Origin of the sequence: Thermophilibacter immobilis, assembly GCF_015277515.1 — a bacterium.
In the GTDB taxonomy this organism is placed as follows: Bacteria; Actinomycetota; Coriobacteriia; order Coriobacteriales; family Atopobiaceae; genus Thermophilibacter; species Thermophilibacter immobilis.
The window spans coordinates 461372-690896 of the sequence record NZ_CP063767.1 but is presented as its reverse complement, the minus strand read 5'-3'; the positions used below and the strand labels follow the sequence as shown (position 1 = coordinate 690896).

General features: G+C 66.1%; 205 protein-coding genes and 2 tRNA genes (2 of these 207 cut by a window edge). 54 read left to right on the top strand and 153 right to left on the bottom strand.

Going from position 1 to position 229525, the window contains the following annotated elements; translation table 11 throughout:
* Both INP52_RS03065 and INP52_RS03060 read left to right on the top strand, forming a co-directional pair.
* Positions 1-1458 carry the 3' portion of an ABC transporter ATP-binding protein gene (locus INP52_RS03065; protein ID WP_194372305.1) on the top strand. Its footprint begins 390 nt before the window's first position, so only the last 1458 of its 1848 coding nucleotides appear in the window; the start codon falls outside the window, past its left edge; it ends in the stop codon at positions 1456-1458.
* A complete protein-coding gene (locus tag INP52_RS03060; RefSeq protein WP_194372303.1) occupies positions 1458-3194 on the top strand; it encodes an ABC transporter ATP-binding protein in 1737 nt (578 codons plus the stop codon). Before INP52_RS03065 ends, INP52_RS03060 begins: the two co-directional genes overlap by 1 nt.
* Before the next feature lie 163 nt (positions 3195-3357).
* Here the strand turns inward: INP52_RS03060 and INP52_RS03055 are convergent, their stop codons facing one another.
* Positions 3358-3894 (bottom strand): TetR/AcrR family transcriptional regulator, encoded by a 537-nt coding sequence (locus tag INP52_RS03055; RefSeq protein ID WP_194372301.1) that lies wholly within the window; start codon positions 3892-3894, stop codon positions 3358-3360.
* 140 nt (positions 3895-4034) lie between these two features.
* Here INP52_RS03055 and INP52_RS03050 point away from each other — a divergent pair, with 140 nt between their 5' ends.
* Entirely contained in the window at positions 4035-5957 is a 1923-nt protein-coding gene (locus INP52_RS03050; RefSeq protein WP_194372299.1) for a heavy metal translocating P-type ATPase, read from the top strand.
* Between the two features lie 347 nt (positions 5958-6304).
* Here the strand turns inward: INP52_RS03050 and INP52_RS03045 are convergent, their stop codons facing one another.
* The 4 genes from INP52_RS03045 to INP52_RS03030 all read right to left on the bottom strand — a co-directional run bounded on the left by INP52_RS03045 (position 6305) and on the right by INP52_RS03030 (position 11115).
* A complete protein-coding gene (locus INP52_RS03045; protein ID WP_194372297.1) occupies positions 6305-8980 on the bottom strand; it encodes a ferrous iron transporter B in 2676 nt (891 codons plus the stop codon).
* 116 nt (positions 8981-9096) lie between these two features.
* Positions 9097-9345, bottom strand: a complete 249-nt coding sequence (locus INP52_RS03040) for a FeoA family protein (RefSeq protein WP_194372295.1) — start codon at positions 9343-9345, stop codon at positions 9097-9099.
* A 75-nt stretch (positions 9346-9420) separates the two neighbouring features.
* Positions 9421-9660 carry a FeoA family protein gene (locus INP52_RS03035; protein WP_194372293.1) on the bottom strand — a complete coding sequence of 80 codons (240 nt, stop codon included), beginning with the start codon at positions 9658-9660 and terminating at the stop codon, positions 9421-9423.
* A gap of 135 nt (positions 9661-9795) precedes the next feature.
* Positions 9796-11115 (bottom strand): M18 family aminopeptidase, encoded by a 1320-nt coding sequence (locus INP52_RS03030; protein ID WP_194372291.1) that lies wholly within the window; start codon positions 11113-11115, stop codon positions 9796-9798.
* A 188-nt stretch (positions 11116-11303) separates the two neighbouring features.
* Here INP52_RS03030 and INP52_RS03025 point away from each other — a divergent pair, with 188 nt between their 5' ends.
* Positions 11304-12404 carry a hypothetical protein gene (locus INP52_RS03025; RefSeq protein WP_194372289.1) on the top strand — a complete coding sequence of 367 codons (1101 nt, stop codon included), beginning with the start codon at positions 11304-11306 and terminating at the stop codon, positions 12402-12404.
* Positions 12405-12458: 54 nt separating this feature from the next.
* Here the strand turns inward: INP52_RS03025 and INP52_RS03020 are convergent, their stop codons facing one another.
* The 3 genes from INP52_RS03020 to INP52_RS03010 all read right to left on the bottom strand — a co-directional run bounded on the left by INP52_RS03020 (position 12459) and on the right by INP52_RS03010 (position 14288).
* A complete protein-coding gene (locus INP52_RS03020) occupies positions 12459-13421 on the bottom strand; it encodes a 3'-5' exonuclease (RefSeq protein WP_194372287.1) in 963 nt (320 codons plus the stop codon).
* A 90-nt stretch (positions 13422-13511) separates the two neighbouring features.
* On the bottom strand, positions 13512-14036 hold the full coding sequence (locus INP52_RS03015; protein ID WP_194372285.1) for a nitroreductase family protein: 525 nt from the start codon (positions 14034-14036) through the stop codon (positions 13512-13514).
* Between the two features lie 42 nt (positions 14037-14078).
* Entirely contained in the window at positions 14079-14288 is a 210-nt protein-coding gene (locus INP52_RS03010; protein ID WP_194372283.1) for a helix-turn-helix transcriptional regulator, read from the bottom strand.
* A 361-nt stretch (positions 14289-14649) separates the two neighbouring features.
* On the opposite strand from INP52_RS03010, the gene INP52_RS03005 reads away from it, so the two are divergent.
* Genes INP52_RS03005 through INP52_RS02995 form a run of 3 tightly spaced genes read left to right on the top strand, consistent with a single transcriptional unit; the run spans position 14650 to position 16646 of the window.
* Entirely contained in the window at positions 14650-15030 is a 381-nt protein-coding gene (locus INP52_RS03005; protein ID WP_194372281.1) for a GntR family transcriptional regulator, read from the top strand.
* The gene (locus INP52_RS03000) at positions 15027-15941 is read left to right on the top strand and encodes an ABC transporter ATP-binding protein (RefSeq protein WP_194372280.1); all 915 of its coding nucleotides are present in this window, start codon (positions 15027-15029) and stop codon (positions 15939-15941) included. The genes INP52_RS03005 and INP52_RS03000 overlap by 4 nt, the downstream gene beginning before the upstream one ends.
* Positions 15942-16646: an ABC-2 transporter permease gene (locus tag INP52_RS02995; protein ID WP_194372279.1), complete on the top strand. Its 705-nt coding sequence runs from the start codon at positions 15942-15944 to the stop codon at positions 16644-16646.
* A gap of 18 nt (positions 16647-16664) precedes the next feature.
* On the opposite strand, the gene INP52_RS02990 is transcribed toward INP52_RS02995, so the two are convergent.
* The 4 genes from INP52_RS02990 to INP52_RS02975 form a co-directional block, all read right to left on the bottom strand.
* Complete coding sequence (locus INP52_RS02990) at positions 16665-17216, bottom strand: LysR substrate-binding domain-containing protein (protein ID WP_232364363.1); 552 nt, start codon at positions 17214-17216, stop codon at positions 16665-16667.
* Positions 17216-17554: a helix-turn-helix domain-containing protein gene (locus tag INP52_RS02985; protein WP_194372278.1), complete on the bottom strand. Its 339-nt coding sequence runs from the start codon at positions 17552-17554 to the stop codon at positions 17216-17218. Before INP52_RS02985 ends, INP52_RS02990 begins: the two co-directional genes overlap by 1 nt.
* Before the next feature lie 611 nt (positions 17555-18165).
* Positions 18166-21627 (bottom strand): FtsX-like permease family protein, encoded by a 3462-nt coding sequence (locus tag INP52_RS02980; protein WP_228478397.1) that lies wholly within the window; start codon positions 21625-21627, stop codon positions 18166-18168.
* Positions 21628-21638: 11 nt separating this feature from the next.
* Positions 21639-22340, bottom strand: a complete 702-nt coding sequence (locus INP52_RS02975; RefSeq protein ID WP_194372277.1) for an ABC transporter ATP-binding protein — start codon at positions 22338-22340, stop codon at positions 21639-21641.
* Positions 22341-22467: 127 nt separating this feature from the next.
* Between INP52_RS02975 and INP52_RS02970 the strand changes: the two genes are divergently transcribed.
* Complete coding sequence (locus tag INP52_RS02970; RefSeq protein WP_194372276.1) at positions 22468-23064, top strand: TetR/AcrR family transcriptional regulator; 597 nt, start codon at positions 22468-22470, stop codon at positions 23062-23064.
* A 112-nt stretch (positions 23065-23176) separates the two neighbouring features.
* Positions 23177-23431, top strand: a complete 255-nt coding sequence (locus INP52_RS02965) for an HPr family phosphocarrier protein (protein ID WP_194372275.1) — start codon at positions 23177-23179, stop codon at positions 23429-23431.
* Positions 23432-23496: 65 nt separating this feature from the next.
* On the opposite strand, the gene INP52_RS02960 is transcribed toward INP52_RS02965, so the two are convergent.
* Positions 23497-24027 carry a DNA-deoxyinosine glycosylase gene (locus tag INP52_RS02960; RefSeq protein ID WP_194372274.1) on the bottom strand — a complete coding sequence of 177 codons (531 nt, stop codon included), beginning with the start codon at positions 24025-24027 and terminating at the stop codon, positions 23497-23499.
* A 117-nt stretch (positions 24028-24144) separates the two neighbouring features.
* On the opposite strand from INP52_RS02960, the gene INP52_RS02955 reads away from it, so the two are divergent.
* Complete coding sequence (locus tag INP52_RS02955) at positions 24145-24696, top strand: glutathione peroxidase (RefSeq protein WP_194372272.1); 552 nt, start codon at positions 24145-24147, stop codon at positions 24694-24696.
* A 239-nt stretch (positions 24697-24935) separates the two neighbouring features.
* Here INP52_RS02955 and INP52_RS02950 read toward each other — a convergent pair whose 3' ends face one another.
* The 9 genes from INP52_RS02950 to feoB form a co-directional block, all read right to left on the bottom strand.
* Positions 24936-26336, bottom strand: coding sequence for a sensor histidine kinase (locus tag INP52_RS02950; protein ID WP_228478396.1), 1401 nt, complete (start codon positions 26334-26336; stop codon positions 24936-24938).
* Positions 26337-26365: 29 nt separating this feature from the next.
* Positions 26366-27028, bottom strand: coding sequence for a response regulator transcription factor (locus INP52_RS02945; RefSeq protein WP_194372268.1), 663 nt, complete (start codon positions 27026-27028; stop codon positions 26366-26368).
* 40 nt (positions 27029-27068) lie between these two features.
* Positions 27069-27494, bottom strand: a complete 426-nt coding sequence (locus INP52_RS02940; RefSeq protein ID WP_194372265.1) for a hypothetical protein — start codon at positions 27492-27494, stop codon at positions 27069-27071.
* Positions 27487-28311 (bottom strand): ABC-2 family transporter permease, encoded by an 825-nt coding sequence (locus INP52_RS02935; RefSeq protein ID WP_194372263.1) that lies wholly within the window; start codon positions 28309-28311, stop codon positions 27487-27489. Before INP52_RS02935 ends, INP52_RS02940 begins: the two co-directional genes overlap by 8 nt.
* The gene (locus INP52_RS02930; protein ID WP_228478395.1) at positions 28308-29123 is read right to left on the bottom strand and encodes an ABC-2 family transporter permease; all 816 of its coding nucleotides are present in this window, start codon (positions 29121-29123) and stop codon (positions 28308-28310) included. Before INP52_RS02930 ends, INP52_RS02935 begins: the two co-directional genes overlap by 4 nt.
* Positions 29120-29839: a lantibiotic protection ABC transporter ATP-binding protein gene (locus tag INP52_RS02925; protein WP_194372261.1), complete on the bottom strand. Its 720-nt coding sequence runs from the start codon at positions 29837-29839 to the stop codon at positions 29120-29122. The genes INP52_RS02930 and INP52_RS02925 overlap by 4 nt, the downstream gene beginning before the upstream one ends.
* A 695-nt stretch (positions 29840-30534) precedes the next feature.
* Positions 30535-31326, bottom strand: a complete 792-nt coding sequence (locus INP52_RS02920) for an LOG family protein (RefSeq protein WP_194372259.1) — start codon at positions 31324-31326, stop codon at positions 30535-30537.
* 348 nt (positions 31327-31674) lie between these two features.
* Entirely contained in the window at positions 31675-32325 is a 651-nt protein-coding gene (gene deoC / locus INP52_RS02915) for a deoxyribose-phosphate aldolase (protein WP_194372257.1), read from the bottom strand.
* A gap of 69 nt (positions 32326-32394) precedes the next feature.
* Positions 32395-34755 (bottom strand): ferrous iron transport protein B, encoded by a 2361-nt coding sequence (gene feoB / locus INP52_RS02910; protein WP_194372256.1) that lies wholly within the window; start codon positions 34753-34755, stop codon positions 32395-32397.
* Positions 34756-34868: 113 nt separating this feature from the next.
* On the opposite strand from feoB, the gene INP52_RS02905 reads away from it, so the two are divergent.
* Positions 34869-35834, top strand: a complete 966-nt coding sequence (locus tag INP52_RS02905; protein ID WP_228478394.1) for a D-2-hydroxyacid dehydrogenase — start codon at positions 34869-34871, stop codon at positions 35832-35834.
* A gap of 145 nt (positions 35835-35979) precedes the next feature.
* On the opposite strand, the gene INP52_RS02900 is transcribed toward INP52_RS02905, so the two are convergent.
* Positions 35980-36678: a DNA alkylation repair protein gene (locus INP52_RS02900; protein WP_194372255.1), complete on the bottom strand. Its 699-nt coding sequence runs from the start codon at positions 36676-36678 to the stop codon at positions 35980-35982.
* Between the two features lie 107 nt (positions 36679-36785).
* Here INP52_RS02900 and INP52_RS02895 point away from each other — a divergent pair, with 107 nt between their 5' ends.
* Positions 36786-37271, top strand: a complete 486-nt coding sequence (locus INP52_RS02895) for a YaiI/YqxD family protein (RefSeq protein ID WP_194372254.1) — start codon at positions 36786-36788, stop codon at positions 37269-37271.
* A 38-nt stretch (positions 37272-37309) separates the two neighbouring features.
* Here the strand turns inward: INP52_RS02895 and INP52_RS02890 are convergent, their stop codons facing one another.
* Positions 37310-38164, bottom strand: a complete 855-nt coding sequence (locus INP52_RS02890; protein WP_194372253.1) for a DegV family protein — start codon at positions 38162-38164, stop codon at positions 37310-37312.
* A 299-nt stretch (positions 38165-38463) separates the two neighbouring features.
* Between INP52_RS02890 and INP52_RS02885 the strand changes: the two genes are divergently transcribed.
* Positions 38464-40224, top strand: coding sequence for a 1-deoxy-D-xylulose-5-phosphate synthase (locus INP52_RS02885; RefSeq protein WP_194372252.1), 1761 nt, complete (start codon positions 38464-38466; stop codon positions 40222-40224).
* A gap of 45 nt (positions 40225-40269) precedes the next feature.
* Here the strand turns inward: INP52_RS02885 and INP52_RS02880 are convergent, their stop codons facing one another.
* The gene (locus INP52_RS02880; protein ID WP_194372250.1) at positions 40270-40629 is read right to left on the bottom strand and encodes a YccF domain-containing protein; all 360 of its coding nucleotides are present in this window, start codon (positions 40627-40629) and stop codon (positions 40270-40272) included.
* 81 nt (positions 40630-40710) lie between these two features.
* Between INP52_RS02880 and INP52_RS02875 the strand changes: the two genes are divergently transcribed.
* Complete coding sequence (locus INP52_RS02875; protein ID WP_194372248.1) at positions 40711-41943, top strand: iron-containing alcohol dehydrogenase; 1233 nt, start codon at positions 40711-40713, stop codon at positions 41941-41943.
* A gap of 95 nt (positions 41944-42038) precedes the next feature.
* Here the strand turns inward: INP52_RS02875 and INP52_RS02870 are convergent, their stop codons facing one another.
* The gene (locus INP52_RS02870) at positions 42039-42596 is read right to left on the bottom strand and encodes an NADPH-dependent FMN reductase (protein WP_194372246.1); all 558 of its coding nucleotides are present in this window, start codon (positions 42594-42596) and stop codon (positions 42039-42041) included.
* Between the two features lie 520 nt (positions 42597-43116).
* On the opposite strand from INP52_RS02870, the gene INP52_RS02865 reads away from it, so the two are divergent.
* Together INP52_RS02865 and INP52_RS02860 are read left to right on the top strand one after the other, a co-directional pair.
* A complete protein-coding gene (locus tag INP52_RS02865; RefSeq protein ID WP_194372245.1) occupies positions 43117-46887 on the top strand; it encodes a SpaA isopeptide-forming pilin-related protein in 3771 nt (1256 codons plus the stop codon).
* A 118-nt stretch (positions 46888-47005) separates the two neighbouring features.
* Entirely contained in the window at positions 47006-47680 is a 675-nt protein-coding gene (locus INP52_RS02860) for a DedA family protein (RefSeq protein WP_194372244.1), read from the top strand.
* A 278-nt stretch (positions 47681-47958) separates the two neighbouring features.
* Here the strand turns inward: INP52_RS02860 and INP52_RS02855 are convergent, their stop codons facing one another.
* A complete protein-coding gene (locus INP52_RS02855; RefSeq protein ID WP_194372243.1) occupies positions 47959-49404 on the bottom strand; it encodes a radical SAM protein in 1446 nt (481 codons plus the stop codon).
* A gap of 457 nt (positions 49405-49861) precedes the next feature.
* Between INP52_RS02855 and INP52_RS02850 the strand changes: the two genes are divergently transcribed.
* The 5 genes from INP52_RS02850 (at position 49862) to pflA (ending at position 56323) form a co-directional block, all read left to right on the top strand.
* Positions 49862-52297, top strand: a complete 2436-nt coding sequence (locus tag INP52_RS02850) for a glycoside hydrolase family 3 C-terminal domain-containing protein (protein WP_194372242.1) — start codon at positions 49862-49864, stop codon at positions 52295-52297.
* A gap of 26 nt (positions 52298-52323) precedes the next feature.
* Positions 52324-52833, top strand: a complete 510-nt coding sequence (locus INP52_RS02845; protein ID WP_194372241.1) for a GtrA family protein — start codon at positions 52324-52326, stop codon at positions 52831-52833.
* 263 nt (positions 52834-53096) lie between these two features.
* Positions 53097-55193: a formate C-acetyltransferase gene (gene pflB, locus INP52_RS02840; protein WP_194372240.1), complete on the top strand. Its 2097-nt coding sequence runs from the start codon at positions 53097-53099 to the stop codon at positions 55191-55193.
* Between the two features lie 57 nt (positions 55194-55250).
* On the top strand, positions 55251-55502 hold the full coding sequence (gene grcA3, locus INP52_RS02835; protein ID WP_194372239.1) for an autonomous glycyl radical cofactor GrcA3: 252 nt from the start codon (positions 55251-55253) through the stop codon (positions 55500-55502).
* A gap of 2 nt (positions 55503-55504) precedes the next feature.
* Positions 55505-56323, top strand: coding sequence for a pyruvate formate-lyase-activating protein (pflA, locus tag INP52_RS02830; protein ID WP_194372237.1), 819 nt, complete (start codon positions 55505-55507; stop codon positions 56321-56323).
* Positions 56324-56560: 237 nt separating this feature from the next.
* Here pflA and INP52_RS02825 read toward each other — a convergent pair whose 3' ends face one another.
* Both INP52_RS02825 and INP52_RS02820 read right to left on the bottom strand, forming a co-directional pair.
* Positions 56561-57649 (bottom strand): 2,3-butanediol dehydrogenase, encoded by a 1089-nt coding sequence (locus tag INP52_RS02825; RefSeq protein WP_194372235.1) that lies wholly within the window; start codon positions 57647-57649, stop codon positions 56561-56563.
* 130 nt (positions 57650-57779) lie between these two features.
* The gene (locus INP52_RS02820; protein ID WP_194372233.1) at positions 57780-58808 is read right to left on the bottom strand and encodes a 3-deoxy-7-phosphoheptulonate synthase; all 1029 of its coding nucleotides are present in this window, start codon (positions 58806-58808) and stop codon (positions 57780-57782) included.
* A gap of 310 nt (positions 58809-59118) precedes the next feature.
* Here INP52_RS02820 and INP52_RS02815 point away from each other — a divergent pair, with 310 nt between their 5' ends.
* A complete protein-coding gene (locus tag INP52_RS02815) occupies positions 59119-60603 on the top strand; it encodes a C69 family dipeptidase (RefSeq protein WP_194372231.1) in 1485 nt (494 codons plus the stop codon).
* A 28-nt stretch (positions 60604-60631) separates the two neighbouring features.
* Here INP52_RS02815 and INP52_RS02810 read toward each other — a convergent pair whose 3' ends face one another.
* From INP52_RS02810 to INP52_RS02775, 8 genes are all read right to left on the bottom strand, one after another.
* Positions 60632-61246, bottom strand: coding sequence for a DUF5028 domain-containing protein (locus tag INP52_RS02810; RefSeq protein ID WP_194372229.1), 615 nt, complete (start codon positions 61244-61246; stop codon positions 60632-60634).
* A complete protein-coding gene (locus tag INP52_RS02805; protein ID WP_232364358.1) occupies positions 61243-61755 on the bottom strand; it encodes an ATP-binding cassette domain-containing protein in 513 nt (170 codons plus the stop codon). The genes INP52_RS02810 and INP52_RS02805 overlap by 4 nt, the downstream gene beginning before the upstream one ends.
* A 912-nt stretch (positions 61756-62667) precedes the next feature.
* Entirely contained in the window at positions 62668-63513 is an 846-nt protein-coding gene (locus INP52_RS02800) for a hypothetical protein (protein WP_194372227.1), read from the bottom strand.
* On the bottom strand, positions 63510-64079 hold the full coding sequence (locus INP52_RS02795) for a hypothetical protein (protein ID WP_194372225.1): 570 nt from the start codon (positions 64077-64079) through the stop codon (positions 63510-63512). The genes INP52_RS02800 and INP52_RS02795 overlap by 4 nt, the downstream gene beginning before the upstream one ends.
* Positions 64052-64399 carry a hypothetical protein gene (locus INP52_RS02790; protein WP_194372223.1) on the bottom strand — a complete coding sequence of 116 codons (348 nt, stop codon included), beginning with the start codon at positions 64397-64399 and terminating at the stop codon, positions 64052-64054. Before INP52_RS02790 ends, INP52_RS02795 begins: the two co-directional genes overlap by 28 nt.
* Entirely contained in the window at positions 64396-65244 is an 849-nt protein-coding gene (locus tag INP52_RS02785) for a hypothetical protein (RefSeq protein ID WP_194372221.1), read from the bottom strand. The genes INP52_RS02790 and INP52_RS02785 overlap by 4 nt, the downstream gene beginning before the upstream one ends.
* Positions 65245-66224: 980 nt before the next feature.
* Positions 66225-67118, bottom strand: a complete 894-nt coding sequence (nudC, locus tag INP52_RS02780) for an NAD(+) diphosphatase (protein ID WP_194372219.1) — start codon at positions 67116-67118, stop codon at positions 66225-66227.
* A complete protein-coding gene (locus tag INP52_RS02775) occupies positions 67115-68059 on the bottom strand; it encodes a DMT family transporter (protein ID WP_194372217.1) in 945 nt (314 codons plus the stop codon). Before INP52_RS02775 ends, nudC begins: the two co-directional genes overlap by 4 nt.
* 201 nt (positions 68060-68260) lie before the next feature.
* On the opposite strand from INP52_RS02775, the gene INP52_RS02770 reads away from it, so the two are divergent.
* The 4 genes from INP52_RS02770 to INP52_RS02755 all read left to right on the top strand — a co-directional run bounded on the left by INP52_RS02770 (position 68261) and on the right by INP52_RS02755 (position 72463).
* Positions 68261-69520, top strand: coding sequence for an MFS transporter (locus tag INP52_RS02770; RefSeq protein WP_194372215.1), 1260 nt, complete (start codon positions 68261-68263; stop codon positions 69518-69520).
* Positions 69521-69623: 103 nt separating this feature from the next.
* The gene (locus INP52_RS02765; protein ID WP_194372213.1) at positions 69624-70793 is read left to right on the top strand and encodes a hypothetical protein; all 1170 of its coding nucleotides are present in this window, start codon (positions 69624-69626) and stop codon (positions 70791-70793) included.
* Positions 70794-70819: 26 nt separating this feature from the next.
* Complete coding sequence (locus INP52_RS02760; RefSeq protein WP_194372211.1) at positions 70820-71500, top strand: PspA/IM30 family protein; 681 nt, start codon at positions 70820-70822, stop codon at positions 71498-71500.
* Positions 71501-71572: 72 nt separating this feature from the next.
* Complete coding sequence (locus INP52_RS02755) at positions 71573-72463, top strand: DegV family protein (protein WP_194372209.1); 891 nt, start codon at positions 71573-71575, stop codon at positions 72461-72463.
* A 36-nt stretch (positions 72464-72499) separates the two neighbouring features.
* Here the strand turns inward: INP52_RS02755 and murI are convergent, their stop codons facing one another.
* The gene (gene murI / locus INP52_RS02750; protein WP_194372207.1) at positions 72500-73282 is read right to left on the bottom strand and encodes a glutamate racemase; all 783 of its coding nucleotides are present in this window, start codon (positions 73280-73282) and stop codon (positions 72500-72502) included.
* 118 nt (positions 73283-73400) lie between these two features.
* Here murI and INP52_RS02745 point away from each other — a divergent pair, with 118 nt between their 5' ends.
* Positions 73401-73748: a beta C-S lyase family protein gene (locus INP52_RS02745; RefSeq protein ID WP_228478392.1), complete on the top strand. Its 348-nt coding sequence runs from the start codon at positions 73401-73403 to the stop codon at positions 73746-73748.
* A 72-nt stretch (positions 73749-73820) separates the two neighbouring features.
* Here INP52_RS02745 and INP52_RS02740 read toward each other — a convergent pair whose 3' ends face one another.
* From INP52_RS02740 to INP52_RS02715, 6 genes are all read right to left on the bottom strand, one after another.
* A complete protein-coding gene (locus INP52_RS02740) occupies positions 73821-74624 on the bottom strand; it encodes a GntR family transcriptional regulator (RefSeq protein WP_194372205.1) in 804 nt (267 codons plus the stop codon).
* Between the two features lie 73 nt (positions 74625-74697).
* Complete coding sequence (locus tag INP52_RS02735) at positions 74698-75051, bottom strand: PTS sugar transporter subunit IIA (RefSeq protein ID WP_232364357.1); 354 nt, start codon at positions 75049-75051, stop codon at positions 74698-74700.
* A 73-nt stretch (positions 75052-75124) separates the two neighbouring features.
* A complete protein-coding gene (locus tag INP52_RS02730; protein ID WP_194372201.1) occupies positions 75125-76219 on the bottom strand; it encodes an SIS domain-containing protein in 1095 nt (364 codons plus the stop codon).
* Positions 76220-76224: 5 nt separating this feature from the next.
* Positions 76225-76713 (bottom strand): PTS system mannose/fructose/N-acetylgalactosamine-transporter subunit IIB, encoded by a 489-nt coding sequence (locus INP52_RS02725; RefSeq protein ID WP_194372199.1) that lies wholly within the window; start codon positions 76711-76713, stop codon positions 76225-76227.
* 9 nt (positions 76714-76722) lie between these two features.
* Entirely contained in the window at positions 76723-77661 is a 939-nt protein-coding gene (locus tag INP52_RS02720; protein ID WP_194372197.1) for a PTS system mannose/fructose/sorbose family transporter subunit IID, read from the bottom strand.
* Positions 77662-77665: 4 nt separating this feature from the next.
* Positions 77666-78457: a PTS mannose/fructose/sorbose/N-acetylgalactosamine transporter subunit IIC gene (locus INP52_RS02715; RefSeq protein WP_194372195.1), complete on the bottom strand. Its 792-nt coding sequence runs from the start codon at positions 78455-78457 to the stop codon at positions 77666-77668.
* 486 nt (positions 78458-78943) lie between these two features.
* Between INP52_RS02715 and INP52_RS02710 the strand changes: the two genes are divergently transcribed.
* Positions 78944-80233 carry an IS256 family transposase gene (locus INP52_RS02710; RefSeq protein WP_228478260.1) on the top strand — a complete coding sequence of 430 codons (1290 nt, stop codon included), beginning with the start codon at positions 78944-78946 and terminating at the stop codon, positions 80231-80233.
* Between the two features lie 206 nt (positions 80234-80439).
* Here INP52_RS02710 and INP52_RS02705 read toward each other — a convergent pair whose 3' ends face one another.
* Both INP52_RS02705 and INP52_RS02700 read right to left on the bottom strand, forming a co-directional pair.
* Positions 80440-81849 (bottom strand): PTS transporter subunit EIIC, encoded by a 1410-nt coding sequence (locus INP52_RS02705; RefSeq protein WP_194372193.1) that lies wholly within the window; start codon positions 81847-81849, stop codon positions 80440-80442.
* Between the two features lie 46 nt (positions 81850-81895).
* Complete coding sequence (locus INP52_RS02700; protein ID WP_194372191.1) at positions 81896-83368, bottom strand: glycoside hydrolase family 1 protein; 1473 nt, start codon at positions 83366-83368, stop codon at positions 81896-81898.
* A gap of 148 nt (positions 83369-83516) precedes the next feature.
* Here INP52_RS02700 and INP52_RS02695 point away from each other — a divergent pair, with 148 nt between their 5' ends.
* The 3 genes from INP52_RS02695 to INP52_RS02685 all read left to right on the top strand — a co-directional run bounded on the left by INP52_RS02695 (position 83517) and on the right by INP52_RS02685 (position 86508).
* Positions 83517-84512 carry an AraC family transcriptional regulator gene (locus INP52_RS02695; RefSeq protein WP_194372189.1) on the top strand — a complete coding sequence of 332 codons (996 nt, stop codon included), beginning with the start codon at positions 83517-83519 and terminating at the stop codon, positions 84510-84512.
* 236 nt (positions 84513-84748) lie between these two features.
* Positions 84749-85918, top strand: coding sequence for an IS256 family transposase (locus INP52_RS02690; RefSeq protein WP_194372841.1), 1170 nt, complete (start codon positions 84749-84751; stop codon positions 85916-85918).
* A 164-nt stretch (positions 85919-86082) separates the two neighbouring features.
* Positions 86083-86508 carry an FKBP-type peptidyl-prolyl cis-trans isomerase gene (locus INP52_RS02685; protein ID WP_194372187.1) on the top strand — a complete coding sequence of 142 codons (426 nt, stop codon included), beginning with the start codon at positions 86083-86085 and terminating at the stop codon, positions 86506-86508.
* 331 nt (positions 86509-86839) lie between these two features.
* On the opposite strand, the gene INP52_RS02680 is transcribed toward INP52_RS02685, so the two are convergent.
* From INP52_RS02680 to INP52_RS02660, 5 genes are all read right to left on the bottom strand, one after another.
* Positions 86840-88180, bottom strand: coding sequence for an O-acetylhomoserine aminocarboxypropyltransferase/cysteine synthase family protein (locus INP52_RS02680; RefSeq protein WP_194372185.1), 1341 nt, complete (start codon positions 88178-88180; stop codon positions 86840-86842).
* On the bottom strand, positions 88181-89593 hold the full coding sequence (fumC, locus tag INP52_RS02675) for a class II fumarate hydratase (protein WP_228478391.1): 1413 nt from the start codon (positions 89591-89593) through the stop codon (positions 88181-88183).
* A 1-nt stretch (position 89594) separates the two neighbouring features.
* Complete coding sequence (locus INP52_RS02670; RefSeq protein ID WP_194372184.1) at positions 89595-90917, bottom strand: CHAD domain-containing protein; 1323 nt, start codon at positions 90915-90917, stop codon at positions 89595-89597.
* A 181-nt stretch (positions 90918-91098) separates the two neighbouring features.
* Positions 91099-93123, bottom strand: coding sequence for a molecular chaperone HtpG (htpG, locus tag INP52_RS02665; protein ID WP_194372183.1), 2025 nt, complete (start codon positions 93121-93123; stop codon positions 91099-91101).
* Between the two features lie 144 nt (positions 93124-93267).
* Positions 93268-94125, bottom strand: a complete 858-nt coding sequence (locus INP52_RS02660) for a spermidine synthase (RefSeq protein WP_194372182.1) — start codon at positions 94123-94125, stop codon at positions 93268-93270.
* 70 nt (positions 94126-94195) lie between these two features.
* On the opposite strand from INP52_RS02660, the gene INP52_RS02655 reads away from it, so the two are divergent.
* From INP52_RS02655 to INP52_RS02640, 4 genes are all read left to right on the top strand, one after another.
* Positions 94196-94492, top strand: a complete 297-nt coding sequence (locus tag INP52_RS02655; RefSeq protein ID WP_194372181.1) for a DUF554 family protein — start codon at positions 94196-94198, stop codon at positions 94490-94492.
* A 9-nt stretch (positions 94493-94501) separates the two neighbouring features.
* Positions 94502-95272 (top strand): peroxide stress protein YaaA, encoded by a 771-nt coding sequence (gene yaaA / locus INP52_RS02650; RefSeq protein ID WP_228478390.1) that lies wholly within the window; start codon positions 94502-94504, stop codon positions 95270-95272.
* 129 nt (positions 95273-95401) lie between these two features.
* Positions 95402-96982 carry a TerB N-terminal domain-containing protein gene (locus INP52_RS02645; RefSeq protein ID WP_228478389.1) on the top strand — a complete coding sequence of 527 codons (1581 nt, stop codon included), beginning with the start codon at positions 95402-95404 and terminating at the stop codon, positions 96980-96982.
* A gap of 100 nt (positions 96983-97082) precedes the next feature.
* Positions 97083-98300 (top strand): M20 family metallopeptidase, encoded by a 1218-nt coding sequence (locus INP52_RS02640; RefSeq protein ID WP_194372180.1) that lies wholly within the window; start codon positions 97083-97085, stop codon positions 98298-98300.
* A 493-nt stretch (positions 98301-98793) separates the two neighbouring features.
* Here the strand turns inward: INP52_RS02640 and INP52_RS02635 are convergent, their stop codons facing one another.
* The 3 genes from INP52_RS02635 to INP52_RS02625 form a co-directional block, all read right to left on the bottom strand.
* Positions 98794-101109 carry an ABC transporter permease gene (locus tag INP52_RS02635; RefSeq protein ID WP_194372179.1) on the bottom strand — a complete coding sequence of 772 codons (2316 nt, stop codon included), beginning with the start codon at positions 101107-101109 and terminating at the stop codon, positions 98794-98796.
* Positions 101110-101118: 9 nt separating this feature from the next.
* The gene (locus INP52_RS02630; RefSeq protein ID WP_194372177.1) at positions 101119-101787 is read right to left on the bottom strand and encodes an ABC transporter ATP-binding protein; all 669 of its coding nucleotides are present in this window, start codon (positions 101785-101787) and stop codon (positions 101119-101121) included.
* Positions 101788-101864: 77 nt separating this feature from the next.
* On the bottom strand, positions 101865-102647 hold the full coding sequence (locus INP52_RS02625; protein WP_194372175.1) for a TetR family transcriptional regulator: 783 nt from the start codon (positions 102645-102647) through the stop codon (positions 101865-101867).
* Positions 102648-102868: 221 nt separating this feature from the next.
* Here INP52_RS02625 and INP52_RS02620 point away from each other — a divergent pair, with 221 nt between their 5' ends.
* From INP52_RS02620 to INP52_RS02610, 3 genes are read left to right on the top strand one after another with little or no spacing between them, the layout of a single operon-like run.
* Entirely contained in the window at positions 102869-103324 is a 456-nt protein-coding gene (locus tag INP52_RS02620; protein WP_194372173.1) for a MarR family winged helix-turn-helix transcriptional regulator, read from the top strand.
* Complete coding sequence (locus tag INP52_RS02615; protein ID WP_194372171.1) at positions 103321-105543, top strand: ABC transporter ATP-binding protein; 2223 nt, start codon at positions 103321-103323, stop codon at positions 105541-105543. The genes INP52_RS02620 and INP52_RS02615 overlap by 4 nt, the downstream gene beginning before the upstream one ends.
* A complete protein-coding gene (locus tag INP52_RS02610; RefSeq protein WP_194372169.1) occupies positions 105543-107351 on the top strand; it encodes an ABC transporter ATP-binding protein in 1809 nt (602 codons plus the stop codon). The genes INP52_RS02615 and INP52_RS02610 overlap by 1 nt, the downstream gene beginning before the upstream one ends.
* Positions 107352-107672: 321 nt before the next feature.
* On the opposite strand, the gene INP52_RS02605 is transcribed toward INP52_RS02610, so the two are convergent.
* From INP52_RS02605 to INP52_RS02595, 3 genes are all read right to left on the bottom strand, one after another.
* The gene (locus INP52_RS02605; RefSeq protein WP_194372168.1) at positions 107673-108593 is read right to left on the bottom strand and encodes a polysaccharide deacetylase family protein; all 921 of its coding nucleotides are present in this window, start codon (positions 108591-108593) and stop codon (positions 107673-107675) included.
* 180 nt (positions 108594-108773) lie between these two features.
* Entirely contained in the window at positions 108774-110000 is a 1227-nt protein-coding gene (locus INP52_RS02600; RefSeq protein ID WP_228478388.1) for a coiled-coil domain-containing protein, read from the bottom strand.
* Between the two features lie 267 nt (positions 110001-110267).
* Positions 110268-111326 (bottom strand): nucleoid-associated protein, encoded by a 1059-nt coding sequence (locus tag INP52_RS02595; protein ID WP_194372167.1) that lies wholly within the window; start codon positions 111324-111326, stop codon positions 110268-110270.
* A 501-nt stretch (positions 111327-111827) separates the two neighbouring features.
* Between INP52_RS02595 and INP52_RS02590 the strand changes: the two genes are divergently transcribed.
* Positions 111828-113042: a galactokinase gene (locus INP52_RS02590; protein WP_194372166.1), complete on the top strand. Its 1215-nt coding sequence runs from the start codon at positions 111828-111830 to the stop codon at positions 113040-113042.
* On the top strand, positions 113033-114631 hold the full coding sequence (locus INP52_RS02585; RefSeq protein WP_228478387.1) for a UDP-glucose--hexose-1-phosphate uridylyltransferase: 1599 nt from the start codon (positions 113033-113035) through the stop codon (positions 114629-114631). Before INP52_RS02590 ends, INP52_RS02585 begins: the two co-directional genes overlap by 10 nt.
* A gap of 181 nt (positions 114632-114812) precedes the next feature.
* Here the strand turns inward: INP52_RS02585 and INP52_RS02580 are convergent, their stop codons facing one another.
* Positions 114813-116465 (bottom strand): 4Fe-4S dicluster domain-containing protein, encoded by a 1653-nt coding sequence (locus INP52_RS02580; protein WP_194372164.1) that lies wholly within the window; start codon positions 116463-116465, stop codon positions 114813-114815.
* A gap of 108 nt (positions 116466-116573) precedes the next feature.
* Complete coding sequence (locus tag INP52_RS02575; RefSeq protein ID WP_194372163.1) at positions 116574-117266, bottom strand: RluA family pseudouridine synthase; 693 nt, start codon at positions 117264-117266, stop codon at positions 116574-116576.
* Positions 117267-117424: 158 nt separating this feature from the next.
* On the opposite strand from INP52_RS02575, the gene INP52_RS02570 reads away from it, so the two are divergent.
* From INP52_RS02570 to INP52_RS02560, 3 genes are read left to right on the top strand one after another with little or no spacing between them, the layout of a single operon-like run.
* Positions 117425-118891 carry an efflux RND transporter periplasmic adaptor subunit gene (locus tag INP52_RS02570; protein WP_194372162.1) on the top strand — a complete coding sequence of 489 codons (1467 nt, stop codon included), beginning with the start codon at positions 117425-117427 and terminating at the stop codon, positions 118889-118891.
* The gene (locus INP52_RS02565; RefSeq protein WP_194372160.1) at positions 118888-119634 is read left to right on the top strand and encodes an ABC transporter ATP-binding protein; all 747 of its coding nucleotides are present in this window, start codon (positions 118888-118890) and stop codon (positions 119632-119634) included. Before INP52_RS02570 ends, INP52_RS02565 begins: the two co-directional genes overlap by 4 nt.
* Positions 119631-120869, top strand: a complete 1239-nt coding sequence (locus tag INP52_RS02560; protein WP_194372158.1) for an ABC transporter permease — start codon at positions 119631-119633, stop codon at positions 120867-120869. Before INP52_RS02565 ends, INP52_RS02560 begins: the two co-directional genes overlap by 4 nt.
* A gap of 20 nt (positions 120870-120889) precedes the next feature.
* Here INP52_RS02560 and INP52_RS02555 read toward each other — a convergent pair whose 3' ends face one another.
* From INP52_RS02555 to INP52_RS02540, 4 genes are all read right to left on the bottom strand, one after another.
* On the bottom strand, positions 120890-122167 hold the full coding sequence (locus INP52_RS02555; protein WP_194372156.1) for an FAD-dependent oxidoreductase: 1278 nt from the start codon (positions 122165-122167) through the stop codon (positions 120890-120892).
* 321 nt (positions 122168-122488) lie between these two features.
* Positions 122489-123454 (bottom strand): hypothetical protein, encoded by a 966-nt coding sequence (locus tag INP52_RS02550; protein ID WP_194372154.1) that lies wholly within the window; start codon positions 123452-123454, stop codon positions 122489-122491.
* A 232-nt stretch (positions 123455-123686) separates the two neighbouring features.
* Complete coding sequence (gene hisS / locus INP52_RS02545) at positions 123687-125000, bottom strand: histidine--tRNA ligase (RefSeq protein WP_194372152.1); 1314 nt, start codon at positions 124998-125000, stop codon at positions 123687-123689.
* A gap of 344 nt (positions 125001-125344) precedes the next feature.
* Positions 125345-126385, bottom strand: coding sequence for a branched-chain amino acid aminotransferase (locus INP52_RS02540; RefSeq protein ID WP_194372150.1), 1041 nt, complete (start codon positions 126383-126385; stop codon positions 125345-125347).
* A gap of 222 nt (positions 126386-126607) precedes the next feature.
* On the opposite strand from INP52_RS02540, the gene INP52_RS02535 reads away from it, so the two are divergent.
* The gene (locus INP52_RS02535) at positions 126608-127666 is read left to right on the top strand and encodes a threonine aldolase family protein (protein ID WP_194372148.1); all 1059 of its coding nucleotides are present in this window, start codon (positions 126608-126610) and stop codon (positions 127664-127666) included.
* A gap of 22 nt (positions 127667-127688) precedes the next feature.
* Here the strand turns inward: INP52_RS02535 and INP52_RS02530 are convergent, their stop codons facing one another.
* The 19 genes from INP52_RS02530 to metG form a co-directional block, all read right to left on the bottom strand.
* A complete protein-coding gene (locus INP52_RS02530) occupies positions 127689-128330 on the bottom strand; it encodes an HAD family hydrolase (RefSeq protein ID WP_194372146.1) in 642 nt (213 codons plus the stop codon).
* A 379-nt stretch (positions 128331-128709) separates the two neighbouring features.
* Entirely contained in the window at positions 128710-129336 is a 627-nt protein-coding gene (locus tag INP52_RS02525; protein ID WP_194372144.1) for a DUF47 domain-containing protein, read from the bottom strand.
* Positions 129337-129395: 59 nt separating this feature from the next.
* Positions 129396-130445, bottom strand: a complete 1050-nt coding sequence (locus INP52_RS02520) for an inorganic phosphate transporter (RefSeq protein ID WP_194372141.1) — start codon at positions 130443-130445, stop codon at positions 129396-129398.
* A 444-nt stretch (positions 130446-130889) separates the two neighbouring features.
* Positions 130890-135809, bottom strand: a complete 4920-nt coding sequence (locus INP52_RS02515) for a SpaA isopeptide-forming pilin-related protein (protein ID WP_194372139.1) — start codon at positions 135807-135809, stop codon at positions 130890-130892.
* Between the two features lie 320 nt (positions 135810-136129).
* A complete protein-coding gene (locus INP52_RS02510; protein WP_194372137.1) occupies positions 136130-138328 on the bottom strand; it encodes a Cna B-type domain-containing protein in 2199 nt (732 codons plus the stop codon).
* A gap of 1285 nt (positions 138329-139613) precedes the next feature.
* Positions 139614-139689, bottom strand: a tRNA-Thr gene (locus INP52_RS02505).
* A 116-nt stretch (positions 139690-139805) separates the two neighbouring features.
* Positions 139806-140996: a purine-nucleoside phosphorylase gene (locus tag INP52_RS02500; RefSeq protein ID WP_194372135.1), complete on the bottom strand. Its 1191-nt coding sequence runs from the start codon at positions 140994-140996 to the stop codon at positions 139806-139808.
* On the bottom strand, positions 140996-141937 hold the full coding sequence (locus tag INP52_RS02495; RefSeq protein ID WP_228478386.1) for a hypothetical protein: 942 nt from the start codon (positions 141935-141937) through the stop codon (positions 140996-140998). Before INP52_RS02495 ends, INP52_RS02500 begins: the two co-directional genes overlap by 1 nt.
* Positions 141938-142058: 121 nt before the next feature.
* The gene (locus INP52_RS02490; protein WP_194372133.1) at positions 142059-142622 is read right to left on the bottom strand and encodes a hypothetical protein; all 564 of its coding nucleotides are present in this window, start codon (positions 142620-142622) and stop codon (positions 142059-142061) included.
* Positions 142623-142631: 9 nt separating this feature from the next.
* The gene (locus INP52_RS02485) at positions 142632-143414 is read right to left on the bottom strand and encodes an NYN domain-containing protein (protein WP_194372131.1); all 783 of its coding nucleotides are present in this window, start codon (positions 143412-143414) and stop codon (positions 142632-142634) included.
* A gap of 6 nt (positions 143415-143420) precedes the next feature.
* Positions 143421-143894: a hypothetical protein gene (locus tag INP52_RS02480; protein WP_194372129.1), complete on the bottom strand. Its 474-nt coding sequence runs from the start codon at positions 143892-143894 to the stop codon at positions 143421-143423.
* Between the two features lie 3 nt (positions 143895-143897).
* Positions 143898-144971, bottom strand: a complete 1074-nt coding sequence (locus INP52_RS02475; protein ID WP_194372127.1) for an NAD(P)-dependent oxidoreductase — start codon at positions 144969-144971, stop codon at positions 143898-143900.
* A 70-nt stretch (positions 144972-145041) separates the two neighbouring features.
* A complete protein-coding gene (locus INP52_RS02470; protein ID WP_194372125.1) occupies positions 145042-146091 on the bottom strand; it encodes a DegV family protein in 1050 nt (349 codons plus the stop codon).
* A complete protein-coding gene (hpf, locus tag INP52_RS02465) occupies positions 146081-146671 on the bottom strand; it encodes a ribosome hibernation-promoting factor, HPF/YfiA family (protein ID WP_194372123.1) in 591 nt (196 codons plus the stop codon). Before hpf ends, INP52_RS02470 begins: the two co-directional genes overlap by 11 nt.
* A 119-nt stretch (positions 146672-146790) precedes the next feature.
* Positions 146791-147732, bottom strand: coding sequence for a substrate-binding periplasmic protein (locus INP52_RS02460; protein ID WP_194372121.1), 942 nt, complete (start codon positions 147730-147732; stop codon positions 146791-146793).
* A gap of 531 nt (positions 147733-148263) precedes the next feature.
* On the bottom strand, positions 148264-148986 hold the full coding sequence (locus INP52_RS02455) for a ComF family protein (RefSeq protein WP_194372119.1): 723 nt from the start codon (positions 148984-148986) through the stop codon (positions 148264-148266).
* Between the two features lie 64 nt (positions 148987-149050).
* Positions 149051-150061 carry a TatD family hydrolase gene (locus INP52_RS02450; RefSeq protein ID WP_194372117.1) on the bottom strand — a complete coding sequence of 337 codons (1011 nt, stop codon included), beginning with the start codon at positions 150059-150061 and terminating at the stop codon, positions 149051-149053.
* Positions 150054-151040: a 16S rRNA (adenine(1518)-N(6)/adenine(1519)-N(6))-dimethyltransferase RsmA gene (rsmA, locus tag INP52_RS02445; protein ID WP_194372115.1), complete on the bottom strand. Its 987-nt coding sequence runs from the start codon at positions 151038-151040 to the stop codon at positions 150054-150056. Before rsmA ends, INP52_RS02450 begins: the two co-directional genes overlap by 8 nt.
* 6 nt (positions 151041-151046) lie before the next feature.
* Complete coding sequence (gene metG / locus INP52_RS02440) at positions 151047-152654, bottom strand: methionine--tRNA ligase (RefSeq protein ID WP_228478385.1); 1608 nt, start codon at positions 152652-152654, stop codon at positions 151047-151049.
* 167 nt (positions 152655-152821) lie between these two features.
* Here metG and INP52_RS02435 point away from each other — a divergent pair, with 167 nt between their 5' ends.
* A complete protein-coding gene (locus INP52_RS02435; protein ID WP_194372113.1) occupies positions 152822-153742 on the top strand; it encodes a LysR family transcriptional regulator in 921 nt (306 codons plus the stop codon).
* A gap of 45 nt (positions 153743-153787) precedes the next feature.
* On the opposite strand, the gene INP52_RS02430 is transcribed toward INP52_RS02435, so the two are convergent.
* The 41 genes from INP52_RS02430 to INP52_RS02230 all read right to left on the bottom strand — a co-directional run bounded on the left by INP52_RS02430 (position 153788) and on the right by INP52_RS02230 (position 190307).
* Positions 153788-154879 (bottom strand): DUF1648 domain-containing protein, encoded by a 1092-nt coding sequence (locus INP52_RS02430; RefSeq protein WP_194372111.1) that lies wholly within the window; start codon positions 154877-154879, stop codon positions 153788-153790.
* Complete coding sequence (locus INP52_RS02425) at positions 154872-155294, bottom strand: GntR family transcriptional regulator (protein WP_194372109.1); 423 nt, start codon at positions 155292-155294, stop codon at positions 154872-154874. The genes INP52_RS02430 and INP52_RS02425 overlap by 8 nt, the downstream gene beginning before the upstream one ends.
* A complete protein-coding gene (locus INP52_RS02420) occupies positions 155294-155674 on the bottom strand; it encodes a hypothetical protein (RefSeq protein ID WP_194372107.1) in 381 nt (126 codons plus the stop codon). The genes INP52_RS02425 and INP52_RS02420 overlap by 1 nt, the downstream gene beginning before the upstream one ends.
* A gap of 315 nt (positions 155675-155989) precedes the next feature.
* A complete protein-coding gene (locus INP52_RS02415) occupies positions 155990-157117 on the bottom strand; it encodes a 5-methyltetrahydropteroyltriglutamate--homocysteine S-methyltransferase (RefSeq protein WP_194372105.1) in 1128 nt (375 codons plus the stop codon).
* A 311-nt stretch (positions 157118-157428) separates the two neighbouring features.
* A complete protein-coding gene (gene rsmI / locus INP52_RS02410) occupies positions 157429-158295 on the bottom strand; it encodes a 16S rRNA (cytidine(1402)-2'-O)-methyltransferase (RefSeq protein WP_194372103.1) in 867 nt (288 codons plus the stop codon).
* Positions 158295-159338 carry a glycoside hydrolase family 5 protein gene (locus tag INP52_RS02405; protein WP_194372102.1) on the bottom strand — a complete coding sequence of 348 codons (1044 nt, stop codon included), beginning with the start codon at positions 159336-159338 and terminating at the stop codon, positions 158295-158297. Before INP52_RS02405 ends, rsmI begins: the two co-directional genes overlap by 1 nt.
* Before the next feature lie 65 nt (positions 159339-159403).
* On the bottom strand, positions 159404-159832 hold the full coding sequence (locus tag INP52_RS02400; RefSeq protein WP_194372101.1) for a 6-pyruvoyl trahydropterin synthase family protein: 429 nt from the start codon (positions 159830-159832) through the stop codon (positions 159404-159406).
* A 229-nt stretch (positions 159833-160061) separates the two neighbouring features.
* Entirely contained in the window at positions 160062-161150 is a 1089-nt protein-coding gene (locus INP52_RS02395) for a 1-propanol dehydrogenase PduQ (protein ID WP_194372100.1), read from the bottom strand.
* Positions 161151-161152: 2 nt separating this feature from the next.
* Complete coding sequence (locus INP52_RS02390; protein WP_194372099.1) at positions 161153-162010, bottom strand: MerR family transcriptional regulator; 858 nt, start codon at positions 162008-162010, stop codon at positions 161153-161155.
* On the bottom strand, positions 162007-162651 hold the full coding sequence (locus INP52_RS02385) for a DUF4125 family protein (RefSeq protein WP_194372098.1): 645 nt from the start codon (positions 162649-162651) through the stop codon (positions 162007-162009). Before INP52_RS02385 ends, INP52_RS02390 begins: the two co-directional genes overlap by 4 nt.
* Positions 162652-162722: 71 nt before the next feature.
* Positions 162723-163664, bottom strand: a complete 942-nt coding sequence (locus INP52_RS02380) for a DUF4037 domain-containing protein (protein ID WP_228478384.1) — start codon at positions 163662-163664, stop codon at positions 162723-162725.
* Between the two features lie 71 nt (positions 163665-163735).
* Positions 163736-164545, bottom strand: a complete 810-nt coding sequence (locus tag INP52_RS02375) for a tetratricopeptide repeat protein (RefSeq protein ID WP_194372097.1) — start codon at positions 164543-164545, stop codon at positions 163736-163738.
* Positions 164546-164550: 5 nt separating this feature from the next.
* Positions 164551-164829 (bottom strand): BMC domain-containing protein, encoded by a 279-nt coding sequence (locus tag INP52_RS02370; protein WP_194372096.1) that lies wholly within the window; start codon positions 164827-164829, stop codon positions 164551-164553.
* Positions 164830-164875: 46 nt separating this feature from the next.
* Entirely contained in the window at positions 164876-166558 is a 1683-nt protein-coding gene (locus INP52_RS02365) for an acetaldehyde dehydrogenase (acetylating) (RefSeq protein ID WP_194372093.1), read from the bottom strand.
* Positions 166559-166601: 43 nt separating this feature from the next.
* Positions 166602-166886: an ethanolamine utilization microcompartment protein EutM gene (gene eutM / locus INP52_RS02360; protein ID WP_194372091.1), complete on the bottom strand. Its 285-nt coding sequence runs from the start codon at positions 166884-166886 to the stop codon at positions 166602-166604.
* A 294-nt stretch (positions 166887-167180) separates the two neighbouring features.
* A complete protein-coding gene (gene eutM, locus INP52_RS02355) occupies positions 167181-167462 on the bottom strand; it encodes an ethanolamine utilization microcompartment protein EutM (protein WP_194372089.1) in 282 nt (93 codons plus the stop codon).
* A gap of 63 nt (positions 167463-167525) precedes the next feature.
* Positions 167526-167807: an ethanolamine utilization microcompartment protein EutM gene (gene eutM, locus INP52_RS02350; protein ID WP_194372089.1), complete on the bottom strand. Its 282-nt coding sequence runs from the start codon at positions 167805-167807 to the stop codon at positions 167526-167528.
* Positions 167808-167858: 51 nt separating this feature from the next.
* Positions 167859-168785: a phosphate propanoyltransferase gene (locus INP52_RS02345; protein WP_194372087.1), complete on the bottom strand. Its 927-nt coding sequence runs from the start codon at positions 168783-168785 to the stop codon at positions 167859-167861.
* Between the two features lie 15 nt (positions 168786-168800).
* Entirely contained in the window at positions 168801-169070 is a 270-nt protein-coding gene (locus INP52_RS02340) for a EutN/CcmL family microcompartment protein (RefSeq protein ID WP_194372085.1), read from the bottom strand.
* Complete coding sequence (locus INP52_RS02335) at positions 169057-169362, bottom strand: BMC domain protein (RefSeq protein WP_228478383.1); 306 nt, start codon at positions 169360-169362, stop codon at positions 169057-169059. Before INP52_RS02335 ends, INP52_RS02340 begins: the two co-directional genes overlap by 14 nt.
* Positions 169355-170203: an ethanolamine utilization protein EutJ gene (gene eutJ / locus INP52_RS02330; protein ID WP_194372083.1), complete on the bottom strand. Its 849-nt coding sequence runs from the start codon at positions 170201-170203 to the stop codon at positions 169355-169357. The genes INP52_RS02335 and eutJ overlap by 8 nt, the downstream gene beginning before the upstream one ends.
* Positions 170204-170206: 3 nt before the next feature.
* Complete coding sequence (locus INP52_RS02325) at positions 170207-170830, bottom strand: hypothetical protein (protein ID WP_194372081.1); 624 nt, start codon at positions 170828-170830, stop codon at positions 170207-170209.
* 54 nt (positions 170831-170884) lie between these two features.
* Positions 170885-171811 (bottom strand): choline TMA-lyase-activating enzyme, encoded by a 927-nt coding sequence (gene cutD / locus INP52_RS02320; RefSeq protein ID WP_228478382.1) that lies wholly within the window; start codon positions 171809-171811, stop codon positions 170885-170887.
* 105 nt (positions 171812-171916) lie between these two features.
* On the bottom strand, positions 171917-174463 hold the full coding sequence (gene cutC, locus INP52_RS02315; protein WP_194372077.1) for a choline trimethylamine-lyase: 2547 nt from the start codon (positions 174461-174463) through the stop codon (positions 171917-171919).
* A gap of 2 nt (positions 174464-174465) precedes the next feature.
* Positions 174466-176013 carry an aldehyde dehydrogenase family protein gene (locus INP52_RS02310; RefSeq protein ID WP_194372074.1) on the bottom strand — a complete coding sequence of 516 codons (1548 nt, stop codon included), beginning with the start codon at positions 176011-176013 and terminating at the stop codon, positions 174466-174468.
* A 12-nt stretch (positions 176014-176025) separates the two neighbouring features.
* The gene (locus INP52_RS02305; protein WP_228478381.1) at positions 176026-176340 is read right to left on the bottom strand and encodes a BMC domain-containing protein; all 315 of its coding nucleotides are present in this window, start codon (positions 176338-176340) and stop codon (positions 176026-176028) included.
* A 6-nt stretch (positions 176341-176346) separates the two neighbouring features.
* Entirely contained in the window at positions 176347-176643 is a 297-nt protein-coding gene (locus INP52_RS02300) for a BMC domain-containing protein (RefSeq protein WP_194372072.1), read from the bottom strand.
* Between the two features lie 21 nt (positions 176644-176664).
* Complete coding sequence (locus INP52_RS02295) at positions 176665-176937, bottom strand: hypothetical protein (RefSeq protein WP_194372070.1); 273 nt, start codon at positions 176935-176937, stop codon at positions 176665-176667.
* Entirely contained in the window at positions 176934-178028 is a 1095-nt protein-coding gene (locus INP52_RS02290; protein WP_194372068.1) for a hypothetical protein, read from the bottom strand. Before INP52_RS02290 ends, INP52_RS02295 begins: the two co-directional genes overlap by 4 nt.
* 400 nt (positions 178029-178428) lie before the next feature.
* Positions 178429-178938, bottom strand: coding sequence for a EutP/PduV family microcompartment system protein (locus INP52_RS02285; RefSeq protein WP_194372066.1), 510 nt, complete (start codon positions 178936-178938; stop codon positions 178429-178431).
* A gap of 23 nt (positions 178939-178961) precedes the next feature.
* Positions 178962-179393, bottom strand: coding sequence for a BMC domain-containing protein (locus INP52_RS02280; protein ID WP_194372064.1), 432 nt, complete (start codon positions 179391-179393; stop codon positions 178962-178964).
* 11 nt (positions 179394-179404) lie between these two features.
* Positions 179405-179767: a BMC domain-containing protein gene (locus INP52_RS02275; protein WP_194372062.1), complete on the bottom strand. Its 363-nt coding sequence runs from the start codon at positions 179765-179767 to the stop codon at positions 179405-179407.
* 355 nt (positions 179768-180122) lie between these two features.
* Positions 180123-181568, bottom strand: coding sequence for a PSP1 domain-containing protein (gene ricT / locus INP52_RS02270; RefSeq protein WP_194372060.1), 1446 nt, complete (start codon positions 181566-181568; stop codon positions 180123-180125).
* Entirely contained in the window at positions 181547-182683 is a 1137-nt protein-coding gene (locus INP52_RS02265) for a DNA polymerase III subunit (protein WP_194372058.1), read from the bottom strand. The genes ricT and INP52_RS02265 overlap by 22 nt, the downstream gene beginning before the upstream one ends.
* A gap of 3 nt (positions 182684-182686) precedes the next feature.
* Positions 182687-183349, bottom strand: a complete 663-nt coding sequence (tmk, locus tag INP52_RS02260) for a dTMP kinase (protein WP_194372056.1) — start codon at positions 183347-183349, stop codon at positions 182687-182689.
* 235 nt (positions 183350-183584) lie between these two features.
* Positions 183585-186119, bottom strand: a complete 2535-nt coding sequence (locus tag INP52_RS02255) for a DNA topoisomerase I (RefSeq protein WP_194372054.1) — start codon at positions 186117-186119, stop codon at positions 183585-183587.
* 21 nt (positions 186120-186140) lie between these two features.
* Complete coding sequence (gene tatC / locus INP52_RS02250) at positions 186141-186923, bottom strand: twin-arginine translocase subunit TatC (protein WP_194372046.1); 783 nt, start codon at positions 186921-186923, stop codon at positions 186141-186143.
* 19 nt (positions 186924-186942) lie between these two features.
* On the bottom strand, positions 186943-187587 hold the full coding sequence (locus tag INP52_RS02245) for a twin-arginine translocase TatA/TatE family subunit (protein WP_228478380.1): 645 nt from the start codon (positions 187585-187587) through the stop codon (positions 186943-186945).
* Positions 187588-187660: 73 nt separating this feature from the next.
* Entirely contained in the window at positions 187661-187981 is a 321-nt protein-coding gene (locus INP52_RS02240) for an STAS domain-containing protein (protein ID WP_194372041.1), read from the bottom strand.
* Between the two features lie 23 nt (positions 187982-188004).
* Positions 188005-188868, bottom strand: coding sequence for a tetratricopeptide repeat protein (locus tag INP52_RS02235; RefSeq protein WP_194372039.1), 864 nt, complete (start codon positions 188866-188868; stop codon positions 188005-188007).
* 152 nt (positions 188869-189020) lie between these two features.
* The gene (locus INP52_RS02230; RefSeq protein ID WP_194372037.1) at positions 189021-190307 is read right to left on the bottom strand and encodes an aminotransferase class I/II-fold pyridoxal phosphate-dependent enzyme; all 1287 of its coding nucleotides are present in this window, start codon (positions 190305-190307) and stop codon (positions 189021-189023) included.
* Between the two features lie 100 nt (positions 190308-190407).
* On the opposite strand from INP52_RS02230, the gene INP52_RS02225 reads away from it, so the two are divergent.
* Positions 190408-190668 carry a hypothetical protein gene (locus tag INP52_RS02225; protein WP_194372035.1) on the top strand — a complete coding sequence of 87 codons (261 nt, stop codon included), beginning with the start codon at positions 190408-190410 and terminating at the stop codon, positions 190666-190668.
* 155 nt (positions 190669-190823) lie between these two features.
* Here INP52_RS02225 and INP52_RS02220 read toward each other — a convergent pair whose 3' ends face one another.
* Complete coding sequence (locus INP52_RS02220; RefSeq protein ID WP_194372033.1) at positions 190824-191624, bottom strand: YebC/PmpR family DNA-binding transcriptional regulator; 801 nt, start codon at positions 191622-191624, stop codon at positions 190824-190826.
* Positions 191625-191875: 251 nt separating this feature from the next.
* Here INP52_RS02220 and INP52_RS02215 point away from each other — a divergent pair, with 251 nt between their 5' ends.
* On the top strand, positions 191876-192313 hold the full coding sequence (locus INP52_RS02215; protein WP_194372031.1) for a hypothetical protein: 438 nt from the start codon (positions 191876-191878) through the stop codon (positions 192311-192313).
* Here INP52_RS02215 and INP52_RS02210 read toward each other — a convergent pair.
* The 7 genes from INP52_RS02210 to tyrS form a co-directional block, all read right to left on the bottom strand.
* A complete protein-coding gene (locus INP52_RS02210) occupies positions 192310-192807 on the bottom strand; it encodes a DUF3021 family protein (protein WP_228478379.1) in 498 nt (165 codons plus the stop codon). The genes INP52_RS02215 and INP52_RS02210 overlap by 4 nt on opposite strands.
* Before the next feature lie 22 nt (positions 192808-192829).
* Positions 192830-193297 (bottom strand): LytTR family DNA-binding domain-containing protein, encoded by a 468-nt coding sequence (locus INP52_RS02205; protein WP_194372029.1) that lies wholly within the window; start codon positions 193295-193297, stop codon positions 192830-192832.
* Positions 193298-193627: 330 nt separating this feature from the next.
* Positions 193628-194053 (bottom strand): Dps family protein, encoded by a 426-nt coding sequence (locus INP52_RS02200; RefSeq protein WP_194372027.1) that lies wholly within the window; start codon positions 194051-194053, stop codon positions 193628-193630.
* 142 nt (positions 194054-194195) lie between these two features.
* Positions 194196-195032, bottom strand: coding sequence for a prolipoprotein diacylglyceryl transferase (gene lgt / locus INP52_RS02195; RefSeq protein WP_194372025.1), 837 nt, complete (start codon positions 195030-195032; stop codon positions 194196-194198).
* A 9-nt stretch (positions 195033-195041) separates the two neighbouring features.
* Positions 195042-195284: a NifU family protein gene (locus tag INP52_RS02190; RefSeq protein ID WP_194372023.1), complete on the bottom strand. Its 243-nt coding sequence runs from the start codon at positions 195282-195284 to the stop codon at positions 195042-195044.
* A 76-nt stretch (positions 195285-195360) separates the two neighbouring features.
* The gene (locus INP52_RS02185; protein ID WP_194372020.1) at positions 195361-197913 is read right to left on the bottom strand and encodes a U32 family peptidase; all 2553 of its coding nucleotides are present in this window, start codon (positions 197911-197913) and stop codon (positions 195361-195363) included.
* 136 nt (positions 197914-198049) lie between these two features.
* The gene (tyrS, locus tag INP52_RS02180) at positions 198050-199261 is read right to left on the bottom strand and encodes a tyrosine--tRNA ligase (protein ID WP_194372830.1); all 1212 of its coding nucleotides are present in this window, start codon (positions 199259-199261) and stop codon (positions 198050-198052) included.
* Between the two features lie 257 nt (positions 199262-199518).
* On the opposite strand from tyrS, the gene INP52_RS02175 reads away from it, so the two are divergent.
* Positions 199519-201792 (top strand): transglycosylase domain-containing protein, encoded by a 2274-nt coding sequence (locus tag INP52_RS02175; RefSeq protein WP_194372018.1) that lies wholly within the window; start codon positions 199519-199521, stop codon positions 201790-201792.
* Between the two features lie 17 nt (positions 201793-201809).
* Here the strand turns inward: INP52_RS02175 and INP52_RS02170 are convergent, their stop codons facing one another.
* Positions 201810-202241 carry an arginine repressor gene (locus INP52_RS02170; RefSeq protein WP_194372016.1) on the bottom strand — a complete coding sequence of 144 codons (432 nt, stop codon included), beginning with the start codon at positions 202239-202241 and terminating at the stop codon, positions 201810-201812.
* Positions 202242-202379: 138 nt separating this feature from the next.
* On the opposite strand from INP52_RS02170, the gene INP52_RS02165 reads away from it, so the two are divergent.
* Positions 202380-203498, top strand: a complete 1119-nt coding sequence (locus INP52_RS02165; RefSeq protein WP_194372014.1) for a cysteine peptidase family C39 domain-containing protein — start codon at positions 202380-202382, stop codon at positions 203496-203498.
* Here the strand turns inward: INP52_RS02165 and INP52_RS10120 are convergent.
* From INP52_RS10120 to rlmKL, 7 genes are all read right to left on the bottom strand, one after another.
* Positions 203398-203862, bottom strand: coding sequence for an aldehyde dehydrogenase family protein (locus INP52_RS10120; protein ID WP_408647698.1), 465 nt, complete (start codon positions 203860-203862; stop codon positions 203398-203400). The genes INP52_RS02165 and INP52_RS10120 overlap by 101 nt on opposite strands.
* 449 nt (positions 203863-204311) lie before the next feature.
* A complete protein-coding gene (locus INP52_RS02155; protein WP_194372829.1) occupies positions 204312-204695 on the bottom strand; it encodes a cytochrome b5 domain-containing protein in 384 nt (127 codons plus the stop codon).
* A complete protein-coding gene (locus INP52_RS02150; RefSeq protein ID WP_194372010.1) occupies positions 204695-204931 on the bottom strand; it encodes a hypothetical protein in 237 nt (78 codons plus the stop codon). The genes INP52_RS02155 and INP52_RS02150 overlap by 1 nt, the downstream gene beginning before the upstream one ends.
* Positions 204932-204969: 38 nt before the next feature.
* Complete coding sequence (locus INP52_RS02145) at positions 204970-205332, bottom strand: hypothetical protein (RefSeq protein WP_228478378.1); 363 nt, start codon at positions 205330-205332, stop codon at positions 204970-204972.
* A gap of 87 nt (positions 205333-205419) precedes the next feature.
* The gene (locus INP52_RS02140) at positions 205420-205986 is read right to left on the bottom strand and encodes a TetR/AcrR family transcriptional regulator (protein WP_194372008.1); all 567 of its coding nucleotides are present in this window, start codon (positions 205984-205986) and stop codon (positions 205420-205422) included.
* A 206-nt stretch (positions 205987-206192) separates the two neighbouring features.
* Entirely contained in the window at positions 206193-207914 is a 1722-nt protein-coding gene (locus INP52_RS02135; protein WP_194372006.1) for a phospho-sugar mutase, read from the bottom strand.
* Between the two features lie 150 nt (positions 207915-208064).
* Complete coding sequence (rlmKL, locus tag INP52_RS02130; RefSeq protein ID WP_194372004.1) at positions 208065-210305, bottom strand: bifunctional 23S rRNA (guanine(2069)-N(7))-methyltransferase RlmK/23S rRNA (guanine(2445)-N(2))-methyltransferase RlmL; 2241 nt, start codon at positions 210303-210305, stop codon at positions 208065-208067.
* A gap of 374 nt (positions 210306-210679) precedes the next feature.
* On the opposite strand from rlmKL, the gene INP52_RS02125 reads away from it, so the two are divergent.
* Positions 210680-210952 carry a hypothetical protein gene (locus INP52_RS02125; protein ID WP_194371996.1) on the top strand — a complete coding sequence of 91 codons (273 nt, stop codon included), beginning with the start codon at positions 210680-210682 and terminating at the stop codon, positions 210950-210952.
* Between the two features lie 33 nt (positions 210953-210985).
* The gene (locus tag INP52_RS02120) at positions 210986-211717 is read left to right on the top strand and encodes a hypothetical protein (RefSeq protein ID WP_194371994.1); all 732 of its coding nucleotides are present in this window, start codon (positions 210986-210988) and stop codon (positions 211715-211717) included.
* A 133-nt stretch (positions 211718-211850) separates the two neighbouring features.
* On the opposite strand, the gene INP52_RS02115 is transcribed toward INP52_RS02120, so the two are convergent.
* Complete coding sequence (locus tag INP52_RS02115) at positions 211851-213356, bottom strand: S10 family peptidase (protein ID WP_194371992.1); 1506 nt, start codon at positions 213354-213356, stop codon at positions 211851-211853.
* Between the two features lie 152 nt (positions 213357-213508).
* On the opposite strand from INP52_RS02115, the gene INP52_RS02110 reads away from it, so the two are divergent.
* Positions 213509-215788, top strand: coding sequence for a KUP/HAK/KT family potassium transporter (locus INP52_RS02110; RefSeq protein ID WP_194371990.1), 2280 nt, complete (start codon positions 213509-213511; stop codon positions 215786-215788).
* 162 nt (positions 215789-215950) lie between these two features.
* Here the strand turns inward: INP52_RS02110 and INP52_RS02105 are convergent, their stop codons facing one another.
* From INP52_RS02105 to INP52_RS02095, 3 genes are all read right to left on the bottom strand, one after another.
* Entirely contained in the window at positions 215951-217405 is a 1455-nt protein-coding gene (locus INP52_RS02105; protein WP_194371988.1) for a citrate synthase, read from the bottom strand.
* Positions 217406-217462: 57 nt separating this feature from the next.
* Complete coding sequence (locus INP52_RS02100) at positions 217463-217765, bottom strand: ACT domain-containing protein (RefSeq protein ID WP_194371986.1); 303 nt, start codon at positions 217763-217765, stop codon at positions 217463-217465.
* Between the two features lie 116 nt (positions 217766-217881).
* On the bottom strand, positions 217882-218382 hold the full coding sequence (locus INP52_RS02095; RefSeq protein WP_194371984.1) for a CarD family transcriptional regulator: 501 nt from the start codon (positions 218380-218382) through the stop codon (positions 217882-217884).
* Positions 218383-218706: 324 nt separating this feature from the next.
* Between INP52_RS02095 and INP52_RS02090 the strand changes: the two genes are divergently transcribed.
* A complete protein-coding gene (locus tag INP52_RS02090) occupies positions 218707-218976 on the top strand; it encodes a hypothetical protein (protein WP_194371982.1) in 270 nt (89 codons plus the stop codon).
* Between the two features lie 84 nt (positions 218977-219060).
* Here the strand turns inward: INP52_RS02090 and INP52_RS02085 are convergent, their stop codons facing one another.
* Together INP52_RS02085 and INP52_RS02080 are read right to left on the bottom strand one after the other, a co-directional pair.
* Complete coding sequence (locus tag INP52_RS02085) at positions 219061-220965, bottom strand: subtype A tannase (protein ID WP_194371980.1); 1905 nt, start codon at positions 220963-220965, stop codon at positions 219061-219063.
* Positions 220966-221012: 47 nt separating this feature from the next.
* Positions 221013-221954: a DegV family protein gene (locus tag INP52_RS02080; protein ID WP_194371977.1), complete on the bottom strand. Its 942-nt coding sequence runs from the start codon at positions 221952-221954 to the stop codon at positions 221013-221015.
* Positions 221955-222072: 118 nt separating this feature from the next.
* On the opposite strand from INP52_RS02080, the gene INP52_RS02075 reads away from it, so the two are divergent.
* Positions 222073-222411, top strand: coding sequence for an acylphosphatase (locus tag INP52_RS02075; RefSeq protein WP_194371975.1), 339 nt, complete (start codon positions 222073-222075; stop codon positions 222409-222411).
* A 46-nt stretch (positions 222412-222457) separates the two neighbouring features.
* Here INP52_RS02075 and INP52_RS02070 read toward each other — a convergent pair whose 3' ends face one another.
* The 8 genes from INP52_RS02070 to INP52_RS02035 form a co-directional block, all read right to left on the bottom strand.
* On the bottom strand, positions 222458-223315 hold the full coding sequence (locus INP52_RS02070) for an acyl-CoA thioester hydrolase/BAAT C-terminal domain-containing protein (RefSeq protein WP_194371973.1): 858 nt from the start codon (positions 223313-223315) through the stop codon (positions 222458-222460).
* Positions 223316-223529: 214 nt separating this feature from the next.
* Positions 223530-223605, bottom strand: a tRNA-Phe gene (locus INP52_RS02065).
* A 73-nt stretch (positions 223606-223678) separates the two neighbouring features.
* A complete protein-coding gene (locus INP52_RS02060; RefSeq protein ID WP_194371971.1) occupies positions 223679-225649 on the bottom strand; it encodes a DUF2207 domain-containing protein in 1971 nt (656 codons plus the stop codon).
* A 99-nt stretch (positions 225650-225748) separates the two neighbouring features.
* Positions 225749-226288 carry an FHA domain-containing protein gene (locus INP52_RS02055; RefSeq protein WP_194371969.1) on the bottom strand — a complete coding sequence of 180 codons (540 nt, stop codon included), beginning with the start codon at positions 226286-226288 and terminating at the stop codon, positions 225749-225751.
* Between the two features lie 12 nt (positions 226289-226300).
* The gene (locus tag INP52_RS02050) at positions 226301-226651 is read right to left on the bottom strand and encodes a DUF192 domain-containing protein (RefSeq protein WP_194371967.1); all 351 of its coding nucleotides are present in this window, start codon (positions 226649-226651) and stop codon (positions 226301-226303) included.
* Positions 226652-226661: 10 nt separating this feature from the next.
* Complete coding sequence (locus tag INP52_RS02045) at positions 226662-227141, bottom strand: hypothetical protein (protein ID WP_228478377.1); 480 nt, start codon at positions 227139-227141, stop codon at positions 226662-226664.
* Complete coding sequence (locus INP52_RS02040; RefSeq protein ID WP_194371965.1) at positions 227138-229201, bottom strand: hypothetical protein; 2064 nt, start codon at positions 229199-229201, stop codon at positions 227138-227140. Before INP52_RS02040 ends, INP52_RS02045 begins: the two co-directional genes overlap by 4 nt.
* Positions 229173-229525 carry the 3' portion of a TadE/TadG family type IV pilus assembly protein gene (locus INP52_RS02035; protein ID WP_228478376.1) on the bottom strand. It continues 121 nt past the right edge of the window, so only the last 353 of its 474 coding nucleotides appear in the window; its start codon lies off the right edge, out of view; the stop codon is at positions 229173-229175. The genes INP52_RS02040 and INP52_RS02035 overlap by 29 nt, the downstream gene beginning before the upstream one ends.

Below are 229525 nucleotides of genomic sequence, written 5' to 3'. Positions count from 1 at the left end.
CACGCCTCCGGCGCGCTCAGGCGCGTGGTGGACGGCTGCGCCGCGGAGACCGAGGGGCTCCTCGCTCACAAGCTGCCCGACACGGCCGGCTCCGTCGCCATGGTCGTGGGCATGCTCGTGCTGTTCTTCGTCTTCGACTGGCGTCTCGGACTGGCGTGCCTCGCGGCCGTGGTCGTCTCGCTCGCGTGCTTCGCCAAGATGATGGGCGGGCGCGGCATGGACTTCATGTCGCGCTACATGGGCTCCCTCGTCAAGATGAACAAGACGGGCACCGAGTACGTGCGCGGCATTCCCGTGGTCAAGGTCTTCCAGCAGACGGTCCATTCGTTCAAGGCCTTTTACGACGCCATCCAGGAGTTCACGGAGCTCGCACAGGACTACGCGGTCAAGTGGTGCCAGGTGCCACAGTCGCTCTCGCTCACGGTCATCAACGGCGTGGCCGCCTTTCTGGCCCCCGTCGTGATCCTGCTCGCGCCCGGCGAGGCTGACTTCGCGCGCTTCCTCACCAACTTCGCGTTCTACGCGATCTTCTCGGCGATCGTCCCGACGGCCATGACGCGCGTGATGTTCATCTCCGACGCCCTCCAGACGGCCCAGGACTCCGTGGCGCGCGTGAGCGAGGTGCTCGCGGCGCCCGTCATCGAGGCGCCGGCACACCCGCAGAGGCTCGCCGACAACGCCATCTCCTTCGACGACGTGACGTTTGCCTACGAAGGTGGCGACCAGGCGGCGCTCAGCAACGTGAGCTTCGAGGTCCCTGCCGGCGCCACGGTGGCGCTCGTGGGCCCCTCGGGTGGGGGCAAGTCCACGGCGGCCTCCCTCGTGCCGCGCTTCTGGGACGTCGACGCCGGCTCCGTGCGCGTGGGCGGCGTGGACGTGCGCGCCATGGACCCCGCCGACCTCATGGACCACGTGGCCTTCGTCTTCCAGGCCAACCGCCTCTTCAAGCAGAGCATCCTCGAGAACGTGCGGGCGGCGCGTCCGAGCGCCTCGAAGGACGAGGTCCTGGCCGCGCTCGAGGCCGCTCGGTGCGCCGACATCGTCGAGAAGCTCCCCCACGGCATCGACACCGTGGTGGGCGCCGACGGCGTCTACCTCTCGGGCGGCGAGGTGCAGCGCCTCATGATCGCCCGCGCCGTCCTCAAGAACGCGCCGATCGTGGTGCTCGACGAGGCCACGGCCTTCGCCGACCCCGAGAACGAGGCGCGCATCCAGCAGGCCTTCAGGCGCCTCGCCACGGACGCCGACGGACGCCCGCGCACGGTCCTCATGATCGCCCACCGCCTCTCCACCGTAGTGCGCGCCGACAAGATCGTGGTGCTCGACCACGGCCGAGTGGCCGAGCAGGGAACCCACGACGAGCTTCTGGGCGCCGGCGGGCTCTACGCACGGATGTGGGCCGACTACGAGCAGGCCGTGAGCTGGAAGATCTCGAGTACCTCAGGGGAGGTGGCGTAATGCTGAAGGAGAAGTACGGGCTCACTGACGACGGCGCGCGAAACGTCAAGCTGGGCACCGTGTGGACGGCCGTCTCCAACCTTGCGACCTTTGGCGGGGTGGGCGTGTTCTACCTGCTCATGCAGGAGCTCATGGCCCACCTGAGCGAGGGGACGGCGCTGCCGAGCCTCGCGCCGTACGCACTGGGCCTCATTGCGTTCATCGTGATCCTGTTCATCACCGAGTACTACGCGTACTACTACCAGTACGGGGTCATCTACGTGGAGAGCGGCCGGCAGCGCATCGGCCTGGCCGAGCGCCTGCGCAAGCTGCCGCTCTCCTTCTTTGGCCGACGCGACCTCGCCGACCTCACCGAGACCATCATGGGCGACGTCAAGACCATCGAGCACGCCTACAGCCACGTGCTGCCCGAGCTCTACGGCGCCTACGTCACGCTGGCCGTGGCCGCCGTGGGGCTCTTCGCCTTCGACTGGCGTCCCGCGCTCGCGTCTCTGTGGAGCTGCCCGGTGGGCCTCGCGCTGCTGTTCGGCGCGCGTCACTTCCTCGCCCCCCTCTCCCGAGCCACGCGTCTGGGCAACCTCGCGGTCTCCGACGACATCCAGGAGGCCCTCGAGTGCGTCCGCGAGGTGCGCGCCACCAACCAGGAGGAGCGCTACCTCGACGGCATCCGCTCCGACATCGACGCGGCGGAGCGCACGACCGTCAAGGGCGAGCTCGCCAACGGCCTGTGCGTGAACGGCGCGCAGATCGTGCTTCGCCTGAGCCTTGCGACCACCGTCCTGGTGGGCGCAGCTCTCGTCTTGCAGGGGAGCTGTGACTTCATCACGCTCTTCTGCTTCCTGCTCGTGGTCTCGCGCATCTACGCCCCCTTCGACCAGTGCCTCATGCTCATCGCCGAGCTCTTCTCCGCCCAGACGGCCTCCGCGCGCATGCGCTCCTTCTACGAGGAGCCGCTCGCCGGAGGAGGCAAGGCGTTCGACCCCTCTGGCCATGACGTGGTCTTCGACGACGTGAGCTTCTCCTATGGGGGCGCGAGCGGCGAGAAGGTCCTCGACCGCGTGAGCTTCACCGCAAAGGAGGGCGAGGTCACGGCTCTGGTGGGGCCCTCGGGCTCCGGCAAGTCCACCTGCTCCAAACTCGCGGCGCGCTTCTGGGACGTCACGTCCGGACAGGTGCGCGTGGGTGGCGTGGACGTGGCGGGCGTAGACCCCGAGGTCCTGCTCGGCGACTACGCCGTGGTCTTCCAGGACGTGCTGCTCTTCGACGACACGGTGATGGGAAACATCCGTCTGGGTCGGCGAGGTGCCACCGACGAGGAGGTCCTTGCCGCTGCGGCGGCCGCCAACTGCGACGAGTTCGTGGGTCGCATGGCCGGCGGCTACCAGACCATGATTGGCGAGAACGGCTCCAAGCTCTCCGGCGGGGAGCGCCAGAGGATCTCCATCGCCCGGGCCCTGCTCAAGGACGCGCCGATCGTCCTTCTCGACGAGGCCACGGCATCTCTTGACGTGGAGAACGAGACGCAGGTCCAGAAGGCGCTGAGCCGCCTCCTGACCGGAAAGACCGTCATCGTGATCGCCCACCGCATGCGCACGGTGGAGAGCGCCGACAAGGTCGTGGTCCTCGTCGACGGGAGGGTGGCCGAGCAGGGCGCGCCCTGCGAGCTCCTGGCCACGGGCGGTGAGTTCGCCCGCATGGTCGAGCTGCAGCGCGAGAGCGCGAGCTGGGCGCTGTAGGTACGCAGGCGGTGCCGCGGGGGCCTTTCACCGCTGCGACGTCTTCACGTGGCACCTTCACCGGCGCTCAAGAACACGGAGCTGTGGCACAAAACGCGACTTTCTCGCCTGCCACAGCTCCGTCTTCTTGAGCAGGGTGTGGACGCAGGGCGTGCGGTCCCTCCTAGAACGGCAGCAGAAACCAGGACGCCACCTCCTCGGGCGAGCGGGCGGGGTCCTTGACCAGCCACCAGGAGACCGCCTCGCAAAACGAGCTCACGAGCAGGTCAACCACGAAGTCACGCGGCTGTGAGCTCGGGCGCACCGGCAGGTCACTCTCGAACAGCTCGGCAAGCTGCTCGCTGAAGGAGGCCGTGTAGTGTGGCTCGCGCTCCACGACCAGCTTGCCGCAAATGCCCCCATGGTCGTCGCGCAGATGGTAGAGGAGATGGGCGAGCTTGCCCTCGAGCGTGGCCGTGCGCAAATCGTGGTGAGTCTCGCAGCTCTTGTTGACCCCCTTGAATATGTGGGCGAACATCTCGTCGCACATGCTCTCGAGCAGGGCGTCCTTTGTCTCATAGTGGGCGTAGAACGTGCTGCGCCCTATGTCGGCGCGTTCGATGATCTGCGAGACCGTGACCGCGTCATAGCGTTCCTGGCGCAGCAGGTCCTCGAACGCGTCGCAGATCGCCCGACGGGTCTTGCGCTGCCGTCTGTCCATGAGCCTGCATCCCCTTTCGCACACTTTCTCGCAAGCGTTCGCTATGGTGCAGCTTGACGTGGTTGACTCTTCTTATTTCGAACATCATAGCCTATACCGAACATAGTGTTCAGAATCGGAATCCGAAGAGATGAGTCCCCGTGGCACACCCCACGTACGCGCTTCCCCCCAGCCTCGACGCGCTCTTTGACCACGTCGAGCGCCTTCTCGCCCTGGGCGGCACCCGCAAGGACGTCACCCTGCTCGTCGTCTCCGCCCTCGCCCTCGTCGCAAGCCTCTCCCTGGGCGGTCGCATGGCCCCTGACCCCGCATGGATTGCCATCCTGCTGTGCGGAGTCCCCATTGCCCTGCATGCCACGATCGCACTTGTCACGAGGCTCGACGTCAGGGCAGACCTGCTCGTCACGATCGCGCTCCTCTCGTCTCTTGCCATCGGGCAGTACTTTGCCGCCGGCGAGGTCGCCCTCATCATGCAGCTCGGCGGACTGCTCGAGGACCTCACGGTGGCCCGCGCGCACCGGGGCATCGAGCGGCTCGTCCAGATGACCCCACGCACCGCGCGTGCCCTGGACGGGGACGGCGTGGAGCAGACAATCGAGGCGGACGACGTGCGCGCTGGTCAAACGGTACGTGTGCTGCCCGGGGAGGCCATTCCCGTCGACGGGCTCATCCTCCGGGGGCAGACGAGCGTGGACGAGAGCCTCGTGACCGGCGAGCCCCTGCCGCAGGACAAGAGTACGGGCGACGAGGTGTCATCGGGGACCACCAACCAGTTCGGCGTCATCGAGGTCCGGGCCACACGGGTCGGCGAGGACGGCTCAATCCAACGCATGGCGCGCCTCGTCCAGAGCGCCGATGCCAACAAGGCACAGATCGTGCACCTCGCCGACCGCTGGGCCACCTGGATCGTCGTCGGGGCGCTCGGCGCCGCCGCCGCCGTCTGGCTCCTGACCAGCGAGCCCCTGCGCGCGGTCACCGTCCTGGTCGTGTTCTGCCCGTGCTCCCTCGTGCTCGCCACGCCCACCGCCGTCATGGCGGCCATAGGCAACGCGACACGCCACGGCTTCCTCGTCAAGGAGGGCGGGGCCCTCGAGCGGCTCGCCCTCGTGAGAAAGGTGGTCTTTGACAAGACGGGCACCCTCACCGAGGGCCGCCCGCGCGTCTCGGCCGTCGTGGCACTCCCAGCTAGCGGCCTGTCTCGCGATGAGCTGTACGCGCTCGTCGCAGGCGCCGAGCTCCGCAGCGAGCACCCCCTCGGACGGGCGATCGTCGCGTGCGCGGCCGAGGAGCACGTCGACGTCCGGGAGCCGGAAGACTTCCACATGCGGCCCGGCCACGGGGTCGAGGCGACGCTCGAGGACCATAGGGTCCTCGCGGGAAGCCAGGCGATGATGGAGGCCCAGGGGCTCGACAAGGACGTCTGGTCCGAGGCGGCCCCCGACACCCTCGCGCACGATGGAGCCACCCTCGTCTACGTCTCCGTCGACAAACACGCCGCAGGGGTCATCGCCCTCAGCGACACGATTCGCGCCACCGCGCGCCCGACGCTCGCCCACCTCGCCCACGAGGGCATGGGCAGCGTCCTTCTGACGGGAGACGGCCCCGCTGCGGCAGCGGCAATCGCAAGCCAGGCCGGGACCGAGGAGTTCGCCTGCTCCTGCAGGCCGGAGGACAAGCTCACCTACATCGAGGAGCGCGAGCGCGCGGGTGAGTTCGTGTGCATGGTCGGGGACGGTATCAACGACGCGCCGGCGCTGCGCCGTTCCTACGTGGGCGTCGCGATGGGCGGAGTCGGTAGCGACGTGGCGGTCGACGCGGCCGATATCGTGATGATAAGCGACAAGATCGAGGAGCTCCCCCACCTCGTCGCGCTCTCATGCCACATGATGCGCGTCATCAAGGCCAACCTGACGCTCTCGATGACGCTCAACGCAGTCGCAATCGTTCTCGCGTTTCTGGCCGTCCTCGACCCGATCTCGGGCGCGCTCGTGCACAACTGCGGCAGTGTCCTTGTGATCGTGAACTCGTCGCTTCTGCTCGGCTGGGAGCGCGACGCCGCATAAGGCGCAGATGAGGGAGCTCGCCGGGCCTGCCGCAGGCCGAAAGGGGGCTTGTCACGAACCGCCTCTTGACAGCCTATAGGAGCGTCAGCTTTTGCCAGACCCCCCCCGAGTAGCGAGAAACCGCGCGAGCGCCTGATCTGCAGGTTTGCTGGCAAGAAGGCTCCTCATACTTGGCGCGACTCGAAAAACTGCTGACAAGCCCCCAACGGGGCAAAACCGCTCCCCTCGCGCAGGCTTACAAGAGCCCAAACCCGTGTGCAGGAGGAACCTAGGAGAAAAGGCGCGCCGCCAGCAAGGACTGGCGGCGCGCTGACAAGCTCAGGAGAAACCTGTCTGCCGATAAGACCCTAGGCAGCGCTCTCAGAGAGGTCGGAGAGAATCTTGTCATCCTTCTTGTCCCACTTGGGCGTGGGGCGGAAGAGCTGGAAGAGCATGGCCGCCAAGAACACGAAGGCCACGACGGTCCACATGCCAAAGCTGCCCAGGACGAAGAGCTCCCAGAGCTGATGGATGATCAGGCCCACGACCCAGGCGAACCCGCACTGGTAACCAATGGCGAACCAGAACCACTTGGGGTCGTCCATCTGCCTGCGAATCGTACCGATGGCCGCAAAGCAGGGGGCGTCGAGCATGTTGAAGGCTACGAACGCGCACATGGCACCGATGTGCATGAGACCCGAGGCGTCGGTGAACATGCCCGCGAAACCCTGCCACATGGAGACCGAGTTCTCGGTCGCGCCACCGAGGCCGTACAAAACGCCAAAGGTGGAGACCAGGTTCTCCTTGGCGATGAGGGCCGAGATCGAAGAGGCTGCGGCCTGCCAGGAGTCAAAGCCGAGCGGGATGAAGATCACGCCGATGCCCGAACCAATCCCCTTGAGGATAGAGTACTCCATGAGGTCCTCGGGCGCGGCCTCCATGCCCGGCAGGTAGCCAAAGGCCCCGGAGCCGCCCTCCCAGCCGGCGAGACCAAAGTTGGAGAGGAACCAGATGCCCACGGCGGCGGCGAAGATGATCGTGCCCGCCTTCTTGATGTAGGCGGAGACGCGCTCCCAGACGTGGAGCCACCACGACTTGATGGTCGGGAAGTGGTAGTTGGGGAGCTCCATGACGAACGGGGCGGGCTCGCCGGCGAACATCTTGGTCTTCTTGAGCATGACGGCCGAGACTATGATCGCGGCAATGCCGAGGAAGTAGAACATCGGGGCAACCCACCAGGCGTTGGAGCCACCGATGAGGACGCCCATGACGAGGGCGATGATCGGGGTCTTTGCACCACAGGGAATCATCGTGGTGAGCATGGCCGTCATGCGACGGTCCTTCTCGTTCTCGATGGTCTTGGTCGCCAGGACCCCCGGGACGCCGCAGCCGGAGCTGATCAGCATCGGGATGAATGACTTGCCGGACAGGCCGAAGCGGCGGAACACGCGGTCCATCACAAAGGCGACACGGCTCATGTAGCCGCAGTCCTCCAGGAAGCACAGGAGCACGAAGAGCACGAACATCTGGGGGATGAAGCCGAGCACCGAGCCCACGCCGCCGATGATGCCGTCGACGATGAGCGAGATGACCATCGCCGATGCGCCAGCGGCCTCGAGCCAGCCGGTGACGGCCGTGGGAATGGAGGGTACGAAGCCGTCGTAGGAAGCCGGGTCGGGGGCCTCCTCGGTCGCAGCCACCGCAGCCGAGAAGTCGTCGGCCGTCACCGTGTCGATGACCTGGAGCTGCTGGCCGTCAGCAAGGACGGGCTCGTCATCTGCGGTGACGCTCGTGATGGGCTCGTCGTCGGTGTCCAGGAAGTTGCCGTCGGAGTCGTGGACGGCGACGTCCGTGGCCACGACACCCTTGGCCTCGGCTGCGGCGGCGAAGTCGTTGACCACGACCTGGGCCTCGGCATCCTCGGGGTCCTCGGCGAGGGCCGCGGCGGCGTCCGAGACGCCATCAACGTCAACGCCCCCGGCCTCGGCGGCCAGGACGAACCCGTCGATCTGGTCGCTGTAGTGGCCGGCGTCATAGTCCTCCTGGTCGGCCTCGTAGGTCGCCTGGGAGGCGCCGTTCGTGAAGAAGCCGTCCGCGAAGAGGTTGTCGTTGACCCAGTCGGTGCCGGCCGTGCCCACGCTGGAAATGGCTATGAAGTACACGAGGAACATCACCGCCGCAAAGATCGGCAGGCCCAAGACGCGGTTAGTGACGACCTTGTCAATCTTCTCGGAGACGCTGAGCCTCTTGGGAGCTTTCTTGACGCAGGCCTCCATCGTCTCTGCGATCCAGTCGTAGCGATCGGAGGTGATGAGGGACTCGGCGTCGTCGCCGCGCTTCTTCTCGACGGACTTGATGACGGGCTCGATGGCCGCCGTCTGGTCCTTGGTGAGGTGCAGGGGCCTGATGGCCTCGGTATCGCGCTCGAAGACCTTGACGGAGTACCAGCGCTCGAGGCTGGCGTCGCACGTTCCCGAGATGACGGCGGCGATGCGGGCGAGCGCGTTCTCGACCTCCGGTGAGAAGCACTTCGTGCCCGCAACGGGAACGCCCTTCGCCCCGGCGGACAGGGCCTTCCTCACGAGCTCGTCCAGGTTGTCGTTCTTGAGGGCCGAGACCTCCACCACGGGCACTCCGAGACGAGAGGACAGCGCTGCCGTGTCGACGACGTCACCGCGCTCCTTGAGCAGGTCGCACATGTTGAGGCCCACGACGACCGGACGGCCGGCCTCGAGGATCTGGGTCGTCAGATAGAGGTTGCGCTCGAGGTTGGTCACGTCGACGAGGTTGATGATCGCGTCGGGGCGCTCGTTGACCACGTAGTCGCGCGAGACGACCTCCTCGGGGGTGTACGGGGAGAGCGAGTAGATGCCGGGGAGGTCGACGAAGGTGACGGACTTGTCGACGCGCCAGGGTGCCTGCTTCTTCTCCACGGTGACGCCGGGCCAGTTGCCCACGTAGCCGTTGGAGCCCGTCAGCTCGTTGAAGAGGGTGGTCTTGCCGCAGTTTGGGTTGCCCGCAAGGCCGATGAACGTTTCTGCCATTTCTTACCTTTCCCTGTGCATGCAATTGCTACCGTTGGGATGCCATTAGTTAGCTTCAGGTAACTCGTAGGGCCCAATAAACGGGGCCACACAGACTCTGCGACCCCGTACTAGGCCTAGGCCACGACCTCGCCAGCGGTAACATCTCTGACCTCGACGTTGGCGGCCTCGTCCTTGCGAATCGAGAGCTCGTAGCCGCGCACCGTAAGCTCGATGGGATCGCCCAGGGGGGCCACCTTGCGCACGTAGACGCTAGTGCCCTTGGTGAGGCCCATGTCCATGATGCGGCGCTTGAGCGCACCGGTGCCCGTCAGCGCGGCAACCGTGCAGCTCTCCCCCACCCTCACGTCCTTCAGAGTTGCCATTCCGTACCCTTCTCTCCTTGCCGACGTTCGTCGGCAGCTCACAGAAACCCCTTTAACAAACCTCTCGGAAACGCGCTAGAGCGCGACCGTCACGTGATCGGCCATCGTGCGGTTAAGAGCCAGGCGGGCGCCCTTGACGTTCACGATGACATTGCCCCGAGCGCTCGAGATCACCCTGACCTCGGCCCCCTCCACGAAGCCGAGCTCGGCGAGGTGCTGGCGCAGCTCGGCGTCCCCCTTGACGCGAGCAACGTACACGATCTCATCCTCGCCAGCCAGGGCAAGCGGAAGTTGCGCCGTTGCAGCTGCGGCCATATGCTGCCTCCTCAAAAGTCAGTGCAGTCTAAGTTCACTATGAGTAATATAGGCCTAACTCGAGACGGCGCAACCCCCCACACGAAACAGTTCGCTTTCTGTAACTTTGGTGGATGCGTCGAGGAAACGTCACGCTTACGCGAGCGTGATGGAGTCGGCCCCCTCTATCAGGACGTTCGTGGAGAAGAAGGCGGAGATCGCGTCTATTCCCAGGGCCGCGTCATGGGCTCCAGTCGTCTCGTAAGCCGAGTGCATGGCGAGCTGGGGCATGCCCACGTCCACGGCGTGCATGCTCGCCTGGACGTTGGAGAGGTTTCCGAGGGTCCCGCCGCCGGCCATGTCGGAGCGGTTGGCAAAGGTCTGGTAGGGAACCCGCGCCGCGTCGAGAATCGCCACGAAGGCGGCACGGCTGAAGGCGTCCGTGCAGTAGTGCTGGTTGGCGGCCTCCTTGATCACGACCCCGCCGTTGAGCCGGCAGCGGTTTGCCTCGTCGTACTTCTCGGGGTGGTTGGGGTGCAGGGCATGCGCGTTGTCGCAGCTCACGAGCATCGACGCCGCAAGCGCGCGCTGCAGCTCCTCCGGCGTGCGGCCCAGTGCGGCGTTGGTGCGCGCGAGCGCGTCGCGCAGAAGGGTGGAGAGGGCCCCCTGCTTGGTGTTGGAGCCCACCTCCTCGTTGTCGAAGCAGGCGTAGACGCTGACGTCGTGGGGATTGTCGGCCGCGAGGAACGCTTCGAGCGCCACGTAGGCACACTCGAGGTCGTCGAGGTGCCCGGCCGAGACGAACTCGTCGGCCCAGCCCCAGACGCGCGGCTGCTCGTGGTTCACGAGGAAGAGGTCGCGGGCGAGCACGTCGACGGGGTCGACGCCCACCGAGGCAGCCACCATCTCGTCGAAGGAGCCCGCAGGCAGCGCCCCCGCCGAGAAGAGCGGGAAGAGGTCGACGGCGCGGCTGAGATGCGGCTCGAGGCCCGCCTCGCGGCCCAGGTGGATGGCCACGTTGGGGATGAGGGCCACGTCCTTCTCGATGTTGACCAGGCGGCTCCTCACGTGCGCGCCGTCGCGCACCAGAACGCGTCCGGCGATGCCGAGCGGTCGGTCGAGCCAGGTGTGGTCGATCATGCCGCCGTAGGCCTCCACGTCGAGGCGCAGGTACTCCTGGGGACCCGTGAGCTCGGGCACCGCCTTGACCTTGAACGTGGGCGAGTCACCGTGCGCGGCGGCGAGCTGGAAGTGATAGGCGTCGAGCTCGGAGCCCACCTTGAGGGCCACGACGCTCGAGTTGTTGCGGACGGTGTAGTAGCGCCCGCCAGTCTCCATCGACCAGGCCGAAGACTCGGGAAGATAGGTGAAGCCGGCCGCGTCGAGGGCGGCGCGGATGGTGGATGCGGTGTGGAACATGCTCGGACATGCGCGGACAAAGTCCACGAGGCCGGCGGCTGCCTGGGCGTCTTTCATGGGGTGCTCCTTTGAATGTGAGTTTTGTCGCCCCTAGACTACCATCAGGCGGCAGGCGGCTGCCTGGGCTGGCCCCGCGAGCGCAGCCCGTCCATTTCACCTAGAATGCTCGTTTGGGACCAGGGGCGACACGTCAGGGGAGGCGCATGGCGCAGGGCAGGCATAGTGCACAGGGGGGTGGCCCCCTCATGACGCGTCGGGGCGTGCTCGCCTGCGCGCTGGGCGCCCTGGGGCTCGCGGGCGCTGCCGGGTTCGGGATCTCCGGATGCGACGGTGACGTCGCGGACGGCTCACCTGCGCAGGACTCTTCCGCGGGGAGCGTCAGCGCCGCGCACCAGGCCGCTGTGAACGACGGAGACACCGTCTACTACGTGGCCTTCTCGTCCGGCTCCATCGTGCGCAGCGACCGGGCGGACTCCTCGCGCGAGGTCCTCTACACCAACGGCCAGGTCAATCACCTGGGCGTGCGCTACCTGGCGTGTGCCGACGACGAGGTGCTCTTCTGCGACGCCCCCACCGCGAGCATCCTGGCGGTGGGCACGGTGGGCGCAGGCGCGCAGAAGCGCACGGTCTGGGCCTCGGGATCGTCCACGAGGCTCCCCCTGCCGATCGTCATCGCCCAGGGGCGTCTCTACTTCAGCCTGCTCGAGAGCACGTCCATGGACTCGGAGCTCTGCTCGGTCGCCCTCGACGGGAGCGACCTCGTGACCCACTTCGCGCTTCCCGAAGGCTTCTACGCGCGCTACGTGGACGTGGGGGCCGGTCGCGTCTACTGCAGCGGCGTCAGTCTCGACGACGTGCGCCAGATCCGCTCGGTGACGCTCGAGGGGGCCGACGAGCTCGTGGTCTTCTCGCTCGACGGGGTCGCGAGCGAGAAGAGCGCGCTCAGCTGGCAGGTAGCCGACGGCCACGTCTACGTGGAGGCCCAAGACGACGTCGCCCTCACGAACCGCCTGGTGAGCGTGGCCGCCGACGGCACGGATGAGCAGCTCGTCCACGACTTCAGCTCGCAGAAGGTCGTCTTTGACCGCTCCGGGGACGACCTGTTCTTCGTGGACCGAGAGACGTTCGCGGTGCTCGTCAACACGGGGACGCAGAAGGACGGAACCCCGTCGATAGAGGCCCTGGCCACGGTGCCGCGTCGCACGTCCGCGACGGCCCTGGCCTTTGTCGAGGCGGGCGACGAGATAGTGTGGGTCACGACGGTCACCCCCGGCGCGGACAGCGCCAACGAGTACGTCACCTACCAGGTCACGCGCGAGGACGCAGCGGTGGTCGAGCTCTCCTAGCGGCGAGCGGCGCGCTATCGTGGAGCCGGGTCCTTGGATGGCGGGACCAAGTCCCTACAGCATGTTCCTCTCGGCGAACTCCGCCTGGACGGTGGCGAGCATGAGCTCCACGTCGTCGAGGCCCAGGTGCCGCTCCGACTCCCCCGCCTTGAGCGTGCCGCGCCGCTGGGCCCAGCTCTGCAGGGAGGCGGGCCGCGTCTCGTGCGGCAGGATGCGGACCTCGGGGTCCACGCGGCGGCAGACGTCGCGCGTGTCGATGGGCACGATGCGCCCGTCCTTGCGCGCCCCCGCATAGCCGTCGATGTGCAGCATGAACCAGGAGTCCTCGAAGGCCGCGTTGTGCGCCATGAAGGGATAGGCGCACAGCGTGGCGAGAAGCGCCTTCTGGACCTGCTTGTCCTCGCGGAAGGGCACCCTGCCCGCAAGGTCAGACCAGGTGATCTGGTGGATCTCCGTGAGGGGCACGCCCTTGGTGGCATACATCTCGGGCAGGCCGAAGTAGCCGACGAAGGGGTCGTGGGGCTTGGCCTTGGGGCCCACCGTCATGAACTCGAGGCCAACGTTGATGATGTAGCCGCGCGCCGGGTCGCGCTCGGTGGTCTCGATGTCTATGCCCACGACCATGCCCGAGACCGGGGCGTCCACCCAGGCCACGTTGAGGTCGCGCGCATCCGGGCCCGACAGGGCCGTGACCTGCGCCACGCTTCTGCGCTGGAGCACGGCGACCGCGCGGATGAGGTCGGCGGCGGGCAGGCCGCGCGCGAGGCTCGAGGGAGAGAGGCTGCGCAGGCGCTCGGTGCCGAAGCGGTCGCAGATGTCTCGGTTGCGGTCGGCGAGGTCGAGCACGAGCTCGTAGGGGAAGGGCTCCTTGCCCACCGGGGCGTCCATCCAGGCGGACCTGAGGACCCCGAGCGCCTCCTCGTTTCTGGAGCGCTCCGCGGACAGTGACGCGTCATCCGTGAGAAATCCCGGGAAGACGAAGGCGTTTGCGCACTCGATCGCTTGGCTGAGGTCCATGTTCCACGCTCTCACTCGCACGTGCAGGGGATCGCCGACCATTGCGTCGACAATCCCCTAGGCTAGCAGAACGCGGGCGGACGGCCGCTCCTACTCGGCGAGAAACACGCGCCCCTCACGGCGCGGCTCGGGCTCGGGGGCGTCTGCGGCATAGCCCAGGATACAGTGGCCGATGCCCTCGTAGTCACCGTCGACGCCCAGCTCGGAGAGAATGGCCTTGCCCTCGGGCGCGTCGAACTCCTCCTTGGCGCGATGGATCCAGCAGCTCCCCAGGCCAAGGGCGTGGGCGGCGAGCAGGAGGCTTCCCATCACGAGGCTGCCGTCGTAGACATGGGTGGACACGTTCTTGGGTGCGAGGACCACGAGCACGACCGGGGCGCCGTAGAACGGGTCCTCACCCTCGGGCGAGCCCATGATGAGCGCGTTCATGGCCGCGAGGCGGTCGCGCAGGTCCTTGTTGGTGACGGCCACAATGATGGGATCCTGCCGCCCCATGGCGCTCGCGGCCCACAGGCCCGCCTCCACGACCTGGTCGATCTTGTCGGCGCTCGGGACCTCAGACGTGTAGGCGCGCGAGCTGCGACGGCTCTTGAGTGCAGCGATGACCTCGTTCATGGCTTCTCCCTCGACGTGATGGATGCGATGGATGTGATGCCGTTATACCGCAACCTCACGAAGAAGGTCGGCGGGCTCCACGCCAAAGAAATGGGCGAGCGCGATGAGATTGGTGGTGGACGGCTCGGAGGCGCCCCATTCCCGCTTGGAGACCGCCTGGCGGCTGACCCCCAGCTCGTGGGCGACGAACTCCTGCGTCATGTGGGCGTCCGTGCGGCGGCGCACGATCACCTGCGCCAGCGAGGCGCGCAACTTTGCTGCTGCGGGTGTCTTCTCGACGAGCCTGCCTCATAGCACGGCTCTTCTCGCTCCAGGCATCATTGTGTGCCGAGCGGCAGGCTCGCGCAGAATGGCAGTCCCCTCCGCGGACTGGGGCAACTTCGTGATACAAAAGGGTTCTTCTCGACACGGGAACGACATGCCCGCTGGAAAAGCGTTGGGCCACCGTCGCGCATCGAGGCCACTCCCTCGCAGAAGCATCAAGAATGCACCCTAATCCTGGAGGGGTGGGCCGGGGCGTCGAGCGCGAGAAAAAACTTTTCCCTCTATTGACACTACCGTATATGTACAATATATACAGTTATATGACGCCACTAAGCTGAGGGGAGGAACCGTGGAGATCATCATCTCCAACTCGTCCGACAAGCCCATCTACGAGCAGATCGCCACGCAGGTGCGCACCGCCGTCATGACAGGCGCGCTCTCGGAGGGCGAGCGGCTGCCCTCGATTCGAGGCCTCGCCGCGCAGCTTCGCATCAGCGCTATCACCACCAAACGCGCCTACCAGGACCTGGAGGCACAGGGCCTCATCCACACGGTCCCCGGAAAGGGGTGCTTCGTCTCTGAGGCCAACGTCGAGCTCCTGCGCGAGGAGCGCCTGCGCATGGTGGAGGCGTCGCTCGCGCGCGCCGTGTCCGACGCGCGGGCCGCCGGCATCGGAGGCGACGAGCTTCGCGAAATGCTCGACCTACAACTACAACTGGAGGATCGATGAGACCAGAGACAGAAAGCGACCTGCGCGCCGTCGACGTGACCAAGCGCTACCCGGGCTTCTCGCTCGAGGGGGTGACGCTCGAGATACCGCGCGGCTTCGTCGTGGGCCTCGTGGGCCAAAACGGCGCCGGAAAGACCACCTTGATGCGGGCCCTCTTGGGCAGCGTCCGCGTCGATGCGGGGCACGTGGAGCTCTTTGGCCAGGACCTCTGCGCCCTCGGCGACCCCCAGCGCGCAGCCCTGCGCGCGCGGGTGGGCTACGTGGGCGCCATCTGCTCCTATCCGCCCACCATGACCGTGGCGCAGGTTGCCCACATGAGCGCGCTTGCGTTTCCCCGCTTCGACCGAGAGGTCTTCGAGGGGCTCTGCCGGCGTCTGGGCCTCACCGGGGGCGGAAAGGGGTCGCGCAGCGTCAAGGAGCTCTCGCGCGGCATGGGCATGAAGCTGCAGCTTTGCTGCGCCATGGCCGCGGGAAGCGACCTGCTCGTTCTGGACGAGCCCACGAGCGGCCTCGACCCGATCGTGCGCGACGAGGTGCTCGACGTCATCCGCGTGTGGATGGAGGCGGAGGGCCGAAGCGCCCTCATCTCGAGCCACATCACGAGCGACCTCGAGAAAATCGCCGATTACGTGGTCATGCTCGACGGCGGACGCGTAGCGCTCTCGTGCGCCCGCGACGTTATCGACGACGAGATGGGAATCGCCCACCTGCGCGGGGCCGAGCTCGAGCGCGTGCTCTCCGAGGGGCGCGTGGCCGCCCCCGGAGAGGCACGCGTCCTCAAACGTGACCTGAGCTTCGAGCTGCTCGTAAGCGACCGCACGGCGTTTGCTCGCGCCTACCCCGACTACGTCTGCGACCGAGCGACCATCGACGACGTGATGGCGCTCATGATCAAGGGAGAGGTGAGGTAGATGAGGGCCCTGCTGTACGCCGACTGGTGCGCCGTCCGCACGCGACGCTCCCTGCTGTTCCTGCTTGTCAGCCTTGCCACCTCGGTCCTCATTGCCCAGGGGACCTCCGAGGTCATCACCTCGCAGAACGCCTCCCTGCCCATCATCGCTTCCGCAGCTAGCTGTCTCACGATGTCCAGCTACTTCCTATTAACCGTGCTCTTTGGTGCCGACGAGCAGAACAGCTGGGAGGCGTACCGACTCGCCGCGCTGCCCGTAACGCCACGGCAGGTGGTTCGATCCCGCTACGCGTTCGTGGCCCTCTCCTACGGCGCCCTGCTCGCCCTGGCGGTGCCGTCGGCGACGATCTGTCTTGGCGCCGCGGAGATGATACGCGGACGCGTCCCCGCCATGCCCCTGCCCACGACGGACACGCTTCTCGCGCTCGCGCTGGTGGCCGGCGTGATCCTCGTGCTCGTCGCCGCGCAGATGGCGATCGTGTTCGCACTGGGCATGCAGCGCGCCCGCGTCGCCTTGCTTCTCCCCTACCTGGTGTTCTTTGGCGGATCTCCCTGGATGGGAGACGTTCTTGCCGGTCTTGGCGCACAGGCTCCCGGAGACGGCCCGATCGCGCTGCTCGCCATGGCCTGCGTGGCCGCAGGAGCCCTCTTCTACCTCGCCTGCATGCATGGGGCCCAGGCGCTCTACGCGCGCCGCGAGCTCTAGGGCCGCGGCCCCACGCTCCTACGCGAAGAGGCTCGTCTGCGCCAGGGTGCCCCTGATCTCCTCGCAGCTCACGTCGAGCGTGCCCAGGGACAGAAGGCAGATGGGCACCATCACGCGGTCCTTCTCGGCAATCGGTCGTGCGACCACCCGACCCGTGGGGCTCGCGAACTTGCCCCCCGCGATAAGCGCGAGGCCGCCCCTGCGCTCGAAGAAGTCGATGCTCTCACGCTCGCTCGTGAGCTCGACGAGCTCGGAGCTCATGCCCCGGTCGAGATAGGTCCGGCACACCGACTCGTTGAAGTGGTCGAAGTCGCGCGAGAAGACCACGGGGCAGGCGTTGATGTCCTCGAGCGTCAGCTCCGCCTTGAGCGCGAGGGAATTCGTGCCCGACATGAGCGCGTAGGGAGGCATCGTCCCCAGGGTGACGCAGGTGACGTCAGGCTCCCTGAGGGCACCGATCGTGACGAGCGCGTCCAGGCGGCGCGCCCTGAGGTTTTCGAGGCAGGTCCTCCCCGTTGTGAACGAGACGTCCACCGGTTGCCTCAGGATGTGCTCGGCGGTTGTCTTGATCAGCGCGAGGAAGCAATCGGTCCCCGGGAACCGGGGGCAACAGAAGCCCAGGCGAACCTGGTCTGCGCCCTCTGGGTCGCGTCCCCGGAGCTCACGAAGCGCGCGAGGTCGTCATAGCCCCTCACGACCGCGCGGGCGCGCGCGGCGAGGGCCTCCCCCAGCGCGGTCGCGTGGACCCCCGAGCTCGCGCGCTCGAACAGCGCGCCTCCGATCTCTCGCTCGAGCTCCGAGACGGCCTTGGAGACCGCCTGCACGGAGACGCCCTCCCGAGTCGCGGCCGCGGAGAAGCTCCCCTGGGAGAGCGTGGCCAGAACGTATCTGAGCTGCTTGACGTTCAACGACGGAGCCCCTCGCATGCGCATGGGTTACAAGACGCCCTGATGTTCTCATACCATGATGAAGTTTTACGGTGGGGATGCGGAAGGCCCCCGAGGGGCGGGGCGGGGAACTCACCCAACGAGAAGAAGCATACTCCAATAGGCCTCAATGAGGTAAAACAGGCTCATCGAAGAGACGAACACACGCTCTGAGATGCTCCGGACTGGACCCACGGAAATCTTGAAGGGCACGATGAGAGCCGAGCCAAAGACGACCCACTCGAGGATCAGGAGCAGGGTCTTGCTCGGCCTCCCTCGAGGCGCCAGAGGAGGTTGCGCATGACCGCCGGGGTCAGACCCAGGCAGATAACCTCCGCAATGAGGTTGAACCGAACCAACCTATCTGAGCGCTTGCGCTCCAGCGCCCTCGAGAGCAGGGGCATCGCAAGAAAGCCCAGGGCTACCGGCGCCAGAGCGACGACGGCTCCCCCCGCTGGACGAGATCCGACACGAGCGCGAGGGCCATGGTTGCCTCCGGGTTTCTCGGTAGCGCACCGACACGTTCTTGTCCCGCATGATTCTCCCCCGTACACAGCACCGGGGTCAAGCTCGGGCCCCCTCGGGGCCCTTCCCTACTCCACGCTCTTGAGCGCCTCGAGCATGTCCACGTGCCGCAGGCGGTAGACGACCACGAAGTACAGCACCACCGTGATGGCGGCAACGACCGCGGCCGGCACCGCGAACTCGATTGCCGAGAGGGCCGGGTTGAACATGACCTCGTCGGGCGGCACCACGACGAGGATGTACTCGTGCAGCGCCACGCCCAAGGCGTAGCCCGCCAGAAGGCCGAGCGCGGTGAGCGCGATCGTCTCGCGGTAGATGTACATGGTCGCCTCGTTGGTGTGAAAGCCCAGGACCTTGATCGTGGAGAGCTCGCGCATGCGCTCGGAGACGTTGAGGTTGGTGAGGTTGTACATGATGACGATCCCCAGCAGCGTGGCCACGACGATAAGGACGGTCATGATCATGTCGAGCGAGGTCACCACCGTGTTGATCTGATCCTCGAGTGCCGTGTTCTGGACCACGCCGCGCACGCCGGCGAGGTCCATGAAGTGTGCCGACTCGTCCTCGACGCTGGTCGTGGAGCCGTCACAGAGCCGCACGAGGTCCGCGTTCGACGAGAAGTCCGCGCCGTAGCAGGCCTCGTAGGCCTCGCGGCTCATGAACATGAAGTGGCCCATGTACATCTCGGTGATTCCCGCGACCGTGGTCGAGCGGGCTCCCCCGTCAGTGGCCGTGAAGTCGAGGGTATCTCCCACCTGGAGCCCCAAGAGGCTCGCCAGACGCTCCGAGATGACGGCGCCCTCGTCGGGCAGGGCGAGCGTCGCCCCGCTCGTGCGGTCGTTGAGCAGCACGTAGTCGCAGAGCGCGGCGTCGTCTTGGGGCACGAGCAGGGTGATGTCCTGGCGGTCCTGGTTGGCCCCGCCCTCACGCGAGACGCTCTCGTAGCGAACGGGCGCGTGAGCCGCGACCGCGTCGGATTCCAGGAGGTCGTCAACGTCTGTGAGCTGGGAGTCCGTGGCGGTCGGGGTACGAGCGACGATCATGTCGTAGTTCAGGAGCTCGTCGAACTGCCTGGTCCCCATCTTCGAGATCGAGTGCTGGACGCCGAAGCCGGCCACGAGCATGCACACGGCGCCGGCCACGCCGAGCACGGTCATGAGCATGCGCTGCTTGTAGCGAAAGAGGTTTCTCGCCGTGACCTTGTGGGTGAACGACATCCGCCGCCAGACGGGCGTGAGGCGCTCGAGAAAGATCTTGGAGCCCCCGCGCGGCGGCTTGGGCAGCAGGAGCTCGGCGGGTCGGGCCAGGAGCTCGCGCTTGACCGCCACGAAGGCGGGCAAAACCGAGCAGACCGCCGCCAGGGCCAGGGCGATCGCGGTGATGCCGGGATAGAAGCCCAGCTGGATGGGAGGCAGGGTGAAGGCGTGGCCGTAGGCCGTGTAGACGATCCAGGGCATCAGGGTGTGGCCGGCCACGATGCCCAGGGCCGCGCCGGCGCCCCCGGCGAGGGCCCCGTAGAGCACGAACTTCTTGGCGATGTCCGCGTCCGAGTAGCCGAGCGCCTTCAGGGTCCCCGAGTTGACGCGCTCCTCGTCGACCATGCGCGTCATCGTGGAGAGCGTGACGAGGGCGGCCACCAGGTACAGAAGGACGGGAAAGACGCGGGCAAGCGAGTCCACGATCTGGGAGATGGTGTCATAGGTCGCGTAGGCCTGCGAGCCCGGCGCCTCGCGGCGCGTGTCCGTCTCGTAGGAGGGCATGGTGAGGCGCTCCAGACGCGCGCGGGCGGCGGCAAGCTCGGCGGCGGCGTCGGTGATCTGGGACTGGGCGTCGGGCAGGGCCTCGTTGAAGGCGTCGAGGTTGTCCTCGTACTCCCGGCGTCCGGCGTCGAGCTGGGACTGGGCGTCTAGGATCTGGTCGCTCGCAGCTGAGAGCTGCTGGCGGTAGGAGGCCAGCGCGGTCTGGTAGGCCGTGACGCCGTCCTGGTAGTCGGCGTAGTTCTGGGCGTAGGTCTCCTCGCCGGCGTCGTAGGCCACGCGGGCGTCGGCGAGCTCGGAGGACTTCTGGGAGAGCGTGGCTGCCGCCGCGTCGTAGGCCGCGTGGGCCTGTGCCAGCTGCTGGGCAAGGTCGTCTCTGGAGCCGGCGAAGGCCGCGAGCTGGTCGTAGCTGGCCTTGAGCTCGTCGAGCTGGGCGAGCTGGTCTTGGCGCTGGGTCCAGGCCGCGAGCTGCGTGGTGGCCTCGTCGTCCGTGGGGTCGGCGGCGACGGCCGCCTGCCAGTGGTCCACCTGGGCGGGAATCTGGTCGCGCACGGCGTCGAGCTGGGCCCACGCGCCCTGACTGGCCTGCCATCCCGCGCTCACCGACTCCCACCCCTGCTCATACGCGGCGGCCGCCTGGTCGAAGGACGCCTGCTGGCCGTCGAGCCCCGCCTTCTGGGAGGCGAGCTCGGCCTGACCGTCCGCGAGCTGCCGCGCTCCCTCGTCGGTCTGGCCCTTCGAGGCGTCGAGCTGCGCGCGCGCCGAGGAGAGCTGGCCGGCGGCGGAGGCGAGGCGCTCGTGCGCGGCGTCGAGCTGAGCCTGCCCCGCGGACGCAGACGAGGCGAGCTCCTCCTTCGCGGCCGCGATCTGCGCCGCCGCGTCGTCCAGCTGCGCGGAGGCGTCGCTCAGCTGAGCGCTCGTGTCGTCAAGCCGGGCCTGGGCGTCGTCGAGCTGGGCCTGGGCGTCGTCGACCTCCTGCTGCCCGGAGGCCCTGACCTCGTCGAGGCGCTCCTGGGGGCGCGCGGCGAGAAGCCCCTGGAGCTCGTCCTTGTGCGCCTGGACGACGTCGCGATAGGCATCGGAGTAGGGGTCGAGCCCCGCGGCGTCCGAGAAGCGCAGGCGGGCCAGAGTGTAGACGTCCGCGTCAAAGACCCCCTGGTCCACCACGGCGTAGCCCGCGAGCGAGCCCGCGCCCGCCGTCGACTGCCCCATGTTCACGAACGAGAGGATCTCGGGCGAGTCGACGTAGCCCACCACGGTGAACGCGTTTCTCGTGAGCGACGTCGCGTCGGACAGGGCGTCGGCCTTCTCGGTGACGCCGAACGTGTCACCGAGGGCGAACGTGCCGGCCAGGTTCGAGTCGAGCGCGATCTCGTCGTCCGTCTCGGGCATGCGGCCGCCCACGAGCTCGAGCCGTGAGACGTCCGCAGGCGCCGACATCACGCGCACCGCCTGGGTGGTCCCGTCCACGGTCACGTCCTTGAAGGAGCCGTACTCGATGGCGGAGGCGCCCGTCACCCCGTCGATCGCGGCGACGTCGTCTGAGGTGAGGCCGTAGTCGGAGATGACCGTGAGGTCGGCCAGGTCATGCGCGGCGAAGTAGGCCGCGCCCGTGGCGCGCATGTCGGGACCGGTCACGAAGAGGCCCACGAGCGCGAACGAGCCCAGGGCCATAAGCAGGAGGATGGACGCGAAGCGCCCCTTGGAGTGGGCGATCGAGCGGCGAAAGTCCTTGACGAGCGCCGTCTTGCGCTGTCCCTGGCTGCCTGCCACGCGCCCTCCCCCTACCACTCGATGTCGGAGATCGACGTCGGGCTGGCGTTGACCTCGACGGACTGGACGCGAGCGTCGTGCATGCGCACCACGCGGTCGGCGATGGGGGCTATGGCCGCGTTGTGCGTGACGATAAGGACGGTCGCGCCCCGCTCGCGGCAGCGCTCCTCGAGGATGCCCAGGACCTGCTTGCCCGTCTGGTAGTCGAGGGCGCCCGTAGGCTCGTCGCACAGGAGGATCTTGGGGTTTTTGGCCACGGCGCGGGCGATGGCCACGCGCTGCTGCTCGCCGCCCGAGAGCTGCGCCGGAAAGTTGTCCAGGCGCTCGGCGAGCCCCACGCTGGCCAGGGTCTCGGCCGGGTCGGCCGCGTCGGCAACGATCTGGGAGGCCAGCTCGACGTTCTCGCGCGCGGTGAGGTTGGGCACGAGGTTATAGAACTGGAAGACAAAGCCCACGTCCGTGCGGCGGTAGTTGGTGAGCTGGTGGGAGCTGTACGTGGCGATGTCCTGGCCGTCTATGACCACGCTCCCCTCGCTCGCCGTGTCCATCCCGCCCAGGATGTTGAGGAGCGTGGACTTTCCCGCGCCCGAGGCGCCCAGGATGGTCACGAGCTCGCCCTTCTCGACCGAGAAGCTCACGTCGTTGTTGGCCACGACCGGGGAGACGCCACCCTGGTAGCGCTTGAACTCGTGGCTGACCTCGATGTATGACATGCCTTCGCACCCACTTTAAATAAACAACGTGTTGACTATTGACGAGGGAGATTCTACCCTGTGGGAGGAGAGAGGCAATGCACAACCCGCAACAACCTGTTCATTTAAGATACCCCGGGGGACCCCTATGCCAGCAGGACGTGCCACGAGAAACACGCGGACCCACGCTCGCATCAAGCGCGCCTTCACCGAGCTCATCGGCGAGAGGGGCCTCGACGCCCTTACGGTGAGCGACCTCACGCGGCGCGCGGGAATCAACCGAGGCACCTTCTACCTGCACTTCATTGACAAGTACGACCTGCTCGAGCAGCTCGAGGGGGACTTCATGGCCCGTCTCGAGGAGATTCTCCTGCGCCCGCGTGACGGTGGGGCGGCCGGGCTCCCCGAGATGTTCCCGCGCGCGGCCATCCTCGAGTCGCTCGAGTTCGCCTCGGGCGACCTCGAGTTCGTCTCGGCCATCGCGGGACGCAACGGCGACGCGCAGTTCTCGACCAAGCTCCGGCAGGTGATGGGCAGTCTGCTCGACCAGGGGCTCGCGACCACGGAGCAGCACGTGGACGGGCGCGGTGTCTTCGGGGAGGACTACGCGCGCGAGCTTGTGCTCGACCACGTGCTCACGATCATCTCCCTGTGGCTCAAGCGCGGCGGCGCCGAGACGCCCGAGCGCGTGGCGGACATGATCTCCTCGGCGAAGGACCTGCGCCCCTCCGACCTCATCGCCTAGGGCGGAACGTGGCTACCGATGACGGCCCGCGGGGCGCATTCCGCCGACGCGAGGAACCCGCACGATGACGGGGCGGCTATGGTCTGGGGGACGACCCCGTCGGAGGGACCCCATGCGCGAGATAGCCTGCGACATCACCGACCCGCTCGGGCTGCACATCCAGCTTGCCGTGCTGCTCGCGAGCGAGGCTCAGCGCTGGCGCAGCCACGTCACCCTGACGCACGAGGGGCGCAGCGCGGACGCCAAGCAGCTCATGGAGCTCCTCATGCTCGGCGTGCGCAGCGGCGAGCGCGTGGTCGTGAGCGTCTCGGGCCCCGACGAGGCCACCGCCGCCACGGCGCTGGCGCATCTTGCGTCGACGTTCTAGGCGTGACGTGGGCGCAGCGTAGCGCGGGCGCGGGGCAGTGTGCTCACGCCCCCAGGCGCTCCTCGTCAGTCATGCGCCTCCCCCGTCTTCTCGATGAGCGGCACGAGCACCTCTCCCCAGCGCTCGGTCAGACGCGCGAGCGACCACGAGGCGTTGGCCGGGCTCGTGGAGGGCAGCACCGTGGCGACGAGGCCCAGCTCCCCCTCGAGCCAGCGGTGGTAGAGCCCGCCCGCCGTGGAGCCGTTGCAGATGACGGCGCCTATGCGCGCCGCCGACGTGATGCGCCCCACGTCCGCAGGCGTCACGTTTCTTATCGACGCGTCGCTCGAACCACGCACGTCGCAGCTCTCGATCACGTCCCACAGGGCGATGCCGTGACGCACGAGCAGCGCCCGCTTGGAGGCCACGTCACGAGTCTTGGGCACCGGCTCTCCCGTGAGCGACGAGATCACCCGCCAGAAGCGATTCCGCGGGTTGCCGTAGTAGAACGCGTTCTGACGCGAGAGCACCGACGGGAACGACCCGAGCACGAGCACGCGGCTCCTCTCGTCGAACACCGGCTCGAACCCGTGCGCTATGTGCTGATAGTCCGCCATGGGGACAGCATAGCGCACGGAGCCGCAGCGCCCCGCTTGGTTGGGTCCCCAGGACAAGGGGTACAACTGCCCCAACGGCGCGCGACGCGCGTCACCCTCCAACCAGAAGGAGACCTCATGAGCACCATCTACGACTTCACCGTCAAGGACCGCACCGGGGCTGACGTCAGCCTCTCCGACTACAGGGGCAAGGTCCTACTCGTGGTCAACACCGCCACCGAGTGCGGCTTCACCCCGACCTACGCCGACCTCCAGAAGCTCTACGAGGAGCTTTCCGGGCGCGGCCTCGAGATTCTCGACTTCCCCTGCAACCAGTTCGGAGAGCAGGCCCCCGGCACCTCCGACGAGATTCACATGTTCTGCACCGGTCGGTTCGGCGTCACCTTCCCGCAGTTCGGCAAGATCGAGGTGAACGGCGCGGACGAGAGTCCCCTGTACACCTGGCTCAAGGGCGAGCGCGGCTACGCCGGCCTCGACCCCAACCATAGGATCACGCCGATTCTGGTGGACATCCTAGGCAAGGCCGACCCTGACTGGGAGAAGAAGCCGGACGTCAAGTGGAACTTCACGAAGTTCCTCATCGACCGCGAGGGCAACGTGGTCGAGCGCTTCGAGCCCACCGCTGACGTCGCGACCGTCGTGAAGCCAGCCGTGGAGAAGCTTCTCTAGCTTGACGAGAGGGGCCCCGCGCACGCGCTCTGCGCGGGGCCCCGAGCATCCCCACGGCGTGCAGGGCCGCAGGTGGGGTATACCCGTCGCGAGCGGAGGGTTTGAGGCCCTCCTGTGGACGACCGTGTTTGTGGGTGACACCCACGCAGAACAGCCACCCGAGCAGGCGGCTGTTCTCTTACAGCTCTGATATCTCTTCTTTCTCAGAAAGCGGACACATGCTCTAGATGAGCCCCGCGCTAGATTCCTTTGAGCGGGAGCGTGAGGCGCGCGACGGCGCCGGTCTCGGAGCCATCGGGTGAGACGCGGTTGGAGAGCTCAAGAGTCCCCCCATGGGAGTGCGCGACCTCAAGGGCAATCGAGAGCCCCAGGCCAAAGTGGCCTTCTCCCCCGCCACGCGCGGCGTCGTCGCGGAAGAATCTCTCGCGGCCATGCGCGAGCGCGGCGGGCGAGAAGCCCGGCCCATCGTCGGCCACCGTGATAACGAGCTCGCCGTTGGCAGCGGCGAGTCCAAGTGAGACGCGCGTGCGCGCATAGTCGCAGGCGTTGCTCACGAGGTTCATGACCGCGCGCCCCACCGCGTGCGCGTCCCAGCTCGGGCGGATGTCCGGCAGCGCAGAGGTCTCGACGTCCAGCGCGAGGCCCCGCGCGCAGACGAGCTCGCGCGCCCGGGAGGCGAGCCGGCCCGCCAGCTCTTCCATGTCCACGGCCTCGCGCGAGGATGCCTCCCGGCCTTGCGAGGTCGTGATGATCTGGGCCACGAAGGCGTCTATCTCGGCAGATGCCGTGCGAATGGCCTCGGCGCAGGCGGCCTGCTCCTGACTCAGGCCTCCCGCCTGCGCATCCTCGCCCAGGAGCTCGGCGTTGCCGCGTATGACGGTGAGCGGGCTCTTGAGGTCGTGCGCGAGCGCCGCGACCTCCACGCGCTGGCGCTCCTCGGCCGACCACTGCTCCTCGAGGGAGTCCCTGAGCGAGCGGCGCATGCGCTCCATCGCGGCGAGCACGTCGTCGATCTGTGCCACGGTGCTCGTCTGCACCGCAAAGTCGATCTCACCCGCGCCCACCGCCTCGGCCGCGTCCACGAGGGGGGACATCTTGCGCGTGAGCACCCTGCTCGCACGCAGGGCCACGAGAACCACGAGCGCTATCGTCGGAACGACGATTGCCCCCATCATGATGTCCTGCGGGTTCGGCCAGGAGTCGCGCAGGGAGCGATCGGACCACTGCGGCAGGATGTCGTACGAGAGCACGCACCAGGTGCCGTCCCCGCGCGAGAAGGCCGCGCGAGCGGATCTTTCCTCCGACTCCGCGGAGTGGCCGGTCGTCCCCCGTGCCTCGAGCGAGGCGACCAGGGCGCGCGCCTGCGCGAGGTCCTCCTCCCCCATGTCGGTCCCCAGCACGTCCCCCGAGGCCGTGAGGTGCGCGTAGAGATACGCGCTGGAAAGCCCGGTGACGTCGAAGGAGCCCGGCGTCGAGAGGGTCTCGATCGTCTGCTGCAGGTGCCTCTCGCCGTAGTTCGCCGGGAGGACGGAGCCCTGGTCAAGGAGGGCCTCAAAAACCAGCAGCGGAACTCCCACTGTGAGGATCGCCCCCAAAAGGACGTACACGAAGTAGCGCCCCACCACGAAGGAGAGCGGCAAGCGAGGCCTCCGCTTCTCTCGGCCCCTCCTCACGCCCGCCACTTGTACCCCACGCCCCAGACGGTCTGGACGGGTTCGACGCCGCCCCGCTTGAGCTTGGCGCGCAGGTTGCTTACGTGCACGCTCACCGCGTCCTCACCGGCCTCCGTTCCCCAGCCCAGGGCCTTCTCGAGAATCTGAGCGCGGCTAAAGACCTGTCCCGGACGGCGGGCGAGAAACTCGCAGATGGCGTACTCCGTGGGCGTGAGGGGGACCACGATGCCGCTGACCGCGAGCTCGCGGGCGGCAAGGTCGAGGCGGACGAGGCCGAAGTCGAGGGCCGCGTGATGCTCGCGACGCTCGCGACGCAGGTGGGCTGTGACCTTGGCGCGCAGCTCGGCGGTACCGAAGGGCTTGCGGAGGTAGTCGTCGGCCCCCAGCCCGAGGCCCACCACGGCGTCGTCCTCGGAGACCCTGGCCGTGAGGAACACGATCGGAACGTCCACGCGGCCCCTGATCTCTCTCACGAGTTCGAAGCCGTCGAGGCCCGGCATCATCACGTCGGTGAGGATGAGGTCGTAGCGCGAGAGGTCGCGCGCGGGGACATCGGTGGGGTCACAGGTGACGTCCACCTCGTGACCGTCGCGCTCGAGCACGCGCACGAGCAGGTCGCAGATAGCCCTCTCGTCATCGATCGCCAGGATTCTCGCCACGGGCAGCCTCCCCCTCCGGCTCCAGTGTAGCCTCTCGGCCTCACGCCGGCGCGGTCGCTTTCAGTGCCTCGAGCGCGACGGTGGGCACCGCGTCCTCGGGGACGCGGTCGTAGCGCTCGCTCGATCCTCCCCTGGCCTCGATCCGGAGGTAGCCCTCCCCGCTCGCCCTGCGACCGAAGAGGATGATCGTCACCACGTGAGGCTCCCCCTCGTCGTCGAATCCCTCGACCTCGTACACGTAGTTGTCATCGTCCTCGGCGGCGTTGGCGTAGGAGTCCACGAAGCCTTTGGGCTCCGGCGCGCGCGCCCAGAGCGTGCGCGCCGACGCGAGGGGGCTCACTCGGTCCACGACTGAGCGGACCACCACTCCCAGGCCGTCCGGGGCCGAGCATCTACCCACGAGGAGCGCGACGGCAAGCGCCAGGACGAGCAGGGCCACGGGACGGGCCGACCTCGCCCTACTCATCTTCTCGTCCCTCCTCGAACGCCGCTATCCACCAGAGCAGGGCCACGAGGGCGAGTGCCGTGACGAAGAGCGCGAAGGCACCCGACCGGATCAGCTGGCCCACGACCACGCCCGTCTGAGAGGCAGGCGCCAAAGGGAGCTCGACCGAGAGCGACCCCAGCCTCGTGGCCCACGTGAGCGGCACGAGGGCGAGGGCCCCCGCGGACAGCGCCGTGAGCTCACCGGTCATGAGCCCGTGCGCGAGCCCGCCCACCGAGAAGAAGGAGAGCATGAGACCCGCCGCACCGACGGCAATGGTCACGTTACGGCCCCAGACCAGCGCGAGCCACGCGTGGAAGACGTAGAGCACGAGGCTCCCCGCCGCGAGGCCCGCCGTTGCCGCCGCGCAGGTCACCAGGGCAGGCGCCGCCTTTCCGGACAGGGCGAGGACCCCCGCGAGCGTACCGACCGCGAGCGCGAGGGTCAACGCTCCGAGGGCCCAGAGCACCACGACGCGCGCCGCGAGGGCCGTGCGCCGCGAGGCCGCCCCAAGAAGGTGCGCGAGGCGGGTCTCCCGGCGCTCCGCATCAATGTCCAGCCCCACGACGACGCCCACCATGAGGGGCATGAGCGCGCCCAGGAGCTGCACGTAGGCATCGAGGCCAAGGCCCGATGGCCAGGGAGCCCCCGCGAAGTAGGCGCCGCAGGCAAGGCCGGCCGCAAGGGCGCAGACGAGGTGAAGGGCCAGGAGTCCCGAGCGACGCAGCCGAAGGGGCTCCGCGTGCAGCGCGCGGGCAAACGTCATGCGCGCGGCTCCGGCCGCGCGGCCCGCCCTCACAGCTCCTCCGATCGCGAGAACCAGAGGGCCGAGAGCGCCGTGAGGGCCACGGTGGCCGCGACGCACACGACGAGCGCCAGCGCATGGTCTGGCGTGAGGCGTCCGAGCGTTGCCGCAAGCGCGCCGGTCGCAGCGTCCATGGGCTCTCCGCTTGGCAGCACCGGCAGGAACGCCGTCGGAAGGACCGCCGCCGCGACCGGCGGGATCAGGGGCCACAGCGACGTCGAGCCCCAGGCGAACCCAGCCACGAGCTGCACCCCAAGCGGGACGAGGACGCCCGCGAGCATGCCCGCGCGCGTCACGAGGAAGAGCGTCACCGGCACCATCCACGACGTGGCCACGGTGGAGACGAGCGCCGTCGCGAGCATGCTGGCCACACTCGCGGCACCCGCCGGCGAGAGGAGCGCGCCCACCGTGTAGAGGGCGCACGTCACGAGGCTGCCCAGAAGAGAGAGGCCGAGGCACCAGAGCGCCTTCGCGACCCACGTCCGTGCAAGGGGAACGCCGCAAGAGAGGGGCACGTGGCCGGAAAGCCGCGCGTCGTAGCCCGCGACCGTCGCCGACGCAAGCGAGACCGTGACGGGCAGCAGCAGCATATAGTAGTAGTTCCAGGCCGAGTAGCTGATCGGCCAGCCCGCGAGTGGGAGAACGATCCCGCCCAGGAGTCCGAACGGGAGCGCAAGCGCGACGGCAAGGCGCACGGGGGCGCCGTGGGCCGACTTGAGCACCTCGGCGCGAAGGGCGGAGAAGAATGTGGGATGCGGGACGGCAGGCAGGACGCAGCGCGGGGTGGCAAGGGCATTCTCGCTCATGCGGCACGCCCCTCTCGGCACACGCGCATGAAGAGCGCCTCGAGGTCCTCGTCGGGGCGCAGGACGTCCTGATAGGCGAGACGCCCCTGGTAGATGATGCCCACCGCGTCGGCCATCTGCTGGACCTCCGAGAGGATGTGGCTCGAGACCACGACCGCGACCCCGCGCGCGGCGAAGCCCCGGATCAGGTCGCGCAGGTCCTCGATGCCCAGGGGATCCAGGCCGTTGGTGGGCTCGTCCAAGATGAGCAGACGCGGGTCGCAGAGGAGCGCGAGCGCGATGCCCAGGCGCTGCCTCATGCCCAAGGAGAAGCGCCCCGCGCGCTTGCGCCCTGTGTCCGTGAGGCCCACGACCTCGAGGACCTCCTCGATGCGCTCGTCCGGCAGCCCGAGCGCCACGGTGCGCACGCGCAGGTTCTCCCGGGCCGTGAGGTTGGGATAGAGCGGGGGCTGCTCGACGAGCGAGCCGATCTGGTAGAGGTCCTCCCTGCGCCAGGGGTGGCCCAGGAACTCGATCTGGCCTGCCGTGGGGCGCAGCATCCCCGTGAGCATCTTGAGCGTGGTGGACTTGCCCGCGCCGTTGGGGCCCAAGAGCCCGTAGACCGCGCCCGCCCTTACGGTGAGGCTCACGTCCTCGACGGCCGTCTGGGCGCTGGCCCCGCGACCGAATCGCTTGGTGAGCCCGTGCGTCTGGAGCACGATTGCGCTTGTCGCCATGTCTCTCCTCTCGTCGTCTTCTGTGGGACGACTACGAGGATGACGGGAGACTCTTAAGAAGCGCTAAAGGTCGTGGGCGGCGCAGCCTTGGTTAAGCCTAGAGGTGAGCACATGGGCACAACGGGCGAACGCAAGGGATGGAAGACATCCGAAGTCGAGCGACTGGTCGGCCTGCCTCGACGCGATTATCCAACGCTCCTGCCATCCCGGTAAGGACGGCGTAGGAATCCTCGAACCAAGGGGGGTCATGAGGCAGGGAGACTCTATAGCGCCGAGGACCTTGGAATGCTTTTTGTCGTCAGGCAGTGCCGAGGCAGCGAATACAGCCTACCTGAAATCAAGCATCTGTTTTGTCGGTCAGAGAAGGCAGGCGGCTACCACGCGCTCGCGAGCCCTCAGATCGAGCGACTCAGAGAGCGGGAGGAGGCCGTCCAAGAGCAAGTCGTACGAGGCGAGGCCCCGCGAGTCTTCCTGAACGGTTTCGAGCTTGCCGACCTTGTCGAACGCTGCGTTGCCCATCATATGAGAGGAGTACGAACCACTCGTCAACGCACGGAGATCGGCAGCATCGACTTAGCTGTCTCCAAGATCGAGTCTTAGACAAAAGGCGCGGTCGCTCGCGAAGAGCAGTCGCGCCTCGGGTGCCATGAGGAATCCGATCCTCTGCCTTAGGCGAAGGAACAACCCGCTCATCGCTATCCCCCGATCGTGCTCGTGGCCACGCGGATGGCCTCGTCCTCGTCGTCGGTGACCACCATGAGCGCGGGGTCGAGCTCCGATATGTTTCCCGACTCGCGCATGGGTCCCTCGATCCAGCTCATGAGACCGTCCCAGTACTCGGAGCCAAAGAGCACGACCGGGGTCTTGGCCACCTTGTGGGTCTGGACGAGGGTGAGCAGCTCGAAGGCCTCGTCAAGCGTGCCGAAGCCGCCCGGAAACACGATGGAGCCGCTCGAGTACTTGACGAACATCGTCTTGCGCACGAAGAAGTAGCGAAAGGTCATGCCGAGGTTGACCCACTCGTTGACGCCCTGCTCGTGCGGCAGCTCGATGCCCAGGCCCACGGACTTGCCGCCCACCTGGGATGCACCGCGGTTGGCTGCCTCCATGATACCCGGCCCCCCGCCGGTGATCACGGCCACGCCCCTCTGCGCGAGCTTTGCCCCCACGTGCCGCGCGGCGCGATACATGGGATCGCTGCGCGGGGTCCGCGCGGAGCCGAAGCACGAGACGGCGGGCCCCAGCTCGGCCAGGGCACCGAAGCCGTCCACGAACTCCGCTTGAATCCGCAGGACGCGCCAGGGGTCCATGTGCAGCCAGTCCGTCGAGTCCTCGTGCGACAGGAGGTTTCCCGTCGTGGTGTCGGAGGGAATCATCGGGCCCCGCATGATCACGGGGCCCCGATGGTAGGTCGTCCCGAGGGGCTCCCCCTCACAGGCTTCGTTCTCCTGAGCCAAATCGACAGCGTCATGTTTCTTGTCGGTCATTTCGTTCTCCTTGTTCGTTTGCGCAGCCACGATACGTCACATGCATGAGCAGGCGGTAACCCGGCCGTAAAGAATTGTCACAAGGGGATATACCCGAGCGTGGCGCACAACGAAATGGGGACGGCGCCCCCACCGCATGCGCACTTTCGACCTTCGATGCACGTTTTTGGAAAACGCGCCACAGTTTGGCCCTTCAATGCACGCGAAATCTTCCGCCTTTGCGAAAAATAATAAAATAATGCACTAAAATCCAACGTTTGACCTGTTGGCCAAAACTCCATACCTTAGCAGGCCCTCTTGAGACGTACGTCGGAGGCCGAAACTGCGCAGAACCGGAACGTGGGGCACCTACTCCTGGGCTCCCCGGGCGATGACGATTCCGCTGCTCGTTCCCAGGCGCGTGGCACCCGCCTCCACGAACGCGAGCGCCTCGGAACGTGTGTGGATGCCGCCGGCGGCCTTGACCCCGCATGCGTCGCCCACGGTCTTACGCATGAGCCGCACGTCATCGAGGGTCGCGCCGCCGCGCGAGAAGCCCGTGCTCGTCTTGACAAAGGCCGCGCCCGCGCTCACGCACAGCTCGCATCCGCGCACGATCTGGTCGGGCGTGAGCAGGCAGCACTCGAGGATCGCCTTCACCGGACGCCCGTCCGCGGCGCGCACCACGGCTGCCACGTCCTCGCGTACGGCGTCGTCCTCCCCCGAGACGAGCCGGCCCACGGGTATGACCATGTCGAGCTCGTCGGTGCCGTCAGCCACGGCGCGCTCGGCCTCGAAGGCCTTGGCGGTCGTGGACATGGCACCCAGGGGAAAACCCACGCAGGTCGCCACGCGCACGCCCGTCCCCACGAGGCGCGCCGCGCACGTACTCGTCCAGGAGGAGTTCACACACACGGAGTAGAACCCGTGCTCGAGGGCCTCGTCGCAGAGGCGCTCGATGTCGGCGCGCGCGGCGTCGGGCTTGAGGTTGGTGTGGTCGATCATCTTGTTGAGGTCCATGAGCTTCTCCCTTGAGACAAAATCCGGAAGACGGCCTCCGCGCGCGGGACCGTCCGCATACCTACAGGCCTACCCGAGCCCAAGCGCGAGGCCGGCCATGCGCACGACAAATGCCGCGACCCACGCGACCCCTATCTGCAGCGCGAACACCACCGCCGCATAGCGCCCACCAAGCTCGCTCCTCACGGCGCTGATCGCCGCCACGCACGGCGGGTAGAGCAGGGTGAACACCAGGAACACGTAGGCCGTGAGCGGCGTGAAGAGGGTGCGCAGCGCGACCGCCGTGGTGTCTCCCAGAAGGACCGTCAGCGTGGAGATGACGCTCTCCTTGGCGATGAGGCCCGTAACCAGCGCCGTCGAGGACTTCCAGTCGCCAAAGCCGAGCGGCGCGAAGACCGGGGCAATGAGGCCGCCCAGGCCCGCCAGCAGGCTCTGGGACTGGTCTTGCACCACATTGAGCCGCACGTCGAAGGTCTGCAGGAACCAGATGACCACGCTCGCCAGGAAGATGATCGTGAACGCGCGGGTCATGAAGTCCCTGGCCTTGTCCCAGGCCAGGCGCAGCGTGGTCTTGGCGCTCGGCATCCGGTAGTTGGGCAGCTCCATGATGAACGGCACCGGCGCGCCGTGAAAGGTGGTGCGATGGAGGATGAGCGCCACGAGCATGCCCACGAGGATGCCGAGCGCGTAAAGCGACACCATGGCCAAAACCGACCCGCGCGCGAAGAACGCCGAGCAGAGAAGCCCGTAGACGGGAAGCTTGGCCGAGCAGCTCATGAACGGCGTGAGCATGACGGTCATCTTGCGGTCGTGCTCGGAGGGCAGGGTGCGCGTGGCCATGATGGCCGGCACGCTGCAGCCAAAGCCGATGAGCATGGGAACGAAGCTACGTCCGGACAGGCCGAACTTGCGCAGGACCTTGTCCATGACAAAGGCCACGCGCGCCATGTAGCCCGAGTCCTCGAGCACAGACAGCAACAGGAACAGCACCACAATGAGGGGCAGAAACGAGAGCACGCTACCCACGCCCGCGAAGACCCCGTCGATAATCAAGGACTGTACCACCGGATTCACGCCCGAGGCGGTGAGGGCGGCATCGGTCACCTGCGTGAGCGCATCCACGCCCCCTTCCATGAGACCCTGAAGCCAGGCGCCCAGAGACCCGAAGGTGATCCAGAACACAAGGCCCATGATCGCGACGAACGCGGGAAGGGCCGTGCGGCGACCCGTGAGCACGCGATCGATGGCTACGGAGCGCAGGTGCCCCCTGCTCTCGAGCGGCTTGACCACGCACTTCTCGCAGACCTCACCGATGAATGAGAAGCGCATGTCGGCCAGGGCGGAGAGGCGGTCCGTACCCGACTCCTCCTCCATCTGGGCGACAATGTGCTCGATGCCGGCGAGCTCGTTGGAGTCGAGGTGCAGGGCGCTGGTCACGAGCTCGTCGCCCTCCACGAGCTTGGTCGCGGCGAAGCGCACCGGGATGCCCGCGCGCTGGGCATGGTCGTCGATGAGATGGCCGATGCCGTGGATGCAGCGGTGCAGCGCCCCGCCGTCGGGGCCGTCGGGAGCGCAGAAGTCCAGCCGTCCCGGAAGCTCCCGGCGTCGCGCCACGGTGAGCACGTGCTCGACGAGCTCGTCGACGCCCTCGTTCTTGGACGCCGAGATCGGGACCACGGCAATCCCGAGCAGGCTCTCGAGGAGGTTCACGTCCACGGTCCCGCCGTTGGCCGCGACCTCGTCCATCATGTTGAGCGCCAGCACCATCGGACGGTCAAGCTCCATGAGCTGCAGCGTGAGGTAGAGGTTGCGCTCGATGTTGGTCGCGTCGACGATGTCGATGACCGCGTCCGGGTGCGCATCCAGGATGAACTGCCGGCTCACGATCTCCTCGCTCGTGTACGGGGACAGCGAGTAGATGCCGGGCAGGTCTGTGACCGTGACCTTGGCGTGGCCGCGCACCTGGCCGTCCTTGCGGTCCACGGTCACCCCGGGGAAGTTACCCACGTGCTGGTTGGAGCCCGTGAGCTGGTTGAACAGCGTGGTCTTGCCACAGTTCTGGTTGCCCACGAGGGCCACGGAGAGCGGCGCGGTCTCGTCGAGCGCGTCTGCGGCGGCGCGCGGGTGATACGCTCGCTCGCCGAGGGCGGGGTGGTCGGGGGTGGGCATGCGCGCGTTCTCGTATGCCCGGTCATGGGCGTCGCGCACGCCCGCGAGCTCGATGCGCGCGGCATCCGCCTTGAGCAGGGTCAGCTCGTAGCCGCGCAGGCGTATCTCCACGGGATCTCCCATGGGGGCGTACTTCACCATGGTGACCTCGGTGCCCGGTGTGAGCCCCATATCAAGAATGTGCTGGTGCAAGGCCTGGTCATCCGAGTTCACCGAAGCGACGACCGCGTCCTTTCCGATCTCGAGTGCATCAAGCCTCATGTAGCTTCCCCCGTTAGTGGCTCCCCCTCCGGGAAGATATTCTAGCGCGAGGAGGTCACGAGGATGCACCGTGGACCCCCCCGTAGGACCGCGAGTCCGTACTAGAATGGGCCTTGCCCGTCGTCGTGCGCTGGGAGGTCCTTATGAACGTGCTGGTGCTGCTGCCCCTGAGCGGGGCCCAGAGGGCGCGTCTCGAGAGGGGCGCCCCCAAGGCTCGCTTCTCCTACGCGCCCAACCGCGATGTCGCGCCCGACCAGCTGGCCGCCGCCGACGTCATCGTGGGCAACCCTGCCCCCGAGCGGCTCGGCGAGACGCACCACCTGCGCCTTCTGCAGCTCGGGTCAGCCGGCTACGACCGCTACCTCTCGACGGGCACGCTGCCTGCGGGGGCGCAGCTCGCCGGTGCCTCGGGCGCCTATGGGCAGGCCGTCTCCGAGCACGTACTCGCGATGCTGCTCGGCCTCATGAAGAACCTTCCCGCCTACCGCGACAACCAACGAGCCCACGTGTGGGCGGACGAGGGGCCCGTCTCCACGATGTCCGGCGCCCGAGTGCTCGTGCTCGGGGCCGGCGACATCGGGACGCACTTCGCCCGCCTCGCCGCGGCGCTGGGGGCGCGCGTCACCGGCGTGCAGCGCCACGCGAGCGCGGCGCGCGGTTCGTTCGAGGAGCTCCTCACCAGGGGCGAGCTGCCTCGCCTGCTTCCCGAGGCGGACGTCGTCGCGTCGTTTCTCCCCAGCACGCCCGAGACGCGCGGCCTGGCCGACGGGGAGTTCTTCTCGGCCCTGCGCACGGGGTCATGGTTTGCCAACGCGGGACGCGGGGACCTCGTGGTGACGGACGACCTTCTCGCCTCGCTGCGCTCCGGACACCTTGCCGGTGCGGCCCTCGACGTCACCGATCCCGAGCCCCTGCCCGTCGACCACCCCCTCTGGGACGCGCCCGGCGTCCTGGTGACGCCCCATGTCTCGGGCGGGCTCCATCTGGACGTGACACTCGACAACATCGTGGACATAGCCGCCGAGAACCTCGCGCGCCTTGCTGCCGGAGAGCGGCTGCGCAACCTCGTGGAGCCCTAGCGAACCCCCTTTTTCGGGTTTGGGTTCACGCGCGGCGCCCTTTCACGGGCATCCTCGCAGAGCCATCCGAATATGTGCAGATAGCCCTGCCCCAAGCTCCGGTCCCAGGTTCTGCGCGAACCCAAACCCGAAGGGGGCCGGGGCCCTACACGCGCAGGGTGCGCAAGAGCCTCTTGTGCTCGGGCGTGACGCGTCGGCTCTCGACGGCCTTCTGGATGGCCTTGTTGTGCGTCCACGGGGCGAGCAGCCGGCCCTCGAGGACGCTCAGCGTCGCCTCCCACTGCTTGGCGAGCGCCGTGGCGACGTACCAGGCCACCATCATGTTGACGTAGTACTCTCCCGAGCGCAGCGCGCACACGCGTCCCAGGTAGATAGGGTCGAACGCGTCGTCCAGATAGAGCCTCATGAGCACGCCGACGCCAAAGCGCACCGCGTAGGGATGCTCCTCGTCCGCCATCCAGCCCTCCGTCTGCGCGGGCAGCGCGACGGGTCGGACCTCGAAGGCGCGCGGCGCCAGAATGTCGCAGGTCGCCCAGTTGTCCACGAAGGGCAGGAACTCGTTCAGCGCCGCCACGCAGACGTCGTAGTCGCGCATCTCGTTGACGAGAAGGGCATGGAGCAGCCCCTCCTCGTAGGTCTCGTGCGGCAGGGGGCCCAGGAGCTCGCGGGCAGCCACGGGCCCATCGTGCGCGAGCTCGCGGGCAATCCTGCGCAGCTCGGGCACGCGCACCCCCAGGACGCTTCCAGGATCCACGGTGGGAATGAGCCCGCACTGGAAGCTACGGTACTTCTCGTCGGCGTGCTCCTCCAGAAGCTCGCGAAGCCCGCTCTTCCCCATGCTCATGCGCTCCCCCTCACCGCCAATGTTTGTTCAGCATAAGATAGCAGCTGGAGCCCGCACGCCCGTGCGCGAGCGGGCGCCGCCGACACAGGACGGACCTAGGGGGACTCATGCCTCGAACGCTCTTCATAGACGCCGACGCCTGCCCCGTCACGCGCGAGGCGCTCAGCTGCGCGCGCCGGGCGGGTGCGCACGTGGTCATCGCAGGCAACAGCACGCAGAACCTCGAGCGCCACATCCGTCGGGACGATCCCCGAAGCAAGGGCGCGGCCCGCCACGGCTTCTGGGCCGAGACGCTCGACGTCTCCGTGGGGGCGGACTCGGCGGACTTTGCCATCGTGGAGCGCCTCTCGGCCAACGACGTGGTGGTCACGCAGGACATCGGGCTGGCCGGCATGGTGCTGGGCCGCGGCGCCGCCGCCATCGGCGTGCGGGGGCACGTCTACCGCAGGGAGACCATCGACATGGAGCTCTTCATCCGCCACGAGGAGAAGAAGGTCCGTCGAGCTGGCGGACGCACCAGGGGCCCGGCCCCCTTCACGGATGACGACCGCAGGCGCTTCTCGGCGAGGCTCTCCGAGCTGCTCGAGGACTGACAGGGCGCGGCCGGCCCCCCTCGCACGCGGCCTTCGCGCTACGCCCGCACCGCGAAGGCGAGCCCGAAGGCGCCCGGGCCGCAGTGCGAGGTAATCACGTTGCCCGTGTCGTACCAGGTGACCTCCTTGAAGCCGAGCTCGCGCGCGTGCGCCTCGGCCAGCTCCTGCACGCGCTCGGGAAGGCCCGAGGAGCGTATGAAGAAGACGCGCTCGGGGTCGAACTCCTCGCGCAGGGCGAGGTAGTCGATCAGGCTCACCGCCGCCGGCCCCATGGACCCGCGCATCTTCTTGGTCGCCGTCAGCTTTCCGCCGATGAGCTCCACGGCGGGCTTGATCTTGAGAAGCGTGGCCCCCACGAACGCGGCGTTGGAGAGGCGTCCGCCCGCGCGCAGGTAGCCGAGGTCACCGGGGATAAATGCCAGGTGGGTGCGCGCGGAAAGGTCCTCGACGTGAGCGCGCGCCTCGGCGACCGTGGCCTCGGGGTGCGCGCGCACCCACCGGGCCGCGTCTGTCACGATGAAGCCCTGGCCAATGGTCACCTGCTTGGTGTCCACGAAGCTCACGTAGTCGCGGCCCTCGGCGGCCGTGAGCGCGGACTCGAGCGAGCACGTGGTCACCGCGGAGTAGGCCACGTGCAGGATCTGGGCGTCCGGCTTGGCCTCGTGAATGCGATCGAACACGGCCTGAAAGTCGATGGGCATGCAGCCGCTCGTGCGCGGCAGCACTACCAGCTGACGGCACTGCTCGAGCATCTCCGCCGGGGGAAGCGTGCCGTCGTCGATGGTCCTGTCGCCGATGATCACGTGCATTGGGACGAGCTCGATGCCCAGCTCGGCCGCCTGGTCGCGGGGGACGTCGCAACCCGTCTCGGCAGTGATGACAATCTTGGCCATGCGTGCCCTCTTTTCTCTTGTCTTCGAACTGCGAACGAGCACTTTTTTAATCAAATTCAAAAATTAGTAATCTAAGAACGAGCAGCTAGATAAACTAATCAAGTGTATATCATGGGAGAGATTCAAAACAGGGGGACACGCTACGCACACAGTCGAGCCTGGGGATCCCAAGCGATCCCGCCAGGTGCGGGCGCTTCTCTGCAGACGCACCACAACTTTGACAAGCGAATGTGCGATGCTGGGGGGCCGTTGCCTGAGGCGGGAGAAGAGGACCCCGAAGCACGGAAGAGGAGAGACGCATGTACCTCGAGCAGATCGACGCTCCCTCTGACGTGCGTGCCCTTCCCGCTTCTGCCCTCCCCGCCCTCTGCGACGAGATTCGCTCCGCCATCATCTCGAGCTCCGCGGCCGTCGGTGGCCACCTGGGCCCTAACCTCGCCGTCGTCGAGCTCACCGTTGCCCTGCATCGCGTCTTTCGATCCCCGCGCGACAAGATCGTCTTCGACGTCTCCCATCAGACGTACCCCCACAAGATGCTCACGGGTCGGGCACGGGCGTTTCTGGACCCCGCGCACTACGAGGACGTCTCGGGCTTCTCCAGCCCGCGCGAGTCCGAGCACGACCTCTTTGCGATGGGGCACACGTCCACCTCGGTGAGCCTCGCCTGCGGCCTCGTCAAGGCGCGCGAGCTCGCGGGAGAGGGCTACGACGTCGTGTGCGTCATCGGCGACGGCGCCCTCTCCGGGGGTCTGGCGTTCGAGGGACTCGACAACGCGGCCGAGCTCACGAGCGGTCTCATCATTGTCGTGAACGACAACGAGTGGTCCATCGCCCCCGACCAGGGAGGCATCTACCGCAACCTCGCCGAACTCAGGAGCACGGGGGGCGCGGCGCCCCACAACTTCTTCCGCGCGCTGGGGTTTGACTACCGCTACCTCGAGCGCGGCCACGACGTCGCCGCGCTCGAGGGGGCGCTGGGCGAGCTCGCGGGCGTCGACCACCCCGTAGTCCTGCACGTTCACACCAAGAAGGGAGCTGGTTACGCACCCGCCGAGGCTGACCCGGAGACCTGGCACCACCCCCGTCCCTTCGACGTCAAGACGGGTGCCTTCTTGTCCTCCGCCGACGCCAGGGGCTATGACGCGATCACGGGCTCCTTCCTCTTTGCGCGCATGGCCGCCGACAAGGGCGTCGTGGCCGTGAGCGCCGCCACGCCCTACGTCATGGGCTTCACACCAGAGCTTCGCGCGCAGATAGGTCCTCAGTTCGTGGACGTAGGCATCGCCGAGGAGCACGCGGTGAGCTACGTGACGGCCCTGGCCCAGGCCGGAGCCAAGCCGGTTCTGGGCATCTACGCGACCTTCCTGCAGCGCGCCTATGACCAGCTCTGGCACGACCTCTGCCTCAACGCGGCCCCGGCCACGATCCTGGTCTTCGGCGCCTCGGTATACGGAACCACCGATGCCACCCACCTGGGCTTCTTCGACATTCCCCTGCTTGGTTCGCTGCCGGGCCTCACCTATCTCGCGCCCACGTGCCGCGAGGAGTACCTCGCCATGCTCGACTGGTCGCTTGGTTGGCGAGGGGGACCTGTGGCCATCCGCGTGCCGGTCGCAGACGTGGTCTCGCGTCCGGACTTTGCACGGCCCGCGAACTTCGCACGAGGGGGGGAGGTCGTGCGCGAAGGCTCCGACGTGGCGATTCTCGCCTTGGGCGATGCCTTTCCGCTGGGAGAGAGGGCCTGCGAGGCCCTCGAGGGGCGCGGGGTCTCCCCCACCCTCGTGAACCCGCGCCTGGCCACGACGCCCGACGAGGAGCTGCTCGAGGGACTTGGCTCCCGGCACGGGCTCGTGGTCACGCTGGAGGACGGCATCGTGGAGGGCGGCTTCGGCGAGCGCTGCGCGCGCGTCCTAGCCGAACGCGGAGACGCACGCGTGCGCTGCTACGGCCTGCCGCGCGCCTTTCTCGACCGCTACGACCCCGAGGAGCTTCTCGCCCGCCGCGGCATGACGGTCGAGGGCGTCGTGGGCGACGTAATGCGTGATTTGGGCCGCGCGTAGACCTCCAACGAAGGCTTTTTTTGGAGCCTGAGGGGACTTGTCGGGCTAGTAGACCTGAGCTCCAAACGGAAAAAGCGAGAGCTTGGCCATCTTGAGAAGTTGCAGACCGTAGGGTATGCCGATGATCGTGGCGCACCAGACGACGCCGCTCACAGCATACGCCGCCGCCATCCAGATGCCGACGAGCACCACCCAGAACAGGTTCGCCACGAGGCTCGGAGCGCCGCCCCCGTAGACAATCTGTCTGCCGAACGGCGCAAGCGTGAGCGAGGCCATCTTCATGCACTGCCGCCCCAGGGGAATGCCCACGACGCTGACGTAGAAGATGAGCCCGGCGAGCGCCCACCCAAGCGCCGTCGCCAGGCCTCCCAGGACAATCCAGATGATATTGGCCAGCGTGCGCACAAGCTCCCCCTTCGACTGTCGATAAAATCATGCTACACCTAAGCGCTAAGCTGTTATCAGCCACCAAGAGAAAGGACTCCCATGAACGACTTTACATTCTGCTCCCCCACCAAGTTCGTCTTCGGGCGCGGCGTCACGGATCGCGTGGGGCCGGAGCTCGCCTCCGCGGGTTACGCCCACGCGTTCGTCATCTACGGGCAGGGCTCCGTGGTTCGCACGGGCACGCTCGGTCGCGTGCTCGCGTCTCTTGACGAGGCCGGAATCGCCCACACCGAGCTGGGCGGGATTCGTCCCAACCCCGAGGTCGGCCCCGTGCGCGACGGCATCCGGACCGCACGCGAGATTGGCTGCGACCTGGTCCTCGCCGTGGGGGGAGGCTCGGTCATCGACACCGCCAAGTCGATCGCGGTCGGCGTCCCCTACGCCGGAGACGTCTGGGACCTCTTCACGGGAGCCCCCAAGCCCGCGGGAGAGCTTCCCGTGGCGAGCGTCCTCACCATCCCCGCCGCGGGATCGGAGGCCTCCGCGGGGTGCGTCATCACCAACGACGAGCTCTCCCTCAAACGCGGCATCCCCTTTGACCTGAGACGCCCCGTGCTCGCCTTCATGGACCCGGAGCTCACCTTCACGCTGCCCCCGTACCAGACCGCAGCCGGCGTCAGCGACATGATCGCGCACGTCATGGAGCGCTACTTCTCGGCCGCGGGCCCGGTGCCCATCACCGACAACGTGGCCACCGGAATCATCCGCTGCCTCATCAAGGAGACCCCGCGCGCGCTCGCTGACCCCACAGACTACGACGCGCGCGCCAACATCATGTGGGCGGGCATGCTCGCCCACAACGGCCTCGCCGGGCTCGGGCGCGGCACCGAGCCCGGCGGGAGCTCGGCGGGCGGCTGGGAGAGCCACGGCCTCGAGCACGAGCTCTCGGCGCACGACGCGCGCGTCACGCACGGCGCCGGCCTCGCCGTCATCTTCCCGGCCTGGATGCGCTACGTGTGGCGCACCTGCCCCGAGCGCTTCTGCTCCTTCGGGCGCGACGTCTTTGGCATCGAGCCCGTGGACCCCGCCGCAGACGGCGTCGACGTGGAGCCCGAGGAGGCCGTCACCGACGCGGTCACCGCCACGATCGACGAGCTCCAGAGCTTCTTCGTCTCGATCGGCATGCCGCGCACGCTCGGGGAGCTCGGCGTCACGAAGGAGCAGATCCCCGCGCTGCTCGAGACCCTCGAGCAGAACAAGGGACCGGAGTTCGGCGAGTTCAAGCTCCTCACCATGGCCGACGCGCGGGCCATCTACGAGTCCGCACTCTAGCGGACGCGCTCGCTTCGTCTCGGTGCGGAGGCGCGGGGTCGCGGCAAGCGGCCTCGCGGCTCTTTTTGTTGCCCACCTCGCACGGGAGGGAGTCCCTAGAGCGCGGCGAGAAGCCCGTCTGCCTGGGCGTCGAGGCGCGCGGCGTCCTCGGCCGGGATCTCGTAGACGCCCGTGGCCCACGTTGCGGCGGGCAGGGAGAAGCCCTCGCCGTCGCCCTGGACCGGGCGGGCCTTGACAACCTCGAGGAGCGCGCGAAGCGCCGCGCGGGAGCCCGCCGTGGCATTCGCGCCGCCGACGCCCGAGATGGCCGCGGGCTTTCCCGTGAGGGGAAGCGGTGTCTTATAGTCCCCCGCAACGAGCGGACGACTCATCCAGTCGATTACGTTCTTCATGGGAGCCGTCATGGTGCGGTTGTACTCCGGCGAGAAGAACCAGACGGCATCGGCGGCCGAGAAGGACGCGCGCACGCGGCTCACCGACGCAGGGGCGGGAAATTCGATGTCCTGGTTCATGAGCGGCACGTCCGCGTACTCAAGAATCTCGACCTCGGCTTGATCGGCCAGATGCTCGGCGGCATGGGTCGCCAGGATCCGGTTGAACGACCCCCTGCGCAGCGATCCCACCACGAACAGCAGCCTCTTCTTGTCTGACATGACGTTCCTCTCTCCTCTGGCCGCGTGCTGCCTCTCGCCGCAGCCTCGCTTCCTCATGTCTGCTCCTCTTACTATCCCCCTTGGCGGGACCCCCGGCAGCCCAGAAACCATACGCCGCGGGGGCCTTAGAATCGAGCGCGCGAAAGTCGGGCCGCTCGGACGAGGAGAGCGTACTTCTCGGCGACGCTTTCCCCGTTGGCAGTTCCTGACGCCCATCGCAAGACGGGAACTTTCGCGCACTCGATGAGACCGGCGACGCTATCCCAGGCGTTCAGCACGGCAGACGTGGACGCAGAGAGGCGGATCGTGGCAAGACAAAGAGTGCACGACTAGAACCGCCACCTGCCGCGACTGCGCGCCCGCAGCCCGCATCCCACCGCTCCCGGAAAAAAGATGGAATCGCTCTTATCCTCTGGCATCTCTGAGCGGTGCCGTCAGGCACGGGTCAGACAAAGGTAAGACAGCGCACATGACGTCCCTGATACGCTCCCCACCCAGGCATCGGAGGAGAGGAGCATGCATGAGCACAGGACAACTACCAGGGGACAGAGGACCTAAGGGGCAGGTCGGAAGGAGGGTACGCGCCGCGCTTCTCGCGTACGCGCTCATGCTCTCCCAGCTCTTGGGCATGGCAGGCCCAACCACGCTGGCGCAGGCCCTCGACGACGCCGTCACCCTTCGAAGCAGCCTCGGCTCCGACTCCCATGACGGCTTTCCCAACTTCATCCATTACTTTGACGTCGACGGGACGGGAGACGTGCTCACCATCGGCTACTGCATGAACATGGGGCGCTACAACGAGGAGGCCGAGGTCTATGACGCGGGGTGGGACTATGCCTCGGGGCCGCTCGCCTACATCGCCTACAACGGCTACCCCAACACCACGACGGTCGCGGGCCACCAGCTCAGCGAGTTGGGAGCCCGAACCGCCACGGCCATCGCCGTCTACATGGAGTGCGGCTACATCGAGCCGGGCGCCGACTGCCACGTGCCCGCAGGCGTCAGCGATGACGGGAGCGGCGGCTACAGCCTCTCCGACTACGGCCCCACCAGCGGCGTGGTACGCGAGGCCGCCGTCTCCCTCTACGAGGCGGCCCAGGCGCACGGGTCCGAGGACGGTCCCTGGAACCACGCCGCGGTTCGCGTCTACCACGCCCCCTCCCCTCGCGTCCAGAACATGCTCGTCGTGCAGAGAAACGTAACCGTGACCCTCTCCAAGGGCTCGGCCGACGCCACCCTCACGAGCGGCAACGATGAGTACTCCCTCGCCGGAGCCACCTACGAGGTTCGCCGGGAGTCCGACGACGAGCTCGTGGCCACGGTCACGACGGATGCGGACGGGCGCGCGAGCTGCACCCTCTCGCCCAACGAGCGCTACTACGCCGTCGAGACAAAGGCCCCGAGCGGATTCGTGGCCAACCCCGAGCGCACGTACTTCCAGACGGGCGTCGAGAACTCCACGGAGCAGCTCATCGACGAGCCCGGCACCGTCACGCTCGTCGTGCGCAAGCAGGACTCCGCCACCGGGGGCGCGGCGCAGCCGGGAGCCTCTCTCGAGGGCGCCGAGTTCACCGCCGTGGACGCCAACGGAGACACGCACCTTGCTGTCACCGACGCGACCGGCACCGCACGCTTCGAGAGGCTCCCCCTCGGACGGGTGCAGGTCACGGAGACCAGGGCACCCGCCGGCTACCTGCCTGACGCGACCGTCCGCACGTATCACGCGAGCGCCACCGAGCTCGGCGACGCGGACACGGTCGATCTCTCCCCGAACGACCCCGTCTCCGAGGACGTCGTCGCGTTCGACCTCGAGCTGACAAAGTTCGCTGACGACGGCCTCGACGAGGGCTCGGGGATCGAGAAGCCCGCCGCCGGGGTGCAGTTCCAGATCGTGAGCAACACCACGGGAGCGGTCGTGGGCACCATCGAGACGAACGCCTCCGGCTACGCCGACACCGCCTCGGACCCGAACCTCTGGTTCGGCGCGGGCACGCGACCCGAAGCCGCGGGTGGGGCCCTTCCCTACGATGCGGCCGGATACACCATTCACGAGGTCGAGAGCAGCGTTCCGGAGGGCTTCTCCCACGTCGGTGACTGGACCCTCTCGCCCGACGCCATGTCCGCCGGCGCGAAGCTGCAGTACATCGTCGACAACCACGCACTCTCCGCGCGGCTGCAGGTCGTGAAGGTCGACGCCACGAGCGGGCTCACCGTGCCCCTGGCGGGGTTCTCCTTCCAGATCCTGCGCGAGGACGGCTCCCCGGTCACGCAGGAGAGCTGGTATCCCACCCACGTCGAGCTCAGCGAGTTCACGACCGACGAGACGGGCACGCTGACCCTGCCCCAGCGCCTGGTCCCGGGCACCTACTACCTCCACGAGACCGCCGCGCCCGCCCCCTATCTCGTCGGCACAAAAGACGTGCAGGCCGTCGTTGCCGCGGACGCGACGCTTCCTCCGGTAGTCGTCGCGCGCTACACGGACGCGCAGGCCACGGGCCGCGCCACCATCGTCAAGACGGACGCGCAGAGCGGCGCGGCGCTCGCGGGCGCGGAGTTCGACGTAATCGCACGCGAGGCAATGACGTCCCCGGATGGAACGATTCAAGCGGTCGAGGGCCAGGTCATGGGGCACGTCATCTGCGACGGTGAGGGCCGGGCCTCGCTCGACGGCCTCCCCCTCGCAGACGGGAGCGCCACCTACGCCTTCGTCGAGACGAAGGTCCCCGCAGGCTACGTCCTCGATGCCATCCCCCACGAGTTCACCCTCACCTACGAGGACCCCGAGACCCCGGTCGTGGAGGCCGCGACGGAAGCGAGCAACGTCGCCAACTCCCTCACCATCACCAAGGCCGAGCTGGGCTCCCCCGAGATGACGCTTCCCGGAACGGTCTTCTCCTGGTGGAGCGCAGATGCGGGAGACGCGCCGGGCGAGGCCGAGGGAGCGCGCAGCGTCACCGTCGGCGACGACGGAATCCTGCGCATCGAGAAGATCGCGCCGGGAGACTGGTACCTTCAGGAGTCCGCGCCCGTGCCCGGCTACGTGACGGACGCCACCCGACACAGCGTCCACGTGGGTGAGGACGGCATCATCTCCGCTGACTGGTTCGACGACGCAGGACAGGCCAGCGCGTTCCTGGAGAACGACCACACCAGAGTCGAGGTCTCCAAGCGCGACGTAACCACCGAGGAGGAGATCCCCGGAGCGTCCCTCAGCGTCACCGACTCCGTGGGCACCGTCGTCGATGCCTGGACCTCGACCGAGGGGCCCCACCTCATCGAGCGGCTCGCACCCGGCACGTACGTCCTCACCGAGACGATGACGCCCCACGCCTACGACCAGTCGCAGTCCGTCACGTTCGAGGTCGCCGAGGCCGGAGAGATTCAGAAGGTGGTGCTCTACGACGAGCCCGTCTCGGTCACGGGACAGCTGGACAAGCGCCAGGAGATCGCCGACGCCCTTGACCCGAACACGGTGGAAGACGGCGACGGGGCCAACCGGGCCAGCGTCTCCGTATCCGAGGAGGGTCTCTACGATTACAGCCTCGACTTTCGCAACACGAGCTCGACCTGGGTCGACGAGCTCACCGTCACGGACTCGCTCGACGGGGTCAGAGACGGTCTCGCCGAGCTCGTGGGCATCACGACGCCGCGCGTCACCGGGGACTACGACGGCCTTCTGAACGTCTGGTACCAGACCGACCAGACACCCATAGGCTACGTCGACCCCGCAGGCGCCAACGCGACGCGCTCGGACGCTCATGCGAACCCCTGGCTCGAAGGCGACGGCAGGGCACTGGAATACGCCGGCTGGAGGCTCTGGAAGACGGACGTCGCCGCCGGGGACAGCGTCGAGCTCGCCGCGTCCGACCTTGGGATCGCGTCCGACGAGCACGTGACCGCCGTCCGATTCGAGTACGGGCGCGTCGAGAAGGACTTCACCACGCGCGTCGGGGACTGGGACCGCTCCGACCTCAAGGACGTCCACGACGATCTGGATGACGTCGTGGCAGACCACGACCAGACGCTCTCCTCGGCCGTCCTTCACCTGCGGGTGACCGAGGCCTACGAGACGGGATGCGTTCTCGACAACACCGCCGCTCTCGACCTCTTCCGCAACGGCGGCAAAGAGAGCCTCGAGGACCATGACGCGGACGCCGTCACGCAGACGCCACGCAGTTTCATGCCGCTTCTCCCCGGCACCGGGGAGGGGCCCTCACCGGCATCGCTTCTGGCCGCTCTCGGACTTGCGGCGCTCGCCGTGCCCCTCGTGCGCAGACGCCTCCACGCCTAGACAAGGTGGCCCGGCCGCAGCCGGGCCACCGCGACTTCTGTGCAATCCCTGGTTTTACGGCGGGGACGGCCGGCAAAGGGCATAATGCCCCCATTAACCGCACCGCCAAAGGAGCTTCATGGAAGCCGCCTTCTACGACTTTATCAACCAGTTTGGCTATCTTGCCATATCAGCGCTCATCTTTCTCGAGAACGTGTTCCCGCCCATTCCCTCCGAGCTCATCCTGCCCCTCTCGGGCTTCTTCACCACCTCGACCGACCTCGTCCTGCCCGGCGTCGTCGCCGCCGCGACGGTCGGTTCCGTCACCGGGGCGTTCGTGCTCTACGGGCTCGGTCGCATCCTCTCGCGCGAGCGCCTCTCCAGCTTTCTCGACACGCCCCCGATGCGGCTTCTGGGCTTCAAGTCCGACGACGTCACGCATGCCATCGGCTGGTTCGACCGCAAGGGCCAGCTCACCGTCCTTGTCTGCCGCTGCGTCCCCGTGGTCCGCAGCCTCATCTCCATCCCGGCGGGCACCGCGCGGATGAGCCCGGTGCGCTTCTCCCTCTACACCCTCGCCGGCTCGCTCGTCTGGAACACCGTCCTGTGCGTGCTGGGAGCGACGGCGGGCAGCGCCTGGCAGAGCGTCACGGCCGAGGCGGAGTGGATCTCGGACATCGTCAAGCTGGTCATTCTCGCCGCCGTGGTCGTGGTGCTCGTCTGGTGGTTCGTCCGTCGCATCCTGCCCGCCCTGCGCGAGCGTCGCACCGGGAAAACCACCAAGGGAGCCGACAGGGACCACGCCGACGCCTAGGCACGACACGCCGCAAAGCGGGACACCCCTGCTCGCGAATTCGGACCCGTGGCATGGGGACGCCTCATTCGCTCACAAAATTGGGACTGGGGCAGACCTCAGGCGACCTCTGCGTGCCATGGCTCTTGATTCGCAAGCATTTCTCGTCGGCGACTGCCCCAGTCCTCGATTTACGAACGCGGTCGCGCGCCAGAGGCCGCGCGCCGACGCCAAGGGGGCGAGCCGCCAAAAGCGACCCGCCCCCCGCGCGGCGACCTGAGCTGTATGAGCCGCACGCCCTACTTCATCGCGGTCTCCCTGGCGGAGTAGCCGCGATGCCCGGTGCACTCGAAGCGCTTCATGTCAGAGGCCGCCATGCCCTGGACCTCTCCGTGGCGCTTCTCGTAGAGGCTGCTCTGCTCGTCCTCCCAGAGGCGGTCGGCCACGGGAGCCCATGCCTCGGCAGCGGGGCGCGTCTTCTCCGCAAGCTGCTGAGGCGACTCCTTCTCGACCAGGTCGGTCGAGCGCGCACCGGTCTCGGCCACCATCTGGGGCAGCGTCTCGGGATTCTCGAGCATGGGACAGGGCTTGAGGTGGTTGTTGTTGAACGGCTGCCCCTCGTAGTACTTCATGAAGATGGGCGAGCGCAGCGCATCAAGCAGGCTCATGTCGCGGATGTTGGCGTTGGAGTAATGGATGAAGACGCAGGGCTCCACGTCACCGGCGGCGTTGATGTGCAGGTAACGACGACCACCGGCGATGCAGCCGCCCACGTACTCCCCGTCGTTTTGGAAGTCGAGCGTGAAGATCGGCTTCTTCTCGCGCATCTCGCGGATGAAGCGGTACATCTTCTCGCGCTGTCGGGGCGTGGGTATGAGCTCTGCGGTGGCGTTGCGGCCGACGGGCATGAAGTGGAAGTACCAGGAGAACAGGGCTCCCTTGTCGATCATCCAGTCGATGTTCTCCTCCGTCGCCACCGTGTCCGCGTTGTCCTTGGTCCAGCAGCACGAGATGCCAAAGGGGAGCTTGTGGGAGCTCAGAAGATCCATGGCCTGCTCGATCTTGAAGTAGACGCCCTCGCCGCGACGGGCGTCGGTCGTGCGCTCGTTGCCCTCGGCTGAGATGGCGGGCACGAAGTTGCCCACGCGAATCATGTCCTGGCAGAACTTCTCGTCGATGAGCGTCGAGTTGGTGAAGCAGAGGAACATGCAGTCGGGGTGCTTCTCGCAAATCTTGATGAGGTCGGCCTTGCGCACGAGAGGCTCGCCGCCCGTGTAGATGTACATGTGCGTGCCAAGGGCCTTGCCCTGGGTCACGATCGAGTCGATCTCGTCGAAGGTGAGGTTCTGCTTGTAGCCGTACTCGGCCGCCCAGCAGCCGATGCAGTGCAGGTTGCAGGCGCTCGTGGGGTCGAGCAGGATGGCCCACGGGATGTTGCAGTCGTACTTGTCACGTGCCTTCTCCTGGACCGGCCACGCGAGCAGGTTTCCGTCGATGAGAAGCGCCTTGAGGAGCTTGGTGCGCATCTCGGGGTTGAGGTCAAAGACCTTCATCATGAGCTGGTACCAGTTGCCCCGGCTCTCGATGGCGTCGGAGAACGCCTTGCGCTGGTTGGGAAACACCGAGTCGGGCACCAGCTTGTTGACCAGATCCATGATCTTGTCGATGTGAGCCGCCGGATCGTCGTCGATGTAGTCGACGAGCTTGTTGAGCGCCGCGCGCTCCGCCGTCTGAGTAAGTCCCATGGTGGTTCCCCTCCTACTTTTCTGATGCTCCATCACGCCCCTGTCGCCGCGGCGTGAGCACCAATCCTCCCCTGCGAAAAGCTAGTTTCAACCCACTAACTCCTCGCGCTTCATGGAGAGAATACGACTTTCCTTCCCGTTTTTAAAATATATTCAAAAAATCTACACCCAGGGTCACCGGGAGGCGTCCGAAGCGGCGGCGAAACGCTTTTTCGAGCACGGAAAGCTCCTCCTGGTCCCAGCCGTCCGCGCATCCGCGCCGCAGCTCGCGCCGTCCCCGCGACCGCTTGCGTCAGAAGTCCGCCTCGAGGGAGGCTGGTCCCTATCCTAAGGTGTGAGGCGCACCGATCGTGTCCCCCTCGGCGCCGGTCGTGTCGGCGCGCGCAAGCGGGACCCGCGCGCTCGTATCATAAAACGCGACGAGACGAGTCGCGAAGCGTTGCCTGAAGGAGCGAACATGAGACACGCCGACATACTCAAGAAGCTCTCGCTTGCCGAGAAGTGCGCGCTGCTCCAGGGTGCCACCACCTTTGGAACCTGGCCCAACGAGCGGGTGGGCGTGGGCTCCCTCGAGTTTTCAGACGGTCCCAACGGCGTGCGCCATCAGGCGGGGGCGGCCGACCACCTGGGCCTCAACGGCTCGGAGCCGGCGACGTGCTTCCCCACCGCCGTCACCGTGGCCAACAGCTGGAACCCCGCGCTCGGCGAGCGCGTGGGGGCCGCCATGGGCGAGGAGGCCGCGGCGCAGGGCGTGGGAACGCTGCTGGGCCCCGGCCTGTGCATCAAGCGCAACCCCCTGTGCGGCCGCAACTTCGAGTACTTCTCGGAGGACCCCTACCTCGCGGGCAAGATGGCCGCAGGCTACGTGCGCGGCATCCAGTCCAACGGCATCGCGGCCTGCCCCAAGCACTTTGCCGTCAACAGCCAGGAGACGCGCCGCCAGGCCTCCGACTCCGTCGTCGACGAGCGCACCCTGCGCGAGATCTACCTCACCGCCTTTGAGATCTGCGTGCGCGAGTCCGACCCAAAGTCGATTATGAGCTCGTACAACCTCGTCAACGGCACCTACGCCAACGAGAGCCCCCACCTGCTCAAGGACATCCTGCGCGGCGAGTGGGGCTTCGGGGGCGCCGTCGTCACCGACTGGGGAGGCTCCAACGACCACGTCGCCGGCGTCCGGGCGGGCTCCACCTTCGAGATGCCCGCCCCGGGGCTGGGCTCCGTGCGCGAGCTCATCGCCGCCGTCAAGGCCGGCACCCTTTCCGAGGCAGACGTGGACGAGCGCGCCGACGAGGCGATCGAGCTCGTGCTCGCGACGCGCGCCGGCGTCGAGGGGGCGCCCGCGTCCTTTGACGTCGAGGCCCACCACCGGCTGGCCCGCGAAGCCGCGGCGGCCGGCTGCGTTCTGCTCAAGAACGAGGGGTCCCTGCTGCCCCTGCCCCCCTCGGTCAAGGTTGCCCTCATCGGCGACTTCGCCAAGACGCCGCGCTACCAGGGCGCCGGCTCCTCTGCCGTCAACTCCACCAAGGTGGACAGTCTGCTTGGCCTCATCGACGAGACCGATCTCTCCCTCGTGGGCTACGAGCCGGGCTTCGAGCGCCACGGCGGCAAAAACGAGTCCAGGCGCGAGGCCGCGCTCGACCTGGCTCGCCGCGCCGACGTCATTCTGCTCTGCCTGGGCCTCGACGAGATCGCCGAGTCCGAGGGAGCCGAGCGCCGCAGCATGCGCCTCAACGAGAACCAGGTCGAGCTCGCGCACGCCGTGTCCCAGGTCAACCCCAACGTGGTCGTGCTGCTCAGCGCCGGCTCGGCCGTGGAGACCGGCTGGGTCGCCGACGCGCGCAGCATCCTCTACTGCGCCCTGGGCGGTCAGGCCGGCGCCGGGGCGGCGCTCGACGTGGTCTCGGGCAGGGTCAACCCGTCCGGCAAGCTCGCCGAGACCTGGCCCGTGCGCTACGCGGACGTGGCCAGCGCCGAGAGCTTCCCCGCCGACGCGCTCGCCGCCGAGTATCGCGAGGGCCTCTACGTGGGCTACCGTTACTACCAGACGGCGCGCGTCCCCGTGGCCTACCCCTTTGGCTACGGCCTGTCCTACACGAGCTTCTCCTACGCTGACCTCGAGCTCAGCGAGTGGGACGTCTCGTTCACGCTCGTCAACGACGGTCCCCGCGCGGGGACCGAGGTCGCGCAGCTCTACATCTCCAAGCCCGACCACGCGGTCTTTCGCCCGGAGCAGGAGCTCAAGGGCTTCGCCCGGGTGGAGCTCGAGGCCGGCCAGAGCCGGCGCGTAACCATAGAGCTGGGCGACAAGGCCTTCCGCTACTTCAACGTGCGCACCAACCAGTGGGAGGTCGAGGGCGGCACCTACGAGCTGCGCGTGGCCGCCTCCGCCGACGACGTCCGCCTCACGGGCCACGTCGAGCTCTCCGGCACCGGCGCGCCCGACCCCTACGAGGGCGTCGACGTCAGGCCCTACGAGACCGCCGACGTCGCCCATGTCGACGACGCCCACTTCGCGGCTCTCCTTGGCCACCTGGTGCCCGGGGGCGCGGCCGAGATCGGCTGCAACATGTGCTTTCGCGACCTCAACCACGGGCGCTCGCCCCTCTTCTGGATCGTCTGGCTCGTACTGCGTACGATCAAGAACTCCTCGGAGCGCTCCGGGCACCCCAACCTCAACGTGCTATTCATCTGGAACATGCCGCTGCGCGCGCTGGCAAAGATGACCAACGGCATGGTCAACATGCGCATGGTCGACTCCCTCGTCATGGAGATCCGCGGCTTCTGGGTCATCGGACTCGTGCGCCTGATCGTGGAGTTTGTCGCCAACCTCGTCCAGAACGCCCTGCTCTCCCGTAAGATTGCCGCCGCCTCCCAGCCTCGCTCGGCATAGCTGCCGCGCAACAGAAAGGACCGACCATGAGCTTCAAGACGTGGACCGAGGAGCACCAGGGCATCTGGGAGTTCATCAAGTTCAACGTGCTCTCCAACGTCTCAACCATCGCGCGCTTCGTGCTCGTGTGGGCGGGCACGGCGCTCTTTATCAACGCCCTCAAGATGACCGATCCCTTTCACTTCCTCATCTTTGACTACACGCAGCCCAGCTCGAACGGTCTGGGGGGCTTCGTCACCTTCCTCGTCGCCGAGGTGCTTGCCCAGGTGGTCAACTTCTTCGTTCAGATGAGGTGGGTCTTCAAATCCGACGCCTCCTTTGCCGACGCCGCCTGGAAGTACGCCCTTCTCGCCGTGCTCATCGTCGTGGTGAACCTAATCTTGCCGGGCTACGTCACGGACTTCTGCACCACTACCTTCGGCATGGACGCCACGTTGGCCGGGACCGTGGCCTCGGTGGTCAACACGCTTCTCGCCGTCGTCGTGAGCTTTCCCCTGCTCAAGTTCTGGATCATGCCCGACGACAAGGCCGCCTAGGGTCCTCCTCGCCTCTCGCATGCCCCGCTCGGAGCCGCGTTGCCGCCAGGACGGGACGGTGACGCGGCCCCTTTTTGCAGCGGGCCCAAACGACGCCACTAGTTGGCGTCGACTTTGTCACAAGACACAAGATGTTGTGTAAATTGCACGGGGGCCCCTAAGGCCGCCCCTTTCTGGTCATGCACGGGGAGCATCTCTGATAGGTTGGACGAACCCGTTATCCGCAAAGATGCGCAACGGCATCAGACAAGGGAGCGTGAGCAGTGAGCCAACAGGCATGGCAGGGCTTTACGGGCGGTAGCTGGGAGCACCAGATCGACGTCCGCGACTTCATCCAGAGGAACTACACCCCCTACGACGGCGACGAGTCGTTTCTCGCCGGACCCACCGAGAACACCGCCAGGCTCTGGGACGAGGTCATGGACCTCTTCTCCGCCGAGCAGGAGGCGGGCGGCGTCCTGGGCATGGACACCAAGGTCGTCTCCACGATCGTGAGCCACCCCGCCGGCTACATCGACCAGCCCCTCGAGAAGATCGTGGGCCTGCAGACCGACAAGCCCCTCAAGCGCGCCCTCATGGTCAACGGCGGCATCCGCATGGCCCAGGCCGCCTGCGAGCAGAACGGCTACGAGGTCGACCCCCAGATCGTCGAGTTCTACACCCACAACCGCAAGACCCACAACGCCGGCGTCTTCGACGCCTACACGCCCGAGATGCGCGCCTGCCGCCACTCCCACATCATCACCGGCCTGCCCGACGCCTACGGGCGCGGGCGCATCATCGGCGACTACCGGCGCGTGGCGCTCTACGGCGTCGACGCCCTCATCGCCGAGAAGAGGGCCGAGAAGGCCGGCACGCAGAAGACCATGAGCGAGAAGACCATCCGCCACCGCGAGGAGCTCTCCGAGCAGATCCGCGCCCTGGGGGAGCTCAAGCGACTCGGAGAGGTCTACGGCCTGGACATCTCTGGGCCTGCGGCCACCTTCCAGGAGGCCGTCCAGTGGCTCTACCTGGGATATCTCGCCGCCGTCAAGGAGCAGAACGGCGCAGCCATGTCCATCGGTCGCAACTCCGCCTTCCTCGACGTCTACGCCGAGCGCGACCTCGCGGCCGGGACCCTCACCGAGGAGGGAGCCCAGGAGATCGTCGACCACCTCGTCATGAAGCTCCGCATGATCAAGTTCGCGCGCACGCCGGAGTACAACGACCTGTTCTCCGGCGACCCGCAGTGGGTCACCGAGTCAATCGGCGGCATGGGCGTCGACGGGCGCTCGATGGTCACCAGGACGAGCTTCCGCCTCCTGCGCACCCTCGAGAACATGGGCACCTCGCCCGAGCCCAACCTCACGGTGCTCTGGTCGACGCGCCTGCCCGTGGCCTTCAAGCGCTACTGCGCCCGCATCTCCATCGCCACGAGCTCCATCCAGTACGAGAACGACGACCTCATGCGCGTCTACCACGGCGACGACTACGCAATCGCCTGCTGCGTCTCCTCGATGCGCATCGGCAAGGAGATGCAGTTCTTCGGTGCCCGTGCCAACCTGGCCAAGTGCCTGCTGTACGCCATCAACGGCGGGCGCGACGAGGTCACCGGCGAGCAAGTGGGCCCCCGCCTGCGGCCGGTCGAGGGTGACTACCTCGACTACGACGACGTCGTGGCCAAGTACCGCGACATGATGGCGTGGCTGGCCGGCGTCTACGTCAACGCGCTCAACGTCATCCACTACATGCACGACAAGTACTGCTACGAGCGGCTGCAGATGGCCTTGCACGACGAGCACGTCCACCGCTGGTTCGCCACGGGCATCGCAGGGCTCTCCGTGGTCGCAGACTCCCTCTCCGCCATCAAGTACGCCCGGGTTCGCGTGGTGCGCGACAAGACCGGACTGGTCACCGACTACGTCATCGAGGGCGACTCCCCCCGGTACGGCAACGACGACGACCGCGTCGACGGCATCGCCCACGACGTCGTCGAGCGGTTCATGGCCTGCGTGCGCGAGAACGACACCTACCGCGACTCCGTGCCCACGACCTCCATCCTCACGATCACCTCGAACGTCGTCTACGGCAAGAAGACCGGCAACACGCCCGACGGCCGACGCGCAGGCGAGCCGTTCGCCCCGGGAGCCAACCCCATGCACCGACGAGACACCCACGGTGCCGTGGCCTCGCTCGCCAGCGTGGCCAAGCTCCCCTTTGGCGACGCGCAGGACGGCATCTCCAACACCTTCTCCATCGTCCCCGACGCGCTCGGCAAGGCCGACTCGGTGCTCTTCGACGAGCTCGACCTCGACGCCCTCGGCGTCGACCTTCAGATAGAGAACCCGGCGGGCGCATGCGGCGACTGCGGCTGCCGCTAGGCCGAACTCTCGGCACCGGGCCCCGACCCGACGCCGCCACTCGAGAAAGGAACCACCATGAAGACCTCCGACGCCTCCCCCGAGCAGGTCGACAACCTCGTGAGCATGATAGACGGCTACGCCGAGGAGGGCGGCCATCACCTCAACGTCAACGTGTTCACGCGCGACACGCTCCTTGACGCGCAGGCCCACCCCGAGAAGTACCCGCAGCTCACCATCCGCGTCTCCGGCTACGCCGTCAAGTTCGCGTCCCTCACCAAGGAGCAGCAGGACGACGTGATCTCACGCACCTTCCACGAGGCGCTGTAGCCTTGTCGGTCGCTCCCCACGCGGACGCGACCACAGACCCGCTCGCCGTGCGCGGGCGGGTCCACTCCCTGGAGACCTTTGGCACCGTTGACGGCCCCGGCACCCGCCTCGTGGTCTTCTGCCAGGGGTGCCCTCTGCGCTGCGCTTACTGCCACAACCCAGACACCTGGGCCTTTGCCGGCCCCGACGGCGCGGGGCCGGGCGACGAGACGAGCGTGCGCGAGATCCTGGGGGTATTCGAGCGCAACCGCCCCTTCTACCGTCGCGGCGGCATCACGGCCACGGGGGGCGAGCCCATGGCGCAGGCGGACTTCGTGGCCGCCCTCTTCGCCGCCGCCCACGCCGCCCCCGCCGGGCGCATCCACACCTGCCTCGACACCTCCGGGGCTACCTACGAGACTGCGGGTGCCGAGCGCTTCTCGGCCCTTCTGGACGAATGCGACCTCGTGCTGCTCGACATCAAGGCGTCCGACCCCGCCCTCCACAGGAGGCTGTGCGGCCTTTCCGCGACGCACGCGCTCGCGCTGGGAGACGAGCTGGCGCGCCGCGGCGTGCCCGTGGTCGTGCGCCACGTCGTGGTGCCCGGCCTCACCGACGGTGAGGAGGAGGTCGCCGGCGTCGGGCGCATCATCGGCGACTGGGACAACGTGATCGGGCTCGACCTGCTCCCCTACCACACGATGGGCCGCGTCAAGTACGAGCGGCTCGGCATCGCCTATCCCCTCGAGGGGGTCCCGGCCATGGACGCTGCGCGCTGCCGCGAGCTGCGCCGCGTTGCCCTGCGGGCCCGCGTCGAGCGTCGTCGGGAGCGCGGGCGCTAGCGCGCTGCGTGCAGGCCGTCACTCATTCGACAGCGCCCTCTCCTCGTTTCCCTGCGCTCGCGTGGGAGGGCAACCCTGCACAGGGCAGACGGAAACGGAGCGGTGCACGTGTCCCTCAGAAGCTGAGCGCACGACAGCCCGTCACGGTGGGAGTCACGCTGTTCTCAATGCCCTTTGGCGAGGGGGTCGGGGGCGCAGTGGCCCCCGATCCCCTCCCGCGCATGCCCGGGCGGTCGCCTAGACCGTGGCGAGCTCCTCGGAGTTGTTGCTCACGATGATTTTGACCTGCTTCTTCTTCTCGGGGCCGGTCAAGGTCTTGAAGCCCTCCTCGACGATGTCGTCGAGGGCAATCTTCTTGGTGATGAAGCCGTTGGCCGGAATCTTGCCGGAGGACAAAAGCTCGATCACGTTGTCAAAGTCGCTGCCGCAGTAGGCGATGGAGCCCACGACCTTCTTCTCGGGGATGCAGACGTCGTTGAGGTCGAGCTGGACGGGCTTCTCCCAGATGGAGGTGACGACCACGGTGCCGCCCACGTGGACCGCGTCGAGCAGCTTGTGGAAGACGGTCTCGGCGCCCGTGCACTCAAACGCCACGTCGGCGCCAAAGCCGTCCGTGCGCTTTTTAATCTCCTCGACCACGTCACACTCATTGGGGTCAAGAACCACGTCGGCGCCGGAGTTCTTGGCGTACTCCTGGCGGACCGACTTGCGCTGGACCATGATGACCTGCTTGGCGCCCAGCGCGCGTAGCGACTCGACCGTCGCGAGGCCGATCGTGCCCGCGCCGGCCACGACCGCCGTCATGCCCGCCTGGAAGCCCCCGGCCTCGAGCGAGTGGTAGCCCACGGCGAGCGGCTCGACGAGCGCGGCCTTGTCGTACGGCAGGGAGTCGGGAATCTTGTGGACGAACCGGTGGCGGAACGTCGTGTAGTCGGCAAACCCGCCGCCCCGGCCGGCGAGGCCGTGGAAGCCGAGGTTCACGCAGAGGTTCTCGTGGCCGGATTGGCAGGCCGGGCAGGTGTCGTCGCAGACGAGGGGTTCCACGACCACGCGGTCACCCACCTTGACGTTGGTGACGCCCGGGGCCACGTCGACGACCTCGCCGGAGAACTCATGGCCCAAGATCACGGGTGCCTTCTCGCCGGTGATGGGATGCGGGGTGCCCACGGGGATAAAGATCGGGCCCATGAGGTATTCGTGCAGGTCGGAGCCGCAGATGCCGCACCAGTGCAGCCTCACCTTGACGTCATAGTAGTCGTCAACCTGTGGCTCGGGAACGTCCTCGACGCGAATGTCGCCCGCCTCGTACCAGCGTGCTGCCTTCATGTGCATCATCCTTTCCAATGACAAAAGAAAGTGGCGCGCCTGCGCGTCGCCGCCCGAGGCTGAGCCTCGTTGAGATGGTAACATTTTCGCAACAACGGCTGGTGCCGGGAATGGACGGCGCACCGGGGCGCTACGCGCGCTCGGCCATCTCGAGCACGAGACGGACGGTGTTCTCCCAGCCCAGGCACGCGTCGGTGATCGACTTGCCGTACACGCCGCCGCCCACGGGCTGGTTGCCCTCCTCGAGGTAGCTCTCCACCATGAAGCCGCGCACGAGCCGCCCGATCGCGGGCGAGCGGCGCACCGAGTCCATGACCTCGTGGCAGATGCGCATCTGCTCGAGGGGCCGCTTACCCGAGTTGTCGTGGTTGCAGTCGATGACGACCGCCGGAGAGGCGTAGGTGTCCGTCGTGTACCTCGCGCAGAGGCGCTCGAGGTACTCGTAGTGGTAGTTGGGGTAGTTGATGCCATCCAGGCCCACGTAACCGCGCAGGACCGCGTGCGCGAGCGGGTTGCCCGTGGTCTCGACCTCCCAGTTGCGGAAGATGAAGGTCTGGGGCTGCTGCGCCGCGTAGATGGAGTTGAGCATCACGGCGGTCGAGCCTCCCGTGGGGTTCTTCATGCCCACCGGCATGGGGACGCCCGACGCCACGAGGCGGTGCTCCTGGTTCTCGACCGAGCGAGCGCCGACCGCGATGTAGGCGAGAAGGTCAATGAGGTACTGGTAGTTGGAGGGGTAGAGCATCTCGTCGGCCGTGAAGAGGCCCGTCTCCTCCACCACGCGCAGGTGCATGTGGCGGATGGCCTTGATGCCACCGAGCATGTCGTCGGCCGCCTCGGGGTCGGGGTTGTGGAGCAGGCCCTTGTAACCGGTCCCCTTGGTGCGCGGCTTGTTCGTGTAGACGCGCGGAATCACGACCAGGCGGTCTTCGACGCGCTCGGCCAGCTTGGCGAGCCGGTTCGCGTACTCGAGCACGGAGTCCTCGCGGTCCGCGGAGCAGGGGCCCACGATGAGCAGGCGCCGCTCGTCCTCGCCGCGCAGAACCTTTGCGACCTCGGCGTCAACGGCCACCTTGCGCTCGGCCAGCTCGACCGACAGCGGCATCTCCTCGCGGATCTCCTTGGGGATGGGCAGGCGGCGCTTGAACTTCATGGACATGGGACTCCTCCGTCTTTATCGAGAACTACTCGCAGTATGACGGGGGCGTTTCTCGCTGGTGGCGGGGCGGCCAAGATGATCGGCTCCCGAAACAAACGTGCGACCACACCTTGCGTCGAGGCTGCCATGGCGCACGGACTGGTTCTTCTCAAAGGCGATTTTGTGCGAGGAGGCAGGCTCGCGGAGACGCGAACGGGCGTGAGCACACCCAAGCTGGCTTTCACCGCGGAGGGCTCCCCGCGCGACCGGGCGGGCATGCGTCCGACACGGCTAGAATGGGGCCGACAAGAACCTCGACCAAGGAGGCATCATGCCCTGCACCACCATTCTGGTCGGCAAGAAGGCCAGCTACGACGGGTCGACCATGGTCGCGCGCAACGAGGACTCCCCTAACGGGACCTTCAACCCCAAGCGCCTCGTGACCGTGGACCCCACCAAGAGGAAGAGCTACACGAGCGTGCTCGGCCGCCTCACGGTCCCCCTGCCCGACGGCGGCGCGCGCTACACCGCGATGCCCAACGTCGACCTCAAGGAGGGTCTCTGGGAGGAGGCGGGCATCAACGCCCACAACGTGGGCATGAGCGCCACCGAGACCCTCACCACCAACGAGCGCGTGCGCGCGGCCGACCCGTTCGTGGCGTATCGCGCGGCCCAAGGCGCCCCCGGCGAGGACGGCTACGTCCCCGAGCAGGCCGGCGGCATCGGCGAGGAGGACCTTCTCACCCTCGTCCTGCCCTACGCCACGAGCGCGCGCGGCGGGGTACTGCGCCTGGGGGCCCTTCTCGCGCAGTACGGCACCTACGAGATGAACGGCATCGCCCTCTCGGACGTGAACGAGGTCTGGTGGCTCGAGACCGTGGGCGGCCACCACTGGATCGCACGGCGCGTACCGGACGACTGCTACGTGACCATGCCCAACCAGCTGGGTCTGGACTCGTTCGACCTCGACGACGCCCTGGGCGGGGGCACCGAGCACCTGTGCTCGGCCGACCTGGGCGACTGGATGGAGAAGAACCACCTCGACCTCACCATGGGCGGAGACGGCCGGCGCTTCAACCCGCGCGAGGCCTTCGGCAGCCACTCCGACTCCGACCACGTCTACAACACGCCGCGCGCCTGGTCCATGCAGCGCTTCTTGAGCCCGCACGCGGGCCCGTGGGACACGGCCGCCCCGAGCGAGGACTTTGGCCCCGAGAGCGACCATCTGGCCTGGTGCCGCGTGCCCGAGCGCAAGGTCACGATCGAGGACGTGAAGTACGTGCTCTCCCTGCACTACCAGGGCACGCCGTACGACCCCTACGCGCAGGCCGGCTGCCCCGACCGCCGGGGGCTGTACCGCCCGATCGGCATCAACCGCAACAGCCAGCTCTCGGTGCTGCAGCTGCGCCCCTACGTGGGGGAGGCCTGGCAGGCGCTGCAGTGGGTCGCGCTGGGCTCCAACGCCTTCAACGCCCTCGTGCCCCTCTACGCTAACGTGGACGGGACGCCCGCCTATCTGGAGAACACCACGATGCGCGTGACCAGCGAGAACTTCTACTGGGCCAACCGCCTCATAGGGGCCCTCGCCGACGCAGCCTTTGGCGCCTGTCTGCCGCACGTGGAGCGCTACCAGGAGGCGGTGGGCTCCACCTGCACCGCACTGGTGCGCTCCTGCGACGAGGCGGGCGGCGGGCGCGAGGCCGCGAACGACGCCGTCGCCGACGAGTGCCGTCGCCAGACCGACGAGCTTCTGGACAAGGTCCTCTACGAGACCAGCATGCGCATGAGGAACGGGTTCTCCCGCAGCGACGGGTAGGCGGGGGCGCCCGGGGCGGCGCCAAAGGTCACGCGACGTCGCCTGCCGTGACCTCGATCATCTTGCGCACGGGCATGCGAGAGACCAGCAGCGTGAAGCTCCTGTCCGTAATCTCTCGCTCGTAGACCTCCTCGTTGCCGTTGAAGACGTAGGGGATGTGGACCACGTACTCGGTCCCCGGGCGTATGCTCACGATGGAGCCGGCCCCCTCCTGGACCTGCGGCCACAGGGCGTCGGGGTTCATGACGTCGCAGATGAGGTACTCGTTGGCGCGCGCGGGGACCAGGACCATCTGGAAGGTGTTGAGCCCGCCCTGGTCGGTGCCCTCGTTTCTGATGCGCAGGGTCACGTCGACCACGCAGTGAGCGGAACCGTGCTCGCCCAGCTCCTGCGTGCCGTCTCCGTGCGCCCCGAGGTACCCGTCGTAGGTCGTGATCGTCGCGTCCTCGACCATCACCGAGTAGCTGTCGGTGCCCTCGTCCGCGCTGCTTTGGAACGCCCCCTCGAGGGGGACCCACTCCCCCTGCCCGTAGTACTCGAGGGGAATCCGGGGCAGGTTCGCGTTGACCCACCAGATGCGCGCCCCCACGGCTACGACGGCGGCCGCCAGAAGCGCCACGACCAGAAGCCTGCGCCCTCTCATCTTGTCTCGCCCGTCTCCTTGATGCGGCCAGACTCCATATGGCAGACACGGTCGCAGGTCGCCTTGAGGAAGTCCGCGTCGTGGCTCGAGAGGAGAATCGCCGCCCCGCGTGCCCGCTCCTCGCCGATGATCCCCACGAGCTCCGTGCATGCCCTCTCATCGAGCGCGTTGGTCGGCTCGTCGAGCACGATGAGGTCGGGCGCCTCCATGAGGGCCATGGCGATGCCCAGGCGCTGCTTCATGCCGAGCGAGTACTTGCGCACGCGCTTCTTGTCGTCAGGGTCGAGCCCCACGCGCTCGAGGGCGCGCCTCAGGTCCTCGTCACGCGCGACCCCCCTTATGGCGGCCAGGAACCGCAGGTTGGCCAGGGCGGAGTAGGTACCCAGAAGCGCCGGCTCCTCGATGAGGAGCCCCACGCTCGGGGGAAACGAGGCGTCTCGCCAGAGCACCTCTCCGGCGACCTCCACCTCACCCTCGTCGGGGCGCACGAGCCCCAGCACCACGCGCATGGCCATCGTCTTGCCCGAGCCGTTCTTTCCCTCGAGCCCCACCACCTCGCCGCGGCCATCACAAAGGCGGAGTCGATCCCCGCCTGCAGGGCGCCCCGACCAACCTCGACCTCGATCTGCCAGAGGCCTACGAACACGGAGCTACGCGCTGCCATCATCAGGTTTCCCGGGAGCGCCGGGGTCATCAGATAGACCGAGCCCACGACGAGCGCCGCCACGGCGATGAAGCCGATTCGGCTCCCCCACGCGTCCGAGGCCGCGAGCTGCGCCAGCAGGAGCGCCAGTGAGAACAGGATTGCGGCCCCGTAGAACGCGCCCACCTGGTAGGGAGGCTGAGTCTGTGTCTCGTGCGCGAGCCCCGCCGCCTGCGGCAGCCACGAGGACGCGGTGAGAGACATCTCGCCGCCGGAGAGCCCGGCCGCGGCGGCGCACACGAGCGTGAGGGTGGCCCAGTACCCGGCCCCGCACGCGAGCACCGCGAGGCAGCGGCCCGCAAAGTGGCCCCAGCGGCTCCCCGACGCGACGAGCAGGGGGTCAGGGTCGGCGGCGCCCCCAAACGCAAGAGACGTCACCGCCGCCGGCAAGAGGACCGTCGCGAGCCACCCAAAGGGGACCAGTACGAACCTCTGGGGCTCGAGGAAGAGGGAGAGCGGAGCCGGCTGCGGCGTGCCGGCCATGAGGAACGCGACGTAGTCCCCCAGGCTCGGGGCCACGCTGGCCCCCACCGCCTGCCGAGCGCGGAGCAGCAGGGCCGCGCACTGGCCAAAGGCCACCAACACCCCCACCAGCGCCATGGCGAGCATGAGCCAGGAGGCGGAGCGCAGCCGGCTGACGGCCACGCGAAGGGCGAGCGCGCGGCGCCTCACCTCCCCTCCTCCCGGACTCCCAGGTCGATCCGCGGGAACGTGGCCCTCATCGCTTCGCTCCCCCGATTCCAAGGTCATGGCAGGAGAAAAAGCGGGCGGCCACAAGCACGGACAAGGCCAGCAACGCCCCGAAGAGGGCCAGCCCCGGCAGAAAGGAGAAGGGCGTCGCTCCACCCGCCGCGAGCTGAGACGTCCGTGACGCCATGAGCCACGAGCCTGGAAGGGGGAGCGAGGAAGCCAGCGCCGAGGCTACGATCATGATCGCCATGAGCACGAAGGCGCCCATGGGCTCGCCATAGAGGCTGAGCGCAAGCTGCAACAACGAGAGCGCGGCGGCCCCCAGCACAAGGAGCGCCACGAATTGTAGCACCGCGTTTGCCGAGACACCCTCCCCTATCATGCCGAGGGAAAGAGGTGAGATCACGGCCGGGCTCAAGGTCGGCTGTCCCCCAAGCGCCACGACAAAAATCGCGACTTCCGCAAGAAGAGACAGCACCGCAGAGACGGCACAGGCAGCCACCGCCAGGCAGCATGCGGCGCAGCAGAGGCCCCGACTCCCCATCTGCACATAAGGGATCACGCCCAATCCCGGGCCCGAACCACGCAGGTCACACAGAGCCAGCCCGAGCACGCATGCCCAGAGCGCCCCCCAGTCAACCGCAAGGCTCGTGGGATGCCCCAGGAAGAGCCACAAGATGGCATCGCCCACACTCACCTCGCTCGCCATGACCACCCTCCCCGAAGCCGCCTCCACAAAGCTGGACCGCGAGAAGAGCGACAGCATGGAAAGCCCACTCATGCCCACGCCCACCAGCAAGAGGAGCAAAAGCGGCATTTCCACGCGGCCCATAAGGGCGCGCATGAGCCCTCCGAGGGATCGCCTCCCCCTCATAGCACGTCCCTCCTGAGCAGCAGGCTCGGCACCGTGAGTGAGAACAGGAGCAAAGATGCCACAACGATGATCAGGGCCGGTCCTGCATCAAGAGCAGAACGGACTCCCACCACCGAGAACACGTCAAACGTGGGCAACGCCGAATGGGCGAGCTCCCATTGGGATTGGACCAAAGGAAGCATCTGGACCTGAGAGCCCACGAATGCGAGCACATGGAGAAGAAGGTAGGAGACGACGAACGTCTCGAGGAAGTTTCTCACCACCATGCTCAGGGCCCCGACCGCCGTCGCCCACAAGCCCGCGACCACCCCCGCCACAAGAGCCCACACTAGGCAGAACGCAAGGGGATTGTTATAGAAGAGCGAGGAGAGGGGCGCGGCGCCGTCCACGCCCACATAGAGGAGGTCACTCACCCACACGGGAGCCGCGGGCGCAAAGCACGCGCAGACTACGAGGTTCAAAATAAGCGGCAGGACAATGGCCAGGGCCCCGGCCACAAACCCCGCGAGGGCCTTGGCGGCATAGTACGCCAATCGGCTCACCCGGGCGTAGGCCTGTGCGAGCACCCCGCTGCTCCTTTCGGAGCACCATGACCACGCATAGGGGCAGCCGCCAGAAGCGGCCACACCATAATGAAGATACCCGGGGCGAACTCGTACGGTCGCGTGGGCATCCAGAACGCAAAGCAGCTCACGGCCGAGTAGAGCGCATCGGACTGGTTCCAGTATCTTTGGGCAAGCTCAAGTGTGTTCTGGAACACCACAAGGTTTTGAGCCGCAGAGAAGAGCGCAAGGATGCTTCCCAGGCCCACCGCGCCCCAAAACCACGGGTTGCCCAGCAACGCCTTTTTGAACTCTACCCTGAACAGTGCGGCAAAGACCCTCATTGCGCTCCCCTCTCCTCGGGGGCAGTCGCTTTGCCCAGCGAGACCACGGGTGCGCCGTTGCGCCACCCGGCCGCCTCGAGAACGAGGACGTAATCGGGGTCGAGCCCGGTGTCGTCAATCTTCCTAATCGTCGATGCCGCGTCATGTGAGGACTCGTCATGCGTCACGAAATAGCCCATGCGAACGGTGATGCTGCCCCCCCCCGGCTCGACCCACGTATAGCTTCGCGCCTTTTCAGATCCATAGGAGATGCCCTCCACGCGCGGTGCCGAGATCAAGTTGGCATCGGCATACACGCCGTAGGCCAGTGACGACTCCAGATGAAACATCGCCGTGTTAAACGCCGGGACACCGGTGTACTCCAACACGCTCTGCTTGCAGGTTGCATCGACGTTTTCTACCGTCACGTCCACCACGACGACCCTGCACCCCTCGAAGTTTCCCTGGTTCGAGAACGACCCGTCATCAACATAGCCCGCCTCCTCGAGCGAGTCGTACAGGACCGGCTTGGAGACGCTCATGCGCATCGTCCCGTCCCATTCCCAGGCGGCGTCAAAGAGAAAGGAACCCGAGCCAGAGTAGTCACCGTCTGCAAAGGGCCCGCTTTCGGGCATCGGAATCCCCACGAGATCAAAGGGAACGCTCACCGCGTAGGTAGAGGACGGCTCCTGATGAGAATCGTCCGTCTGGGATTCCTCAGATGCGGGAGCTCCCCCTTGGGATGCCCCCTGCGACGTGCTGGACGTCAGCCAAGGAAAGACTTTATACAGAAAAAGAGTAATACCAAATATCACGATTGCAGCGCCCGCCACAAGAGGGCCGCGTCCGCCTCTTTCCTTGGTCATCGGCAGCTCCTTGCAGACGGGGACGGAATCAGGCCTTGCACCTGATTCCGTCCCTCCAAACGGCTAGTTCAGAATGGTGTGATAGCGCTCGTGCGTGTCGGGGCTCCACTGACCCCAAATGGTGCCACGGCCCCTTGCCGATCGACCGGCGAGACGAGCATAGGAGTATCCGTTTTCGTTGACGTAATTACTAATAAGAAAGTATCCACTTCTGTAGCTGGCTGCGTACGCCGAGCCGCCACGCGTTAGCCCCGTGTTCCAAGGTCCTGCACTGGAGTGGGAGCCATCAAGACGAAAGTAGCATCCACTAATGCCCACGATATCCTGAATCTGCAGGAATGCCTCCGTGCTAGTGGCCTTGTACCGACCGGCCGTCTCCCACGTCGCATTAGTCCCGGAGAACGGAAACGTATAGCCCCAATTCGTGTAGGAGTCGTCAGCCAGTGCCGGTTTTGCGGGAAGCACGACGAGCATCGCCAGAAGAACACCCAGCACAATTCCGATTCCCCTTCTTCTCGTTATAGACCTGTCTTTTTCCTTCCCTGCACGTTGCTCTTGCCAAGCGTTTTTTGCTTGGCATCCTTATCAATATCTTAAAATGTAAGACTTCTCCCCTAGTGACCTAGGGCCAAATTCCCTCTATTGGGCGGACAGTCGGAACAACTTTCTAAACGGAAAATATCTAAATTTTTCTCGACTTCTCATCCGTGTTCCCTCATGGCGAGCCATGCCGCGGCCCTTTGCCCGCAAGGGAGGCTTTCCCGTCCGACCACCCCTGCGCCCGGCCCACCTCTCGCTGGATTGAGGCGCACTCTTGATGTGTCTGCGAGGAAGTCGCCCTGGTGCGTGACTCTGGCCCGACGTTTTCCCAGTTGACAGGCCCTTCAGTTGCCGAGAAGGGCCCGGTACGGCGACGTTTGCGCAGGAATGGGGACCTGTGGCAGGCAAGAAACCCTTGCCACGTGCCCCAGCGGCGGTTTTCAGAGCAGACCGGCGCGGCCTTGGGCCCGGAAGCGCTCGATCATCTCGCCGGTGAGGCTCACGCGGTCGTCCGAGCGCTCCGCGGGGATCTCCGCGCGCGTGAACCAGCGGGCCTCCTTGAGCTCGGTGTGGTCCACGCGAATGGCCGGGTCGCCGTCGACCTCGCACCAGAAGCCCGCGAGCAGCGTGTCCGTGAAGCTCCACGGCTGGCTCTTGTAGAAGCGCAGGTTCTTGACGCGCAGGCCGACCTCCTCCATGACCTCGCGGCGCACGGTTCCCTCGAGCGACTCGCCGATCTCGGTGAAGCCGGCCACGAGCGCCCAAAGCGCCGTCGTGCGACCGGCGTAGCGCGTGAGCACGATCTTCTCGTCGTCGCCGTCGCAGCTGGTCACCGCGCAGATCACGCCCGGGCAGATCTTGGGGTAGACGATGCGCGCGCACGCCGGGCACACGAGCTCGCGACTCGTGGGCGCGAGCGCCATGGCGTGGCCGCAGCTCCCGCAGAAGCGGTTGTCGCGATACCAGCGATCCAGCTGGGAGGCGGTGACGGCCGCAAAGAGCAGGTGGGCGGGCTCGGCATGGCGCAGCCATCCCATGCTCGCGTAGGAGAAGTCGCCGCCCGCGTGGGCCTCGTCGTCAAGACAGAGAAAGAACCGCTCCTCGCCCAGCGAGAAGAGATAGGTCACGAGTTCCGGGGCACGCGCGTAGTCGGCGAGGTGGGGCAGGTCGACCACGTCGCCGGCGTCACCCGCGTCCGCGTCACCCGCGCCCACGGAGCTCGCGCGCGCGAGGCAGGCGCCGTCGCGGAAGTGCAGCACCCGGTCGGAGCCCTCGGGTTCCAGCCTCGCGAAGTGGTTGTCGAGCACGTGGTCGGGACCGACCTCCTGGATCATGCGGGCCTCCCGTCTACGCCCGTCACAACGTCGCCCCAAGCGCGCCGGCGCGTCGGCCACGAGCTTCCCAGCTCGCTCACGAGCACGGCGGCGAAGATCGTGGCGAAGCTGAGCGCCAGGCGGGGCGTGACCTCCTCGCCGTAGAAGATCACGCTCGCGACCACCGCGAAGACGCTCTCCAGGGAGAGCAGCAGCGCCGCCTGCGCGGGGGGCACGTGCTCCTGCCCCACGTTCTGCATGACCATACAGAAGCACGACGAGAGGAGCACGAGGTAGGCAAGGGAGACCCACACGCCCGGCTCCGCGAAGGCCGACGCGGCGGGGAGCGGCTCCAGGGCCAGCGCCACGACCACGGCCAGCGCCGAGCTCGTGGCGAGCTGCACCACGGTGAGCGTCATGACGTCGTGCGCCGACGAGAAGCGCGCCACGAGCACGATGTGCAGCGCGAACAGCACGGCGGAGGCGAGCGTCACCCAGTCGCCCCAGGACATCGTCAGGGAGAGGTCGCCGCCGAGAGCGATGAGACCCACACCGCCCACGGCGAGCACGGCCGCGACCAGGCTGTGGGCGCCGGGGCGCACGTGGGACACGACCCAGTTGATGAACGGCACCATCACGCAGTAGGTGGCGGTGAGAAACGCGTTTCTGCCCGGCGTGGTGTCGGCGAGGCCCAGGTTCTGCACCACGTAGGCCGTCCCCGAGGCCACGCCCAGAAGAGCGCCCGCGACGAGGTGGCTGCCGTCGAGGTTCTCGCGCAGGCGGCGCCGGAAGAGGACGCCCACGGCGAGCGTCGCCAGGAGGAAGCGGATTGCCATGAGCCAGGCGGGGCTCACGGCGTCGAGCGTGCCCTTGATGACCACGAACGAGCCGCCCCAGATGGCCGCGACGAGGGCGAGGCAGAGCTTCCAGAAGCCCTCGGGTATGTTCTTCTCGATGTTCATGGGGTCTGATTATAGGGCAGGCCGGCCCTTTTTTCGCCCGCCGCCCGGAATGCGACGACCTCCTGCCGGTATACTCTTGACCCATCACATCCGACTCCGGGGACGGGAAGGCGCATGACGAGGCGGGACTGAGAGAGCGGTAGGCCACACGACGCGCGACGCGCGCATCCCCGTCACATACCTCGTCTCTTGGGAGCCCTCATGTCCTTTCTCTCCAGCCTCAGGTCGCTCACGCCCATGGCGCGTAGGCTCGTCCTCATGCGCCTGGTCATCTACCTCGGCGTTCAGTGCGCCTACTTCATCGGCGTCGTGGGCACGCTCACCTTCGCCCTGGGAGGCGGCGTGGGCGACAACGTCTTGGGCATCGCCATCCTCAACGGCTGCATGATCGTGGGCTCGCTCGTGGGCGGGCCCCTGCTCGACCGCATCGGGCCGCGCGGCTACTTCGGCCTCGTGGTCGCGGGTCTCGTCGTGGCCGCAGCCTCGTTCCAGGTCCTCTCCTCCTCTATGGCCGGCGTGCTCGCGGGGGCCGTCCTGCTCGGCTTTGCCTGGGGCATGGGCGACCTCGTGGCCAAGGCGTTTCCCGCCTACCTCACCGACGACCCCACCCAGCTCAAGAACCTCAACTCGGTGATGTACACCGTCTCCAACGCGGCCGTCGTCGCAGGCCCGCTCGCCGGCGGCGCCCTGGCGGCCCGCTTCTCTACCCGGGCGGTGTTTCTCCTGCTCGGAGTCTGCGCGCTCGCCGCGCTCGTGCCCGCCGCCCGATTCCGCCCGCAACGTCTGCCAAGCGGAGCCGCCTCCGGACAGGACGCGTCGGCAGGAGCCTCGACCCTGCGGCGGGGGTTCTCCGCGGTCTTCTCGCTTCCCGCCCTCACGCTGCTCTTCTGGAGCTGCTTCTTCTCGTTTCTGGGCTACGGGGCCTTCGACCCCGTCGAGTCGCTCTACTACCGCGACGTCCTCAAGGTGGGCGTCGAGTGGATGGGCTGGCTCTCGGCGGCCTCGGGCGTGGGCGGCATCGTGGGGGCCCTCGTCGTGCTGCGCATACCCACGCGCCACGTCACCGTGCGGACGCTTCTTGCCACGCTCAGCGCCGAGGGCGCCTCCTGCCTCGTCTACGTGGGCACGGGCTCCGTGGCCGTGGCCCTCGTGGGCCAGATTCTCATCGGCGTCGCCTTTGGCATGATGATGCCGCTGCTCACCACCCTCGTGCAGACCCACGCCCCGCTTGACGTGCTCGGAAGCGTGAACGCGGTCATGGGCTTTGGCAACAACGTGGCCGGGCTGGTGCCGCTCGTGTGCGCGCCCGCCCTGGCGCGGACCTTTGGCGTCCAGGGGACGCTCGTGGCCGCGAGCCTGCTGGTGCTCGCGATGCCTCTCGTGATCGGCCTCACGCAGCGCCGGCGCATCGACTCCCTCGTGGACCAGGAGCGCACGGCCAACCTCGTCGTGGAGGAGTAGTGGCCACGGACCCCTTCTCAGAGTGCCTCGACTTCCGGGCCGAGCTCGGGGGATAATCCCCACAAGCTAAGTCGCGCCTCGGCGCCATCGAGAGGGGCATCGCGTGGGTAGGTCAGGCTCATCATCTGGTGGCGGAGGCGGAGGTCGCAGCTCGGGCGGCGGCTTCGGCGGCGGCAGGAGCTCGGGCGGCGGGCACGGCGGGGGCGGAGGTCGCAGCTCGAGCGGCTGGGGCTCCTCGGGAGGCCGCTCCGGCGGCTACGGTGGGTCGGGCGGCTTTGGGTTCGGCGGCTTCGGCGGGCCCGGCCCGCGTCGCGACCCCTATTGGGGGCCCTCGCGGTCCCCGTGGCGCCCGCTCTTCTGGGGCATCCCCGCGCGCCCCGTCATCATAAACGCGCCGCGCTACGGCTCGGACGCGTCAAACCCGCATCCGGGCGGTGACTCCATCCCACCGACGTCGGGCCGCGGGGGCCGGCGGTCCGGCGTCGGGTGTCTCACCTTCCTCTTCTGGCTCATGGTCGTCGTCTTTGCCCTAGGCGCGATCATCTTTGGGCTGAACAGCTGCTCGGCCACGAGCGCCGACGTACGCACCCCCCTGGCCTCCGGAGCCGTCACCCAGACGGCCTACTACACCGACGAGGACGGGAACTGGATCCACAGCGCAAGCACGCTCGAGGCGGGCCTCAAGGAGTTCTACGAGAAGACGGGCGTCCAGCCGTACGTCTACATCCTGCCCAACGCCACGACCACCTCGACGAGCGAGCTCACGAGCCGCGCCCAGACGCTCTACGACGAGCTCTTCCAGGACGAGGGCCACGTCCTTCTCGTCTTCTGCGACGACGGCGACGGGGCATACAACTACGGCTACGTCGTGGGCTCCCAGGCGACCACGGTCATGGACTCTGAGGCCCTGAGCACGTTCTTCGACAACCTCGAGGATGCCTACGACGACTACTCGCTCAGCGAGGAGGAGATCTTCTCGCAATCCTTCTCCCGGACCGCCTCGACCATCATGGCCACCACGTCCACGGGCACCACCGTCGCCGTGGTGATGATGATCGTCTCCGGATCGGTGGTGGGGGTGCTCCTGTGGCAGCGCCATCGCCAGAAGAAGCAGCAGGACGAGCTCGAGCGCAGGGCGCGCGAGAAGGCGCATGAAGAGCAGGTGGAGGAAATTCTGAGCACGCCCCTCGAGAAGTTTGGGGACAAGGACCTGGAGGACCTCGCCTCCAAGTACGAGGACAAGGGCACTACCGGCGAAACGCCGTCCCAGTAGCAGCAAGCCAACAGAAGGGCAACACCATGGGCATCCTGGACCGCTTCACCACCATCATCAAGGCCAACATCAACGACCTGCTCGACAAGGCGGAGGACCCCGCCAAGATGGTCGACCAGTACCTGATCGAGCTCACCGACTCGCTGGCCGAGGTCAAGCGCGAGACCGCCGGCGTCATGGCCGAGGAGGCCCGCGCCAAGCGCCTCGTGGACGACAACGTCGCGCAGGTGACGCGCATGGAGTCGCTCGCGCGCAAGGCGCTCGCCGCCGGCAACGAGGACGACGCCCGCGCGTTTCTGGCCAAGAAGCAGCAGTTCGACACCAAGGGGGCCGAGCTCCAGAAGGCCTACGAGGCCGCCCACGCCAACGCGACCAAGATGCGTCAGATGCACGACAAGCTCGTGAGCGACATCGAGGGGCTCAAGAGCCGCCGCGACACCATCAAGGCCAAGGTCGCGGTCGCCAAGACGCAGGAGAAGGTCGCGGGCTTCACGTCCCAGTCCGACCGCGCGGAGAGCGCCCTCGAGGCGTTCAACCGCATGGAGGAGAAGGCCGACCGCATGCTCGACACCGCCGACGCCATGAGCGAGCTCAACGAGCAGCCCGTCGACGCGACGGTGGGCCTCGAGGCCAAGTACGCGAGCGCGGCGGACGGCGCGGCGGTCGATGACGAGCTCGCGCGCCTGAAGAGGGACATGGGCCTGTAAAGGGCCCCCTGCGAATCTAAAACGCGGCCGGCATGGGGTATCCTGAGCGTTGTTTCCAACGAAAGGAGCCTCATGGCCGGCTACGTTCTTAGCTGCTGCTCAACCGTGGACCTCACGCACGAGTGGCTTGGGCGACGCAACATCACCTACCTTTGCTTCAACTACCAGCTCGGCGACAAGACCCACAAGGACGACTTCGGCGTCACCACTCCCCCCGCCCAGCTCTACGCCAAGATGCTCGCCGGCGAGGGCGTCAAGACCTCGCAGATAAGCGCCGGCGAGTACCTCGAGCACTTCGAGCGCTTCCTCAAGCAGGGGCAAGACGTCCTGCACGTGTGCCTCTCCACCGGCATCTCGGGGACCTACGGTTCGGCCTGCTCCGCCGCCGAGGAGCTCTCCAGGAAGTACCCCGAGCGCAAGGTCCTCGTCGTGGACTCGCTGGCCGCCTCCTCGGGCTACGGCCTTCTCATGGACAAGCTCGCCGACCTGCGCGACGAGGGCATGGGCGTCGAGGAGCTCGCAACCTGGGCCACGGAGCACCGCGAAAAGGTCAACCACTGGTTCTTCTCGTCCGACCTCACCTTCTTCGTGCGGGGCGGGCGCATCTCCAGGGCAGCCGGCGTCATGGGCGGCCTGCTCAAGATCTGCCCCGTCATGGACGTGGCGCCCGACGGCTCGCTCAGGGTCAAAGAGAAGATCCGCACCAAGGCCCGCGCGATCGCGCGCGACCTGGAGCTCATGGAGCAGCTCGCCGAGGGCGGCCTGGACTACGACCAGAAGTGCTTCATCTGCCAGTCCGAGTGCCTCGACGACGCCCGCGAGCTCGCGCGCCGCGTCGAGGAGAAGTTCCCCAAGCTCGACGGCAGGGTCGAGATCTTTCCCATCGGCGCCACGATCGGCTGCCATACCGGCCCCGGCACCGTGGCGCTGTTCTTCTGGGGCAAGCCGCGCACGCAGCAGTAGGATTCCGGCTGCCCGGCGCCGCCCCCGCCCGGCCGCCTAGAGCGGAAGCGTGAGAAACTCGCGATAGAGCGCCAGCTGGGCGGGGGTGTCCTCGCTCGAGGCGAGCTCGATGCGGCCAGGTCGCGCGCGCCCGGAGACGAGCTCGGTCTCCTCCAGGCGGCACCTGAGCCGGCGGGCCGTCCCGGCACCGCCGTCAAAGAAGGAGACGCCCCCGCCCAGGGCACGGTCGATCTGCGCGCGCACGAAGGGGTAGTGGGTACAGCCCAGGACCACGGAGCGCGCATTATCCGCGTAGCGGCCCACGAGTCCCTCGATCAGCCGGGCGAGGTCGGGGGCGTCGAGGTTGCCGCGTTCGATGCGCGACGCGAGGCCCGGGCACGGGACCGAGACGACCTCCGAGTGCGCACCGTACGTCTGCGCGAGCTCGTGGTACTTGTCGAGGCGCAACGTGACGGGCGTGGCCATGACGAGGATGCGCCCGTGGTTCGTGGCCTCCGTCGCAGGCTTGAGCGCCGGCTCGATGCCCACGATCGGCAGGCCGGGGCGCTCTCGGCGCAGCGTGGGAGCCGCGACGGAGGTCGCTGTGTTGCACGCGACCACGATGGCCTTGGCGCCCTCGTCGCACAGGCGCCCCACGATGGCGCGAGAGAGGTCGAGCACCTCGTCCTCGGACTTCTCGCCATAGGGGGCGTGGGCGGAGTCGCCGAAGTAGCGGAAGTCCTCGTGGGGCAGCTCGCGGACGAGCGCGCGCAGCACGCTGATGCCTCCGACGCCGGAGTCGAAGACCCCCACGAAGCCGTCTGCCGAACGCTTGCCCATCCTCGCCTGCCCCCTTGCCCCTTTGCCCCCACGTGGTACGAACCAGCATAGCGCATGACGTCGGGGGCGTGCCCGCCGGGCATGGGGCTGGCATGTGGCTTGACAAAGCGGGCGGGCGTTGATCGGTGCGTACGGACCGGAGGGCCACGAGTGGGTCGATGAGCTGTGCCAGGTCCTCAAGGGCAACGTCGATTATGCCGTCGACTTCATCCAGAAGAGGTTCCACGGCGTCGAGGTGGCAAGGCCCGAGGGTACCTACATGCTGTTCCTCGACTGCACCGAATGGTGCGCCGAGCACGGCAAGACGATCGACAAGCTGCAGAGGGCCGGCATGGAGGTCGGGGTCCTCTGGCAGGACGGCCGCCCCTTCCACGGGCCGTGCCACATCCGTATGAACCTGGCGCTGCCGTACTCCCGCGTGGTCGAGGCGTTCGACCGACTGGACAGGTACGTGTTCAACGCGTAGGGTCCCGTCTGCCGAGGACGTTGCCTGGGGAATGGTCACGGTCAACGCGAGCAGCTCATTCGCCCGCCGGGATTACCTTCCGGCGGCAACCTCGAACTCGTAATGACACGTGTCGCCTGCGAAGTGCTCGAAGCTCACTTCCACCAGGCCCCCATTGCGGTCGAAGGTATGGCTTTCAAGAAGGAGCAGCGCCTTACCGGTCTCGACGCCAAGCAGCCCGGCCTCCCTGTCGGAGGCATTCTCGGCACTCAACGACCTCTTCGCGTCGCGCAGGTGGACGCCGTACTCCTTTGCCAGTGTGTGATAGAGAGAGAGGGCCGCGAAGTCGAACCTCTCGATTCCAGGGAACCGCGAGTACGGAAGATAGGTCTGGATGTGGACCGAGGCCTTCCCGTCGGCGCTTCTCAGTCTCTCCAGATAGAAGCACTCGGAATCACCCAGGTCGGATGGACCGGACAGTTCCTCGGGCGTGCTCCGTCGGCAGGCAGCCAGCACCTCCGTCTTGGGGACCTTTCCGCTCAGCGCAAGCTCCTCTTGGTAGCTCATCAGCTTGTTCATGAACACACCGTAGTTCTCGGCCTTGACGAAGGTGCCGCGACCTCTCTCGCGTATCACCTGACCGTTCTGCACGAGGGCACCGTAGGCCTGTCGCACCACCTGACGCGACACACCACAGCTCTCGATGATCTCGTTCTCGGTCGGGAGCTGCATGCTCGCCTTCAGGACCCCCCGACGTATCGCATCGGATATACAGACGCGAAGCTGCTCATAGAGCGGAACGGTAGACGTACGATCTATGACGATGTAATCGAGATTCATGGCATCCAATCCCACTTGTGCTATCCCCCTCACAAGACGAGGCAGACCTTCGCCCATTCCGCGTCTCGATGGCATGGCAGAGGAACGGAAGGTCCTCCGCCATGCCATCTTACGATAAGGCTCCCGGTCTTTAGAAGTCGTCATCGTCCAAGGGGTCAAACTGGTCCACAAGCACACCGATCTGCGCCCTGCCGACCTCTTCCACCTTGGACGCAATCTCGTCAAGAGAGGCACCGTCGTTTCTGAGGACGGTCATCTCGAGCAACATGCCGAGGTTCGTGCCATAGACGACCCTCATGTCCTCCCGTCCGAGCGAGCAGATTGCGAAAGCCTGGAACGGAGACCCACCGAGAAGGTCGCAGAACACCATGGTTCCGTCCGACTCGTTCGCTTCCCCCAGGGTGGCGTCGACCTTTGCGCAAAGCTCCGTGTTCGTCTCGCCGGGAAGCAACTCAACCACCGCAAAATCCCTCTGGAGTCCCAAGATGAGCTCCACGGCACTGACCAGACCACGTGCAAGGCTCGCATGGCTTGCGACGACGAATCTGACCATCTCGTCACACCCGTTCCGTCGGGTAGTGCGAGAGCGGTTCGGCACAAGGGTCGACGTTCGTGTCGATATAGATGTCAGCAGCGCCCCTTGCGGCAAGGTACTGGAAGGGAACGGTGTATAGAAGGGGTGCCAGGTACTTGCTTGCCTTCAGGCTGAACACGAGGTCCCGGCCGTCCGCGTCGGGAAGATCGCGGCACGTTATCACGTGGACCCTGTCCGTATACTTCCGGTACGTCTTGCGGAAGGTGAGGAGACGTTCGAACTCGACGTCATCGGTACCGATCATGAGGATGGTCTGGTTGGGCTTGAGGGCCATCGTGGGACCATGGGAGTATTCCTCCATCTCATAGCCGATTGTCGGGACGCGCAGCATCTCGCCCACCTTGAGCATCCCCTCGAGCATGGAGCCGTAGTCCACGCCATAGCCCAGGACGTAGAGCCTATCGCTGCTCACGATTGACGTCTTGTTTCGCTCGTACCAGCCTAGCCCCTCGTCCAACACATCCTGGAATCCGTCGACCACGCCCTGCGTCTCTCGAATGAGCCCGTCTGCCTCCTCCTGGGACAGGGATCCCCTCTCACGACCAGCCTCGACCGCCCACAGCAGGACGCTCAGCACGGAGACGGTGTAGCCCTTCGTCTCGGGAGGGGTGAGCTCCTCTCCCACAAGAAGGTGGGTCGTCACGTCGACATGTCGCGTTATCTCGCTCTCAAGGTCTCCCGTAATTGCAAGGGTCCTGCAGCCGAGCGAGCGAGCGTGCTCCATGGCCTCACAGGTGGACACGGACGTTCCCGACTGGCTCACGCCGACGCAGAGGATGCGCGCATGGTCGACGAGCCCCGTCCAGTCGGGACTCTCGTGGTTCTTGAAGACGGTCGGGTAGTATGCCTCGGCGGGCATCCCAACAAGGTGCTTGAAGTAGTACGAGGCTATGGTCGACACGTTGTACGAGGTCCCAGAACCCAGGAAGATGACCTTCTCTATCTGGTGCTCATGCAACTTCGCGACAAAGGGGTCAACGAAGGTCCCTCTCTCGTCCAAGACGCGTCGCAGAACCACGGGCTGGTTGTTGATGTTGTCCAATACGGTCTGCTGCATTTCTGCTACCCTTCCCTCGCTTCGAATAGGCTGGTGATGTCCTTCCGCGTCTCCGTGGGCACGATCCACGACCAGATGGGGACGCCCTGCGCGACCAGCTCCCCGAAGTCACGCGCCTCGTCCGGGGAGACGAACGTGTTGTTGTGGATCTGCCGCGCGTCCTGCTTCGTCGACATGTTGCCCACGGTTACGTGGTCGACCTTGAAGCCGCTCCCCATCATCTGCACGAGAGGTCTGGGACGGTTGCAGAGAATCATCACCCTGATTCCCTCGTCAATCCCCCGCGAGAACTTGTCGGCAGCCTTGACGGCATCAAAGACGGAGAGCTTGCAGCGTCCCGCACAACCGAGCTTGAGGATGGCCTTGCGCTGCTCGTCCTGGGAGATCTCGTCATCAACGATCACGATGCGGTCAAGCGAGTAGTAGGGGATCCAGTTGCTGCAGACCTGCCCATGCACGAGCCGATCGTCGATTCGTACGTCTACGATTGCCACGTCTCCTCCTTACAGCGCTATGACGCCAAGGACGCCCAGCGCGAAACCGACCACGATGATTCCAAGGATGATAACTGGGGTCTTGATGCCCCTCTTGATTGAGAAGAAGATGCACAGGGTCGCAACCAGGGGCAGTAGACCGGGCAGGATCTGATCGAGGTAGTCCTGCATGAGGATGTCCTGGCCAGCAACGTTGAATGTGAGCGGGCAGCTGATCACGACGAGCGTCGCAATCATGGCACCGATCGACACCGCCCCCACTATGCCCGCGCAGTGCGTGAAGAGCTTCATGTGACCACTCTTCTCGAGCGAGGCGAGCAATGAGCTCCCCTTCGTATAGCCGATCCTGAGACCAAACCACCTCGTCAGGAAGTTCGGAAGGTTGAAGACGACAAGGAGGACGAGCGGTGCGACCGGGTTGCCCTGCGTCGCGAAGCCCAATGCGAGCGAGCAAGCCAGGATGCGGAAGATCCCCCAGAAGAAGGTGTCGCCGATGCCGGAGAGCGGTCCCATGAGCGAGACCTTCATCGCGTTGATGGAAGCTGGGTCCATCGAGGCATCCTTCTTCGCATTCTCCTCCATGGCGATGGTGAGGCCCATGACGAACGGGGACGGCGCGACCGTCATGTTGAAGGCGGCAATGTGCCGGTGCATGGCGGCCTTGAGACCCTCGGAGTCATCCTTGTAGATCTTGCGAAGCGCAGGCATGATCGAGTAGAGGAAGCCGAGGCCTTCCATCCTCTCGTAGTTGAAAGACCCGAGCAGGGTGAAGCTCCGCCAGAAGATCTTCGTGAAGTCACCTTTGGTCAAACCAAACTCGTCCGAGGAGAGGATGTCCCTCTTGCCGTGTTCGGGCTGGCTCGCGGGGCCAGACTGCCCGAACGCTCCCGATACGCTCGAGGCATCGTCATCGGATGAGACAATATCGATGTCCTTTATCTCTACCATGGCTCTAGTCCTCCCACTCGTCGTCGACGTCAGAGGCCTGCTTGACGACGGCATCCTGGTTGACGTTGCGAAGCATGAAGATGATGGCGGCAATGGAAGTCGCAATCGCAACGATTCCCACCATGGACATGTCATGCCCGATGAAGGCCATCGGGATAAACCCGATGACGAAGTATGGAATGAGGGACTTGTCCATGATGATACTCATGAGCAGCGCAAACCCGAGGGCCGGCAGTATGGCGGCAACGCCGTTCAGACCGGTCGACGCCCACGCGGGCAAGCCATCGACGATGCCTCCCATGAAGTCACCGCCAAAGTACATGAGAAGGAACGTGAAGAGGAAGTATGCAAGAAACGAGATGATGCCGCATAGGTAATGGACCCCGTTGACCCCACCGAGGCTCAGCTCGTCAATCTTTCGATCGGCGACCAGCATCGCACCAGAATAGGCACTCATGAGCAGCGTATTGACGAACTGCATGAGCACCGAGATGGGCAGACCGAACAGTATTGCGGTCTCGGCACCCGTGCCGGTCGCAATGGCGACGGCCGCACCGATTGTACCGCCCGTTCCTATGTCAAGCTGCGCGGTCGGCCCGATGTTCACCGCTCCCATCCAGATGAGCTGGAGCTGCGCGCCAATCATTACCCCGCTCTTCACGTCGCCGAGGATAAGCCCGACAAGAAAGCCCGTCACGATGGGCTCACGAAACTTCATCTCGCCAAGCCAGGCACCATCAAGCCAGGTCAGGGCCGCAACCAGCGCAATTAGAATCGCTTGTATCAGAGATACCATCACTCAACCCCCTACTTGAAGTCGATTACCTTCGAGTTCCATCTCGCTCTCGTAGTTCCCTTCTGCTCCTCTCATTTGTTATTACATTATGTTATTAGTATATATTAGCATGCGATTTGGGGCAGAATACTGAGGGCGCGAGAATAATCGCCGAATGGATGAATAATGACGGTGAAGGGGTGAAGTGTGACGAATGATCCGACAGGGCAAACAAATCACTTCAGCAAGGCTATGGAATCAGCGCAGGTCAACCCTCTCGCAACGCCTATGCATTTGCCACCCTGCACATGTCTCGAAGGCGCTATCACCTCAGCCCTAGGTAGGTCTGTTTCAGACAGAAGTTGCACTCACAGACACGATGGACGGATCGTGTCGCGAAAGTTGGTGTAAGCACGTTCCCCTCAGGCCTGAAGGCCTGAGGGGAACGGCCATCGCCCTAGAATCCCGAACAGCGACGTATCGGGACTAGGAGAGGCGATGACCGCTATGGCAATCATAGGCGATGGGCAGGACGGTGTGACACCGGGGCTGCCCCGGTTCGACGACGGGATGGTGAACGTGGGCGAGCTGGCGAGGGTGCTCGCCGAGTCCGTCGTCAACGAGGTGATGAGCGTCGAGGCCGACCTCGAGTGCGAGGGCGGCAACCAGAGGAACGGCTACCGGGAGCGCTCGCTGCTCACGAGCGTCGGCACGATCACCCTCCGCATACCCAAGCTCAGGCGCGGGTCCTTCTTCCCCGAGGACCTGGTGGAGCGATACTCCAGGACCGACCGCGCGATCGTGGCGGCCGTGGCCGAGATGGTCACCTGTGGGGTCTCGACGAGGAAGGTCGAGCGCGTGGCCCACACGCTCGGTGCCGACAGGCTCGGCAAGGATGCCGTCTCCCGGATGTGCGCCACGCTCGACGAGACGGTCGCAGACCTGCAGGGGCGCGTCTTCCGCGACCTGCGTTTCCCCTACCTGTGGCTCGACGCCACCTACATCAAGGCCCGGGAGGGCGGGCACGTCGGCTCCGTGGCCGTGGTGACGGCGATAGCGGCCGCCGATGACGGCCACCGCTACCTCGTCGGCGTCGACGCGGTCGACACGGAGTCCTACGCGTCCTGGCTCGGGTTCCTGAGGGGCCTGCGCGACCGTGGCGTGGCGGACGTCATCTGCGTCGTCTCCGACGCCCACGAGGGGCTGAGGCGTGCCATCGAGGAGACCTTCCCGGGCGCCGCCTGGCAGCGCTGCATCGTCCACCTCGAGAGGAACTGCTGCTCGCTCGCCAGGACAAGGCGCCAGCGCGCCCTCGTGGGGCAGGTGCTCTCGGCCGTGTTCGCGGAGCGTGACCCGGACCTCGTCAGGGAGCTCTACCACCTGGCGATCGACGAGGTTGGCGCCATCTGCCCCGCGGCGGGCGAGCTCCTGGAGGAGACCGAGGCTGACGCGCTCGCCTACCTCGACTTCCCCTACGAGCACCACATCAGGCTCAGGACCAACAACATCCAGGAGCGCACCAACCGGGAGATCAAGCGCAGGAGCCGCGTCGTGCAGGTCTTCCCCTCGAGGAGGAGCCTCCTCAGGTACGTCGGTGCCGCTCTCTCGGAGATGGACGAGGCCTGGCAGTCGAGACGCTGGTTCTCCGCAGGGTCCATCCAGGAGGCCTACGAGGAGGACTCCCAGCGTACGCCAGCGCCGGCACCGACGTACGAGGGAACCGCGGCCGAGCATGCCGCCGCCATCATCCGGCTGGTGAAGGCGGACGGCGTTGACTCGAGGAGGAGGGCGGCATAGGATGCGTTAGGAGGAAGCGGGTTCACGGGCGAAGGCACCGCTTACACCAACTTTTGAGACACTACCGATGGACGTTCGTCGTAACTGAACCAGCGATCATATTCCTGCACGAAATAGCCCACCATCCAACGAAGATGGTGGGCTATTCGGTACCGCTCTACTTACATAGCTCAAGGTCGCAGAACGCCTCGGACTCGCAGCCTGCGCTATGCGGCCACCTCGCTCTTGGCTTTCAGGCTGCCCTTGCTCTTGCCCCACAGTACGAAGGAGCATGCCATGGCAATCACCCACGTCAGGGCAATGCATATCACGATGGCGATGATGTTCCACGCATTGCCCGAGGGGTCCATGTAGACGGGAAGCGAGGTGATTCCGGGCATGACGAAGCCGAAGCACTTCACGCCAAGAACCACGGTAAGCGCCCCGCCGATTCCGTTTGCAATCATCGCGGAGTAGAGCGGGGTGCGATTGGGAACCTGCACGGTAAAGAGAGCTGGCTCGGAGATTCCCATAAATGCGGAGAACGCACAGGTGAAGGCGGCGGACTTGAGCTTCTCGTCCTTCATGCGCAGGGCCGCTCCAAAGGCTGCACCCGATTCGGCAAGATTATGGCAGAACGAGACGGGAAGCAGATAGTCGTAACCAAGGGTCGCGATGTTCGAGATTTGGATGGGACTCGTTGACTGGTGCATGCCAAAGAGAACAATAAGCGGCATGAAGAAGCCCAATAGAAATCCAGCGATGGGGCCGAGAGTGCTGAAGAGCCACACGATGCCATTTGCGAGACCGATGCCACACCATGCTCCGATCGGAGCCAGGACGAGAAGGTTCAGCGGGATGACAATCGCGAGGGAGACGGCTGGAACAACGACGAGCTTGAACAGGTCGGGTACGAGCTTGTCAATTGCGTGATACACGAGGGCGAGCCCGGCGACTCCGAAGATGACCGGGAAGACGGAGTCCGCATAGGTGAAGATCGGGAGCGCGAAACCGAACAGCGTAAGAGGCGTCTCTCCCGTGCCGATAGCATTGACGATCGTGGGATACATGAGCGACCCCGCCACGCACAACGCCAGTGAACGGTTTACCTTGAACTTGTCCGCACAACTCACTGCCAGAAGGAACGGTAGGAAGTAGAACGGGATGTCGGAGATCATGCTGAAGATTGCCCAGTCCCCGGCAGAGGTGTCCATGCCGAAGCCCGCAAAGACCGCTAGGATGCCCTTGATGATGCCACCCGCGACCAAGGCGGGGATGATTGGCGAGAAGATTCCAGAGATGATGTCGAATATCTGAACCCTGCCACTCTTCTTGAGTTCGGGTTGGTCATCATCGACTCCGACCTCTCCCCTGAGCTTCATACTCCCAAGCAGCGGTTCGAGCTCGCGGTAGACGCTCTCGACCTGTGGCCCGATGATGACCTGCCACTGCCCATCCTTGACCTGTGCCCCCAGCGTTCCCTCGAGACCTTTAAGCGCCTCAAGATCGACCTTCGAATCATCTCTGAGATTAAGACGTAGTCTCGTGATGCAATGCGTCGCCATGACGACGTTGTCCGCCCCACCGACGAGCTCGAGGATCCTCTCCGCGAGCTCTCTCTTGCTCTTGCCAACCATGATGCATCCCTTCTCTTCTTTGCCTGCACTTCCCATCGCTTGGGAGCTAGTCCAAGTCCCTGCCATTGCTCGCGATGCAGCGCTGGTACCAATAGAACGAATCCTTGCGATAGCGCTTTCCTGACCCCTTTCCACAGTTGTCGAGGTCTACGTAGATGAGCCCATAGCGCTTGTCCATGGTGAGGGGCCCGCAAGCAACCACATCTATGAAGCCCCAGACCATATAGCCTCGAACGTCGACCCCGTCGATGACGGCCTGCTTCAGGCATTCCACGTGACGCCGCAGGTAGTCAATGCGATAGCCATCGTGAATGGTCCCATCCTCGTTGAGGAGGTCAGCCGTACCAAGGCCGTTCTCCGCTATGTAGAGAGGAAGCTGATAGCGATCCCACATCTGGTTGAGAGTCACACGCAGTCCAATGGGGTCCATCTGCCAACCCCATTCAGAGGTCTCCAGATAGGGGTTCTTGTTGGCCATGACCAGGTTGCCCGCCGTCTTCTCCCACCCCTGACTCGTCGTGGAGATCTGCGAGAAGTAATATGAAAAGGCGAGAAAGTCGACGGTATTCTCGCTAAGAAGTTCCTCGTCTCCCTCCTCGATTTCAATCTTGATTCCGAGCCTGTCGAAGTAGCGATCCATGTATGCCGGATACTTGCCTCGGGTCATGACATCCGTGTAGAACCAATTGGCATACTGGTCATCCTGGATGGCCTGAAGGTTGTCCTCGGGTTTGCACGTCGCTGGATAAGTGCAGAAGCGCGCAATCATTCCTCCAACCGGCGTTCCGGGCAATTTCTCATGGACGATCTGGACCGCCCTTGCATTCGCAACGAACTCATGATGCAAACACTGGAAAACCTCTTGGTCAAAGGAGTCCCCCTCAGCATCCCGGACAAGGCAGACACCGTCCCACGGGGAGAAGCGTCCCGCGTTGAACTCATTAAAGGGAAGCCAGAAGTCCACGACATCACCAAGCGCGTCGACGATCGTCTCAACGTAACGGGTAAAGAACTCGATGGTTCTCCTACTTTTCCAGCCTCCGTACTTCGTAACCAGATTCACGGGGATGTCATAGTGCAGCATTGTGCAGAAGACCTTTATCCCATGCTTGTGACACTCAGAGAACATGTCGTGGTAGAAGGCGATGCCCTCTGCGTTCGGCTCTGCATCGTCTCCGTTAGGGAAGATCCGCGACCAGCAGATCGAGGTCCTGAAGAGTCTCAGGCCCATCTCTTCGAACAGGGCGATGTCATCCTTGTAATGGTGATAGAAGTCGATGCCGCGCCTAAAGGGATAGAAATCAGTACCGTCGTCAGACAGCGCAGTCTCGAGTTCCACGGACGAGAAGGGGTTGTTCTGGTGCTTCTCCTCGACCCGCTCATGACTCCAGGTACCGTCAAGCCAACGACAGTCCTGGGTGTTCTTTCCCTTCCCTCCCTGCATCCAGCCACCGTCGGCTTGGGATGCTGAAATGGCCCCACCCCAAAGGAAGTCCTCGTCGAACCCACTCTTCAACATTCGCCATCCTCCTTCTTCTGAGACCTCTTCTGTGTCTTCGTCCGAATAGCCTCTTGCCTTGCAGTTTATCTGGTCGCAAAATAGTGGTAAATGTCATATACTTATATTGTTTATGATATATTCATCTATTCTTGAGGAAAGAACTGCTTTGGACGAAGTCAAGCTCGACTCATATCTCCAACAGATGACCAATTCCGAGACCTGGCATATTCAGCATCCTGGAAAGCCGAGCCCCGTCTACCAGACGACTCCCACCGTCAATGTGGAAGGTCAGGAGGTAATGCTGTTTGACTGGAAGAACACCTTGCTCGAGCGGAGCATCGCCCTTGTGAAGGAAACTCGCTTCACCACCATCCCACCCCATGTGAACCACGATATGGAGTTGAGCTACGTCTATGATGGGACCTGTAGCTTTCTCGTAAACCGAAAACGAATCTCGCTCTCGCGTGGGGACGTCATCATCTTCGACACAGACGTCATACGTTCGTCTCCCAGCTATAAGACGGCGAATGACATCGTCATCTCGATGGTTTTTCGTAAAGAGTTCTTCGACTCGATGTTTCTCAGCCGTCTGCCAGGCGGGGGAATCCTGACCAACTTCCTCTTCGAGTACATCTCCAAACGACGGCGACACGATAAGTTCCTTCTGGTTCCAGCAAAATACGCTGGCAACATGGACGACCTCATGCGACTACTCTGCGAGGAATACTTCTTCCCGGACCGATATAGTTCCCATCTACAAGCCAGCTATGTCACATCAATCATGCTCGAGCTCATAAGGGGGCTTACGTACCGAGGGGAAGCATCGGGAAGGGTCCCTGCTCCGGGTGACAAGATCGTGGACATACTTGACCACATCGAACGGAATTACAAGTCATGCACACTCACGTCAACCGCGGCAAAGTATGGATACAGCACCAACTACCTAGGAAACCTGCTGAAAAGCAAGACGGGAAAAACCTTCAGCCAAATCAAAGTAAGTCAGCAGATGAGCGAAGCAGCCTATCTGCTTCTGAATACCTCTCTAACCATTGGCGAGACAGCCGAGAAAGTCGGGATATGCAACATGAGTTACTTCTACAGGCAATTCCGAGACTACTTCAAGATGGGACCGAAGGAATACCAGAAGACGACACGGACGTAACATGACGTAACCCGCTGTTCTTGGGTATGTCCCCAGCCGTCGTACGCTAGCTCGAATATGGCACCTAAGACAGCGTCGACCCCATCCTTGAAGCCACCAGTCATACGGTAACGTAGAATTTCTTTCGCAAATTGAGAGCTGAATACATCCAGGCAAGGAAATGGACACGGTCCGAACACCGCCGGCATGATTTGCAGCGACCACGCAAACAAACATCCCGAGGGGAGCGACGAACCATATCCGAGCAAATCGTATCAGTCGACGAGGAAGCGATAAAGAGCGACCTGAGAGAACTTGTCAAAACAACGGTGCGGGAAGCCATCAATGCGATGCTCGACGAAGAGGCCGAAGACCTCGTGGGCGCGGAGCGCTACGAGCGCACGGCCGAACGCGATGCCTACCGTTCTGGCCATTACAAGCGCAAGCTCACGACCGCTTCCGGCGAGATCGAGCTGAGCGTGCCTAAGCTGCAGGGCATGCGTTTCGAGACCGCGGTCATCGAACGATACCGTTGTCGTGAGACCAGCGTCGAGGAAGCCATGATGGAGATGCGTCTGGCTGGGGTCTCGACCAGAAGAATCGAGGACGTGAGCGAGATACTGAGGGGCTCCAAGGTATCCGCCACCACGGTATCGAATCTCAACGAGAAGGCATTTGGAAGTGTCGAGAAATGGCGCCTCCGTCCTCTGGAGGGCGAATACCCCTACGTCTACATCGATGGCATTTATCTCAAGCGCAGCTGGGGAGGATCGTACGAGAACGTCGCGGTGATGGTCGCCATCGGCGTCAACGCAGACGGATACCGTGAGATCATCGGCTGCGCCGAGGGCCTCACCGAGACCAAGGATTCATGGAAAGAGTTCCTGGCCTGGTTGAAAGATCGCGGCCTCAGGGGCGTACGCATGCTCACCGGTGACAAATCGCTCGGGATGCCGGGAGCTATCGAGGAAGTATTTCCTCAAGCGAGGCGCCAGCGGTGGACCGTACATTTCTATCGCAATGTCTTTTCCAAGGTTCCCAAGAACAAGAGGCCCTACGTTGCCAAGATGCTCAAAGCAATTCATGCCCAGGAGAGCTTCGAGGCATCGATGGGGAAGGTTGGAGAGGTGGTCGCCGAGCTTAGGAACATGCGACTGCCCACTGCGGCCAAGACCGTCGGGGAAGGAGTCGCAGAGACGCTGCCCTATACGAACTTTCCCATGCAGCATTGGACACGAATACGCACGAACAACGCCATCGAGAGGCTCAATCGCGAGATCAGGCGCCGAACCCGTGTGGTGGGTACGTTTCCCGACGGTCATGCAGCGTTGATGCTGGTCGCCGCCAGATGCAAGTACGTCGCCGAATCGGACTGGGGAACGAGACGCTACCTGGACGTGTCCATGTTGGAAGGATCGGAGGCCTGAAGAGAAGCCAGCACAGAGCCGACGGCGTACCTTGGATGCTCGCTCTTTTTGCGAAAGATTCTTGACAAAGCGGGCGGGTCCCACGCGGTCACCCTGCTACCATGGCCTGACGCGCAGGGCGAATCGCGCCCTGCGAAGGAGACGACAGAAACGGGAGCCTTCCCATGAGCAACGACGGCAAGAAGGTCAAGGTCCATTACGTGGGCACCCTCGACGACGGCACGAAGTTCGACTCCTCGCGCGACCGCGACGAGCCGCTCGCCTTCACCTGCATGGCCGGCCAGATGATCAAGGGCTTCGACGCCGCCGTGCGCGAGATGAGCGTAGGCGAGGTGCGCGACGTGCACATCCCAGCTGAAGAGGCCTACGGTCTGAAGCGTGACGAGCTCGTCCAGACCATCCCCCTGAGCGCGCTGCCCGGTGCCGAGGAGCTCGAGGTGGGCGCCCACGTCATGCTCTCCTCGCCGGACGGCCAGCCCTTCCCGGCCACGGTGGCCGCCCTCGGGGAGGGCAGCATCACCTTTGACATGAACCACGAGCTCGCCGGTCAGGCGCTCAACTTCAACATCGAGCTCCTCGGGGTCGAGTAGGCAGCTCGCAGAAAGCTGATTCACGCGCCCCCGTCGCAGTGACGGGGGCGCTCTTGTCTGCGAAGGGCTTGCGGAGCACATGCGTCACATGTGCCTGCTGAAACGCCGCAAGGGCCCGCGGGGCTGCACCCGTTTGGCTCTGCGGGGCACATGCGGCTTTTATCGGCTCTCAGGCGCCACATTCGCCCCGCAGAGCCGTAGTTTGTCTATCCGTGCGGGGCACTTGCGGATTTTATCAACTTTCAAACGCCGCAAGGGGCCCGCGGAAGCGTGAAGCTCCTGGCACCGCAGGGCACGTGCGGCACTTCGAGCGAGCCCCGCAGCCGGCGCGCTAGATCGCGGCGAGGGCCTGGTCGATGTCAGCGATAAGGTCCTCGGTGCCCTCGAGGCCGCACGAGAAGCGCACCATGGACGCCGAGATGCCCGCGGCGGCGAGCTCCTCGTCGTTCATCTGGCGATGCGTCGAGGAGGCCGGGTGCAAACAGCAGGTGCGCGCGTCGGCCACGTGCGTCTCGATCGAGGCCAGGCGCAGCGCGGCCATGAACTTCTCGGCAGCCGCACGACCGCCCGCGAGCTCGAAGGAGACCACGCCGCTGCCCCCGTGGGGCATGTACTTCTGCGCCAGGTCGAAGTAGGGGTCGCCCGGCAGGTGCGGGAAGCGGACCGAGGAGACGAGCGGGCTCTGGGCGAGGTGCTCGGCCACGGCCAGTCCGTTCTTGAAGTGCTGCGGCATGCGCACGTGTAGGCTCTCGAGGCCCAGGTTGAGCAAAAACGCGTGCTGCGGGCTCTGGATGGAGCCAAAGTCGCGCATGAGCTGGGAGGTCGCCTTGGTGATGAAGGCACCTGCCTGACCGAACTTCTCCGCATAGACGATGCCGTGATAGGACTCGTCGGGAGCGGTGAGGCCGGGGAACTTCTGCGCGTGCGCCATCCAGTCGAAGTTGCCGGAGTCCACGATCGCGCCCCCCACCGCGGCGCCGTGGCCGTCCATGTACTTGGTCGTGGAGTGGGTCACGATGTCCGTCCCCCACTCGATGGGCCGGCACATGACAGGCGTGGGGAAGGTGTTGTCCACGATCAGGGGCACACCGTGGTCGTGTGCGGCCGTGGCGAAGCGCTCTATGTCGAGCACGGCCAGCGCGGGGTTGGCGATCGTCTCGCCGAAGACGGCGCGCGTGTTGGGCCTGAAGGCCGCCGCGAGCTCCTCGTCGGTGCAGTCTGGCGAGACGAACGTGCTCTCGATGCCCATCTTTGCCATGGTGTGCGCGAGCAGGTTGAACGTGCCGCCGTAGACGGCCGAGCTCGACACCACGTGCGAGCCCTGCTCGCAGATGTTGAACAGCGCGAAGAAGTTCGCCGCCTGCCCCGAGCTCGTGAGCATGCCCGCCGCCGCACCCTCGAGCGCGCAGATCTTGGCTGCCACGGCGTCGTTGGTGGGGTTCTGCAGGCGCGTGTAGAAGTAGCCCTGGGCCTCCAGGTCGAAGAGCTGACCCATGTGCTCGGACGTGTCGTACCTGAACGTCGTGGACTGCACGATGGGCACCTGACGCGGCTCGCCGTCACCGGGCGTGTAGCCCGCCTGCACGCAGCGGGTGTCAATGCTCGGACTTGGACTCCCTTTCGGGTTTGGATCGGGGCTTGAGCCCTTGGCATCGCTCTGGTTCTGGGGCATCTAGACCATCTCCTCTGGTTTGAACACCTCGTCGAAGCGCTCGGGCGTGAGCAGCCCCAGCGAGACGCACGCCGCGCGCAGGGACGTGCCCTCGGCGAAGGCCTTCTTGGCCACGCGCGCCGCGTTGTCGTAGCCGATGCAGGGGTTGAGGCACGTCACGAGCATGAGCGAGTCATGCAGGTTATGGCGCATCCGCGCGCGGTTGGCCACGATCCCCGAGGCGCAGCGCTCGTCGAACGAGCGAATCGCGTCGGCGAGCAGGCGCACGGACTGCAGGTAGTCGTAGGCAATCACGGGCATGAAGACGTTAAGCTCGAAGTTGCCCTGCGAGGCCGCGATGCCAATGGCGCAGTCGTTGCCCATGACCTGGGCAGCCACCATGGTGACCGCCTCGCACTGGGTGGGGTTGACCTTGCCCGGCATGATGGAGCTGCCCGGCTCGTTGGCCGGGATGGAGATCTCGCCCAGGCCCAGGCGCGGCCCGGACGCGAGCCAGCGCACGTCGTTGGCGATCTTCATCATGTTGGCGGCGAGCCCCTTGACGGCCCCGTGGCTGAAGACCAGGGAGTCCTTGCCCGTGAGCGCGCGAAACTTGTTGGGGTCGCCCACGAAGGGCAGCCCCGTGAGGAGCGCGAGCTCGGCGGCGGCCGCGTCGCCGAAGCCCTCGGGGGCGTTGAGCCCGGTGCCCACCGCCGTGCCTCCGAGCGCCAGGCGCATGAGGGGGTCGAGGCTGGCCTCGAGCTGGTCGCGCGAGGACTCGAGAAGCCCGCGCCAGCCCGAGACCTCCTGGGAGAAGGAGATGGGCACCGCGTCCTGCAGGTGCGTGCGCCCGCTCTTGACCACGCCCGCGCTTGCGGCCTCCAGGTCGCGGAAGGTGGCCACGAGGCCGTCGATCGCCGGCAGCAGCCGCCCCGTCAGCGCGCGTGCGGCGGCCACGTGCATGGCCGTGGGGAAGGTGTCGTTGGACGACTGGCTCATGTTCACGGTGTCGTTGGGATGCAGCCTCCGGGCTCCCGCAATCTGGTTGCCCCTGTTGGCGAGCACCTCGTTCATGTTCATGTTGGATTGCGTGCCCGAGCCTGTCTGCCAGACCAAGAGCGGGAAGTCCTCGTCGTGGTCACCGGCGAGGACCTCGTCGGCAGCGGCGCAGATAAGACCGGCGTCGGTGGCGTCGAGCTGCCCCAGCGCGCAGTTGGCCCGCGCCGCTGCCTTCTTGACCAGCGCGAGGGCGCGCACAACCTCGACGGGCATGCGTTCCGTGCCTATGGGAAAGTTCTCGTGACTGCGCTCGGTCTGGGCACCCCAGAGGGCTCCGGGCGGCACGCGCATCTCCCCCATCGAGTCGCGCTCGACGCGGAAGGCTGCCGCGTCTACGCCCGCGTCCCGCGCTGCAGCGCCTGCGTCTTCGCCCACGCTAGTGGTCCTTCCCCGGGCGACCGCCGACCTCGAGGCGCTCGAGGCCCGAGGTGATCGCCGAGACGACTTCGGACTGGTCGCGCGCAACGACGCCCAGGTCGGCGCGAACGCCGCCGAAGCGCGGGCTGCGCGCGCACTCCTCGGCGAGGCGCTGGTTTCTGCGCGCGTCGGACAGGGCACCCAGCTCGACCTGGATCTCGTCCATGTACTCGCTCATCTGCGCACGCTCGGGGCCCAAGACGGCGCCCAGGCGCTCGGCCACGTAGTGCATCTCCTTGGCGTCGCGGCGCGCGGAGAAGACCGCGTCCTCGTCGCGCAGGTCGAGGCCGAAGAGGTCATCGTCGACCGCCGCGAGCTCCTCGTCGAAGCGCGCCTGGAAGTCCTGCTCGGTAAGGCCGCTCACAAGGACGCGAGACTTCCAGCTCAGGTCAGCGAGGTCATCGGACAGGCGGGACAGCCCCTTGCCCGAGTGCTGCGCGCGCATGAACTCCAGAAGCGAGGAGCACTCGAGCGCACGCTCCTTCGCCGTCGCAAGGGGCAGGAGGCTATTCTCGGCAAGCTCGCCGCCCTCCACGAGGTCGGCGACGGTCTGTGCGAGGATGTCGAGGGAGCGCAGGCGCCCGGAGGCCGTCTGGAGCTCCTTGAGCGCATGCTCCGAGCGGCGGTTCTGCTTCTTGGACTGCCAGGATCCGAGGAACTGCAGAAGTGAGCGGACGCGCCGCAGCGCGACCCTGAAGGAGCGCAGCGCCTCCGCGTCCTCGGGCGTGGCGAGGAACTCCCGCGCGAGGCCCACGAGGTCGGCGGCGGCCCCCGCGACGGCGCGCTCCACCACCGCGAGCTCCTCCCAGACGGCGGCGTCGGGTCCGGCCACGAACCAGCGCAGGCGACCGGGCGCGTGCGGCCCCTCGGGCAGCTCGATCGCGGCAACGCCGCCCTTGTCGAACGTGGGTGCCGTGCCCACGAGACGCGTGGCGGCAAGGTCCACGAACGGCGCGTGGCCCACGGCCACGACGGTCTCAGCGTCCGCAGCCTCGAGCTCGCCGAGAAACGCCGGCAGGTCCTGCGCGTAGAGGGAGTCGCGCGCCTCGATGCCGGGGGCGTCCACGACGTCGGCCACGACCTGGGCCGTCTCGAGGGCACGCACGGCCGGGCTGCTCCAGAGCGCGGCCTCGAGGCCGTCTGCGAGCAGGCCGAACGTGCGCGGATAGGCCTGCTCGAGGGCGCGGACGCCCGAGGGCGTGAGGCGGCGATCGAAGTCCGAGCCAGAGGCGGAGACCGCCTCGGGCACGCCGTGCCGAACAAGAACCAGCATCTTGACCATGTCTCCCCCGATCAACGCTTCCTGCGGACGTGACGGACCTCTAAGGATAGCAATTCGGGGGCGCGAGGGACCGGGTGCGACGGCAGACGGCAGGCGTCGAGAGCAGGCGCGACAAAAAGCGCGCCCCCGAAGCCGGGGGCGCGCTCGAAGACACTGTCGCGAAGAGGCGCGGGAGCGAGCTCTACATGAGCTTGCAGACCTGGGAGGCAAAGGCCACGGGGTCGGTGGGCATGATGCCCTCGACGAGAAGCGCCTGGTCGTAGAGGAGCCCCGCGTACAACGAGAGGCGCTCCTTGTCGCCCGAGTCCTGGGCGGCCCTGAGCTTCTCGAAGACCGGGTGGGCGGCGTTGACCTCGAGCACGCGCGTGGCCTTGGGGGCCTCGCCGGACTCGGGGCCGGCCGAAAGGACCTTCTCCATGCCCAGGGAGACCGGGCCCTCGGAGGTAATCACGGCCGGCGCGTCGTCGCCGGCGAGGCGCGTGGAGACCGCGACCTTCTCGACCTTGTCGCCCAACGCCTCCTTCATGGCGTTGAACAGGTCCTCGTTGGCCTTGGTGGCCTCCTGGGCGGCGGACTTCTCCTCGTCCGTGGCCAGGTCGAGGTCGCCTGCGGAGACGTTCTTGAGCTCGAGCGTGCGGTCCTCGAGCTCGGGCTCAGCGCCGTCGGCCACGGCCTGGGCAGCCGCCTCGCGGGCCTCGTCAGACTCGTAGGCCTTGGGCAGGCCCTTGGCCTCGAAGTCTCGCATGGCCTGGAAGCAGAACTCGTCCACGTCAGCGGTGCAGAGCAGCACGTCGTAGCCCTTGGCGAGCACGGCCTTGACCACCGGCATCTTGGCCAGGCGCTCACGGTCGTCGCCGGCGGCGTAGTAGATCGCGGCCTGGCCGTCCGGCATGGCGGCGGCGTACTCGGCCAGCGTCACCATCTTCTCCTCGCGGGCGCTCCAGAACAGCAAGAGGTCCGCGAGCTCGTCCTTCTTTGAGCCGTAGCTCTGGTAGAGGCCGTACTTGAGACCGCGCCCGAAGTTCTCGAAGAACTTCTCGTAGGCCTCGCGGTCATCGTCGCGCAGGGCCCCCAGCTCTGAGGTGATCTTCTTCTCGATCCTGCGGGACATGGCCTGGAGCTGGCGGGTCTGCTGGAGGGTCTCGCGCGAGATGTTGAGCGAGACGTCCGAGGAGTCGACCACGCCGCGCACGAAATTGTAGTAGTCAGGCACGAGGTCGGCGCACTTTTCCATGATGAGGACGTTGGAGCTGTAGAGCTCGAGGCCCTTCTCGTAGTCGCGGCTGTAGAGGTCGAAGGGGGCCTGGCCGGGGATGAACAGCAGCGCGTCGTACTCGAGCGCGCCCTCGGCGTGCAGGCTGAAGGTGCGCGCCGGGTCGGCCCAGTCGTGGAAGGTGGACTTGTAGAACTCCGCGTACTCCTCTTTGGTGACGTCGGCGGCGCGCTTCTTCCAGATGGGGGTCATCGAGTTCACGGTGTCGAGCTCGGTGTAGTCCTCCCACTCGGGCTTGTAGTCGTCGCCCGCATCGGCCGGCTTATCCTTCTGGCGGCTCTTGGTGACGAGCATCTTGACGGGGTAGCGCACGTAGTTGCTGTAACGGGTGATGAGGTCCTTGAGCTTGTACTCGGAGAGGAACTCGTCGTAGCTGACGTCGTCGGTGTTGTCCTTGAGGGTCAAGACGATGTCCGAGCCGCTCTGGGCCCTATATATTGGATCGTCCGCGGTGACCGGCGAGATCGTGTAACCCTCGATGCCATCCGAGGTCCAACGGAAGCACTCGTCGGAGCCGTAGGCGCGCGTGGTCACGCTGACCTCCTTGGCCACCATGAAGGCGGAGTAGAAGCCCACGCCGAAGCGGCCGATGATGTCTACCGCGTCGCCCTGGCTCTGGGCGTTTTCCGCCTTGAACTCCTCGGAGCCGGAGTGGGCGATGGTGCCGAGGTTCTTCTCGAGCTCGTCGGAGGTCATGCCGATGCCGTTGTCCGAGACGGTGATGGTGCGGGCGTCCTTGTCAAAGGCCACGTTGATGGCGAGGTTGGCCTGGTCGACCTGGACGGAGGAGTCGGTCAGGCTCTTGAGGTAGAGCTTGTCGATCGCGTCCGACGCGTTGGAGACGAGCTCGCGCAGGAAGATCTCGTGGTTGGTGTAGATCGAGTTGATCATGAGGTCCAGAAGCTTCTTGCTCTCCGTCTTGAACTTGCGCATGGTGCGCTCCCCTTTCGCGGTGCCTATTCAACGTGGAGCAGTTTACCCGTTTCGCGCGACCGCTATGCGAGACGCTGAGAAAACCTCAGCCACGAGCGCTTAGATTTACGTGCTCCGCGAGAAGCGCGGCTGAGCGACGCGGACTCACAAGTCAGCGTCACGTAGGACGGGACCCAGGAAGTCGGCATCGTAGGCTATGGCGTCGGGGAGGTCGAGCGCGGCGGCGGAGGCGATGACGAGGTAGTTGTCCTCGCCCGCCCGGGCCTCGTCCGTGGCACAGACCACGCTCACGTGGGCGAAGGCCGTGGCCAGAGTCGCCACGGCTCCGCGCAGAAAGCCCACGTCTGCGCCGCCCTCACGCGAGACCACATTGGCCAGGTAGACTCCCTTGGGGCCGAGGGCGCGCCGGGCGCTCGCGGCGGCCTCGGCCGTGGCCAGCGAGGCCACGGGCTCGGAGCCCACGAAGGCGTCCACGACCATGACGTCGTAGCTTCCCGCAGTCGCGCGGTCCAGGAAGCGACGCCCGTCGTCCACGATGACGCTGAGCTCCCCGCCGCCCGCGCGCTGCGTCGCTATGGCCTCGTCCAGGAAGAACCAGCGGCGCGCGGCCTCGACCACGGCGGGGTCCACCTCCACGGCGTCCGTGCGCACGCGGGGATGCTCGGTGGCCACGAGCTTGGGAAACGCAAAGCCGCCTCCCCCGATCACGAGGAGCCGACGCGCGTCGGGCACGAGGTCGAAGGCCCGGGCGAACGAGCGATGGTAGGCAAAGGGCGGCTCCATGCGCCGCTCGCCAAGGTAGGTGGCCGACTGGTAGACGTCCCCGGTGCGCAGGACCCGCAGGGGCGCTCCGTCCGCGTCGCGCGTCGTGTAGACGAGGGCCGGTCCCGCCATCGTGCGCAGGAGGTGCGCGTCCAAGACGAGCGCGCGCCGAGCGAGGGCGGCCGCGGCCACGACGCCCGCGACGAGGGCGGCGAGGCGACGTCTGTTTCCATTGGGCACGAGTGGCTCCCCTCGACCGACGAGCAGCGCTGACACCTTGCTAGTATGTGCCTTTGCAAAGGGAGGAACTATGGGGTTGGGCACCATCATCAACGTGGCCTGCATCGTTGCGGGAGGGCTCGTGGGGCTCCTCGGGCGCGGCTGCCTCCTCGCGGCGCTGCCCGTGGCGGTCCTCCAGGGGTCCTTCACGGCCCTCGCCCACCTGCTCGAGCCGGTCATGACGGCCGCGGTGCTGGGCAACCTCTCGCTCGTGGGATCGATACTCATCTTCTGCGTAGGCGTGAATCTCGCGTGGCCACGCACCTTCAAGCCGGCCAACATGCTGCCCGCCGTGGTCGTGGCCACGGCGCCCGCCTTCGTGGGCTAGGGGTCGCGCATGTCCCAGACGCTGCGCATCATCGCCTCTCCCGCAAAGAAGATGCGGGTCCAGGACGCACCGCCCTGGCCGGTGCGCGAGGCGGCGTTTCTGGGCCGGTCGGAGGAGCTCGCCTGCGCCCTGCGAGGCCTGACGCTTCCGGAGGCGCAGGGGCTCTGGCGCTGCAGCGACCGCCTTGCCGTTCTCAACTACGAGCGGCTGCGAGGCATGGACCTCACGCGCGGCGTCACCGCGGCCGCCGTGGCCTATGAGGGCATCCAGTACCAGCATCTGGCCGCCGGGGTAATGGACGAGCGGGAGCTCGCCTGGCTCGACACCCACCTGCGCATCCTCTCGGGGCTCTACGGTATGCTGCGCCCCCTCGACGGCGTGGTCCCCTATCGCCTGGAAATGCAGGCGCGCCTTTCCGTGGGCGACGCGCGCGACCTCTACGCGTTCTGGGGAGACGCGCTCTACGAGGCCCTGGCCCGGGAGTGCGACCTCGTGGTCAACGTGGCCTCCGTCGAGTACGCCCGCGCCGTCACGCGCTGGGTGCGACCCGACGGACCGCAGGTCCTGACCTGCCTCTTTGGCACCATGCGCGAGGGACGCCTGAGACAGTGCGCCACCGAGGCCAAGACCGCGCGCGGCACCTTCATTCGCTGGTGCGCCGAGCGCGGCGCGCAGGACCCGGCAGAGCTCGAGGAGTTCGACCAGCGTGGCTATGCGCTCGACCGGAACCTCTCCGACGAGGGGGCCCTCGTCTTCGTGCGTGCGACATCCTCTCGGTGAGAGTCTCGGTACAGTTTGGGCCTTCGACGCACGACATGGCCCGCCTGAGCGCGACGGCGCCCCGCCGTCCCGGCATCGTCGCGGCGGGCGCGTATGATGAGGGGCCAGGCGAAGGCGGGAGGAGGCACCGTGGCCGACATAGACGCGCTCATAGAGCAGATCCTCGCCGCCAGCAGAAGCCGAGGCGGAGGCGCCTTCTCGAGCCCCCGGGTCTACCAGGACGAGCCCCTCATCCGTCGCGGCTCGCAGATGCCCAACTACCTGCCCAAGCCCTGCCAACAGATGCGCGCCCTCGCACGCACGCCGCAGGCCCGCGCCTGGTCGAGCGCGCGGCTCTTCGTGGAGCAGGCGCGCCTCGTGGCCGGCTACGAGGACGACTTCCCCTATCACGGCACCTTCTCGAGCTACTTCCCCACCTACGACGCCATGAGCGACCCGCAGCTGCGCGGCTACTTCACGTGGCGGACGCACGTGCGCCACGGTCGCGTGGAGAAGACCTCGGCGGCGTTTGCCTACGTCCGCCTCTACGAGCTCATCAACGGCGTCGGCGTGGAGCCCGGCGAGCCGGCCTTCGCCGCGCTCGAGTCCTTCTGGAAGAGCTATCGGGAAGTCGAGCCCTCCCTGGACCGCTACGCGCGCCCCTGGCTCGTCGACTACGTGGTCTACCACGGGCTCGACGCCCGACTGGCCGCCGCCTACATGGACGCCGCGCATGACCGCGCCGTCTTTGTCCTCGCTCGGGCGGCTCGGCGCGCGCTCGCCGAGCCGCCCGCGAAGGGGCGCCGCCACGCCGAGCGCGCCTACGGAACGGACCCCGCCGCAGACGACGAGCTCTTTGCCGCGCTTGACGCGCTCTCCACCTATCGGCCCCAAGAGTCGCGCCTCTTCAAGGACGCGCCCGAAGACCTGATGCGCGTGAGCTGCGCCGTCTTCGATCGCCTGACGCGCTACTATCGCAGCAGCCGCACGCAGGGCCTCGTGGAGAGCCTCTTTGGCACGCGCCACCCCATGCCCCACCTCATGTTCGCGTCGGCCCTGTTCTATCCGGGCGCACGCCACGAGGACTGCGTCTACGAGCTCGACGAGACCCGCCACTACGAGTGCCGCGGGGGCATCTGGACCTGCGACGGGCTCCATGACGGGGGCGGGCGCAGCTCCAAGCTCGGCCAGGTCCTGCGCGCAACGGACCGACAGCTGCGCGCCGCGCTGGACTATCCCCACGCGCTCAAGGAGCGCGGGGACCCCAAGTACCTCGTGAGGCTCATCGACCGAGAGGTAGGGGACTACCTGGAGTGGAAGCGCGCGCACGCCCCGCGCCACGTGCAGATCGACCTCTCCCAGTTGTCGAAGATTCGCGCGACGGCAGCGGTGACCTGCGAGAGCCTCCTTGTGGACGAGGAGCGTGAGGCGCAGGACCTGGAAGAGGCAGCGGCCGCTCCGGTCGAGGAGCCGATGGGCGAACTTGCGGCGCTGTCCGCCGACAAGGCGCTCCTCGGCCTTGCCCCCGAGGAGCTTGCGTTTCTCCGCGCGCTGCTCGACGGCCAGGCCCCAGCCGCCGCCGGCTCGGCCGACCTCATGGTCGACGCCATCAACGAGAAGCTCTTTGACCTGCTCGGCGACACGGCCCTCGAGTTTGGCCCCGACGGCGCCCCCCGCGTCATAGAGGACTACTGCGACGACGTGCGCCAGGCGCTCGGCGCCGACGCCTGACCGCTAACCGCTGACCGCTGGCAGAACGAAAAGTAGCACGGGCTAACTTATTGTCTGACCCAGGCTATGATGGGCGCACACAGGGACAAGGGAGGCTCACATGACGGTAACGGCGCGAACGGACAAGAACGAGGACGAGGCCTGGCGGCTGACGGCCGAGCTGGTGCGCATCGACAGCTCAGACCCGGGGGCCTACGAGGACCAGATCGAGCGGTTCGTCAAGGCCTGGCTCGAGGAGCGCGTCGCACGCCTGCCCCAGGAGCTTGCCGAGAAGGTCCGCATCCAGGAGCTCGAGGTGCTGCCTGGCCGGCGCGACCTCATGGCGAGCATCCCCGGGACCTTCGCCGAGCCGTGCCTCGTCTACAGCTGCCATATGGACACCGTGACGCTCGGCGACGGCTGGGGCCCCGGCCTCGATCCTCTCGGCGGCATTGTGCGCGACGCGCGGCTCTACGGTCGCGGCTCCTGCGACATGAAGAGCGGCCTTGCCAGCTCGCTGGTGGCCTTCTCGCGCGTGCTCGAGGAGGTCGGGCGGCGGGCCGGGCTGCCTCGGCGCGGCCTCTCCCTTCTGTGCTCGGTCGACGAGGAGGACTTCATGCGCGGCATCGAGGCCGCGCTCGACGCCGGCTGGGTCGGCCGCAACGAGTGGGTCCTCGACACCGAACCCACCGACGCGCAGATCCAGGTGGCCCATAAGGGCCGCACCTGGTTCGAGCTCACGATGGACGGCGTCACGGCACACGCGAGCCAGCCGTGGAAGGGCGCCGACGCCATTGCGGCCATGGCCGAGGCCGTGAGCCATATCCGTCGCGCCATCGAGGACCAGCCCGTCCACGACGAGCTCGGGCGCTCGACCGTGACCTTTGGGCAGATCGAGGGCGGCTACCGCCCCTACGTGGTGCCCGACTCCTGCAAGGTGTGGATCGACCTCAGGCTCGTGCCGCCCTGCGACACGAAGGCGGCCACGCGCATCGTCGAAGACGCCATCGCGGCGGCCGAGGCTGCGGTGCCCGGGGCCCGGGGCTCCTACGTCATCACTGGCGACCGCCCCGCCATCGAGCGCGACCCGGACTCGCCGCTTCTCGCCGCCCTCGTGGCCGCCACCGGGCGCGTCTGCGGAAGCCCGGCCGAGGTGAGCGTCTTCACCGGCTACACCGACACGGCCGTCATCGCCGGAAAGACCGGCAACCGCACCTGCCTGTCCTACGGGCCCGGCTCGCTGGCGCTCGCGCACAAGCCCAACGAGTACGTCCCCCACGCCGACGTCCGCCGCGCCCAGGCCGTGCTCACGGACCTCGCGCTCACGACCTGCTTCTAGGATTTATGTATGGGTCGAGACCTACATAAATAAGTAATTCTTCTACAAAACCGCAGGTCACGAGAAATTCTCATAATCGAGAAAAAATTATGCGTGTCTCGGCCCATACATAAAAACGTCAGACCCCTCCGGGGGTCTTCGCGCTCGCTGCCGGCAGCAGCTCACACCGCATACTGTGCGCGCTGACGGCATGCTTCCTGGTGTGGCTTGCCGCGATCACGGCCCTCTCCCTTTCCTCCGCCCTCTTCGACTACGAGACGAGCCGGGATGTATTCACAGCCGTCGCGTGCACGCTGTTGGCAGCCGCGGATCTGAAGCGCGCTGTTGTGGGACACAAAACAGGCACGCACTAGTGCTCACGGATAGAGCGCTACGGCACGTGGGGGCTTCACGCCACGTGCCGTAGGCCGTGATTCTTGCGCATTTTGCCCCTCGGCCCCGCCATGGCTCCCTATTCGTGAGCGCCAAGGGTCGTCGTCGCACCTCGCCCCTCCTACGCGTCCGCGCCCAGCACCTCGCGCGGGGACACGCTGTTCACGTGCCGCACGAGCAGGGTGCGCACGAGCAGGTACGCCACGAGCACGCCTGCGTAGACGACCGCGTAGAGCCATGCTGGCCACGCCACGTTGAACGGTATGACCACGTTGGCGATGAAGCTCGGGTAGGCCGCGTCGATCACGGCCTTGGCGGCCACGATGAGCACGGGCGTGGTCAGCGCCACGAGGGCGAGCGAGCCGTTGAGGTAGAGGCGGCGCACCTCGCGGGCGCGGTACCCAAAGACGCGCATCAGGGCGATCCCCTGACTCGAGCGGTCCACCATGACCTTGGTCATCTGGTAGAGCACCACGAGGGCGATGGCCACCGAGGCGCTCATGAGGGTCGCGACCATGGGCCCCATCTGTTCGGAGACGGCGTCAACGGCAGAGAGCAGGTTGTCCCGGGTGGTGGTCGAGAAGACCGCGTCCGCGTCAAGGTCGAGCGGGTGCGCGGCGTAGGCCACGTTGGCATAGCCCGCGGGCATTCCAAAGAGCTCACGCATGCCCGCGGCGCCCATGAAGCAGACGAGACCGGAGTCGTAGTCCACCACGTCGCGCACCGTGAGGCGGTAGCTCGAGCCGGTCGCCGCGTCGGTGAGGTAGAAGTCGTCCCCGGGGGCGAGCCCGAGCTTCTGCGCCGTGATGCTGCCCACGTTCACCTCGTCGGCGTGCAGGTCGTCCACGGCCGGGAAGTAGGGGTTTGCGTCCTCGATGCCGATCACGGAAACGTCCATCGAGTAGCCGTCCACCGTCGTGGTGAAGCCCCGGACAAAGGCGGGCTCGGCGTCGTCCGGCAGCTTCGCGGAGCTGTCGCTCAGCAGGTACATCCGCTCGTAGGTGATCGTGTCCGCGGTGATGGTCTTGGCGCTGCTCGCCAGCACGAGGCAGTCGAGGGAGAGCACGAGGACGAGCAGGCTCACGAAGAGTCCCCCCAGGACGGCCAGGACGCCGCGCCGGTCACGGGAGAGCTGGGCCAGCTGGAAGGCGCGGAAGAATCCCGCGCGCTCGATCCGGTCCGCGCGCCCGCGCGGGGCGCGGCGACGAGACGACCCCTCGCCCGCACGCGCGGGGCCGTCGCCCAGAAGTGCCAGCACCGGCGGGCTCAGGAGCCGCCTCAGGGCGATGACGTTCACCACGAGCGCGATGGCCGGCGGCATCGCCAGGCCATGGGCGACGACCCAGGGCACGTAGGCCGTCTGGAGGTTGGGAACCGAGTAGTACCCCGTGGTCGAGTCCGTCGTCATCGACATGCCGGGTCCCGAGTAGCCCAGAGCCGTGCCGATGATACCGCCCGCCAGGCACATCAGCGTGGCGAGAAGCGCGTAGGCCACCACGAGCTGCGCGGAGCTCACGCCGAGGGCGCGCAGCGTTCCGATCGAGCGCCTCTCGGACTCCACCGTGTGCGCCACGAACACCGAGACTGCGTAGGCAACGAGGGCGAACACGATCACGCCCGCGAAGAGGCTCACGCGAACGTTGATGGAGACGTCGTCGGCCGCCGCGAGGACGCGCGGGTTGTCCTGGGCGGTCATGAACCCGCTGAGCGCGGCACCCACGTGGTCGCGCAGCCAGACGCGCAGGTCCGCATTGGTCGTGACCTGGTCGCGGGCGGGTAGCGTCGCCTCGCTCGCATCGAAGCGGTAGGCGTAGGTGAGCGTCTCGGCGGTGCTGGCCGCGCCCGCGTCGCGCAGCTCGTCGTAGGTCTGGCTCGTCACGAAGATGGTGCCAAAGGCGGAGGCCTCCGCGTAGGCGTCGGAGGGCTCGCGCACGCACAGCTCGTAGTCGGGAGAGATGCCAATACCCACGACCGTGAGCGTGCGGCCGCCCAGCTCGAGCGTGTCGCCCGCGTTGATGCCGTTGACCTCGGCGTAGCGTCGCTCGACGAGCGCCTCGTCCGCGCCCTGGGCCGCGCGGCCGGCCGCCACGTCCACCCGGTCGATGTCCGTGCGGTTGGCGAGCAGGCGCAAGGTGGCGTCGGTGCCGGCAGCGTTTCTCACCGTGAAGTCGAGTGAGGGCTCGGCCTCCACGCTCACGCCGGCGTCCACGAGCTCGTCTCGCTCCTCGTCCGTGAGCGTGCGCGCGAGGGTGAACTGGCCGTCCTCGAGGGCGTTTCTCGCCGCTGCGCCCGTGGTGGTGGCGATGACGGACTGCGCCGCCGCCAGGATGGACACCACCAGGTAGGTGGCGAGGATCGTCAGCGCCGGCAGCGAGACGTAGCGCGCGGCGTGCGCGCGCAGCTCGCGCAGGGCGTGACGGAGAAGGATCGCCTGCATCGCGACCACCTACCACAGCCGGGCGACCAGATGGGCCATCCGCGCGATGTCCTCGTTGTGCGTGACCATGAGCACCGTGGTGCCCCAGCGCCGGTTCACCCGCTCGATGAGCGCGAGCACGTCCTTGGCCGTGGTTGAGTCGAGCGCGCCGGTGGGCTCGTCGCAGAGCAGGAGCGGCGGGTTCTTGATGAGCGCCCGCGCGATGGAGACGCGCTGCTGCTGGCCGCCGGAGAGCTGCGGGGGATAGCGGCGCTCGAGCCCCGCGAGGCCGCAGGCGTCGAGCAGCGCCCCCTCGTCGAGCGGGTCAGCGGAGAGGTAGCGGCAGACCGCGACGTTCTCGCGCACCGTCAGGTTGCCGATGAGGTTGTAGCTCTGGAACACGAAGCCGAGCATGCTGCGGCGGTACTCCACGAGCTCGCGCTGGCCCTTGTCGGTGAGGTCCCACTCCCCCACGGACACGCCCCCGGCATCGGCCGGCTCCAGGCCGCCGATGATGTTGAGCAGCGTGGACTTGCCCGACCCCGAAGCCCCCAAGATCACGCAGACCTCGCCCTGGGGCACCTCGAGGGTCGCCCCGCGCAGGGCCTGGGTGAGCGCCCCGCCTGCCCCGTAGACCTTCTTCACGTCCTGTACCTTCACGAATGCGGTGCCCTGCGTGGCCTGTTCCATCTCTGGCATCTGGTCTCCTCTTCTCCTTGTTAAGTAACGTTGTTATTTGTTTGCTATTAAAAAAGGACCCGAGGGTCCTTTGTTGTCTATGTCGTGGCAAGATCCTCGTAGATCGGTGGAAGGCCCGTCCCGCCGGGCCACTGCGCCCGCACCTCCATGAAGGCCTGCTCGGGGCTCCCCTCGATGCCAATCTCCCGGCACGCGCGATCGAGCAGAGTATAGAACGAGGCCTCGATGGCGGTGGCGAGCTGCACCGCGAGCTCGGTGGCCTCGCCGGCCTCGGTGGCGCTGTCGAAGACATACAGCACCATGTTCACCTGCTGGAGGGAGGACCAGCGGACGACCGACGGCCCAAAGGCCCTTGTAGTGCGCAGGCGTGGGTCCCAGAAGTCAAGGAGGCAGACGGTCTGGCCCTCGATGAGGCTGGCGAGCTCCCCGAAGAACGTGGCCACGAGCGGCCTCTCTCGGCTGGCCAGCACGAGGCGGACGACCTCGCGATGCTCGAACATGATGCGGACCATGCTCCGGATGGCGTCGAGGTCGTCGTCGTAGAGGTTCACGTTCGCCTGGGTGGAGGGAATCTCCTCGCCGATGCGCACGCTGCGCTCAAAGGCCATCAAGCTGCGCTCCTTGGCGTAGTGGGCGTCGATGACAGAGCGAATGAGCTCCATGGTCGGGCCAACGACCTTGTTGAACAGGTCCTCCTTGCTCTCAAAGAAGCAGTACAGGGCACCGGTGGTCACGCCCGCCGCAGCACAGATGCGTCGCAGGGACGACCCCTCGAAGCCACGGTCGAGAAACTCGGACGAGGCGGCGTGCGTCAGACGCACCCTGGTCTCGTCGGCATTCGCGCCGGCCCTTCTCGTCACCTGATCACCTCGATGCCGCGTCTCACCTAAGTAACAGCATTACTATACTGAGCATAGTCTCGTGCCGCTGAAAAGTAAACTCACCGTAACACCTGGACCATCCTCCTTTTGACGTATCCAATTGCGCACGCTCGGTGAAAAGTGCGGACAGCTCGGTTTGGGACGCCGCGCAGTGGGAAACTATCTAACATGGTAAATAGCTTCTACTGTTAGGGAATCTAATGGAGGATGCCGAACCCTACGCAACCCTTGCCCACGAGCTCTTCGAGAGCCTCGATCGCCTCGGCCACCGCCTCACGCCCGTGGCGCGCAACTCCTTACATGGGGAGACGGCCGTGATGTGGACCCTCAGCAGAGCCGGGGGCTCCCTGATGCCCAGTGAGCTCGCTGCGACGTTGCACGTCTCGAGCGCACGGGTCGCCAACATCCTGCGCTCCCTCGAGAAGAAGCACTGGGTCACCCGCCAGCACTCCCTCATCGACCGGCGGCGTGTCACGGTCAGCCTCACAGAGAAGGGCGAGGACATCTGCCAGCAGCGCGAGGCCCAACGTAACCAGCTCCTTATCAGCTTTCTTAGCAAGCTCGGAAAAGAGGACTCGAGGGAGCTCGTCCGCATCCTACGCAAATCGTGCACCATCATCGGGGCTCGCGAGCAGAAGGAAACCCAGGTCATATGAAAATAATAAGGCTCTTCAAGAACCACCTCGTCGCACTTCTCGCCGTCCTGGTGCTGCTCATCGTGCAGTCCAACGCCGACCTCGCGCTCCCCACCTACATGAGCGAGATCGTGGACGTAGGCATTCAGCAGGGCGGCATCGCCTCGCCCGTCCCCGACACGATTCGCGCGACCTCCCTGGCTGACCTCGAGCTCTTCATGAGCGGCTCCGACGCCGCCCTCGTGGAGAGCCACTTCGGAGCGGCCAATGCGAACGGCGTGCGCTCCTACCAGGGCACCGCCGACGAGAGGGTCAAAGGCGGCGCGCTCGCCGGCGCCCTAAGCCTGCCGGAGACCGTCGTGCTCGCGCTCGATCAGGGCGTCGACGCCTCCACGCTCGGCAATGGCATGTCCGGCACCCTCGACCTCGACGACGTGCGCGCGGCCGTGTCCTCCGGCCTCGTGTCCTCCGACCAGCTCGTGAGCTCCGCGCAGTCCATGAGCGATCAGATGGGCTCCATGGGCGGCTCGCTCGTCGAGCAGCGCGCCGTGAGCTACGTGAGCCAGGAGTACGAGGCCCAGGGCATCGACCTCGCGAACGTGCAGAACGCCTACCTCGGCTCCATGGCGACCCTCATGTTCAGCCTGTGCCTGGTGAGCCTGGTCGCCACCGTGACCGTGGGGGCCATCGCCTCCCGCACCGCCTCCGGCATAGCTCGTGACCTGCGCCATGACGCGTTCGAGCGCGTCATGCAGTTCTCGCCGGCCGAGATCAACAAGTTCAGCCAGGCGTCGCTCATCACCCGTTGCACCAATGACATTCAGCAGGTCCAGATGGCCACGACCCTTTTCATGCGCATGGTTCTCATGGCGCCGATCACGGGCGTGGTCGCCGTCACGCGCGTGGTCGCCACCTCGACGGGCCTCGAGTGGACCATCGGCGTGGCCGTCGTGGCGGTCAGCATCGTCGTGGGCGTGCTCATGGGCCTCACCATGCCCAAGTTCAAGCGCATGCAGCGCTACGTGGACCGCGTGAACCTCGTGGCCCGCGAGATGCTCGACGGCATCATGCCGATTCGCGCCTTTGGCCGCCAGGACCACGAGCTCGAGCGCTTCGGCGACGCGAGCCGCGACCTCATGCAGACGCAGCTCTTCACCAACCGTGCGATGTCCTTCATGATGCCGCTCATGATGCTCGTCATGAACAGCGTCACGGTTCTGATCGTGTGGTTCGGGGCCCATGGCGTGAGCGACGGCGTGATGCAGGTCGGCGACATGATGGCCTTCATCTCCTACACGATGCAGATCGTCATGGCCTTCATGATCCTCACGATGGTCTCGGTCATGCTCCCGCGCGCCGAGGTGGCCGCCGAGCGCATCGAAGAGGTCATTACCTGCCCGATCTCCGTGCGCGACCCGGAGCGCCCCAAGCTCCCGGCCACAGACGCCCCGAGGGGCGAGCTCAGCTTCAGGGGCGTAGGCTTCCAGTACCCCGACGCCAGCGAGGACGTGATCTCTGACGTCTCGTTCACCACGCACGCCGGTCAGATGCTCGGCATCATCGGCTCGACCGGCTCCGGCAAGTCCACGCTCGTCCAGCTCATTCCGCGCCTCTACGACGCCACGGGAGGCTCCGTCCAGCTCGACGGCGTCGACGTGCGCGACATGCGGCTCTCGGAGCTGCGTCGGCGCGTCGGCTACATCCCGCAGCAGGGCATGCTCTTCTCGGGCACCGTCGAGTCCAACCTCAAGTTCGCCGGAGACGACATCACCGATGACACCATGCGCGAGGCCGCGCGCGTCGCCCAGGCCACAGACTTCATCGAGGAGCGCGACGGCGCGTACGCCTCCCCCATTAGCCAGGGCGGCTCCAACGTCTCCGGAGGCCAGCGCCAGCGCCTCGCGATCGCCCGTGCCCTTGCCAAGCACCCCGAGGTCATCGTCTTTGACGACTCCTTCTCCGCGCTCGACTACGCTACCGACGCCCGCCTGCGCGAGGAGCTGGCCCGCAGCGTAACCGACGCCGCGCTCGTCGTGGTGGCCCAGCGCATCGCCACGATCATGCACGCCGACGAGATCCTCGTGCTCGACGAGGGCGCGGTCGTGGGACGCGGCACGCACGAGGAGCTGCTGCGCCACTGCCCGACCTACCTCGAGATCGCCCAGAGCCAGCTCTCCGCCGCCGAGCTCGGTCTCACCGAAGAAGAGATTGCGGCGACCGAGAAGGGAGGTGAGCGCTGATGCCAGGACCAAGGGGCAAGCGTTCCACCGAGAAGGCCAAGGACTTCAAGGGCACCATGGTGAGGCTCCTCGGCTATGTGGGACAGCACAAGGTCGCGGTGTTCTTTGGCATCGCCTTCGCCATCTGCTCGGTCATCTTCAACATCGTGGGACCCAAGGTCCTGGGCTCGGTCACCACGAAGCTCTACGAGGGGCTCGTGGCCACGGTCGCGGGCACCGGCACGGTCGACTTCGCTTGGATCGGGGCCACGCTCCTGGGCCTTCTGGGCCTCTACCTTGCCAGCTCCGCGTGCAATCTCATCCAGGGCTGGCTCATGACCGGCGTCACGCAGAAGATCTGCTTCCAGATGCGCCAGGAGATCTCCGAGAAGATCGCCGTCATCCCGCTCTCTTACTTCAACGGACACAGCAAGGGCGACGTGCTCAGCCGCATCACCAACGACGTGGACACGCTCGGGCAGTCGCTCAATCAGTCGATCACGCAGCTCATCACCTCCGTCACGCAGCTCGTCGGCGTGCTCGTGATGATGCTCTCCATCAGCCTGACGCTCACGGGCGTCACCGTGCTCACCCTGCCCGTCTCGGTGGTCATCGTGCTCGTCGTGGTGCGCTTCTCGCAGAAGTACTTCCGCGAGCAGCAGCAGGTTCTGGGCACGGTCAACGGCATCGTCGAGGAGGACTTCGCCGGGCAGGGCGTCATCCAGGTCTTCGATCGCTCCGAGGCCGCCGTCGCCGCCTTCGAGGCCCAAAACGACCGCCTCTTCACGAGCGGATGGAAAAGCCAGTTCCTCTCGGGGCTGATGATGCCGCTCATGAGCCTCGTGGGCAACATGGGCTACGTGGGCGTCATCGTCGTGGGGGCCCAGCTCGCGCTGGCCGGCGCGGCCACCCCCGGCGACATCCAGAGCTTCATCCAGTACGTCCGCAACTTCACGCAGCCCATCCAGCAGCTCTCCAACGTCTCCAACACGATGCAGTCCATGGCGGCCGCCACCGAGCGCGTCTTCGAGTTTCTCGCCGCGCCCGAGGAGGAGGAGACCGCCACGCCGCAGCTTCCCGCCGTGCGCGAGGGCCACGTGGAGTTTGACCACGTGCGCTTTGGCTACCTGCCCGACAAGACCATCATTCACGATTTCTCGTGCGTGGCCGAGCCGGGCCAGACCGTGGCCATCGTGGGCCCCACCGGCGCCGGAAAGACCACGCTCATCAAGCTGATCCAGCGCTTCTACGACGTGGACGCCGGCTCGATCAGGGTCGACGACATCGACGTGCGCGACTGGGACCGAACCGAGCTGCGCGCAGAGTTCGCCATGGTGCTCCAGGACACGTGGCTCTTCAACGACACGATCCGCGAGAACATCCGCTACGGTCGTCCCGACGCCACCGACGAGGAGGTCGAGGCCGCGGCCAAGGCGGCACGCTGTGACCACTTCATCCACACCCTGGCCGGCGGCTACGACTTCATGATCAACGAGGAGGGGACCAACCTCTCCCAGGGGCAGCGCCAGCTCGTGACCATCGCGCGCGCCGTGCTGGCCGACCGTCCGGCGCTCATCCTCGACGAGGCCACCTCCAACGTGGACACGCGCACCGAGGAGCTCATCCAGCGAGCCATGGACGCGCTCATGGTCGGCCGCACGAGCTTCGTCATCGCGCACCGGCTCTCCACCATCAGAAACGCCGACGTGATCTTGGTGCTGCGTGACGGCGACATCGTCGAGAAGGGCACGCACGAGGAGCTCCTGGCCACGGGCGGCTTCTACGCGGAGCTCTACAACTCGCAGTTCGACGAGGACGCCGTGGCGTAGGAGCGGCGCTCCTCGCACGATGACGCCCCCAGCGGCCTTGCAGCCGTCGGGGGCGTCTTGCTGGCGGCAAAACGCACCCGTACGAGGCGGAAAACGGGACTCAGAAGACGAAAGGGGACTTGTCAATAGATTTCTGCGAGCAGGCCAAGTAGTGAGCGTCTTGCGAGTGACAAAGGACCAGCTAGAGAGCTTGCGGAAATTTCTACTACTCAACCTGTTCGAGAAAATCTATTGACAAGTCCCTCTTTGGTCCAAAAGCGCCTTGTTCGGCCCCTCAGGGGCCCTCGCCTCATGAACGACGCGCGCCAGCCCGTGCTCGAGCTAGTTGCCCACCTTGTGATGGACCACGAACGAACTGCGGTCGATGGGCGCGAAGGTGTAGCCGTTGTCCAGGTAGTACTGGATGATGCGCGGCAGCGCCTCGGCCGTGGTCGCCTTGGTGTTCGAGTCGTGGCAGAGCAGCATGATGTTGGTGTAGCCCTCCACGCACGACGAGTTCACGATCGTGTCGACGGCCACGTTGTTGCCGGCGGCGTCGCCCGAGCTCACGTTCCAGTCGTAGTACTGGTAGCCGCGCGCAGGAACGTCCTCGGAAAGCGTCGTCATGAGACCGGGGCTGTAGTTGGCCGAGACCGTGTTGGACGAGCCACCGGGAAAGCGCACGAGGTACGGCACGTAGCCAATTTCGTCCTTCACCACCTGGGCGACCTGGTCGAGGTCCGAGAAATAAGCGTCCTCGGAGGCATAGACCGTCTTGTAGTCGTGCGTCATCGTGTGCATGCCGATCGTGTTGCCGCGCTCGTAGGCGTCCCTGATCGAGCCGCGATAGTCAGGGTCGTTGCCCGTCACGAAGAAGGTGGCGTTGATCCCGTACTGGTCCAGGATGTCGAGGACCTTCTCGGTGTTCTCGGAGGGGCCGTCGTCAAAGGTGAGGTAGACGACCTTCTGACCGTTGCTCTGATAGGACCAGTCCGTCTGGCGATCGGGGTCGTACGCCAACTCGGCCGCGCGCTCGTCGTTGGCCGGAAGCTCGGGCTCAGCGGGCGCGTCCGCGTCGAGCAGGGTGGGCGTGTCGGAGTCGTCGGACGGTGCCGCAGAGCCACTCGCATGCGCGACCAGGGACCACAGGAGACCCGCGCCTCCCAAAAGCGCCACGACGAGCACCGCCGCGGCGATAATCAGACCACGAGCGCGATGCTGCTGGTCATGTGCACTTGGACGCTGTCCGTTTAGCTGTTCCACTCTTCGCACCCTCATCTGAGGCCCACACCCGATATCTGAAGCCCTGCTGACATTGTACGGCAGCTCGCGGCGCTCTGACGCACGGGGTTTCGAAAGGAAGCCTAACGCTACTGTAAGGCCAAAAGAGACCCGCCGGGCACAGGCTCGGCGGGTCCCCTGAGACGCTTGGTTGACCGGGAGCTACGAGAGGGCGACGCCGCCCAGCCAGCCGCAGAGCGACGTAGCACTGTAGCGACTGACCCAGCTGCCCAGGCTCACGCTCTGAACGGTTCCGCTCAGGTTCTCGCGCACCGTGCCGCCGCCCAGGTAGATGCCCACGTGACCATAGAGTATGGCCGCTGGGCTGAACGGTGCGGTGGGTACGGCGATGATCATGCCAGGCTGGATATTTCCCGTCGAGGTACCACACCACGAGTAGTACATGTCGCAGGCGTTGCCGCCAAAGTAGCCCACCCCGGCGTTGCGGAAGACGTTGGTGACCCAGGCGGCACACAGGCCCGAGCCCGGGGACGACGTGGAGTACGCGGCGCTGACCATGGCCGACAGGGAGCCCGAACCCGTGGGCGTGCTTCCGCCTCCCGAGCCGGAGCCGCCCCCCGCGTTAGAGCCGCCCCCCGAGCCACCGCCGGAGTTGCTGTTCGCCCTCGCCTGCTGGCGCGCCTCCTCGGCGGCCTGCTGCGCGGCGGCCAGCTCGGCGTCGCGCTGGCCCATGAGCTCCTGGACGTCTGAGGACAGGCCGCCCACGAGGGTCTCGGCCTCGATCTGCTTGGACTGAGACTGGGAGAGCTGGTCCTGCTGCTGCGTCTGGAGGGTCTCAAGGTCGGACTTCTGGGACTCGAGGGCGGACTTCTCGTCCTCGAGGGCGGACTTCTCGTCCTCGAGCTGGGCCTTGAGGGTCCTGACCTCGTCGATCATCTGGCGGTCGGACTCGCTGACCTTGTCGAGGTAGTAGATGTTGCTCGTGAGCTCCTCGAAGGTGGCCGAGGAGAGGATCATGTCGAGGGTCGACTGGGGGCCGGACTTGTAGGCCGAGCTCATGCGCTCGCCGAGGACCTCCTGCTTGGTGTCGATCTCGGCCTGCTTGGTGTCGATCTCGGCCTGCTTGTCGTCGATGTCGGCCTGCTTCTGGTCAATCTGACCCGAGACGTCGACCACCTGGGCCTGCGTCTGCGAGAGCTGCCCGGCGATCGTGGCGTACTCCTGGTTGATCTGGTCGAGGGCGGCCTGCGCCTCGTCATAGCTCATCTGAGCGGCGTCGAGCTGCTCCTGGGTGCTCGTTGCCAGGGCCACGGAGGGGAAGAACGTGGCACAGATCCCGGCGCCGATGAAGAGTCTCAGAGCGTCACGGCGCGTGACGCCTCGCGGCGACATCCCGGCATCACTCAAAAGAACGTGCTTCTGGGACATGGCATCTCCTTGGGTACGATTAGGGTGCGGACACGCATGCCTGATTCTAGCTTGAAAAGCCCGCTGCCACGAGATGAACACGTCCATGAAAGGGCGAGCGGCGGGCGCAAGCACGAAGACGCGCTCGTAGGGGCTGCGACAAAGGCCTCGCCCGCTGCCGAGCCTGCCATGGTGCACGGTTTGCCTTCAAAGGAAAGTTCTTTTTGTGCGCCACGGCAGGCTCGCGAGAAGAACCATGCGAGCAGCACCCCGGCCGCCGTCGCCGTTCTACGAGCGGTTCTCGATCTTGGCGACGTTTCCGATGGTGATGGAGATGCGGCCGTCCGCGCCGGTCTCAAAGTCGAGATAGCCGGGCTTCTCGGCAAGCTCCGAGGGAAACGTGATCTCGATACCCGTGTCCGTGCGGATGCGGTGGCTCCTGGCCAGGCGGTTGGCCACGCCGCGGCGCACGGGGGCCTCCTCGGGCAGGGCCGCGGCATGGACGCGCTCCTCGTAGCGCCGCTGGACGTCGGGGCGGTCGCGGAAGACCTCGTGGCCCACCTCGACCGGCGCGAACGCCTCATCGACGTCGGCGTGCCGGGCCACAACCGCCTTGGCGCGCGAGACCTCGACGGCCGGCGTGAGGCCATACTCCTCGGCCACGTCGCGGACGATGACGTTGACCTCGTCGATCACCTCGTGGCTCGACGCCTCGGAGCTGCACTGGAGGAACTTCTCGGGAATCACCATCGTCTTGGTGCCGCCCAGGGAGCGTTCCTTGTCGTGAAAGTCGATCGCGCGGGTCTCGGCGTCCACGAGCACGTAGGAGTCGACCTTCTGGGAGGGGTTGGGCAGCGTGGAGTCCTGGCGGCAGATGTCGTTGGCCTCCCCGTCCACCTCGTGCGCGAAGGTCTGCTTGCGCGGCAGAAGGAGGATGGCGAAGAAGCGTCGGCCGACCGGACCGTCGAAGACCGCGTCGAGCTCGTCCTTGGTGGAGGAGGCGTCGGACGCCCCCTCGTCGGTGTCCGTGAAGTCCGCGATCAGAAGGTCGCACTGCTCGAGGTCCTCGGTGCGCCTGAGCTCCTCCCAGAACCACTGCGCGATCTCGACCGAGAACTCCACGAACTCGCGGACGCCGGCGAAGTAGCTCGCGAGCTCGGTCGCGAAGTTGGAGCCAGGGGCGAAGGAGCCGTGCCGGCTCTCGGCGTTGGAGGAGATCTTGCGCAGGTGGCGCTGGACGTAGGAGCGCGTAGGGCGCTCCGACAGGTCCAGCGGACGCTCCGAGAAGAACGTGGAGCCCGCCTCAAAGTCGAAGACGTGCAGGATGGCCTGGCTGACCCTGAGCATAGGCTCCCTTTTCTCGCGCGGGCAAACGGTAGACGGGTGCATAGCTTACCCCACAGGCGATCGGCGGCGCGCGGCGGAAGGTGACGGGGCGGCCTCCGTTGTGCTCCGGTGCGCCGTGCTCCGGTCTGCTCTGCTCCTCTCCACATGATTGGGGCGCATTTTTGATACAGATGCGAGAAAATCGCCTCATAGGGCATCCCCAGGGCTTCTCGTTGCAGCGTTTTTCCAGTTGGCCATCGCCTCAGACGAGAAGAGCATCAAAAACTCGCCTCGATCGTGAAGGCAAAACCGAGGCGAGGTCGGAGACGAGGAGGGCAGGGGACCATACAGGTGCGACCTCCTCACTCATTCGAGCCTGCCCAAGTCTTTGGCCACTCGCCTTCGACCCCGAGCGCCCGCAATTCTCGCCTGACTCGATTCGTTTCTGTTCTGATAGGAATCACGTCGCGTCCACGTCTATACTGAACGCGAACAATCCGCCCACGGGGATAGGGACAGGTCATGAGCACTACGTCATCAGAACTCTACTCAGATCAGCTCGCCGAGGCCCGCGCCTTGTTCGAGGAGCACTACGGACCCCTCGAGGGCCGGCGTGCGCTCGCGGCCCATGCGCCCGGGCGCTCGGAGATCGCCGGCAACCACACCGACCACGAGGGTGGCCATGTCATCGCCGGGGCCCTTGACGTGGGCATCGCAGGCATCGCCTCCCCCAATAACACGAACCTTATTCGCATGGTGGACAGGGACTTCCCCGCCTTCGAGATCTCGCTCGACGACCTCTCCGCACGCGAGGACGAGCACGTGAGCACCGCCGGGCTCGCCCGCGGCATGGCAGCCCAGCTGGCCCAGACCGGGCGGGTGAGCGCCGGCTTCGACCTGGCCACGACGAGCACCATCCCCGCAGGTGGGGGGCTTTCCTCCTCCGCTGCCGTGGAGGCCCTGCTCGGCCGCGTGATGGAGGCGCTGTGGCCCGGCGAGGCCGTGGACGCGACCGCTCTTGCGCAGATGTCCCAGCGCACGGAGAACACCTGGTTCGGCAAGCCCTGCGGCCTCATGGACCAGCTCGCGATCTGCCTGGGCGGCCTCGCGTTCATGGACTTCGAGGACCCGGCCTTTCCGCAAACGGCCAAGCTCGACTTTGACTTCGACGCGGCCGGCTACTCCCTGTGCCTCGTGGACGTGGGCTGCGACCACGCGCCCTTCACGGCCGACTACGCCCTGATGCCCGTCGAGATGCAGCAGGTGGCCGAGCAGTTTGGCAAGAAGCGCCTCTGCGAGGTGGACGAGAAGGCCTTCGACGAGCGCGTGGGCGAGCTGCGCCGTACGCTCGGTGACCGCGCGGTCCTGCGCGCCATCCACTACTGGTATGAGAACGGCCTCGTGGACCAGCGCTGGGACGCCCTCAACGCGGCCGACATCGACGCGTTTGTCAGGCTCACCCGCAACTCGGGCGCGAGCTCGGGCATGTTCCTGCAAAACGTCTCCGCCGGCGGCGCCTTCCAGCCGGCCATGATCGCGCTGGGGCTCGCGGAGCACGTGCTCACGGGCCGCGGCGCCGCGCGCATCCACGGCGGAGGCTTCGGTGGATCCATCCAGTGCTTCGTCCCGCTCGAGCTCGTGGACGAGTTCCGCGAGCGCATGAACGCGTGGCTCGGCGAGGGCGCGTGCCGGGGCTATCGCATCGAGGAGCGGGGAGCGTGGGCGCAGTGGCTCTAGAGAAGGACCTCTGCGCGCTCGTGGACTACGCCGCGCGCGCGGGCCTCGTCGACTGGTCCGACCGCCTGTGGGCCTACAACGCCGCGCTCGAGGCCGTGGGCGTCGCGGGGCCCGGGCCGGACGCTTCCTGGGTGCTTGCGGAGAATGTCAACAAGAACGCCTCCGCCGGCGTCGATGCCGGCGCTCCCCTCGACCTCGAGGCCACGCTCTCCCGCCTCGCCGAGGCGTCCGTGGAAGCGGGCCGTGCCGAGGACACGGCGAGCGGGCGCGACCGCGCGGCCATGCGCATGATGGGCGTGCTCACGCCGCGGCCCTCCCAGGTGGCGGCGCGCTTCGACGAGCTCTGCCGCGAGCAGGATCCGCGCGCGGCGACGAGCTGGTTCTATCGGCTCTGCTGCGACGCTGGCTACGTGCGACGCGCGGCCATCGCCAGAAACATCGCCTGGAACACCCCCACGCACTGGGGAGACCTCCAGATCACCATCAACCTCTCAAAGCCCGAGAAGGACCCGCGCGACATAGCGGCCGCCGGGCAGGCGCGCGACGCTGGCGAGAGGTACCCCGCCTGCCAGCTCTGCATCGAGAACGAGGGCTATCCCGGGCGCGGAGCCGCGGCGGCGGGAGGCGCGCATCCCGCACGTCAGAACCTGCGCATCGTGCCCGTGAAGCTCGACGGCGAGCGCTACGGCCTGCAGTACAGCCCCTACGCCTACTTCAACGAGCACTGCATCGTCATGAGCGCGCACCACCGGCCCATGCACATCGACCGGGCGAGCCTCGCCTGCCTCTTCGACTTCGTGGACCTCCTACCCCACTACTTCATCGGCTCCAACGCCGACCTGCCCATCGTGGGCGGCTCAATCCTCTCGCACGACCACTTCCAGGGTGGCGACCACGAGTTTCCCGTGATGCGCGCCAAGGTGACCGAGCGGTTCTCGCTGGGGGGGTTCCCCGATGTGGAGGCCTGCGTGCTCCAGTGGCCCCTCTCGGTGCTACGTCTTAGGAGCGGACGCCGAGAAGACCTGCTCGAGGCCTGCGTTCACGTGATCGACGCGTGGCATGACTGGTCGGACGAGGCTGCAGGGGTTCGCGCCCACAGCGCTGACGGCACGCCGCACAACACCGTGACCCCCGTGATCCGTCGCGTGGACGAGGCGGGCCACGTGGGCGGCGAGCTCTACGAGGCCTATCTGGCCCTGCGCTGCAACATCACGAGCGAGGAGCACCCGCTCGGCGTGTTCCACCCGCACGCTCAGTGGCACCACATCAAGAAGGAGAACATCGGCCTCATCGAGGTCATGGGCCTCGCCATCCTGCCGCCACGCCTGGTCGACGAGCTCGCGGCCGTACGTGCGCACCTGCTCGCGGACGACCTCGACGCCCTGGAGTCCGACCCGCTCTGCGCCTCGCACGCCCCCTGGGCCCGCGAGGTCGCCGCGGCGCACCCCGAGCTCTCCGAGGAGAACGCCCAGACCATCCTGCGCGACGAGACGGGCCAGGTCTTTGGTCACGTCCTCGAGGACGCCGGGGTCTTCAAGTGGAACGACGACGGGCGCGCCGCGCTCGACCGGTTCCTGGCGACGCTCTAGGGAGGCGGCACTCCGGCGGCGGCACACCACAGGATTGGGGCGCGCCTTTGATGCAACGGACTCCGGCGAGGCCCCGAGGGCATTCTCGTCTCGGCGTTTTGCCTGTTGGCGGCCCCTCCAGAAGCCTTTAGAGACGGCCCCGTATCAAAGGCGAGAAGAACCCGGGGCACCCCGCACCGCCTTACTCCCTCGGGGACATAGCCTCTCGGACCTCGATGATCTCGTTTTTGCCCATGGCCTTCCTGCCGTCGGCGTCGCGTTCCAGCTCGGGAATCAGGGAGCGGTAGGCGTTCTCCGTCGCGTCGACGCGCGAGGACTTCTTGGCGTAGCGCTTAACGGCGGCCGCAGTCTTGGTGATGGACTGTAGGGTGCCCGCCCCCGCGACGCAGCCGCCCGGACAGGCCATGCCCTCAAGCAGGTAGCCGGGGTACTTTCCCCTGACGGCGTCCTTCATCATCTTGCGGCACTCCTCGAGGCCCTCCGCGTTCACCACGTTGACCTCGAGCTCGGGTTGGCTGCGGTGGATCGCGCCGACCACCGCGCTGGCCACCCCTCCCGAGACCGCAAAGCCACGCCCGGCAGCCGAGGCGACCTCGAAGTCGCTCGAGCCCTCCCCCGCCAGCTTGGCGTAGTCGATGTCGCGCGCCCGCATCATACCCGCCATCTCCTCGAACGTGAGGACGAAGTCGACCTCGGAGCGCACGGAGCTGCGCATGGCCTCGAGCTTCTTGGCCGAGCAGGGTCCCACAAAGACGATCTTGGCATGGGGGTGGCTTCTGCGGATGAGGCGGGCGGTGAGCGTCATGGGCGTGAGGGCCATCGAGATGCAGTCGGCCTGGTCGGGAAACTCCTTCTTGGCCATGACCGACCAGGCGGGGCAGCACGACGTGCCCATGAACGGGATCTTATCGGGCACCTCGGCGAGAAAGTCGTCAGCCTCCTGGACGGTGCAGAGGTCGGCGCCTATGGCCACCTCCTCCATGCCCGTGAAGCCGAGCCCGGTGAAGGCCTGACGCAGCTTGTCCACGTTGCCCCTGCCGCCGAACTGTCCCACGAACGCGGGCGCGACCTCGGCGATGACCTCGTCACCGGCATTTACGGCCTGGATGACCTGGTAGATCTGGCTCTTGTCGGCAATGGCCCCAAAGGGGCAGTTGATGAGGCACTGCCCGCAGGAGACGCACTTCTCGTAATCAATCTCGGCACGGCCCTGCTTGTCGGAGCCGATGGCGTGCATGCCGCAGGCCTCGGCGCAGGGGCGCATGTGATGCAGGATCGCGCGATAGGGGCAGACCTTCGCGCACATGCCGCAGTGGATGCACTTCTCCTGGTCGATATGGGCCTTCTTGTCCACGAACGAGATCGCGCCCTTGGGGCAGATCTCGCGGCAGGGGTGGGCGAGGCAGCCCTGGCAGGCGTTGCATACGCGATAGGTGTTGTCCTCGCACGCGTTGCAGGCGAACTTGATGACGTTCACCAGGGGCGGCTGGTAGTAGGTCTCGGCGACCGAGGCCGACTCCAGCCCGTCGGCCAGGCTCTGGGGCCGGTCGACGCCCTGGAGCGGCAGGCCCATGGCCAGGCGGATGCGCTCGCCCACGATGGCGCGCTCCAGAAACACGCTCTCGCGGTAGGTGGCCACGTCACCGGGGATGATCTGGTAGGGAAGCTCATCCATCTGGCGGGCGGCGTCGGCGTGGACGGCCGCGCTCTGCTCCGTGCCCTCGGCGACCCTGGCGGCTGCGCCCTGCGCGTAGGCGATCTTGGCCACCTCGGCGAAGACGTTGCGACGAATCTCGGTCAGGTTGGTGTAGACGCCACGCATGGTGTCGGCCATCGGGTCCCCTCTCCGGCTTGCTGAGCTCTCGGACGCTCCCCCCTCAGGAGCGCTCTCAGGTGTCTAGTATCGCGCAAAGAGGGATGGCGAGCGCGGGCGGGCAATGCCTCAGCTTCCGAGAAGCCTCTCGGCGCCCGGCCACGAGCCGAGCCGCGCGGGCCAGACGGTATGCAGCCGCAGGCGCTCGCCGGACACGGGATGGTCGAGCTCCTCCGCGTACGCGTGCAGGAGCAGACCCTCCTTCGAGCGAGCACCGCCGTACAGGACGTCGCCCACGATCGGAAAGCCCAGCGAGGCTAGGTGCACGCGAATCTGGTGACGCCGCCCGCTTCCCAGCTCCACCACGAGCAGCGTGCGCCCTCCCGCGGCGGCGAGGCGGCGCACGCGAGTCTGGGCCGGCTTGCCCTGCCCCGGGCGGCAGACGCGCATGCGCCGGGAGTCGTGACGGTCCCTGCCCATGGGAGCATCCACGACCCGGCTCTCCCACGCAGTGCGCCCCGCGACCACGGCGAGGTAGCGCTTGCGCATCGTATGGCCCGCCACCTGCGCGTCAAGGAGCGGCTGAGTGGCCTTGTCCAGCGAAAAGAGCACGAGCCCCGTGGTCGGGGCGTCCAGGCGCTGGACGGCCTGCCCCCGCGCGTTCGTGTGGCCGCACGCACCGAGGTGGTCCTCGACGAGGTCCGTGAGCGTGGGAGCCCCGGTGCCGTCTGCATGCACGATGAGGCCCGCCGGCTTGTCCACGGCGAGCAGGACCTCATCCTCAAAGACGATAGGGAGATGGACGTCTGATGCGTCACGCATAAGATTATCGTAAGGTTCACCGCTCATCGGCCGTTTTCCCCCTCCTACCAGAGCCCTTCCCCGTCCAAGGATACTGCCGGGCGCGCGAGTGGTCTACGCTCGGTGAGTTCAGCCCAAAAACAGATTGTTGAAACCAAGGCTTGGAGCCTGGAGGAACCATGACAAGAGAAACCCCCGACCCCCAGAAAGTCCCCAGTCCCGCAACGGACGAGACCACCGAGGACACAGCCGTCGAGCCGCTCGGCGTCATCGGTACGACCGGCCCCGACGATCTTGGCTCCGGCTCCGGCACCGAGTCCGAGGAGGACGTCGAGACGCGCCTCGCCTACGAGAGCCTCACGCGACACCGCAAGGCCCGTCGGCGCAAGAAGATCATCGCCGCGAGCGTGGCGGGCGGCATCATCCTCGTAGCCGGCGTCGCCTGGGCCGTGGTCGGCTCGATAGGCAGCCAGCAGGCGCAGGCGCCCACGCTCCAGACGACGCCCCTTGTACGGGGCGAGTTCTCGGAGTCCGTCCAGGCCACGGGCACCGCTCAGCCGCTTTCCTCGGTCGTGGTGACCCCCGAGGTCGACGGCATCATCGACGAGGTCAGCGTCGCCGAGGGCTCGACCGTCTCAGAGGGCGACACGCTGCTCACCATCAAGAACGACGAGCTCGATCGCGCGGTCCGCGAGGCCGAGATCAACGTCCGCTCCACCAAGGCCGCGCTCTCCTCGGCCCAGCAGACCTACGAGACCACCTATGCGGCCTACTACACCGTGGAGGAGGTCACCGCGGGCGACGTCCAGCAGGCGCAGGCAGAGCGCGACAGCGCCTCCCTCCAGCTCGAGGCCGCCCAGCAGACCTACGACCAGGCCGTCTCGACGACCGCCAAGCGTACCGTCACCGCCCCGTCTTCGGGCTCGGTCGTGGTCATGAACGCCGTCTCTGGCGCCGCCGTGGGGTCGGGCGCGGAGTCTGCCACGAGCACGGGCGCGAGCTCCTCCGCCTCCTCGCTCATCCAGATCGCCGACCTCTCGCAGATGAGCGTCAAGGTGCAGGTCAACGAGGTGGACATCTCCAAGATCTCCGTGGGCCAGGCCGCGCGCGTGAGCTTCTCGGCGCTCCCGGGCACGGTGCTCGACGCCCAGGTCACGCGCATCTCCACCGTGGCGTCCTCCGACGCCGCCGCGAACCCCTACGGCTACTCCGACTCCGGCGTGGTGACCTACGACGTGGAGCTGCTCATCCCCGAGCCCACCGCCGAGCTCAAGCCCGGCATGACGGCCAGCGTGGAGATTCTCATGCAGAACGTGCCCGACGCGCTCACGGTACCCGCCTCCGCGCTCGCGACCGACGACGGCGCGACCTTCTACCTCTACGTGATGAGCGACCCCGCCACCCAGGAGTGCGAGCGCCGCGAGGTCAGCGTGGTGGCGCAGAGCGCGACGACCGCCGCCATCGAGGGCGACGTGGCCGAGGGCGACCTCGTGGTCCTGGACCCGTACGCCGTGAGCGGGACGGGCACGGCATCGTCCGACGTCGACGGCAGCGCGGCGACCGTCGGCGAGCCCGAGGTCACGGACATCGACGCCACGCCGACCGGCGAGGCAAACTTCCCTGCCGAAGGCAGCGCGGCCGCATGACCCCCGTCATCGACGTCCAGGGCGCCTACCGCATCTACGAGACGGCGGCCGGCTTCACCCCCGCCCTGCGCGGCGTGAGCCTCTCGGTGGCACGCGGCGAGTTTCTCGCCATCATGGGGCCGTCGGGCTCGGGCAAGTCAACGCTCATGAACATCCTGGGCTGCCTCGACAAACCCACGACCGGCTTCTATCGCCTCGAGGGCCTCGAAGTCTCCGAGCTCTCCGACGACGACCTCGCCACGGTTCGCTCCACGCGCCTGGGCTTCGTCTTCCAGTCGTTCAACCTCCTGCCACGCACCACGGTCCTGCGCAACGTCATGCTGCCGCTCATCTACTCCGACGTGCCCGTGCGCGACCGCGAGCTGCGCGCGTGGAGGGCCCTGCGCTCGGTGGGCCTGCCCGAGGAGCACTACCTCCACCATTCCAACGAGCTGTCCGGAGGCCAAATGCAGCGCGTCGCCATCGCGCGGGCCCTGGTCAACGACCCGGCGCTCGTCCTGGCCGACGAGCCCACGGGCAACCTCGACACCACCACCGGCGAGATGGTCATGGGGACCTTTCGGCGCCTACAGCGGCGGGGCAAGACGATCGTGGTCATCACGCACGACGCGGAGGTCGCTGCCTGGGCCGACCGCACCGTGCACATCCGCGACGGCCGCCTGCTGAGCGACGAGGAGGAGCGCGCCTACCTGGCCCGCCTCGCAGAGCAGGGCAACAAGACCCAGGAGGTGCCGCGCGCATGAGAATCCGCGACCTGCTCTACGAGACCTTCACCGCCATCTCGGCGAACCGCGTGCGGAGCCTGCTCACGGTGCTGGGAATCGTCATCGGCATCGGTGCCGTCATCGCGATCACCTCGCTCATCGACGGCATGAAGATGCAGCTCGTGAGCCAGCTTGGCCTCAACATGAGCCGCATGGTCTCCATCACCTGCTGGCCTCCGGGCAACCAGCCCCTCGACGAGGCCGACATCGAGAAGATCGGGCAGGACCTCGCGAGCGACTACGAGTTCGTGACCGGCTACACGTACACGGGATCGCCGGCCTCCTCGACGACCGCCGACGTCGACATGCTGCAGGTCACCGCCTGCAGGCCGGAGTACTTCACGGGAATGGGCATCACGGCCGAGAGGGGCCGGCTCTTCTCGGCCGACGAGGTCGAGGACGGGGGCATGGTCGTGGTGCTGGGCGGGAGCTCCGTGAAGAACCTCTTTGGCTCGCCCGACGCCGACGCGGTGGGACAGACCGTGCGCATCGGAAACGACCGGTACACCGTCATCGGCACCGTCGCCGACGCGATGGGCTACCAGGACAACCCGCTCGCCTACCTGCCCACCACGACGGCCACGACCCGACTCATCGGGCAGCAGGTCGGCTCCTACTGGGACATCATCGGCTTCGCGCACGAGGGGATGGACATGTACGCCGTGGCCGCCGACACCGACTCCTACCTGCGCACGCGCTACGAGATCGGCGAGGCGGACCCCAACGGGGGCGGCAACAGCGACGAGGGCTTCGTCGACGTGCGGACGGCCCAGGAGGCAATCGACCAGCTCGACCAGACGATGGCGTCCTTCAGGATGCTCGCGCTCGCCGTAGCGAGCGTATCGCTGCTCGTGGGGGGCATCGGCATCATGAACATGATGCTCACCAACGTCACCGAGCGCATCCGCGAGATCGGCCTGCGCAAGGCACTTGGTGCGCGGAGCGCCGACGTCACCAAGCAGTTCCTGCTCGAGAGCGTCCTTCTCTGCCTGGTGGGCGGCGTCTTTGGCATCGCCGCGGGATATGGCGGCGCGTGGGCGCTCGCAGGGGTCGCCGGCGGGGCGCTCGGCTACGACAACCTGGTTCCCATCGTCTCGCCGGAGGCCGTGGCCATAGCGACGGGCATTTGCGTGGGCATCGGCGTGCTCTTTGGCTGGTACCCCGCCCGCCGCGCCGCCAGACTCGACCCCGTGGAGTCGCTGCGATACCAGTAGGTGGGGGCGGCACCTGGCCTCTAGCGTGCGGTGACCTTCTCGCCAGTCGTGCGCTCTTCCGCGGCCGCATCCTCGTTCACCGCAAGCCCCATGTAGGCGAGCATGGCATCAGCCGCTTCCTTGGCACCGGCCACGGCGTGCACGACGGTCTTGGCACCGGTGACCACATCGCCAGCTGCAAAGATGCCCGGCACCGTGGTCTGGTACGCATCGTCTACGACTAGAAGGCCGCGCTCATTGGGCTCGAGACCCGAGGTCGTGAGCACGAGCTTGTCCTTGGGTGCCTGCGATGCCGCAATGACCACCGTGTCGGCCGCCACGTGGTCGAGCGCGTCCTCATAACCCGTGACCTTGCCTTCCTCGCCGAAGATAGCCGTCTTGAACACGGGACCGTTCTCGTCTATCGCCTCGATGGCCTTACCGTAGACAATCTGCGCTCCGTCGAGCTCGGCGTACTCGATCTCGTCGGAGCTCGCCGAGACGTGCCTGGAGCGTGCGTAGAGCGTAACCTCACACGCGCCCTCGCGGATGGCCGAGCGCGCCACGTCCATGGCCACGTTGCCCACGCCGATGACGGCCACGCGCTCACCGACCGCGAAGCTCTGGGGGTTGACCAGGTAGTCGATACCGTAGATCACATTTCCGCGCGACTCGCCCGGGATGCCGAGCTTCTTGGCGCGCCACGTGCCCGTGCCCACGAATATGCTGTCGTAGCCGTCAGCGAGTAGGTCGTCCAGACGCAGAGCCCCGCCGATCGTGGTGGACGGGCGCACCCGCACGCCGAGGGCACACAGAATGGAACGATACTTCTGAACGAGCTGCCTGGGCAGGCGAAAGTCCGGAATGCCATACTCGAGCACGCCACCGATCTCGGTGCGCTGCTCGAAGATCGTGACGGCGCAGCCACGCTGCGCGAGCCTGAGGGCCACGGTGATGCCTGCCGGCCCCGACCCCACCACGGCCACGCGCCTGCCATTGGGCTCGGGCCTCTTGACGACCATGCGGTCGAGGTAGGTTCCAGAGATGTAGCTCTCTATGCTCGAGAAGTGCACCGGGGTCCCCTTGCACCCGCGCACGCAGGCCCCCTCGCACTGTTTGGAGTGGTTGCAGACGATGGCGCAGACGGCGCTCATCGGGTTGTTTCCAAAGAGCAGCGCGCCCGCTTCCTCCAAGCGGCGCTCCTTGAAGAGGCTGATCACCTCGGGGATGTGAGTGGCTACAGGACAACCCCGTAGCTGGCACAGAGGCCGCTTGCAGTTGAGGCAGCGATCGGCCTCCTCAATGATGTGAATTGCCACTTCTTCCCCTCCGGACTCCCACGAACGTCTACCTGAAAGTCATTATCGCGAGCCTGAGCGCACGGTCTACTCCCAGATTTCTGCTCAACTCAATAAAATGCATAATAGGTGCTGTGTTTGTATATCGTATGCATAGGCTTTTCCATCGGCACGGAAATGCGCCGGCCAATTGGGACTTGTCAATAGATTTCCGATGACCTCCCGAGTATCACGGCACCATCCCTTCGGAAAAGCACTGGTCAAAGGCTCGCTCGAAGAGCTGCTACTTGGCCTCTTCTCCAAAATCTATTGACAAGTCCCCTTGGGGTCTCACGGAAGCCTTCAAAACCGCTTTCTCGTGTGCGCAATGAGAAAGTCGTGCAAATCGTGCTGAACCATCTTCTGCTCGAGCGTGAACTCGCGATGGGAAAGGTCAAAGCGCTCCTCCACCATCCACATGTAATCATCAAATATGTCGGCGGTCCTAATCTGGTTATATGTTGCAGAGACAGTTTTCACCTCCATGGCCTCAAGAACGTTCCTGCGCGTCTGCGTATGATCGAGGCGGTACTTTCCCGTGTGGAACTCCGCACTGTCATACTCTGAATTGCTCATAATGCCCGGTATGAAAATATCCCCGACAAAGTAGCTGGCACCAGCGAGGCGACGCAGCTCAGGCCTCACATCGATTCTCTGGTTCGCCACTATGTGCGGCAGGGCCCATCCACCCATCTTCACGGGAAGCGCGTACTCCATGCCAAGGAGCACCTCCATGGGTGAGGCCGTGTTGGCCACCACGTACCTGAGGGCTCGCCGCGCCCGCGCCATCCCATAGGCGTGCGGAACCTTGTCCAAGAAGGCACCGATGACCTCGGGAGTCGTCAGAGGCTGCCGCTTGCCGGTGTATCCGTACCCCTTGTCATCGATCGAAAAGGCCCCGCAGAGATAGCATCCCAACTCGATGATCTCCTTGAGTTCAAGGTGTCCCGCCATCAGAAGAAACGTGAGCTCCGGGGAGGCAATTCTTGTCGAACCACTCAGAAGATAGAAAGATCCGGGAGGCACGGGCCCGCTCCATACGTGCGCCGTAGCTCCGCTAAGCGCGCGGCAGAGTCCTCTTTCGGCCACGAGCAGATGGAGGGGGTCAGCCTTTGTGTGCTCAAAGGAGAGCGTCTGGGATTTGATGAGTCCACTGTTTATCTCAGCCTGAGCGAGACTCAGATCGGGCGCCACTTCGGGAACGCACTCGTCCCCCGTCTTAGTAAGCCAGTAGCGCACTGCCGATTCGTTACCAATGAAAAGCCCCATGCCTGCCCACCTCTCGTCGAGTGAGCATCACTTTAGCAACCTGACCTTCCCCGAACCTTCCCCCAGTCTTACGCGGTAGTTCTAGATTTATATAATATACCAAGTTTAATTATATTTTCTAGAACATATTATTCTATGTGCTCAGCCCGATAGCAACGGCTGGGCACAACAAAACAAACATGACTCGTCAATGGGGCAGATTCCCTTTGCCCTCGCATGAATTCAAAATCTCCTAGCTCAAGCGCGCGACGACGGCCTCGGCAAGCTCGGCCATGGGCACCTGAACCTGCTCGTGCGTGGACATGTCACGAATCGTGGCCATGCCCGCCGCCACCTCGTCGGGGCCAAGGACCACGGCAAGAAGCGCATGAAGCTTGTCAGCTTGCTTGAACTGGCTCTTGAGCGAGCGTCCCTGGTAGTCTGCCTCTGCGCGAATGCCCGCCTGACGCAGGGACAACGTTGCCACAAAGACCGCCTGACGCTCGTCGGCCGAGGTTCCGGCCACGTAGACGCAGCTCGGCTCCTCCCCCGCCAGCTCGACGCCCTGTGCTGCCAGCGCAAGCACGATGCGCTCGAAGCCAACCGCAAAGCCCAGGCCCGGCGTGGGCTTGCCTCCCTCGAGCTCCATGAGGCCATCGTAGCGGCCGCCGCCGCCGATGGCGCCCACGCCCGAGCCGGCGACCTCCACCTCGAAGACCGTACGGGTGTAGTAGTCGAGGCCGCGCACGAGGGTGGAGTCCTCCGCATAGGCCACGCCAGCCGCGTCAAGGTAGCGCTTGACCTGCGCGTAGTGGGCGGCACAGTCATCGCAGAGGTTCTCGGGTGCCAGGGGGGCGCCTTTCATGACCTCCCGGCAGTAATCATTCTTGCAGTCGAAGGCGCGCAGCGGGTTGACCTCGGCGCGCTCGAGGCACTCCTCGCACATCTCGTCGGCATGGTCGAGGATGAAGGAGCGGACCTTCTCGCGGTAAGCGGGGCGGCAGGCGGCGTCCCCCATCGAGTTGATAGAGAGGGTGAGCCTAGCCGGGTCGAAGCCCAGGCGCTTGAAGTACTCCATGAGCATGATGATGCACTCGGCGTCCGAGGCGGGATCGGGAGCGCCCAGCCACTCGACGCCCACCTGGTGAAACTGGCGCAGGCGACCCTTCTGCGGCCGCTCGCCGCGAAACATCGGCTCGGCGTACCAGAGCTTGACCGGGGCCGCTCCCTGCGGCACGAAGTTGTTCTCCACTGCGGCGCGCACGACGCCGGCCGTGCCCTCGGGACGCAGGGCCATGCGCTGGCGCGGCTTGAGGCCGGACTCCGATCCCTTGGCGAGAAGACCGTCCAGAAGCGCGCCGGAGAACGCGCGGAACATCTCCTTGCGCACCACATCCGTGGACTCGCCGATACCGTGGACGAAGGTGTCGACCTGCTCGAGCGCCGGGGTCTCGATCATGTCGAACCCGTACGCGCCAAACAGCTCGCGCGCCACGTCCTGCATGCGCTGCCAGGCGCGCATGTGGCTGCCGTAGAGGTCCTCGGTGCCCTGAACCTTCTGTCCCATCGTGTGCCCTTCTGCCGTGCGAGTCTGCTGATGATTCAGTATAGCGCGGCAGGCGAGCCACACGCCGCCGGCAGGGCGCGTATAAGGAGCATCATGCCAGCATGAGAAATTGAGGCAATCTTTTGATGCCCGAGCCCCCGTCGACACGCCGTGTGAAACGTTTTTCCAGTTGAGCGGCGTGAAGAACGGCGAGCGCCAGCGATTTACATCAAGAGTGTGCCCCAATTCCTGGGGGGCGCTCGTCCGGGGAGAAGCGCCCGCGAGACGAGAGGGGCCGCCCCGAAGGACGGCCCGTATGCGCCTTGCCGCAACCTCGCAATTCCGCACCGCACCGCGACTAGCGGCTACGCAACGTCGATCTTGTACACCCAGTCGTGCTTGTCCTCGAGCTCGCCGGACTGGATGCCGGTCAGGGTCTCGCGGAGCTTCTTCATGACGGGGCCCATCTCGTCGTGGCCGGCCGCGAAGCTGACCACGAGCTCGCCGTCGTGAATCTCCCCCACCGGCGAGATGACAGCCGCCGTGCCGCACAGGCCGCACTCCACGAACGCGCCATCGATGACCTCGTCCCATGCGACCGGGCGCTCCTCGATGGTCATGCCCAGGTCCTTGGCCACCTGCACGAGCGAGCGGCGCGTGATGGACGGCAGAATCGAGTCCGTGTGGGACTGAGGCACCACGAGCGTGCCGTTCTCCTTGACAAAGAGCACGTTGGCTCCGCCGGTCTCCTCGACGTAGGTGCGGGTCTGGGAGTCCAGGTAGAGGTTCTCGGCATACCCCTCGGCGTGGGCCTCCATGCCGGCCTTGAGGCTCATGGCGTAGTTGAGGCCGGCCTTGATGTTGCCGGTTCCGTGGGGGGCGGCGCGATCGTACTCGGAGACGCGCAGCTTGATGGGCTTGAGGCCTCCCTTGAAGTAGGGTCCTACGGGGGTCACGAGGATGCGGAACTGGTAGGCGGGTGCCGGTGCCACGCCGATGACCTCGCCGGAGCCGATCATGAGCGGCCGCACGTAGAGCGTGGCGCCCGAGCCAAACGGCGGCACCCACGCAGCGTTGGCGGCCACGACCTGACGCACGGCGTCCACGAACCTGTCCTCGGGAAACGGGGGCATGACCAGGCGCTCGGCGGAATCGTACATGCGCTTGGCGTTCATGTTGGGACGGAAGCACACGATGTCGCCCGAGGCCGTCGTGTAGGCCTTGAGGCCCTCGAAGACCTCCTGGCAGTAGTGGAAGATGCCCGCGCATTCGGAGAGCGTGATGGTGTGGTCGGTCGTGAGGCCGCCCTCGTCCCAGGAGCCGCCCTTCCAGTTGCAGACGTAACTGTAGTCCGTGGGCTGATAGGCAAAGTCCAGGTTGCCCCAGTCGATGTCCTTCTTCTCCATGTGCTCATCCCCTTTTGGGGGCTCGACGCCCCCGCCTTGACCTGCGTGGTCTTGCTACCGTAGGCCCTTTTCAAGGCGTCTTGTGCCGCCGGCGTCAAGAGGTCCAGAGTTTTTAACAAAGCGCTTTACCAGAGCGCGTCAGAGGGGCCCCGGCCGTCAAGAGTCCCTTGGTCCGGGTGTACAATCTGCGCGCTCATCCATCGTCCAGCAGGAGGCCTCATCATGCGCATGTTCCGCAGCGACTACTCCGAGGGAGCCGCCCCCGAGATTCTCCGGGCGCTCGTCAGCACCAACGACGAGCAGGTCGCGGGCTACACCGAGGAGGGCGACGAGCACTGCGACCACGCCCGCGCGCTCATCCGCGCCGCCTGCGGACGCGACGACGTGGACGTGGAGTTCGCCATCGGCGGGACGTCGGCCAACGTCGTGGGCGTAACGGGGCTCCTCGACGACTGGGAGGGCGTCATCTGCACCAAAGACGCCCACATAAACGTGCACGAGACGGGTGCCGTGGGCGCATGCGGCCGCACCGTCCTGCCCACCGACGACGCGAACGGCTTCCTCACCCCAGAGGCCGCCGAGCGCGTCTGGCAGTTCCAGACCTCGACGGGCCGGCACATGACGCGCCCCGCCGCCGTCTACATCTCGGACACGACCGAGCTCGGCGGCGTCTGGGACCTCGCGCGCTTCGACGCCCTGTGCGACTGGGCCGACGCACGCGGCCTCAAGGTCTTCCTGGACGGGGCGCGCCTGGCCTCCGCGCTCACCTCGTCGGCTGCCGAGGGGCTCACGCTCGAGCACATCGCCGAGCGCTGCGCTGCCTTCTACCTGGGTGGGACCAAGAACGGCATGCTCTTCGGCGAGGCCCTTGTCATCGCCGACCCCAAGCTCAAGCGGGCTTTTCCCTACCTCATCAAGGAGCGCGCGGGGCTCCTGGCCAAGGGGCGCCTTCTGGGCGTGCAGTTCGAGGCCGCCTTCGAGCAGCCGGCTGATGGCAACGAGGCGCTCTGGTGGCGCCTGGCGAGAAACGCCAACGCCTGCGCCCTGCGCCTACGCGACGGCCTGGTGAGCCTGGGCTTCGAGCCGTACGGCGAGTCGGCCTCCAACCAGCAGTTCTTTGTGGTGAGCCCCGAGGTCACGCGCTCCCTTGAGGCTGCCTGCGGCTGCGAGACCTTCTACACGCTAAGCGACGGCAGGCTCGTCGTGCGCTTCGTGTCCTCGTGGGCCACGCGCGCCGCGGACGTCGACGAGCTTCTCACCCTCGCGGCAACGCTCGCGTAGACCCGCCCGCGCCGCTCCCGTCCTAGAGCTCGAGCCCCTCGAACGTGTCGAGCACCTCGTCGGCGCTGCTCACGTTCTGCTCAAGCGAGCCGCCCCGATACCCAAAGACGTAGCAGCCGGCGGCCCGGCCCGAGGCGATGCCCGTGGGCGAGTCCTCGAAGACCACCGCACGGGAGGGGCTGGCGTCCAGAAGGTCCAGAGCCGCGAGGTACGGGTCGGGCGCGGGCTTGCGCCGCCGGACCAGGTCCCCGCAGATTACCGCGTCGAAGTAGCCCGTCATGCCCAGGCGATTGAGCGCCGTGAGGATGCAGCGAGAGACGGTCGTGGACACGAGCCCCACACGCACCCCACGCCCGCGAAGCTCCTCCAAAAGCGTCAGGGACCCGGGCTCAGGAGCAAGGTCGGCCTCGTGATACGTGCGGTAGCACTCGTCGCGCTCGCGCATGTAGTCCTCGAGCGTGCCGCGCGCGTCGTAGCGCTCGAGCAGCGGGGGGACCGTCAGGTAGTCATCGCCGCCGGCGAGCCCGAGAAGGTCCTCCTCCGTGACGGGAACGCCCATCCCGTAGAAGATGTCGCGCAAAAGCGCGGTGTTGTGTACCTCCGTGTCGCACAGAGTCCCGTCGAAGTCGAACAGCGCCGCCTCGATGCGCCTCGGTCGTTCCATGCACTCCCCTTCCATTTGCCATCGAGCCTAGAGCATACCTTTAGACGCTCGCCTCGGCATACGAGACGTACGCCCGGCGTTCTATCCATCCAAAAAAACTCCTCCACCCCCGGCACGGGAATCACGGAGCGCCCGAAGCCACCTTCATTGCGCGTGACGATAACCCGAGCGTCGATGCGCTGCGCAGAATAACAGGCCTAGAGAATGTCATTGAGACGTCTCACAGAAAACTCCCCGTCTGGTTTTGGCAATCCAAGGCGGGAAAAGCGCCTCAAACTGACAAAACCAGACGGGGAGCGGGTGACAGCGGGGCAAGCGGGGCGACGCCGTCGCAAGCGGCCCCAGGTCCTTGGCACCAGAAACCCCTAGCGTCCGGACCCTAGCAGCTCTTCATGACCACCTCGCGCACGATCTTGGAGACGTCGTCACAGGCGTCGAGACAGTACTCCATGCGGTCGAAGATGCGCAGCCAGGTGACCGCATACTTCCCGCCAAGTCCCTCATCCTCGTGGAAGAGGCGACGCAGGGCGGTCTGATAGACGGTGTCGCCCTGGTCCTCGATGTTGCCCACGTTGATGGCCTTCTCCATGACCACCTCGTCCTTCTGGTAGTTGGGGAGGTGGCCGATCATCTCCTGCATCTCCCTGACCGCCGTCAGGGTGAGGTCGGCGATCTGCTCGGCCTCGATGCGCCTGTCCTGGAGGTTGAACAGGTCGAGGCGCATGGTCACGCCGTACATGGCATCGGTCACGTCATCCATCGCAAGCGCGAGGTCACTGATGTCCTCACGATCGAACGGCGTGATGAACGAGTCGTAGAGCTTCTCCATGATGGCCTTCACGCGCTCGTCGCAGGTGGTCTCGTAGACCTTCATCTGCGGGATGCGGCTCATGCTGTCGGGAAAGTCGTGGATGATATTCGTGTACTCCTCTGCCGTCTCGGTGATGAGGGCGGCAAAGTCCTTGAGCATGGTGTAGAAGACGTCTTCCTTCTTGGCACGGGCCATGGAAACTCCTTTGCTTGGCGGCAAGACACGATGAGCGCGGGACGCGAGAGACGCACGCCCTAGAACAGAACCAGGAACAGCTTGGCGAGGACGAACCCGATGATGCCGCAGCCGGGGAACGTGAAGACCCAGGTGAGGACCATCTCCTTGGCCACCCCCCAGTGAACCGAGCGGGGATCCTTGGCGGCACCCGCCCCCATGATGGCAGCGGTCTTGGTGTGCGTGGTGGAGACCGGCAGACCCGTCAGGGTGGCGATCAGCAGAGCTATGGTGGCGCTCACCGAGGCCGCGAACCCCTGGTACTTGTCGAGGCGCACCATCTCCATGCCGACCTTCTTGATGATCTTCTTGCCGCCCACGGCCGTGCCGAGCGCCATGACCGCAGCGCAGATGACCTCGATCCAGAGGGGGAAGTTGCCCATGTCGCCCATCGTGAGGTTGAGCGAGAGGGCAATCGCAAGCATGGCGGTGGACATGAATTTCTGCCCGTCCTGGGCGCCGTGCATGAGCGCCACGCCAGCGGCGCCAATCACCTGCATGTGGCCGAAGAAGCTGTTGGCGCGCTTGCGACTTGCGTTGGCGCAGAGATGGGGGATTACCTTCGCGATGGCCCAGCCGGCCAAAAACCCGAGGACCGTGGACAGGACGAGGCCATAGATGACCTTGACCCACTCGGAGAAGTTCACGCCGCCGACGCCACCCGAGACCGCGATGGCCGCTCCGGTGAGCCCGGCGATAAGGGCGTGGCTCTCGCTCGTGGGGATGCCGAAGACCCAGGCGCCCAGGCCCCAGGCCACGATCCCCACGGTGGCAGCCGCCAGGGCGATAAGGGCAGCGTGGGAGTCTCCGCCAAAGTCAACCATGCCGCTCATAGTGTCCGCGACGGCCGTGGAGATGAACGACATGGCCACAAGACCGATGAAGTTGCAGATGACGCTCATGAGGATGGCCGCGTCGACGTCGATCGAGCGCGTTCCCACGGGCTCGGCGATGGCGTTGGCGGCGTCCGTGGCCCCGTTGACAAAGATGGTGCCCAGCACCAGAAGCATGACGACTAGCAGAAACGGATTGCTCGACAACGCGCCGAGGAACTGCTCGAAGCTTATCAACAGGCACTCTCTTCCTCTAACGAGCCCCAAAAGCAGCCCGTTGCCCCGCCCCTATGTCACAGCTTTGTTAACGCCCGGATAAGGATAGCGTAAACCGCGACGTCAAAGAGCCAGAAAGGGTCGCGCCCATCTCAACTGGACATGCGTTACCGTGAGCTTACCTTGTCGGCGTGCCTGCTGCCCAAGAGCACTGGCTCAAACGACGTGCGACGGGGCCCTTTGGCCGGCAAAGGGGACTTGTCAATAGATTTGCGTGATACCCTCAAGTAGCCGACAAAACGACGAGCCTTCTACCTGGTAGTTCTTTGCCAAGAAAGACCGAGCTAGTCGACCTTTCCGCGCAAATCTATTGACAAGTCCCGTTTTCCTTCCGCAGGCCATGAAAAAGGGTCCGCAACGACCGTGGCACGTCGCTGCGGACCCCCTCATGGAAAGCTGAAGGCCTTACTTTCTACCGTGCGAGCGACGCATGGCGCTAGCCGCGCCGAGTGAGGCCACGGCGGCCAGGAGAAGGCCGCCCATGCCGGTGAAGCTCGCGTCGCCGGTGCCAGGAAGCTTGGGCTTAACGGTAGTGGTGGTGGTAGTAGCAGAGACGGGAGCATCCGCCACCTTGCCGAGCGAGAGCACGCCGTCAGACACACGGTCGTTGTCGTCGTGCAGCGAGATGGCCAGCGGATCGGCCGCCTGGTAGCCCTCGGGAACCGTCGTCTCCCTAAGCTCGTAGTCACCATAGGTGACGTCGGGGATCGTGAGGGTTCCGTCAGTGCCGGTGGTCGCCGAGATCGGCAGGCCATTAGCGCCGAGGACGAGGCTGCCATCGAGGTCGTAGAGGGTGAACGTCGCGCCCGCGAGCGGGGCTCCCGTGACCGCGTCGACCTTGGTGAGGGTTATGGAGCCCACCTTAAGCACGTCCGCGATGGTGACGGAGGCGTCGCGCGCGCCGGCGGCATCGGAGTTGGAAAGAGTCACGATGACGTCATCTGCCAGGGCATAGTCTCCCGGTGCGAACGTCTCATGGAGCGTGTAGGTGGTCTCACCCGTGGCACTCAGCGGTAGCTCGGAGAACGAGGTGATGCCGTTCTCACCGGTCGTCGCCGTTGCGACCACCTGTCCTGAGGCGTCAAGGAGCTGGAACGTGGCGCCCGAGAGCGGTGCCGTACCCGTCTCGTCGGTCTTGAGGAGGGTGATGCTGCCAAACGGAGCGTCGACCTGGTCAGCGAGCGTCAAGACGTGCGTCTGGCCGTCTGTGACCACGTCGGCGTTTTTGTCGTTGAGCGTGAAGGTCACGTCGTCGACCTTGAAGTAGACGTCGTCGTTGGGGGTCTTTGTCTCGCGGAGGGTGTACGCGGAGTCCGAGTAGGGAACGCCCTCGAACGTCACGACGCCGTCCGCGTCAGACGTGGCCGTCGCGATGAAGCCGCCGTCGGCACGGGCCAGGGAGAACTCGGCGCCCCGGAGCGGCGTGGCCCCGTCGGTCTTGACAAAGCTCACGGTTCCGGTGGAGGGCTCGTCGATGACGCTCCCCAGGTCAAGCGTGCCCTCGATGATTGCATCGTTGTCATCACGAAGGGAGATGGCGATGTCGTCACAGACCTCGTGGTTGGAGGCGGGCGTCGTCTCACGCAGGACGTAGTCGCCGTAGGGGACGTCACTCAGCTCGACCATGCCGGAGGCGTCGGAGATCGCCGTCAGGGGGCCCGACGCGTTGGAGATGACGTTGGTGCCCGTGGCGTCGTAGAGCATGAACGTGGCGCCCCCAAGCGGCGCGTCATCCTTGGCGCTGACCTTGGTGAGCCGGATGGTCCCCGACTCCTTGACGTTCGTGACGGCAAGGAAAACCTGGCGCTCCGCCGCGCTTTGCTCGGCGGAGATCGTAAAGGGGACGTCAGCAAAGGTCTGATAGTCTGCGGGCGTTGACACCTCGTGAAGCGTGTAGCTACCCAGGGGGAGGTCAGAAAAGGTGGCTGTTCCGTCGGCGTTGGTCGTCTGCGCGTCCATGACGTTGCCCGCAAAATCAAGTACCTGGAACTCTATGTCAGACATCACGGCCGTGGAGCCGCCCTCGTACTCAGCGGAGTACTTGGTCAGGGTCAGGCTACCCTGAGCGCTATCCGTCTGGTCGCCCAGGTCAAGCGCGTGCGTGGTGCCCTCGGACACGATCGCGTCGTTCGAGTCGTGGAGCGAGACGCTGATCGTGAGCGACGCGTAGCCAGCAGGCGCCTTGGTCTCCACGATCTGGTAGTCGCCATAGGGCACGTCAGCAAACGTGACCCTGCCATCCGCATCGCTCGTCTGAGGCTCGAAGCCTTCGACGGGATTGCCGTCGGTGTCGCACAGGGTGAACTCGGCACCGGCGAGCGGCTGGCCACCGTCACCCAGCTTGGTAAAGGTGACGCTGCCCGTCTTCAGATCGTCCGAGAAGATCGGAAGGCTCGCCACGGGGTCGCCCACGGGATTGCCCTGTTCATCGCAGAGCTGAATGCCGCCGCTCTTAAGCAGCTTGAACGAGTAGGACGCATCCGTGGACTCATGGTCGGTGGGGGCCGCCTGCTCCCTGACCGTGTAGAGCGTGTTGTAGTTAAGAAGGGAGAGGACGGTCTGGCCGTCGCCATCCGTGGCGTCTGAGGTGCGGATGAGGTTGCCGTAGGAGTCGTACAGCGCGAACGTCGCGCCCGAGAGGGGCGTCTCGGTCTCGCTCTGCTGCTTGGTGAGCGTTACGTCTCCCGTCGAGCCCCATGCGGAGCCATCGGAGGTCGAGTAGGCCACCTCCTGCTCGCTCGAGGTGGTCTCCTCGTGATACATGGAGCTCGTCAGGGAGATGGAGTTCGAGAAGGTCGTCCCGCTGGCGTAGGCCGGATCGACCGTCGTGCGGAAGACCAGCAGGCAGGGCTGTCCGTCTGCCACCCCGTCGGGCATGGTGAAGGTGAACGTGCGCGTCTCCGCGTCATACGCAACGTTGGCGGCCGTCAGGTCGATGGGCGTGCCGCTTACCGTCAGCTCTCCGTCAGCATAGGTTGGGGCGGGCGTCAGGGAGCCGTCTGCGTTCAGGGTCTGCGCATAGAGCTTCACCGAGGAGGTGTCGAGCGCCAGGCCCTCCTGCAGCTGGTCGGTCAGGGTGACGCCGTCGAGGGCGATCCCGTTCTGGTTCACCTCGACGGCCCAGTCGATGTAGGCCTTGCCCGAGGTGTAGTAGCCCGCCTTGTCGACGAGGGCGTTCTTGATGTCCTGAGTCCCCTTGTCCTTGGTGGAGGGATTCTGGTCGCTCTTCAGCGTGGCCTCATTGGTGATGGTCTTGGTGCCGTTCTGGCCGAAGTACTCGTCGTAGTCCTCTCCGGCCTTGTTGAGCTTCATCGTGAACGTGATGGTCTTCGTGCGCGATGCGAGGTCCGCACCGTTGAGGTCACCGAGGCTGATGGTAAGGAGCTTCGACTCCGTGTCATAGGTGTAGGAGGAAGCTGCAAGGGGCGCGCCATCCACCTGAATGCTGCTCTCGTCCAGGTCAAAGTCATCGAGACCATTGCCCGTGAGAGGGTCGGTGACGACGACGCCCGTGAGGGGGACCTGGCTCTCGTTGACCTTGACGCTCCACGTCAGCTCGTGCGTGGCGTAGTCGTAGGAGACCCCATCCTTGCTGATGACGGTCGGGTTGACCTTCTGGGTCGAGCCCGTGGTCGAGTCCTTGACCCCGCCCCCGGGAGACAGGGTGACCAAGTTCTCGTAGGAGCCGCTCGTGTTGCCGGCCCACACCGAGGGGTCCGTCAGCTCGGTCTGATACGTGATGGTATAGGTGTCGGAGGTGGCGCCGAAGTGATACGTGAGCACCGTCTCGGTCATGGCGGGGTCTGCCGGGTCAGTTGAGGAGAAGGACAGTGCACCCGTCAGCGTATTGGTAGGAGCGCCGTCCGTGATGGTAAAGGTATCCGGAAGATACTTCTGCCCCTTGGAGAGAGTGTCGGTGATGGTCGCGTCAGACAGTTCATTCTTGTTCGCGTTGACGACGATCTGCCAGGTGATCCGATGGGTCTCGGCATCATAGCCCAGCGCCGTCTTCCTAATGACGGAGTTGCCCGGTCCCACGCCCTCGGAGGTGTTCGAGGTGCCGCCCTCAAGGTAGGCGTTGTCATCGGCGGTCAGGGTAGCCGTGTTCTTGTACTCCCCCGAGTCGTGGTTCTGCTGCCAGTAGTCCTCAGGAAGGTTCGTCGAGAAGGTCAGGGTATGCGAGGCGTCGATGTCTCCCGCGCTGTAGGTGAGGGTGCCGTTCTCATACGTGAAGGAGGTAGAGGCGTCCCCGTCCAGCTTGACGGAGTCCTCGTCCAAGCTGAGCCCCTCTGGCAGGGTGTCAGTAATCTTCACGTTGTGCAGCTTGAGGGCGTCGGGGTTGAAGGTGATGGTCCAGTCAATCTGCCCGGTTTCCTCGTTGTACGCGCCGGTCTTGGTGAGATAGGTCGGCGTGGGCACGTCAACCTTCCCGTCAATGTCCTGGTCGGTGCCATCATGGGTGAAGGTCGCGCTGTTCGTGACCTGCTTGCCAAAGTACTGCGAGGGATCCGTGAGCTTCGTCTGGTAGGTAACCGTGACGACGTCCTCGAACGCGTTGGCGAACTCGTAGGCGAGGCTGCCCGTGGTACTGCTGTCATCGGCCACGGGAGCGTAGGAAAACGTCCCCGAACCCGTGGAAGTCAAGCTGTCATAGACGGTCCCGCTGCCCGACGTGACCTTGAAGGTGCCGTCGACATAGGTCTGCCCGGCAGCGCCACCAGGAGCTATGACGTCAGACAGCATACTGCCCGCAGTTATGGTCGTCTTGTTAGAGTTGAGAGTGAGCGTCCAGGTGATGGTTCCCGTGGCCGCGTCGTAGGTGCCCGTCTTGGAGTTTGTCGCCTCGGGCTGCGCGAAGTGCACCTCGACGTATTCGATCTTTCCGCCCACCTCGAAGGGGATCTTCACGATCTCGGTGTTCTCGATCTTCTCGACGTTGAACCGCGTGGTAATCGAGAAGGTGCCGCCCACTCCCTTGTGGGCCGAGACGAACTCCGTGAAGGTGACCGTGCCGACTCCGTCTGCTGTGACGTTGACCGTGGCGACCTTCTGGCCATCCAGCATCAGGTCCTGGGTAATCGGGCCGGAAAGCGCAATCTGCTCCGGCACCGTGAAGGAGTAGGTATCTCCCTCGTTGACCGTTGCGTCATCTGGGATTTTGAAGTCGTAGGTGATCTTGACGGGAGCGTCTTTTGCGACGTCCTCCCCGAGGGGCGTCCCGTCGGAGCTGGTAAGCTCTACGCTCGTGAAGAAGGGGAAGCTAACCGAGCTCCCTTCCGCATGGGCCTGCGTGACGAGCAGGAACGGCAGCTGCAGTGCAAGCAAAACTGCCGCAAGGATACTAAGTACCCCCCCCCCTCCCCCATCCGCTTTTTCGTCCGTCTCATTTGCGAATCCCTCCTCTTTTGCCGGCTCGTGCCGGTTTATGCGGTCCCGTGTGCTGACAGATCTATTGCATACCTCTAGCACTCTATCAAAAACCAAAGGTTTTCTTCAAGATTCAATCTGAAGTTGAAGATTTACCTCGTGAAGGGAGCACCCGGAGTGGAGCCCGCAGCCAAAAAAGGTCCGCAAGCCTGCAAAAAGCCCGGAGACCTTAAGAGTCCCCGAGCTCATCGAGCAGAGGTGTATGGCCTACCTACGTCCTAGTTCTCCTTGCGCCCGCGGTAGCGCGCGATAAGGGCACCCGCAATCAGGAGCGCTCCCACGCCGGCGGCAACTCCAATAGCCGTCAAGGGGGTCGTGTCCCCGGTCTTGGGAATCGCGACCTTCCTGGTAACCGTGGTCGTCGTCGTGGCCGTCGGAGGCGTTTGCGGCGTCGGCGGGGTCGGCGTCGCCGGGACGACGGTGTTGGTGATGATGAAGCCGCTCGTCGCGTCACCCGTAATCACGGGCTGCTTATAGCCGTCCGCCTGGTTCTCGCTCACAGTGTAGACGGAGTCTGTGGTTTTGTCCCCGTCTTTGTGCTGCGGAAGGTCCTTGAACGTTGCAGTCCAGCTATTGGCGGCGTTGAGCACCGCCGTGTCAATCCGGACGCCGTCACGGAGCAGGTACACTGTGACGGACTCAGGCTGGAGGCCGCGCGTGTCATTGCTATCGTCCCAGGCCTTGGTGACTGTGACGTCGCGCACTGGGTCGTCCATGCCGATGATGACGGAACCGTTGGTACCGATGCCGCCACCGCGCGGAGCGGAGTTGCCCGTGATAGAGAGCGTTGCGACGGTAGACGCAGCCTGGGCGGCCACGGACTCGACCTTGTCGTTCAGGGCAAGATCCTTCGCAGTCTCGGTGACCGAGCCGTCATACAGGTTCGTGCCCGGGAAGCGCGCCGCACCCTCCTCAGCCTCGCCTAAGTCACCTGCGGTCTTGATGGCACCGTCATCATACCAGGCGGCGCGCCCGCCGCCGAGAATGCGGTTCGAGAGGAGAAGCGCATAGGGGTCGCCCGTCGCTGCAGCCTTCTTCACAATCGATGCCATGTCGTTGCCCGCGCCCATGGCGGTATTGCCGTAGATGGCACCACCGTTGTTGACGTAGACGTGCACGTCGCCCGTGGGGCAGGACCAGAGGCCTCCGCCGATGATGCTTGCGGTATTGCCCGTCACCAGCGGCTTGTTCATCTGAATCTCGTAGGGAACGGCGGGCACGTAGACGCCACCGCCCTGCTTGCCGGCAAAGTTATTGGAGATGGTTCCCGCGTTAAGCGTTATCGCAGAGGATCCGGCGTACACGCCACCGCCCGTACCGCTCGCGTTATTGCTGGGATCATCAGGCGCCTGGTTGCCGGTGATGGTGCCGCCGTTCATGGTGAAGGCGGCAGGAGCCCATACGCTCCACTTTGTCTTCCAAAAGGACTGCGCCTGCTCCTCGGTCCAGTTATAGGAACTCATATAGAGAGACTTAAAATAGCCAACCCAGCCGTCCCATAGGCACACGCCGCCGCCCATGGTCACAGCAGTGTTGTTCGAGACGGTTCCTCCGCTCATGGTGAGTCTTCCGGCCATAAAGACCGTGACGCCGCCGCCCATGTCGGAGGAGGAGTTGTCGGCAATCACAGCCCCTTCGTTAATTACAGCAGTAGCAATAGCGCTGCCCGGGCTAAATTCCTGATCGTTGTTCCCCACGAAGACGCCACCGCTCAGGGAGCCCTCGTTATGGGAGATGGTGCCCCCGTTCATGACGAAGGAAGTCGCCTTCTCCGCACTGTCTACCGCAGAGATGTAGACCGGGGCGCCGCGGTTCGAGTCCGCCTTGTTCTGCGTGATCGTTCCGCCGTCCATGACGAGAGAGGCTCCGCCGTTGACGGTGATAACTCCGCTGAAGTATCCCGTCTGGTTTCCGGTAAAGAGCCCCTCGGTGAGTTGCATGGACGCTTCGGCCCCCGACACCACGATGGGCCCCTTGCCGGCGCTGGACGTGAAGTACACGTTCTGGAGCGTGCCGCCCTCCCAGTTGAGAGTTCCCTGGCAGGAGATAAAACCAGTGTTGCTCGTAGCGATTTTGCTGCCACCATCGAACACGAGCAGTCCATTGTCCGCGGAGCTTGTGGAGATGGTGAGCGTGGCGCCCGATGCCACCGTGAAAGCCGGCACGAGCCCCTTGAAGGTCACGGTGCGAGCCGTGCCGTCATCTACAAGGCGTATGTTCTGATCTGTCGCAAGGGTGATCTTCTTGGTAAGGGTGAGGTCTCCCGCGATGGTGATAACGGTCTCGGTGCCATTCGTGGGCGCAGCCGCAATCGCAGCGGACAGCTCGGTCTCGGAGGTGACTCCCGCAGCCCGCGCACTTACGGACAGGGAAGTCGCGGTTATCGCAGATTCGTCTGCGTCTTGCCGAGGCGCCACGGTGTTGACATCATCCGTGGCCGTGGTCGTAGCTTCTTCGGAATCGGAGCTCGTTGCATCAATAACGTCTGTGCTCTTCTCCGAAGTAGTAACGGTAGCATCATCAGACGATGACGCTACCTCATCAAGGAGTACCCCCCCCCCCCCCGCTCTGCTCTGCTCTTGCGTGACCATCTGGGACGTCTCGTCACCGAATGCCATGCGCCACGGCATAGCAAGCCCCAGGGTCAGCATCATTGCCACCGCAAAGACGGCTCTCAGACGCCCCCGCTTCTGCCTGTTCATAATCGTCCTCTCCTTACTGTGAAGGATCTGCCTGCAAGCACCTTCCCTACTGCTTGCAAGTAACACTCTGCTTGTTACATATTGATACGTTTATCGATGATACTGATTTTATGATTCTTGTTCAACAGCTCACCCTTCAAAAAATAACGGTAGTCCCTCTTATTAACGCGTTTCACAGATAGTGCCCACTTCCTTTTTTTGACTATCCACGCCTCCTCGCGCTTCTTTTTAGGGCTGCCTACAGGGTGGAGACAACACCTTCCTCCCTGTCATCCGTTCTTTTCACTCACTTCTCATTATTTTTTTCTTATTCTTATAAAATCATTTTATTAATCTATAAAATTAGTTTAGAACTGGGGCAGCAGTCATGAACTGTCCCTCAACAGCCTGGGGAGATCTGGCATAAAAAATATATTTTTGATATTTAATTCACAGGTAAAATACCTTAAATGAACCCTCCTGGCCAACATATAGTTCAAGGTTAACTTAAGGAACTTACCTTTTTCTCTTCTTCAGCAAACTTGCAGGATAAACTTTTGCTTACAAAATCGAGCTCCACTGCATAGGCCTGTATATCCATCAAACTTCTATTTGTGGCGTTCGCATCAATTAAGCCTAGGGCTTCCTGCAAAAACATCTCACTGCATTGACGTTAGAGGCCTTGCTAAAATCTTGCGTTTTACGATAAAAATGTCTCCTCCCTCAACCGATCATTGAAGAAGGGGACACACTTTTACGAGCTGAAGAGGCGGGCCACTAGATCACCATCTTACTTCTCGTCCCCTTTTCAGCGTCGAGTGCGCGAAAGTCGGACCTGCGGATGAGAAGGGACGGACTTCTCGGCAGCGTTTGCCCAGTTGGCGCATACGTCCAAGGAACCCGTCTCGCAGACTTTCACGCACTCGACGCTAAAAGCCCATCCGCGCGCGCCGCTGCGACGCATGCCTGAACCGCACAAAAACAGGCCAGACGCACAGGGCATCTGACCTGTTATTTTCTCTGGAGCCGGCTAACAGACTCGAACTGTTGACCCCCGCTTTACGAGAGCGGTGCTCTACCAACTGAGCTAAGCCGGCAACGGGAGACTATGTTAGAGGATGGGACCCGTCGGCGCAAGCGCGTTTTTCTCGTCACGTGCAGGGAGCCAGGCACCAGCGGCGTAGCGAGAAGAGCTCACCCCGTTGGCCCTCCCCTACAGCAGCCGCAGCACGCCGCGCACGAGGCGCTCGAAGTCCTCCGCATGCTGACCGGCCGCCGCGAGCACGCTCTCGTGCGAGGTCGCGGTCGCGCCTGCCTCGTTGGCCGCGAGCGTGAGCCCGAGCACGTGCATGCCCAGCGCCTTGGCCATGATGACCTCGCAGACCGTGGACATCCCCACGTAGGACACCCCCAGCATGCGCAGAGCCGCCACCTCGGCGGGCGTCTCGAAGCAGGGGCCCAAGGTCCCGGCGTAGACGCCCTCCTCGACCGCGATGCCCAGGTCGTCGGCCACGCCGCGCGCAATCGTGCGCAGATAGGGCGAGTAGGCGTCGTTCATGTGCACGAAGGGGGTCTCTATGCCGCGCTTGCCCTCGCCCTCGGTGAGGGGGTTCATCCCGGTGAGATTGATCTGGTCGGTCAGGATGCCCAGGCCCGTGTGGGCCTGGCCGGCGACCGCGCCCGTCGCGCAGGCGAAGACGATGTCGCGGCAGCCCAGGTGCTGCGCGTGGCGCACGAGAGAGGTGATCTCGGCGGCGCTGTAGCCCTGGTAGAGGTGGATGCGGCCGGGGTAGACCACCACGGGGACCTCGTCGATCGTGCCGACCGTAGCCTCGAAGCTGTGATCGGCGATGGGTCGGGCGTCCAAGGGGAAGCCTTCGATGTCCTGGTAGTCCATCCGGCGCACCGGGTGCACGAGGTTTTTGAGGTGCCCCAGGCCGGTTCCGAGCACGATGGCCACGGGGTGCTCCACAGACGGCTTACAGGCCTTCACGGTGTCCTCGCATACCATGCAGATCCCCTCCTTCTCGAGCCGCTCGGCGAGAACGCCCCGGCCCGACACGAGCTTTCCTGAGTAGGTTCCATCGTAGATGACATTGAGCCCACACGAGGGGCTCTTTGCCTTGAGCACCACCAACGAGACCCCTGAGCGCACAATCCGGTCCGCCGAGGCCTGGGCCCCGCGCGCGAACGCCTCGGTCACGTCTATGCCGTCGGAGCACACAACGCGGCCCCCCACCCGCTCGGCAGGGGGTCGCGGCACGGGCAGGCCCGCGGCGCACTCGGGGCAGAAGCGCACGGCCTCGACCCGGCGGGCGAGCTCGAGCACCTCGGGCGTGGGCTTGGCGCCCCCGTCGTAGCGAACGGGGTCGCCCAGAAGGCAGGCGCTGAACGCGACGCGCACTAGACCAAGGAGCCGATCTGCATGGTCGCCTGGGAGAGCAGCGAGTTCACGTACGTGGACCACTCGGTCGCGCGCTGGGTGTAGGCCGTGGAGTAGGCCGTGTAGGCGACGCTGTAGGCGGCCTGCGCGGCGGCGTAGGTGGCGGAGTCGTTGGTGATCTCGTAGCTGGAGAGCGCAGCGTAGTAGTCACCGTCGGTGCTGGCCCAGGTGTTGCTGCCCGCGTCCCACTCGTCGCCGGCGAGGCTGATGACGTAGCTCGCGTAGTCGGCGGTCGGAGTGTCCTCGGCGCCGTCGGCCGGGGCGGTCGGGGCCGTGGGCTGGTCGGGCAGAGTCGTGGTCACGACAGCGTCGCGCAGCTTGCTCATGAGGGCAGAGCTGGTCAGGGTCGTCTTGGCGGTGTCCTCGTCGATGCTGTAGCTCGAGGCGATCGTGGCGTAGTCGTCGGTGCCGAACATCTGGGTGGCGTAGGCCGAGACCTCGTCGTCGGTGACCGAGAGGCCCTTGTCCTTGGCTCCCTGGAGGATGATCGCGTCCTGTGCGTAGACGACCACGTCGGAGGGGGACGGCACGGCGTAGGTGCCGTCGCTGTTCGCGGCGGCGTCCACGGTGGAGCTCTGCGTGATGACGTCGCGCGCCGAGATGTTGCTCGTCGCGCCCTGGTAGGTGTAGGTAGCAATCGTGCTGTCGAGCTCGTCCGCGCTCAGCGTGGTCTTGCCCCCGAGCGAGACGGTGCCCGCGTTGCCCAGAAGAAAGTGGCCGCAGAGCACGCCCACCACGAGCGCCGCGACGCTGATGGCGACCCACGCCGGCGTGCCGAGCCCCTGGCGTCCCGCTGCGGTGGTCTTCTTCGTGACCGCGGTCGCCGACGACGCGTCCTTGTCGCTGGCCGCATCCTTGGCGAGGTCCTTCTCGCCCGCGTTCTTCTTAGCGTTGGCCGCCATGTGCCTTCCCTTCAAACCGGACGCACCCAAGCGGCACATCCCTGACTAAAACCTCTGCATTCTAACCCCGGGGCCCGCGACGCGACGTCCGCGCGCGGCACTCCCCGAGGGCGGCACATCTCTATGAGAGGGCTTGAAGGATCTCCGCCGAGAAGGACTTGATGTAGCCCGACCCGTTCTTGGCGTCGAACTTCACGCGCTCGGCGAGCGCCTCCTTAGTGGCACCGGACGCGTCTCCCTGCGCGAGGCCGAGAAGCGCCGCGAGCATGTCGCGGTACTCGGCGTCGCCGTGGTAGCACTGGATGGCCTCGTCCAGGAGCGGCCACGCCTCGTCGGAGCGCGCCGGCGAGCTCGCGCCCAGGCGGCACAGGAACACGAAGGCGGCCAGGCGCACCGTCGCCGAGCCGTCGTCGAACAGCGACGCCTCGGCCCCGTCGAAGGCGCTCGCGACCTTCTCCGCGTCCACGTCCGCCAGCGCGGCCAGGGCGTCGAGAATCTCCCAGCGCGTTTGGGCCTCGGGCCTGAAGAGCGCGTCGACGAGCGCGTCGACGTGCGGCAGGACCGCCTTCGGCTTGGCCTTGGCCGTGAGGGCCACCTCGTGTGCGACCTCCTGGCGACGGCGCCTGCTCGAGCCCGAGAGCTCCTCGACCAGGCCCGCGACCTGCTTGCTTGCTGAATCAGCCATGTTCTCCCCCTACTCGCAGAATCCGTCGACCACGGCGGTGCCGCTCTTGGGATCCTGATGAATCTCGATGAAGCCCAGCTTGGCCGCCTCGCGCAGAAGCGCCGTGAACGAGCGGTACCCGAAGGAGCCCTCCGAGAACTGCGGGCGCTTGCGCCTGATGGTGTCCTTGAGGCGCGAGGCCAGGATGAAGCCGTCGTTCTCGCGCTGCATGGCGTCGATCGTCTCGAAGAGCAGCTGGTAGCACTCCCAGTTCTCCTTGGGCACCTTGGCAGAGAAGTCCGGGGTGCCCGGGCCGCGCGTGAGGTCCTCGTAGAAGACGAACTCGTCGCAGACCTCGGCCAGAAGCGTGCTCGTGGCCTCCTTCATGCCCACGCCGATCACCGTCTTGCCGAACTCCTTAAGCTTGGCCACGAGCGGCGAGAAGTCCGAGTCGCCGGACAGGATCGCGAAGGTGTCTATATGGTCCTTGGTGAGGCAGATCTCCATGGCGTCCACCGCCAGGCGGATGTCGGCGGAGTTCTTGCCCGTGAAGGCGCGGTCGGGGATCTCGATGAGCTCGATGCCCAGCTCGTGCAGGGGTGTGATGGCGTCGGAGAAGCGCTGCCAGTCGCAGTAGGCGCGCTTGGCCGTGATGCGGCCCTTGTCCACGAGGCGCTCCATGATGAGCTTGACGTCGGGCAGGGGGCCCGGCTCCTGATGGCCGTTCTTCTTGCGCTTGCCCGTGCCCAGCGCGAGGTTCTCGTAGTCGATGAGCACCGCGATGGAGCTCTGGGGCATGTCAGTTGCGTTCATGCGTTTCTACTTCCTTTTGTTCTTGTCCTGGCGGCCAGCGGCACCTGCACGCCCGGGCGCGGAGGAGGCCGCGGGGTCCTGTACGCTAATGAGCTCGGGCTCGGGGCTACCGTCCCTGCGGGCGCGGCGCACCGCCTCGGCGCGCTCACCGTCCTCACCACGTCTGACCTGGTTTTTGTTTACTCTAAAGAACTTGTCGTGGGCCTTCCAGGGCCCCACGGACTCGCCGAAGGCCATCTTGAGGCCCGCGATGGCACCCGCGACCAGCCCGATCGCCAGGCCGACGAGCACCGTGAAGGGCGTGAGCAGCACGAGCGCGCAGACGAGCGCCCCGACGAGAAAGATGGCCAGGTTGCACAGCCAGTACTCGCGTCGGGTCACGCAGCGCTCCGCAAGCCGGTCGCCCACGCCCGCACCCGTCACGATGCCAAAGAAGAACAGCAGCAAAGCGACGATCGCACCTGCGAAGGAGCCGCCCACGGGCTACTCCTCCTCGTGATGGCGGCAGCCCTCGCCATGATGGTGGCCGCAGCCGTCCCCGTGGCCGCCGCAGCAGGCGCCGTCACCATCGCCATGGTCGTGGCCGCAGGAGCAGCCGCTCTCCCCCTCGTCGCAGCCGTCCTCGTCGTCGCCGCGGTCGAGCTGGGACCAGTCGAGCCCGGCCGCACGGCAGGTCTCCTCGTCCTGGTAGAGCAGCGTCAGCGCCTGGGTGCCCATGCGCGAGCCGCCGATCTGGCAGAGCATGTCGTATAGCGCGTAGGCGTTCTCCGCACCCGGCAGCGTGATGTCGAGCTCCTCGGAGCTCGCGCGGGCCAGGCCGATGTCCTTGCGCAGATGCTCGGCCAGAAAGCCCGGCTTGTAATCGCCCGCCGCAGAGCGCGGCGCCAGCTCCCGGGAGGCCACCGAACCGCCCATCCCACTGGCCAGCACCTCGAGCATGCGGCTCACGTCGATGCCGGACTGCTCGGCCAGGGCCATGGCGTCGGCGTAGCCCACCATGCACGAGGCGAGCGAGACCTGGTTGCAGAGCTTGGCGGTCTGGCCCCCGCCGGGCTTGTCGAAGTAGAAGACCTTACTCGAGAAGGTCTCGAGCACGCCCCGCACCGGGGCGACCTGGGACTTCGTGGCGCCCACGATGAGGGTCAGTGTGGCGTCGATGGCCCCCTGCTCGCCGCCCGTGACCGGGCAGTCGAACGCGTGGATGTCCTCGATCTCGGCGGCGTCGTGGATGTCGCGCGCGAGCTCGGGCGAGCTCGTGGTGAGGTCCACGAGCCAGGCGCCCTTCTTGGCGCGGCGAACGAGCCCGTCCGTGGAGAGGTAGAGGTCCTCGACATCTGAGGGATAGCCCACCATCGTGAAGACCACGTCCGCGTCGGCCGCGGCTTCGGCGGGCGTGTCCGCCCACGTGGCACCAGCGGCGATAAGCCCCTCGGCCTTCTCCTTGGTGCGGTTGTGCACCGTGAGGTCGAAGCCGGCGTCCAAGATGTGGCCCGCGATCCGCGCGCCCATGATTCCCGTGCCAATGAAGGCGACCTTGCGGATGTGGTTCGTCGTCATGCTCTTCTTCCCTTTCGTTGTCGCCGAGGCCCTGGGGCGCTCGGCCGGATGCGGACGCCTTGCGTTGGCCCTACTGCTCGCCGCGCACGCGCCGGGCGAGGCGGTCGGTGAACGAGAGCCCCTCTCGGCGGTCCTTGCCCCAGAACACGAGCGCCACCATCCCCGGACCCACGTGCGCGCCGATGACCGGGCCCACCGAGCTGAAGATGATGGGGGCGTCCTGGCAGCCCGGCTCCTTGCGGAGCTGGTCGGCAAGCCAGTGGGCGTCCTTCTCGGCGTCCGCGGAGATGATGCCCACGGGCAGCTGCCCGTCCGCACCGCTCTCCTGGAGGTAGTTGGCCTTGAAGTCGGCGAGAATCGCGCGCAGGGCCTTCTTGCGGCCACGGCACATCCCGCGCAGCGTGAGCGCGCCCGCGAGGTCGTAGGAGAGCTCGGGCTTGATGTCCAGCTTGCCGCCCACCTGCGCGGCGGCGGGCGGGATGCGGCCCCCGCGCGCCAGGGCGTCGAAGGACTCGAGCGTGAAGTAACCCTGGAGGTAGTAGCGCGCCTCCTCGGCCCACTTCACGAGCTCGGCAGCCGTGAGGCCGTTGGATGCCTGGTGGACCGCCTCGATGGCGAGCAGCTGCGCTGCGGACGAGGGGTTGGCGTTGTCCACGACGTAGAGTTCGAAGCCCGGATGCGCCTCCCGGACGGTCTGCGCGGCCTGACGCGCCACGTCGATGCTCGAGGAGAGGCCCCGCGTGAAGGCGAGGTAGACCGTCGGGGTCCCCTTCTTGGCCGCCCCCTCGAAGACCTCGAGGTAGCGACCGAGGGTGATGGCCGAGGTACTCGCAGGTTCCCCCTTGCGCATGCGTTCGTAGAACTCGTGGGGGCTCATCGACTGCCAGAGATCATCAAGGTGCTCGACGCCCGAGAGGACGAACGGGAACTCCAGGACCTCGACGCCCAGGGCACGGGCGACCTCGGGCGCGAAGTCAGCGCAGGAGTCCACGATGATGTTGACGTTGGACGTGGCATGATACGCGCGGCCCAGGCGCGCAGCCTCCTGCGACGCCTGGGCGTTGGTGCTCGGTTCTGTGGGTGCGCCTTCGGGTGAAGCGGACTGTCCCCTACTGCTCATGCATCTCCTCAATCTTGGGCTTTATGATTCCGTATCCGCCATTCTTGCGGTGATAGATCACGTTGACAAGCCCCGTGGTGGCGTTGGTAAACACGTAGAAATCGTGGCCGATAAGATCCGTCTGGACCAGGGCCTCCTCCTCGGTCATGGGCAGCAGGTCGACGTACTTCTCGCGGACCAGGGACTCGTCTTGCTCCTCTGCGGACGGCTCGATGAGCTGGGCCAGGTCCTCCTGGGTCGCGGTGCCGGCCTTGGCGGCGGCCATGCGCTGGCGGCGGTCGATGATGCGGGTCTTGTACTTGCGCAGCTGGCGGGTAGCCTTGTCGGCGGCGTCGTCGATGGAGGCGTACATGTCATCGGAGCTGGACACCACGCGGACCACGTTGTTGCGCACGAAGATCGTGACCTCGCAGACCTTGCGGCCGGGGTTGGAGGGGTTCTTGTCCACGCGCAGAACGACGTCGCAGGTCATGGGCTGAATGTCAAACACCCTGAGGGCGTTTCCTATCTTATCCTCAACGTGCGCGCGCAGGGGGTCGGACACGTTCACCTTGCGGCCAGAAATCTTGATGTCCACCATACGAGCCTCCTAACGATTGCCTTGGACGCGGATGACGAGCACCGCGTCCCTACGTCCCTGATACCCAATTGAGCACGGGGCACACCGCCGCGCGAGGCGCCCACGGGTGCGAGCGGCCCTCACTGCCCGGCCGTCGCGGTGGCAGCGGTGGCGTCAACGGCGGTGGCGAGCGTCGCGGAGACCCCCGTGACCTTGGTCGCGTCCGTCAGCGTGGGAAGGTCCCCGACCCAGCGGGCCTTGGCGATGGCGGCCACGCCGTTTTCTTGGACCTGCTCGAGGGCGATCCGCACGGCCGCCGTGAGAGACGAGGCGTCCGGGGAAAGCGCCACGCCCACCGAGGAGGGGTCGTCGAGCGTGCCCACAAACGAGATCCCATCGTGGGTGCAGGCCAGGTAGGCACCTGCGTAGGCATCGCAGACAACGTAGTCGGCCGAGCCGGCGGAGAGGGCATCGAAGGCCTCGTTGAGGTTCGTGTAGGTCGACTCGTCAACGGAGAGGTCAAGCTTGGAGAGGGCCGCCTGGGAGACCGAGCCGGACTGGACCGCGACCGTGGCGCCCGCGAGGTCGGATGCGTCAACCGACGCGCTCGCGGAGGAGCCGCCAAAGACGCCCAAGGCGCTCTGTGCGTAGTCGCCCACGACCGTGACGGCCGCGTCCTCGTTTGCGTCGACGCCCATGACCACGTCGCAGCCGGACGCGAGGCCCGCCGAGGCGCTGGGCACCGAGACGAACGTCACGCTGGACAGGCCGAGCGCGTCGGCGAGCGCGTAGGCGGTGTCGACGTCGATGCCCGCAAGGGAGCCGTCGGTCGTCGACCTGAGAACGAGGGGCGCCGCCTCCGAGGACTTGACGCCCACCGTGAGCGCGCCCGCCTCGCTGAGGTCGGAGTCGGCCACAACGGGGACGAGGCGCTCGCGACGCTGGGCGCGGGCCTCGGCCACCGACGTCTGGCCCACCAGGGAGTCAAGGTTGACGGGGCCGATCGAACAGCCTGCCAAGACAACGAGCGCAAGGGCGGCTGCGGCAGCCTTCGCGGCGGTGTCCCTGCGGTTGCGCTTCATTGTCTGTCCTGCCCTTCTCCGTCTTCCATCGCGCCTCACCCAGCTGACCTGGTCTTTGACCCCACACTCGCGCACCGGGGACGTCGCGTCGGACGCCCGGGCGCCCGCACTGTAGCCCCTCTCGCCCGCGAGGCGGGATGCCTCAGTGTATGACGGGCGGTACGACTTACCTCTAGGACGAGCCATGATCGCCCGCACGCGCGCACGGACTTACGTGGATCCCTTTGCCCTCGTCTGGCATGGAATAGGGCGGCGCGCGGCCGCCCGCAACCACAGACCTGGATGAGACTGATTCAGTATACCCGCCGCTCGCAGGTCGCGTGAAGGGCGCGGGGTTTCTTGAGGCGCGGTCACGGAACACGACCCGCCGGCGAGACTGCGTGCGCTCACGAAACGAGGGCTGTGGCACGGCCGGGGCCGTGGGCGCTCACGAAACGGACGGTGGGGCACACGACAGGGGGGCTCTGGCGTTCCACGGCGCGGGATTCGTGAATACGCCCCTTCTCGCACGCCCTCCGTCTCGCCCGCATCTCACCAGACGCGGGCGAGGACGCAGGCGGTGACGGACGAGGCGCCCCGGGCGAGAAGCGAGCGCGCGGCCTCGTTCACGGAGGCGCCCGTGGTGGCCACGTCGTCAACGAGCAGGAGGTCGAGGCCGCACACGTCCTGCGTCACGCAGACCGTGCCCGCGAGGTTGTCCGCACGGCCCGCTCGCCCCAGGACGCGCTGGTCACGCGCCGGCAGGCGGGCGAGCACGTCGGCAAGCGGCAGGTCGAGCGCACGGGCGAGCGGGCGGACGACGAGCTCCATGTGGTCGAAGCCGCGCCGGGCGAAGGCGGCCGCCGTAGCGGGGACGAAGCAGACGGCGCTCGTGCGCCCCACGTCGAAGCGCGCGGCTCCGTCGGCGGCGGGCCAGGCCGCGGCCTCCTCGAGCGCGCAGAGCATCGCGGCGGCCATGACGGGGGCCAGGCGCAGCTCGTGGAAGTCCTTGAGGCAGCGGACCATGCGCGCGGCGGCACCCTCGAAGCCCAACGCGGCCACGGTGGCGCGCGGGACCCAGCTGCCGTCACACTCCGTACAGGTGAGAAAGCCAAACGGGGCACCGCAGACGGGGCAGGCCAGACGCTGCTCGACCCACGGCAGCTCTCGGCGGCACTCGTCGCAGACGAGCTCGCCGGGCTGATCGCAGCCCACGCAGCGCGTGGGCCAGAAAAGCTCCGCGAGCGCCTCGGCGGCCACGCCAAAAATGGGCATGACGACCCCCTTCTCACGGCAGATGGGGGTCCTCGTGGGAGCTCAGTCTAGCACGCCGCCCCCGCTACACCGAGAAGAACGCACGCGCGTTTCTCCAGAGGGCGTCATAGGTGGCCTGACGGCTCGCGCGGCCGACGTCGGCGCGCACGTCGGCGAGGCGCGCCACGGTGAAGGCCACCATCGCAGGCTCGCCCTCCTCGCCGCGCAGGGGCACCGGGGCCATGTAGGGGCAGTCGGTCTCGGAGAGCAGGAGGCGCTCCGGGCAGAAGGCCGCCGCCTTGCGGATGTCGTCGGAGCGCGAGAAGGTGAGGGCACCGCCGAACGCCATGTGGCAGCCCAGGCGCGCGAAGTCCTCCATGACCCTGACGCCCGAGGTGAAGCAGTGCAGGTCGCAGCCGGCCTCCGGCACGCCGAGCTCGCCCAGGATGCGCGCGAGGTCCCGGTGGGCCCCCACGCACACGTCACCCGCCGCGTCGCGGATGTGGAGCTCGACGGGCAGGCGCCTCTCGCGGGCGACCTCCAGCTGACGGCGAAACGCCCGCTCCTGCACCTCGGGGCTCGCAGGCGCGTAGGGGCCAAAGTCCAGGCCAATCTCGCCCACGCCCACCGCGCGGGGGCTCTCCAGAAGCTCGTCCAGGCGCGCAAGGGCCGCCTCGTCGAGGCCCTCGGCCCCATACGGGTGCGCACCCGCGACGATACGCACGTTGTCCAGGAGGTCGGGCGCGCCGTAGCCGTCAAAGGCGGGCGGCGCGAAGCCCTGCTCGGCGCACTCCTCGAGGCATTCGTGAGCGGTCTCGACCTGGTCGTCGAGCCAGGCGAGAAGCGCGGCCACGTCCGGCCAGGTGCCTGGGATCTCGCTCACGGGGTCCACCGGGACCACGAGCAGGCGCACGCCCACGAGCGCCGCGCGGGCGAGCGCGAGCGCCGGGTCATGCCCCTTGAAGCTCGTGAGGTGCCCATGGGTGTCCGCGAGCGGGGCGAGGGGCCGCGGCAGAGCGCACACGCGGCCCTTTCGGTCATGGAAGAGCTCCCCGTCGGCAAGGGTCAGGTGGTCGAGCACGACGAGCTCAGGCATGGTTTCCTCCCAGGGGAAGGGCTGCGGGCGGGACCGCAGGCGGAATCGCGGACGGAGCTGCGGGCAGCGCCGAGGGCAGGGCGGCGGCGAGGCGCACGAACTCCGCCGGGGCGAGGGTCTCGGCCCGACGGCGAGAATCGATTCCCGCGGCCGCAAGGCCACGATCGAGCTCGTCCTTGGCAAACCCCGAGGCGGACATGGAGTTGCGGATGGTCTTGCGACGCTGCGCGAAGGCGGCGTCGATCACGGCCGTCGTGGCCGCGACCTGCGCGGGAGCGAGGGGCTCTCCCGTCTGGGGGTCGCGCGGGCGGGTGCGCTCGATGCGCACCACGGCCGAGTCCACGTGCGGGGCCGGCGTGAAGCTGGACGGGCCCACCTCGAAGCGCCCCGTCACCCGCCCCAGAAGCGCGAGCTTGGCCGTGTAGGCGCCATAGGTGCGGCTGCCCGGCTCGGCGCAGATGCGGTCGGCGACCTCGGCCTGCACCATCACCACGCAGCGCCCAAGAGACGGCCACTCTTGCAGGAAGCGCATGATCACGGTGGCCGCGACCTGGTACGGGAGGTTGGAGACGAGCTTGGTGGGCACGACCTTGTCGGCTTGTCCCCCACACGCGGCAAGCGCCGCCGCAACCTCCGCGGGCCCCACCTTGAGCGCGTCTGCGACCACGAGCGCAAGCTTCTCGCCATCCGTGGCGCAGGTCTCAGAGAGCACGGGCGCGAGCGTTCGGTCCGCCTCGATGGCGCAGACGGCGGCCACGCGCGGCAAGAGAGCCACCGTGAGCGTGCCGATACCGGGGCCCACCTCGAGAACCACGTCCTCCTGGTCGAGCTCCGCCAGCTCCAGGATGCGCCCGATCACCGCATCAGAGACCAGGAAGTTCTGGCCCAGCCGGTGCTTGGCGGCCAGGTCGAAGCGCTCCAGCACGGCGCGGGTCTCGCGCGGGCTGGCGAGGCGGGAGTAGGGGGAGGCCTCGCTCACGGCCAGCTACCTTCCGGAGTCGAGGCGCGGGAAGAGCGCGTCGCCCTTGGTCACGGCGACGCCGCCCGCCAGGCCGCCCCACGCGCAGGCTGCCGCGAGGTCATCCACCTCGGCCTCGTTGGAAAGCGACATGCGCGCGAGGACCTCGGCGGAGCTCGTGGGCATGAAGGGAGCGAGCAGGTGGGCGCAGATGCGAATCGACTCGAGCAGGCTCGAGATGATGTCCGTGAGCTCGCCCGCGCGCGCGGGGTCCTTGGCCACGGCCCAGGGGGCCGAGTCCTCGATGAAGTGGTTGGCGGCGTGGACGAGCTCCATGACCACGTCCTTGGCGCCCACGTAGTCCATCTTCTCCATGCGCGCGGCGTAGCGCTCGCAGATGCCCTGGGCGAGGTCGTGAAGGACGCCGGGCCGCCACTCCCAGCCGTCCGCGAGGGTGGGCGTCTTGCCGTCGAAGTACTTGGCGCTCATGTTGAGCGCCCGTGAGACGAGGTTGCCCCAGCTGTTGGCCAAGTCGGCGTTGTAGACCTGCTCCATGCGCTCGAAGCTGATGGCAGAGTCCTCTCCGTGGGAGACGTCGCACATGAAGTAGTAGCGGTAGCCCTCCACGCCCAGAAGGTCGATGACCTCGGCCGGCGCGATCGCGTTGCCACGTGACTTGGACATCTTCTCGGCGTAGCCGGTCTCGGAGTTCTTGACCGTGAGGAAGCCGTGGGCGAAGACGTGGTCGGGCAGGTCCGCACCGATGGCCATGAGCATGGCCGGCCAGATGACGCAGTGGAAGCGGATGATGTCCTTGCCCACCACGTGGCACTGGGCGGGCCAGCGTCGCGCGAACTCGGCGCGCGCGGCCTCGTCGTCCGCGCCGTAGCCCACCGCCGTCATATAGTTGAGCAGCGCGTCGAACCACACGTAGGTGACGTGGCCCTCGTCGAAGGGGACGGGGATGCCCCAGTCGAAGGTCGTGCGGCTGACCGAGAGGTCCTGCAGGCCACCGGCCACGAAGGAGCGCACCTCGTTCATGCGAAAGTCCGGCTGCACGAAGTCGGGGTGCTCGTCATAGAGCGCGAGCAGGCGGTCCTGGAACGCGGAGAGCTTGAAGAACCAGGACTCTTCCCGGACGCGCTCGAGGGGCCGGCCGCAGTCGGGGCAGAGGTGGGCTCCGGGGCGCTCGCGCCCCTTGTCGGCCTTCTCGACCTGGGTCTCGGTGAAGTAGGTCTCCTCGGGCACGCAGTACCAGCCGTCGTAGCTGCCCTTGTAGAGGTAGCCCGACTCCCTCATGCGCTCCCAGAGGTACTGGACGGCATGACGCTGGCGGGGCTCGGTCGTGCGGATGAAGTCGTCATTGGAGATCTCGAGGCGCCCCCAGAGGTCCTTGAAGAGCGGAACCTGGGTGTCGCACCATTGCTGAGGGCTCATCTCGTGCTCCTCGGCGGCCTCGGCGACCTTCTGGCCGTGCTCATCCATGCCGGTCAGGAACTTGACGTCGTAGCCCATCGCGCGACGGAAGCGCGCCTGGACGTCCGTGAGGATCGTGCAGTACGCGGTGCCCAGGTGGGGCGCGGCGTTGACGTAGTAGATCGGGGTGGTGATGAAGTAGGAAGGCTTTTCTGCCACAGGACTCTCCTCATGACGGACGGATGGCATCGAGGCGGGGGGGCGCGACAAGGCGTGCGGCCGCAGCTTGATAATTGTACTCTTATGCATGGTCCGGGCGCGATGCGGACTCCGGGGTCACGGCGCGGAGGGTGCAGGCGGCAGCGAGACGAGAGAAGGTGGGGCCCATGACGCTTCAGCAGCTGAGGTACGTGGTAGAGGTGGCCGACGCAGGCTCCATAACGGCGGCCGCGGCGCGCCTGTTCATCTCGCAGCCGAGCCTCTCGGCGGCCGTGGCCGAGCTCGAGGCCGAGATGGGCGTCACGATCTTCGAGCGCGGTGCCCGTGGCGTACGCGTGAGCGAGGAGGGGACGCGCTTTCTCTCCTACGCGCGACAGGTCATCGAGCAGGCCGACCTCCTGGAGAGCGCCTACGCGCACGGCACGCCGCCGCGCCGGGTCTTTGCCGTCTCGTCGCAGCACTACGCCTTCGTGGTCAACGCGTTTGTGGAGCTCGTGCGCGAGATGGGCCGCGACCGCTACGAGTTCTCCCTGCGCGAGGGGCCCACGGCGGGCATCATCGACGACGTGCGTACGCAGAGAAGCGAGCTGGGCGTGCTCTTTCGCAGCCCCTTCAACCGCGAGGTCATCACGGGTGCCGTGCGCCGGGCGGAGCTGCGCTTCGAGCCGCTCTTCGTGGCGCGGCCGCACATCTTCGTGAGCCGGACGAGCCCCTTGGCCGGGCGAGAGCGCGTGAGTCTAAGCGACCTGGAGCCGTTCGTGCGCCTGACCTACGACCAGGGCACGCAGAACTCCTTCTTCTTCTCCGAGGAGCTCCACCCCACCGAGCAGGCCGACAAGAACATCGTGGTCACGGACCGCGCGACCCTGTTCAACCTGCTCATCGGCCTTGACGGCTACACCATCAGCTCCGGCATCCTCTCAGCCGACCTGAACGGCGAGAACATCGTGGCCGTGCCGCTCGAGTCCGACGAGGAGATGGAGCTGGGCTTTGTCAAGCTCTCCGGCCGTCCGCTCTCCGCAGTCGCCGCGCGCTACGTCGAGCACCTGAGGGCCTACGTGCAGGGACAGGGGTACAGCGAGGCGTGAGGGGTGGTGCGACGCGGCGGGCTTCTCGGCAGCGCACTCGACCGGCTACCCCACGAGCACCATGGTCAGCCAGACGAACAACGCCGTCAACGCCACGAAGGCGCCCGTCACCGCCCACGAGCGCCAGTTGCCCCAGTTGAGCGTCCAGCCCACGCCGAAGCGCTTGGGTACCATGACGCTCGGGTCGTCGCGGCTCACGTAGAAGACGCCGCCCTTCCAGAGGCCATCGTCGTCGGTGGAAAGGACCTCGTCACGCCCAGCGGAGGTCCCCAAGAGGCGTGCGCCGGACTGGCCCGTCCATGCGGAGAGGGCCAGGGCGACACCGGTGCTCACGAGCGTCAGCACGCCCACGAGTGCGCCCGCCTCCCCCATGCCAACGATCTGGGCTTCGGAGAGCACCATGAGCGTCATCGACGCTGTGAGCGCGAGGCCCATGCCCAGAAGCGAGGCGGTCTGGACTTGCGCGAAGCGCCCGTACGCGAGGGCACCCGCCACCGGGCACGCGCCCGCTCCCCCGCGCTTGCTCACGAGCACGCCCGCGTGGCAGGCGATCATGACGGCAGCCATGAAGAGCTGCATGAGAACGGGAAGTGCCGCCGCGCCCCAGGACTTTTCGGCCCAGCCGTTCACGACGCCGTCCAGACCCGTGTGCATGGGGATCTGAGCCGGCATGGAGGGATAGAGCGCCACGGTCAGCGCCGCCGTGGCGCTGATAATGGGCAGATAGAGAAGGTTCCACGCAAGGGGCAGGGGGCCGGGAGCGGCGGCGGGCAGCACTGCGGAGGTGGTCTTCTCACCGGTGGCGCGCCAGCCCTCCCGGACCTTGATCGCCTGGACGCGGGCACGGCAGACGAGCATGCCTGCGAACCCCACGACGGGCAGGACCATGCAGAGCGTGACGTAAAGCGCGACGTTCGTGGGGTCGAGAACGCCGATGAGGGCCACAGCCACCGTGAGCGCGACCATGGCCGCCGCATAGCCCGCGCGCAGGCGGCGGATACGTGGGTCGTGGACTGCAGCGGGCGGCACCGTAACGGCAAAGACCTCGCCGGCGGGCGTGAGCCACGGCATGACGGCCATCGAAAGGCCGGGAAGCGCCAGGCAGATGGCGAGAAGAACGGACAGGAAGCTAGACATGACGATGATCCTCTCCTGAGGACGACGAGGCCTGCGCGGGCCACACCGCCTTGGTAACGTCGCGCGCCTGGGCGAGAAACTCCTCGGGCGTTCCTCCGCTCGCGGAGAGCTCCGTGGCAAGACGGGTAAGGCCGGCGCGCAGCGTGGCAGCGTCGAGGCCGGCCGTGGACTCGGAGGCAGCATCGGCCACGAACGCGCCGCGCCGACCGAGCAGGAGCACGTAGCCCTGGGATGCCAGGGTCTCGTAGGCCTTGTGAACCGTATGAAGGTTGATGCCCAGGTCCCGCGCGAGCGAGCGCACCGAGGGCAGCGCGTCGCCGGGTCGCAGCTCGCCGGTGGCTATGGCGACGATGACCTGCCGGCGGACCTGCTCGAAGAGCGGCTCGGCGACGAGGCGGTCCACCGTGATGACCATCAGCGCCTCGCCCCGCCGGGCGGCACGGGCGTCGAAGCCTGCTGGCTCTTGTCATCATTTGATGCCGTGAGCAGCGGCTCCTTGCCCGCACGCTGCATGCGCACGAGGCGCGCGGCCGTCCCAAAGGCTCCGAGTGCCCACAGGTGCCACGTCTGGCGAAAGCGAACGGGGCGAAGCAGCGCATGGCCAAACCCCTCGTGCGTGACCAGGCGCGCGATCACGACGCCGAGCGCCGGGAGGAGCATGGGAACCAGAGCGAGAAGGGACCCCGCAGCGCCTCCCCCCTGAAGGGCAGGCCACAGGACTCCTATTTCGAACGACCAGGTCAACGCATACGTCACCACGACGAACACGAGGATACGACGCTTCTCCACATCCATTGCGAGCCTCCACTCTCTATGGTGGCCGCAGTATACGCCTTCTGTTCTATCTTAACTAGAACAGATAGGTATTTTTGAAAGTCTGAGGAGGCGAGCCCCTCTCGTCGAGCTACCATCCGCCCGATGCCGCACACCGTAACAGGACTGGAGCAAGTTTTTGATACTTTCGCCTCCTGTTGGCGAAAAAGACGACCTACCAGCAATCGTCAACTGAGAATATATGGATTCAAAATAAATAAAGCGCCCCAATCCGCGAGTGAGCGCAAACCGGGACGCAGGAGGAGCTGCGGAGGACACGGGTCTTCCAGTGACGGCCTATCCCCAGACCTCCTCGGCGATCTGACGCACGAGGCGCACCTTGGTCCACTGCTCGGCCTCGCTAAGCTTGTTGCCAATCTCGCACGACGCGAAGCCGCACTGCGGCGAGAGACACAGGCGCTCCAGGGGCACGTACTCGGCCGCCTGGTGGATGCGGGCGATAACCTGCTCGGGGTTCTCGAGCACGGGCGACTTGGTGGTCACGAGTCCCAGCACGACCAGCTTGTCCTCCGGCACCTCGGCAAGCGGGGCGAAGCCACCGGAGCGCTCGTCGTCGAACTCCAGGAAGAAGGCGTGCACGTTCTCGCGGGCGAACAGGAACGGAGCCACGCGATCGTACGGTCCGCTTCCGGCGTACGTGGAGTGGTAGTTGCCGCGGCACACGTGCGTGTTGACCGTGAGGTCACGGGGCAGGTCGCGCAGGGCGAGGTTGTTAACGCGCAAATAACGCTCAGCCTCCTCCTCGAGCGTCGCACCGTTCGCCGAGCGGGTCTTCCAGTAGCCCTTGTCCACGATCATGCCCCAGGTGCAGTCATCGAGCTGGACGTGGCGGCAGCCGGCGGCGTAGAGCTCCGCGATCACGGTGCGATACGCGGTGCCGAGGTCCTCGACAAGGTCATCGATATTGGGGTAGATCGACGCCGTCGTCCGGGCATGCTCCTCGTCGCGGAACAGCTCGCAGAGGGTCTGCGCGGGCGCGGGGATGGTCTGCTTGGCAACGGTGTTCTTATCCTCGAGGGCCTGCACGAACTTGAAGTGCTTCACGAACGGGTGGTTCTCGCCGCTGATCTTGCCCGTGAGCTGCGCGGAGCCGTGCGTGGTCTCCTCACCGTGGAAGAAGTAGCCATGGTCGAGCTCAACGTGGTCGATGCCCTGGAGCCCCCACATAAAGTCAAGGTGCCAGTAGCTGCGACGGAACTCGCCGTCGGTGATCACCGCAAGGCCGGCTGCCTGCTCCTTGGCCACGAGGTCACGAATGGCCTCATCCTCGATGGCAACGAGCTGGTCATGGCCGATGGCGCCGGCCTCGAGGTCCGCGCGGGCGCGCTTGAGGGCGTCGGAGCGCAGGAAGCTCCCCACCACGTCAAAACGGTGTGGGGTCTGGTGGTCGTACGGGATGCTCATGAGTGCTCCTCCTTGATGGCGAGTGTTTCTCCGCAGAACAGTGTGACGGAGCGCCCCAATAAAAGGAAATACCTACTATCTCTTGCTAGAGATAGCTTTTACCTATGGTTTAGCCATCTTGAGGGGTATACGACCCCGCTCGAAAACGCCAAAGGGGACTTGTCAGCAGTTTTTCCCGGACACGTTGTGTATCAGACCCTTCGGGCCCTCAAAAGCCGTAGGTCAGAGGCTCGCAACTTTTTTGGACAGAAGGGGGTAGCCCAAAAACTGCTGACAAGTCCCCTTTCGCCCTTCGGGGCCAAGAAATCAGCCTAATTCACAGCCGTCGAGACCGCCGCGACCACCCGGTCGTACACCTCGGCACGCGGAAGCGAGAAGGACTTGGCCAACCGCTTGGCCAGCGCGCTCTTGGGCTCAGAGTCAGCAAGGCCAGCGGCGATGGCCTCCTCGAGCGAGAGCTCGGGACCAGCGGAGGCGCGGCGGCGCTCCTCGAGCTCGGAGGCGTCGGGTGCCGCGATCACGACCACGCACTCCCCGCGCACCTCGTCGCGCACGGCCACCATCGCAGCAAGTTCGGAGGCCTCGCCGCGCACGACCTCCTCGTGCACCTTGGTCAGCTCGCGCACGAGAGCCACGCGCCGGTCGCCCATGACGGTGGCCACGTTGGCGAGCGTGTCCGCCACGCGATGCGGGGACTCGTAGACCACGAGCGTGCCCGGGATCACGGCGAGCTCTTCGAGGCGCGCGCGCTGCGCCGAGCGCCGGCGCGGCAGGAAACCCTCGAAGAAGAAGTGCTCGCTTGTCAGCCCTGACGCCACAAGGGCGCAGGTCACGGCACTCGGCCCCGGTACCACCTCGACGGCAAGGCCCGCATCGAGCGCCGCGTCCACGAGCCGCTGTCCCGGATCGGAGACGCCGGGCATGCCGGCATCGGAGACGAAGGCGACCCTCTGGCCCTCCTCGAGGCGCGCGAGCACGGAGGGAATCCTCTCGCCCAGGACGTTCTCGTCGCAGCGCTCGAGGCGCACGTGCAGGTCGAACGCGGAGAGCAGCTTGCCCGTCACGCGCGTGTCCTCGCAGAGCACCACGTCGGCGGAGGAAAGCGCCCCGATCGCGCGGGGCGCCATGTCGGAGAGGTTTCCTATGGGCGTGCCCACGACGCTGAGCAGCCCTGCCATCAGACGATCATCCCCCGCTCGAAGGTGGCCAGCGCCACGCGGGCGTCCCAGCCCGCGAGCATCCCCGAGGTCTTCCAGGTGTTGAAGAACCACGCGGCGCACCCCTCATAGGCGGCGATCTGCTCGGAGGTGTAGACGCGCTCGAGGGCGATGCGGCCCTCGGGCGTCATGGTCTGATCGGCCATGGGCAGAGACGCCGACCACTTGCCCACCATGACGGGCATCCCCGAGCGCGAGGCCTGCTTGACGTGCCTGGCGCACCTGCCAACGAGGGTGCGCACGCCCGTGGGGCCTGAGACGTCCACAGACTCCCCGGGGTGGTCGAGGTGGCAGTCGAGCCAGACGTTGTGGTAGTGGCGCTGCGCCATGAAGCGCCCCCAGCCGGTGGGTACGCCGCCGTCTGGCAAGATCACGACGACGTCCTCACCCGCGGCGTTGCGCACGAGCTCGTAGGCCTCGCGATAGTAGTTGCGCAAACGATGGATCGCCACGCCGTCGGTGAGCGTGAGGCCACGGCGCACCTGCGGGACTATGTCGTCGGCGAGCTCCATGCCAAAGAAGCCCACGCGCGAGGCGTAGCGCTTGGACAGGGCATAGAGCACGTCGAGGACGCGCTCGCGCGGGAGGTGGCAGTCGGCGAGGTCGGGGGCCATGCCGCTGCCGGTGTGGGGCGCGCCGGGGTTTATCGCCAGCGCGAAGACGACCTTGAGACCAATCTCCTCGGCCCACTCGAGCGCCTCGTCGACGAGCTCGATGCAGCCCAGGTACGGGCCCGGCTCGGGGCCCTCCTCGCCGTAGACGTACCAGGGGACCGACAGGCGGACGGCGTTGAAGCCGCGCGCCGAGATCTTGACGAAGTCGTCACGCGTGACGAAGGCGGCCCGATGGCGGCGCACGTAGTCCGCGTAGCGCTTGGCCCCGAGCGCCGTGACGAGCGACTCCTCGTCAAGCGCGCCCGCCTCGGCAAAGAGCTCGGGCGTGACCCACGACTCGAGCGTGAGCCAGCCCGTCAGGTTGACACCGTGCAGCGGATGGTCGTCCATGCCACGCCTTTCGCCTCTCGCGCGCCTTCTCAGCGGCTCTTTCAGCCTCAGTATAGGTATAAATCCTACCCCTCCTCCCTGAGGTATGTCGCACAGTTAAGCGGGGTTTCATAGACGTCGACCTGCGAGCAGGGAAGCCCCTGGTCGCAGAGGCGCTCGCAGAAGTAGCGCGCGAGGCTCTCGGCTGTGGTGCGAAAGGGCAGGATGGTGAGCGAGAAGCCCTCCTCGTCCAGGCACGCGAGGGTCTTGTCCATGAGCGAGCCCCTCTCCACGAGGAAGGTGTGGTCGAGTTCCTCGGTGAGCGCGCGCAGCGCGCGCTTGAAGACGCCGAAGTCCACGACCATGTCGCGCTCGGTGCCCTGGCCTCCCAGCTCGGGGGCGCGCAGGTAGGCCACGACGCGCCAGCGATGTCCGTGGAGGTTCTCGCACTTGCCGTGGTAGTCGGTCAGGAAGTGAGCGCCGTCGAAGCTGCTCTCGGTCTTGAGTCCGTACATGGGAGCCTCCTTTGGGGGCGGAATCGTCTGCTCACAGTGTAACAAGGGTACCGGACACCTTTTGCGGACGAAAGGCGCGGCGGTCTCGCGGCCTGTCTGGGTATAGTCAGCCTAGCGGCATCAGACCAGGACCGCTCGCGCCCGCTAGGAAGAGAAGGGACGAGCCTAAAAAGGGCGAGGGCCCCTTTCGCCATGAGAGGGGCCCTCGCTCTGACGCACGTCTTACCCGCTAGCCGTTGTAGGCGTCGCGATAGAGGTTGACCAGGTCTTGCTTGGACACAGGACGCGGGTTGGTGGGCGTGCAGCGGTCGTGCAGCGCGGCCTCGGCCATGCCGCTCAGCTCGACCTCGAACGAGGACGCGTCTATGCCCAGGTCCGCGAGGCGCTCCTCGACGCCGAGCTCGCCACGGATGCCGATGATCCTCTGGAGCAGCTCGTCGGCGTCTCTCAGGCCCAGCTCGTGGGCAAGGCGCTCGTACGGCTCGCGATAGGCGTCCTCGCCCATGTGGAAGCGCATGACGTACGGGAGCAGGACGGCGTTGATTCTGCCATGGGCCACGTGGAAGCGGCCGCCGAACGCGTGCGCCAGCGAATGGTTGATGCCCAGACCCGCGTTGGTAAAGGCGATGCCGGCGATGCACGACGCCTCGATCATCCGCGTGCGCGCGCGCATGGACATCCCGTCTCGGAAGGTGACGGGGAGGTTCTCGAAGACGAGGCGCAGGGCCTTGACGGACAGCGCCTCGGTAAAGGGTGTCGAGCTGTTGCTCACGTAGGACTCGAGGCCATGCGTGAGCACGTCCAGACCGGTGTCGGCCGTGATCTTGGTCGGCACGGAGCGCGTGAACTCCGCCTCGAGCAGCGCGCCGTCCGGGGCGAGAAAGTCATCGATGAGCACCACCTTGTCGGACCCGCGCGTGATGACCGCGAAGTTGGTGACCTCCGAGCCCGTTCCCGCCGTCGTGGGGACGGCCAGGAAGTACGGCCGCTCGAGGCCCCTCTCGCGCGCGAAGTACAGGATAGCCTTGGTGGAATCGATGCAGGAGCCGCCGCCGAACGCGATGACGACGTCGGGATGCAGCCCGAGGATCATCTCGATGCCCTCGTCCACGAGCTCCTGACTCGGGTCGGGCTTCACGTTGGAATAGGTCTGGTACGTGGCCCCCATGGGGAGGTGCTGCACCATCTTGGCGACCATGCCCGACTTCTCGAGGAAGCCGTCCGTGACCACAAGAACGTTGCTGCCGTCAATCTTGCCCAGGCAATCGACCGCACGCGACCCAAAGTACAGCTGCGTGTTGAGCTTGAACTCGTCCATGCTTACTCCGTTTCAATCGCTGCCATTATTTCCACCACAAAAAGGTTCGAGTCGTATGAGGTCCAGTAGTCCGTCACGAAGCGCTCGTAGACCTCGCTCGAGAGCCGGTACCCGTTGTCCCTCGCGTAGTCGGACAGCCGCTCGAACGACTCGCACATGTCCTCGAACCGACCACAGTGATAGGTCGAGAGGAACATGCGCCCTCCAACCAGCACGCGGCACTCCTCGTCAATGGGCCGCATCGCCTTCTGAAGCAGGTCGACGTCGCATCCCTCGCCACCGCACACGGCGGCCGAGGCGTCTTCGAGCGTCTTGAACCTCAAGATCACCGGCCCGGTGATCGCGTTGTTGTGCTGGCTCACGAACATGCTGAAGTCCGGCGAGATGATCGACTCGGCGAAGTCGCCCGTGAAGCGATGAGGCATGCAGATGAGGGTCGACTCGGGCGCGAACTTGACGTTCACGGACGTCTGGCTGACGCTCAGCACGCCGTTGGCCTCGGCGATGAGCTCGCTCCAGTCGTAGATGGCCTGGCGCTGCTCCGAAATCCGGCGCTCCTCCTTGTCGCAGAGCTCCAGGTGCTCAACGAAGTGCCGCCGGGTCTCTCCGAGGTTGGAGCACGTCAGCATCTCCGAGATCTCCTCGAGGGGGAAGCCCATCATCTTGAGGTAGTTGATGACGGGGATCTTGAGAACGGTCCTGAGCGAGTAGTGGCGGTACTTGTTCCCCGCGACCAGGTCGGGCTTGACGAGCCCAAGCTCGTCGTAGAGCCTGAGCGTCCGCCGCGAGATGCCGCTCATCCGGCTCACGTCACCGATCCTGTAGAGCTTCTTTCTGGAGCCGTCGAAAAGGTTCGTCATGTCTCCTCCATCAGGGCGCTCAGACATACCGCGAGCTCGTAGGCCTTTTCCACGGGATTGGACGCGTCACGCGAGCCGCACGAGAGGGCGTCCTTGAGCAGGAAGAGCGCGCCCAGCGAGTACGAGGAGAGCTCCGCCAGGAGATAGTCCACCGACGAGATGCGACCATCCGCAGAGACGTCCGGACGCGCGTGGCCATGCGAGACGGGAAGCCCTCGCGCGGCGGCTCTCACGTAGCCCCGCATCAGCTCGCCCAGCTCGTCAAGGACTCCGCGCTTCACCGGCGAGAGGGGCCCCAGCCGGAGCTTCCAGTCGCGCGCGAAGCTCTCCGGGTCCGTCCGCTCCATCATCCGCGCGTACTTCTCCTGAACCAGGTTGCGGCCCTCGCGCTCGGAGCGCTCCAGCTCGTCGCAGAGGGGCGACAGCATCGCCGAGGGAAAGGCGGCGTACTGCGCGACGCGAAAGACAAAGAACCGGCGGACGTCGTCTTGGCAGGACGTTCGGCCGCTCATGTTTTGCACGCGGTCAAACTGGGACCACTCAATCGAGACAATCGTGCGAAGGAGGGACTGCTCACGCTCTCGTAGGCCCTGACCCGCGAGAAACCCCGCCACCGTAGGAGACGAGAACAGCTCGTCCATCTGGTGGCGCCGCACCAGGCGAGACCGGTGCGCCTGACATGACCCAACCGCCGATGAGGTCGCTTGATCCGTCAATGGAACACTCCCTCCTCCAGAGGGCGACCCCTCAGGTAGTCGCTGTCCAGGCCCTGCCAGATCTCTACGGCCGCGTCCAGAAGAAAGTCGCTGGTCGTCGACGCCCACCCCAGGGTGAGGACGCATCTCAGCATGACCTCGCAGAGGGAGTCAACCTGGTCGGCCGTGACCTCGCAGACGGGGGCGGAGGCCACCTTGCGTACGAGCGCGCAGATCGGCTCCGGGACGTGCGCGCGCTCGGACAGTGACCTGAAGGACCACTTGTAGTAGGGCATATACGTCCTGGAGAGCAGGTGAAGGGCCGCCAGGACGCTCTGCACAAACTCGGTGCGCGCGACGTTTGCCGCGACCGGGTCGTCCCTTCTCAGGCAGCGTCCCAGATTGTACTGCCCGGACTGAGCCATGGACGCCAAGTCTGCCGCGAGCTTCTTGCGCACGACCTGCTCGGGATAAAAGCCCCGGTACGCCTCACGCAGATTGGTGAAGTACCTGCTGGGGTCAGAGAAGACCTCGCCGTCGGCCACCAGTGCGAGCAGCTGCTCGGGAATGCTGAGCCACTCCCCCACGGACTGGGGGGCCCGCTCCAGGCCGGTGAACGTCCGATAGAAGGCCTCGGTCTCGAAGACGCCGACGCGCTGTCCCGCGAGGCTCGTCTCGTTGCGCTCCAGGCCCCCGAAGCTCCGGGGGAGCCGCTCGTAGGCGTCCACGAGCTCCGGGCCCCACTGCACATACACGGCGCGCGGCGCCCAGACGCAGAACCCCGGCCCAAAGTCATGATCACGTGACAGTTCGTCATCGAACCCGAGACATTCAGAACCCGCCCCAACGAGGCCCATGGCAAGATTGGTCCCCACCGAAGGGGGAACGCTCGCCAGAAGGGCTTGCCCATAGACGTTGTAGTAGTTCCTGGAAAGCTCGAGCCCCCGCATACCAACCATGCTCTCATTCTCGTATGGGCCCCTCGCGTGAAGACCGTCGTGCGCCATCCGCCGTGCGCGAAAGAAACGTGCTAGGTGCGCCGGCCTTCTCCCTCGACCTCATCCGCGAGCCTTCGAATCCTCTGTGCCTCCCCGCGCAGGGCCGCGGCCGTCTTTGACTCGCCGAGCTTCTGGGAGAGGGACTTCCATGCGCTTTCGTAGAGCTCGGCGGACGCTCGATACGCGCCCATCAGATAGCTGATCTTGCCTGCCGTGGCGAGCGCGTTCGGACGGTGGATGTCGCGTCCCGCGCTCAGTGTCACGTAGGCCACCAGAGCCGGAGCCAGGACGTCTCTGGCCTCTGGAAGCCTTCCCTCGTCCACAAGAATCTGTGCGAGGTTGATGGCGTTGACCGCGCGCGCACCCTCGGAATCAGGAACGCCCTCGAGCAGCCGCGCGGCCCGGCGCAGGTCCTGTCGGGCCCGCGCAAACTCACCAAGGCCCCGATAGGCGCTGCTCCGATTGTTGCACACGGCGCTGAGCTCGTAGACGTCGCCCTCGCCCAGAAGGGACTCGGCTTGGTCGAACGCGTCGACCGCCACCAAGTACCTGCCCTGGGCAACGTAGACGTCGCCCAGGTTGAGAAGGGCCGTGGCGACCTGTTCGTCTTGAGCACCGCGCCTGCGCAGAATGGCCAGCACCTCGCCATATAGGTCCTCGGACTCCCCGAGCTCGCCACGGACCCTCAAGACGCTTCCCAGTTCGTTCGCAACGGCTGCGACGCCCAGCTCGTCCTCTTGCGAACGGGCAAGACGCAGGCGGCCCCTGAGGTATCCGCCTACGTCTGAGCCCGCCTCATGATACAGGCCGTCGAGCTGGGCGTAAAAGCTCGAGACATCCATGACGTCTAGCTGTTCAGGTGCGGGACGATCTTCTCGATCTCGGCGTCGGGCCGCGGGATCACGTGCACGGAGCGCAGCTCGCCGACGCGCTCGGCGGCTGCGGCACCCGCGTCGGTGGCTGCCTTCACGGCGGCCACGTCACCGCGAATAAAGGTGGTGACGATTCCGCCTCCCACGTTGACCTTGCCCACCAGCGTCACCTCTGCGGCCTTGACCATGGCGTCAGATGCCTCGACGACCCCAACGTTTCCCATGGTCTCGACCATGCCCAGTGCATTTCTCATTTCAATCCTCCTTGTACGAAGACCGTTCGCGTAACGCTAGGGGCACCTAGTCGTCGGACCCCCGGAAGGCGGCTACCAGCTCCGTGACCATCTTCTTGAGCTCGTCGGCGTCGATGACGTCGGAGAGATCCTTCGTCGACTCCGTGGGCGCGGGGCCACCGCAGCTGTTGCAGCCCAGCGAGTAGCCGATGCCCGACGTGTTGTGACCGACCGGCATGTCGATTCCCGCCGTGCTGTGGCCGCCCGTGCCGACCGGCATGTCAAGGGTATGCTTGGAGGGCTCGCAGCAGCAGCCCGCGGACGAGTCGCAGAGGGCATAGTCGGCCACGAGCTCGGGATGGTACTTCGCGAAGACCTTGTCCTGCGCTGCCACCTCGTAGGGCTCGATGATGCCGTTGGCGACGTGCTTGGTGTTGATGAGGTGCTCGGGTCCGACGTTCTCGGAGATGGAGCTGCCGCCCCAGGAGCCGCAGCCCAGCGTGAGCGCCACGTCGAGCCCCGTGGAGAGCCCCGTGCCGCCCTGCGTGCCGCCCGTGTTGATGAGGATGCGAGAGGCCGGCTTGACGGAGAACTTGCGGACAATCTCCTTGTCCTCGGTGTGGATGTTGAACGTGTGACCGATGCCGTTCTGCAGGAGCTGGATGCACAGGTCGCACGCCTCCTCCCAGTTGGAGACCGTGTAGAAGCCCAGGACCGTGGTCAGCTTCTCGTAGGAGAGCGGCCACTTGTCTCCCACCCCGTGCTGCTCGCCGATAAGGACCTTGGTGCCCTCGGGGACGGAGATTCCCGCTGCCTGGGCGATGGACTGGGGGCTGTGCCCCACGAAGTTGGGGCTCATGGCATGGCCGTTGCGGAACAGGAGCTTGCAGACCTTGGAGCACTCTTCCTCGGTCATGAAGTAGCCGCCCTGCTGCTTGAGCTCGGAGATGACCTCGTCGCGGTTGCAGGTCTCGCAGACGATGCTCTGCTCGGAGGCGCAGATGGTGCCGTAGTCGAACGTCTTGGAGGCGATGATCTGCTTCACGGCCTGGCGCACGTTGGCCGTGCGCTCGATGTAGGAGGGCGAGTTGCCCGCGCCGACGCCAAGCGCTGGCTTGCCCGAGCTGTAGGCGGCCTTGACCATGCCGGGGCCACCGGTCGCGATGATGGTGCTGACCTCGGGCGCGTGCATGAGCTCGTTGGTGGCGGCCATGGTGGCCAGCGAGACTCCCTGAATGACGTTGTCGGGCGCACCGGCGGCGACGGCGGCCTCCTCCATGATCTTGATGGCGAGGCTCGTGCACTTGATCGCCTTGGGGTGCGGCGAGAACACGATGGCGTTACGGGACTTGAGGGCGATCATCGACTTGTAGAACACCGTCGAGGTCGGGTTGGTGGACGGGACGATGCCCAGCAGGAGGCCGAGAGGGTCGGCGATGGTGATGACCTGCTTCTTCTCGTCCACGTCGATGACGCCGATGGTCTTCTTGTCCTTTATGTTCTCGTAGAGAAGACCAGACGCCATGTGGTTCTTGTAGATCTTGTCGTGCACGTTGCCAAAGGTGGTCTCCTCGACCGCCATCTTGGCCAGGGTGACCGCGTTCTTCTCGGCCGCCTCGACCATGCTGCGCAGGATGCGGTCGATCTGCTCGGCGTTGAAGGTGGCGAGCTGGTTCGCCGCGACCTTGCCCTTGCGCGCGAGGTCGCGAGCAGCCTGGATGCTCTTGAGGTCGTAGTCGTACTCTTCCATCGCTTCTCTTTTCATCCGTTACCGAATCAGGCCCCAGAGCGCGCTACTCGGCCTGCGGCAGAATCGACTCGACCATGCCGTCCGGGCGCGGGATGACGTGGACGGAGATGAGCTCGCCCACGCGCTGGGCGGCCGCCGCGCCGGCGTCGGTCGCGGCCTTGACCGCGCCCACGTCGCCGCGCACGAAGACGGTGACGAGGCCGCCGCCGACCTGCTCCTTGCCGATGAGCCTGACGTTGGCCGCCTTGACCATGGCGTCGGCCGCCTCCACGGAGCCCACGAGCCCCCTGGTCTCGATCATGCCGAGAGCCTCAGTTGCGTTTGCCATTCCGGTTTCCCCCTTCGTCGACGCGGGGGATGCCCCCGCGGGCTTTTCCTGTGTGACGTGCTGCTCGGCGTGCGGCGCTGCCGCGGGGCCTACGCCCGTAGTCGCGCCGTCGCCTTTGATGCCTTGCTCAGTGGGCTTCTCGCCCGCTGCGGCGGTCTTGTCCGCGGTCGCCTTGCTTGGTGACGCGGACGCCGTCTTGCTCGGGTCGGCAGCGCTGTGCTCCTGGCCCTGCGCCGATGCCGGCCCCTTGTTCGGGGACGCCGGCTCCGCGTCCCTCTTGCGCGCTGTCATGTCCTACGCCTGCGGCAGGATCGACTCGACCATGCCGTCCGGGCGCGGGATGACGTGGACGGAGATGAGCTCGCCCACGCGCTGGGCGGCCGCCGCGCCGGCGTCGGTCGCGGCCTTGACCGCGCCCACGTCGCCGCGCACGAAGACGGTGACGAGGCCGCCGCCGACCTGCTCCTTGCCGATGAGCCTGACGTTGGCCGCCTTGACCATGGCGTCGGCCGCCTCCACGGAGCCCACGAGCCCCCTGGTCTCGATCATGCCGAGAGCCTCAGTTGCGTTTGCCATTCCGGTTTCCCCCTTCGTCGACGGGCACGTGCCCGCCTTGGTTTCCTACGTGTTTTTACGGACCTACGCCTGCGGCAGGATCGACTCGACCATGCCGTCCGGGCGCGGGATGACGTGGACGGAGATGAGCTCGCCCACGCGCTGGGCGGCCGCCGCGCCGGCGTCGGTCGCGGCCTTGACCGCGCCCACGTCGCCGCGCACGAAGACGGTGACGAGGCCGCCGCCGACCTGCTCCTTGCCGATGAGCCTGACGTTGGCCGCCTTGACCATGGCGTCGGCCGCCTCCACGGAGCCCACGAGCCCCCTGGTCTCGATCATGCCGAGAGCCTCAGTTGCGTTTGCCATTCCGGTTTCCTTTCATCAGTGAGCAATGCCCAACCCTGCCTGCAAGCCGTTCTACTTAACAACCTCAACAACGGAGCCGTTCTTGATGTGGAGCGCGTTTGCCTCCTCGGTGTCGATGTGGCAATCGAGGGCACCGGTCCTGGTCGCCCTGATGACCACCTCGTCAAGCTGGCCGCCGCGCTCGCCGCCGAACTTGATCGAGACGACCTGCCCGTCATGCAGGTCGCGCCTCGCCGCATCTTCGGGCGTCATGTGGATGTGACGCGAGGCGACGATGACGCCCTCGGGAAGGACGACGGTGCCCTCGGGCCCGACGACGGTGATGCCCGGCGTGCCCTCCAGGTGCCCGCTGAGCCTGATGGCCTGGGGGACGCCCAGCTTGAAGGTGTCCGCCGCCAGGATCTCGACTTGCGTGCGCGCACGCACGGGGCCGAGCACGCGAACCTTCTCGATGACGCCCTTGGGTCCGACGAGCGTCACGCACTCCTTGGAGGCGAACTGGCCGGGCTGCGAGAGGTCCTTGATCGGGGTGAGCTCATGGCCCTTGCCAAAGAGCTGCTCGAGATGCTCCTGGGAGAGGTGGATGTGCCGGTTGGACACGCCCACCGTGACGGGCGGGAGCTCCTGCGTTGCGGGGGCATTGCCGTGTAGCAGGCTCTGCAGCTCGTCCGCGGTCCACAGTCCCTTGTCCACGGCCGCGGTCATGATCTCCTCGATCTGGCTGGCCGTGAGGACCGGCTCCTGCTCCTTCGTGGCGCCACACGAAGCAATCGCGTCCTCATGCGCCTCGGGGGCCTTCGTGGCGGCGCACCCCTTCGATGAGGACTCCTGCGCGTCAGAGTCGGACACGAGAAGAACGCCGTTCTCCCATGCGAGATCTGCAGCCTGGGCCGTGACGATGGTGTTCTTGTCGACCGTCAGGTCCTTGTGCTCCTTGGCCGCGTCCAGCACGTCCTTGGCGCTGATAAGCCTCTTCATCTGGTCCTCCTTTCCTTACAACTCGACGTCTTCGTCGATGATTCCTACGATTACCGCATCGATCGGTGCGTTCTTGCCAAACTCGTCTCGCATGAACAGATAGGCGGCCGCTCCCGTGGTGACCAGCACCCGGTCTCCGACGCCGGCGCTTATGGTGTCAACGCAGATGAGCTGCTTGCCCCGGTCGTCACCCGTGAGCACCTCGACGCGCATGAGCTTGGAGCCGTCCAGCTCCTCGAACTTTCGCGTCGCCCAAATGGATCCGATGAGCTTACAAACAATCATGGGCACCACCCTTGTCGTCCCTGATCTTGCGGAGGCACTCCACCACTTCCGCGGTCTCGCCCGCGATCGCGAGCATGACCATGTTCTGCGGGCAGGAGCCCCGCACGTCGCTCACGATGACGCCGGCCGTCTTCTCGGCGACGTCGCTCGCGACGACCATCTCGATCATCTTGCCCTGGACGAGTCCGACGGCGCTGGGAAGAAAGTCCTTGTCCCAGCGTGCCCCGCTCCTCTGGTTGATGATCGCCATGGTTCCGGGGGCGGGATTGCGAATGATCTTGATGTCAGCCACTGAGACCACCTCGGGCCTCGAGCATGCAGCCGAGCGCGATGCCCATGGGGGTCACGAACATGGGGTGATTGGGCTTGGACACCGGGACCCCCAGGCGCTTCTGGACGCGTCCCTCGATCCCCGTGAGCTCGGAGGTGCCCCCGACCAGGATGACCTCGGGCACGTCATAGCCGGCGCAGGCGTCACGGATGATCGTCGCGACCTTGTCGATCGTGGGTGCGACCACGGGAAGGACCTCGCGGTGGTGGGCAGAGTCGCGCTTGTAGGTCTCCGCCTCGTCAAAGGTGATGTTCTTGCTGCCGGCGAGCACGAGGCTGAAGTGGGTCCCGCCCGTAGACTCGTCGACGCTCTTGACCACGCGCCCATCCTCGAAGATCGAGATGCCCGTGGTGCCGCCGCCGATGTCGACCACGGCACCGTTCTTGGTGCCGATCACGAGGTTGGCCGCCGTGGGCTCGTCGAAGATGGCCACGCACCCGAGGCCCGTGGACTCGCAGACGTTGCGGACCACGCCGCCGTCGAGGTTCTCCGTTCCCGGCGGGATGGCCACCGCACCCTGCGTGAGCTCGACGCCCAGCTGGGACTCGATCGTGTCCTTGAGGCTTTGGGCGATGTCGCACGCGCCGAGGTAGTCCACAACCATACCGTCGCGAACCACGTCGGCGAACTGATACGCACACGCCACGGGCCTGCCCTGGGCGTCGACCACCGCGACAACGATGAAGGCCGTTCCCACGTCCAGCCCGCAGTAGAGCTCCTCGTCCTTGCTGACCTTCGCAGGGTGCTCAACGGTGTCGAGCATCGCCTGTAGCCTGTTGTTAGCACCGTCAAGATCTGCCATGCCCTACATCGCCTCCCTTGCCCTGTTGACTGCGTCCGCCAGTTCGTCGCATGCGCCCGACGCCTCGCACATCCACGCGTCAAGCGCCTCGGCGTCGGCGGCCGCCATGCGCGACCGCGCGTTTTTCCAGACGCGAACGCATCTTGCTATCTGGGCAAAGAGCACGCTCGCCTCAAAGCAGATGGGATGCACGCAGGCATCGAGCGGAGGTTCAGGCGCATCGCCCGGAAGATGCGGCTCGACCACGCTGTTGGATCCGTCGGTGGCAAAGTCGCTCATCGCATGCGCCGCGACCCAGGCGTGACCTATCTCGTCGCAGCGACGCGCCAGCACGTTGTCTATGCCGAGCGCATGCCGTGAGAGCAGCCTGAGCTGGGACCCCAAAAGATGCGCGTCCATCAGCAGCGCGCTCGTGTCGACAGTCTGCGTCTGCGCTTCCGTGGCCTTTGCATGAGTGTCAGATAGGTCCTGGCCCGCGTACGCTCCCTCGCCGTCAAAGGCGATCCTGAAGTCGTTCAGGAACTGCCTGGCGCTTGGTGTCAGTTTCGCGTCGCCGGGAAGCTCGTAGGAGTCATACGGCTGGTGAGCATAGGCGTCGCGGAGCTCGCTTTCGGTTATGTAATGCAATCCTTCCTCCCTTCCACGATCGTTGGATGTTTCGCTACAACTTTTCATGTTTTCCTAGTGCCTCACGAGATTGACCCTGAAGTCGGCGTCCTTGATCCACGTCTCGATGTTGTTGAGGTCCTCGTCGCTCAGCGAGGGGTCTCCCTCGATCTCGTAGTCGCGACCTAGGGACTGGTACTTGCCCACGCCCAGCTTGTGGTAGGGCAGAAGGTCGACGCGGTCGAAGTTCTTCTGGTAGCGATAGGGCTTGAAGTACTCGATTACCGCATCGATCTCTTCCTTGGAGTCGTTGACCCCCTTGAGCAGCGGCATCCTGACGCGAACGTTGTAGCCGTTCTCCAGGAGCCACTTCACGTTGCTCAATATCTGCTCGTTGTTGACGCCCGTCCAGTACTTGTGCCTGACAGGGTCCATCTGCTTGATATCAAACAGGAAGAGGTCTACGTAGGGCGCGACCTTCTTGACCGTTGCCTCCGCCGCGTATCCGCAGGTCTCGATCGCGGTATGGTAGCCGCGGGCCTTGGACGCCATGAGGACGGCAAGCGCGGCCTCGGGCTGTGCCAGGACCTCGCCGCCCGTGAGCGTTATGCCGCCGTCGGACATGCGGTAGAAGTCCTTGTCCTGGTCGAAGAACTCGATGATCTCTTCCACCGTGCGGTCGTGACCCATGATCTCCAGCGCGCTGTAGAGGCACGCCTTCTCGCACTGGCGACAGCCGATGCACTGGACGGAGCGGTCGACGATGTGCACGGGGCCGTCAAGCTTATGGACGTTGACGGGGCAGACCTCGACGCAGGCACCGCAGTTCACGCAGTTTGCCTGCTTGAACATGACCTCGTAGCCTCGATGGATGCTCTCGGGGTTCGAGCACCACTTGCACCGCAGGGGGCATCCCTTGAAGAAGGCGTTGGAGCGAATGCCCGGGCCATCGTACATGTTGTACTTCTGGAAGTTGAAGACGCGTACCTTGCGCTCTGGCACTTCCTGCTCCTGGCCCATCATTCCTCCCTTCATCGTTCTTTAAAATCCTCGCTCGAACAGGGGGACGGGCGCGAAAGGACGCCCGCCCCCAACCTGGGCGCTCGGCTAGAACTTGGTCAGCATCGTGCGGCTGATAATCTCGTCCTGGACGTCCTTGCACAGCTCGTTGAAGAACGCGCTGTAGCCTGCCACGCGCACGACGAGGTCGCGGTGCTTCTCGGGGTGCGCCTGGGCGTCGATCAGTGTCTCGTTGTCCAGGTAGTTGAACTGCATCTCGCCGTTGCCGAACATGGATGCGGTGCGCAGCAAGGTGATGAGGCCGTTCGCGCCCTCCGGGGTGTCCAAAAGGCCGCCCATCAGCTTGAAGTTGTGGACCATGCCGATGTTCATCAGGTCGTTGGGAAGCTTGGAGATGGACTTGATGATGGCGGTGGGACCGTTGTGATCGGCACCCTGGCTGGGGCTGATGCCGTCGGAGAGCGGCGTGAGAGCCTTGCGCCCGTTGGCGGAGGCACCGGTCATCTCGCCGAACGGCGTGTTGTTGGAAATGGAGAGAGTGCCCACGTCCAAGTGAGAGTAAAGCGTCTTGAACTGGACGTGAATCTGCTGGGTGTAGTAGAGCAGGTCCGCGGCGATCTCGTCGGCGTAGGTGTCATCGTTGCCGTACTTGGGGGCGTTGATGCAGTCCTGTTGAATCTGCTCATAGCCCACGAAGTCGGCACGCAGGGCCTCGTTGAGCTGATCGAGCGTGTACTTGTGGTCGTCGAAGACCAGCTTCTTGATGGCCGCCATGGAGTCGGTGTAGGTGCCCAGGCCCGTCCACACGACGCCGGGGCCGTAGTTGTACATGGCACCGCCGGCGGAGACGTCCTTGCCCTTCTCCATGCAGCCCTCGAACATGATCGACATGAGGGGCTTGGGAGTGACGTCACGCACGACGCGCTGTGAGATGACCGTCATGACGTCGGTCCACTTGGTGACGTAGTAGATGATCTTCTTGACGGCGGCATCGAACTCCTCGTAGGTCTTGTACTGGGAGAGCTCGCCCAGGTCGGGCGCGACCTGCTTGCCGTACCACAGGTCGACGCCATGGTTGAGCGCCAGCTCGATGCAGATGGGCCACTGGGTGTAGGAGGTGGAGGTCCACTGGTACAGGCGGCCGGACTTCTGGGGCTCGACGCAGCCCATCATGCAGTAGTCGCGCGCGTCCTCGACCGAGACGCCCTTGGCGAGCATCATCTTGACGTGGGTGTCGTCGAAGTGGCAGGCGGGGAAGCCCATGCCGGCCTTGACGAGGTCGACGATCTTGCGCAGGTACTTCTCGGGAGACTTGTTGTGGATGCGGCAGGCGATCGTGGGCTGGTAGATCTTCACGTGACGAGCCGCGTCCATGAGGAGGTAGGTGAGGTCGTTGCAGGCGTCCTCGCCGCGACGGGTGACGCCGCCGAGCGTCATGTTGATGAACGGCTGGTAGCCGGCGAAGAACTCGGACTGGCCGGCAGAGGTGACCCACATGACCTCGCTCATCTTGATGAGCATGCAGCCCGCGATGTCGAACGCCTGGTAGGGGGTGAGGCGACCAGACTCGATGTCGGCCTTGTAGAAGGGATACATGTACTGGTCGACGCGGCCGATGGACATGCCGGTCTGGTTCTCCTCGACGGGCAGGAGGGACTCGATGACGAAGACCGACTGCACAGCCTCCCAGAAGGTGCGCGGCTTGTGGGCCGGCACGTGCCCCAGAATCTGGGAAATCTGCTCCAGCTCGTGCTTGCGCTTGGGGTTGGTCTCGGCGTCGGCCTTCTGCTGGGCATAGGCGCTCAGGCGCTTCGCGTAGGTCATGACGCCCTCGGTGGTATCGATCACGGACTTGTAGAAGTAGATCTTGTCCAGGTCGTCGGGATTGGCGTAGTCGAGCTCGCCGAGGTGCTGCTTGGCCTCGTTCTGGATGTCGAGCATGCCCTTCTTCATGAGGATGACGTCATAGCCGGGGTTGGAGTCGCCGCCGCCGCTCATGGCGTGGTAGGAGCAGTCGGAGACGTAGGCCTCGCCGGAGAGCTCCCAGCCGCCGCACTCGCGGTACTGGTCCTCGCAGATCTCGTCCTGGGACTTGCCCGCCCAGAACGGGAAGAGCTCCTCCCTGCAGTACTTCTTGTCCTCCTCCGAGATGTAGAAGGGGTCCTGCGGACGGGTGCCGATGGTGTCGAGCTCCTCCTCCAGCCAGCGCCAGGCCAGGTCAGGCGAGAAGGCGCCGGCGCGAGGGGCGCCGCACGGAGCGCCGACGATGAGCTCGTCGTCCTGGATCACCAGGGGAGCCGTCTCGCAGCAGTGACGAAACGCCTTGGCGCGCATCTCAATCTTGGGCATGCCGGGATTGGCCTTCATGATCTCGGTGACCGCACGGGCGCGATAGGTCGTGATGCTCGGCTTCTGGTTGATGAAGTTGTCCTTCAGGCGAAGCTGACGTGCCGTGGGGCCCTCGGGAATGTCGTGGGACTCGTCGCCCGCGGGCTCGGCGACCGGCGTGCTGGTGATTGGCTTGTCGAGCTGGTCGGAGACCTTCTCGAATATCTGCCTCACGGCAGAGCGCTCCTCGTGGCTCATCCCCTTGGTGGCCTCGGAGAACTCTTCGGCAAACTCCTTGATGTCCATTCTCACTCCTTTTCCTGGTTATCTCTCATGGCCTCCAGAACCCTGGAGAACCAGTCAACCGGCTCTTGTGCAACGTCGTCGGAGGCAGGCGCTGTGGCCGCTCCGGCCTTGGCGGATAGATCCGCCGGGTTCGGGCTGCGTATCTTGGTCGCGACGGGTGTGTGGTCGCATCCGGCGGCCCTGCCGAGCAGGGAGCGAGCCTCGTCGTGCGGCCCGATGCCCACCTGGCGCCTGCGCACGAAGTCCGCGTAGGTGACGCCGAGCTCGGAGGTGGTGGCACAGTCCCACCCCGTGATGGTCAGGGTCTTGGGGAGGTCCGAGTGGCAGCCGATGCTGCCCAGCCCCGTACCCACGTTCACCAGCACGCGCCCCACGGGCTTCTTGAGGATGAACTGCCGCACCACCTCGGGGTCCTTCGAGAAAATCGACAGCGCGTTGCCGTGGCCGCTGTTCAGGATCAGCTCGATGCACTTCTCGCAGGCGTCGCGCCAGTTGTCCTCGACGTAGTACGACAGGACGGGACCGTACTTGGCCTTGGAGAAGAAGCTCCTCTCGCTCACGTAGGGCTTCTCGACCACGAGGACCTTCGTCGTCTCGGGCACCGAGATGTCGACGCGCCGCGCGAGGTCGAAGGCCGACTTTCCGATGAGCTCGCGATACGGGCGCCCGTCGCGCATGAAGAGCGCCTCGACCAGACGGTCCGCCTCCTCATCGGAGAGGAAGTAGCAGCTCCTGCGCCTGAGCTCCTCCTGCATCCGTGCGTCGATCGCCGCCTCGACCACGACCGACTGCTCGGAGCCGGGCAGCATCCCGTAGCAGAACGACTTGCCGGCCACGATCTCGTCCGCACACGCGGCGAGGTCGGCCGTGGACTCCACGAACACGGGGTTGTTGCCCAAAGACGCGTAGTAGACGTCCTTGCCCTCGGCCCTGTGTCGATGCTCCGAGAAGTTCTCGCGCGAGTCGATCACGACCTTCACGCAGGATTGGTCGCAGACCCACTGCTCGCCCTCCGTGCAGCACGTGCCCAAGTACCCAATCGCGTCGAGGGGGTAGTGGCAGAACTCCGCAACCTGAACGACGTCGTCTAGGACGATCCCGCACGTCTCGTGGACCCGCGCGTCGGCGGAGAAGACGATGGGGCTCTTGGAGCGCACCGCGGACACGAGCTGGCTCAGCATGGTGGGAACGCTCAACCAGTCAGGCAGAAGCGAGACCACGACCCCCTTGGGCAGGCGCACCTCCGAGGAGCCGTGCGGTCCGTACACGATCTTCTGCACGGGTACCTCGTGGAGCACGTCGTCGAGCAGGTCCGTGAGGACCCAGGTGCTCAGCTGCGCCTCGTCGGAGGGGTCGCAGTAGTCGGACTCCTCGTAGGCGAGCCTGGCGTACTGCGCGGCCTTGGGGAGAAGGGCCTCTCGCAGGTGCGCCAGAAAGTCGTCGATAATCGGGGCGGGGAGGCTCTCTAGCACTTTGACAGACTCATCAGCGTGCTCAAGGAGAATTCTCGCCTCCTGAATGGAGAGCAGGTCATTGTCTATAAGAGCCATCAGACACCCCCCTTAGTACGGCAGAAGGTTCTCGACGGTGTACTTGTCGGTGATCTTCTTGAGGCTCGGATGCGGCCTCGGAATGACGACGGAGCTGTAGACCTCCGCGCCAAGCGCCTCGACGGCCTTCACGCCCGTCTCGACAGCGGCCTCGCAGGCCGCAACGTCACCCCTGACCAGGATGGAGATGTATCCCGATGCCGTGTTCTCATAGCCGATCAGCTCGACGTCGCCCGCCTTGCACATGGCGTCACCAGCCTCGAGAACCCACACGAGGCCAAAGGTCTCGATCATTCCCAAAGCGTTCATGCTCTCGTCAGCCACCATAACCCCCTAGTAATCCACGTCGTGGACAGAGACCACGTCACCGATGGACGGCACGGGGCGCTTCATCACGTTGTGGGCCGTCAGCTTGCCTATGCTCGAGGCTGCGGCGCAGCCCGCCTTCACGGCCGCTTCGCAGGCGGCGACGTCGCCCTTGACGATGACGGTCACCAGCGTGGATCCCACGTTCTCGTAGCTGACGAGCTCGGTGTCGCCCGCCTTGAGCATCGCGTCCGTGGCAAAGATCGCGGGAACCATTCCGATCGTCTCGATGAGGCCGATGGCCTCCTCACCTCTGTAACGCATCCGACCACCTCCACTTTTTGCCTACTTGATGTAGGAATTGATCGTGTCGCGCTGCTCTTGCGTGGCCCGGTAGAAGACCCTGACCTCGCCCGCGTCGTCCAGGTCGAAGCGTGACTCCTCGATGAGCCCGTTCTTCTCGGCCGTCATGAGCGCCTCGATGAGCCGCGGCTTGTTAAAGGCCGCATAGTCCGCGTAGTCGCTCGCGAGGGCACCGGTGACGTCATCCACGCTCGCCTCGTCCACCGTGGTGTAGTACTTGAGAATCATGTAGTTCAACGGTCGCTTGCTGCTCATTTGCCATCCTCCTTCCTCAGGAAGTCGCGCGGATCAACCGCCATAATAAAAATACCAACCAACATGACGATGGCGGCAACCCAGGCGATGGGAGCCAGCGCATAGCCCTCGAGCCCCATGGCGATTCCCATGACGATCCACGTGAAGAGGGGCGAAAAGAAGGTGTAGGTGCCATTGAGGGCCTGGCCGAGGGCCGAGCCGCACATGGAGTTGCCCCTATACCAGCTCGCAAAGGAGATGTAGGCGAAGAATCCGCTCAGCAGGAATACCAAGATCCAAGGCGTGTTCGAGATCGCCCGGCCGAGGTAGCCGAACGCGGTGCCCACCCCGGTTCCCCCGATGAGCGCCAGGACCGGCAGGAGGATGCACAGGTCCGCGATGCCCGAGGTGCACTGACGAATCGTAATGCCAATCTGGGAGTCGATCATCGAGGTGCCAAATCCGGCGATGGTTCCCTCGAGGCCCCAGCCGAGCGCGGCGATAAGCGCGAAGATCAGTCCGGTCACCATTCCCGAGCCCACCTCGCCCGACAGCGCGGTGCTGCCGATCATCACGCTCGCCGTCAGGCACACGGCGATGCCGAGGATCGTCCTTCCCCCCAGTTTCTGCTTGTATAGCACGCGACCGAAGATGGCCCCGGCCGTGACGTTCAGGGCCGCGACGGGCGACGCGATGGGACCTGCCTGCGAGAGGGCGATGATGTAGCAGGTGGTGGCAATGGGACCGCCCACGAGGGCCGCCCCCACCATGATCAGGCCCGGCTTGGACTTCAGGGTCAGCGCGAAGTCACCCAGCTTGCCTTGCTTCGCGGTCACGACAAGAGCCCACAGGGCGCTGCAGAGGTCGTTGAGCGCGGACGCAATCGTGGGCAGGATGAAGATGACCACGAAGGACGTGGCCTCGAAGCCAGACCACCAGTCGCCCCAGACGCCGAGGTTCTCCGCCGCCGTGATGAAGGCGGTATACAGGCCATAGGTAACGCCAGAGAACAGACCAAGAAGGATGCCCTTCTTAAAGAATCCCTGGTCAAGCTCACGTTTTTTACGCTTGGCCAGACTCTCTAGATCGAGTGAAACGTCCGTACTCGCCACTTTTGTACCTCCTGTTTGGTCGCATGCGCCGACAGAACCTGCTCTCAGCAGCCGCTACTGTAACGGTCTCTCCTTATGTGAACCCTATGATTTTTCACGTAACTATCGGTAAATGGCGGATAAACCACCGCATACGGTGTTGCTTCGCCTTCTGGTGAAGTGTGGGGCGCGCGGGCGGTGCGCTGAGCGGACCTTGGAGGTCCTTGTTCTCCCCAAGAAGGGCAAAATGCTCCAAAAAGGAGCGCAATGCCTCGGATGAATGCGCTTTTATCGGGCGCAAAAAGAGGGGTCTGACGACCCAGGCTCCTTAAGAATGACAAGCATTGCGTACTCTGACCAGGGAAATTTCAAAATGATTACCGTTGCGAGATGGTTTCGAGATGCGCCGAGAGCACCCGCCTCACGCCTCGCTCGGAAGCGCGTCCCAGTCATGAAGCCCCATCCCCTGGAGCCTCTTGGCCTCTTCCAGAGAAATCTGCGGAAGCTCCTCCTGCAGGTAGTTCCTGAGCTCCCCCACGCCCTCGCCCGTGATGTTGTTGACCTGGAAGATGCGCTCGCAGCCCGAGCTCAAGAGCCACTGGCTGACCATGGCGACGTTGGCATAGGGGGAGTCGATCTTGGTGATGACGCCGATAAGAGGACGGTTCAGAAAGGCTCCGCAGTTGGGGGCAAAGACCGTGAAGGGCTCGTCCGCGGCGATCACGATTGCGACCACGTCGGACTCGAAGGAGAAGCAGGCAAGCCCGACCCCCACCGCCTTTGACTCGGAGTACTCGCCAGGGGTGTCAATGGTGTCGTCGTTCGCATAGGTGAACTGCGTCTTGTGATAGTGGAGCTCCTCGCCCCTGAGCGCCTGGGCGAGCGACGTCTTGCCCGCCTCGCTGCGACCCATCAAAAACAGCCGCTTCATGTGTGATGCGCCTACTCTCCTTGCTATTGCCTCGTGAACTCGCAGGAATCAAAGTGCAGCTCGTCTCTGAAGAAGCCGAGGACCTGCGTCACGGCGCTCTCGACCTCCGCGAGCGGTCCCGTGAGGATCAGGGAGCCGTTGAAACGGTCCAGGAAGCCTATCTCGACCTGGCCGCTCTTCACGGCGATGTCTGCCGCGATGACGGTGGACTCCCACGGCGTGAAGTGCATCAGGCCGATGGCCTCGCCCGTGTGGTCCTCCCCGCTGTGAACGCCGATGTGCAGCCCCAGGTTCTCGTAGGCGCTACGCTGTGAGACGCCGATGAGGTGCGCCAGGTCGACCTCACGGCCGGGGACGCTCACCCTGGTCAGGCGCAGTCGCTGGCCAGAGCCCCCCCGATAGCGGTCGCGGAAGACCTTCTTGAGATAGCCTTCCCCCGTGAGCTTGTTCGCCATGCGATCGGCCCCTAGCGCTTCGTGACGTCGCAGGCAACGTAGCCGAGCACGTCACGGAAGTAGGCCACAACCGCGCCGAGCGCCGTCGTGACGTCGGAGATCTCACCCGTGACGATGAGGGTTCCCGTGAAGCGATCGGCAAACCCCAGGTAGACATCTGCGGCCTTGATGGCAATGTCCGACGCGATGACCGTCGACTCGGGGGGCGTCATGTTCATGATGCCGAGCGCGCTCGCCTGGTAGTCAATCGTGGGATTCAGACCGAGCTTCGTGTAGATGATGGGAGCCGGGCCGCCGATGACGTGCGCGAGCGTGATCTCCTTGCCGGCAACCGTCTCCTCTACGATTCTAATTTGGTCCTGCGCGTTGTCCATGCGGACTCCCTCCTGTGACGCTCACCTGAGTGGCCTGGAGACGGATGACGAAGAGCTTTTGAAACTCGAGCCTCCGTCGTCACCTTCAGTGCGATGCTGATGTGTGAGGATGTCGCTCGAACGCCGAGGGGCCAGGCGCCCTCGCGTCGAGCTGAGCCACCGACGCGTTGCGCGCGTCAGTGAGCGTTCTATTCACTTGCAGGGTAGAGCCGGCGCATGGCCTCACTATATCTCAAAATCGGAATTCTGGGCTTCGAAGATGCGGGGCGCACACCTTGGCGACGAGACCCCCGCAAAAGAGGCCCCTCCCCCATAAGAGGGGAGAGGGGCCACGTGACGTGTCGCCTCCGCGCTACTAGCTCGAGCCGGAGCCGCCCTCGGGAGCCGCGCCCCCGTTGCCGCCCTTGCCGTGGCCCCCGCGCCGACGGCGCCGACGGGGCTTGTCCGCGTCGCCGTCGGGCTGCTGCGCGTCTCGGGGCGGCTGCACGTGCGGCTGACCCTGACCGCCCTTGTCGCCCGGACGGCGCGTGCGCCTGGTCCCGTCGCGGCGGGGCTCGCGGGGCTCGCGGCCCTCGCCGGCGGCGCCGTCAGCGGTCTGATGGTGCCTGCGACGTCGCGTAGGCGCGGCAGAGGGGACCTGGTCAGAGGGGACAGACGTCGAGGGACGCGCCGGGTCTCCTCCCTCCCCCGGACGGCGCTTGCGCCGACGATGATGGGTCGCTGCATCCTCGGACGCGGAAGAGCCCGCGCCGCGCGCGCTCTTCTCGGTAGATGAGGGGCCCCCGTTGGAGGGGCGCCGACGCTTGCGCTTGGGTTCGACGAAGATGTCGGCGGCATCCGGCGCCTCGGCCGGCACCACGCCGTTCTTGCGATCGAGCTCGGCCAGGGCCATCTGCACGTCCGGTGACTCCAGGCGTTCAAGAACCCCGCGTGTCACGGTGTCGGGACGACAAGCGCACCCGAGCTCCTCGGACTTCTTGTGCGCGGCCTCGGAGGCCGTCATGTCGGCGAGCGGCACGCGAACCTGCTTGCCGTTCTCGAGACGCAGGCAGATCTGCTCCTTGGGGGTGTTGTACTCGATGATCTTGCCCTTGCCGAGTGGCGTGTCGATCACGGCGTTTCTCTTGGGCGCACGACCCTTGAAGTCGCGATACGCCTCGAACTCGTAGCGCAGGCAGCACATGAGGCGACCGCACGCGCCGGAGATCTTGGTGGAGTTGAGTGGGAGGTCCTGCTCCTTGGCCATGCGAATGGAGACCGGGTCAAAGCTCATGTTGAACCGGCGGCAGCACAGCTCCTGGCCGCAGTGGCCGTAGCCGCCCACGATCGCCGCCTCCTCGCGCACTCCGATCTGGCGCATGTCGATGCGCACGTGAAACTCGCGCGAGAGCTCGCGCACGAGCTGGCGGAAGTCCACGCGGTCCTCGGCGGCGAAGTAGCAGACGGCCTTGTCACCCTCGAAGAGGTACTCCACGCCCACGGGCTTCATCTCAAGGCCCGAGGACGTCACGTGACGACGAAACGTCGGCAGCGCGGCCTCCCCCCTCTGCGCGAGCTCGTCGGCGCGCACGAGATCGTCCTCCGTGGCCACGCGCACCACGTCGCGAAGCTGGGAGCGGCCGACCTTGGAGGAGAGCTCCTCGGGCGTCACCTCGCGGGCGTCCGCGGTGGCAAGGCCCACCTCGAGGCCGCGCTCGGTCTGGCAGATTACGTGGTCGGCTTCCTGCGCCCCGGTCTGGACGGGATCGAACCACAGGTCACGAGCCACAAAGGCGAACTTCACCGGAATGACGGTGGGCATGTGAGTGCCTCCTTGATACGAAGCAGCATGACCTCGACGGTCAGCTGGGGAGATACGTTATGGGCGAGGTCGTCCGCCGCGCGCGCGGAGGCCTCGAGCGCCCTCAGGACCGCACGCGTGTCGCACTCAGACGCGAGACGGTCCACGACGGCTGCGCTGTCCTCGTTCACGATGGGCCCTCGGACGTCCTCGCAGCGAATCAGCACGTCACGCAGGAGCGAGTCGACGGCCGCCAGGGCCTCCATCATACCCGAACGCTCCCTCGCGGTGAGCTCGCGCTTGTTGGCGTCGGCCACCTGCTTGAGCGCGGAGGCGCTGAGAAAGTCCGTGGAGTCCTTGACGGCCTCCTCCTGGGCCTGCTTCACGTCGGCGAGGGGGACCGCGACGCCGGCCACGATCTCGCGCGCCGCCACGAGCACGTCCCAGGAGTCGGCGCGCGCGAGGGAGTCGAGCGTGCCCACGACGAGCCGACGCACCTGGCGACGCGCGGGCGAGCCCAGAAAGTCCACGGCGCGTGCGGGCGCGCCGGCCACGGCGAGGGCCACGCGCGCCTCCTGCGTGGTTGCGGTGCAGGAGCGCATGACGGAGGCGACCCCGACCTGCGGGGACACCACGGAGAACGGCACCTGCTGGCACCGAGAGGCGACCGTGGGGAGAAGGGCGGCGGTCGTGCGGCCGCACAGAATGAACATCACGTCTCGAGGAGGCTCCTCGAGGGTCTTGAGCAGCGCGTTCGCAGCGGTGCCGCGGAGAAGCCCCGCGCGCTCGAGGACGTAGACCTTGGTGCGGGCGCGCACGGGCGCCAGATGCGCGTCGGCGATGAGATCGCGGACCTGGGCCACGAGGTAGCCGGTCGCGCTCCCGGGCCTGAGCCAGTGGACGTCGGAATGCGTGTGATGCGCGACGCGGCGACAGTCGTCGCAGGTGGCGTCTCCCCCCTGGGGGCACACGACGCACTGGGCGAGGGCACGGGCGGCCTCGTGCTTGCCGGAGCCGGGCGGTCCCACGAACAGGTAGGCGTGCGAGAGCCGCTCGTCGGCGAGCGCGGTGGCAAGGAAGTCGCGCACGCGCGGCTGGTCGGAGAGGACCCCGAGCGCGGCGGGGACCGCTGCCATGGATCATCGCCCCCCAACGGAGCAGAAGGGAGCAGCGGGCGCATCCGCCCACAGGTCAGAGAGGTCGTTCCACAGACGGTCAAAGACCTCGTCGACCGTCCCCGTAGCGTCGACAAGATGGACGCGGCCAGGCTCGGTCGCGGCGAGGTGCCGATAGCCCGCCTGGACGCGCTCCTGAAACGCGAGGCCCTCCGCCTCGAGCCGGTCGACGGAGCCGGCCGTGGCACGCTCGTAGGCGCGCGAGACGTCCAGGTCGAGCACGAGCGTGCGGTCCGGGACGCAGCCGCAGCTGCCCAGGGCGTTCGCGCCGCGCACGAGCGCGTCGTCGAGGCCGCGTCCGGCGGCCTGATAGGCGTAGGTGGAGTCGGCATAGCGGTCGCACAGGACCACCGCGCCCCGCGTGAGGGCAGGCTCGATGAGCTGGCGTACGAGCTGGGCGCGCGAGGCCTCATAGAGGAGCAGCTCGCACTCGTCGGCCATCTCCTCGTTTGAGGGGTCGAGCAGAAGGGCGCGGACCTTCTCGGAGATCGGGGTTCCTCCCGGCTCGCGCAGGCGCACGACCTCGCGACCCGTGGCCGCGAGCGCCTGGGCGAGACGAGCCACCTGTGTGGTCTTGCCGCAGCCGTCCACACCCTCGAGCGTCACGAAGACTCCCCGTCTGCCCATGCCTGCCCTCCTCCCCGAGTCGACTCCCTCATGATAGCCTGCCGCGCCCTGCTCACGAATCGCGACCCGTGGCACGTCTCGGGCCGCGATGCTCACGAATACGGACCTGGGGGCAGCCCCTTTGGGGCCGCATCGTGCCACGGCCCCAAATTCGTGAGCGCAGACGGTGGCGCGGTCGGCAGCGCGGACGGCAGCAGCGCGGGACGAAGCGAGAAGCCCCGCGCGACGCACCCTCCTACGCCTTCTTGCGACGTCCACCGCCCGACGACGCGCGCTTGGTTCCCTTGCCGGCCGCCTTGCCCGCGTGCTTGGCGCCGCGCGCGCCGGAGGCGGCCTTCTTCTCGCGTCCCGGGCAGTCCATGTTGGGGCAGAGCTTCCAGGGCCCGCGCGCCGTGGTGACCACGACCAGGGGGGCCCCGCAGTCCGGGCAGGTCTCGCCCGTCGCCTCGAGCCTGCCGCGCGCCGGCAGCGGGTAGGACGTGCCGCACTCCTCGTAGTTGGTGCAGCGGATGAAGCGCTTGCCGCTCTTCTCGGACTTGTGAGCCACGAGCTGGCCCTCACGCCCGGCCTCGGCGCAGGCGGGACAGGTGCCCACCACGACGTCGGGCTCGTAGTTGGTGGGGCAGGCCGGGTTGATGCAGATCTCGTAGGCGCGGCTGCGGAACGGCTGCACCTTCACGCGCGGGGCTCCGCACTCGGGGCAGACCCCCGCCTCGCCCTCCAGGGCCGAGATCTTTCCCTGCGGCAGGGGGTAGGTGACGTCGCAGTCGGGCCAGCCCATGCACCCGGCGAAGCTGCCGCGCGTCTTGGCCGAGGTCTTGACCACGAGGTCCTTGCCGCACTTGGGGCAGACGCCGATCTTGGCGTCGGCGGTGACGGCGTCGGCAATGGCCTCGGAGAGGTCGTCTTTGTGCTCCACGAGGCCGTCCATGAGGCCGGCGAGAAGCGCGCGCGAGTGCGAGACCACCTGCTCCTGGGTGTCCGTGCCGTCGGAGACCTTGGTCATGTCCCCCTCGAGCTCCGAGGTCATGTCGGGCGTGGTGATGCGCGGCGCGTAGGCGTTCAGAGCGTCGATGATGGCCATGCCCAGCTGGCTCGGCTCGACCGGGTCGTTCTTGAAGTACTTGCGCTGGTAGAGCGTGTCGATGATGTTCGCGCGCGTGGACTTGGTCCCCAGGCCCCGCTTCTCCATCTCCTGGATGAGCTTGCCCTGGCTGTAGCGAGCGGGCGGCTCGGTCTGTTTGCCCAGGAGCTCCATGGCCTCGACGGCGCAGACGTCGCCCTCGGACAGGGCCGGGAGCTGGTCGTCCTTCTTGAGGCCATAGGGGTACACGGCGCGAAATCCCGGCTTCGCGAGCACGCTGCCCGAGACCGTGAAGGGCTCGCCCGCCACGTCGAGCGTGACCTTGGTGCCCTCGATCGTGGCCGGGCCCATGAGCGTGGCCAGAAAGCGCCGCGCGATCAGGTTGTAGAGCTTCCAGGCGGCGGGCTGCAGGTTGTCCGGGTCGGCCGCCGCCGTGGGGTAGATCGGCGGGTGGTCGGTCGTCTCCTGCTTGCCGCGCGTGGCCGTGAGCTTTCCCTGGGCGAGAAGCCCCCTGCAGGTCCCGGCATACTGCGGGACCTTGGCCAGGCTGCGCACGCAGGCGGCGAGGTCCAGCGAGCTCGGGTAGACCGTGTTGTCCACGCGCGGGTACGAGATGAGGCCGTCCATGTAGAGGGACTCGGCCAGGCGCATCGTGCGCGCAGGCGAGATCCCTTCGGCGGCGGCCGCGGCCTGCAGCGAGGTGGTGTTGAACGGCACGGGAGGGCGCTGCGTGCGGCTCTTGCGCTCCACGGCCGTCACGCGGCCCTGCGAGGCATGCTCCACGTGCGAGAAGGCGGCGTCGGCCGCGTCCTTGTCCCAGAAGCGCGACGTGGCGTGAGCGACCCTGAAGGAGCTCTCGTCCTTGGTGGCCTGGCCCTGGATGACCCAGTAGGGCACCGGGTCAAAGGCCATGCGCTCGCGCTCGCGCTCGACCACGAGGGCCAGCGTGGGAGTCTGGACGCGCCCGGCCGAGCGGACGTTGCCCAGCCCGGAGAAGCGCACGGCGGTGAGGTAGCGCGTGAGGACCGCGCCCCAGATGAGGTCGATGTACTGGCGCGACTCGCCGGCGTCGGCGAGGTCCTGGTCGAGCTCCACGAGGTTCGCGAAGGCATGGTCTATCTCGGTCTTGGTGAAGGCCGAGTAGCGAGCGCGCGAGACGGGAACGTCGGGCGCGACGTCGCGGATCTGGCGCAGGGCGTCCGAGCCGATAAGCTCGCCCTCGCGGTCGAAGTCCGTGCCGATGACCACGGAGTCGGCCTTCTTGGCGAGGTTCTTGAGGGCGCGGATGATCTCCTTCTCGGCGGGCAGCTTCTGGATGGGGGCCCAGACCAGGTACGGCAGGCTCGCGATCTTCCAGCCCTTGAGGTCCACGCCGTCGGCGAGGAAGGGCTTGCGCTTGCGTGCGTAGGGGGGCCGGGCCAGGCCGTCGGGGACGTCGGCGGCAAGCAGCTCGCCGTCCTCCGTAAGGCCGCGCCACCCCTCATCGGGGTCGAACGTGAGCTGGACGGGAAAGTCCACCTTCAGGATGTGACCGCGCAGGCCGATGGTCGCGCAGTCCTCCCCGCTCACGCGGAAGCGGTAGACGGGCGTGTTGTAGACCTTGTCGGCCTTGGGCTTGCCCGAGTCGGAGAGCAGGCGCGCAATCTGCTGCGCAGCGTCGTTTTTCTCGGTGACGATGAGCTTCACGAGAGAATCAGTCCTTATCGTTTAGTCGAGCGCGTGCTGCTCGTAGTCCTCGCGGGTCCACTTGAGGGCCGCCTTGCCGTCGCGGGCGATGATGATGTAGCGCGCCACGGCGAGGGCCGCCTCGTACAAGGCGATGAGAGCGGCGAACATGAGCAGCATCGTGACCGGAGAGGCGTCGGGGGTGACGACGGCCGACAGGACCATGAGGCCCACGTAGATCATGCGCCACTGCGCACGGAACGTCTTGTAGGGCACGAGGTGCAGGATCGAGAGGTAGAAGATCACGAGCGGAAGCTGGAAGGCCACGCCGAAGCCGATTTCTAGCAGCATGAAGATGTTCAGGAAGTCCTCAGCATCGTTGAGCTGGTCGCCAAAGGCGTAGGTCTGGTCTATGAGCCAGCCGAAGGCCGCCTGCTGGATGATGAAGTAGCAGAAGATCATGCCGAGGGCGAACAGCGCGACCATGGCGGCCACGGTGGGCACGACCCAGCGCCGCTCCTTGGGCGTGAGGGCGGGCAGGAAGAAGCCCATGACCTCCCAGATGACGATCGGCGAGCAGATGATGGCCGCGAAGAACAGGGACACCTTGAAGCGGATCGTGAAGCCGCCAAGAGCCGAGGTCACCGTCAGGGGCTTGCCGTGCAGGGCCTCCTTGATGGGCTCCATCATGAGGTCGATGAGGGCGGGCGTGGCAAAGTACACCACGACGGCAACCACGGCGAGGGCGACGACCACGATCGTAAGGCGACGGCGAAGCTCGCCGAGGTGGTCGAAGAGGGGCATGCGTGCTGGTCCGATGGGCATATGGCGTGCGGAAGCGAGGCTAGGCCTCGACGCTCCCGCCCTCCTTCCCGGTGTTCTCGGTGCTGACGGAGTCGGTGGGGGCGCCGTGCTCTGGGGCGGGCTCCGGCGCGGAGGGCTCGCCCGTCTGGACAGGCGCGGTCGGGCGGGCGGGCGTCATCGCATAGAGGTCGGCCGCCGTGCGGGGCACAGGCGAGACCTCGGGCTCGGACGATGTCACGGGGGCCGGTGAGGCCTCGGAGCCTGCAGGATCGCCGCCCGCGGAGACCTCGGTTCCCGCGTCGTCAGCGTCCTTCTCGGCGCTGGCGGCGGCTGCAGCCTCCTCGACGGCCCTGCGCTCGGCCGCGAGGCGCTTCTTGCGCTCGGCGAAGGTCTCGGCCTTCTTGGGCGCGGCGTCCTCGGAGCCCGCCTGCGCCTCGAGGTCCGCGTCCTCCTCGAAGCCGGCCGCGCGCGCGCGGTTGGGCTTCTTGGGGTTGTCGCTCATGGCCTCGGCGGCCGGGTCGACGATCTCGGTCTGGACGACCTGCGTGAAGCCCTCCTGGGCGTTGCGGAACTGCCTGAGGGCGCGACCCAGGGTCCTGCCCATACCCGGCAGCTTGTCGGGCCCGAAAATCATGAACGCGAACAACAGGATGAGGACTAGCTCTGTCTCTCCGATGCCAAACACGGATCGCATCCCTCACTCTCATGCCAATAGGTACGCTGTCTGTCTGCGCGAGCGGCCCCCTGGCCGCCGCGGCCTAGCCCTCGCGGATGTTGAGGTCGCTGCCCACGCCCAGAAGGCCCAGCACGCGGGCCACGTTCTTCTGCGGTCGGGCCACGACGAGGCGGGCGCTTGCCTCGGAGGCGCGATGCGCCGCCCCCACGAGGACGCCGATGCCCGTGGAGTCGATGTAGGAGACCCGTGCCAGGTCGACGACGAGCTCCTTCCCGGCGCAGGAGGAGAGCTGGGCGTCAAGCGCCGAGCGAAGCTCGGAGGCGTTGGAGACGTCGACCTCGCCCTCGACGGCAAGGCAGGTGCCGCCGCCCTCGGATGCTGTGCTGCTGATGGTGAGACTCATGTCTTCCCCTTCCTCGACGCGGGCTAGAGGCCCGTTCCCGAGAGATTTGACAGATCGCTCGAGAGCCCCGCGGCTCCCGAGCCCGTAGCGGAGGTGCTGCTGGTGGTGCTCGTGCTGCTCGAGGAGTCCGATGAGCTCGAGGCGCTGGACGCGCTCGCCTCGAGGGCGGAGAGGCGATCCTCGCCGTAGCTCTTGGCGCCGTACTCGTCGTCGGGGTCGTACTCGACGGCCTTCTGGTAGGCCGCGGCGGCCTGCGTGGACGTGCCCTGGGACTCATAGAGCATCCCGAGGTTGGCCCAGGCGAGTGCGTAGTCCGGCGAGGACCGGGTGAGCTCCTCGAGCGCTGTCACAGCCGACGTGGGGTCGCCCTCGTAGTACTGGGCGAGCGCGCGGTTGACGCGCACCGCGCCCGAGTCCGAGTCGACCTGCGCGAGGTACTGGTCGTCGTAGCCGATGGACTTCCCGAGCAGGTCGTTGGCGTGCTGGGTCTCGTCGTCGGTGGTGGCAACGGAGCTGACGTTCGCGCCCCAGGCAAAGTAGTAGCGACCGAGGGCAAGAAGCGAGGCCTCGTCTGCGGGGTCGTCGGCGAGCTTCGCCTCGAGGTCCGAGACGATTGACTGGTACTTCTCGTCAACCGCGTCCACCTGGGAGGCGTCTGCGTCCTGCGTCGACGTCGACGACGAGCTCGCGGAGCTCTCCTGGCTCTGGGACACGGAAGCGAGCGCCCCGGCGAGTGTGGAGAAGGCGAAGATGACCACGAAGACGATGACGATGACCTTCTGGGTGCGCGAGAGCGTGCCCGGATCCTTGGCCTTGGCCCCAGCCCCGGCCTTGGGCGGCTTCTTGGCAGCAGCGACCTTGCTCTTTGCTCTTGGCGTGTTCGCCATGCCCCAGACACCTTTCACGTTGCGACGAAGACGGGCGCCTGCCCGCGACCTCTTAGCATATGCCACGGCATTGTCTGTGCAAGACAGCGAGACACGAGCGCGGCGATAATAACAGAACTTTGCCAAAGCCGCTCGGAGCGGACGGCACCGACCTAGGCGCGCTCGGCGGCGGCGAGGCGTGCCGAGACGAGCTTGACGGCCACCACGAAGACGTCGAGCGCCTGGGAGAGCTCGTCGAGCGAGGGATAGGTGGGGGCAATGCGAATGTTGGTGTCTCGGGGGTCCTCGCCGTAGGGCCAGGGTGCTCCGGCAGGCGTGAGCTTCACGCCGAGCTCCGCGGCCAGGGAGACGACCTCCTTGGCCGAGCCCTCGGGACCCTCGAACGAGACGAAGTAGCCGCCGTTGGGGTCCGTCCACGTGGCGCAGTCCAGCTTGCCCAGCCCGCGCGAGAGCTTCTCCTGCACGAGCGCGAAGCGTGGGGCGATGAGCTCGGCGTGCCTGGCCATGTGGGCGTGCACGCCCGCGGCGTCGCGCAGGAACCTGACGTGCGCGAGCTGCGAGATCTTCTCGGGACAGACGCGCATGGACGAGAAGGCCTGGCGGAGCTCGGCGAGGTCGGCGGCGCTGGCCGAGACCCAGGCCATGCCTGAGCCGGGGAAGGTCACCTTGGCCGTGGAGGCGAACTCGTAGACGAGGTCAACGGAGCCCGCCTCGGCGAGCGCGTCGAAGACGTTCATGAGCTCGTCGCCCTCCCCTTTGAAGGTATGGACGACGTAGGCGTTGTCCCAGAAGATGCGGAAGTCGGGCGCGGCGGGTTTGAGGTGCGCGAAGGCACGCACGACCTCGTCAGAGTAGGTGACACCCGTGGGGTTGGCGTACTTGGGGACGCACCAGATGCCCTTGACGGAGGCGTCTTCCTCCACGTAGCGGCGAACGACGTCCATGTCGGGACCGTCAGTGCGCATGGGTACGGGCACGTTCTGGATGCCGTAGCGGGCGGTCACGGTGAAGTGGCGGTCATAGCCCGGCGCGGGGCAGAGGAACTTGATGGGACCCTGCGCGCACCAGGGCTTGTTGCCGCCGATGCCGTGGGTGTAGGCGTTGCAGACCACGTCGTGCATGAGGTTGAGGCTCGAGGAGCCGTTGACGATCACGTGAGAGGGCTCGACGCCCACGAGCTCGGCGGCCAGCGCGCGAGCCGAGGGAAGGCCGTCGGGCGCGCCGTAGTTGTCGGCCGCCACGCCCTGGTCGTCAAGGTCTGAGTCCGAGCCGAGAAGGTCGAGCATGGGGCGGGAGAGCGCGGTCTGCTCGGGGCTCGGCCTGCCGCGCGCCATGTCGAGCTTGAGACCCAGGACACGTAGGGAATCGGCCTGCCGATCGAGGTCGGCGAGCTGGGCAGAGAGCTCGGAGTCGGTCATCTTCTGAAACGCGTTGGGCATGGTTTCCTCCTTTGTTGCGTTGCCTGAGTATAGATGCAAATGCCGCGCGAGCTGCTACCATGGGCCTCACCAAAAAGAAAGCCAACGGACGGGGGCGACCATGGACACGTGGGGAGTGCGCGCCGAGGAGTACGGTGAGCTGCAGCGGCTCGTGGACGCCCTGTTCCCCACGCGAGCGTCGCGTGCCGTGACCAAGCTCGACGTGGTGGCCAAGGCGGACGTCTTCGACCTGTGCGCCGACATGCGCGAGGTCGTGGACATGCTCCCCTCGCGCACCTACGGGCGGACGCGCCTGTGCGACCAGCTCAACTCCATCGTCACCGCCCACGGGTGGGGCGCCGTCTACGGCACGGTGGAGTAGCCGGACTGCGACGTCCCCTCCCCGCGCTCAGCTTCGAGCAAAAAACGCTCTCAGAAATCGCGCGGGGAGGGGACGTCGCAGTCCTCAAAAGACAAAAGAGGTGCCGACGAGATCTTCCCGCCGGCACCTTACATGCGATGCGATAACGAACTCGCCTACTCGTCTTCCTCCAGCGCGGCGGCAATCTCGTCGGTCACGTCCATCGTGTGATAGACGTTCTGGACGTCCTCGAGCTCGTCGAGGCGGTCGATGAGGCGCTGGACCTTCTTGGCGTCGTTCACCGTCACCTCGGTCGGCGTGGTGGGAACCATCGTGAGCTCGGAGCCCTTGACCTCGACGCCCTGGTCCTCGATGCCCTGCTGGACGTCCTGCATCTTGTCATAGGCGGTCCAGACGATCCACTGCTCGCCCGCGTCCTCGTAGTCCTCGCCGCCGGCCTCGGCCACGACCATCATGAACTCGTCCTCGTCGACGGCATTCTCACGGTCGGCGACCTTCTTGTCGTCGCTCTTGACGACCTTGTCGACGGCGATGGAGCCCCTGCGCTCGAACTGGAACGCGACGGAGCCGGCCGTGCCCAGGGAGCCACCCGCATGGGTGAAGGCGGAGCGGACGTCGGCCGCGGTGCGGTTTTTGTTGTCCGTCAGGCAGTCGACGTAGACGGCCACGCCCGCGGGACCGTAGCCCTCGTAGACGACCTCGGAGTAGACGGCGGCGTCGGCGCCGGCGCCAAAGGCCTTGTCGATGGCCGCCTTGATCTTGGCATTGGGCATGGAGACCATGCGAGCACGGGCAACGGCCGCAGACAGGGAGGCGTTGTTCTCCGGGTTGGGGTCGCCGCCGACCTTGGCGGCAACGGTGATGTTGCGTGAGAGCTTGGAGAACAGCGAGGAGCGCTTGGCGTCGATCGCGGCCTTCTTGTGCTTGGTGGTTGCCCACTTAGAGTGTCCGGACATGCACATCTCCTTCTTGCCTGGAACGGACCCGCGAAGCGTCCGCCGCGGGCACCTACTAAAACCAATACGGCGCGTGCGCGCGGCACGCAGACCACGCTCGGCATGAAACACGCCTACGATAGGGCACGAAGTCGGCCTTGTAAAGGCATCGCGCCAAACTGGACGGCATCGCTCGCGCTGCGCTCAGCGTTTGCACGCGCTGCGTCATGGGTATCGTCATCTCATACTATGGCCGCGGACGAGGAGGCACCATGCTCTACGTAGGCAGCTTCAGCTACAACGACGAGACCGACGACAAGGACAACTACTGCCTCATGCCCTGCGTGGTCGAGGCCTCCACGAGCGACGAGGCCCTCGACCGGTTCGCCGCCCACTTCCAGGAGGTTCGTCGCTCCTCTGACCTGTTGGATGGCGCCCACGAGATCTTTCTTGACTCCCTCGTCGAGCTCGAGGGGGTGCCCGCCGAGCCGGTCATCTGCCAGTGGCAGAAGATCGTGCCCGCCATGGACGGCCTGTGCAGCATCACGAGCGCGCTTCCCGAGACGGACCTCGCCGACGACTTCGCCAGCGCCTACGGCTGGGGCGTGGATGACGACGAGTACGAGGACGACGAGGGCCGCGGTGATGCGCTTGAACACGACGACGAGGACCCGGAGGGCTATCCCGAGGAGCCCTTCCTGCGGTTCTAGTCCCGAGGCCCCGCTCCCCCCTCGTGTGCGCGACGTGCGCGATACGCGTCGAGGCACTCCGCGTACGCGGCGCGCTGACGCCGATACCGTCGAGAAAGGCCGAAGGTACATGCGCCTAGGATGACCAGGTAGATTACCACGAAGCTAATCCACGCTCCCGGCACGTCGACGGGCAGCCACCCACCGAGCCAGGCGCAGGGCACGAGAGCCGTAAGGTATGCGATCCCAAAGAGCGCGACGCGCGCTGGATAGCCCCAGGGCAGTCCGAGCACGCGGGGATTGAAGCAGACCTGTTGGAGAAGGCCCCCCGCCACGCCCGCAACGATGCACGACAGGCAGATCGCGAGCCCCTCACTCATGCCGAAGGCGGCGATGCCCGCGAACGTGGTCGCGAGCAGCATGACAACCGCAATCACGCACCCCATGGATAGCCCGGCCGCGAGCGACGTGCGCGGTGGCTCCTCGACCGGGCTCAGAAGACCACGCCTCCGCATGACCGGCCCCTCTTCTCTCAGACTATCGTTTTTCATACGAGTCACCCATCTCCAGCCTCCGCCTGATGGCGGACACGTAGGTGCGCGTCACCAGGACTTCGCAACCATTCTCCAGCCTGAGCGTGAGACGCCCCGCAAGCTCAGGGCGAATCGTGCGCACCAGGGCGAAGTTGACGATGATCTGACGAGAAACGCGCACGAACTCGCTTCCCTCCAGTGCCGTCTCGATCTCGCAGAGGCGCAACGTGCTCTCCAGCTCCTCGCCTGATCGAAGGAGCATGCGCGCGCGTGTCTCAGCGACCTCGAAGAGCACGATGTCAGCCAGGGCGACCAGCCGGCGTTCGGGGCCGCCTGCTGGGTATCCGCTCACACGCCCGTCCAACAGAGAGATCCTGCGTGCGAGCGCGGCGGCGCGACCGTCGCCCGGTGCTGACAGGACCCGCACGGCAATCGAGCGCCTTCCCTTCTCCTCTATGACCCGCACCTCCATGGGACCCCCTTCTCTTCTCGGGAGCTAGTATGCGGCGTCGACGCAGCTCATGCGGTGAGGTGACGCCGAGTTGCCAAAAGAGGCCTCCGAGTTACCGGAAGCCCCTCTTGCAATTGACAAGCACAGATCGAGCCTGCCCCGGCGCACGGCAAGGGAGCACATCGTTAAGCCCTCCATGACTCAGGGGGCGCTTCCGACCGTTGCGAGATCCCCCCATCTCAACAACGGCCAGAAGCGCCCCCTGAGGCTCGCCCGTACCCTCGCGGGGACGCCATCCGAGGGAAGTCGGATGGCGTCAAGAAAGGAGCGGACAAGAACGAACTCGAAAGACTAGCGGCCCTGGCGAAGCATCCAGAGAGCCTTGCTAAAGCTCACGATCAGATCGTCCATGGTCGTAGAGACCAGATAGGCGTTCTCGTCGTCAGCGGCGCCCTTGATGGAGGAGGCCTCGTCGAGAATACTCTGGAAGTCCTCGATGATGGACGCGTAGGCGTCCCTGGAGCTCACGTAGCCGTCGGAGCGCTCCTCGATCGAGGAGGTCTCGAGGAACTGGTGCATCGAGGAGATGGGCTGAGCGCCGATCTGCAGGATGACCTCAGCGATCTGGTCGACGAAGTCGTTGACGTCACCGTAGAAGTCCTCGATCTTGGGATGCGCCTGGAAGAAGTCGGGGCCCTTCACGTACCAATGGAAGCTCTGAAGCTTGTGATACTCGACGACGAGATCGGCCAGAAGATGATTGAGCTTGCTTTCCATGAGATCCTCCTTGGGAACGTGACGTATCTGCCCGCGGGTGCCAACTCCTTCCCGCTTGACACCAGTATCCCCCTCTTATTGATATTTATTCTCAATAAGAGGGGGATACGAGAGCGTCACAACTCCTTCATATTTCGGAGATCTATGCCTGCGAGGATGGTCCTCCCTCAAGGTAGCCCACCTGGGGCCGCTGCGCCCGGTGGGCCAGCACGAGGATCACGACGCCCGCGATCACGAGCGGAAGGCTCAAGAGCTGCCCCATCGTGACGGGCCCCAGAAGGTAGCCAAGCTGCGCGTCCGGCACGCGCACGAACTCCACAAGGAAGCGAAACACTCCGTAGAGCGCGAGAAACGCTCCCATGAAGGTGCCCTGCGGCCGAGGGGGCCGACGTCGGGAGAGCGCCCACAGCGCCACGAAGATGGCGAGCCCCTCCAGGACGGCCTCGTAGAGCTGGGAGGGGTGGCGATAGACGTTGCCTCCGGTCTCGAACATGACGCCCCAGGCAAGGTCGGTCGGCTTGCCCCAGAGCTCGCCGTTCACGAAGTTGGCGCAGCGACCAAAGAAGATGCCGAGCGGGGCGCCGATGACGCCCAGGTCGCAGACCGTGGGAACGGAGATGTGATACTGGTGGCACACGATCGAGCCCCCCACGATGGCACCGATGAGCCCCCCGTGGAAGCTCATGCCCCCGTCCCAGGTGGCCACGATCTCAAGCGGGTGGCTCAGGTAGTAGCCGGCGCCGTAGAAGATCACGTAGAACAGACGGGCACCTATGATGACGCCGAACACGATGCCGATCACGATGGAGAAGACGTCATCGGCAGTAAGGTCAAGCTTCCAGCGCCGCGCGGTGCGATACATCACGACGCCCGCGCAGACGAACCCCAGGAGGTACGCAATACCATACCAGCGCACCGTGAGGGGGCCGAGCGCGAACGCTATGGGATTGAGCGCGTGGTAGAGGTCGTCGAGAAACATGCCAAGCGCCTAGAGGGCGAAGCCCGCAGGCTGGACGCGGGTGACGCCGGGGACGTGCTCGCGCAGGATGCGCTCGATGCCCTCGGACATGTCCAGGCTGGAGAGCGGGCAACCGGCGCAGGCCCCCTGCATCTCGAGGGTGACGATGCCGTCGTCCGAGCAGTCGATGAGCTCGACGTCGCCGCCGTCGGCCTGCAGGCTCTGGCGGATGATGTCGAGGGTCGCCTGGAGAAGCTCACGATTGACAGCCATGGTGGTTCCTTTCTCTGCGCAAAATGGGTGCGCGTGTCAGTCTTCTTCGAGGGGCATCGCTGCCCTGTCATCCATGTTACCCAATGCCCATGAAAAGATGACCGGAGACGGCACCCTGCACGCGCGGGGCCGGCTTGTGCCCGGCCAGGGCCGCGCGAATCGCGCGCACCGTGCGCGCCACCGCGAAGGTGGTCTCGGCGGGGTCCATGATCTGCGCGTCCACGAGCAGGCGGAAGACGCCTGCCTCGATGAGGGCGTCTGCCTGGGGCGTCGCGTCAAGCGGGTGAGAGGCCCAGATGCGCGAGCGGCCGTTCAGGTCCGTGCGCACGGGCAGCAGGTTTGCGTCCCGGTCGCGCAGCGAGAGCCTCCGACGGCGCAGCTCGCAGCGGGCGCAGTCGTTGACGCAGCACCCCGTCACCTGCAGGACGCAGTGCTCGCTCGTCATCGCCCGCTCGCGCCCGAAGACCATGAGGCCCACCGGCACCGAGGCCGCGCGCGCGAGGCGACAGACCTCCTCGAGCGTGAGCTCGCCCGAGAGCCAGACGCCGCGTGCGCCCGCGGCCTCGAGCGCCACGAGGGCGCTCTCGTTGTGCACGGGGATGCAGGAGCGCACCTCGGCCTTGGCGCCACGCTCGGCGGCAAGGGCCAGCTCGGAGACGTTGCCCACCGCGACCGGCGCGCCCGGGGCCGCCCAGGGATCCAGTCGGGCGTGATCGGGCTCGCGACAGACCTCGTCAAGCCAGGCGATGACGCCGGCGGGCCACGTGCCGGAGGCGAGGTCGTCCGCGCTCGCGTAGACGCGCTCGGCCCCGGCGGCCAGGGCCGCCTCGGCCGTCTCCGGCGTGCTCACGAGAGCGCAGGCGCAGGGCTTCTCGGCAGCCGCAGCGCTCGGCTCGGCCACGCCAGCTGCGCAGCGCACCTCTCCCAGACGTCTCGCGACCAGTCCCGCGTCAGGGGCGGGGGCCGTGGCCCCGTCCTTCTCGCGTGCGACGTAGCCTACGAGGAGCGCCTCCTCGAGGCGTGCGCACGCCTCGGCGCGCACCTTGTGGACCGCCGAGAAGCCCATGCCGCAGCCCTCGTCAAGCTCGACCGACCAGTCCTGGGGCTCGAACGGCGACGCTCCCATGCGGCCCACGTGCCCCACGAGGTCGTCGACCGTGACCGGACGGGTCCGGGCCGCCTCCACGGTGAAGCCCTGCACCTCGGCATGCGCCCGTCCGTCCAGGGTCTCGAGCGCGACCGAGAACGGCTTGCCAAGACGTGCCAGCACGTGCACGCGCACCGGACTCAGGCGCACCACGTCCTTGTCGGCGACGCGGGCCGCGTCGTCCAGGGCGCGCTGCGAGCGGATGACGCGCACGGCGCAGCCGGGCTCCATGGCGCGCGGAGCACGACAGACGATGGTCTCGCCCGCCTGGGCGTCAGTCTCGGCGTGCACGGTCAGAAACTGGCTGGGGTCCGCGAGCGGGCGAATCTCCAGGAGGTCTCCCGCTCCCACCGGAGCGTCGAGACGCAGGGTCACGTCGGCGCGCGTCACCCTGCGATGGCGCTCGCGACCCCCGTTGGACCCGCCGCGTCGCACGAGCTCGTCGGCGAGGGGGCGCGACCCCACGACCTCGCCCACGAGCTCCCCGCGGTTGTTCGAGCGCTCGTAGCTCATCATCTCGTTGCCCGAGCGCCCCCAGAGGTAGCTGTCGGTGAAGTCGCGGTTGAAGGAGCGCCTGAGGCGGCGGTCGCGGGCGGCGCGGCGGGCGGGGTCATCCTCGCCCGAGACGACCGCGTCGATCGCGTCCCTATAGGCCCCGACCACGCCCAGGACGTAGTCGGGCGCCTTCATGCGGCCCTCGACCTTGAGCGAGCCCGCGCCCGCCTCGGCCATCTCGCGGATGTGGTCGATCGTGCGGTAGTCCTTGGGACACAAGGGCCGGGTGCTGCCCATGGCCTCGATGGGACGTCCCTCCTCGTCCACGAGGTCGTAGGGAAGCCGGCACGGCTGGGCGCAGAGCCCCCGATTTGCCGAGCGCCCGCCCGCAAGCGAGCTCATGAGGCAGACGCCCGAGTAGCAGAAGCACAGGGCCCCATGCCCGAAGCACTCGAGCTCGACGCCCTCCTGGGCGATGCGGGAGATCTCGGCGAGGGAGAGCTCGCGCGAGAGGGTCACCCGCGCCGCGCCGCGTTCGCGGCACCAGACGACGCCGCGCGCGTCATGGACGTTTGCCTGGGTGGAGACGTGACACTCCATCTGGGGCCACGTGCGCCGGACCTCGGCGAGAAGCCCCCAGTCCTGGATGATGAGGGCGTCGGCGCCCAGAAGCCAGGCGCGACGGACGAGCGCGAGGGCGGCCGGCATCTCGTCGGTCGTCACGACCACGTTGACCGTCACGTAGACGCGCGCCCCCGCCAGGTGCGCGTGCCGGCACGCGGCGGCGAAGGTCTCGTCGTCGAAGTTGCGCGCTCCGCGTCGGGCGTTGAAGTCGTTGCCCAGGCCGCAGTAGATCGCGTCGGCTCCCCCCGCCAGGGCGGCGTTGAACGGCTCGGGCCCACCGGCGGGCGCGAGCAGCTCCGGGACGCCATGGGACTCGAGGAAGGTGGGGCGTCGGGAATGTATATCAAGCTGCGAGACGCCCATCACATGCATTCCTCTCATTAATGACAAGATGGGAAATCTGGCATAAAAGCCATTTTTACGTTTGAAAAAATGGCTTTAATGCCACAAATCAGGACGTAGGGCCCTCTAAAGAAGATTTTGTTCCCTCGTGCGTCGCCTAGACCAGCCTGACGAAGCGACGCTTGCCCACCTGGACGGTGGCCCCGGCCAGATCACCCGCGTCCACGTTGTAGGCCTTGGGCGCCACGGCCTCGCCGTTGACGCGCACGCCACCGCCGTCGATCATGCGCCGCGCCTCGCCCACGGACTTGACCAGGCCCGCGTCGGCGATGAGCTTGGCGAGGTAGACCGTGCCGTCCGCGGACGGCGTCAGGTCCGCCGAGAACTCGGGAACGTCCTTGGGCGTCTCGTGCTTCTTGAAGAGGGCGTCGAAGGCGTCCTGGGCACGCGCGCCTGCACCCGCTCCGTGGTAGAGGTCCACGATGTTGCGAGCAAGCGCGCGCTTGAGCTGGTAGGGGTCGGCCGTGCCGTCCGCGAAGGAGGCGTCGACGCGGTCGATCTCGTCGATGGGGGCCGTGGAGCACAGGCGCCAGTAGAGCGGCGCGAGCTCGTCGGTGATGGACATGAGCTTGCCGAACATGTCGGCCGGCTCGTCGGTGAGGCCCACGTAGTTGCCGTAGCTCTTGGACATCTTCTTGGTGCCGTCCGTGCCCACCAGCAGCGGCATCGTGAGCGCCACCTGCGGCTCCATGCCCTCGGCGCGCATGAGGTCGCGCCCGGCGAGAAGGTTGAAGATCTGGTCGTTGCCGCCCATCTCGAGGTCGGCCTTGATGACCACGGAGTCATAGGCCTGCAGCACGGGATAGATGAACTCGTGCAGGGCGATGGACTGCCCGTTGGCGTAGCGGTTGTGGAAGTCCTCGCGCTCCAGGATGCGGGCCACGTTGAACTTGCTCATGAGGCCGAGCATGTCCGTCAGGTTGAGCGCCTTGATCCAGTCGCCGTTGTGGACGACCGTGGTCCGCGCGGGGTCGAGGACCTTCATGGCCTGGTCGACGTAGGTCTTGGCGTTGGCCTCGACCTGCGCCTCGGTGAGCGGCGGGCGGGTCGAGTCGCGGCCGGACGGGTCGCCGATGAGGGCCGTGCCGTTGCCGATGATGAGGGTCACCTGGTGGCCCAGGTCCTGGAACTGGCGCATCTTGCGCAGGGGGACCGCATGCCCGAGGTGAAGGTCCGGCGAGGTGGGGTCGACGCCGAGCTTGATGTTGAGCGGCACACCCCTCTCGAGCTTCTTCTTGAGCTCGTCCAGAGGGACGATCTGCATCGTCCCGGAGGTGATGACCTTAAGTTGCTCGTCAACTGGCAGCACTGCTCTGTCCTCCATAGGCTCTTCGCGTTCCCAAGCCGCAGACGCGGCCACGCAGCGTACTAGCATAGCGCAGCCGCGCCCGGAAGAGGCCACGACGAGCTGCGCTACCGCCCGTTTTTGGGATGTCGAGAAGCACGATAGACCAGCCGGAGCCTTCCACGTACTCAACACCTCGCGATTCCCCGGACCGGCGCGCAGGTCAGAGCAACTATACTGTTACGACGTTGTAGAAAGGTCTCCCCGCACAGGAGGGGTACATGGGAATCAGGACCCGCAGGGCACGCAGTCACTCGAAGACCCACGTCACCGGCTTCGGCGTCGCAGGCGTGTTCGGATTTATCGCGCTACTCGTTGTCGCACTTGCGCTCTCGATGGGGGCGGTCGTCTCCACGTGGCTCGAGGACCTCCCCGACTACACCTCGGCGGACGCCTACCTCGTGGCAGAGCCCACGCGCGTCTTTGACGCCGACGGCACCGAGATCGCGTCGTACTACCTCCAGAACCGCCGCTCCGTCGACCTCTCCGACATCTCCGACTACGTCCTCAAGGGCACCGTCGACACCGAGGACAAGCGCTTCTACCAGCACAACGGCGTCGACCCCCAGGGCATTCTGCGCGCGGCGGTCGGCCAGCTGGTGGGCAGCAGTGACTCCTCCGGCGGCGGCTCCACGATCACCCAGCAACTGGTGCGCAACACGGTCCTGTCCGACGAGCAGTTCGAGTACTCGCTCAAGCGCAAGGTCCGCGAGGCCTACATCGCCATCCAGATGGAGAAGGAGTACACGAAGGACCAGATCCTCAACATGTACCTCAACACCATCTACTACGGCAACAGCGCCTATGGCATCGAGGCCGCGAGCATCACCTACTTCAACAAGGACGCGAGCGACCTCACGCTCGCCGAGGCGGCGACGCTCGTGGGGCTGCCCAACGGGCCTGGCCTCTTTGACCCCATCACCAACCCCGACGCCTGCCTCGCCCGTCGCAACCTCGTCTTGCAGCGCATGCTCGAGGCCGGCGACATCACCGAGGAGGAGTGCGCGAATGCCCAGGCCGAAGACCTCAATCTGAACCTCGGCACGCTCTCCGACTCTGTGGGCACTTATCCCTACTTCACCGACTACGTAAAGAGCATCCTGCTCCAGGACTTCTCGTCCGACACCGTCTTGCAGGGCGGGCTCAAGGTTTACACCACCATCGACCCCACCTATCAGGCCGCCGCGGAGAGCGCAGTGAACGACCGCATCGCCAACGCCAACAATGACGACATCGCGGGCGCGCTCGTCTCGATCGATAACACGAACGGCTACGTCGTCGCCATGGTGGGCGGCCAGAACTACGGAACCGATACGGACGCGGGAGAGAGCACCTTCAACCTGGCCACGAGCGCCCAGCGCCAGGCGGGCTCGAGCTTCAAGACGTTCACGCTCGTGGCCGCCATGCTGGACGGAATGAGCCCCACGGTCATGCTCAACTGCAGCTCGCCCATGCAGATCACCTCCACCTGGAGCCCTCACAACTACAACAACAACCAGTACGGCGTCATCACTTTGGACCGTGCCACGCAGCTCTCGTCGAACACGGCCTACGGCCAGGTCATCGAGGCCATCGGCGTCGACAAGCTCATCTCGACCGCCAAGCTCATGGGCATCGACTCGACCATCAATCCCTACGACTCCTCGACGCTCGGCTCCTCGGAGGTCACGGTGCTCGAGATGGCCGAGGGCTACTCGACGCTCGCCATGGGCGGCGTCCATCGCGACGCCGTGGTCATCACCAAGATCGAGGACCGCAACGGCAACGTGGTCTATGAGCACTCCGACGACGGCCAGCAGGTCATCGACTCTACCGTCGCCGCAGATGCCACCGAAGTGCTCGAGCACGTAGTCGAGGCAGGCTACACCACGGACTACGTGCATGCCAACTTCAGCGCCAACCAGCCCGTGGCTGGCAAGACCGGCACCTCCGACGAGGCGGACAACCTCTGGTTCTGCGGTTACACGCCGCAGATCACCACCGCCGTGTGGGTGGGCAACATGGCCGAGGGCACCTCGAAGGTCTACTACCGCGGCTCCACCGCCACCACGTCGACCACCTCGCAGCCCATCTGGACCACCTACATGAACGCGGTCCTGTCGGGCGTCGCGCGCGGGACGTTTCCCACCTCCGACCACAAGGCGACCTACAAGGCCAACTCCTCCTGGACCTTCGTGGGGACCTCACAGGCCGTGAACTCCAGCGGCAGCTCCACCACGACGACTCAGACGCAGGAGACCCAGGAGGAGACCACGACGACGACCACGACCGAGGAGCCCACCACCCCGACCACGCCTACGACACCTACGACGCCCACCACACCTACGACGCCCACCACACCTGACTCGAGCGACTCGGACAGCTCAGGCGGCTCCGGCAGCGGCAGCAGTGGCGGCTCAGGCAGCGGAGAGTCCTCTGACAACGGCTCCTCCACTGGTGAGGGGGGCAACACGGGCAACACGGGTAACACGGGCGGCACGGGCACGGGCGCTTAGGCGCAATCCCCTGACGGCTAACGCGTGCTGCTCAGCTTGTCGATAAGTGACTGGAGCGACGCGGCGCGCTCGGCGTCGTCTACGACCACGAGCACGGTGTCGTTGCCCGCCACGGACCCCAGCGCGTGCGCGAGATCGGCGTCGTCGACTGCGGCGGCCACGCCCGAGGCCGTCCCCGGCTGGCACTTCACCACGACGAGATTCTCGGCACGCAGAACGCTCACCACGAACTCGGAGAGCATGCGCTGCAGGTGAAGGTCCTCGGCGAGCACGTAGATGCCCTCGGGCAGCTTGCGCAGGCCCATGTCGGCTATGTCGCGCGAGACCGTCGCCTGCGTACAGGAGAACCCGAGCGCCAGAAGCTCCTGGACGAGGGAGTGCTGCGTGCGAATGGACTTTCCTCGGACGAGCTCCCTGATGGCATCTTGCCTGCTGTTCCTGCGCTTCATCTGAGTGAGCCTTTCAAGGGATTGAACTATCCGGAGAGTACCGCTCCCCGATTATACCTTCGCATGGAAAAGACCACACGGCACCGCTGCCGTATCATGCGAGGAGAAGCATCCCGCAATCATGCATTCGGAGGATCTATGACGTACGGAGATCAGGGCGGGCACGCACGTCCTCACGGCATTTCACACGGCGGCTCCTCGCGCCAGTACGCCGACGGCGCGCGCCCGCGCATCACCGGTCAGGGCAGCTATCACGGGCCACGAGGGACGCAGGCGCGTAAGGGCGGCGTGGGGGGTCGCGGCGCACGGCGCGACGGCGGGAGGGACAGCTATCCGCTTAGGTCGCGTCCCATAAACTTCCGAGGCGGACGCGGGCAGGGGCGCGGCTCCGACCGTCGCCTCATCATCCTGGCGGCCCTCGCGCTCGTCCTCGTGGTTCTCCTGGTCGTGGGCGTCTCGAGCTGCGTGCGTGGGTGCTCCTCCGGCCCGGAAAGCTCAGCCGACACCAACCCGGTGGACTCCCGCGTGGCCGCAGGCGTTTCCGAGGACCTCACCGAGCAGTTCGCGGCCCAGCTCGACCAGAACGAGAGGCTGGCCCACATCGCCGCCTCCGCGAGCGATTACGATGACCAGGGGCTGCTCGAGCTTGCGCTCTCGTGCCCCGAGGCCATCGACTTCGTGGCGGCCTACCCCGAGGCCGAGAAGACCGCCCAGCCCTACGAGGACACCGTGAGCCAGGGGACGGTCCCCCAGCTGTGGTGCTGGGACGCGCGCTGGGGCAGCGTCGACTACGCCGGACGCCCGCTCGCGCTCACGGGCTCCGGCCCCACCGCGCTCTCGATGGCCTACATGGGCCTCGTCGGAAACGCCGACAAGACCCCTGCCGAGCTCGCCTCGCTCGTGAGTGATGCCGGTCTGGCCACGGGTGACTCCGGCATGTCCGCGAGCTTCCTCACGAGCAGCGCCGAGAGCCTCGGCCTCACCTGCACCACCTACACCTCGAACGCCGACAACCTCTCTCACTTCCTTGACACGGGCACCTATCTGCTCGTCGAGGCCAAGGCGAACACCCTGACGGACGCGGCCCATTGGGTTCTTGTCGTCAGCGAGAACGAGGACGGCTCCGTGGTGGTCTACGACCCCACCTCACCCACGGTCAGCGCCCATCCCTGGGCGAGCGCGACCGTGGCGTCGTCCTGCGACACCCTCTATGCGCTCTCCGCCACCTCGACCTCCACAGACGCCACCACCGAGTAGCCGCTCTCTCTCCTTTCGGGTTTGGGTTCGCCAATGGCCCCAAAACAAAAGACCAGGTCATTCTGACCTGGTCTTTTGTGATAGACCCTACGCATCCTCCTAAAATGACAACGCGCCTGATCTTCACGCTGCCGGTAAAAAAGATATAGTTAAACTTCTGCTCAAGCAGCTCGGTGTTTTCCTGATGGCTTCCCAGCACCACGGCGCACCGCTCATCCTCGAAGCAGCGCTTTACCAGCTTTTCTATAACGCCCACGACGGCTGGCGCGTAGGCCGGGAGCTTTACCACGACGCAATTGCCCGCTGCGATCGCGCCAATAAGAGGCGAGAGGCTCAGCATAAAGGGATAGTTCCACGAAGACACGATACGCGCCACGCCAAACGGCTCGGCAATGTCGTAGCACTTTGCGGGAAACGGGAAAGAGCATAAGGGATATTTTCACCCTCTCCCTCTTCATCCATTGAGAAAGATTTCTTATCACGTGCCTCAGCTCGCCCTGGACCTGACCTATCTCGGTTATATAGCCCTCTGTCTCGGATTTGTTCAGATCGGAGGCCATGGCCGCAGCGATCTCCGGCTCCATCTCAGTGATGGCGGCGGATAGCCTTCGCAGCGCCGCCAGTCAAAAGGAGTGCTCCAGCGTTTCCCCCTCATGAAAAACTCTCGCTGCTTGCTCACGAGCTCGGATATGTCCATAGGGCGAGGCTCCCTTGCGCAGCGTGTTCTAGTAAAAGCTATCAGACACTCCCCGTAAAGGAAGCATGCGCTGGATTCTGCGCGCTGCCTTCAGATAGGAACCCAAACACGGAAGGTCACCGGCTGTCGTCGTGATAACCGCCGACGACGGTGAGCTTCTTCAGGGTGCTAGCGCCATGTGGTGAGTCGAGAAAGCCCCGTGTCACGTCATATCCGGCGGACAGTCCATGGTGCTCGCCGTCTTTCCAGTGGTCAGTGACGTCGTAGACCGCCCCGTTCACGGCTATGTAGGCCTTTCGTCCCTCCTTGCCGTCGTAGCGGGCCAGGGTCTCGGGCGTGAACGCATTGGTGTCCACGAGCTCCTGCTCCTCAGTCGTCAGCTCACGGGAAAAACGCTCCTCGGGGCTCTTGGCACCGTTGGAGAAGAATACGTAGTATCCGACCACGACCACGGCAACGATCGCAAGCACGATACCGACAACCTTGACTCTCCGTTTCATCACGCGCTCCCCTCCTTGTTGCCGAGGGCGTCCTGGATGAGCTCGATCTGCGTCGGGCGAACGAGAAGCTCACCGTCGACGAGACCGAACGCTGAGCCCCGAAGCTCCGAATGGCTCGAGGCGCATCCGTGGACACAGCCTATCTTGACCCTGACCCCAGCTGAGCGTCCCTGGGCCTTGAGCTCGTCCACATCAACGTTTGAGCAGCGCTTGCAGACCTTAATCGTCCTTTTCATCGGTTGGTCCCTCCGCCGTGCATCGACTCGGTCACGCCCTACTTCCAGAATCGCAGGGTCAGCCAGACGCCAAGTGCAACCGCTGGCACGAAGCCAATGAATTTGACCATCAGATCCATGCCCGGGAGGCTGTAGACGTAGGCCATCGTCGTAAGCGCCGCCAACCAGATTCCGGCGACGCGTAGAGCAGGCGGAACCATTCCGACCATGCACAGACCGGCGGCGAGCGGCACGATTCCGCCCGTGGCAAAGGACATGAAGTCGGGACTCATCAGGCTGACCGGCACCTTCGTCGCCCCCCAAGCCACGGTCAGAATGCCGCATGCCACGAGGCAGAACCCACCTATGCTCAGACCGTCCATCCCGTTTCCCCTCTCCGTACGTTCCTTTTCCTCGTTCATCATGCCTCCCTTTTCGTTTTTGAATGAATATTTTTTAAAATTCATTCATTTAGTGGTAAGAAAAAAGCGCTCTAGCACCCCATCTCTCTATTCGAAGAGGCCCTTGACGAAGTAGCTCGCAAGGACCTCGAGCGTCGGCCCCAGTCCCGGGAAATCGTCCTCCGAGACATGCGTGTCAACATAGAAGAAGAAGTCGTAGACGTGCAGAGCCTGCTGGATCTTGCCCCCATCGAAGCCCGCCTCGCGCATTCGCTGCGTGAAGGTCTGGACAAGAAACTGATGAAAGGGATAGCTCTTGAGCCCCTCTCGGGACTGGTAGTGCTCGTGCAGCAGCCCGGAGATGGCGGGATTGCCCCACTCGGATAGGATCTTGTTGCGGGAGACAAGGGCGAACGAGCGGGCGAACAGCTGCTCCACCATCTCTGACGGCTCCGCCGACCAGTCAATCTCGTCGCGTATCTGCTGACGCACGCGGTCGTTCTCCTCAATGTAGACGTCGAGAAAGACCTCATCCTTCGAGGGGTAGTAGTTGTAGAAGCTCCCCACGGCCACGTGGGCGCCCCGGGCAATCTTCGCGATACTCGCCGCCTTGTATCCCTTCTCGGAAAAGACCTTTCGCGCCGACTCCTTGAGCGCTCGCCCCTTGTCGTCCACGTCTTTTCTCCTCTTCTGAATGAACAAAGTAGTCTATTCATTCATCATACTAGACGATAACCAGCCTCTGTCAAGGTCGACTCCCAGCCCCCTTAAACCTTGCCGATCCTCCGCATACGCCGAGCCCCTCCCCGTCCCACGCAAGAGTTCTGAGCGCGCAGCGCGAACACTCTTGCGTGGGACGGGGAGGGGCTCTATCGGCCGTGCTACGACAGGATCTTCTCGCTTGCTGCCTGGAGCTTGGCCCTCACGGCCTCGGACTCCTTGCGCGTGGCGCCCTTGGAGAAGAGATAGGCCTTGACCTTGGGCTCGGTGCCCGAAGGACGGAAGATGACCTTGTTGTCGCCCTCGAGGCGGAACTCGAGCACGTTGGCCTCTGGCAGCTCCTGCGCGGCCTCCTTCTGCAGGCCGGACACGCGCGGCATCTGCGCACCGGTAGCGTAGTCGGTCATGCCCTCGACCGCGTAGCCGGCGATCTGGGCGGGCGGGTTCGCGCGCAGGCCGTCCATGAGGCCAGCTATCTTCTGGGCACCGGCCGCGCCGGGGAAGGTCGCGTTGACCGTGCCGTTGAGGTAGTAGCCGTACTTCTGGTAGAGGGCATCCATGGCCTCGTAGAGGTCCATGCCGCGGGAGGCGTAGTAGCTCGCCATCTCGACGCAGAGCATGGTGGCGACGATGGCGTCCTTGTCGCGGGCGTGCGTGCCCACGAGATAGCCGTAGGACTCCTCGAAGCCCATGAGGAAGCGATCCTCCTCGTTGGCGTCCTTGAGGTGGTCGATCTGGTCGCCGATGTACTTGAAGCCCGTGAGCACGCGACGCATCTCGAAGCCCCAGTCGCGGGCGAGGGCGTCAGGCATGGAGGACGAGACGATCGTGGAGACGGCCACCTTGGCGCCCACGTCCTCGCCGGCGTCGGCTGCCATCGTGGCGAGCCAGTCCATGAGCAGCACGCCCATCTCGTTGCCGGAGAGCAGCACGTAGTCGCCCCTGTGCGGAACGGCGGTTCCCATGCGGTCGGCGTCGGGGTCGGTGGCCACGAGCAGGTTGGGCCTGACCTTGTCGGCGAGCTTGAGCCCCAGGTCGAGCGCCTCGCGAAACTCCGGGTTGGGATAGGAGCACGTGGGGAAGTTCCCGTCGGGCTCGGCCTGCTCGGGGACCACGGTCACGTTCTCGACGCCGATCTCCTTGAGGATGCGGCTCACGCACTCCATGCCCGTGCCGTTGAGCGGCGTGTAGACCACGGAGTAGTCGTCGGAGGCCTTGAAGCCGGGAACGGAGACCTTCTTGATCGCGGCGATGAAGCTGTCCAGGACCTCCTCGGGCGTCCACTCGATGAGGCCCTTCTGGAGGCCCTCGTCAAAGTCCATGACCTCCACGGAGAACGGGTCGGCCTCGGCGATGCGCGCGCTGATCTCGTCGGCCGCCTCGTCGGTGATCTGGCCACCGTTGTCGTTGTAGACCTTGTAACCGTTGTAGGGTGCCGGGTTGTGGGAGGCCGTGAGGACGATGCCCGCCGAGACGCCCAGGTGGCGCACCGCGAAGGAGAGCGTGGGCACGGGCTCGATGCGCGGGTACACGTAGACGTGAATCCCGTTTGCCGCCAGGACGCCGGCGGCCACGCGCTGGAAGTCCTCGCCCTTGTTGCGCGAGTCGCGCGCGAGGGCGAGCGTGGGATGCTCGTAGTGGGCGCTCAAGTAGTCGGCGACGCCCTGCGTGGCCTGGGCCACCACGTAGACGTTCATCCGGTTGGTGCCCACGCCGAGCACCCCGCGCAGGCCCGCCGTCCCAAAGGCGAGGTCACGGTAGAAGGCGTCGTTGAGCTTCTCCTCGTTCCCGGATGCCCTCAGGTCCCTGAGCTCGCGGGCGAGGTCGGCCTCGCGCACGTTGTCCTGCCAGCTCTGAATCCTTGCCTCAGTGTTCGCGTCCATAGGCGTGCGTCCCCCGTCTTGCTCGTGGCGCGGGCGTGCCGCGCCAGCCAATCAAACGTTATGGCTGATTCTAGCCGCATGCGCCCAGAAGGTGGCCCGGCTCTACGCGGATGGAGCGTGGTTCTCGCCCGGCGGCGGCTCGGCGCGCCCTTATCCGCGCCTCACCAGGTAGCAGTGGTGGATCTTGGGGCTGCGCGAGAAGTCCTCGGGGATGGTCTGGGCCGTGAGGTCGGTGAGAACCACGCCCGCGCGGCGGAGCTTATCGACGTCAGGCTCGAAGGAGCGCAGGTTGCACGAGAAGAGCGCGCTCCCCTCGCGCGTGAGCAGGCGAGAGACCCCGATGATGAGCTCCGCGTGGTCGCGCTGGACGTCGAAGGACGCCCGACGCATGCGCGACGAGTTGGAGAACGTGGGCACGTCGCAGAAGACGAGGTCCCAGCGGTTGGTCGTGTGGCGCTGCTCCGTGACCCACGCCAGGACGTCGGCCTGAACGAACTCGTGCTCGCGGGCCGTGAAGCCGTTTCTGTCCATGTTGCGCCGAGCCCAGTCGAGCGACGGTCTTGAGAGGTCCACGGTCGTGGTGTGCTTGGCACCGCCGTCCGCCGCGTAGCAGGTCGCGGTGCCCGTGTAGGCGAAGAGGTTGAGGAAGCGCTTGGAGCCGCGGGTCTCCTTCATCATCTCACGCAGGAGCGCGCGGGTGTCTCGGTGGTCGAGGAAGATGCCGCAGTCCAGCCGGCTCGAGAAATTGACCTCGAAGGTGAGGCCCCCCTCGTCCACGAGGCGGGCTCCCAGGGGCAGCTCCACCGCGCCCGGCCGGGCGCGGCGGAGGCCGCGCTGGCCCCGCGCCTCGGAGTCGGCACGCAGCTCGTCGGCGTACTGCGAGCCCCCGCGCGCATGCGTGCGCACGCGCAGGTAGACGTTCTCGGGTGCCACCCTGAGGACCTGCGGGGCCACGACGAGCACGTCGAGCAGGCGACGGTGTGCGAGCTCGAGGTCAACTCCCCGGGGAGGCGCGTACTCGAAGATCTGCAGCCAGCGGCCCGGCGTCTCGGAGCCCTCGTAGAGCTCGATCGACACCGCGTAGTCGGGCAGGTCAGCGTCATAGACGCGGTAGCAGCTCACGTCCTCGCGCCGGGCCCACTTGGCGCGAAGCCGGGCGACCTTGGCCAGGCGCGCGGAAAACTGGTCGGTGGCGGCCACGAGCACGGGAACGCGGGTGTCCGCCACCCTGACCGTCGCGGGGGGCTCCACGTCCACGGAGGCGGCATAGGTGCGCAGGGTGGCCGGGTCGCGGCCCACGATGACGTCGATCGTCGATGCGGGTTCGGCGCGCAGGGCAGCGTCGAGCGAGGTGCCGCGGACGAGCGCGCACATGCGCAGCCCGGCAGCTGCGGAGGCGCTCGAGAGGGCCGTGGCCTCGAGGGACAGCGAGTCCTCGTCCATCCAGGAGAGGTCGCAGGTCACGAGCGGGTCCGCGCCCGCCGCGCGCGCGGCGTCAAGCGCGTCTGCTGCGGGGAGGAACTCCGGCTCGAGCGCGAGCCCCGCCGCGCGCAGCGCCCGACGACAGGCGGCCTCGGCGCCCCGACGGCCGTCGGCGGCGATCAGGGTGAGCGGACGGTCGGAGCCGGCCTCGGCGCGCGCCTGCGCGTCGGCGAGCAGGTGCTCCCATGCCGCCTGATAATGGCCGGCCCAGCCCTCGAAGCCCCAGTGGGGACGTAGGAGGCCCGGTGCACAATCGAGGGCGGCCGTGGCCGCCTCCACGAGGACGCTTCCCTGGCCCGCCCAGAGCGCCACGAGGGTGGGGTCCTGGTGACGTACGTCTCGGAACCACCCGCCTGCCGCCAGGAGCGCGGCGGCGTAGTCCGGGCGCAGCGGGGCCACGCGCTCGGCGGCGCGCGAGTCGTAGCCGCGGTGGAAGAGCGGCTCGCCCGTGAGGTCGATCGAGACCGTGGCGCGCTCTCCCGAGAGGCGCACGCCCACGCGGACGTCCGGGCGCGCCACGTCCACCACAGGGCGCGCGCCGCGTGCCGAGACGAGACCGTCCACGATCGCGTCCTTGGAGCGTAGGGCCACGAACTGCGTGTTTCTGAGCTGGGCGTTGGTGCCGTGCGCGTCCACGGCAAAGGTGGCGCCCGGCTCGAGGTGCTCGATCCAGTCAACCGAGCGCAGGCCCTCGTAGAGGGCGTCGGCGTCCTGTGCGTCGACGCGCGCGAGCACGAGCAGCACGCGCGAGGCGAGCCGCGACCACAGACAGGCCCTGTATGCGTCGGCTAGCTCTCCGCCAAAGGATACCTGGCCACGCAGGGGCCTCACCTGGGGGATACGCAGGCCGGCCAGCTCTTCGGCCAGAATCCGCTCGAACCCCTTGGGACACGTCGCCACAAACTCCATCGGGTCACCTCTCGCCCGTCATCCATCAGTGCGCTCCATTGTCGCACGAACGAGAGGCGCCGTTTCCGGGCAGGCGTCCTTCTCGGCTGGGCCCTCTTCCATCGCGAGCATTCTTGGGCTCCCACACGTTCCATCTCCACTCCCAGTCTGGAAAAGTCACTTTTTGGTCTTCGAACAGGCTTGAAAGTGATTTTTCCAGACTGGGAACAAGCGGACGGGCAAGAGGAGCCCGTAAAGACCGGGCGGGAGCAGCACCGCGGCCAACTCTGACCTTGCCGCCCACCGATTGGAGGCACCGCTGGTCGCATTCTCCTCTCGTCCCGGGGTGGGCTGGAAAACAATGTCCTTCTCGCCGCACTTCATAAGGAGCTCCCATGTCCCGTCGCGCCAACCGGGAGGTTGACCTGTTCATTCGCGAGGCCGAACATCGCGGGGCCTGTCTGGAGTCATGCCCCGGCCACCTCCACAAAATCCTGGAGACCCGCGTCTCGCGCGGCGAGCTCTTCTCACCGCTCCCCCGCCTCTACGCCCGCAGCGACTCCTGGAATGAGCTCACCACGAGCCAGCGAACGACCCATGTCCTGCGTGGTCTGCACGAGCTGCATCCCGACTGGACCTTCTGCGGCATCTCGGCAGCGGTCGCATGAGGACTGTCCGTCTCGAGCCGGTTGCAGAAAACCGTGGAGATTGCAAGCCCCTCCGGACGCACTCCCGTCCACTCCGGCGGAGTCGTGCGCCGCTGCGTTTCTGGAGATGCTTTCGCGATCGCATCCGGTGTGCCCGTGACCTCGCTCGAGCGCACCGTGCTCGACTGCGCGCGCTCGCTTGGCTTCCGCGAGGGTCTCGCCGTCGCCGACTCCGCGCTGCGCGTCTGGAGCCTGCGCCAGGAGGGCCTTCTCGCCTACGTCGGGAGCATGAACAGTGGCTACCGTGGCAGCGCACAGGCGCGCATGAGCGCCGACGCGAGAAGCGCCAACGGAGGGGAATCCATCGCACGCGCCGCCATGTACGAGCTGGGCTTTGCCACTCCTGACCTACAGATCGGCATTCCTGATCCCCTGAGCCCCGGACAGGTGTACTACGTCGACTACCGTTGGGCGCTCCCCGGGGGCGGCGAAGCCTTCGGGGAGCTCGACGGTGGCGAGAAGTACTCTGACGAGATCATGACGCAGGGCCATGACACGACGTGGGTCATGCGCCGGGAGCGACGGCGCGAGTCGCGCCTCACCGTTCGGCATGCAGGCATCATGCGCTTCCCGCTCGAGGAGGTGGCCGACGCGGAGTTCTTCAACGGACTGCTCGAGCTCTTTGGCGTTCCCCGAGACCACGAGCCGCTCATCGAGATTCCCGCGCCGCCTTCACGTCGTGCCCGTCGAGGCCTACGACTTGGGCTAGAGGGGGCCCTCCGATAAGAGCCCCGGCCTCCGTCTGCGTCGAGCCGCGCTCCCCGTACGGACAAGTCACTTTTCCCTCCCTAGAGAGACCAAGAAGTGACTTTTCCGTACGGGGAGCGAAGGCAGGATTGGCTGGGTCGCCAGTTGATCCCTACTTCTTCTGGTAGAAGTCGTGCAGGTCGCGACCCATAGCCTCGAGCGTGGGCTCGTCCACGTAGGCCATGTGCCCGCACCCGTAGCGATGCCAGCTCACGCGCCCCTTGAGCTCGGGCGAGAGGAACTGGCAGCTCATGTCATGCACCACGTTCCAGAAGGTCGTGGCCGCATCATAGCGGCCGCCCAGGATGGCCAGCTTGCAGGTGGGGTTGCGGCGCAGCGCCACGGCGATGTCGAGCGCCACGTTGGGCGCGGAGGCCTCCTCGTCGCAGCCCGGCTCCGCGTGGTTCCAGCTCCAGCTCGTGCCCACCTTATCGTAGTTGTTCGAGAGGTAGCGCGCGGGTCCCCGATAGCCCAGCTCGTCATGGCAGAAGGCGCGAAACGCCCTGACCCAGGCGCCCTCGACGGCATCGTCGGCGGCGTCCTCGGCAGCCACCCAGGCGTTGGAGGTCTGCATCGGCGAGAGGCCGTCGGAGGAGAAGCGCATGTCCAACCGCCCGCAGATCCTCCCCTCGTCCGCGAGGATGCGCGTGCGGAAGTCCGTGAGGTCAATGCGCAGGTGGTGCGCCAGGAGGTAGTCAACGGGAAGGCTGATGAACGCCGAGAGCTTCTCGGCCACCTCGCGCTCGCGCTCGGAGCCCAGCCGGTCGCCACGCAGAAGGGCCGGCGCGAGAACGCCCTCCGTGAACGTCATGGCCCGGTCGAACCACGCATCGGGGTCGACGCCCTCCCCCGCCTTGCCAAAGTACTGCGCCGCAGCGGCGTAGGTGGGCATCATGCCCAGGTAGTAGAGGTCCTCGCCCGGCTGAACCTGTACCCAGTCGAAGATGGCCGAGAGCATGACCACGCCCGTCAGCTGCACGCCCCTCTCGCCTAGAAGGCGCATGAGCACGGCGTTGCGCACGGTGCCGTACGATTCGCCGAAGAGGTACAGGGGGCTCGACCAGCGGCCGTTCTCCTCGAGCCAGGAAGAGATCGCACGGGCGAAGGCGTCCGCGTCGCCGTCAATGCCGAAGATCTTCTTGGGGTCCGTGCCATCGGCAACCACTGACCACCCGGTGCCCAGGGCGTCCAGGAACACCACGTCTGACTCGGCGAGCAAGGTCTGGGGGTTGTCCTGGGCCGAGGCGTCGGCGCGCACGTGGGAGATGCCGTCCGTGGCCACGCGACGCGGCCCCATGCCCCCGAAGTTGATGGGCACCGAGCTCGACCCCGGCCCGCCGTTGAACGCAAAGGTCACGGGACGCGCAGAGTCGGCGTGGCCGTCCGCGTCCACCCCCACGTACGAAAGCGAGAACATCTTGCCCAGAAGTGTGCCCGCGTCGTCTACCACGTCCAGGTGCGCGGCGCGTGCCTCGTAGTCGATCGCGCGCTCTGCGGACGTCCACGTCAGACGTGCCGAGGCCGGCTCGGCCACCTCCGTCGAGCGCGCCGGCGCCACGCCGGCAAACGGGTTTTTCTCCGCGTCGTGGGTAGCGGGCGCGCCCTGGTCTTCTACCATGGTTGTTCCTCCTTGTTTGTAGCCTCTTTGCCAAGGTCATTCTAGTCGTAAGCCCGCCGGGCCATCCGTGCCGACAAAGTGCTAGATTGGGTGACTTGGTCCTTGGGCTTTCCTGAAGGACCCTTTTTGCGGCATTCGAGTTTTGGAGCGCTATGAACGCATCGCGCAAGGCCTCTCTTTCGGTCAGGCACCATAGGGCAAAGAGCGCGGGAATCCCCCTGTCCGCCGGCATGCTCCTGGTCACGCTCGGGGTGGTGTACGGAGACATCGGCACGAGCCCCATGTACACCCTGAAGGCGATCGTGAGTGGCAACGGCGGGCTGACCACCATGTCCGAGGACGTGGTCCTGGGGGCCCTGTCCCTCATCATCTGGACCCTCACGCTCATCACCACGGTCAAGTACGTCCTCGTGGCCATGAAGGCCGACAACCACAACGAGGGCGGCATCTTCGCCCTCTACAGCCTCGTGAAGCGCTGCGGAAAGTGGCTCATCATCCCCGCCATGGTGGGGGGCGCGGCCCTTCTCGCCGACGGCATCCTCACCCCAGCCGTCACCGTGACCACCGCCATCGAGGGCCTGCGCACGATCGACTTCTTCTTCGCGCTCATCGGCGACAACCAGCGCATCGTCGTGATCATCACCATCTGCATCCTGTGCGTCCTATTCCTCCTGCAGAAGGCGGGCACCTCCAAGATCGGGCGCGCCTTTGGTCCCATCATGACCGTATGGTTCGTCTTCCTGGCCCTGGCCGGGCTCTACAACCTGTCCGGCAACCTCAGCGTCCTGCGCGCCTTCAACCCCGTGCGCGGCGTCACCTTCCTCTTTGACGGAAACCTCAACGCCGCCGGCCTCATGGTGCTCGGCAACGTCTTCCTGTGCACCACGGGCGCCGAGGCCCTCTACTCCGACATGGGCCACGTGGGCAAGGCCAACATCTACGCGAGCTGGCCGTTCGTGAAGGTCTGCCTCATCATCAACTACCTGGGGCAGGGCGCCTGGATCATCGCGAACCAAGGCAACGTCCACCTCGCGGGCATCGACGACCTCAACCCGTTCTTCCAGATGCTTCCCGAGCAGATCCGCACCGTCGCCGTGGTGCTGTCCACCTTCGCCGCCATCATCGCCTCGCAGGCGCTCATCACCGGCTCGTTCTCCATCGTCTCAGAGGCCGTGCGGCTGGATCTCATGCCGCACATGCGCATACACTACCCCTCCGAGACCAAGGGGCAGATCTACATCCCCCTGGTCAACGGTATTATGTGGGTGGGCTGCATCGGCGTGGTCCTGCTCTTCAAGAACTCGGAGCACATGGAGGCCGCCTACGGTCTGGCCATCACCGTCACGATGCTCATGACCACGCTCCTGCTCTTCACCTACCTCTCGCGCATACGCCACAAGGTCGGCCTGGCCGTCCCGTTCGCCCTGTTCTTCGGCGCCATCGAGTTCATGTTCTTCTTCTCGAGCCTCACGAAGTTCTTCCACGGCGGCTACGTCACCGTGCTCATGGCGACCGTCCTGTTCATCGTCATGTACGTATGGCGCCGCGGCACGGCCGTCGAGCGCACGCAGAGCGTTTACCTGCCTGTCGACAAGTACCTCGACCAGCTCTCCAACCTCTCCCATGATGACGACTACCCGCTGCTCGCCGACAACCTCATCTTCCTGACCAACGACTCGTCCTTTGACAAGCTCGACCGCGACATCCTCTACTCGATCTTGGACAAGCGCCCCAAGCGCGCCCGGGCCTACTACTTCCTCAATGTCCAGGTGACCGACGAGCCGCACACGCACGAGTTCATCGTCAACGACTTTGGCACCGACTTCGTGTTCAAGATTCAGCTCCGCCTGGGCTTCAAGGTAAACCAGCGTATCAACGCCTACCTCTACCAGATCGTGTCGGACCTCGTGGAGAGCGGGCAGATCGCGCCGCAGAACCACCGCTACTCGATCTATCGCGAGCATAGCAACGTCGGCGACTTCCGCTTCTGCCTCATCCGCAAGGTCCTCTCCCCCGAGACGGACATCTCGGGCGTGGACCGGCGCGTCATGGGCCTCAAGTACCTCATCCGCCGCCTGTGCGGGTCGCCCGCGCGCTGGTACGGCCTCGAGAACTCCAACCTCCTCTTCGAGTACGTGCCCCTGTTCTCCAAGACCAAGCGGCAGCACAAGCTCACGCGCGTCGAGCTCGCTGACGCCGTCCGTGCGACGCCCGTGCACGCCGCCGACCTGGCGGCGTCGGCCTCCGCAGATGACGAGGAGGACGAGGAGGACCTCTTCTCGGCAACGATGCGAGACAAGCGTGAGCGCTCCGTCGAGGAGGCCAACAAGAGCCTCGTGGGCGGTGACACCGCGTCCTTCAAGCCCCTCGTGATCGATGACGAGGAGGAGGAAGAGGGCGAGGAGGAGCTCGACGAGGACGGCGAGGAGTAGGCGCGCCGTGTGCCCGCTCACGAATTCGGGGCCGTAGCACTCCCGCGCCTGAAATGCTCAAGATCTTGGGGCCGTGGCACGCGCAAATCCCCTGCGACGTGCCACGGCCCCGAATTCGTGCACACCCGTGGGAGCGCACCCAGGCGGCGAGAAGGACGGCCGCTACCTGCGCTCGGCGAGGGAAACGTAGACGCCATCGTTGCCCATGACGGAGTTGTAGGCCGGGCGGATGATGCGCCCGGCGCCGTAGAGCTCCTCCATGCGGTGCGCGCACCAGCCCGCCAGGCGCGCCATGGCGAAGATGGGCGTGTAGAGCTCGGGCGTGATGCCCAGGAGCGCGTAGATGAAGCCCGTGTAGAGGTCGATGTTGGCGCACAGGGGCTTGGTCGTGCCCTTGACGTCGCGCATGACCTGGGGTCCCAGCCGCTCGATGCCCTCGATGAGGGCGAGACGCTCGGCCTGGCCCTTCTCGTCCGCCAGCTTGCGCGCGTACTTCTTGACGAGCTGGGCACGCGGGTCTGAGAGCGTGTAGACGGCATGGCCGAGGCCGTAGATGAGGCCCGTCTTGTCGAAGGCCTCCTTGCGCGCAATCTTCTCGAGGTAGCCGGCGAGCTCGTCATCGCTCGACCAGTCCGAGACGCTGGTCGCGACCTCGTCGATCATGGCGGAGACCTTGGAGTTGGCGCCTCCGTGCTTGGGCCCCTTGAGCGAGCCGATGGCGGCCGCGTAGGCCGAGTAGGCGTCCGTGCCCGAGGAGGACAGGACGCGCGTGGCAAAAGTGGAGTTGTTGCCGCCGCCGTGCTCGGCGTGGAGGACGAACATGACGTCGAGCAGCATGGCCTCGTCGTGCGTGAAGCCCTCGTCGGCGCGCAGGACGTCGAGGATCGTCTCGGCCATGCTGTAGCCCTCGCGCGCCGGCGGGACGACCAGGCGCTCGTCGTTGCGCGCGGCGGCGTCCGCGGCTGCGGCGACGGCCGCGATGCGTGGCCAGCGCCCGAACAGAGAGCAGGCGACGTCGACCTCGTGGACGGGCGAGGTGCCGTCAGCCATGGGGTCGAAGGCGTAGAGCAGAAGCGTCGCCCTCTGCATGACGTTCATGATCGAGTGGCTCTGCGTGGTGCGCGGGAAGATGCGCAGGTAGCGCTCGGAGAGCTGGCGGCGCGAGTCGATGCGGGCGCGGAAGTCGTCAAGCTGCTCCTGCGTGGGGAGGGCTCCCGAGATCAGGAGATACGCCACCTCCTCGTAGCCAAAGCGGTCCTCGCGCTGGGAGGCGTCGATGAGGTCACCCACGCTGTAGCCACGATAGATGAGCGCGCCCTCGTCTGGTTCGACGCCTTCCGCGGTCTTCTTGTACCCGTGCACGTTCGAGATCGTGGTGAGGCCCACGAGGACGCCCGATCCGTCCGCGTTGCGCAGCCCGCGCTTGACGTCATAGCGTCGGTAGAGCTCGGGGTCGACAACGTCGACCGCCTGGGCACCGTGGTAGAGCTGCTCCGCGACAGGCGTGACGCCCATCTTCACCGAGGGCATGGGATAGGAGTCCTCGAAGCTGCCAAAGGCCGAGGTCTCGCTTGGGGTGAGGATGGGCCCAAAGGTGCCCTGGGGAATCTTCTTCATCGCGGCTTCTCCCATCTGAGGACCGTGCCAGAGACACGCCCCCGTCGGACGCTGTCGCTAGAGGCGATACATGTACCGGAAGACCTCTTCGCGCTGCAGGGTAATCTGTACGCCAATCCTCTCGGAAAGGTCGTCGAGGGTCTCCTTGAGCTCGGAGAAGGGCACCTGACCCAAATCCACGAGCATAGTCATCGTGAAGATGCCCTGCAAGATGGTCTGGGAGATGTCCAAGATGTTGGCGTCACGCTCAGAGAGCGCACCAGCGACCGCGGCAACGATGCCCGCGCGATCGCTTCCGAGGACGGTGATGATGGCGCGGTTCTGCGGGACGGACGAGGCCGCATCCTCGGTAGGCGTCATACTCTCTCCTTGCGTTAGAGGCTCCCCTGGTATGCCCATTGTAGGCACCGCACAGCCATTGCGCGCAAAGCGAGCGAATATGCATCCAAGATGTAACGGAGAAGTGCCGAGGCCGGCTAGTTCTGGCTGGCGCTCTCGTCTGCGCTCCCCTCGAAGAGCATCACGACGTCGTCGGGCGTGCACCCGAGCGCCACGGAGAGCTCGACGTAGGAGCGCTCGCGCGCCTGCTTGAGGATGCGCTCGTAGGCCACGGGCGGCTTCTTGTTGCGCGCCGAGAGGTCCGCGATGCGCGCGTGGAACGTCTTGACGATGCGCACCGAGTCGCGACAGGAGCCCTTGCGGATCTCGTTTTTGTAGTGCTCCTCCTCGAGGGAGTTGTTGCGCGCCTCGAAGTCGTCGAGCCGCATGGCAGGATAGTCGTCGATGATCTCCTGGGCCTCGTCGTGCGAGAGCACGGGACGCAGGCGGTCCTCGATTGAGACGGGGAAGCTGATGCGCACGGGGTGGCGTTGACCCACGGGAAGCAGCTGGTAGAGTGCCTCGGGACTCTTGATGACGCCCTCTATCTGACAGACTCCCTGACCCGGATGAACGATGTAATCCCCAACGGCATACATAGGCGCGCTCCTTTCACGTTTTTTCACTATACCATTAAAAAGGACTTTTTTATGCCGTTTGCGGAAACGGTATTGCATCAACACGTAACTATCAGTATCTTGTTGTGTTTTGCTCTTATCGCGGGTTAGACGCCCCGTTGGTGCTACGCGGGTGGTGGGTGTTCGGCCTGGCACAAGCTTTTATGCAGGAAGCTCCAAGCATCGTGGGAAGACTCTGGGGCGCGGCTCAGACCGGCCTCACGCGGTCTACTCGACGAGTGACATCGAGGTCTCGGGCGTGACGGGCGCGGCGAGACCGTCGTCCAGGGCGACTCCGACCTCACGGTGAGCGTGACCGGCGCCCACTCGCCGAGCTATGACGCAAGCGCGACGGGAACCCTCTCCACCGATCTCATCGACCGCAGCGGCTTCGACGAGGCCTTTGGAACGAGCACGACCTGGACCATGGACGGTTCCGCGAGCCAGGCGTCCGCGTCAACGAGCGCGGGATCCTCCACGACGGGCACGGGCACCGTGACCACGGCCACGACCGCGACGTCCTCCAGCCCCTTCGAGGCGTTCGTCAGCTGGCTCAAGGGTCTCTTCGGCCTGTAGGGCGCCACAGACGACGCTGAGAAAAGACGCCCCCCGAGCAGCTGCTGGCTCGGGGGGCGTCTTGCATGGCGCGTATGGTGCTGCCTAGGCGGTGCAGCAGGAGATGACCCAGCTGAGCAGGTTGTCGGTCGGGGCGCCGGAGCGCTCGGCCAGGACGTGCCCCTGGCCCCAGACGGGCGTGTAGGCGACGTCGGTCACCCCGTCGTACTTGCGCAGGGCGAACACGACGTTCGGCGCGCAGCACAGGGGAGCGGTCGCGTCAAAGATGCCCTCGTTGATGCGCCAGTGGGGGGCCACGCTCGCCTGGCCGTAGCCCTCGTAGTGGCCGCTCAGCCAGAAGAGCGGGTTGAACAGCGAGACGCGCGTGGCCATGTCCGTCTCGAGGGAGTCGGCCTTGGCGAGGTCATCCGACCAGGCCGTCTCGTAGCCGTCGTCCCAGTCCTCGCAGGCGGCGTAGGCGTCCACATTCTTCTCTACGAGGTCGGCAACGGTAGCGTCGAAGTGAAGCGTGGACTCCTCGCCGATGCCGAAGAGCTGGTTGGTCTTGGAGCTGCGGTCGGGCGCGTCGAACGGCGAGGCCGCGAGCTCGGCGGGACGCAGATGCAAGGAGAAGTCGCGCAGGCTCGCGACCGAGACGCTCTGGCGCTTGAGGCTGTAGTTTATCCACCAGCTGTCCGCGTTGAGAGCCGCAAAGTAGTTCTGCGCGGAGTCGTAGATCGTCGACTGGACCTGGGCCACGCCCGTGGCCGTCACGGCGGAGTCAGCGTCCGTTTCGCCCGTCCCGTCGGCCGAGGCCCCTGAGGAGGCCGGCGTCTGAGAGGCCGTCTCCGAGGCGCGCGTGGCCAGGAGGTTGGGGTCTCCCGGGAACGTGGGCTCGTCGAGGCGCTGCGGCGTGTAGGTGTAGGGGAAGGAGGTGTTCTGCACGAAGTATGAGGCCGCCTCGTCGATGGTGCCCAGAAGGGCGTCGGCGTAGGAGCCCAGCGCGAAGACGCCCGCCTCGGTCTCGTCGAGCGTGAGCTGCTCGTCGTCCGCGTCGCGCAGGTCCATCTCGTTGACCCAGGCGCCATAGGCTCCCGCGAGGTCCTGGGACAGGGCGCGCGTCCAGGTGCCGTCGGCGCGCGTGTCGGCGTCGGTGTACTGCCCCTGGCCCCACTCATAGGAGGTGTCGGCCACGTCGAAGGAGGTCACGGGGCACCACGAGGCGCTGCCCGCGATGGCGTCCGAGACCGCGTTGCCCTGGGCGTCATGCGTGACGGCACCCAGCGAGGTGAGGTAGGGCGCGTAGGGCTCAGCGTCGCCGGAGGAGCCTAGAACCGCACTCACGCCCCCGCCCGCCCCAAAGCCGAAGACGAAGACGCGGCTGGCGTCGCACGGCAGACCGGAGGCGTTGTAGCGCAGATAGCGCACGGCCGCCTTGAGGTCCACGACCGGCCACGGGGCGCCGCCCGCAAAGAGGTCCTTCGAGCCGGAGGCCGTGTCATAGCCGGCGGAGCGGCCGCGAAAGCCCGCGTAGACGTAGACGCAGCCCGCCTCGAGATAGGGGGCGAGGCCCTCGTAGTCGTAGACCGTCGGGCTCATCTGGGCGGAGAGGGTCGCCGTGTTGACGGGCATGAGGACCGGCGCCGTCGCGGGGGTGAAGCTGCCCACCACGGCCTTCTCGTTGATCGAGCAGGTGTAGGAGTCCCCGCTCTGCTCGGCCGTGAAGTAGGCCCCGGGCACAAAGACCGCGAGCGACTCGTAGGTCGTGGTCGCAGGCTTGGTGCAATAGGTCAGGCCAAGCTGGTAGTAGACGTCGTTGTCCTCGTCGTAGCGCCAGGCGGAGGCGTCGAGCGCCAGGGACTTGAACTCCTCCAGATCGACCGTGGACTGGTCGATCGAGGAGTCCTCCGGGGTCGAGTCGGTCGACGCGACGGGCACGGTGCAGCCCGCGAGGCCACCCATCGTTCCCACCGAGGCGAGTGCGAGAAACTCTCTTCTTGTGCAGCTCAACGTTCCTCCTTGCGAGCGAGCGCTCCGAGCGCCGGGACGGCAGCCGCCTATGCGGTGCGGATGCCCTTGACCTTGGTGATCCTCTTCTCCGTGCGACGATCCGCGCCCCAGAAGCAGCACGAGAGCATGCCGGGGCCCACGTGGCTGCCGATGGTGGGGCCGATCGTGGGGCGGCCGACCACGAGCTCCGGGTCGGTGCGACGCAGCTCGGCGGCCACCTGGTAGCCGTCCTCCGGGCAGTCCGCGTCGCCCACGCAGACCACGTGACCGTAGGGCTCGAGCTCTCGGTTCTTCTCGAAGTACTCGACGAGGCGGCGCATGCCCTTCTTGCGGCCGCGCACCACCCCCCGGATGCCGAGGGAGCCGTCGAGGTTGATGTGCAGGAGGGGCTTGACGTCCAGGGCGTCTCCGACCACGGCCACGCCCTTGGGAACCCGGCCTCCGCGATGCAGGGAGTCGAGGTTGTTCACCATGAAGACCGTGCGCACGTGATAGCGAGCATCGTTGGCCCACATGACGAGCTCCTCGGCGTTGAGCCCGCCGTCGCGCTTGCGACAGGCCTCCTCGAGCAGCAGGGTCAGCGCGGTCGAGGCCACGAGCGAGTCGACCACGTAGATGCGGATCTCCTCGTCGGGGTGGGCCTGCTTCAGGCGCTCGAGCGACATGAGCGCGCCCTCATAGCCTCCCGACAGGCCGCTCGAGAGGCAGAACATGACCGTGGGCTCGCGCGCCTCGTAGGCCTCCTGGAAGGCACGGTCATACTCGAGCTGAGAGGGCTGCGAGGTCATGGGGCAGGCGCCGTGACGGATGGCGTCGTAGAACTCGTGGGCGCTGCGGGACTGGAAGAGATCGTCGTCGCCCGAGAGGCCCCCGTCGGGCTTGCTGGCCTCGACGTAGTGGTAGGGCAGAATCTTAACCTCTGAGGCGGCTGCCTGCTGAGCAGTGAAGTCGCAGGTCGAGTCACACATGATACGGCACTTGCTGGGCATTCTTAGCTCCCTTGGACACGAGACGACAGAGCTTGGCTACTATTGTACGCATACGGGTCGCGCGCGGTAAAACGTGCCCCGCGCGACCATCATAAACGGACAGCGCAGGGGGGCCACCATGTTCATCCGCAGGAGAAGGGGACGCGCCAACAACGCGCCCGAGGTGCCTTCCGAGGACACCCGAAGGCTGCATCTGCGCTTCGTGGGTCAGGTCCAGGGCGTGGGCTTTCGTTGGACGGCCTCGGCGGTAGCGCGCAGGCTCGCGCTCACGGGCTGGATCAGAAACGAGGAGGACGGCTCCGTGACGGCCGAAATCCAGGGGTCCGGCGAGCACGTGGGGGCGTTCTTCTCGCAGATGGTCGAGGAGTATCGCCGCTACCCGATCAGCTACGCGATCGACGAGCGCGAGGACAGGGCGCCGGTTGCCAGCGAGCGGGAGTTCGAGGTGCGCTACTAGGACGTGGGCCAGCTGATGGGCCGAGCTCGGGGTCGCCTGGCTCGGTCTACCAGACGCGCTCCAGCCAGTCATGCATCTTGGAGCTCATGCTCGCCCTCTCCTCGGCGCACTCCCTCGGGTGCTCACGCTCGGACCTGAAGAGGACGCGAACCAGGCGGTTTGCGTCCTCCAGCATGAGATGGCTCATGAAGTCAAAACAGACGTGCTCGTAGGGATAGGGATAGGCAAAGCCCTCCCGGACGAGACGATCCTCCAGCTTCTTCGCACTCTCCGACGATGGCCACACGGTGTCAGCCTCGGTCGAGAAGAAAAGCACCCGCCCTGCGATCCTCTCGATAGGCACGGCCGAGGCCTGTCTCACGTACCGCTTGGCGTTGAGGGAGAGGATGTCGTACTCTGCCCGTCGTAGGATGTCTCGCTTGGACGGGAAGCTCCTCTCCCGATAGGGCGTGTAGGGCAGCTCCTGACCGCGATATGTCCAACATGACGCGCCAGACGGTGCCCCCTTCATGATGCCTTCCCCGTAGAACCACGCGGGCGTCTTCAGGACGGCGCAGGAGATCTCCGAGAAGGTCGTAGCGGCAGCTGCGGCGTACTCGGCTCCCTTTGAGAGACCCTCGACGGCGATCCTCTGGTAGCCTCGACCCCTGAGCCAGCCAATCGCGGCGTCGACGTACTCAAGGGGAACCCGGGAGAGGAACTCCTGCGTCTCCCCTGTCCCAAAGTAGCCCAGGGCCAGCGCGGGCATCCCCTGACCCTGGAGGTGGCGAGCCATCTTCTCGGCATGTCTCAGTCCGCCCTCGCTGCCCGAGAGCGTGATGACCACCTTGCCCTTTCGATCCGCAGCGGGAAACAGGGTCGCGTCGAACCCGTCGTGTCTGACGCTCGTTTTGGTCAGTCCCATGTGCGCGCTTCCTTAGTGGGCCCCCGCGCAGACATGGCCACGTCGCCCGCGCGGGTAGAGGCGCCCGACGCAGCCCATGCTAGGCGGCAGGCAGCAGAAAAAGCTTATATACCAGACTATAGGGCTCCACACTTCTCCACAGTAAGGTCGAGAAAATAGTTAGACAAAAAAATCCCGCCACCCGCATACGAGCGGGTGGCGGGACGCCTTTTCATGGTGGCGGGGAAGGGAATCGAACCCCTGACACGGGGATTTTCAGTCCCCTGCTCTACCAACTGAGCTACCCAGCCATCTGCGAAGCTCGTTCACTATACCCAGATGCCCCTTCTATGTCAAAGGCTTTCTGGGGCCTGAGGCCGGCGCCTAGAATGCCCCGCCGCCGCCTCCGCCGCCGAAGCCACCGCCGCCCCCGCCGGAAAAGCCACCGCCCCCGCCGCCACCCGAACTCGAGCCCGAGTGCGAGAGGGCAGCGGCCGAGACGTGGTGGGCCGAGTCCAGATGTTCGGAGAAGGCCGCAGCGGGCGAGCGCATGCCGACGCCACCGTAGTAGTACCAGCCATAGGTGGGCATGAAGTACGGGTCGTTGAGAATCTCGGGAACGGCAACCTTGAGCTGCTCAATCACCTCGTCGGCCACGTCCAAGGCGACGGCCATGACCAAAAGGCGGTTCCACAGGACCACGTCGGTGGGCACGGCCTCGTCCAGGTGCGTGAACGAGACCAGCCAGCGCCGGAGCGCCTCGAGCTGCGCCTTGACCTCCACGGCCTCATGGTTCACGTCCTTCATTCCCTTGGCGACTACGGAGGCGAAGAGGCCCACGCCGAGCAGGACCACGGGCAGGGCAATGCCCAGGGCGACGGGTGCGCCCAGAAGGGCGAACAGGATGGGAGTGGCAATGACCAGCACGAAGTTTACGGTGGCCAGGGCTATGAGCGAGCCCTTGCCGTAGCCCTTGAGCCCGTCTCCCGAGAAGCGCGCGAGGTACTTCCCGTCGACGGCGTTCTTCCAGGAGTCGTAGGCGTCCGAGTAGCCCTGCGGATGGGCCTTCGCGTAGGCCTCGAGGTCGGAGAAGAGAAGCTCGGGATTCTCGTCCCCCTTGCCCTTGGCGACCTTGCTGAAGAGGAACTTGAGAGTCTGCCGGTCTATCGTCGCCGAGGCCTTGTTGAGGGCTCCCCTCGCCTCGTCCGCCGCGGGGGCGTCGTGCAGCTTGGTGAGGCGATAGTCGTCCTTGACCTTGTCCTTGAAGAGGCCTTTGCTCCTCGTGGTCACCTTGTCGAGGCGAATGAGGCCCTCGTCGGTAAGGTGCATGAGGGTGGCCGTGAGCCCGTTCTCGTTGGCGCTGCCCCTGTTGTAGAGCGCACCGAGAACGGCCGGGTGGTCTTTGGTGGGAACGTCGCGGAAGTAGGTGCCCGTGAACTGGGGTGCAAAGTCGCGCCGGTAGCGCGCGCGACGACGCAGGGCCACGACGACGGTCGCAGCCGCCACGGCCACGACGGCCGCGAGCGAGCCGTAGTAGGCGACGCGGGCCCACATGCGCTTGGCGTTGGCCTCGTCCGCCCACTGCTGCTCCTCGGAGAGGATCGTGTCGAGCCTGTCTCCCGAGGTCTCCCCGAGGCCCGAGACCCATGCGGCGGGAAACGTGACGCGCATCTCGGCGAACTCGTCGGTGCCCACCCCGGGGACCGTGTAGACGACGTCATCGCCGTCGAACGCGGACGAGCCGTCGAGCGGGCCGTGGCCCCAGGCCCGCACGTTGTCCCCCGCGGCCACGGACTCCCCCGACGCGACGGGCAGGTGCAGCCGACAGGTGACGTTTTGGGACTCGACGTCCCATCCGTCGGAGACGAACTTCCAGTAGAGCTCCGCAGTGTCCGACCAGCGCGTGACGATGCCCGTCGCGTCGTAGGCGATCGTGAACGAGACGGTCTCGTTCGCATGGGGCGCATAGAGCTTGACCTGCTTGTTCGAGCCCGAGTCCGTCACCTCGTAGACCCCATCGACGCCCAGGCCCGACTCCTCGAAGCTGTCGAGGCCGGACGCCGTCTGCTCACCCGCAGAGATGACGTCCACCGAGACGCTCTTGCCGTTGCTGCTGTTGTAGCCTGCGGGAATCAGCCAGTAGACACCGTTGAAGCTACCGTCGAACGCGTAGGTGCGCGTCTCGACGACGTGCAGCGTCCCGTCCTCGCGGACCGTGGCATCGATGTCCACCTGGGTTATTTCGTAGTCGCGCGCATAGGCGGGCGTGGGCATGACGACCAATGCCGCAAGGGCAACGAACAGGGCCGAGAGGAGCAGGGACAATCTAAAGCGACGCTTGGAGCACGTGGCCATGGGAACCTCCGCAGTCGGGAAGAGACGGTCGAACGGGAACAGAGTAGCAGAGCCTCGTTTCCTTCTCGTGGCGGCGGCGCGCCCAGGGCCAGCGAGGCCTCAGCCTTCCAGAGGTCCCGTAGCCGGTCCCGTCATCGTGAGCAGGCAGCCACACACGTCGACCGACTCGCCGTAGGCCACGGCGACGCGATCGGCCACCTCCCTTCCCCGATAGGTGGCCGGGTTGGTGGACCCCAGGTCGCAGACGTCCATTCCGTTGGGCGTGGGCACCACCCGCAGGTGCCGACGCGAGACCGCAGGCGAGTGGAGGACGACGTCGCACGAGGGGTCGCGTCCCAACAGGAGCCCCTCCTCCGGCACGCTCACCCACAGGTCCGCGACCGAGGTGCGCACGAGCATGCCCACGGGCCCCGTCGCTCGCGCGAGAATGGAGGCCGCGGCACCAAGGTCGTATGTGTCCTCTCCCCCTTCGTCTCTGTGCGGATCCGCGTCTGGGAGCACCGGTGCCGCATGCGTTACGTCACGCGAGAAGTCGTACAGGCAGCCGTAGCAGATCTGCAGGTCCGCATAGAGCTCCGCCCCGCACCGGGGACACTCCTTTGTCTCGTAGCAGCTCCGTCCCCCGTCTCTTGATCCCATGAAGTCCTCCTCTCATGTCCCCGTCACGCCAAGGCTGACGGAGACGATCCACAGATGCTGACCCTCCTCGAACCACTCGCCCTCGCCGGCTGGCCGCTCGGCCACGCAGACCGCCCTCGTGCACGAGGCGTGACGTCGGGGAGCGAGCCCCCGCAGGACCGAGAGGACCTCGCCGCGCTCGCCGACAAACGCCACGTCCAACGCGTAGCGCATGCCGCAGGTGTGGATGGAGCGACACCTCGTGAGCAGCACGGGACGGGCGCGCTCGTCCGTGCCGAGCAGGCCGCGCAGCCTCTTGGCCCACGTTCCCAGCACCACGAGCTCACGGAGCTCCTCGGGACGCTCGTCCGCGACCACCCTCACGAGCTCCACCTCAAATCACCACCCCAGGCCGGTAGCGGTCCACCACGAGCTCGCGCTCGTGGCGGAGGGTGAGCGGGGCCTCGAGGGTCACGCCCGGCATCCTCAAGAAGCGCGGCCAGGGATGATAGGACAGCGTGCACACGTAGCGCGTGAGCAGGGGCGAGACCGTGAAGGAGGTGTCCTTTCTCCCCTCGTCCACGCTCCGCGCGCTCACCTCGACCTCGCAGCGGTCCTCTCGGCCGAGGGACTCCGCCAGAGACGCGCGCACCTGCTCCACGGACGCGAGCTGGACCTGCTCGCCCGCGGGGGCGACCCCCTGGGACACGACGGCGTCCAGCGCCAGCTGGTCGAACGCCGCGCAGGCCTCCACGAAGCCCATCAGGTTCAGCACCACGAGGGCGACGACGATGACGACGGGCGTGACCACGGCGAGCTCGACCGTCATCTGGCCGGAGCCCAGGGAGGCCCGCCTGCCGTGTGGCCCGCTCATGCGACCTCCCCCAGGCGCGAGAGGTCGATGGTCAGCGGCCAGGAGACGTCGGTTCCCGGCAGGGTGATCTCGGCCACCGTGAACGTGGCGTCTCCCACCTCTTCGACGAGCCAGAGGCCCGCCGCGCGGGCGAAGTCATAGGCCGTGCCCGCGTCCGGGAGCTTCCTCACCAGGTCGCGCACGGAGGAGGCCTGGTCGAGGCCACTCTGGCCGAGAACGTCCTGGGTGTTGACGAGCACCGGCTTTCTCAGGCGCAGGTCGGCGGGCTCGAGGCCGGCGCTGACCATGACCTCCTTGAGCCTGCCCTTGAGCCAGGAGCCCACCGAACCCCCGAGGACGCCGTCCAGCCCCTCGAGGAACCTCCCTCCCGCGCCCGCAACCCCCTCGTAGGCCGACCCATAACCCACGAGAAGGTCCCCCCAGAGCTCCAGCACGGCGTCGGCGGTGCCCCCCAGCGCGGAGTCGCCCGCAGAGAGCGCGTCGAAGAAGCTGGCCAGCACGTTGTTCTGGGCGGTCGACTCGTCCGGGGCAAGAACGGCAGCCGAGGCGGCGGCGCCCTCGGGGAGCTCGGCCGAGGAGAGAAACGCCTGGGTGAGCTCCGTGGGAACCGTCTGGGAGCTGGTGCGCGCAACCACGGCCACGCAGCCCCACGCCCCCGGGGGACACAGAGTCGGCCGGGCCACGTGAAGCTGCTCGAGCGCTCGCGAGAACGCCCCCGACCCCTCCTCGGCGAGCTCGCGGCTGCGTCTCTCGGCCTGGGCCTGCTCGTTTCTGGCTTGCTCGTACTGCTCCGAGGCCTCCACGACGGCGCGCCAGTGATACTCGAAGCCGTTCTCGATCGAGGTCGAGGCGGCGGCCACGCGCCCCAGCTCTCCCGCGTCCATCCGACAGGTATCGCAGCTGGCGAGCACGCCCGCGTCGAGGTCCGCGAGGCTGGCGGGGCCGGCTGCGGGGCCCGTGGCCGCGGGGCAGCTCGTCGAGGAGTGCAGCGTCCGAACCCCGTCCTCGAGGGTGCAGGGCCACAACACCTGCGTATAAAGCTCCGTCGCTCGCGTCTGCTCGGCGTTTCTGGGCAGCTCTGGTAGGTCGATGAGGACCACCCCGTCGTCGAGCTCCTCGTAGGAGCCCTCGCGCACCTTCCCGAGGGCATACTCGTAGAAGGCCCTGCGACAGGCGGCGTCGGTGAGCTCCTCGGCCGTCGCTCCCTTCACGGGCGTCCTCTGGAGGCGCGCCGCGTAGTAGCGGCGTGCGCGGAGCAGGGGGGCACCGAACGTCCATCCCGCGACGGAGGGGTAGTTGGGGTTCTCGGCCCCCGAGAGCCCCGCGAGCGAGGCCGCGCGCTCGCGCAGGCAGTAGGGCGCAGAGCCGCAGTCGGCCATCCACCCGCGCGCGAGGGTGTCCTGGACGCGCCCCTGCGTCTCGGCCGCCTCCTCGGAGGCCGTGCGCATCTGCTCGGAGAGCTCCGCGAGCTCCTGGTCGTCCACGTCGGCCTCGAAGGCCGAGAAGTCCGACTGGGACTCGGTGGGAAACGGCAGGGCGCACCCCACGTAGACCAGGCCCTCCTGCGCGTTGGCCTCCACACACGAGGCAGAGTTGGCCACCACGAGCAGGGGCAGCGTGTCCTCCAGCCGCTCGATGCCCTGGGCCGCGCTCTGGGCGAACTGCCTTCTCGTCTCGAGGATCTTGCCGCCCGTCTCGCACATGACTGCCCCCGTGGCCGTGAGCGCGGGCACGCACGAGGTCACCAGCCCCGCCCCGTAGACCACGATGCCGGCGAGGCCCATGCTGAGCACGCAGGCGTCCAGCACCTGCGCGACCGTCGAGAAGGCCGCGACCGCGTTCTCCCCCGCCATCGCGGCGGCGTCGGCGACGCTCTGCACCTCCGAGGAGCGCGCGGCCACCCAGCTCGCGGCGGCGGCCGAGAAGACAAGCGTCAAGCTCAGGAGCAGGGCGATCGCCACCGCCACCGTCGTGAACCCGTCCTCGTCGTCCCTGAAGAGCGAGAGCACGGGCGCGCGCCCGCCGCCCCGCTCACCCCCAGATACCGATCCAGTCCTCATAGCCTCCTCCAATCCAGTCAGCGCGCACGTCTCGCGTAACCTCGACGCGCATGACGACGCCTCCGCCGTCCGCCTCCCCCAGGGCCGAGACGATCGTCCCCAGAAGCGGCAGTGGGCTCACGCGCCCCTCGACCTCCACCGTCACCCGTCCCGCATCGTCGGGGCCCTGCGTCCGGACCTCCCACGCGCCCGCGCCCCCCTCGTGAAAGACCCCCAGGTCGGGCACGGCGGCGAGCCTGCGAAGCACGTAGGCGCGCACCGCGTCGTCGGATCCGCACGCCGTGGCCACCAGGCGCGTCACCTCGCTCGCCGCGCTCGCCATGA

Coding starts and splice junctions, on each gene's coding strand:
- INP52_RS02850 (WP_194372242.1), top strand. CDS start 49,862: ATGAGACACGCCGACATACTCAAGAAGCTCTCGCTTGCCGAGAAGTGC.
- INP52_RS02475 (WP_194372127.1), bottom strand. CDS start 144,971: ATGACGACGAACCACATCCGCAAGGTCGCCTTCATTGGCACGGGAATC.
- INP52_RS02670 (WP_194372184.1), bottom strand. CDS start 90,917: ATGGTCAAGATGCTGGTTCTTGTTCGGCACGGCGTGCCCGAGGCGGTC.
- INP52_RS02070 (WP_194371973.1), bottom strand. CDS start 223,315: ATGGGACTGACCAAAACGAGCGTCAGACACGACGGGTTCGACGCGACC.
- INP52_RS02230 (WP_194372037.1), bottom strand. CDS start 190,307: ATGCCCAACGCGTTTCAGAAGATGACCGACTCCGAGCTCTCTGCCCAG.
- INP52_RS02640 (WP_194372180.1), top strand. CDS start 97,083: ATGACGGTAACGGCGCGAACGGACAAGAACGAGGACGAGGCCTGGCGG.
- INP52_RS02875 (WP_194372248.1), top strand. CDS start 40,711: ATGAACGACTTTACATTCTGCTCCCCCACCAAGTTCGTCTTCGGGCGC.
- INP52_RS02575 (WP_194372163.1), bottom strand. CDS start 117,266: ATGCGTGACGCATCAGACGTCCATCTCCCTATCGTCTTTGAGGATGAG.
- INP52_RS02075 (WP_194371975.1), top strand. CDS start 222,073: ATGTTCATCCGCAGGAGAAGGGGACGCGCCAACAACGCGCCCGAGGTG.
- INP52_RS02775 (WP_194372217.1), bottom strand. CDS start 68,059: ATGAACATCGAGAAGAACATACCCGAGGGCTTCTGGAAGCTCTGCCTC.
- INP52_RS02375 (WP_194372097.1), bottom strand. CDS start 164,545: ATGGATGTCTCGAGCTTTTACGCCCAGCTCGACGGCCTGTATCATGAG.
- INP52_RS02680 (WP_194372185.1), bottom strand. CDS start 88,180: ATGCCCCAGAACCAGAGCGATGCCAAGGGCTCAAGCCCCGATCCAAAC.
- INP52_RS03060 (WP_194372303.1), top strand. CDS start 1,458: ATGCTGAAGGAGAAGTACGGGCTCACTGACGACGGCGCGCGAAACGTC.
- INP52_RS02790 (WP_194372223.1), bottom strand. CDS start 64,399: ATGAGGGTCTTTGCCGCACTGTTCAGGGTAGAGTTCAAAAAGGCGTTG.
- INP52_RS02105 (WP_194371988.1), bottom strand. CDS start 217,405: ATGAAGAAGATTCCCCAGGGCACCTTTGGGCCCATCCTCACCCCAAGC.
- INP52_RS02760 (WP_194372211.1), top strand. CDS start 70,820: ATGGGCATCCTGGACCGCTTCACCACCATCATCAAGGCCAACATCAAC.
- grcA3 (WP_194372239.1), top strand. CDS start 55,251: ATGAAGACCTCCGACGCCTCCCCCGAGCAGGTCGACAACCTCGTGAGC.
- INP52_RS02385 (WP_194372098.1), bottom strand. CDS start 162,651: ATGGACGAGCTGTTCTCGTCTCCTACGGTGGCGGGGTTTCTCGCGGGT.
- INP52_RS03020 (WP_194372287.1), bottom strand. CDS start 13,421: ATGGACCTCAGCCAAGCGATCGAGTGCGCAAACGCCTTCGTCTTCCCG.
- INP52_RS02855 (WP_194372243.1), bottom strand. CDS start 49,404: ATGGGACTTACTCAGACGGCGGAGCGCGCGGCGCTCAACAAGCTCGTC.
- INP52_RS02630 (WP_194372177.1), bottom strand. CDS start 101,787: ATGCCAGAGATGGAACAGGCCACGCAGGGCACCGCATTCGTGAAGGTA.
- INP52_RS02885 (WP_194372252.1), top strand. CDS start 38,464: ATGTACCTCGAGCAGATCGACGCTCCCTCTGACGTGCGTGCCCTTCCC.
- INP52_RS02820 (WP_194372233.1), bottom strand. CDS start 58,808: ATGTCCATGAAGTTCAAGCGCCGCCTGCCCATCCCCAAGGAGATCCGC.
- INP52_RS02620 (WP_194372173.1), top strand. CDS start 102,869: ATGGAGGATGCCGAACCCTACGCAACCCTTGCCCACGAGCTCTTCGAG.
- ricT (WP_194372060.1), bottom strand. CDS start 181,568: ATGCCCACCGTCATTCCGGTGAAGTTCGCCTTTGTGGCTCGTGACCTG.
- INP52_RS02235 (WP_194372039.1), bottom strand. CDS start 188,868: ATGGCGAACACGCCAAGAGCAAAGAGCAAGGTCGCTGCTGCCAAGAAG.
- INP52_RS02960 (WP_194372274.1), bottom strand. CDS start 24,027: ATGGCGGACTATCAGCACATAGCGCACGGGTTCGAGCCGGTGTTCGAC.
- INP52_RS02560 (WP_194372158.1), top strand. CDS start 119,631: ATGAGAATCCGCGACCTGCTCTACGAGACCTTCACCGCCATCTCGGCG.
- INP52_RS02040 (WP_194371965.1), bottom strand. CDS start 229,201: ATGAGGACTGGATCGGTATCTGGGGGTGAGCGGGGCGGCGGGCGCGCG.
- INP52_RS02115 (WP_194371992.1), bottom strand. CDS start 213,356: ATGGTAGAAGACCAGGGCGCGCCCGCTACCCACGACGCGGAGAAAAAC.
- INP52_RS02825 (WP_194372235.1), bottom strand. CDS start 57,649: ATGAAGGCAGCACGCTGGTACGAGGCGGGCGACATTCGCGTCGAGGAC.
- INP52_RS02845 (WP_194372241.1), top strand. CDS start 52,324: ATGAGCTTCAAGACGTGGACCGAGGAGCACCAGGGCATCTGGGAGTTC.
- INP52_RS02940 (WP_194372265.1), bottom strand. CDS start 27,494: ATGAGTAGGGCGAGGTCGGCCCGTCCCGTGGCCCTGCTCGTCCTGGCG.
- INP52_RS02565 (WP_194372160.1), top strand. CDS start 118,888: ATGACCCCCGTCATCGACGTCCAGGGCGCCTACCGCATCTACGAGACG.
- INP52_RS02210 (WP_228478379.1), bottom strand. CDS start 192,807: ATGCGGAGGCGTGGTCTTCTGAGCCCGGTCGAGGAGCCACCGCGCACG.
- eutM (WP_194372089.1), bottom strand. CDS start 167,807: ATGGCAAACGCAACTGAGGCTCTCGGCATGATCGAGACCAGGGGGCTC.
- eutM (WP_194372091.1), bottom strand. CDS start 166,886: ATGGCAAACGCAACTGAGGCTCTCGGCATGATCGAGACCAGGGGGCTC.
- INP52_RS02055 (WP_194371969.1), bottom strand. CDS start 226,288: ATGGGATCAAGAGACGGGGGACGGAGCTGCTACGAGACAAAGGAGTGT.
- INP52_RS03040 (WP_194372295.1), bottom strand. CDS start 9,345: ATGGCAACTCTGAAGGACGTGAGGGTGGGGGAGAGCTGCACGGTTGCC.
- INP52_RS02145 (WP_228478378.1), bottom strand. CDS start 205,332: ATGAACGAGGAAAAGGAACGTACGGAGAGGGGAAACGGGATGGACGGT.
- INP52_RS02430 (WP_194372111.1), bottom strand. CDS start 154,879: ATGTCTAGCTTCCTGTCCGTTCTTCTCGCCATCTGCCTGGCGCTTCCC.
- INP52_RS02155 (WP_194372829.1), bottom strand. CDS start 204,695: ATGAAACGGAGAGTCAAGGTTGTCGGTATCGTGCTTGCGATCGTTGCC.
- INP52_RS03045 (WP_194372297.1), bottom strand. CDS start 8,980: ATGGCAGAAACGTTCATCGGCCTTGCGGGCAACCCAAACTGCGGCAAG.
- INP52_RS02530 (WP_194372146.1), bottom strand. CDS start 128,330: ATGGAACGACCGAGGCGCATCGAGGCGGCGCTGTTCGACTTCGACGGG.
- INP52_RS02060 (WP_194371971.1), bottom strand. CDS start 225,649: ATGGCCACGTGCTCCAAGCGTCGCTTTAGATTGTCCCTGCTCCTCTCG.
- INP52_RS02415 (WP_194372105.1), bottom strand. CDS start 157,117: ATGAGCATCCCGTACGACCACCAGACCCCACACCGTTTTGACGTGGTG.
- INP52_RS02365 (WP_194372093.1), bottom strand. CDS start 166,558: ATGGAAGAGTACGACTACGACCTCAAGAGCATCCAGGCTGCTCGCGAC.
- INP52_RS02525 (WP_194372144.1), bottom strand. CDS start 129,336: ATGGCCCGTGCCAAGAAGGAAGACGTCTTCTACACCATGCTCAAGGAC.
- INP52_RS02930 (WP_228478395.1), bottom strand. CDS start 29,123: ATGAGCGAGAATGCCCTTGCCACCCCGCGCTGCGTCCTGCCTGCCGTC.
- INP52_RS02535 (WP_194372148.1), top strand. CDS start 126,608: ATGCGCATGTTCCGCAGCGACTACTCCGAGGGAGCCGCCCCCGAGATT.
- INP52_RS02715 (WP_194372195.1), bottom strand. CDS start 78,457: ATGGTATCTCTGATACAAGCGATTCTAATTGCGCTGGTTGCGGCCCTG.
- INP52_RS02345 (WP_194372087.1), bottom strand. CDS start 168,785: ATGAAGAGGCTTATCAGCGCCAAGGACGTGCTGGACGCGGCCAAGGAG.
- INP52_RS02595 (WP_194372167.1), bottom strand. CDS start 111,326: ATGCTCAGGGTCAGCCAGGCCATCCTGCACGTCTTCGACTTTGAGGCG.
- tatC (WP_194372046.1), bottom strand. CDS start 186,923: ATGCCCATCGGACCAGCACGCATGCCCCTCTTCGACCACCTCGGCGAG.
- INP52_RS02815 (WP_194372231.1), top strand. CDS start 59,119: ATGCCCTGCACCACCATTCTGGTCGGCAAGAAGGCCAGCTACGACGGG.
- INP52_RS02800 (WP_194372227.1), bottom strand. CDS start 63,513: ATGAGGGGGAGGCGATCCCTCGGAGGGCTCATGCGCGCCCTTATGGGC.
- INP52_RS02895 (WP_194372254.1), top strand. CDS start 36,786: ATGCCTCGAACGCTCTTCATAGACGCCGACGCCTGCCCCGTCACGCGC.
- INP52_RS02370 (WP_194372096.1), bottom strand. CDS start 164,829: ATGAGAAATGCACTGGGCATGGTCGAGACCATGGGAAACGTTGGGGTC.
- INP52_RS02435 (WP_194372113.1), top strand. CDS start 152,822: ATGACGCTTCAGCAGCTGAGGTACGTGGTAGAGGTGGCCGACGCAGGC.
- INP52_RS02185 (WP_194372020.1), bottom strand. CDS start 197,913: ATGGGCGTCTCGCAGCTTGATATACATTCCCGACGCCCCACCTTCCTC.
- INP52_RS02610 (WP_194372169.1), top strand. CDS start 105,543: ATGCCAGGACCAAGGGGCAAGCGTTCCACCGAGAAGGCCAAGGACTTC.
- INP52_RS02925 (WP_194372261.1), bottom strand. CDS start 29,839: ATGGCGACAAGCGCAATCGTGCTCCAGACGCACGGGCTCACCAAGCGA.
- INP52_RS02285 (WP_194372066.1), bottom strand. CDS start 178,938: ATGAAGCGGCTGTTTTTGATGGGTCGCAGCGAGGCGGGCAAGACGTCG.
- INP52_RS02975 (WP_194372277.1), bottom strand. CDS start 22,340: ATGTCATACATCGAGGTCAGCCACGAGTTCAAGCGCTACCAGGGTGGC.
- tmk (WP_194372056.1), bottom strand. CDS start 183,349: ATGGGCAGACGGGGAGTCTTCGTGACGCTCGAGGGTGTGGACGGCTGC.
- INP52_RS02955 (WP_194372272.1), top strand. CDS start 24,145: ATGAGCACCATCTACGACTTCACCGTCAAGGACCGCACCGGGGCTGAC.
- INP52_RS02390 (WP_194372099.1), bottom strand. CDS start 162,010: ATGACGAACCTTTTCGACGGCTCCAGAAAGAAGCTCTACAGGATCGGT.
- INP52_RS02420 (WP_194372107.1), bottom strand. CDS start 155,674: ATGGATGTGGAGAAGCGTCGTATCCTCGTGTTCGTCGTGGTGACGTAT.
- INP52_RS02615 (WP_194372171.1), top strand. CDS start 103,321: ATGAAAATAATAAGGCTCTTCAAGAACCACCTCGTCGCACTTCTCGCC.
- INP52_RS02995 (WP_194372279.1), top strand. CDS start 15,942: ATGAGGGCCCTGCTGTACGCCGACTGGTGCGCCGTCCGCACGCGACGC.
- INP52_RS02135 (WP_194372006.1), bottom strand. CDS start 207,914: ATGGACGCGAACACTGAGGCAAGGATTCAGAGCTGGCAGGACAACGTG.
- INP52_RS02685 (WP_194372187.1), top strand. CDS start 86,083: ATGAGCAACGACGGCAAGAAGGTCAAGGTCCATTACGTGGGCACCCTC.
- INP52_RS02490 (WP_194372133.1), bottom strand. CDS start 142,622: ATGGCTGATTCAGCAAGCAAGCAGGTCGCGGGCCTGGTCGAGGAGCTC.
- INP52_RS02220 (WP_194372033.1), bottom strand. CDS start 191,624: ATGTCCGGACACTCTAAGTGGGCAACCACCAAGCACAAGAAGGCCGCG.
- INP52_RS02280 (WP_194372064.1), bottom strand. CDS start 179,393: ATGGCGAACAAGCTCACGGGGGAAGGCTATCTCAAGAAGGTCTTCCGC.
- htpG (WP_194372183.1), bottom strand. CDS start 93,123: ATGCGCAAGTTCAAGACGGAGAGCAAGAAGCTTCTGGACCTCATGATC.
- INP52_RS02295 (WP_194372070.1), bottom strand. CDS start 176,937: ATGAGCAGCAAGCGACCGTTGAACTACATGATTCTCAAGTACTACACC.
- lgt (WP_194372025.1), bottom strand. CDS start 195,032: ATGTTTCTCGACGACCTCTACCACGCGCTCAATCCCATAGCGTTCGCG.
- hisS (WP_194372152.1), bottom strand. CDS start 125,000: ATGGGACAGAAGGTTCAGGGCACCGAGGACCTCTACGGCAGCCACATG.
- INP52_RS02970 (WP_194372276.1), top strand. CDS start 22,468: ATGCCAGCAGGACGTGCCACGAGAAACACGCGGACCCACGCTCGCATC.
- cutC (WP_194372077.1), bottom strand. CDS start 174,463: ATGGACATCAAGGAGTTTGCCGAAGAGTTCTCCGAGGCCACCAAGGGG.
- eutJ (WP_194372083.1), bottom strand. CDS start 170,203: ATGGCAGATCTTGACGGTGCTAACAACAGGCTACAGGCGATGCTCGAC.
- INP52_RS02580 (WP_194372164.1), bottom strand. CDS start 116,465: ATGGCCGACACCATGCGTGGCGTCTACACCAACCTGACCGAGATTCGT.
- INP52_RS02190 (WP_194372023.1), bottom strand. CDS start 195,284: ATGGCTGTCAATCGTGAGCTTCTCCAGGCGACCCTCGACATCATCCGC.
- murI (WP_194372207.1), bottom strand. CDS start 73,282: ATGGGCAAGCGTTCGGCAGACGGCTTCGTGGGGGTCTTCGACTCCGGC.
- INP52_RS02865 (WP_194372245.1), top strand. CDS start 43,117: ATGAGCACAGGACAACTACCAGGGGACAGAGGACCTAAGGGGCAGGTC.
- INP52_RS02460 (WP_194372121.1), bottom strand. CDS start 147,732: ATGAAGCGCAACCGCAGGGACACCGCCGCGAAGGCTGCCGCAGCCGCC.
- INP52_RS02095 (WP_194371984.1), bottom strand. CDS start 218,382: ATGTATGCCGTTGGGGATTACATCGTTCATCCGGGTCAGGGAGTCTGT.
- INP52_RS02400 (WP_194372101.1), bottom strand. CDS start 159,832: ATGTACGGACTCAAGACCGAGAGCAGCTTCGACGGCGCTCACTTCCTG.
- INP52_RS02550 (WP_194372154.1), bottom strand. CDS start 123,454: ATGGGGCTTTTCATTGGTAACGAATCGGCAGTGCGCTACTGGCTTACT.
- INP52_RS02045 (WP_228478377.1), bottom strand. CDS start 227,141: ATGAGCGGGCCACACGGCAGGCGGGCCTCCCTGGGCTCCGGCCAGATG.
- INP52_RS02770 (WP_194372215.1), top strand. CDS start 68,261: ATGTCCTTTCTCTCCAGCCTCAGGTCGCTCACGCCCATGGCGCGTAGG.
- INP52_RS03030 (WP_194372291.1), bottom strand. CDS start 11,115: ATGAAAGACGCCCAGGCAGCCGCCGGCCTCGTGGACTTTGTCCGCGCA.
- INP52_RS02215 (WP_194372031.1), top strand. CDS start 191,876: ATGCTCTACGTAGGCAGCTTCAGCTACAACGACGAGACCGACGACAAG.
- INP52_RS02305 (WP_228478381.1), bottom strand. CDS start 176,340: ATGGTGGCTGACGAGAGCATGAACGCTTTGGGAATGATCGAGACCTTT.
- INP52_RS02380 (WP_228478384.1), bottom strand. CDS start 163,664: ATGGTTGGTATGCGGGGGCTCGAGCTTTCCAGGAACTACTACAACGTC.
- INP52_RS02450 (WP_194372117.1), bottom strand. CDS start 150,061: ATGCCTGAGCTCGTCGTGCTCGACCACCTGACCCTTGCCGACGGGGAG.
- INP52_RS02455 (WP_194372119.1), bottom strand. CDS start 148,986: ATGCCCATTTTTGGCGTGGCCGCCGAGGCGCTCGCGGAGCTTTTCTGG.
- INP52_RS02265 (WP_194372058.1), bottom strand. CDS start 182,683: ATGGCAGCGGTCCCCGCCGCGCTCGGGGTCCTCTCCGACCAGCCGCGC.
- INP52_RS02540 (WP_194372150.1), bottom strand. CDS start 126,385: ATGGAGAAGAAGGACATCGACTGGGGCAACCTGGACTTTGCCTATCAG.
- INP52_RS02470 (WP_194372125.1), bottom strand. CDS start 146,091: ATGAGCAGTAGGGGACAGTCCGCTTCACCCGAAGGCGCACCCACAGAA.
- INP52_RS02405 (WP_194372102.1), bottom strand. CDS start 159,338: ATGGACGACCATCCGCTGCACGGTGTCAACCTGACGGGCTGGCTCACG.
- INP52_RS02785 (WP_194372221.1), bottom strand. CDS start 65,244: ATGACCAAGGAAAGAGGCGGACGCGGCCCTCTTGTGGCGGGCGCTGCA.
- INP52_RS03015 (WP_194372285.1), bottom strand. CDS start 14,036: ATGAACGAGGTCATCGCTGCACTCAAGAGCCGTCGCAGCTCGCGCGCC.
- rsmI (WP_194372103.1), bottom strand. CDS start 158,295: ATGGCAGGGCTGCTCAGCGTCGTGGGCACGCCCATAGGAAACCTCTCC.
- INP52_RS02225 (WP_194372035.1), top strand. CDS start 190,408: ATGGACACGTGGGGAGTGCGCGCCGAGGAGTACGGTGAGCTGCAGCGG.
- INP52_RS02730 (WP_194372201.1), bottom strand. CDS start 76,219: ATGCAGCAGACCGTATTGGACAACATCAACAACCAGCCCGTGGTTCTG.
- INP52_RS02300 (WP_194372072.1), bottom strand. CDS start 176,643: ATGCGTTACAGAGGTGAGGAGGCCATCGGCCTCATCGAGACGATCGGA.
- INP52_RS02805 (WP_232364358.1), bottom strand. CDS start 61,755: ATGCGCGTGGTGCTGGGGCTCGTGCGCCCCGACGAGGGTGAGGTGGAG.
- INP52_RS02890 (WP_194372253.1), bottom strand. CDS start 38,164: ATGGCCAAGATTGTCATCACTGCCGAGACGGGTTGCGACGTCCCCCGC.
- INP52_RS02340 (WP_194372085.1), bottom strand. CDS start 169,070: ATGATTGTTTGTAAGCTCATCGGATCCATTTGGGCGACGCGAAAGTTC.
- INP52_RS02965 (WP_194372275.1), top strand. CDS start 23,177: ATGCGCGAGATAGCCTGCGACATCACCGACCCGCTCGGGCTGCACATC.
- INP52_RS02275 (WP_194372062.1), bottom strand. CDS start 179,767: ATGGACAACGCGCAGGACCAAATTAGAATCGTAGAGGAGACGGTTGCC.
- INP52_RS02755 (WP_194372209.1), top strand. CDS start 71,573: ATGGCCGGCTACGTTCTTAGCTGCTGCTCAACCGTGGACCTCACGCAC.
- INP52_RS02170 (WP_194372016.1), bottom strand. CDS start 202,241: ATGAAGCGCAGGAACAGCAGGCAAGATGCCATCAGGGAGCTCGTCCGA.
- INP52_RS02240 (WP_194372041.1), bottom strand. CDS start 187,981: ATGAGTCTCACCATCAGCAGCACAGCATCCGAGGGCGGCGGCACCTGC.
- INP52_RS02100 (WP_194371986.1), bottom strand. CDS start 217,765: ATGACGCCTACCGAGGATGCGGCCTCGTCCGTCCCGCAGAACCGCGCC.
- INP52_RS02485 (WP_194372131.1), bottom strand. CDS start 143,414: ATGAACGCAACTGACATGCCCCAGAGCTCCATCGCGGTGCTCATCGAC.
- INP52_RS02740 (WP_194372205.1), bottom strand. CDS start 74,624: ATGGGCGAAGGTCTGCCTCGTCTTGTGAGGGGGATAGCACAAGTGGGA.
- rlmKL (WP_194372004.1), bottom strand. CDS start 210,305: ATGGAGTTTGTGGCGACGTGTCCCAAGGGGTTCGAGCGGATTCTGGCC.
- INP52_RS02175 (WP_194372018.1), top strand. CDS start 199,519: ATGGGAATCAGGACCCGCAGGGCACGCAGTCACTCGAAGACCCACGTC.
- INP52_RS02710 (WP_228478260.1), top strand. CDS start 78,944: ATGGCAATCATAGGCGATGGGCAGGACGGTGTGACACCGGGGCTGCCC.
- INP52_RS02200 (WP_194372027.1), bottom strand. CDS start 194,053: ATGGAAAGCAAGCTCAATCATCTTCTGGCCGATCTCGTCGTCGAGTAT.
- INP52_RS02860 (WP_194372244.1), top strand. CDS start 47,006: ATGGAAGCCGCCTTCTACGACTTTATCAACCAGTTTGGCTATCTTGCC.
- INP52_RS02700 (WP_194372191.1), bottom strand. CDS start 83,368: ATGTTGAAGAGTGGGTTCGACGAGGACTTCCTTTGGGGTGGGGCCATT.
- INP52_RS02310 (WP_194372074.1), bottom strand. CDS start 176,013: ATGGCTCTTATAGACAATGACCTGCTCTCCATTCAGGAGGCGAGAATT.
- INP52_RS02110 (WP_194371990.1), top strand. CDS start 213,509: ATGAACGCATCGCGCAAGGCCTCTCTTTCGGTCAGGCACCATAGGGCA.
- INP52_RS02125 (WP_194371996.1), top strand. CDS start 210,680: ATGTCCCGTCGCGCCAACCGGGAGGTTGACCTGTTCATTCGCGAGGCC.
- INP52_RS02810 (WP_194372229.1), bottom strand. CDS start 61,246: ATGAGAGGGCGCAGGCTTCTGGTCGTGGCGCTTCTGGCGGCCGCCGTC.
- INP52_RS02920 (WP_194372259.1), bottom strand. CDS start 31,326: ATGACCGACAAGAAACATGACGCTGTCGATTTGGCTCAGGAGAACGAA.
- INP52_RS02870 (WP_194372246.1), bottom strand. CDS start 42,596: ATGTCAGACAAGAAGAGGCTGCTGTTCGTGGTGGGATCGCTGCGCAGG.
- INP52_RS02705 (WP_194372193.1), bottom strand. CDS start 81,849: ATGGTTGGCAAGAGCAAGAGAGAGCTCGCGGAGAGGATCCTCGAGCTC.
- INP52_RS03055 (WP_194372301.1), bottom strand. CDS start 3,894: ATGGACAGACGGCAGCGCAAGACCCGTCGGGCGATCTGCGACGCGTTC.
- nudC (WP_194372219.1), bottom strand. CDS start 67,118: ATGATCCAGGAGGTCGGTCCCGACCACGTGCTCGACAACCACTTCGCG.
- INP52_RS02590 (WP_194372166.1), top strand. CDS start 111,828: ATGAGCACTACGTCATCAGAACTCTACTCAGATCAGCTCGCCGAGGCC.
- INP52_RS02425 (WP_194372109.1), bottom strand. CDS start 155,294: ATGGTCATCACGGTGGACCGCCTCGTCGCCGAGCCGCTCTTCGAGCAG.
- INP52_RS02150 (WP_194372010.1), bottom strand. CDS start 204,931: ATGAAAAGGACGATTAAGGTCTGCAAGCGCTGCTCAAACGTTGATGTG.
- INP52_RS02495 (WP_228478386.1), bottom strand. CDS start 141,937: ATGGCGGCCAACGCTAAGAAGAACGCGGGCGAGAAGGACCTCGCCAAG.
- eutM (WP_194372089.1), bottom strand. CDS start 167,462: ATGGCAAACGCAACTGAGGCTCTCGGCATGATCGAGACCAGGGGGCTC.
- INP52_RS02900 (WP_194372255.1), bottom strand. CDS start 36,678: ATGAGCATGGGGAAGAGCGGGCTTCGCGAGCTTCTGGAGGAGCACGCC.
- INP52_RS03035 (WP_194372293.1), bottom strand. CDS start 9,660: ATGGCCGCAGCTGCAACGGCGCAACTTCCGCTTGCCCTGGCTGGCGAG.
- INP52_RS02570 (WP_194372162.1), top strand. CDS start 117,425: ATGACAAGAGAAACCCCCGACCCCCAGAAAGTCCCCAGTCCCGCAACG.
- INP52_RS02635 (WP_194372179.1), bottom strand. CDS start 101,109: ATGCAGGCGATCCTTCTCCGTCACGCCCTGCGCGAGCTGCGCGCGCAC.
- INP52_RS03000 (WP_194372280.1), top strand. CDS start 15,027: ATGAGACCAGAGACAGAAAGCGACCTGCGCGCCGTCGACGTGACCAAG.
- INP52_RS02720 (WP_194372197.1), bottom strand. CDS start 77,661: ATGGTAGAGATAAAGGACATCGATATTGTCTCATCCGATGACGATGCC.
- feoB (WP_194372256.1), bottom strand. CDS start 34,755: ATGAGGCTTGATGCACTCGAGATCGGAAAGGACGCGGTCGTCGCTTCG.
- hpf (WP_194372123.1), bottom strand. CDS start 146,671: ATGGTGGACATCAAGATTTCTGGCCGCAAGGTGAACGTGTCCGACCCC.
- INP52_RS02655 (WP_194372181.1), top strand. CDS start 94,196: ATGGGGTTGGGCACCATCATCAACGTGGCCTGCATCGTTGCGGGAGGG.
- INP52_RS02205 (WP_194372029.1), bottom strand. CDS start 193,297: ATGGAGGTGCGGGTCATAGAGGAGAAGGGAAGGCGCTCGATTGCCGTG.
- INP52_RS02600 (WP_228478388.1), bottom strand. CDS start 110,000: ATGTCCCAGAAGCACGTTCTTTTGAGTGATGCCGGGATGTCGCCGCGA.
- INP52_RS02165 (WP_194372014.1), top strand. CDS start 202,380: ATGACGTACGGAGATCAGGGCGGGCACGCACGTCCTCACGGCATTTCA.
- INP52_RS03025 (WP_194372289.1), top strand. CDS start 11,304: ATGACGCGTCGGGGCGTGCTCGCCTGCGCGCTGGGCGCCCTGGGGCTC.
- deoC (WP_194372257.1), bottom strand. CDS start 32,325: ATGGACCTCAACAAGATGATCGACCACACCAACCTCAAGCCCGACGCC.
- INP52_RS02080 (WP_194371977.1), bottom strand. CDS start 221,954: ATGCCCAGCAAGTGCCGTATCATGTGTGACTCGACCTGCGACTTCACT.
- INP52_RS02395 (WP_194372100.1), bottom strand. CDS start 161,150: ATGGACGAGTTCAAGCTCAACACGCAGCTGTACTTTGGGTCGCGTGCG.
- yaaA (WP_228478390.1), top strand. CDS start 94,502: ATGTCCCAGACGCTGCGCATCATCGCCTCTCCCGCAAAGAAGATGCGG.